A 217,665-nucleotide genomic window follows, 5' to 3' on the forward strand; every position below is an offset into this window, starting at 1 on the left:
CGCCACGCCGGGTTTGTTCTCGACGAGGAACAGATTGACCCCGTGTGTCGATTTCGCGCGCAGGCTGGCGACGGCCCATTCGCGGGTCGCGCCGGTCGCGGGATTGGTCGAGACCTCCTCGCGCGGATAGGCGGGCACGCCGACGCGCTCGAACCGCTTCTGCGCGGCGGCCATGTCGGGGACCGAGAAGCCCAGGCCCCAGATGCCCTCGCCATGGCTGGCGATGCGGGCGCGGATGGTGTCGCCGACCACGCCCTCGCCGGTCGGGGCGATCACGTCGAGCGCCATGTTGCCCAGCTGGAACCAGACGTGGCTGGCCCCGTGCATCGTGCCGCGCCAGTTGGCCTTGCGGCCGAGCAGCCGCTCGTAGCCGGCCTCGGCCGCAGCGAGGTCGCTGACGACCAGCGCGATGTGGTCCAGTGCCGTCAGGGTCACAGGAAGTCCCTCACATCGACGATGTGGCCGGCGATCGCCGCCGCCGCGGCCATGGCCGGGCTCATCAGATGGGTGCGGCCGCCGCGGCCCTGGCGGCCCTCGAAGTTGCGGTTGCTGGTCGAGGCGCAGCGCTCGCCCGGCGCCAGGCGGTCGGGGTTCATGCCCAGGCACATCGAGCAGCCCGGCTCGCGCCAGTCGAAGCCGACGGCCTTGAAGATGGCGTCCAGCCCCTCTTCCTCGGCCTGCTCCTTCACCAGGCCCGAACCCGGCACCACCATCGCCCTGACGTGGTCGGCGACCAGACGGCCTTCGAGGAAGGCCTGCTGCGCCACGGCGGCGGCGGCGCGCAGGTCCTCGATGCGGCTGTTGGTGCAGCTGCCGATGAACACCCGGTCGATGCGGGCCTCGGTGATCGGCTGGCCGGCGGTCAGGCCCATGTACTCCAGCGCCCGTTCGACGGCGGCCTTCTTGTCCGGCGTGTCGTAGGTCGAGGGATCAGGCACGTTGCCGGTGATCGGCACGACGTCCTCGGGACTGGTGCCCCAGGTCACGGTCGGGGCGATCGACGGCCCGTCCAGCACCACCTCGCGGTCGAACACGGCGTCCGGATCGGTGAACAGGGTCTTCCAGTAGGAGACGGCCATGTCCCAGGCGGCGCCCTTGGGCGCGGCGGGCTTGCCCTGCAGATAGGCGAAGGTCTTTTCGTCCGGGGCCACCAGGCCGGCGCGGGCGCCGCCCTCGATGGTCAGGTTGCAGAGGGTCATGCGGCCCTCCATGGAGAGGTCGCGCACGGCCTCGCCGGCGAACTCGATGACGTGGCCGGTGCCGCCGGCCGTGCCGATCTTGCCGATGATCGCCAGCGCCATGTCCTTGGCGGTGACGCCGGGCGACAGCTTGCCGTTGACCGTCACCCGCATGTTTTTCGACTTCTGCTGGCGCAGGGTCTGGCTGGCCAGGACGTGTTCGACCTCGCTGGTGCCGATGCCCTGGGCCAGGGCCCCGAAGGCGCCGTGGGTCGAGGTGTGGGAATCGCCGCAGACGATGGTCATGCCCGGCTGGGTGCGGCCCTGCTCGGGCCCGACCACATGGACGATGCCGTTGCGGATGTCGCCCATCGGGAAGAATTCGATGCCGTTGTCGGCGACGTTGCGGGCCAGGGTCTGCAGCTGCAGCCGGGCCTCCTCGTCGGCCACCGCGTCGACGCCCAGGGCCTGGCCCTCGGTCGGCACATTGTGGTCGGCCACCGCCAGCGTCCGGTCCGGCCGGCGCACCTTGCGGCCCTCGGCGCGCAGGCCGGCGAAGGCCTGCGGCGTGGTCACCTCATGGATGAGATGCAGGTCGATGTAGAGGATCGTCTCCCCGGCGTCGTCCGCCACCCGGTGAGCGTCCCAGATCTTGTCGTAGAGCGTCTTGCCAGCCATGGGCGGCATGTAGGGCGAGGCCTGCCCTTTCGTCCAGTCCGACGGCGGGGCGGCGGGCATGATCTTGCGGCCCGCAATGAAAAAGCCCCGGACCTTGCGATCCGGGGCTCATCCATTTCAGCGGTAGCCGGAGGAGACTATTCCTCGACGGCGGCGCCCGATTCCTTGCGGGCCGTCTGGCGCTCGGCGATACGGGCCGACTTGCCGCGACGATCGCGCAGGTAATAGAGCTTGGCGCGACGGACGACGCCGCGACGCTTCACTTCGATGCTTTCGATCATCGGCGACATGGTCGGGAACACCCGCTCAACGCCTTCGCCGAAGCTGATCTTGCGGACGGTGAAGCTCTCGTGGAGGCCCGAACCCTGACGGGCGATGCAGACGCCTTCGTAGGCCTGGACGCGCTCGCGCTCGCCTTCCTTGATCTTCACGTTCACCCGGACGGTGTCGCCCGGCTGGAAATCGGGGGTGGTGCGGAGGGCGGCGAGGCGTTCGCTCTCGGCCTTCTCCAGTTCCTTGATGATGTTCGCGGCCATCGGTTCAGTCCTTCGGTTTCGTCGGGCTTGGAACGCCCTTTGGTTGTCGGTTGGCGAGGTAGCGGTCCCAGAGGTCGGGCCGCCGCTCGCGGGTCGTCGTCTCACGCATCTCCTGCCGCCACGCCGCGACCTTCCTGTGGTCGCCGCCCAGCAGCACCTCGGGGATGTCCCGGCCCTCGAACGTCCGCGGTCTGGTGAACTGCGGATGCTCGAGGAGGTCGTCCTCGAAACTCTCTTCACTCAGCGAGGCCGCCTGCCCGAGCACTCCCGGAACCAGTCGGACGCACGCCTCGATCGCCACCATCGCCGCCGCCTCGCCACCGGCGAGCACCGCGTCTCCGACGGAGACCTCCTCGAACCCCCGGGCGTCGAGCACCCGCTGGTCCACCCCCTCGAACCGGCCGCAGAGGACGATGATCCCCGGCGCCTCGGCCCACTGTTTCACCCGCGCCTGGGTCAGGGGCCGACCCCGGGCGCTCATGTACAAAAGCGGCCGCCCCGCGACGTCCACGCTGTCGAGCGCCGCCGCGATCACGTCCGCCTTCATCACCTGTCCAGGACCGCCACCCGCGGGGGTGTCGTCGAGGAAGCCGCGCTTATCCTTGGAAAAGGCGCGAATGTCCACTGTTTCAAGGCGCCACAGGTCCTGCTCGCGCCAGGCCGTGCCGATCAGCGACACGCCGAGCGGCCCGGGGAAGGCCTCGGGAAACATGGTCAGGACGGTGGCGGTGAACGGCATGGGGCGCTCTCTAGCACGGCTGACGCTTGCTCCCACCCCCGCGCGGGAATATGCGATCCTCATGCAAGAGAGCGAAAACCTCATCGAGACCCTGGCCCTCGAGCCGATCGAGCTGAACCTGTTCCGCGGCGTCTCGCCCAACGACGGCTTCCCGCGGATCTTCGGCGGGCTGGTCATCGCCCAGGCGCTGATGGCCGCCTACGAGACGGTCGAGAACCGGGTCTGCCACAGCCTGCACGCCTATTTCATCCGGCCGGGCGACGTGCGCATCCCGGTGCTCTACCAGGTCGACCGCGCCCGCGACGGCGGCAGCTTCACCACCCGGCGGGTGGTGGCGATCCAGAACGGCGAGCAGATCTTCAACCTCGCGGCCTCCTTCCAGGTCCCGGAAGAGGGCTTCGAGCACCAGTCGGCCATGCCCGCCCATCCCAGCCCGGAGTCGGTGGCGACCGAGATGGAACAGGCGCTGGCCGACAACAAGGACATGCCGGCGGCGATGATCGAGCACATGAAGCGCCGCCCGGTCGAGGTGCGCTGGCCCGATCCGCAGAACATGTTCAAGCCGGTGGCCAAGCCGCCGCGCAAGCAGGTCTGGCTGCGCGCCAAGTCCCCGATCGGCGACTCGATCAAGCTGCAGCAGGCGGCGCTGGCCTATGCCTCCGACATGGCCTTCATGGAGACCGCGCTGCGGGTCCACGGCCTGACCTGGCGCACCAGGGGCATGCAGTCGGCCAGCCTCGACCACGCCATGTGGTTCCACCGCCCGACCAACTTCAACGACTGGCACCTGTTCGACCAGGACTGCCCGTCGACTTCGCAGGGCCGCGGCTTCATCCGCGGCGAACTCTATACCCAGGACGGCGTGCTGGCGGCGAGCGTGGCCCAGGAATGCCTGATGCGGGTGAAGGTCTGACCGTAGGGGACATGTACCGAAGGTACGTGTCCCCTAAATCAACCGCCGCTGAATCTCGATTGGGGGACACGTACCTTCGGTACATGTCCCCGCTCTACATCATCCGCCCGCGCAGGCTCAGCGCGCGGCGCCAGGCGGTCAGCAGCGTTTCGCTGGGCGGGGCCTCGATCTCGTGGATCACCACCGCCCGGCCGCAGGCCCGCAGGTCATAGGCCAGGGCCTGGGCCGGCAGGGCCGAGCCGCGCGCGATCAGCACGAACAGCGGAGCGTCGGGATAAAGCGGGCCGTCCCGCGGCGGCGTCGCCCGGCCGGTCCACAGGGTCAGCAGGCCGCCGTCCGCATTGCGGCGGATCCGCGCCATCGGGATCGGCCGACGCGACAGATGGCCCAGCATCACGGCATCCGCCGGCCCGCCGTCATGGTCCCTCAGGTCGAGGATGAGGGCTCGCGTCTCCTCCAGCTCGGCGAAGGCCCGGGTGATGGCGCCCGCGTCCAGCCCGCGCGGGGCCAGATAGCCGATGCCGCCTGGCATGATCCGCGCCGCGCCCTCGTCGTCCGCCCCGCAGGGCGGGGTCGTCGTCGCGAGGAACGCGGGCGCCGGCGGGGCGGCGAGCCGGATGGGCGGGTGCGGATCGGTCTCCATGGCGGGGTCCCCTTTCGAAAACCCACGCTACGGGAGCGAACCTGAACGGCGGCCCGGCCGCGGCTGTTGTCTGGCCTTCATGTTGGGAGGAGCCTCCTACAGCGCCTCGTCGAGCGCCGCGCGCGGATCGGCGCGCGCTTCGGCCAGCTCCTTCTCCGACTTCGGCGTCGAGATTGTCGGCCTCGCCACGGCCAGCGCGCGCTTGAACGCCTCGGTCAGGGCCTCCTGGGGCGGCGTGGCGACATCGGGCGCGACGCCGACGCCTTCCCAGTTGGTCCCCGTCGTCGGGTGCTTCACCCGGCCGTTGGGAATGAACACCGACAGCCCGGCCCCCAGGCCGACGAAGCGGTTGCTCGGGTTGGCCCCGCCGCGCGACCGCTCGCCGACCAGCACCGCGCGCCTGGCGGCCTGCAGGTCGTAGGCCACGCCCTCGGCGGCCGAGAAGGTGCGGTTGGCGATCAGCACGAACACCGGCTTGTCCGGGTACAGCGGCCCACCGTCAGGCGTGCTGGGATGGCGGGCCATGGTGGTGAAGGTCCCGTCCGGCTCGCGCCAGGTGATCACCGCCATCGGGATCGGCTCGCGGGACAGGTGGCCGAGCAGGCGCGTGTCGGACTCGCCGCCGCCACCGGTGTTCTCCCGCAGGTCGAGGATCAGGGCGTCGGTATCCTTGAGCATGCGCATGGCCGCGTCGACGAGCGCCGCGCCGTCGGCGTCGGGCGCGAAATAGCGCAGCTTGAAGTAGCCGATGTTGCCGGGCAGCCGGCGGATGGTCATCAGGCCATGGGCCAGTCGGCCCTCGAGCAGGGCTTCGTCGGCCTCGGACAGCTGGGCGGTCCGGGCCGAGCTGGTGGTGACCGACAGCTTCAGGTGCTTGTCGTTGGTCGCGGCGAACAGGTCGGCCGAGACGGCTTCGGCGAACGCCTGCCGGTCGCCGAGGGCGAGATAGCGCTTGCGACCGGCGCGCACGGCGGCCCGGGCGCGCTCGCCGACCTCCGGGTCGATGTAGCCGGTCAGGCCCTTGTCGAGGGCGTCGAGAGCCGCCCTGGCGTCGGCGGGGGTCAGGTCGCCGGCGAGGGCGAGGCCGGGCGCGGCGATCAGGCCGGCGGCGAGCAGGAGGGTCTGGCGTCGGTTCATGGGCGTCTCCCCGCAATGGAAAGGCGCGAGTGTCGTCAGGCCGGAGCCGCGGCTCCAGTTAAAGCCTGGTCATGACCTATTCTTCATCCGCCGCGTCTTCCTCGGCCACGACCTCGGTCGGGCGCACGACGACGACCTTGCCGCCGGCGATGTCCACGGTCGGGACGGTGTCGCGGGTGAAGGCGAGGTACCAGGTCGGGCCGCCCTCGGCGGGGGTGATCTCGAGTATGTCGCCGGCGCCGAAGTCCTGCACCGACTTGATCAGGCCCAGGGTCTCCCCTTCGGGCGTGAGCACGGTCAGACCGATCAGGTCCGCCAGATAGAATTCGTCCTCATCGGGCGCGGGCAGGGCCTCGCGCGGGATGAACAGGCGCAGGCCGCGCAGGGCGTCGGCCTGTTCCTTGGTCTCGACGCCGGCGCAGCGACAGATGAGGCTGCCCTTGGCGTCGCGGCCCGACAGGATCGTCAGGGCCGCCGAGCCGTCCTGGCGCTTCAGCTCGCGGAAGCGGGCCAGCGCCAGGGGCTCTTCGGTAAAGCTGGTGATCCGCACCTCGCCCCGGACGCCAAAGGCGCCCGCGACACGGCCGACAGCGATCATGCGGTCGGCCGCCATGCGGGTCAGCCTTCGGCCGGTTCTTCAGCGGCGGCTTCAGCGGCCGGAGCCTCTTCAGCGGCGGCTTCGGCGGCGGGGGCTTCTTCAGCGGCCGGAGCGGCTTCTTCAGCGGGGGCCTCGGCGACGGGCGCTTCGACTTCGGGCTCGGGCTCGGGGGCCGGCGGGTTGGCGGCGAGTTCAGCGGCGGCGGCGGCGCGGTCGGCCTCACGCTGGGCGCGCTCGGCGGCGCGTTCTTCCGACTTCTTGCCCGGCTTGCCCTTGTTGGGGTTGTTGCCGTGGGCCCACTGGCCGATGCCTTCGGCGGCGAGGAAGCGCGCGACGCGGTCGGTCGGCTGGGCGCCCTTGGCGATCCAGGCCTGGATCGACTCGAGCTTCAGCGTGACGCGCGGGGTCGGGCCGTCCTTGGGCAGCAGCGGGTTGTAGGTGCCGACCTTCTCGATGAAGCGGCCGTCGCGGGGCGAGTGGCTGTCGGCGACGACGATCGAGTAGTAGGGGCGCTTCTTGGCGCCGCCACGGGCGAGACGGATCTTCAGCATTGTCGGTAGTCCTCTGGTCTAATTCTATTTCTTGAAGGGATTGAAGCCGGGGGGCAGGGCGGGGCCGCCGCCGAGACCCGGAAGTCCGGAACCAGCGCCGCCGAGGCCGCCCTGGAGTTTCTCCAGCTGCTGGCGCAGCTGTTCGGGATCGGGCTGGGCGGACTTGCCTCCGCCCAGGTTCTTGAGATGGTCCATGCCGCCGCCGCCCAGCATCTGGGCCATGCGGGCGAAGCCGGCGCCGCCGTTGCGGGTCATCATCTTCATCGCGTCGGCCATCTGGCGGTGCTGCTTGAGCAGGCGGTTGACCTCGGCGACGTCGACCCCGGCCCCGGCGGCGATGCGACGCTTGCGCGAGGCGGCCAGGATGTCGGGCTTCTTGCGCTCGAGCTTGGTCATCGAGCCGATGATCGCGCGCTGGCGCTTGATCATCCTGTCGTCCATGCCCGCTTCGGCGATCTGCTGCTTCATCTTGCCGACGCCGGGCAGCATGCCCATCACGCCCTGCAGGCCGCCCATGCGTTCCATCTGGGCCAGCTGGTCGGACATCATGTCCAGGTCGAACTGCCCCTTGGCCAGCTTTCGCGCGGTGGCCTCAGCCTTGGCCTGGTCCAGCTCGGTGGCGGCCTTCTCGACGAGGGCGACGATGTCGCCCTGGCCGAGGATGCGGCCGGCCACGCGGCGGGCGTCGAACACGTCGAGCGCCTCGACCTTTTCGCCGGCGCCGAGGAACTTGATCGGCAGGCCGGTGACGGCCCGCATCGACAGGGCCGCGCCGCCACGCCCGTCGCCGTCCGCGCGGGTCAGGATCAGGCCGGTCAGCGGCAGGCGCTCGTGGAACGCCTTGGCCGTGCGCACGGCGTCCTGGCCGGTCAGGCTGTCGGCGACCAGCAGGGTTTCGGTCGGCGAGGCGATCTGCGCGATCTGCGCCGCCTCGCTCATCATCTGCTCGTCCAGCGTGGTGCGGCCGGCGGTGTCGAGGATGACCACGTCGTAGCCGCTGAGCCTGGCCGCCTGCAGCGCGCGCTTTGCGATGTCGACGGCCGACTGGCCGGCGACGATCGGCAGGGTGTCGACGCCGATCTGGGTCCCGAGCGTCGCCAGCTGTTCCATGGCGGCCGGGCGACGGGTGTCCAGCGAGGCCATCAGGACCTTCTGCCGGTCCATCTTGGTCAGACGCAGGGCCAGCTTGGCCGAGGTCGTCGTCTTGCCCGAGCCCTGCAGACCGGCCATCAGGATGACCGACGGCGGGTTCAGCGCCAGCTGCAGGCCGGTGGGCGTCTCGCCGCCCAGCATCTCGACCAGACCGTCATAGACGATCTTGACCACCTGGTCGGCCGGGCGGATCGAACGGATGACCGCCTCGCCCAGCGCGTCCTCGCGGGCCTTGCTGATGAAGTCCTTGACCACCGGCAGGGCGACGTCGGCCTCGAGCAGGGCGACGCGAACCTCGCGCAGCGCCTCGTCGATATCCTTTTCGCCCAGCACCCCGCGACCGGAGAGCCGGTCGAAGACAGTGCCAAGTCGTTCTGTAAGGCCTTCGAACATCGTGTTCTGAACCGCAAACCCAAGCCTGAGGCCCAAACGCAATTCGCCCCCGTGGACGATCACGTCGACGGGGGGCCTCGCCGTCCTCGTCCCGACTTGCGTCTGTCAGGGGTCGTGACGGTAGAGGGCGCTGAACTGCATCTGCGCCGGAAGGCGGGCCTTATGGGCGGAAAAGGCCGCGAAATCAAGCCGGAGTCAGCCGCGCAGCTCCAGCCCGTTGCCCTCGGGGTCCTTGAGATAGATCGACAGGCCCTCGCCGCCGGCGCCGTAGCGCTCGCCCTCCTCGCCGGGGGTGACGCCGTGGGCGATCAGGTGGGCCTTGACCCGCTCCAGATCGAAGCCGCGCACGGTCAGGCAGAAATGGTCGAGGTTGCGGCCCTCCGCGCCCGGCGCGGCCCCGCCAGGGCGGCCCAGTTGACTGTCGACGCCGACGATGTCGATCAGGCTCGAGCCCGCCCGCAGCTGGGTCAGGCCGATGCGCGCCTGGACCCGCTCGACCGTCAGGCCCAGCACGCCGGTGTAGAACGCCACCAGGGCCTCGGGGTCCCTGGCGCGCAGGACGAGATGGTCAATGCCGGTGATCTCGATCATCCCGCGAAGATAATCCCTGCCTCGCCGGCCCGAAAGGCGCTCGACTCGACGACCCGGCGTCCCGGGCATAGCTTTCGCCCCAGTACCGTTTTCAGTCTCTGGGGGAGATACGACTATGGGAAGACTGCTGATCGCCGGCCTGCTGGGCGGCGTCGCCATGTTCATCTGGACGTCGCTGGCCCACACCGCCCTGCCGCTCGGGCAGATGGGGGTGCAGGAAATACCCGACGACGCGCCGGTCATCGCCACCTTGCAGGGCGCGCTGGGCGACCGGGACGGGCTCTACCTGTTCCCAGGCTCGGGCAACGGCGGCAAGGCCGAGGACGCCGCCGCCCGCAAGACGATGGAAGAGCGCACCGCGAAGGAAGCCTCTGGGCTGCTGGTCTACCACCCGCCCGGCCGCGACACGGCCATGGGACCCTACATCGGCAAGGAGCTGGCGCTGGAGGTCTTCCAGTCGCTGGTGCTGGCCTGGCTGATCTCGATCCTGGCGGTGTCGGACTTCGGTAGTCGCATCGCGGCGGCCGTCGCCGTCGGCGGGTTGGTCGCGGTGGCGACCAACGGCTCGAACCTGATCTGGTACGGCTATCCCGCGGCCTTCACCCACGCGGCGATCATCATCCAGCTGGTCGGCTATGCGCTGGCCGGGACGGTGATCGCGGCGGTGCTCGGGATGAAGCGCAAGGCGGCGCCGGGATGAGTGCGTCCTTCGAGACGCGGCTTTCGCCGCTCCTCAGGATGACGGACACCAAGATCCGTCATGGTGAGGAGCGCCCCCTCCCGGGGGCGCGTCTCGAACCCCGCAGGGTCTAGGCGACCGGGAAGCCCCGGTCGCGCATCAGGGCGCTGGTGTCGACGTCCCGGCCACGGAAGCGCCGGAAGGCCTCGCCCGCGTCGATGGTGTTGCCCACGCTCATGATGCTGTCGTGCAGGCGCTTGGCGACGGCCTTGTCGTAGAAGCCGCCCGGCGCCTCGGCGAACGCCTCGGCCGCGTCGGCGGTCAGGGTGTCGGCCCAGATGTAGTCATAGTAGCCGGCCGAATAGCCGTCGCCGGCGAAGATGTGCCCGAAGTGCGGCATGCGGTGACGCATGATCATCTCCTTCGGCATGCCGATCTCGGCCAGGGTGGCCTTCTCGAAGGCGCGCGGCTCGATCGGCGTGGCGCCGGCGAGGTGGGCCTTCATGTCGACCAGGGCGCTGGCCAGATACTCGACGGTGGCGAAGCCCTGACCGAACTTGCTGGCGCGTTCGATCTTGGCCACGAGTTCGGCGGGGATCGGCTTGCCGGTCTGGTAGTGCAGCGCGGAGCGGTTGAGCACTTCCTTGGTCGGCAGCCAGTGCTCGTTGAGCTGGCTGGGGAACTCGACGAAGTCGCGCGCCACGTTGGTGCCGGCCAGCGTCGGGTAGTGCACCGCCGAGTTCAGGCCGTGCAGGGCGTGGCCGAACTCGTGGAACAGCGTCGAGGCGTCGTCCCAGCTGATCAGCACCGGCTCGCCCGGCTTGCCCTTGATGAAGTTGCAGTTGTTGGAGACGATCGCCGTGACGTTGCCGACGAAGTTCTCCTGGGTCCGGTACTCGTTCATCCAGGCGCCCGACTGCTTGCCGGCGCGGGCGTAGGGGTCGAAGTACCACAGGCCGACGCGCTGGCCGCCGCGGGTCACTTCCCAGACGCGCACGTCGGGATGGACCACGGGCACGCCGCTGATCTGGGTGAACTTGAAGCCGTACAGCTGGCCGGCGGCCCAGTGCATGGCCTCGCGCATCTTCTCCAGCTGCAGGTAGGGCTTCACCTCGTTCTGGTCGAGGTCGTACTCGGCCAGGCGGACCTTCTCGAGGTAGTAGCGGTAGTCCCAGGCCTCGATGGTGATGCCCGCGCCCTCGGCGTCGGCCACCTTCTGCATCATCGCCACTTCCTCATGGACGCGGGCCACGGCCGGCTTCCAGACGCGCAGCATCAGGTCCATGGCCTTGTCCGGCGTGCCGGCCATCTGGTCGGCGGTGATCCAGTGGGCGTGGGTCTTGTAGCCGAGCAGGCCGGCCTTCTCGGCGCGCAGCTTGAGGATCTCGGTGATGATGCCGTTGTTGTCGTGGGCGTCGCCGTTGTCGCCGCGCATCATCCACATCCGCCAGCCCTTTTCGCGCAGGGGGCGGTTGCTGGAATAGGTGATGAAGGGCTCCATCGAGGAGCGGGTGTTGGTGATCAGCCACTTGCCCTTGAGGCCCTTTTCCTCGGCCGCGCTGGCGGCGTTGGCCTTGAGCGACTCCGGCAGGCCGGCCAGGTCGTCCGGGCCCAGCTCCAGGGTGTAGTTTTCCTCGTCGGCCAGCTCGTTCTGGCTGAAGGTCGTGTAGAGGGTCGCCAGCCGCTGGTTGATCGCGCCCAGACGGGTCTTGCTGGCGGCGCCCAGGGCCGCGCCCTGACGGGCGAAGTTCTGATAGTAGCGCCAGGCCAGCCGCTGCTGCTCGGGCGTCAGGCCGGCCGTTTCGCGCGTGGCGTAGACGGCCTTCACCCGGTCGAACAGGGCCTGGTTCTGGGTCACTTCATCGCCGTAACCGGCCAGCTTCGGCGAGAGTTCCTGCTCGACCGCCTGCATCGGCTTGTCGCTCATGGTCGAGGTGTAGACGCCCATGATCACGGCGGTGCGGGTCAGCTCGCGGCCGCTGTTCTCCATCGCCAGGATGGTGTTGGCGAAGTTCGGGGGCGCCGGATTGGCGACGATGGCGGCGATTTCCTTGCGGTTGATCGCGATGGCCTCGTCCAGCGCCGGGGCGAAGTCGGCGGTCTTGATCCGGTCGAACGGGGGGACGCCGCCGTGCGGGCCGGCGAACGGCGGCAGCAGCGGATTGCCCGTGGCGGCGAGCGCCTTGCCCGAGACGGAGGTCATGGCCGCGGCGGCCGCGGTGGTGGCGAGAAAGGTACGACGATGCACGGAGGGTTCTCCCGAAATCCGGTTTGCGGGGACCCTATCCTCCTTTTTGGCCGAACGTCACATGAACGGCCTGTAATGCGCCGCATGGACGCCTCGCGGGCGGGGCGGTAAAGGCCAGTTCATGTCCATTGGCGTCTTCGATTCCGGCGTGGGCGGCCTGTCCGTCCACCGTGCGCTCGTCGAGCGGTTCCCCGCGGCCGACTTCATCTATCTCGCCGACCAGGCCAACGCCCCCTATGGCGGGCGGCCCGGCGAGGAGATCGTCGATCTGACCCGGGCCGGCTGCATCCGGCTGTTCGACGAAGGCGCGAGCCTCGTCGTGCTGGCCTGCAACACGGCCTCGGCCATCGCCCTGCGCCGGCTGCAACAGACCTGGCTGCCAGGCTATCGCCGCGAGACGGGCCGGGCGCTGAACGTGCTCGGCATCATCGTCCCGACCATCGAGGCGGCCACGGGCCTGCCGTGGGAGCACGAGGCCGAGCGCCGCGGCGAACAGGTGACCAAGGTCGATGTGCTGGGCGTGTTTTCCACCCCGGGCACGGCCAGCAGCCGGGTGTTCGAGATCGAGATCGACAAGCGCAAGCAGGACCTGGCGGTGTTCTCCGAACCCTGCCCGAACCTCGCGCGAATGATTGAGGAGGGGGCGACCCACGAGGTGCTGGCCAAGGAAATCGCCGGCCACGTCGACGTGCTGCGCCGGCGCATCGGCCGCCACCCCGACCGCGCGGTGCTGGGCTGCACCCACTACGAAATCGTCGCGGACCTGTTCCGCGACGCCCTGCCGCCGGGCACGCCGCTGATCCACCAGCCCGGCGCCACGGCCGAGGCGCTCGGCCGCTACATGGAACGGCACCCGGAATACATCGCCGGCGGAACCGGCCTGCGCCGTTTCCTGACCACCGGGGCGCCGGGCCCGCAGAATGGCCTGGTGGCCACCTTCTGGGGCGAGCCGCTGGCGTTCGAGGCAGCCTGACCGCTTCGTAACTTGAGCGACCCGCGGTTTCCGGCCTAGCGTCGCCCTTCCGAGGGGGACCCGCCATGAAGCCTGTGTTGATCACGACCGCCGCCGCCGTCGCGCTGCTCGCCGCAGCGCCGGCCCACGCCGAGGTCAAGCAGACCTCGGCCGCCGGCTTCCGGCTGGAGAACCGCGCGACCATTGCCGCCGCGCCGGACAAGGTTTGGGCGGCGCTCGGCCAGATCGGCAAATGGTGGAACGGCGAGCACAGCTACAGCGGCGACAGCGCCAACATGACGATCGCCGTGACGCCGGGCGGCTGCTTCTGCGAGGCGCTGCCCAGGGGCGGCGGCGTGAAGCACGGCGAGGTGGTCATGGTCATGCCGGGCCAGGTCCTGCGCCTCGACGCGCCGCTGGGGCCCTTGCAGGGCGAGGGCGTCAGCGCCGCCCTGACCTTCACCCTCAAGGCCACCGCCGACGGCGGCACGGAGGTGGTCGAGACCTTCAACGTCGGCGGCGCCCGACCCGAGATCGTCGGCTACGCGGCCGGCATCGACGCCGTGGTCGGTGAGCAGCTGGGCCGGCTGAAGGCCTTTGTGGAAACGGGGAAGCCGAAGCCCTGACGACAGGAGCCGGGAGCTCCGCGTCCGGGGGAGGGACAAACGCGCGAAGCTCCCGACGACGCGGCCCTGGGGGGCAGGGGGCCGCGGTGTCATCGTGGGCCGGTCTTTCCGGATCCGGCCCGCGATCCCGTCTGCAGGGAGAGATAGGGCTGGACGCGACATAGGGCCAATTGATTGTTCTTTCCCGATCGATAGGGCGAGCCTATATTGCCGTCATGCTCCCCACCCTCCGTCAGCTGCAGTATCTCAAGCTCCTCTCGGACCACGGCTCGTTCAGCCGCGCGGCCGAGGCGGCCCATGTCACCCAGCCGACGCTGTCGGCCGGGATCGCCGAGCTGGAGAAGATCCTCGGCGCGCCGGTGGTCGACCGGGCCCGCTCCGGGGTGATCCTGACCGCCGCCGGCGAGGAGGCCGTGCGCCGCGCGCGGGTGATCCTCGAGCAGACCGACGATCTGGTCCAGGCCGCCCAGGGCGCCGGCCAGCCGCTGACCGGCCGGTTCCGGCTGGGCGTCATCCCGACGGTCGCGCCCTTCCTGCTGCCGCGCGCCCTGCCGGTGCTGCGGACCCAGTTCCCCAGGCTCAAGCTGTTCCTGCGCGAGGATCTGACCCACCGGCTGATCGCCGCGCTCAAGGCCGGCGCGCTGGACGCGGCCCTCATCGCCCTGCCCTATGACATGACCGGCCTCGCCTGGGCCCATGTCGAGGATGACGAGCTGCTGGCGGCCGCGCCGGACGGCCACCCGATCCTGACCCAGACGCGGGTCAATCCCGAGGACCTCGCACCCCGCGACCTGATCCTCCTCGAGGACGGCCACTGCCTGCGCGACCACGCCCTGGCCGCCTGCGGGCTTGAGCCGCCCAAGTCCACCGACGAGGAAACCTTCGCCGCCACCTCCCTGCCGACCCTGGTGCAGATGGTCGGCTCGGGTCTCGGCGTCTCCTTCCTGCCGGCGATGGCGGTCAACGCCGGCCTGACCGAGCACGTCGGCGTCACCACCCGCCCGCTGCAGGCCGACCACCCCAGCCGCGAGATCGTCGTCGCCTGGCGGGCGGGCAGCAGTCGCGCCAACGAAGGCCGGATGCTGGCGGAGGTGCTGCGCGGGGTGTGAGGTCGAACCGGACCGGGACCGCCATCACTCTCGCAGCCAGCTTTTTAGATACGATCTGATATATCGAACTTGACTATGGCTCGATCCGATATATCTAAGAGTCCGATATATCTAGAAAGGATCAGATATGCATCGCCATTTCGGCTTTCCCCACCACAAACACGAGCGCTTCGGCCGTCACGGCTTCGGCGGACACCATGGGCGCCACATGGGTCGCGGCGGCCGCTTCGGCCGGTTCTTCGACCAGGGCGACCTCAAGCTGGTCATCCTGCGGATGATCGCCGACCAGCCGCGTCACGGCTACGAGCTGATCAAGGAGATCGAGGAACGCGCCGGCGGGGCCTATTCGCCCAGCCCCGGCGTGGTCTATCCGACCCTGACCTGGCTTGAGGAAATGGGCTTCGTCACCGCCGCCGACGCGGCCGGGGGCCGCAAGCTCTACACCGTCACGCCCGAGGGCGAGGCGCACCTGCGCGCCACCGAAGGCCAGACGGCCGGCATCTTCGCCCGCATGGCCGAGGCGGCCGCCGCCAGCACCGCCTTCTCGCCGCAGATCCTGCGGGCGCGGGACAACCTGCGCAACGCGCTCAAGCTCAAGACCACGGGCGGCGCGCTGACGAAGGAACAGATCGAGGCGATCTGCGACGCCCTCGACGCCGCCGCGGCGGCCGTGGACCGGGCCTGATGCAGAGTCTCGCCACGGTTCCCACGGCCAACGCGGGGCGCTACCTCGGCCAGCTGTGCAAGCACTGGTCGCACCGGTTCGCGGTGGTCTTCGACAGGACAAGCGGCCGGATCGAGCTGCCGTCGGGCGTCTGCCTGCTGACGGCCGGTCCGGAGCGGCTGGGCGTTGTTCTCGAGGCGGCGGACGATACCGTTCTGACCCGGCTCGAGGATGTCGTCGCCGAGCACCTCAACCGGTTCGCCTTCCGCGAGGGCGAGCTGCCGTTCGCCTGGACGCGAACGGCGTAGCCTTTGGATCCTCCCCCTCCGGGGAAGGTGGATCGGCGCCAGCCGAGACGGAGGGGGTCCGCTCAAATCCCGGGGAACCCCCTCAGTCGGCCCGTTCGGGCCGACAGCTCCCCCGACGGGGGAGCATCTTCATTCTCAGTCCATCAGCCGCTGGCTGAGATAGGTGTACTCCAGCGCCACGCGCCGGGCCGTCTCGCCGAGGTTGGCGGCGGCCGAATGCCCGCCGTCGATGTTCTCGTAATAGAGGAAGCTGTAGCCCAGCGCCTCCAGACGGGCCCCGGCCTTGCGGGCGTGGGCCGGGTGCACCCGGTCGTCCTTGGTCGAGGTCTCGATGAACACCTGCGGATAGGGCTTGCCGGCCTTGAGGTTGCTGTAGGGGTCGTAGGCGGCGATCCAGGCGCGCTCGGCCGGGATCGCCGGGTCGCCGTACTCGCCGACCCAGGACGCGCCCGCGCCGATGTGGGTGTAGTTCAGCATGTCGAACAGCGGCACCTGGATGACCACGGCGTTGTACAGCTCGGGACGCTGCGTCAGGGCCACGCCCATCAGCAGGCCGCCGTTCGAGCCGCCCATGATCCCCAGATGGCGGGGCGAGGTGATCTTGCGCGCGATCAGGTCCTCGGACACGGCGAAGAAGTCGTCATAGGCCCGCTGGCGGTTGGACTTCAGCGCGGCCTCGTGCCAGGCCGGGCCGAACTCGCCGCCGCCGCGGATGTTGGCCACGACATAGACCCCGCCGCGCTCCAGCCACAGCTTGCCGACCGTGGCCGAATAGCCGGGCCGCTGCGACACCTGGAAGCCGCCGTAGGCGTATTGCAGGGTCGGGGCCGTGCCGTCGAACTTCAGGTCCTTCGGCCGCACGACGAAGTAGGGGATCTTCGTCCCGTCCTTCGAGGTCGCCCAGAACTGCTCGACCACATGCTTGCTGGCGTCGAACTTCGGCGGCAGGGACTTGAGCGTCTCCAGCCGGCCGCTGGCCGCGTCGGCCAGCCACAGGGTGCTGGGCGTCAGATAGCCGCTGACGGTGAAGAACACCTGGTCGTCACGGTCCGAGGCCGAGCCCACGGCGATGGTCACATTGGCCGGCAGGTCGAGAGCCCGGCTGGTCCAGGTCTTGTCGCCGGGGGTGAACACCAGCGCCTTGCCGGTGACGTTTTCCAGCAGGCCGACGATCAGCCGGTTGCGGCTGATGTTCACGTCCTCGATGGCCTGGGCCGATGTCGGCCGCAGGATCAGGGTCGCGCGGGCGGCGGCCGGATCAGCCTTGAAGGCGGCCAGGTCAAACGCGGCCAGATCGCCCTGCCTGAGGCCCTGGGCGGCCCAGTCCTCCTCGACGCTGAACACCAGCTTGCCGCCGACCAGGCCCTGGATCGAGCTCTTCAGCGGGAAGGGCAGGCGCACCGGGCCCTTGTCGGTCAGCAGGTAGGTCTCGCTCTCGAAGAAGCTGACCGCCCGCGAGATCATCACCGCCTGGACCACGCCGTCGGCGTCGCGCAGGACCATCGGCGAGACCGACACATCGTCGGCCGTGCCGCGGAACACCTCGGTGGCCGAAGCCAGCGGCGCGCCGCGCTTCCACATCTTCAGCACATAGGGATAGCTCGACTTTGTCATCGTGCCGGGGCCCCAGTCCCGGGCGATCAGCAGGGTGTCCTTGTCGAGCCAGGTGACGTTCTGCTTGCCGTCGGGGGCTTCGAAGCCGCCGGCGACGAAGGTCTTCGTCACGGTGTCGAATTCGCGCAGCGTCACCGCGTCCTTGCCGCCGTCCGACAGCTGGATGAGGCAGTAGCGATCATCGGGGGCCAGGCAGGTCGCGCCCTTGTAGACCCAGTTCTTGCCCTCGCTCGCGGCCAGGGCGTCGACGTCCAGCACCGTCTCCCAGGCCGGCTCGTCCTTGCGGAAGCTGTCCAGCGTCGTGCGCCGCCAGATGCCGCGCACATGGGTCGCGTCCTGCCAGAAGTTGCCCAGGGTCCCGTCGCCGCTGAAGCCGACGCCGGGGATGCGGTCCTTGGCGTTGACGATGTCCAGCGCCGCCTGGTGCAGGCCGGCGTAGCGGGCGTCGTTCTGCAGCACGGGCAGGGAGCGGGCGTTCTCGGCCCGGGCCCAGTCGAGCGCGCGGGTCCCCTCGATCTCCTCCATCCAGGTGAAGGGATCGTCGGGCGTCGGCGCGGGTGCGGCGGAGGCGGTGAAGGCGGCTGCGGTCATGGTCAGGGCCATCAAAAGGGTGCGCATGGTCAGTCCATCAACTGGCGGGTCAGGTAGGTGTAGTGCATCCCCCAGCGCCGGGCGTTGGCGGTGGGATCGGCCCCGTTGGCGTGACCGCCGTCGGTGTTCTCGTAATACAGATAGGGACTGCCCAGCTCGGCCAGCCGCGCGGCGAACTTGCGCGCGTGGCCGGGGTGGACGCGGTCATCCTTGGTCGAGGTGGTGATGTAGGCCAGCGGATACTTCACCCCGGGCCTGAGGGCCTGGAACGGCGAGTAGCGGGCGATCCAGGCGGCCTCCTCGGGAATGGTCGGGTCGCCGTACTCGCCGATCCAGGACGCGCCGGCCGGCAGCAGGTGATAGCGCATCATGTCCAGCAGCGGGCTCTCGACCACCACGGCGTTCCACAGGTCCGGCCGCTCGGTCATGGCCACGCCCATCAGCAGGCCGCCGTTGGACCGGCCATAGGCCCCGAGGCGCCGCGGCGAGGTCAGGCCGCGCCGGATCAGGTCCTCGGCCACGGCGAAATAGTCGTCATAGGCGCGCTGGCGGTTGGCCTTCAGCGCCGCCTCGTGCCAGGCCGGGCCGAACTCGCCGCCGCCGCGGATGTTGGCCACCACATACGTGCCGCCGCGCTCCAGCCACAGCTTGCCGACGATCGGGTCGTAGACCGGCAGCTTGCTCAGCTGGAAGCCGCCGTAGGCGTGCAGCAGGGTGGGGTTCGAGCCGTCGTGGCCGTGACCCTTCTTTGTGACGATGAAGTAGGGGATCTTCGTCCCGTCCTTCGAGGTCGCCTCGTGCTGCTCGACCATCAGGTTCGAGGCGTCGAACCGGGCGGGCAGGGCCTTGACCGTCTCGGCCGTCCCGGCGGCGGCGTCGGCCAGCTTCAGCGCGGTCGGCGTGATGAAGCCCTCGACGGAATAGAAGACCTGGTCGCCCTCGTCGCTGACATCGACCAGATGGACGGACGCGTTGGGCAGGCCCGCCAGTTCGGTCTGGGTCCAGCTCTGCTCGCCGTTGCTCCGGAAGGCGATGACCTTGCCGCGCACGTTGTCATAGACCGTGGCGAGCACGCGGTTGGCGGTCACCGCGACCTCGTCGACAGACTGGCGGGGCCCGGGGGCGAAGATCAGGTGATTCCGGGTGGAGACGACGACCTGCTCCATGTCCGGCGGAAGCAGCTCCGCCGGAAGGCTGACCAGCAGCGAGCCGGCCTTGTAGGTCTTCCAGTCTTCCTCGGCCTTGAACACCAGCATGCCGTCGAGCAGGCCGTAGACGCTGACCCGCTCGGGCAGGCCCAGCCGCTTCACGCCCTGCGGCGTAAGAAGGCTGATCTGGCTGTGGAAGAAGTCCACGCCCCGTTCGATCAGCACCACCTGCTTGCCCTGGCCGTCGCGCAGCACGCGGGGCGTGGCGCTGACGTCCTTCACATCGCCGCGGAACACCTCGATGGCCTGGTCCAGCGTCTGGCCGCGCTTCAGCGTCTTGACCACGAAGCCGTAGCCGGACTCGGTGGTCGTGCCGGGGCCCCAGTCGCGGGTGAGGATGACGGTGTCGGCATCCAGCCAGGCGACGGTCTGCTTGCTCTCGGGCAGGCGGAAGCCGCCGTCGACGAAGGTCTTCGTCTTCAGGTCGAATTCGCGGATCTCGACGGCGTCCTTGCCGCCGTTGCTGAGCTCGACCAGGCAGCGGTCATGCGTCACCGGGCGACAGTCGGCGCCCTTCCAGATCCAGTTGGCGTGTTCGGCCGTGGCCAGGGCGTCGAGATCGAGCACCGTCTCCCATTGCGGGTCGGCCGTGCGGTAGCTGGCCAGCGAGGTCCGCCGCCAGATCCCGCGGACGTGGGTGGCGTCCTGCCAGAAGTTGAACACCTGGTCGCCGACGAACGCCGGCGTGGCGATGCGGTCCTTCGCCGACAGAATCTTCAGCGCCTCGGCCTGCAGCGGCGCGAACCGGGCGTCGCCGGTCAGCACGGGCAGGGTCTTCGCGTTCTCCGCCTTGACCCAGTCCATCGACCGGGCGCTGTCGACCTGTTCGAGCCATTCGAATGGCGTCTCGGTCGCGGCCAGAACGGGCGCGGCGACCAGCACGGCGGCCGCCGCGAGAAGGGCAGAAAATTTCATCGGAGACCCCGGCGAAGACACAGGGCGGCGAGCATAGGTTGACGCGGGGGTCAGGCAACCCCCGGGGACATTACAGGTCTGTAAGAACTCAGGGGCCGCCGACGAACCTAGGCTCCGTCATCGGGGATATTGAGGATCTTTCCGCAGGCCTTGCAGTGGACCGCATCCGGATCGTGTCGCCGCAGGCCGCAAGCGGGGCAGGGAAACAGCACCTTATGCGGCCGCACGAGCAACTGCATCAGGCGGATGAACAGCGACACGCCCACCAGCATCACGAAGATCGACAGCAGCCGGCCCCAGACCCCAGGCAGGATGATGTCGCCATAGCCAGTCGTGGTCAGGCTGGTGACGGTGAAATAGAGGGCGTCCACCCAGCCGCCGATGCCTTCGTAGCGGCCGATGAAACTGGTGTAGACGAACCCGGTGACCACGAAGACGAAGGTTGTCAGCCGGGTTCCGGCCTTGACGATTTCCTCGATGCGGGTGTCGTCAAAGCGACGTCCCACCGTGCGCCAGAAGAACTCGCTGTCGACCAGGGTCCAGAGCCGCAACACCCTCAGGAAGCCGAGATTGGCCAGCCACGCCGGCGCCAGCAGGGTGACCAGCACGAACAGGTCGACCCAGACGATCGGCCGGCGGATGAAGCTCTTCAGGTTCGGCCAGGCCAGGGCGCGGGCGGTCACGTCGAGCGCGAGGAAGGCCGCGATGGCATAGTCGACCACGTAGAACAGGCCGCCGTTGTCGCGCAGGATCGGAGCGGCGATGAAGAAGGCGATGACCGCCAGATCGAGGACAATGACGCCGAGCCGGAACCGCACGGCTGCCGGCGACGCGCCATGGTAAAGGCCGCGCAGCCGGACGCGCAGCCAGTGCAATCGTGTCGGGAGTCCCGGATTGTCCCGTTCAGCCATTCCCGCTCTTAGCCTCTGACGCCAGCGTCGACGTAGCCTATATTGGCGGGATGACCCGCCCCTTTCTCAAGATGAACGGCCTTGGCAACGACTTCGTCGTGGTCGAGGCGCGGGACGAGCCCTTCCGGCCGACGCCGGACGAGGCGCGGGCCATCGCCGACCGCGAGACCGGCATCGGCTGCGACCAGCTGATCGCCATCGAGCCGACGACCCGCGCCGACGCCTTCATGCGCATCTGGAACGCCGACGGCGGCGAGGTCGACGCCTGCGGCAACGCCACCCGCTGCGTGGCCTGGCTGATGATGGAAGCGACCGGCCGGGACGCCGTGGTCATCGAGACCGGCGCCGGCCTGCTGGCCGCCACCCGCGCCGGAGGCGAACGGCGCGTCTCGGTCGACATGGGCCCGCCGGAGCTGCGCTGGGACCACATCCCGCTGGCCGAGGAGATGGACACCAGGGGCATCGAGCTGCAGGTCGGACCGATCGACGCCCCGCACCTGCACACGCCGGGCTCGGTCAGCATGGGCAATCCGCATGTGGTGTTCTTCGTCGACGAGGAGCCGAGCGACGCCCTGGTCAAGGGCTCCGGCAGCCTGATCGAGCACCACCCGATGTTCCCCGAGGGGGTCAACGTCGGCTTCGCCTACGTGAAGGCCCCCGATCGCATCCGCCTGCGGGTGTGGGAGCGCGGCGCCGGGCTGACCAGGGCCTGCGGCACCGGCGCCTGCGCCGCCCTCGTCGCCTGCGCCCGCCGCGGCCTGACTGGCCGTTCCGCCACCATCGAGATGGACGGCGGCGAACTGCACATCGAGTGGCGCGAGTCCGACGGCCACGTGATCATGACCGGCCCCGTGGCGCTGGAATTCACCGGCCGGCTCTAGGCCTTGCTGAAGGTGAACCCGCAGAGCTTGTTGCCGTCGAGATCGCGGAAATAGGCGAACCACGACCCGCCCATCCGCTCGCCGGGCGGGCCCTCGCAGGTTCCGCCCAGTGCAAGCGCCCTGGCGTGAAACGCGGTCACCTCCTCGCGGCTGTCGAAGCTGAAGCCGCCCATTGCGCCATTGCCGACGCTGGCCGCGCCGCCGTCATAGGGGCCGAGCACCCCGAACAGGCAGCCATCCTTGCCGCGATAGAGCCGGCCGCCGCTGGGGTGCTCGAACACGCCCCGCATGCCGATCGATCCCAGCAGGGCGTCATAGAAGCCCTTTGCGGCTTCCAGGTCGTTGGATCCGACGGTGATGTAGCTGACGCTGGCCATGGCTCCGCACCCACGTTAGTTTTTAAAAGAAATGTACCAATATCACGAACCGCGACGTTGGGAAGCCGTCGCGGATCGCAGTGACCCGATCTGAGGAAACCGCCGTTCCGCGACGCCCGGGGCCGGGCTAGGCTCGGATCGACCTGACCGGCGGCCGAACCCGGCCGCGCCGTCGAACCCTTCCGCGGAGACTGTCATGCGCCCGTTCGCCGTTCTCGCCGCCAGCGCGGCCCTGGCCTTCGCCCTGCCGATGGGAGCTCCGACCCCCGCCGTGGCCCAGAGCGCGGCGGTCAGCGCCACCTGCAACACGCTCTACACCGCCTCGACGGCGGTCCTCGGGACCTCCGCCACCGTCGGTCCGGCCAGCGTCGGCTATCCGGGCATGGCCAATGTCCAGGGCTGCCAGATCGGTTTTTCCGGGGACGGCACGCAATACGGGACCAGCTTCCAGGCCGTCGCCGGCAAGCTCGACGCGATGCTGCTCGGCGCCGGCTGGACCCGCGACCCGGGCGCCGACGCCGACGGCCCGACCGGCACGGCGGCCGGTTACAAGAAGGACGGCCAGCTGGTCGCCGTCAGCGTCAGTTACGACACGCCGGCCGGCGTCTGTAACGCCGACAGGCCCAGCGCCAGCTGTCACCCCACGGCGGCGCAGATGCTCTACACCATCACCCTGAGCGTCATGGCCGGCGGCTGACGCGCCGCCGCGCGCGCGGATCCTCCCCGGGCCGGGAACCAACGCCCCCCGACCATCGTTCCCACCGAGGTGGGCTTGGGGGCCATCCCGCGTGATGACGGACAAGAACGAATTGGCGGCGAATCCGGGCCAGGACCGGCACCGACTGCTGATCGACGCGATCTCCGACTATGCGATCTACATGATTGATCGCGACGGCCGCGTCATCAGCTGGAACACAGGCGCGCAGCGCTTCAAGGGCTATACCGCCGAGGAAATCATCGGCAGCCACTTCTCGCAGTTCTATACCGCCGAGGATCTGGCCACCGGCCTGCCGGCCCGCGCGTTGTCGATCGCCGAACACGAAGGCCGGTTCGAGCAGGAGGGCTGGCGCGTCCGCAAGGACGGCGGCCGCTTCTGGGCCCATGTGATCATCGACCCGGTGGTGACGCCGGAGGGCGAACTCGTCGGCTTCGCCAAGATCACCCGTGACCTGACCGAGCGAAAGGTCGCCCAGGACGCCCTCCGCCGCAGCGAGGAGCAGTTCCGTCTGCTGGTCCAGGGCGTCACCGACTACGCCATCTTCATGCTCGACAGCGAGGGGCGGGTGTCGAGCTGGAATGTCGGCGCCGAGCGGATCAAGGGCTACCGACCCGAGGAGATCATCGGCGCGCATTTCTCGCGATTCTACACCGAGCAGGACCGCGCCGCCGGAGACCCACAGACCGCGCTGCGGATCGCGGCGGCTGACGGCCGGTTCGAGAAGGAAGGCTGGCGCATCCGCAAGGACGGCAGCCGCTTCTGGGCCCATGTCGTCATCGACGCCATCCGTGACGACGGCGGCGAGGTGATCGGGTTCGCCAAGGTGACCCGCGACATCACCGAGCGGATGCAGACGCAGCGGGCGCTCGACGAGGCGCGCGAGGCGCTGTTCCAGGCGCAGAAGATGGACGCCATCGGCCAGCTCACCGGCGGCGTGGCGCACGATTTCAACAACCTGCTGATGGCGGTGATGGGCAGCCTGGAGCTGATCCGCAAACGCCTGCCGCCGGATCCCCGCATCACGCCGCTGCTGGACAACGCCCTGCAGGGGGCCCAGCGCGGGGCGGTGCTGACCCAGCGCATGCTGGCCTTCGCCCGGAAGCAGGAACTCCATCTTGAGGCGGTCGACGTTCCGGCGCTGGTCCGGGGCATGACGGACTTCATGAGCCGCGCCATCGGGCCCGGCGTCGACATTCGCACGCGCTTCCCGCTGGCCCTGCCGCGGGTGCGGACCGACCCCTACCAGCTGGAGACGGCGCTGCTGAACCTGGCGGTGAACGCCCGCGACGCCATGCCGGGCGGCGGGGTGCTGACCATCAGCGCCAGCGCCGAACTGGTCGGCGGCGGCCATCCGACGTTGCATCCGGGCGAGTATCTCCGCCTCAGTCTCGCCGACACCGGCGAAGGCATGGACGCGTCGACCGTGGCGCGGGCCATGGAACCCTTCTTCACCACCAAGGGGGTCGGCAAGGGCACCGGCCTTGGCCTGTCGATGGTGCACGGCCTTGCGGCGCAGTCGGGCGGACGGCTGGCGATCGCCAGCGCGCCCGGCGAGGGAACGACCATTGATCTCTGGTTGCCCGTGGCGCTCCGGGGCGATGAAACGGCCGCGCCCGACAAGGCCGCCGCCGGCGTGACGACGCCGCACGATACCAAGCAGGTGATCCTCGCCGTCGACGACGACGATCTGGTGCTGATGAACACCATCGCCATGCTCGAGGACCTCGGCCACACGGTGATCGGCGCGACGTCCGGGCGGCAGGCGCTCGAGACGCTGGCGGGCGATGCCGGGATCGACCTCGTCATCACAGACCAGATCATGCCCTCGATGACCGGCGCGCAGCTGGCCGAGCGGATCGCCGGCGCCCGGCCGGGCCTGCCGGTGATCATCGCCACCGGCTACGCCGACCTGCCGCCCGGCGTCGGTCTCGGCCTGCCCCGGCTGTCCAAGCCCTTCACCCAGGCCGAACTCGCCGACTCCGTCCGCGCCGCGGCCTGTCGCAAAGGACCCGGCGCCTAGAGCCGGTAGTCGCGCTCCAGGACGTAGCGCGAGCCCTCGCTGGTCTGGTGCGTGGAATAAAGGCCGAACCGGTCGACGGCGAAGGCCGGCGACCTGAGAAGGCTGTTGGCCTCGATCCAGGCCGCGACGTCGGCCGGGTCGGGCCGGCGCAGATAGGCCAGGGTCACGTGCGGCCACCAGGCGCGGTTATCGGGCGCCATCCTCGCCCGCCGCGCGGCCGTCTCACAGCGTCCGGCAAGCGTCCGCAGCGGAGGGTTTTCGGCCACGCCGGCCCAGACCGCGTGGATGTCGGGGCCCTCGCCGAAGGCGCCGACGCCGTCGAGGGTCAGTCCGATCGGCGGCGCGGTGATCCGCGACAGCTCCAGGTCGAGGTCCTCGGCCACCCGCTCCTGCACGTCGCCGAAGAACCGCAGGGTGATGTGCAGCGCCTCCAGCGGCCGCCATCGTGCGCCCGGCAGGCCGTGCTGCCGCCGCAGCAGCGGCGCGCCGATGTCGTCCGGAACAGCGATGGCGGCGAACAGGCGGATCATGGACAGGGATTGGGCCGTCGCACGTGGATCGCGTCAACCGCCTGATCGAGCTCGTCGGTCCAGGTCAGGTCGAAGGCGTCGATGTCGGTCTTCAGCTGCTCCATCGAGGTCGCGCCGATGATCGTCGCCGTGACGAACGGGCGGCTGTCGCAGAACTTCAGCGCCAGTTGCGTCGGGGCCCAGCCGAAGGCCTGCGCCAGGGCGACATAGGCGCGCACGGCCTCCTCGGCGCCCGGGCCCTCATACCGCTGCATGCGGTTGTAGAGGGTCTTGCGCGCGCCGGCGGGCAGGGCGCCGTCGAGGTACTTTCCGGTCAGCACGCCCTGGCCGAGCGGCGAATAGGCCAGCAGCCCGACATCCTCCCGCATGGCGATTTCGGCGAGGCCGAACTCAAACACCCGGTTGGCCAGGTGATAGGCGTTCTGGATCGACGCGATGCGCGGCAGGCCGCGCTGGTTCGACTCCTTGAGGAACCGCATCACGCCCCAGGGAAACTCGTTGGACACGCCGATGTGGCGGATGCGGCCGGCCCGCACATGTACTTCCAGCGCCTCGAGGATGGTCTGGAAGGACTCGTAGTCCTGCTCGTAGTCCTTGAAGGTCATGCCGCCGAAGGTGCGGATCGGCCGGTCGGGCCAGTGCAGCTGGTAGAGGTCGAGGTAGTCGGTCTGCAGCCGCTTCAGCGAGCCGGCCACGGCCTCGTCGATCTGGGCCCGGGTCTGGCGCGGCGAGGCGCCGTCGGCCCGCAGCCAGCTCATGCCGCCGAAGGCCGCGCCGCGACCGGCGACCTTGGAGGCCAGCACGATCTGGTCGCGCTTGCCGCTCTTCGCCAGCCAGGTTCCGATGTAGCGCTCGGTGGAGCCCTGGGTCTCCGGGTTCGGCGGCGAGGCGTACATCTCCGCCGTGTCCCAGAAATTGACCCCGCGCTCGAGCGCGTAGTCCATCTGGGCGTGGGCCTCTGCCTCGGTGTTCTGCGATCCCCAGGTCATGGTGCCCAGGCACACGCGACTGACGTCGAGGCCGGTCCGGCCCAGTTTCGAATATTGCATCGGTCCCCAGCGGTAGGTGTTTCTTGGTGAGCCCCGCACCTAACGGGCGTCGCGCCGTTTGGCGATTGAGAATGCGCATCACTCGAAGGCGCGGGCGGTCCGCCGCGCGGCTGCTACCGCCGCGTCGCCAACGCCTTCGCCACCACCGGCGCCAGTTTCGCGGCGATGATGCTCACGCCGGTGGCGTTGGGATGGATGCCGTCCCGCTGGTTCAGCCGCGGCACGCCGGCGACGCCTTCCAGCAGGTTCGGGTAGAGCGCCACGTGGTGTTGCGACGCCAGGGCCGGATAGACGGCGCCGAACTCGCGGGCGTAGCCGCGGCCGATCGCCGTCGGCGCGGCCAGGCCCGCCAGCACGACGGTGATCTTGCGCGCCTTCAGGCGGCGGATGATGCGGTCGAGATTGGCCTTCGTCTGCTTCGGGTCGAGACCCTGCAGCAGATCGTTGCCGCCGAGGGCCACGACGCAGACGGCGGTGTCGGCCTGGACGCTGAAGTCGACACGCGCCGCGCCGCCGGCGCTGGTGTCGCCGCTGACGCCGGCGGCCCGCACGCGCGTCCCCGGCGCCAGCCTGGAAAGGTTCGCCTCCAGCCGCGCGGGCAGGGCGTCGCGCGCGGGCAGGCCATAGCCGGCGGTGATCGAGTCCCCGAGCATGGTGACGATGCGCGGCTTGCCGGCCGCGAACACCGGCGTCGCGGCCGCGCCGAGGATCAGGGCGCCGATGGCGCGGCGGGTGATGGGTCCGTGAGGTGTGCTGGCCATGTCTTCGTCCTATGTAGGGTGCAGACCACCGGCTCCAACAGCCCCCGCGGCAATTCTCCTCCGGAAGAAGACACGTTCTCCCATGTTCGACGCCACCCCGATCGCCGCGCCCCTGACCCTTGAAGCGGTGACCCTCACCCTGCCGTCCGTCGCCGGGCCGGTGGAGATCCTGCGCGGCGTCAGCCTGTCGGTTGCGGCCGGCGAACGGGTGGCGGTTGTCGGACCCTCCGGCTCAGGCAAGTCGTCGCTGATCGCGGTCGCGGCGGGGCTGGAGCGGCCCACCTCGGGCGTGGTGCGGCTGTTCGGCCAGGACCTGGCGGCGCTGGGCGAGGACGGCCGGGCCCGGCTGCGGCGGGGCAAGGTCTCTCTGGTGTTCCAGGCCTTCCACCTGCTGCCCAACATGACCGCCGAGGAGAACGTCGCCGCGCCGCTGGAGCTGGCCGGGATCGCCGGCGCCGCGAAGTCGGCCCGCGACTGGCTGGCCCGTGTGGGCCTCAGCGAACGGCTGCGCCACTATCCGACCCAGCTCTCCGGCGGCGAGCAGCAGCGCGTGGCGCTGGCCCGCGCTCTGGCCATCCAGCCGGCCCTGCTGTTCGCCGACGAGCCGACCGGCAACCTCGACGCGGCGAACGCCGCCGGGGTGGCCGACATGATGTTCGACCTCGTCGCCGAGACCCGCGCGGCGCTGGTGCTGGTCACCCATGACGCCGCGCTGGCGGCCCGGGCCGACCGCCAGGTGACCATGGCCGCCGGCCAGATCGTCGGCGACGCCTGATGCCCCTCTCGCTCCGCTTCGCCCTGCGCGAACTGCGGTCCGGCGTGGCCGGCTTCCGCATCTTCCTCGCCTGTCTGGCGCTCGGCGTGTCGGCCATCGCCGCCGCCGGCTCGACCGCCGAAGCCTTCCGGGCCGGTCTGGCCGTCCAGGCCCGCGAGATCCTCGGCGGCGACCTGCGCGTCACGATCGACCGGCGGATGTTCACCCCGGCCGAGATCGCCCGCTTCAATGGCCTGGGCGGGACCGCCTTCTCCGCCGCCGCCTCGGCCATGGCCGAAGCCCCGTCCGGCGACCGCCGGCTGGTCGAACTGCGCGGGGTGTCGGATACCTATCCCCTGGCCGGCAAGGTTGAGCTGCGGGGCGCGCCCTCGCTGGCGGCCGCCTTCGCGCCGGAGGGCGACGCCAGCGGCGCGGTGGTCGAACAGGCCCTGCTCGACCGGCTGCACCTGAAGCTCGGCGACCGCTTTCTGATCGGCGACGCCCCGTTCATCGCCCGCGCCGTGCTGGTCCAGGAGCCCGACCGGCTCGGTCGCGGCTTCGGCCTCGGCCCGCGCGTCCTGACCACGCTCGCGGCCGTCGAGAAGGGCGGCTTCCTCCAGCCTGGCATGCCCAACACCAACGAGGCCGTGCGCATCGCGCTCAAGCCGCAATACGCCACCAACGCCGGCATCGACGCCCTGGTGAAGACCCTGAAGAAGGATGGCTTCGAGGCGCGCGGCCGCAACGACGCCGGCGGCGGCATCAAGCGGCTGATCGACCAGCTGGAATACTTCCTCGGCTTCATCGGCCTGGCCTCTCTCGTCGCCGGCGGCCTGGGCGTGGCCGGCGCCGTCTCGGCCTATCTGGAACAGCGCAAGCCCTCGATCGCCGTGCTCAAGGCGCTGGGCGCCGAGGGGGCGCTGATCCGCAATCTCTACCTGATCCAGATCGCCGTGCTGTCGGCGCTGGGCGTGGCCATCGGCCTGGCCGTCGGCGCCGTCGCGCCGCTGGTGCTGGGCGAGCTGGCGAAGGACCAGTTGCCGGTCCCGGCGCTGTTCGCCGTCTATCCGGCGCCGCTGCTCAAGGCGGCCCTGTTCGGCCTGCTGGCCGCCGCCGCCTTCAGCCTGGCCCCGCTGGCCCGGGCGCGGGCGACGCCGCCGTCTTCGCTGTTCCGTCGCGACCTGACCGGACGGCTGGCGTTCGGGCCGGAGGTCGTCGTCGCCGTGCTGGCCGGAGTCGGCCTCGCCGCCCTGGCCATTGTCACGGCCCCGACGCCGATGGCCGCCGGGATCATGATCGCCGGGGTGGCTTTCGCTTTCGGCCTGCTCTGGGCGCTCGGACGCGGCGCGGCCCTGCTGGCCGGACGGCTGCGCGGCTTCGCCCGGGGCGCGGTGCGCATCGGCATCGCCAACCTGGCCGGACCGCGCTCCGCTGCCCGCACGGCCGCTCCGGCCATCGGCCTCGGCGTCGCCCTGCTGGCGGCGGTGGTGCTGATCCAGTCGAGCCTGCTGGCCCAGGTCAGCGAGGTCGCGCCGAAGACCGCCCCGGCCATGGTGTTCACGGAAATCCCGGGTGACCGCGCCGGCGACTTCGACGCCGCCGTCAGCAAGGCCTTCGGCGTCCCTCTGACCGACCGCAACTGGCTGCGCGCGCCGTTCACCACCGGCCGCATCACCCGGGTGAAGGGCGAGCTGGTCGACCTGAAGCGCATCAAGGACAGCGAGCGCTGGGCCTATGACAATGACATCCAGATCTCGGTCATCGGGCCCGAACCGAAGGAGTCGGGCGTCGTCGAGGGCCGCTGGTGGCCGGCCGACTATGCCGGCGAACCGGTCATCGCCATGGAGGCCGACGCGGCGCGCGGGGCGGGCCTGAAGGTCGGCGACAGCCTGACCCTCAACGTGCTGGGCCGCGAGCTCGACGTGAAGGTCGCCGTGCTGCGCAAGGTCGACTGGGGCGGTTTCGGCCCGTCCTTCCCGATCATCATCGATCCCGCCGCGCTTGAGGGCGCGGTCATGCCGCAGGTGGCCATCGCCAAGGGCGACCGGACACAGGAGGCCGCGGTTACCCGAGCGCTCGGCCAGGACTTCCCGATGGTCAATGTGATCAGCGTGCGGGAGCAGCTTGAGGCGGCTACCGAGATGCTCGACCGCCTCGTGCTGGCGGTGCAGGGCGCGGCCTCGGTGGCGGCGCTCGCCGGCCTGCTGGTGCTGGCCGGGGCCATCGCCGCCGGCGCGCGGGCCCGGGCCCGCGAAGCAGCCACGCTCAAGGTGCTCGGCGGCTCGCGGCTGCAGATTCTCACCGCCTACGGGGTCGAGTACGGCGCGGTCGGGCTGATCGCCGGTCTCGCCGGCGTCGCCCTCGGCTACGCCGCCGCCTGGCCGGTGGTGGTCAAGGTGTTCGAGGCGAAATGGAGCGTGGACTGGGCCGGGGTCGGAACCCTACTGGGCGCGGCCGTGGGCCTCGCCACCCTCGGCGGCCTGCTGGCGGCGATGCAGGCCCTGTCGAAGCGACCGGCTCCGGTTCTGCGGGCCGAATAGGGCCTGACAAAACCGTTATGCCATCACCGCTTGCGTCAGGCGGTCGCACTCCCGATATTCAACAGGCGCCCACGACGGGCGCGTTGAAAGGGCTATTTCAAATGAGCGACTTCGGACGCGGACCTGCGCGCTCGATTCCGCAGGCTGCCGACATGGCCGTGGACGCGGGTCTCCGCGCCTTCATGCTCGGCGTCTACAACAAGATGGCGCTGGGCCTGCTGCTGTCGGCGGCGCTGGCTTATGCGACGTCCAGCATCCCCGCCGTCACCACCCTGCTGTATGTCACCACGCCCACGGGCGCGCTGGCGGGCTTCACCCTGCTCGGCCAGATCGTGCGGTTCGCGCCGCTGGCCATGGTGCTGGTGGCGATGTTCGGCATGCGCAACATGACCGCGCGCAGCTCGGGTATCTACTACTGGTCGATCGTCACGGCGATCGGCGCGGGCCTGGGCATCTGGCTGCTGATCTACACCGGCGCCTCGGTGTTCATGACCTTCCTGATCACGGCCACCGCCTTCGGCGCCCTGAGCCTGGTCGGCTACACCACCAAGAAGGACCTGTCGGGCTTCGGCAGCTTCCTGATCATGGGCGTCTGGGGCCTGGTGATCGCCAGCCTGGTCAACATGTTCCTCAACCTGCCGGCCATCTACTGGATCATCAACGTCGTCGGCGTGCTGATCTTCGCCGGCCTGACCGCCTACGACACCCAGCGGCTGAAGCTGACCTACTACCAGGTCAAGGACAGCGGCGAGGGCATGGCCGTCGCCACCAACATGGGCGCGCTGAGCCTGTATCTGGACTTCATCAACCTGTTCCAGTTCCTGCTCGCCTTCATGGGCGGCCGTCGCAGCTAGCGATCGCCGGACACCGAAACGATCAGGCCCCGCCGGTTCTCCGGCGGGGCCTTTTTTCTGGGCTATTCGACGACCGTGAACCGGCCCTTGTCGAACACCTTGAGCACCTGCTCCAGCTCGTGGCCGCGCTTGAGGATATGTCCCGACTGGGTCAGCACCGCCCACTGGCCCTGCTTGCGCGCCAGCGCCGGGCGCTTCTCGATGCGATAGAGCGGCTGTTCGGAGGCGCGCCGGAAGACGCTGAACACGGCGCTCTCGGACAGGCCGGCGATGGCGTAGTCGCGCCACTCGCCGGCGGCCACCATCCGCCCGTACAGGCGGAGCAACCGCTCCAGCTCCCGCCGTTCGAAGAACACCACGGCGGCGGACGATTGCGCGTATGTCGGATCAAACGCCATGCCCGGCGAGGCTAGACCCAAACCGGCCGGTTTGGCGAGAGGCGTCGCCGAATAGCCACGCTTCGCCGATTTGTGGAACAGCGGTCACGCGGCGCCCTTAAATGACCTCATTTCGGACGCGCGCGCGCCAGTAAGGGGCGTCAGGTTCTGACTGTCGGCCGGTCAGAAGCCTCGCAGGTCCCGGATCCTGAACAGCCCCCCCAGCCCCCCCTGGATCGCGGGCTTCGGATCGGCCGACACTCTAAATCCCCTCGTGAATGAACCCCCGTTGCCTTCCCCTCCGGCAGCGGGGGTTTCATTTTGTCCAAAGCACAACGGACAGGGCGGAAACGATCATGGGCAGACTCGAGGGCCGTAGGGCCATCGTCACCGGCGCGGCCAGCGGCATCGGCCGGGCCAGCGCCGAGCTGTTCGCCAGCGAGGGCGCGCGGGTCCTGGCCGTGGACCGGCCGACCGCCGACCTGACCTTCGACCATTCCGCCATCGTCCCCATGGGCCAGGACATCAGCGAGGACGGCGGCCCCGCCGCCATCGTGGCGAAGGCCGTCGAGGCTTTCGGCGGACTGGACATCGTCTACAACAACGCCGGCGTCTCGGGCTCCACGCCGGTCGGGGAGACCAGCGACGAGGCCTTCGACCGCCAGATCGCCATCAATCTGCGCGCGGCCTTCCGCATCAGCCGCGAGGCCGTGCCGCATCTGGTGAAGTCCGGCGTCGGCCGGCTGATCTTCACCGCCTCGATCATGGCCAGGCACACCGACAACGGCCTGGTGGCCTATTCGGCGTCCAAGGCCGGCGTGGTCGGCATGATGCGCACCTTCGCCCTTGAGCTCGGCCGCCAGGGCGTCACCGCCAACGCCATCCTGCCGGGAGCCATCGCCACCGGCATGACCGCCGCCAGCTTCCAGCACGACGAGATCGCGGCCCTGTGGGCGAAGAAGGCGGCGCTGAAGCGTCTCGGCCAGCCGATCGACATCGCGCGAGCCGCCCTGTTCCTCGCGTCCGACGACGGCGGCTTCGTCACCGGCCAGGCGCTGGGCGTCGACGGCGGGTTGATGCTGCGGGTGTAGCGTGCGTGGTTCGACACGCGCCCTTCGGGCGCTGCTCAACATGACGAGGAACTTGAAGCCCACCCCTCCACGTCATCCTGAGCAGGCGCGAAGCGCCGTGTCGAAGGACGCAACGACACGTGCGGACAGCTCGAGACGAAGTGCGTCCTTCGAGACGCTCGCTTGAGGCTCGCTCCTCAGGATGACGTAGAGGGTTGGACCGCGCTTCTGTTCGTCACGGTGAGGAGCGATCCCTCAGGATCGCGTCTCGAACCACGCAACCAGGCCTAGGGCTTAACCGCCACGCCCAGGATCTTGCCGCCCTTGGGAGCCTGGACGATCACGGCCATGGCCAGGCCTTCCAGCTTCGTCGCCGGCAGGCGGTAGGCAGTGGGGCGGCCGCGCCAGCCGCCGAGCCGCACGATCTCGCGGACGACGTTGCGCTGGACCAGGGCCTGGCCCTTGTTGTCGCCGCGCTTGGGGGTGATTTCCAGCGACCGAGGATCATAGCGCACCAGCCAGACATCGGCTCCGCCGCGCGGCGAGGGGCCCGAGCCGACGGCGACGCGGCGGTCGCCGATGAACAGCATGTCGGGCGGGTTGCCGGGAGTCTTCAGGGCCGTGGCGACCAGGGTCTCGACCGCCTCGCCTTTGACGCCGGAGGCCTGCACCCGGCCGCCGATGACCACCTGCGGGGTGTAGACCTCGCGCAGGGCCAGCTTGCGGGCGTAGGCCCGCTGGCGATCGGTGAACTCGGGCCGGGCGAAGGTGTCGGGCCAGCCGAGGTAGTCCCAGTAGTCGACCGCGAAGGTCAGGGCCAGGACGTCCGGCCGTTCGGCCAGCTCGCCGACCAGGGCGTTGGCCGCCACGCAGGACGAGCAGCCCTGGGCCGTGAACAGCTCGACGACGACCGCCGGCCGCGCCTGGGCAGGCGAGGCCGTCGGCGACAGCAGCAACAGGAGAAGGGCGAGAAAAGCTTTCCGCATCGCGGCGCACTTAATCGGAGAAGCGACGGCCGCGCGTTTCACGAGGCCGTGAAGTGGGGACATGTTCCGGCGAAGCCGGTACGTGTCCCCTGATCGAGCTACCGAGGTTTAGGGGACACGTACCTGCGGTACATGTCCCCGTCTCCCTTAACCCGTCGGGCCGGCGAGGTTGCGCAGCACGTAGTTCAGCACGCCGCCGTTCTGGAAGTACTCCAGCTCGGTCGGGCCATCGATGCGGCAGCGCACCGGGAAGCGGGCGATGCGGCCGTCCGACGGGCGGTACAGCTCGACGATCAGCTGCTTGCGCGGCGACAGGTCCTGCAGCCCGCGGATCGAGACGATTTCCTCGCCGGTCAGGCCCAGGCGCTGCCAGCCGTCCGACAGGAACTGCAGCGGAAGCACGCCCATCTGCACCAGGTTCGAGCGGTGGATGCGCTCGAAGGTCTCGGCGATGACGGCGCGGACGCCGAGCAGCTTGGCGCCCTTGGCCGCCCAGTCGCGCGACGAGCCGGTGCCGTATTCCTTGCCCGCGAAGACGACGGCCGGACGGCCCTCGGCTTCATAGCGCATGGCGGCGTCATAGATCGACATGACCTCGCCCGACGGGAAGTGCTTGGTCACGCCGCCTTCGATGTCGGGCGTGATCTTGTTGCGGATGCGGATGTTGGCGAAGGTGCCGCGCATCATCACTTCGTGGTTGCCGCGACGGCTGCCGTAGCCGTTGAAGTCCTCGAAGCGGACCTGGTGCGACAGCAGGTATTCACCGGCCGGCGAGGTCTTCTTGATCGAACCGGCCGGGCTGATGTGGTCGGTGGTGATGGAGTCGCCGAACACGCCCAGCACGCGGGCCTCGATGATGTCCTTCACCGGCGAGGGCGTCATCGACATGCCCTCGAAGTAGGGCGGGTTCTGGACGTAGGTCGAGCCCATGTCCCACGCGTAGGTCTGGCCGCCCTCGACCTTGATGGCCTGCCAGTTCTTGTCGCCCTTGAACACGTCGCCGTAGCGCTTGGCGAACATCTCGCTGGTCACCGACTTGCGCTGCAGGTCGGCGATGTCCTTCGAGGTCGGCCAGATGTCCTTCAGGAAGACGTCGTTGCCCTTCTTGTCCTGACCGATCGGCTCTTTGGTCAGGTCGATGCGCATCGTGCCGGCGAGAGCGTAGGCCACCACCAGCGGCGGCGAGGCCAGGTAGTTGGCGCGCACGTCCGGGTTCACCCGGCCTTCGAAGTTGCGGTTGCCCGACAGCACCGAGCAGGCGACCAGGTCGCCCTCGTTGACCGCGGCGCTGATCGCGTCGGGCAGCGGGCCGGAGTTGCCGATGCAGGTGGTGCAGCCGTAGCCGACCAGGTTGAAGCCGAGGGCGTCGAGCGACTTGGTCAGGCCGGCCTTGGCCAGGTAGTCGGTGACCACCTGCGAGCCGGGGGCCAGCGAGGTCTTCACCCAGGGCTTCACCTTCAGGCCCTTGGCCACCGCGTTCTTGGCCAGCAGGCCGGCGGCGATCAGGACGCTGGGGTTGGAGGTGTTGGTGCAGCTGGTGATGGCCGCGATGACCACGTCGCCGTGGCCCACGTCGAAGGTCTCGCCCGCGACCGGCACGCGGCGGTCGGTCTGTTCCTTCTTGCCGAACTCGTCGCCGAGCGCGGCTTCAAAGGCGGCGGCGGAGTCGCTCAGCAGCACGCGGTCCTGCGGACGCTTGGGGCCGGCCAGCGAAGGCAGCACGTCGGCCAGGTCGAGTTCCAGCACGTCAGTGAAGACGGGCTCCTCGGCTTCCGGATCGAACCACAGGCCCTGGGCCTTGGCGTAGGCTTCCACCAGGTTGACGCGCTGGGCGTCGCGGTTGGTGGCGCGCAGATAGTCGATGGTCGACTGGCTGATCGGGAAGAAGCCGCAGGTGGCGCCGTATTCCGGGGCCATGTTGGCGATGGTCGCCTGGTCCTCGATGGTCAGGTTGGCCAGGCCGTTGCCGAAGAACTCGACGAACTTGCCGACCACGCCCTTCTTGCGCAGCATCTGGGTGACGGTCAGCACCAGGTCGGTGGCGGTCGCGCCTTCCGGCAGGGCGCCGGTCAGGCGGAAGCCGATCACTTCCGGGATCAGCATCGGGATGGCCTGGCCGAGCATGGCGGCTTCGGCTTCGATGCCGCCTACGCCCCAGCCCAGCACCGACAGGCCGTTGACCATCGTGGTGTGCGAGTCCGTGCCGACCACGGTGTCAGGATAGGCGACGTCATGCTCGAGGCCGGCGTCCGGCGCGGTCCAGACCGTCTGGGCCAGGTATTCCAGGTTCACCTGGTGGCAGATGCCGGTGCCCGGGGGCACCACGCGGAAGTTGTTGAACGCCGAGGAGCCCCAGCGCAGGAAGCGGTACCGCTCGATGTTGCGCTCGTACTCACGGTCGACGTTCTCGCCGTAGCTCTTGGCCGTGCCGAAGAAGTCCACCATCACCGAGTGATCGATGACCAGGTCGACGGGGATCAGCGGATTGATCTTGGTCGGGTCGGCGCCCAGGGCGTTCATGGCGTCGCGCATGGCGGCCAGGTCGACGACGGCCGGCACGCCGGTGAAGTCCTGCATCAGCACCCGCGCCGGGCGGAAGCTGATCTCGTGCTCGACGCCGCCCTTGTTGTCGACCCAGGCCGCGACGGCCTTGAGGTCGGCTTCGGTGGTGTCGCCGCCATTTTCGTTGCGCAGGAGGTTCTCCAGCAGAACCTTCATTGACACGGGCAGGCGGCTCACGCCTTTCAGGCCGGCGTCTTCCGCCGCCGTCAGGCTGTAGTAGACGTAGTTCGTGCCGCCGACCGCGAGGGTCCGGCGGGTGTGCAAGCTATCGATAGACGCCATGTGGGGGAGTCCTTTCCTGTTCTCGGCCGCCCGAAAACCACTTCCGGGATCGCGCGCTCGGAAAGGACTCACAGCGTCCCCCCCGGCGCGGCGTATCTCCGCGCGCGGACGCGCGGGGCCGATGGCGCGCTGCATACGCCCGGTCGCGCCATCCGTCCATGCCCGCGTCAGGGACTTTTCCACCCGCTCCGGGGACCCGCGATGATTTCTGGACTGGTGGTTGAAGACCTCGCGATACGCCGTGGAGAGCGGCTCCTGTTCGAACATCTGTCGTTCCGGGCCTCGGCCGGCGAGGCCATCGCCCTGATCGGCCGCAACGGCGCGGGCAAGACCAGCCTGCTGCGGGCGGTCGCCGGCCTGCTGCGTCCGGTCGCCGGAGCGGTGCGTTTCGAGGGCGCCGAGGATGTCGCCGACGCCCGGTCGCGCGACCTGCACCTGATCGGCCACCACGACGGGCTCAAGGGCGGCCGCACCGCGCGTGAGGAGCTGGCTTTCGCCGCCCGCTGGAGCGGCGGCGACGACGCCGGCCTGGCGCGCGCCGCCGAGGCGCTGGATCTCGGCCGCCTGCTGGATCTCGAGGTGCGGAAACTGTCGGCCGGCCAGCGCCGCCGCGTCGGTCTCGCCCGCCTGGTGGCCGCGCCGCGCACCCTGTGGCTGCTGGACGAGCCGCTGGCCCCGCTGGACAGCGTCTGGCGCGAGCGTATCGGCGGCCTGCTGAAGGTCCATCTCGCCGGCGGCGGCATGCTGCTGGCGGCGGTGCACGACCCGTTGCCGGTGCCGGCCCGGGCGGTGGAGATCGGCGCATGAGCCCGCTCATCGTCCTGCTGCGCCGGGAGCTGGCCCTGGCCTGGGGCCGGGGCGGCGGACCGCTGCCGGCGCTGGCCTTCTACGCCGGCGTGACGACGCTCGTACCGCTGGCCGTCGGGCCCGACCCCGACCGGCTGGCCGTGATCGCCCCCGGCATCGCCTGGCTGGCGCTGGCGCTGGCCTCGCTGCTGTCGCTCGAGCGCCTGTTCGAGCGCGACTTCGAAGATGGGGCGCTGGACCTGCTGGCGCTCGGCGAACCGGGCCTGGAGGCGGTCTGCGCGGTCAAGGCCCTGGCCCAGTGGCTGGCCACCGGCCTGCCGCTGGCCTTCGCCGCGCCGATCGCCGCGCTGATGCTCGGCGCGCCCGTCGCGCTCGCGCCGGTCGTCCTGCTCTGCGCCCTCGTCGGCGGCCTGGCCTTCGCCTTCGTCGGCGGCATGGGCGCGGCCCTGACGCTGGGCAGCCGCCGGGGCGGGGTGCTGATCGCGGTGATCGTCCTGCCGCTGTTCGCTCCGCCGGTGATCTTTGGCGGCGGCGCCCTGGCCCAGGCCGCGTCCGCCACCGGCGGGACCTCGGGCCTGCTGCTGCTGTGCGCCTGGGCCGCCGCAGCGGTGGCGCTCAGCCCGCTGGCCATGGCCGCCGCCTGCCGCAACGCGCTGGATTGATCTGCAACAAGGCTGAAACAAACCGGCGTTCTACAGACAAACGCCAGCCATATGCGCCGTCCATACCTCCGGTCAGCACCAACCGGATTGGGGAGCAATCCAATGATTTTGAACTTCACCCGCGCCGCCCTGATGGCCGGCGTCATGACCCTCGGCCTGACCGCCGCCGCCTCGGCCCAGACGCCGCCGGCCCATGACCACGACGCGCCCCAGGTTGAGCGTCGCGTGGTCATCATGGGCGGTCCCGGCATGCAGGGGCCCGGCATGGGCGGCCCGGACATGGGCGGCATGCACGGCATGCACGGCCCGATGGATCCGGAAAAGCACGCGCGGCATATGCGCGACATCCTGCAGCTGCGGCCGGACCAGGAAGGTGCCCTGAAGACCTTCCTCGCGGCCATGGCCCCGCCCGCGCCGCCGGCCGACGGCGCCGCCCCGCCGAAGCCGATGGACATGCCCGGGACCACGCCCGAACGCCTGGCCATGGCCGAGAAGATGATGGCCGAGCACACGGCGGCGTTCAAAAAGCGCAACGACGCCATCCGCGCCTTCTACGGCCAGCTGACCCCCTCGCAGCAGAAGGCCTTCGATGCGCTGCACGAGGGCATGGGACCGATGCACGGCCCGGGCATGCGCATGGGCGGCATGGGCGGCATGGGCGGTCCGGGCATGGAGCGCCGCGTGCGCGTCATCCGCCAGGGCGGCCCTGAAGCGGCCGGCGCGCCGGGCGGCGGCATGTTCATCATCGACGGTCCGGGCGACGACGAGCCGTTCGAGATCGAGACCGACGGCGACGACGCGGGCGATCAGTAATCGCCACAGCTTGCCCGCCGGCTTCCCGAAGAGTAGTCGGCGGGCATGTTCGCCTTTCTCGCCAACCCCGACCGGTTCATGGCCTTCTCACGAAGGGCGGCGCCGGCGTTCGGCGGTCTGGCCGCCCTGCTGATCGTGGCGGGCCTCTGGTACACCTTCATCGCGCCCGAGGACTACCAGCAGGGCGACACGGTCCGGATCATGTTCATCCATGTGCCGGCGGCCTACATGGCCATGTTCAGCTACCTCTGTCTGGGCGTCGCCAGCTTCCTCTCCCTCGTCTACCGCCATGCGCTGGCCGACGCCGCCGCCCGCGCCTGCGCGCCGCTGGGCGCGGCCTTCACGGCCCTGGCCCTGGTCACCGGCGCGCTGTGGGGCAAGCCGATGTGGGGGACCTGGTGGGTGTGGGACGCGCGCCTGACCTCGGTGCTGGTGCTGTTCCTGTTCTGGCTCGGCTACATGGCCCTGCGGGCGGCGATCGACGACGAGACCAAAGCCGGCCGGGCGGCCGCCATCCTGGCCCTGGTGGGCCTGGTGAACCTGCCGGTGATCCACTTCTCGGTCGAATGGTGGAACAGCCTCCACCAGGGCGCGACGGTGTTCGCGGCCAAGGCGGAGAACCGGCTGCCGCCCGCCTATCTCATTCCCATGGCCCTGATGGCGCTGGGCTACACCTCGGCCTTCGGGTCGCTGTGGCTGGTGCGCATCCGGGCCGAGGTCTGGCGTCGTCGCGCGGCGGTGCTCGCCCTGCAGGCGGCGGAAGGCTGACGACATGCTCGATCTCGACACCGGCAAGTACGCCCTCTACGTCTGGCCGGCCTTCGCGGTTACGGCCCTGGCCTTCGGCTGGATGATCGCCGACAGCCTTGCCCGCGCCCGCCGCTGGAAACGCGAGGTCGAGGCCCGCGCGAAGGCGAAGTCGTGAAGCGCGTCCTCGCCTTCGCGCCGCTGATCGCCCTGGCCCTGCTGGCGGCGCTGTTCGTCGGCTATTCGCTCAAGCGCAATCCGCACGTCCAGCCCGCGGCGCTCGTCGGCCGGCCCGTGCCGGACCTCAGCCTGCCGCGTCTCGAGACCGGCCAGGCGGTTCCGGTCCGCCAGGCCGCGCCCGGCCCGCTGCTGATCAACTTCTACGCCTCCTGGTGCGCGCCCTGCGAGCTGGAGGCCCCGGCCCTGATGCGCCTGAAGGCCCAGGGCGTGACCATCGTCGGCGTCGGCTACAAGGACGCGCCGGACAACAACCGCGCCTTCCTCGGCCGGGTCGGCGACCCGTTCGCCGCGCACCTGCTCGACCGTGACGGCCGCGCGGGTCTTGAGTTCGGCGTCACCGGCGTGCCGGAAAGCTATGTCGTCGACGCCGCCGGCAAGATCATCGCCAAATACACCGGCGAACTGACGCCAGACGAAGAGCTGGCCATCATCGCGGCAACCCGGCGTTAACCACGACCGGGCATTTTACCGTCTCGTTAACCATAGCGCCGAGACGCCCGTGAACCCCGTTCGACCCAATGTCTGGGCCAATGTCCCGCCGCCCGGCCAGGGCGCCGGTCAGGGCGCGGCCAAACCCGCGGCGCAGCGGGCCTTCTTCGATGCGGCGCTCGGCAAGGCCGCCGGCGCCCCGCAGCAGACCCAGGCGACGGCGACGCCGGTGCGGACCGCGCCGGTCCAGGCTCAAGCGGCGCCGCAGCCCGTCCAGCGCATGCCGGCGGCGCAGCCGACCGAGCAACCGACGCGCATCCTGCGGCCTGGCTCGCTGCTGGATATCCGGGTCTAGCGCGCAATACCCGCTCATCCCGGCGAAGGCCGGGACCCAGGTTTTTTCTGGAACCCCACGGGCTCGGCCGGGAACTCAAAACGCCTGGGTCCCGGCCTTCGCCGGGAGGAGCGGATAATGGAGCGAGCGGCCTCTACTCCGCCGCAACCGCTTCCGCTGCCTTCTTCTTCTTTTTCTTCTTCTCGGGTTTCTCGGGCTTGTCCGCCTTGGGCGCCTTGGCGGCCTTCTCCGGCTTGGCGGGCTTCTCGGTCTTCGGCGCCTTGATCTTCTTGGCCTTGGCCGGAGCGTCGCTCGACAGGGCCGCCAGGGCCTCGAGGAAGGCGGCGCGCTTGCCCTTGGGCAGCAGCGCCAGCAGGCGGGCGTCGGCGGCGTCGGCGCGGGGGCCGATCTCGGCCAGGGCCGCGCGGCCCGCGTCGGTCAGATGCACGGCGTTGGCGCGGGCGTCGGCGGCGGAGCGCTCGCGGGCCAGCAGCCCCTTGTCGAGCATCCGGGCGATCATGTCGGCGAGGGTCGAGCGGTCGACGCCGGTCGCGGCGACCAGATCGGCCTGGGCCGCGCCTTCCTTCGCCGCGACGGCCATCAGAACCGCGTGCTGACGCTGTGTCACGCCGCCGGGGCCGCCTTCCTCAGCATAGAAATCGAGGGCCCGTTGCGCCGCGCGATGCAGCAGGTGTCCGACGGAAGCCTCCGTCGCCACGGCGCGCTTGCCAGCCTTGTCCTTGCCCATCGTCCGTCTCCCGGGTCCAACCGCAGGCGGACCATAATCATCCTACACGTCGGTTTGACGACAGACGATCTGTGTTCGGTTTTCGGCGGGACACGTTGCGGTGCGCGGCGGGCGGATTCCGCGGGAGACACCGGCGGGGGACACGCACCGAAGGCGGTGCCTGTCCCCGAGGATCAAACCCCAGGATCGGGCGGTTCAGGCGTCGCGTCGCCCTCTTCGGGCTTCTGCAGGTGCTTCATCATGAACGGCGTCTGCGACACCGAGAACACCAGCGCCAGCGGCAGCAGGGCGGTGCGGAAGTTGACCCAGAAGGCGTCGCTCTGGGTGTTGCGGATGACCTCGTTGGCCACCGCCACGGCGACGAAATACAGGCCGTAGCGCAGGGTCAGCTGGCGCCACGCGGCGTCGGGCATGCTCAGGCTCTCGCCGAGCAGCGCCTTGAGCGGGTTCCTGCCCAGCGCAAGCCCGCCCAGCAGCGCCGCGGCGAAGGCGGCGTTCTGGAAGGTGATCTTCATCTTCACGAACTCGGCGTCGTGGAACACCAGCGTCAGGCCGCCGAACACCACGGCGAACAGGCCGGCGATCAGGGGCAGGGGAGCCAGGCGCTTCTCGACGACGAAGCCGATGACCAGGGCGATGATCGAGGCGGCCACCAGCACCCCGGTGGCCATGATCAGGTCGCGGCCGAAGCCGTAGAAGGCCACGGCGAAGGCGATCGGCGCGCCGTAGTCGACGGCGCTGCGCACCCAGCGGGCGTGGGGTCCAGTCATGGGGGTACTCAGCTCTCCAGGCCGACCAGCGAGCGTGAAAAGGCCCGGGCGTCGAAGGGTTGCAGGTCCTCGATGGCCTCGCCGACCCCGATCAGCTTGATCGGCGAGTCCGAGGCCTGGGCGACGGGCACCAGCACCCCACCGCGGGCGGTGCCGTCCAGCTTGGTCATGACGATGCCCGACACGCCCACCTGGTTGCCGAAGATCTTCTCCTGGGCCAGGGCGTTGCGGCCGACGGTGGCGTCCAGCACCAGCAGGGTCTCGTGCGGCGCCTCGGGGTCGACCTTCTTGATCACCCGGATGACCTTGAGCAGCTCGTTCATCAGGTCCTGCTTGTTCTGCAGGCGGCCGGCGGTGTCGATCAGCACCACGTCGAAGCCCTCGGCCCGGGCCTTCTCGACGGCGTCGAAGGCCAGACTCGCCGAGTCCGCGCCGATCGGGGCGGACAGAAAGGCCGCGCCCGAGCGATCCGCCCAGACCTTCAGCTGTTCGACGGCCGCGGCGCGGAAGGTGTCGCCGGCGGCGATCAGCACCTTGGCGCCCTTGAGCCGCAGGTCCTGGGCGATCTTGCCCAGCGTGGTGGTCTTGCCCGAGCCGTTGACGCCGACGAACAGCACGACATAGGGCCTGGGTCCCGACAGCGGGTCGAACACGCCCTGGCGCGGAACCAGCTCGGCGGCCACGGCCTCGGCCAGGGCTTCCTTGACCTCCTCCTCGGTGGAGGACTTGCCGAAGCGGGCCTTGCCGAAGGCCTCGGTGATGCGGGCGGCCGCGTGCGGACCGAGGTCCGCCTCGATCAGCATCTCTTCCAGCGCGTCCAGCTGCTCCTGGTCGAGCGGCTTCTTCACCAGCACGCTGGTGACCTGCTCGGTCATCTCGCGGGTTGTCCGCGACAGCCCCGACGTGAGGCGCTGGAACCAGCCCTGTTTCTGCTCTGCCATGAGCGGGCTCTTAGCCGTTAGCGCGCGCAGGCTCCACCCCTGCCGTCATCCTCGCCCTTGTGGCGAGGATCGCTTGTTCCGCCGCACCCCGGGTGTTCCAGCGTGACAGGTTCGCTGCGCTTCGAGGGGGTCCTCGCCACAAGGGCGAGGATGACGAGGGAGTTTGGCGGTGCGCCCACTCGTGGCAGAAGGGCTCCATGTCCCCGCTCGATCTCGGCTTCATCCTGTTCGACTACGCCGCCGTGGCCGTTTTCGGCGCCACCGGGGCGCTGGCGGCCGCGCGGCGCAAGCATGACATCATCACCTTCGCCTTCTTCGCCGCGATCACCGGCGTCGGCGGCGGGACGCTGCGCGACCTGCTGATCGGCGCGCCGGTGTTCTGGGTCGTGCGGCCGGGCTATCTGGTCATGTGTCTCGTCGCCGCGGTCGCCGTCTGGCTGCTGGGCAGGCGGACCTGGCGGATGGGCCTCCTCCTCTGGCTCGACGCCGTCGGCATGGCCGCCTACTGCGTGGTCGGGGCGGCCAAGGCGCTCAGCCTCGGCGTCCACCCGATCTCGGCCGTGGTCATGGGCGTGCTGACAGCCTGTTTCGGCGGGGTGCTGCGCGACATTCTCGCCGGCGAGCCGTCGGTGCTGCTGCGCCGCGAGATCTACGTCACCGCGGCCCTGTCGGGCGCGACCGTTTTCGTCACCCTGGCCAGCTTCGGCGCGGACCGCTTGTTCGCCGGCGCCGCAGGCGCGATCGTGGCGTTCGCCGTGCGCGGCGGGGCCCTGAGGTGGGGCTGGTCCCTGCCGGGTTTCGGCGGCGACATCGCCGTGGAGGATCGACCGGAATGACCGACCCTGTCCGCTTCCAGAACCGCAATCTCGGGGGCGCTGTCTTCGACGACGTGAACCTCGCGCAGGCCGAGTTCAACAACGTCAATCTGAGCGGCGCGCGGTTGAACGACGTCAACCTGTCGGGGGTGACCATCGACAACGCCAATGTCGAGGGGCTGACGATCTACGGCTACGACATCCACGCCCTGCTGCAGGCGGAGTTGGCCAGGACCGCCGCCGGCAAGGGATAACGGTCAGGCCTTCCGGGGCCGTAGGGTTTCCTTCACAGCCACCAGCATCATCGCCGTCCAGCTCAGGCCGAGGCCCAGCGTCAGCAGCCCGACGCTGCCCCGATCGATACGCGCCGCCGCGACGCCGATCACCGGCAGCACCAGCAGCACCGCCAGCAGCCGCCGACGCGGCGCCGCGCGCAGACAGACCAGCGCCAGCATCAGCGCATGTGCGCCCAGCGCCGCGAACTTGATCCACGCCGCGGTCGACGAGCGCGGCAGCAGCGGTCCGGCCGCGGCGATATCCTTCGTGATCTGCAGCAGCGTCGTCGTCTCGACCATGTCGGCGATGAAGGCGACGACGGCGAGGCCGATCGCCGCCAGCGCCAGCCGCGACCGCCCGCCCAGCCACAGCGCCGCGAGGATGGCGAAGGCCGTGTAGCTCGGAATGTAGGCGGCGATGTCGAGGTGGTTGACCGCGTCCATGCCGGCGATCACCGGCTGGCGGCAGACTGCCGGCCCGAACACGGCGGCCAGGTCGGCCGGCGTGCGGGCGAACTCGAACTGCAGCACCGAGCCGGGACCCATGCAGGTCCCCGCGGCCTTGACGGCGGCCAGCTGCTGGAAGGCGATCGTGACGCCCAGTGTCACGAGGCCGGTGAGGGCAGTCAGCAGCGGCGGAAGCCGGCGTCTGAAGGCGTCAGTCATGGTGGTCCCCCCGGAGCCGTTTTGCGTGAGGTTAACCCCGAACGACGGCTTCTCCCACCCCAACGCGATCCTCTCCCTCTTGGGAGAGGGGGAACATGCGGAGCAGGGTGGAGAGGGCGGCGCGGCGGCGGCCGGGACGTCTCAATCGCCAACGGCGGACCGCGCCTGATGTCTTGGCGGCCAGTGTTGCTCCGGCGGACGGCCTGCTCAAGGACCGCTTCGCGGCCGCGCAGCGGCGAGCCCGAAGGGCTCGTCCTTGACCAGGACGACCGACCGGAGCGCATCATTCCATCAAGGCCAAAGGGCGCGTCTACATCGCCTCCGGACCAGGCGAGGCGGAGGAAGGTCAGACCAGCTCCGCCGTCACGGTTCCGCCGCGCACGCCGGTCACCCGCATCGGCACGATCTCCCCGACCGGCGCCTCGCCGACAAACGCGATCTCGGTGAAGTCGTCCGCCCGGGCTACGCCCGGCTTCTCGACCAGCCCGTTCAGCACCCGGCCGGCTTGCCGCGCCAGGTGCCGGTGCAGCGCCGCCTCGCCGGCTTCGCGCAGGCGGCGGGCGCGGTCCTTGATCACCGTCCCCTTCACGGGCGGCATGCGGGCCGCCGGGGTGCCGGGGCGGGCGCTGTAGGGGAAGACATGCAGGAAGTTCAGACCCGCCTCCTCGACCAGCGCCAGGGTGTTGTCGAACGCCGCGTCGCTCTCGGTCGGGAATCCGGCGATCAGGTCTGCGCCGAACGCCGTGTCCGGCCGCACCGCGCGCACCTCGGCGATCAGCTTCAGCGCGTCGGCCCGCAGATGGCGGCGCTTCATCCGCTTGAGGATCAGGTCGTCTCCGGCCTGCAGCGACAGGTGCAGATACGGCATCAGCCGCGGCTCCTCGGCCAGGCAGCGCATCAGGTCCGGATCGATCTCGGCGGCGTCGATCGAGCTCAGCCGCAGCCGGGGCAGGTCCGGTACGAGCTTGAGGATCCGCGACACCAGCTGGCCCAGCGTCGGCTGGCCCGGCAGGTCGGCGCCCCAACTGGTGATGTCGACCCCGGTCAGCACCACCTCGCGATAGCCCTCGGCCGTCAGCCGGCGCACCTGCTCGACCACCTCGCCGGCGGCGGCGCTGCGCGAGTTCCCGCGGCCGAACGGGATGATGCAGAAGGTGCAGCGATGGTCGCAGCCGTTCTGCACCTCGACGAAGGCCCGCGCCCGGTCGCGCAGCCCGTCGATCAGATGGCCGGCCGTCTCGCGCACCGACATGATGTCGTTGACCCGCACCCGCGCCGACGCATCGGCCAGCGCCCCCGGCTGCGCCTTCTCGGCGTTCCCCAGCACCAGGTCGACCTCGGGCATGGCGGCGAAGGCGGCCGGATCGATCTGCGCCGCGCAGCCGGTAACGATCAGCCGGGCCCCGGGCCGCTCGCGCCGCGCCTTGCGGATCGCCTGCCGCGCCTGGCGGACCGCTTCGTTGGTCACGGCGCAGGTGTTGAACACCACCGCGTTCTCCAGCCCGTCCGCCTGCGCCCGTGCGCGCAGGGCCTCGCTCTCGTAGGCGTTCAGCCGGCAGCCGAAGGTGACGACCTGCACGTCGTCGGCGTCGGCGTCAGCGGCGAGGGGGGCGGGAAGGGTCATGGCGCAAACACAGCGGGCGGCCGATGCGGCCGCCCTTGGATGAGAGGGATATAGCAGAATGGACAGAAGCCCCAAACCGGCGGCGCTCGCACATTCCCCGTCTTGTTCTGCCGGAGTAAGCGGCGGCCCCACTTCGGACCCGGTTTTGCATCACACCTCCTCCACGTCCCGGATCGGCCTTCCAGCCCGTCCGGGATGACAGTAGAGAAGCAGCAGACCCCAGCCTGAGACGCAGAACCGATCCATGACCTCCCGTCCCCGCCGCAGCGCCCTCTACATGCCCGCCTCCAACGCCAAGGCGATCGAGAAGGCGAAAAGCCTGCCCTGCGACGTGGTTATCCTCGACCTCGAAGACGCTGTGGCGCCGGAGGCCAAGGAGGCCGCCCGCGAACAGGCGGTGCAGGCCGTGCGCGACGGCGGCTTCGGCCGGCGCGAACTGGTCATCCGGGTGAACGGCTCGGATACGCCGTGGGGCGCCGACGACCTGCGCGCCGCCGCGGCCGCCAAGCCGGACGCGATCCTCGTGCCCAAGGTGAACAACGCCAATGACGTGGCCGACTACAGCGCGCCGCTGCAGGGCGACACAGCCCTGTGGGCGATGATCGAGACCAGCCGCTCGCTGTTCGCGCTGGAGGCCATCGCCGCCGCCCGCGCGACGACCCGGCTGACCACCTTCGTCATGGGCACCAACGATCTGGCCAAGGAGATGCGCTTTCGCCTGACCGCCGGCCGCGAGCCCTTCTTCGCCGCCCTGTCGATGGCCGTGACGGCCGCGCGCATGCACAACCTGACCATCCTCGACGGCGTTCACAACGACATCGAGGACCAGGCGTCGCTCGAGGCCGTCTGCCGCCAGGGCGTCGACTTCGGCTTCGACGGCAAGACCCTGATCCACCCCAAGCAGATCGATGTCTGCAACACCGTCTTCTCGCCGGCCCCGGCCGAGGTCGACTGGGCGCGGGCGGTGATCGCCGCCTTCGCCCTGCCGGACAACCAGGGCAAGGGCGCCATCCGCGTCGAGGGCAAGATGGCCGAGCTGCTGCACCTGGCCCAGGCCGAGCGGCTGGTCGCCGTGGCCGAGGCCATCGCCCTGGCGGAAGCCGCTTGAGGCTCGGCCTCACCCTTTTTCTGACGCTGGCGCTGTGCGCCGGCGGCGCGCTGGCCCAGGCTCCGGCCGGGCCGGCCCCCGCGTCGTCTCCGGCCGGGCCCGACGCCCAGCCGCCGGCCTATGACCCGATCGGCGACGCCATCGCCGCCTCGCTGCCGCCGGACCAGACCACCGACGAGGAGCCGGACGCGATGCCGGCCGATCCGACCCCGCCCGCGCCGCCGCCGGGCTACAGCGCGCCGCCGCCGCCCTCGACCAGCTATTCGCCGGCGCGACCGTTGATCATGAATCCGCCCGCGCGCACGGCGCCGGGACGGCCCGGTCTCGACCGGCCGGTGATGATCGACGAGACCGGCAAGAGCCCCGACGGCCCGCCGACGATGCTCGACCTGACCTACGAGAGCCGCATCCGCGGCTCGGCCGCCGCCTCCCAGGGGCTGCAGGGCCCGCTCGACGGCGGCTGGACCGTGCGCACCGACGCCGGCGCGCCGGTGCTGTCGCTGCAACTGGTCGATCGCGGCAACGGCTACGGGCAGCTCGAGGGCGCCTGGCGCACGCTCGATGCGCCGATGAGCCGCGTCGGCCTGATCGACAGCCTCGACCGCCAGCCGGCGGTGCTGACCATCCGCATCACCAGGTTCCCGGGCAAGCCGACCACGGTGCTCAGCCTGACGCCGGCGTCCGACGGCACCTGGCGCGGCGATCTGAGGGACGGCGAAGGCGTCCGCCCGGTGGTGATGAAGCGGAACTAGGCGGGGAATCCCCAAATCTTCCGCTCATCCCGGCGAAGGCCGGGATGAGCGGATTTAGAAACTGAGCGTCCGGCGCGCGACAGACACGGCGATATCCAGGTCCCGGGCTGAATACCCCTCCGCCACCCCCACGCCCCACACCGGCGCCGGCCAGGCCGCATCGCCCGCATGCCGGCCCACCAGATGCACATGCAACTGCGCGGTCACGTTGCCCAGGGCGCCGAGATTGAGCTTCTCCACGGGCCGGCCCAGCGCGTCGCCCATGGTCCGCACGGCCCGTCCGGCCAACACCGATTCCTCGATCAGCCGCGCGCGATCGGCGGGCGGCAGGTCCTCGATCTCGCGCAGCCCGACGCCGCGCGGGATCAGGATCAGCCACGGCCAGCGCGCGTCGGTCTGCAGCCGCACATGGCACAGCGGCAGTTCGCCCAGCGCGATCGAACCCGCGTCGAACGCCGGATCGGGCGCGAACTCAGCCACGCTTGGGAACCGCCGCCCAGTAGTCGAAGTCGAGGATCACCTCGGGCGGATAGGCGCCGGCCGCGTCCTTGTCCGGGAAGTCGGCGCAGGGCCGGTCCTTCGTCGCCACCAGCCGCAGCCGCAGCGCGCCGACGCCATCGCCGAGGTCGGCCTTGTCGAGCACCTCGCTCCAGGCGAACACCGTCGCCCCGGCGAAATAGGGGTTCACATGACGCCCGCCGTTGATCGCCAGCATCAGCCCGGCGTTCTGCAGCCCGTTGAAGCTCAGGGCCTTGGCGGTGGAGATCACCACCCCGCCATAGACCAGCCTGCGACCCGTCGGGTCCTTGGCGCGCTCATACTGGTTGAAGTGCACCTTGGCGGTGTTCTGGTAGAGCCGGGTGGCCATCTGGTGCTCGGCCTCCTCGATGGCCATGCCGTCGACATGGTCGATCTTCTCGCCGACAGCGTAGTCCTCGAACGCATGCGGCGCGCCGGCCAGGGCGAAATCGTAGCGGCTGAAGTCGAGGCCGTGCGGCAGGACCAGGTCCTTCGCCGCGACAGCGTCGACGAGCTTCGGCGTCGCCTGCTCGGTGACCTCGGCGGCCTCGCTGCGCTTGCGCACCATGACCCAGCGCACATAGCTCAGCACCGTCTCGCCGTGCTGGTTCTCGCCGGTGGTGCGCACATAGACCACGCCGGTCTTGCGGTTGGAGTTCTCCTTCAGCCCGATGACCTCGCTGGTCGCGGTCACCGTGTCGCCCGGATACAGCGCCTTCAGGAACAGCCCCTCGGCGTAGCCCAGATTGGCCACGGCGTTCAGGCTGATGTCCGGCACGGTCTTGCCGAACACCATGTGGAAGGCGATCAGCGGATCGACCGGCGACCCGCGCAGGCCGCAGGCCCGGGCGAACTCGTCCGAGGAGGTCAGGGCGAAACGCGGGCTGTAGAGGGCGTTGTACAGCGCCACGTCCCCGGTCGTGACCGTTCGCGGCGTGGCGTGGGTCAGCACCTGCCCCAGCCGGAAGTCCTCGAAATAGTTGCCGGGGTCGGTCTTGGACATGGGGTGCTCCGCTTCGCCATCGTGCGTCCTTCGAGACGCCCTTCGGGCTCCTCAGGATGACGAACACCGAGGGTCGTCATGGTGAGGAGCGAGCCTCAGGCGAGCGTCTCGAACCACGCACGGTCCTATTGCCGCGCTCTTCGCATCCGCGAAAGGGGGCTTGAGGCGGAACCCGCCCGGGTCTAGACCCCGCGCGACCCTTTTCCACATTCGGAGACGCCAAAAGATGGCTCGCGCGAAGATCGCCCTTATCGGCGCCGGCATGATCGGCGGCACCCTGGCTCACATCGCCGCCCGCGAAGAGCTGGGCGACGTGATCCTGTTCGACATCGCCGAGGGCACGCCCCAGGGCAAGGCGCTCGATATCGCCGAGGCCAGCGCCGTGTTCGGCAAGGACGTCGCCCTCAAGGGCGCCAACGCCTACGAGGACATCGCCGGGGCCGACGTCTGCATCGTCACCGCCGGCGTGCCGCGCAAGCCGGGCATGAGCCGCGACGACCTGCTGGGCATCAACCTGAAGGTCATGAAGGCCGTCGGCGAGGGCATCAAGGCCCACGCCCCGAACGCCTTCGTCATCTGCATCACCAACCCGCTCGACGCGATGGTCTGGGCGCTGCAGCAGTTCTCGGGCCTGCCCAAGGAGAAGGTCATCGGCATGGCCGGCGTCCTCGACTCGGCCCGTTTCGCCTACTTCCTCGCCGAGAAGACCGGCGTGTCGGTGGAAGACATCCACGCCTGGACGCTCGGCGGCCACGGCGACGACATGGTGCCCATGGTGCGCCACTCGACGGTCGGCGGCCTGCCGCTGCCGGAACTGGTCAAGCAGGGCTGGATGACCCAGGAAGAGCTCGACGGCATCGTCAAGCGCACCCGCGGCGGCGGCGGCGAGATCGTCGCCCTGCTGAAGACCGGCTCGGCCTTCTACGCCCCGGCTGAAAGCGCCATCGCCATGGCTGCCAGCTACCTGAAGGACAAGAAGCGCGTTCTGCCCTGCGCCACCTTCCTGACCGGCCAGTACGGCCTGAAGGATCTGTACGTGGGCGTGCCCGTGGTCATCGGCGCCGGCGGCGCCGAGCGGGTCATCGAGTTCGAGACCAACGACGAGGAAAAGGCCATGTTCGCCGCCTCCGTCGCCTCGGTCCAGGGCCTGATGGAAGCCTGCAAGGCGATCGACTCCTCGCTGGTCTGATCCCTTCGCGCATCAAGATCCGAAAGGGCGGTCGCCGAAAGGCGGCCGCCCTTTTTCGTCCTTTCCTCTCCGCGCAGCGGGGAGGGGGACCACGCGGAGCGTGGTGGAGGGGCCGGCTCGCATGCCTGCGGCCCAATCCTGAATTCCGGTCATTCCGATGAGTCCGGCGCTGCCCCCTCCACCAGCCTCCGGCTGGTCCCCCTCCCCTCTGCGAGGGGAGGAACGGCCGCGTTACCGCTTCACCCCCGCCGGCGGGTCGTCCCTCAGCCAGCCGGTGATCGAGTAGCGGGCCTCCGGCGCGAACGGCGCGACGGCCGTCACCGAATGGATGCGCAGGCCGTCGAACAGGGTCAGCACGTTGTAGCCGGGCGTCCAGCCGCTTTCGACATTGAGCTCCGGCGTCAGGAAGGCCAGCAGGCCGCCCCAGTCGGGCTGCCAGCCGGGGCTGAAACCCAGGGTGTAGGCGGCCCGGCGCTCCAGAAGGTCGCCGTCGTCGATGTGCCGCGTCAGGAAGTGCCCGCGGCCGTAGCAGGTGGCCTGGGCGTCGACCTTGGTGATGCGCTCGGCGCCGATCACCCGTCGGCCGAACTCGCGCAGCTCTTCAGACTGAAGGAATTCGGTCAGCTGATGAAGCGGATGGCCGGGATCCCAGCCCTCCATGTAAGCCTTGATCATCGGGTAGACGTTGTAGAGGTAGCCATGGTTCTCGGCCGCCCGCTGCATGACCCGCTGCATGATCGCGCCGAACGCCGGCTGGCCCATGGCCTTGATCTGCTCGCCGGTCAGGTAGGTCGGCCGGGACTCGGCGCCGTGCACCAGCCGCCAGGGCGTGTGGCGCAGCAGCACCTCGCGCAGCGCCGCCGCGATCTCAGGTTCAAACACGTCGTGGATCTGCACCAGCCGGTCGCGGCGGTATATCGCGGCGAAGGCCTCGACATCGAGGGCCGGGTTGAGCCGCAGCTGCAGGTCGTTGGCCATGACGCCTCCGGAAGGAACCGGCCTAGCTCGGGCCGGGGCCCGGATATGTCAAGCCGGGCGAGGCCCCGGTCGCCCTTGCGATGAAGGCGGCGCCCTTTTCCGTAAACCTGCGCTAGAGACGACCACATGATCGCGCCCGGACCCACGCTCGAAACCGCCCGCCTCATCCTGCGCCCGCCCGGTCAGGAAGACCTCGACGGCTGGGTCGAGCTGATGGGCGACGAGGAGGCCTCGCGTTTCATCGGCGGACTGCAGGGCCGCGCCCAGAGCTGGCGGGGCCTGGCCTCGATGGCCGGGTCCTGGGCGATCCTCGGATTCGGCATGTTCTCGGTGATCGAGAAGTCGAGCGGCGACTGGGTCGGCCGGATCGGTCCCTGGCAGCCGGAGGAGTGGCCGGGCACGGAAGTCGGCTGGGGTCTGCGTCGCGCGTACTGGGGCAAGGGCTATGCGCTCGAGGCGGCCGAGGTCACCATAGACTGGGCGTTCGATGCGCTGGGCTGGACGGAGGTCATCCACAGCATCGATCCGGGTAACCTCGCCTCGCAGAAGGTGGCGCGCCGGCTGGGGTCCTATGTGATGCAGTCCAATGTCATGGTCATGCCGCCGCCCTATCACGAGCTGCCGATCGACATCTGGGGCCAGACCCGCGCGGAATGGCTCGCCCGGCGCGCGGCCCGGTGATGCGGGCCGGCCTGCTTCTGGCGGCGCTTGTGGCGCTCACGCCGGTCGCGGCCGGGGCCCGGGGCGAGGACGGCGCCCTGACCGTGTCGTTCGAGGGAATCACCCGGCGCGAAGGCGTGGTGCTGGTCGCCCTGTTCGACAGCAAGGCGGCCTATGACTCCAACACCGGTCCGGTGCGCACCCTGACCATGCCGGCCGCCGGCGGCGATTTCGCGGTGACTCTCGCGGGCCTCACGCCCGGGCTCTATGCGGTGAAGTCGTTCCACGACCGCGACGCCAACGGGAAGATGAACTTCAACCCGCTGGGCATGCCGCTGGAGCCCTACGGTTTTTCCAACAACGCCCGCGCGCCGTTCGGCCCGCCCTCCTGGCGCCGCGCGGCGTTCGAAGTGAAGCCTGGCGGCAACGTCCAGGCGATCCGGCTGCGCTAGATCCAGCCGCTTTCGCGCAGCGCCCGCGCGTAGGCCCGGCTGACGGGCACGGTCGCGCCGTCCTTCAGCGTCAGGGTCGCCCGCCCGTCGCCGCGCCGGGCGTCGGCCACGGCCGCCCTGGCCACCCACCACGACCGGTGCACCTGCGCGCCCTCCAGCCCCTCCAGCTCGGCGACCGCGTCGGAGAGCCGCAGCAGGATCAGGTCCTGGCCCTTGCTGGTGTGCAGACGCAGGTAGTGATCCTCGGCCTCAACGGCGAAGATCTCGGCGCCGCGCAGCCGGGCCGGCAGCCGCTCGAGAAAACGGGGCGGGGCTGACCCGCTCGGCGCGGCGTGTGTCTCCGGCGGCGCCTTCTGGGTGAAGTAGTTCAGGGCGGTCATCGCGCAGGTGATGATGAACACCGGCCCGGCGAACATCACCAGCTGCGCCGGAACCAGCCGGCCGCCATGGAAGGCCAGGCTGGTGATCGCCCAGATGACCACCGTCAGCGGCGCGGTCAGGCTGACGGCGATGACGGCGCCCTGCAGCGGCGGGCGGTCGTCGAACCAGCCGCCATGGTCGACCAGCACCGACACCACGATGCCGCCCAGGGCGCCGAGCAGCATCACCGTGATCCAGTAGAGGAAGCGGGCCAGGATCGGCGCGTCGCCCGTCTGGAACGCGCCGGACGCCGCCAGGAATCCGCCCGCCAGCGCAGCGAGGCCCAGGCCCCGCAGATGCCGGGCCTCGAACAGGCCGTCGATCCACGAAGCGCGAACGGCGGCGCCTGTCCGTTCGCGAACGGGAGCCTGTGCTCCACGCATGTCCGACTGCGCCATCCGGCCGCCCCGTCTAAGCCGTCGTCATCACAGCCCGCCGGGAGTGGCGGCCCGCAACGACCTCTCCCGGATCAAGACCGACCCGACCCAACTGTCAATCGTTCCGCCGGAGACCGCCATGACCCAATCCCTGTTCGCCCGCACCCTGCCGGCCAGCCGCGCCGCCGGAACCCTGCTGACGGTCGCCGCCGGCGTGACCGCGGCGGTGCTGTTCGGCCCGCAGATCCTGCAATCGGTTCTGCACGCCACGCCGCATGCCCCGGACCTGCCGCTGTTCATGGCCCAGCCGACGGTGATCAAGGTGCACATGCTGGCGGCGCTGTTCGGCGTCGGGCTCGGCGCGACCATCCTCAGTCTGCGGAAGGGCAATACCCTGCACCGGACCCTCGGCTGGACCTGGACGCTGTTCATGGCGACGACGGCCGCCAGCTCGCTGTTCATCGTCGGGCTCAACGGCGACCACTGGTCCCTGATTCACCTGCTCAGCGGCTGGACCCTGATCGTCCTGCCGTTCGCGGTCCGGGCCGCGCGCAAGCACGACGTGAAGAGCCACAAGCGGGCCATGACCGGCCTGTTCTGGGGCGCCTCGATCGTCGCCGGCGCCTTCACCTTCCTGCCGGGCCGGCTGATGTGGCGGCTGTTCTTCGGCTGAACCGGCCTTGCCAGCGGGCGAGCGTGCGGCGTATCGCAGAAGGCGCTCACGACCGGTGAGCCCGTCTGGATCCGCTTCGCGATGACCTCCGCCAAGCCGCGCGCCCGCAATATCGGTCGGGGCCGCCCGTCCAAGGGCGCCAAGGTCGACCTCAAGGAAGTGATCCTCGATTCGGCGGAAGCGCTGTTCGCCCGGCACGGCTTCTACGGCGTCACCACCCGCCAGGTGGCCACCGAGGCCGGCGTCGATACGGCGCTGATCCACTACTATTTCGGGGCCAAGCGCGAGCTGTTCGACGCGGTGCTGCTGCGCCGCGCCGAGGTCATCAACCAGGAGCGGGCGGACGCCATGACCGCCTACGAAGCGGCGCATCCCGGGTCGATGACCGCCGAGGGCATCATCGCCGCCTTCATCAATCCGTTGGCGGAGCGGGCGCTGACCGGCGGGCAGGGCTGGAAGCACTGGCTCAACCTCGTGGCCCAGATCAACACCACCCCGGCCTGGGGCGGCGAGGTCATGCACCGCTTCTTCGACCCGGTCGTGCGCCAGCTGGTCGACCTGCTCGGCAAGGCTCTGCCCGGGGCCGACGTGCGCGATCTCTACTGGTGCTACCAGTTCCTCACCGGCTCGATGATGCTGACGGTCGCCGAGACCGGCCGCATCGACCAGCTGTCCGACGGCCTGTGCCAGTCGAGCGATCTGGAGTCGGCCCGCCAGCGCCTTTACGCCTACTGCGCGGCCGGGTTCGAGGCCGTGGTCCGCAAGGGCGCGGGCTGAGGTCGCGACGCTTCGCCTCTGTGGCGCCATTTCATCACACGGTGAAAAACTGTGGCGACAATGTGCGCGGGCCCTTCCGCGCGTCGCCCTCCTGACCGATGGTCGTTTCAATTCGCAGTTTGGTGAATTTAACAATCAACAGCGTCCGTCAACGGACCAGCTTCAGCGACCGCGGTCGTGGCGACGCCAATTGGGAGGGCGACAGGAATGAAGACCATGTGGAAGAGCATGCTGCTGGCCGGCGCGGCCTGGACCGCCGTCACCGGCGTGGCCATGGCGCAGGACGCCACGACCGACGACACCACGGTCGGCGAGATCGTCGTCACCGCCCGCCGCACCGAAGAGCGTCTGCAGGACGTTCCCGCCGCTGTCACGGCGTTTGACGAACGCGCCCTCGACCGCGTCCAGGCGACCGACGTCACCGGCCTGACCGGCGCAGTGCCCAACCTCGTGCTCGGCCAGGGCCGCGGTTCGTCCAACGCGACCAACATCTTCATCCGCGGCATCGGCCAGCCCGACGCGCTGCAGACCTTCGACCCGGCCATCGGCGTCTATGTCGACGACGTCTACTACAGCCGCATCCGCGGCACGCAGTTCGACCTGTTCGACATCGAGCGCATCGAAGTGCTGCGCGGCCCGCAGGGCACGCTGTACGGCAAGAACACCATCGGCGGCGCGCTGAAGGTGGTGACCCGTCGCCCCGGCGACGAGTTCCGCGCCAACGTGGCGCTGGGCTACGGCAGCTACAACCAGCAGGAAATCAAGGGCTCGGTCTCGGGTCCGGTCAGCGACACCCTGGCGCTCGGCGTCTCGGGCCTGATCTCCAAGCGCGACGGCTACGTCACCAATCCGGTGACCCACGCCGAATACAACGACAAGGACACCATGGCGATCCGCGGCCAGCTGGCCTGGACGCCGACCGACACCCTGCGCGTCGACCTGTCGGCCGACTACAGCCGTGACGACGCCGCCATGACGGTCGGCCAGCCGACCAGCACCCTGACCACCCTGTTCGGCGTGCCGCTGCTGGTCATCCCGAACCCGCCGGCGGACTACAACTTCAAGACCCGCACGACGCCGGGCCTGCCCAACTCGACCAAGCTGAAGCACTACGGCTACGCCGCGAACGTCACCTGGGACATCTCCGACTCCCTGACGCTCAAGTCGATCACCGCCTACCGCAACCTGGAAACCGACGACTACATCGATATCGATGCGACCCAGCTGGAGCTGGGCGATGTCTTCGTGGGCGTCGACCAGGACCAGACCAGCCAGGAGTTCCAGCTGGCCTATGACGCCGGCGGTCCGCTGACCTTCGTGGGCGGCCTGTTCTGGATGCAGGAGAACATCACCTCGCACCAGGAAGCCTATGCCGACGATCTGATCGGCGGCGGGATCACCTTCCTGCGCACGATCGACGACGACCTGGAGACCACCAGCCAGGCGGTCTACTTCAACGCCACCTACGCCTTGACCGACACGGTCAACCTGTCCGGCGGCCTGCGCTACACCTCGGAAGAGAAGACCTACTCGCGGACCACCTCGACCTTCTCGTCCAACCCCCTGTTCACCGCCAATCCGGGCTTCACCTTCAACGGCCTGAACAAGACCTGGCACGATGTCTCGCCGATGGTCTCGCTGGACTGGAAGCCGGCCGACAACATCATGGCCTACGTCCGCTACTCGAAGGGCTTCAAGTCGGGCGGCTTCAACGGCCGCGCCAACAACCCGGGTGAACAGGCGCCGTACGATCCGGAAGAAGTGAGCAGCGTCGAGGCCGGCATCAAGTCGACCTTCTTCGATCACCGCCTGCTCGCCAACGTCACCGTCTTCCACAACGACTACAAGGACTTCCAGGCGCGCGTCTCGGGCACGGTCATCGATCCGGGCACCGGCCTGCCGAGCCCGGAACTGACGGTCATCAACGCCGGCGCGATGAAGATCGAGGGCGCCGAGCTGGAACTGGTCCTGGCGCCGGGCGGCGGTCTGCGCCTCGACGCCCAGCTGGGCCTGCTCGACGCCTCGTATGACGACTTCGACGACGTCCGCTTTGTCGCCACCGGCGGCAGCCGCGCCTTCCAGGAGCCTGCCTTCGCGCCGCGCTGGACCGCCCGCTACGGCGCCCAGTACGAGTGGAACCTCGGTGACGCGGGTTACGTGACCCTCGGCGGCCAGGCCCGCTATCGCTCGGCCATGGCCCTGTCGGTCGACAACACGCCGACCAACAGCCGGGTCCACCTGCCGGGCATGTGGGATGAAAACCACTGGATCATGGACGCCCGCCTCGTGTGGGACAGCGCCGACCGCCGCTTCTCGGCCGGCGTCTACGGCCAGAACCTGACCGACGAACTGTACAAGACCGACGCGCAGGAATTCTCCTCGGTCGGCGGCATCCGCACCGCCTACTACGGCGCGCCGCAGACCTGGACCTTCCGCATCTCGGCGAAATACTAGTCGCGACCTGACCCCTCGGGTCCCGGCGACGGCGGCGGTCCATGCGGACCGCCGCCGTTTTCATGTCCGGCTCCGTCCTTCATCCCACCACAATTTGGGACAATGCCGCGCCTGTACTCCTGTCGGGACGCCGGGCGGCATGCACAAGGATATCTTCCACGATCCGACCGGCCGCCGGGGCAGACGGGCCGGGGTCATCCTCGGCATCGCCCTGTCGGTCCTCGCCGCCGTGGTGGCCGGCTTCTTCGCCACCTTCGCCTTCGCGCCCCGGCTGCCCGACCTTGCGCTGAAGGACCCCTCGACGCTGCGGGCGCTGCACGTGGAGACCGCCCACCGGGTCCGCGGCAAACCGGCCTGGCGCAGGGTTCCCCGGCTTGGCCCGTCAAAGGCCTCCGGCCCGATCCGGCCCTTGACGGTGGGCTTCTATGTTTCCTGGGACGAGGCCTCGCGGGCCTCGCTGCGCGCGCACATCGGCCAGCTCGACGTGGTCTCGCCGCAGTGGGTGCAGCTCAAGGGCGCCGGCGGCGAGGTCGCGGTCACCGAGGACGCCCAGGCCGTCGCCCGCATCGCCGCGGCCCCCAATCATCCCGCCGTCCTGCCGCTGGTGCACAACTCGGCGAACGGAAGCTTCAACGGACGCGAAGGCGATCGCCTGCTCGCCAGTCCCGCGGCCCGGGCGCGGCTGGTCGGGCGGCTCGCGGCGCTGGCCCAGGCGCGCGGATACGGCGGCTATGTGCTCGATCTCGAGGACCTGTCCGGGACGTCCCTGCGCGCCTACCCCGGATTCGTGGCCCAACTGCGCGCGGCGCTGAAGCCGCTCGGCCGCGAGGTCTGGGTCACCGCGCCGTTCGACGGCGAGGGCTGGCCGCTGAAGGCGCTCCAGCGCGCCTCCGACACGCTCGTACTGATGGCCTATGACGAGCACTACGGCCGGGGCGATCCTGGCCCCAACGCCGGCCAGGACTGGTTCGAGTCGGAGCTCGACAGGCGCGGTCGCGAGCTCGATCCGGCCAGGACCATCCTCGCCCTCGGCGCCTACGGCTACGACTGGCCGGTCGGCGCCGGCCCGGCGCCGGGGGCGGCGGTCACCTTCCACGAAGCCCTGCAACTGGCCGCCGACTCCGGGGTCGACATCGCCACCGATGACGACAGCCTCAACCCGACCTTCCGCTACCAGGACGACGCCGGCCAGGCGCACGTCGTCTGGTTCCTCGACGCCACCTCGGTGTTCAACGCGGTCAGGACGGCGAACGCCTGGCGGCCGCGCGGCTACGCCGTCTGGCGGATGGGCATGGAGGATCCCGGCGTGTGGACCGTGCTCGGCCAGCCGCCGGGACGCGCCGACGCCAACGCCCTGACGCGCCTGGCCGCTGGCCAGACGGTGGATTTCCATGGCGAAGGCGAGGTGCTGCGCGTCGGCCGCCAGCCGACCACGGGCCACCGCACCCTGACGCTCGATCCGGACACCGGGCTGATCGCCGACGAACGCTACGACGCCATCCCGACCGGCTACATCATCGAGCGCTTCGGCCAGTCGCGCGGCCCGGTCGCCCTGACCTTCGATGACGGGCCCGACGCGCGCTGGACGGGGAGGATCCTCGACATCCTCAAGGCCAGGCAGGCGCCGGCGACCTTCTTTGTCATCGGCGAGAACATGCAGCGCCAGCCGGGCCTCGTCGCCCGCGAGGTGCGCGAGGGACAAGAGGTCGGCGGGCACACCTGGACCCATCCGAACATCGCCGAGACGCCGCTGGCCGAGACCGCTGTGGAGCTGAACGCCACGCAGCGGCTGTTCGAGGTCATCACCGGCCGGTCCATGCGCCTGTTCCGGCCGCCCTATTTCGGCGACGCCGAGCCCTCGACCCCGGCCGAGGTCATGCCGCTGGTGACCGCCCAGCGGCTCGGCTACCTGACCGTCGGCCTGCGCATCGATCCGGACGACTGGCAGAAGCCGACCCCTGACCAGATCATCCAGCGCGTGCTCGACCGGCTCGATCACCCCGGCGACCGGCCGGGCCAGGTGATCCTGCTGCACGACTCCGGCGGCGACCGGAGCCGCACCATCGCCGCCCTGCCGGGCCTGATCGACGCGATCCGCGCGCGCGGCTACCGCCTCACGACCGTCGGCGAGCTGGCGGGCATGACCCCGGCCCAGGCCATGCCGGCGGCGACCCGCGACCCCGTGGAACTGACTCTCGATCGGATCGGCTTCGGCTTCTTCCGCGCGATGCAGGCCACGCTCTCGTTCCTGTTCATCTCCGCCATCGTGCTGGGCATGGCGCGGCTGGTGTTCCTGGCCGGCCTCGCCCTGACCCACGGCCGCAGCTGGACCGCGCCGCCCGACATGGACCCGAAGACCGGACCGCTGGTCAGCGTGCTGATCCCCTGCTTCAACGAGGAGAAGGTGATCGTCAGCTCGATCGCCCGCATCCTCGAGTCCGACTGGACCTCGCTTGAGGTGCTGGTGCTCGACGACGGCAGCAGCGACGCCACCGCCGCGCGGGTGCGCGAGGCGTTCGGGACCGAGCCGCGCGTCACCCTGATGACCTTCCCCAATGGCGGCAAGGCGCGGGCGCTCAATCGCGGCCTCGAGGTCGCCCGGGGCGAGATCGTTATCGCGCTCGACGCCGACACCCTGTTTCCGCCGCAGACGATCGGCCGGCTGGTGCGCTGGTTCCAGGATCCGGCGATCGGCGCGGTCGCCGGCAACGCCCTGGTCGGCAACCGCCTGAACCTCGTCACACGCTGGCAGGCGCTGGAATACGTCACGGCCCAGAATCTCGAGCGCCGCGCCCTGGCCACGCTGGGCGCGGTCACCGTGGTGCCGGGCGCCGTCGGCGGCTGGCGTCGCCAGGCCCTCGTCGATCTCGGCGGCTATCCGGCCGACACCCTGGCCGAGGACCAGGACCTGACCATCGCCGCCCAGCGCGCCGGCTGGAAGGTCGGCTTCGACCCCGAGGCGCTGGCCTGGACCGAGGCGCCCGACACGTTCCGCGGCCTGCTCAAGCAGCGCTTCCGCTGGTCGTTCGGCACCCTGCAGTGCCTGTGGAAGCATCGCGGCGCGATGTTCAGCCGCAAGCACCCGGTGCTGGGCTTCGTCGCCCTGCCGCAGATATGGCTGTTCCAGATCCTGCTGGCCGTGGTCGCGCCGCTGGTCGACCTGGCGATCGTCTGGAGTCTGGCCAGCGCGCTGTTCGGGGCGATGTTCCGCCACATCGACTGGTCGCCCGACGACAGCTGGCGCAACCTGTTCTACTGGGCGGCTTTCATCATGGTCGACCTGTCGGCCGGGGCGCTGGGCATGGCGCTGGAGCGCCGCGCGCCGTGGAGGGACTTCTGGCTGCTGCCGGCCCAGCGCTTCGGCTACCGCCAACTGATGTACTACGTGGTGATCAAGTCGCTGGCGACGGCCGTGCGGGGCGCGCGAGTCGGCTGGGGGCGTCTGGAACGGAAGGCGACTGTTTCCGTCTCCGGCTCCATGTGAGCAAGGTTCAGGCGCGATTTGGCCGATCCGCGCCAGAGCCTTGCCAATCGCGCGCACGCGGTTGCGGCCCCTGCACGGGGCGCCTATAACCGCCGCCACCTGCCGTCCGGTGGGTTTCCCGACATGTCCCGCGACCGGATTCTCGATGAACATTCACGAACACCAGGCCAAGGCCGTTCTGGCCGAATTCGGCGTCCCCGTTCCGCGCGGCTTCGCCGCCTTTACCCCCGATGAAGCCGCCAAGGCCGCCGAGACGCTCGGCACGCCCGTCTTCGTCGTGAAGAGCCAGATCCACGCCGGCGGGCGCGGCAAGGGCAAGTTCGAAGGCCTCGGCCCCGACGCCAAGGGCGGCGTCCGCGTGGTCAAGTCGGTCGATGAGGTCCGCAGCAACGCCGCCGAGATGCTCGGCCGGGTGCTGGTGACCCACCAGACCGGCCCCAAGGGCAAGCAGGTCAACCGCCTCTACATCGAAGAGGGCGCGGCCATCGCCAAGGAATTCTACCTCTCGCTGCTGGTCGACCGGCAGTCGAGCATGGTCTCGGTGGTCGCCTCGACCGAAGGCGGCATGGACATCGAGGACGTGGCGCACAACACGCCCGAGAAGATCCACAGCTTCTCGATCGATCCCGCCACCGGCGTGTGGCCGACCCACCAGCGCGCGCTGGCCAAGGCCCTCGGCCTGACGGGCGGCCTGGCCAAGGAAGCGGCCTCGCTGCTGACCCAGCTCTATACGGCGTTCCTGGACAAGGACATGGCCATGCTGGAGATCAACCCGCTGATCGTCACCGCCGACGACCACCTGCGGGTGCTGGACGCCAAGCTGTCGTTCGACGGCAACGCCCTCTACCGCCACCCGGACATCAAGGCGCTGCGCGACGAGACCGAGGAAGACTCCAAGGAAATCGAAGCCAGCAAGCACGACCTCGCCTACATCGCCCTCGACGGCGAAATCGGCTGCATGGTCAACGGCGCCGGCCTGGCCATGGCGACCATGGACATCATCAAGCTGTACGGCGCCGAGCCGGCCAACTTCCTCGACGTCGGCGGCGGCGCCAGCAAGGAGAAGGTCATCGCGGCCTTCAAGATCATCACCGCCGACCCCGCGGTGAAGGGCATTCTGGTCAACATCTTCGGCGGCATCATGCGCTGCGACATCATCGCCGAAGGCGTGGTGGCCGCGGTCAAGGAAGTCGGCCTGAAGGTCCCGCTCGTCGTTCGCCTCGAAGGCACCAACGTCGAGCTGGGCAAGAAAATCATCAACGAAAGCGGCCTGAACGTCATCGCCGCCAACGATCTGTCGGACGGCGCGGAAAAGATTGTCGCGGCCGTGAAGGGTGCTCGCTAGATGTCGGTTCTCATCGGTTCCAACACCAAGGTCATCTGCCAGGGCGTCACCGGCGCCCAGGGCACGTTCCACACCGAACAGGCCATCGCCTACGGCACGAAAATGGTCGGCGGCGTGACGCCGGGCAAGGGCGGCACGGTCCACGTCGGCCTGCCGATGTTCGACACCGTCGGTGAGGCCAAGGACGCCACGGGCGCCGACGCCTCGGTGATCTACGTCCCGCCGCCCTTCGCGGCCGACGCCATCCTGGAAGCCATCGACGCCGAGATCGGCCTGATCGTCTGCATCACCGAGGGCATCCCGGTGCTCGACATGGTCAAGGTGAAGAAGGCCCTCCAGGGTTCGAAGTCGCGCCTGATCGGTCCGAACTGCCCGGGCGTGCTGACGCCGGGCGAGTGCAAGATCGGCATCATGCCGGGCTCGATCTTCTCCAAGGGCAGCGTGGGCGTGGTCTCGCGCTCGGGAACCCTGACCTACGAAGCCGTGTTCCAGACGACCAACGCCGGCCTCGGCCAGACGACGGCCGTCGGCATCGGCGGCGACCCGGTCAAGGGCACCGAATTCATCGACGTGCTCGAGCTGTTCCTCGCCGACGAAGCCACCAAGTCGATCGTCATGATCGGCGAGATCGGCGGCGCGGCCGAAGAGGACGCGGCCCAGTTCCTGATCGACGAAGCCAAGCGCGGCCGCAAGAAGCCGATGGTCGGCTTCATCGCCGGCCGCACGGCCCCTCCCGGCCGTCACATGGGCCACGCCGGCGCCATCGTGTCGGGCGGCAAGGGCGGCGCCGAGGACAAGATCGCGGCCATGGAGGCGGCGGGGATCCGCGTTTCGCCTTCGCCCGCGCGTCTCGGCGAGACGCTGCTGGAAGTGCTCAAGGGCTGACGGCGGCCGCGTCGTTCCGGCGCGTATCGGCGGACATCCGGCAAGGGGGCGGGTCGCGAGACCGGCCCCCTTCGCCGTTCCCGGACCGCCGATCTCCCGATTTGAGGACAAAATCCGCCGGTTATTTCCCCAGCGGACGAAAAAACGTTCCTCACGGGAATTTCACGGGTCCCCGCCCGGTTAACAGAGACTATATACCCCCGCAGATACACAGCCCTGACCCCGAAGGGCTGAAGGCGCGAGACCGATGGCGGACGACGCAGGCATCATCAATCAGGTTCTGACCGAAACCTCCTTCCTGTACGGCGGCAATGCCGCCTTCGTGGAAGACCTCCAGGCCCGCTGGGCCGAGAACCCGGCTTCGGTCGATCCCTCCTGGCAGGCCTTCTTCGCCTCTCTGTCGGACCGGACCGAGTCGATCCAGGCGTCCGCCGCCAAACCCAGCTGGACCAGCCGCCAGGCGCCCGCCGCCCGGCCCGACTGGCTGTCGGCCCTCGACGGCCTGTGGCCCTCGGTCGAGGCCAAGCTCGGCAAGGCGATCGAGGCGCGCCAGCCGGCGGCGCCGACCGCCGACGTCCGCGCCGCCACGCTCGATTCCCTGCGCGCCATCATGATGATCCGGGCCTACCGGATGCGTGGCCACCTGCGCGCCAACCTCGATCCGCTGGGCATCGCCCTGCCCGAGGGCGACGCGACCGAGCTGGATCCGGCGACCTACGGCTTCACCGAGGCCGACTACGACCGCCCGATCTTCCTCGACTATGTGCTGGGCCTCGAGACCTCGACGGTTCGCGAGATCCTGTCGATCGTCCGCCGCACCTACTGCGGCGCGGTCGGCGTGCAGTACATGCACATCTCCAATCCGCAGGAGAAGGGCTGGCTGCAGGAGCGCATCGAGGGCCGTGACAAGGAGATCGTCTTCACGCCGCAGGGCAAGATCGCGATCCTCAAGAAGCTGATCGAGGCCGAGGGCTTCGAGCGGTTCCTGCATCGCCGCTTCCCCGGCACCAAGCGTTTCGGCCTCGACGGCGGCGAAGCCTGCATCCCGGCGCTGGAACAGATCATCAAGCGCGGCGGCGCGCTGGGCGTGAAGGACATCGTTCTGGGCATGCCGCACCGCGGCCGCCTGAACGTGCTGGCCGCCGTGATGGGCAAGCCCTACCACGTCATCTTCCACGAGTTTCAGGGCGGCTCGTCGCTGCCCTCGGACATCGAGGGCTCGGGCGACGTCAAGTATCACATGGGCGCCTCGTCGGACCGCACGTTCGACGACAACAGCGTCCACCTGTCGCTGACCGCCAACCCCAGCCACCTGGAAATCGTCAATCCGGTGGTGCTCGGCAAGGCCCGGGCGAAACAGGCCTTCACCCTGCGCGAGACGCCGGACGCCGGTCGCGGTCACGTCCTGCCGCTGCTGCTGCACGGCGACGCCGCCTTCGCCGGCCAGGGCGTGGTCTCCGAGTGCTTCACCCTGTCGGGCCTGAAGGGCTTCCGCACGGGCGGCACGGTCCACTTCATCGTCAACAACCAGATCGGCTTCACCACCGACCCGCGCTACTCGCGCACCAGCCCCTATCCCTCGGATGTGGCGCTCATGGTCGAAGCCCCGATCTTCCACGCCAACGGCGATGATCCCGAGGCCGTGGTCTACGCCGCCAAGGTGGCCACCGAGTATCGCCAGAAGTTCGGCAAGGACGTGGTTGTCGACATGTTCTGCTACCGGCGCTTCGGTCACAACGAGGGGGACGACCCCACGATGACCCAGCCGCTGATGTACGCGAAGATCAAGGATCACCCCTCGACCCGCGAGCTCTACTCCCGCCGGCTGATCGCCGAGGGCGTGGCGACCGAGGCCGATGTGGCCGGCTGGATCGCCGAGTTCGACGCCTTCCTCGACAAGGAGTTCGAGGCCGGCAAGACCTACAAGGCCGACAAGGCCGACTGGCTGGACGGCAAGTGGGCGGGTCTCGCCCAGCACGGCGACGAGGATCGCCGCGGCCAGACCGGCGTGCCGGTGCAGAAGCTGGTCGATCTCGGCCGGGCGATCACCACCATTCCCGAGCGCATCGACGCTCACAAGACGGTCCGCCGGGTCATTGAGGGCCGCCGCGCGGCCATCGACTCGGGCGAGGGCCTCGACTGGGGCACGGCCGAGCACCTGGCCTTCGCCACCCTGCTCGACGAGGGCATCGCGGTGCGCCTCAGCGGCCAGGACAGCGTGCGCGGCACCTTTACCCAGCGCCACTGCGACCTGATCGACCAGACCACCGAGGAGCACTACACCTTCCTCAACAACCTGCGTCCGGGCCAGGCCAACTTCGAAGTCATCGACTCGGCGCTGTCGGAAGAAGCGGTGCTCGGCTTCGAGTACGGCTTCAGCCTTGCCGACCCCAACACCCTGACGCTCTGGGAAGCCCAGTTCGGCGACTTCGTGAACGGCGCCCAGGTGGTGATCGACCAGTTCATCAGCTCGGGCGAACGCAAGTGGCTGCGCATGAGCGGCCTCGTCATGCTGCTGCCGCACGGCTACGAGGGCCAGGGCCCCGAGCACAGCTCGGCCCGCCTCGAGCGCTTCCTGCAGTCCTGCGCCGAGGACAACATGCAGGTGGTCAACTGCTCGACCCCGGCCAACTACTTCCATGCCCTGCGCCGGCAGATGCACCGCGAGTTCCGCAAGCCGCTGATCGTCATGACCCCCAAGAGCCTGCTGCGGCACAAGAAGGCGGTCAGCAACCTCGCCGACCTGGCCGAGGGCTCGTCCTTCCACCGCGTGATGGTCGACGGGGCCGAGGCCGGCTGCGACGTCGGCGGGATCACCCTGCAGCCCGATGACAAGATCAACCGGGTGATCATCTGCTCGGGCAAGGTCTACTTCGACCTGATCGACGCGCGGGCTAAGGCTGGCCGCGACGACGTCTACATCCTGCGCCTCGAGCAGTTCTATCCCTGGCCGATGAAGTCGGTGATGCAGGTGATGGCCCGCTTCACCAACGCCGAACTGGTCTGGTGCCAGGAAGAGCCGAAGAACATGGGCGGCTGGACGTTCGTCGATCCGTGGCTCGAGTTGACGCTCGACCGCATGTCGATCAAGGCCAAGCGCGCCCGTTACGTCGGCCGCCCGGCCTCGGCCTCGACGGCCGCGGGCCTGATGAGCCGGCACGTTCGCGAACTCGAGACATTCTTGGCCGAAGCCTTCGCCTGACGCCCCCTACCGACCTGACGAGACACGAAAGACCTGACGATGGCCGACATCATGACTCCCGCCCTGGGCGAATCCGTCACGGAAGCGACGGTGGCCCGCTGGACGAAGAAGCCCGGCGACGCGGTGCGGAAGGACGAGATCCTCGTCGAACTGGAAACCGACAAGGTCAGCCTTGAGGTCGCCTCGCCGACCGACGGCGTGCTGGAGTCGATCGCCGCCGCCGACGGCGAGACGGTGACCCCCGGCGCCCTGCTGGGCGTGGTCGCCGCCGGCGCCGCGGCGGCAGCCTCCGCTCCGAAGGCCGCTCCCGCCGCCGCCGTGGCTCCGGCGCCCGCTCCGGTCGCGGCCCCTGCGCCAGCCGCCGTCCCTGCGCCGACGCCAGCCGCCGCCGCCGCGCCGCTGGCCCCGTCGGTCCAGCGCATCGTCACCGAAACCGGTCTGAACCCCGCCGCCGTCGCCGGCACGGGCAAGGATGGCCGCATCACCAAGGGCGACGCCCTCGCCGCGCTGGAAGCCCGCGCGGCCGCCCCGGCTCCCGCCGCCGCCCCGGCCGCGCCGCGCGCCCTGCATGAGCGCGAGGAGCGGGTGAAGATGACCCGCCTGCGCCAGACCATCGCGCGTCGCCTGAAGGAAGCGCAGAACAACGCCGCCATGCTGACGACCTTCAACGAGGTCGACATGAGCGCGGTCATGGCCCTGCGCAACCAGTACAAGGACCAGTTCGAGAAGAAGCACGGCGTGAAGCTCGGCTTCATGAGCTTCTTCGTGAAGGCCTGCGTCGCGGCCCTGCAGGCGGTGCCGGACGTCAACGCCGAGATCGACGGCACGGACATCGTCTACAAGAATCACTACGACATCGGCATCGCCGTCGGCACCGAGAAGGGCCTCGTGGTCCCGGTCGTCCGCGACGCCGAGGCCATGGGCCTGGCGGAGATCGAGAAGGCCATCGGCGCCCTCGGCAAGAAGGCCCGCGACGGCCACCTCGCCATCGAGGACATGCAGGGCGGCACCTTCTCGATCACCAACGGCGGCATCTACGGCTCGCTGATGTCGACGCCGATCCTCAACGCGCCGCAGTCGGGCATCCTCGGCATGCACGCGATCAAGGACCGGGCGATGGTCGTGAACGGGCAGGTCGTGGTCCGGCCGATGATGTACCTGGCCCTCAGCTACGACCACCGCGTGGTCGACGGCCAGGGCGCCGTGACCTTCCTCGTCAAGGTCAAGGAAGCCATCGAGGACCCGCAGCGGTTGCTGCTGGACGTCTGATCCCTTCGCGCGTCATGCTCCCCTGAAAGGGGGACGCATGGCCCTGACCCAGATCGCCCGATACGCCGACCTTCGCGAAGCCCAGGTGGCCGCGGGGATGCTGCGCGCGCGGGGCATGCTCGTCGTGCTGCCGGAGGAGCAGATCACCCAGACCAACTTCCTGCTCTCGCAGGCCGTCGGCGGCTGCCGGCTGTGCGTGGCCGAGGAAGACGCCGACGAGGCCCTGGCTCTCATCGCCCCGCACCGGGTCGCCGACGCGGCGGCGCTCGACTGGAAGCGTCACCCTGACGCCATGGCCACGGCGCCGTCGTCGATCTTCTGGGCGATCATGGATCCGACCGGCGGCTTCGCCTGGGGCAGCCTGCGCAAGAAGTTCACCGTCACGGCCTTCCTGGGCCTGCTGCTGGGCGTGCTCGTCGTGGCCGTGTTCGTGGCCGCCCTGATCAGCGCGGGCCGATGAACAGCGATCGTGATCCCCTGATCTCGGGCCCGGGACGCTGGCGCTGGCCGTGGGACCGCGCGAAGGAGTTTCATATCGGCGACCGGGCCCGGGTTTCCAGCGACGCGGTGGACCGGCCCGACGGGTTTCGTCTGCCTCGCATCCGCGTCGGCCCGGCCCGCGATCTCCAGCGGGTGTTCGGCGAGCGCGGCGCCCCCGCGGCGTGGCGGGTCATGCTTGTGCGGCTGGCGGTCATCGCCGCCGTTGCTTACCACGCCGCCGCGGGGCTTTCCTGGGTCACCGGACCGGAGGACGCGCGCGTCACCCTGGCCTTCATCGGCAAGCTCGTCCCCCCCGTCGGCGGCGTCGATGTCGGCCACTGGCTGGCGCTCGGCGGCGCGGCCTGGTCATGGCAGCCGAAGGCGGCCGTCGTCTGCGCCCTGCTGCTGCGGCTGGTCGCCTTCAACACGGCCGCGCGAGACCCGATCGGCGGCATCTGGATGGCGGTGATGGCCCTGGCGATCGACGCGGCGACCTGGGTGTTCGTCGGGCGGAACCTGTTGGGCATGGCCTATTCGCCGGCCGAAGGCGCCGCCCTGGTCGCCCTTCTGAAAGTCGAAGCCGCGGTTCTGCTTGGACTTTTCTTTCTTCTCTCGCCTGCGGGACGGCGGAAACTGGGCGAGACCGACGCCCACTTCAACAGAGGCTGACAGGCGAGTGGATTTGACCTGCCGCAACCTTCGGTTCTAGCCTCCCCGCAGGTCGCCATTCGAGCGGCCGAAGCTCGGGGGAGCAAACGACATGAAGTTCCTGAGATGGGTGCTTGGCGCGCTCGTGCTGGCCTATGGCGGCCTGTGCGCCCTGATGGGGGGCATGAACGCCCTTCACAAACTCGGCAAGCTGGCCACGGTCCCGGCCGAGATGCAGCGGATGGTGCCGCTGTGGGACGCGACGCCCTGGTGGCAGCTGGCGGTCTGGGGGCTCACGGCCCTGCTGCTGCTGGTGACCGCCTGGCGTCTTTTTACCGGAGGCAAGGCCCTGGGCGTATTCCTGCTGGCTGTCGCGGCGGACGTCGCGACCTGGTGGTTCATGCACAAGCTGCCCGCCTACCAGACGGTCTTCACCAAGGCCGAGCTGACCTATGACTACTACACGATCGGCGCGATGGTCCTCGTCGCGCTCTTGATCGGGGTCACGGAGCGCGGCAGGTAGCCACCACATGACGGGCGGCGGTGTCGAAATTCTGGGCTGGGCGGCGCGCGTTGCCGGCCTGTTCTATCTGGCCGGCGGCCTGTTCACGGTGCGCGCCGGCCGGATGGAGGCCTTTCTCGACACCGCCATCGCCAGCATTGAGGGTCGGCCCGCCGAACCGTCCGAGCGGCTGCGCGGCTGGTCGACGATGATCACCGGCGCGCTGACGGCGCTCAGCGGCCTGCTGCTGCTTCTGCTGCTGAAATGGGCGCTTCACGCCTTTCTGGCCAACGCCGCCTGGCAGGCCGCGTACCTAGCCTGGGCCGCACGCGCCCTGCCGCCGGACAGTCCCCTGGCGGCGGAGGGGCGTCGCCGAACGATCAATGCCTTCGTCGTCTGGCTGCTCATGACCGGCCTCGTGCTGCTGCTTTTTGAGCGGGGCGTGTTGACCTAGGGGCCCGGCGCCTTAAACCGCCTCGCGCAAGGGGCGAACAGGCCCCATATGTCATGCGCACAATTAACAGGCGGCTCCTCCCATGGCTCAATACGACCTCGTCATCATCGGGGGCGGTCCCGGCGGCTACAACGCGGCGATCCGCGCCGGCCAGCTGGGCCTTAAGGTCGCCTGCGTCGAGGGCCGCGAGACCCTCGGCGGCACCTGCCTGAACGTCGGCTGCATGCCGTCCAAGGCCCTGCTGCACGCGTCGGAGCTCTACGCCGCCGCCGCCGGGCCCGAGTTCGCCACCCTGGGCATCGAGGTGAAGCCGAAGCTGAACCTGGCGCAGATGATGGCCCAGAAGACCGACAGCGTGACGGCCCTGACCAAGGGCATCGAGTTCCTGTTCAAGAAGAACAAGGTCGACTGGATCAAGGGCTGGGGCCGTATCGACGGGCCCGGCAAGGTCGTCGTGAAGGCCGTCGACGGCGCCGAGACCGCGCTGGAGGCGAAGAACATCCTGATCGCCACCGGCTCGGAGCCGACTCCGCTGCCCGGCGTGACGGTGGACAACAAGCGCATCGTCGATTCAACCGGCGCCTTGTCGCTGCCCGAAGTGCCGGGCCACCTGGTGGTCATCGGCGCGGGCGTCATCGGCCTTGAGCTCGGTTCGGTCTGGCGCCGTCTGGGCGCCGAGGTGACGGTGGTCGAATACCTCGACCGCGTCTGCCCGGGCATGGACGAGGAAACCGCCAAGACCTTCCAGCGCAGCCTGACCAAGCAGGGCTTCAAGTTCCAGCTGGGCCAGAAGGTCACCGGCGCCGTGGCCAGCGCCAGCGGTGTCGAGATCACCATGGAGCCGGTCAAGGGTGGCGAGCCCCAGACCCTGGCGGCCAACTATGTGCTGGTGGCCATCGGCCGCCGTCCCTACACGCAGGGCCTCGGCCTGGAGACGGTCGGCATCACCCCCGACAAGCGCGGCATGATCAGCAACGATCACTTCAAGACCGGCGTCGGCGGCGTCTGGGTGGTCGGCGACGTGACCAGTGGTCCCATGCTGGCCCACAAGGCCGAGGACGAGGGCGTGGCCTGCGTCGAGCTGATCGCCGGCAAGGCCGGCCATGTGAACTACGACCTGATCCCGGGTGTCATCTATACGGCCCCGGAAGTCGCCACGGTCGGCAAGACCGAGGAGGAGCTCAAGGCCGCGGGCGTCGCCTACAAGGTCGGCAAGTTCCCGTTCACCGCCAACAGCCGCGCCAAGATCAACCACGAGGGCGAGGGCTTCGTGAAGGTGCTGGCCGATGCGAAGACCGACCGGATCCTCGGCGTGCACATGATCGGCCCCAACGTCGGCGACATGATCGCCGAGTATTGCGTGGCCATGGAATTCTCCGCCTCGTCCGAGGACGTCGCCCGCACCTGCCACCCGCACCCGACCCGCTCGGAGGCCCTGCGCCAGGCGGCGATGGGCGTTGAAGGCTGGACGATGCAGGCCTGAGGCCTGCATCGGAACAGACACCGGTGGGGGTCTGTCTCTAGGCCCGCGGGTGCGCCTTGCCGTAGGCGGCCAGAAGGCCCGCTGCGTCGACGGCGGTGTACTTCTGGGTCGTCGACAGCGACGCATGCCCCAGCAGTTCCTGGATCGAGCGCAGGTCGGCGCCGGCGCCCAGCAGGTGGGTGGCGAAGCTGTGACGCAGGGCGTGCGGCGTGGCGCGATCCGACAGGCCGAGGCGGCCCCTTAGCAGCTGCATCGTCGCCTGGACGTGGCGCGGGCTCAGCGGTCCGCCCCGGGCGGCGCGGAACAGCGGTTCGTCCGGATCGAGCGCGAAGGGCAGGGCGGCCAGATAGGCGTCGACCGCCTCGCGCACGGCCGGCAGCACCGGCGCGATACGCGTCTTTGACCCCTTGCCGACAATCCGCAGCGAGTCGCCCAGCGGCGCGTCCGAGCGCTTCAGCGACAGCGCCTCGCTGATCCGCAGGCCGCAGCCCCACAGCAGGGTCAGCACCGCCTCGTCGCGCAGGGCGGCCCAGCCCTCGCGCTCGGGGTCGCAGGCGGCTTCCTCGATCAGGCCCCGCGCCTGATCCTCGGTCACGGGGCGCGGCGCCGATGGCTTGACCCGCGGCCCCTTCACCAACGCCAGCGCCGCGTTGGGGAGGCCCAGCCGGCGATCGAGAAAGCCGTGGAATGAGCGCACCGCCGACAGGGCCTGCGACACCGACCGGGCCGACAGCGGCCGCTCGCCGTCGCGGCGATGGGCCAGATAGGCGCGCAGCTCGGCCGGCGTGACCGTGCCCATGTCGGCGGCCGACAGGCTCTCGGCCCGGTGCTGCTCGAGAAAGGTCAGCCAGGGCGAGACCGCGCCCAGATAGGCCTCGATCGTGCGCGGCGAGACGCGGCGCTCGTTGGCCAGATGGTCGAGCCAGGCCGCCATGGCCTCGCGGGCGGTGGTCACAGCACCGGCCAACGTTCCGCCGTCCGCTCGACCACCCGCGCGAGGAAGGCGACCAACTCGGCGCCCATGTCGGCGGTGAAGCCCCTGGCGTCCGGCGAGCCGAAGGCCAGTACGCCCTCGCGGCCAGGCTCCCAGAAAGCCACCCGGACCATGGCCATCGAACGGACCTCGTCGGCCTTGTCGCCGAACAGGCCGAGCGCCGGGGCGTGGAAGCCCATGCGCGCGAGACGCTGCGATCCGAGGATCAGGTCCGTCTGGCCCTCGACCAGTTCGTACCAGCCGGCCGGCGTGCGGCCGGGGCCCTCGACGGCGATCGTCGCGGCGACCAGGCCGAAGCGAAGGCTGGCCAGATCGTCGACCCGCCGCGCCAGATCGGAGTGGTTGCGGGATTCCAGAATGTCGATGACCGCCGCGTGGGTCTGGGCCTGGGCGGAGAAATTGGCCCGCGCCATGGCCTCCAGCTTGCGCCGCACGGTCGTCTCGCGCTTGTGCGCCGCGCTGACCCTGGCCAGCGCCGCCGGGCCGAAGTCGACCAGGTTGGCCGCGTCGACCCGCAGGCCCAGATCGGCCAGCAGCTCGGCGTCGTCGCGAATCAGTTCGGGATGCGATCGCAGAACCCGGCGCAGCTCGTCCGCCGCCGAATCCATCTGCCTGGCCGTGCTCATGCTCTCTCCCCAGTCCTGCGGGGAGACGCTAGCGCCGACCTCCTACCAATCCGTTCAGAGGACGGGTGGGTTCAGAGCTGCGCACGTGCCGTTGCGCGGCGAGGTTCCTCCCCCCTTGGGAGAGGTGGCCCGGCAAAGCCGGGACGGAGGGGGTCTGATCGCGCCGCTGCCGGCCCCCTCAGTCAGCCCCGCGGGCTGACAGCTCCCCCAAAGGGGGAGCATCCAGAGCAGCGCCGAGGCCGATTAGGACCGGGTATCGGTCGCCCCTACAGGATCGACTGTCCCGTCTTCGCCCAGTCGGCCATGAACTGCTCCAGACCCTTGTCGGTCAGGGGGTGCTTGAACAGGGCCTCGAAGGTCGCGGGCGGGATGGTCGCACAGTCCGATCCGGCCAGGGCCGCGGCCGTCACATGAGCCGGGGTCCGGATCGAGGCGGCGAGAATCTCGGTGTCGAAGCCGTAGTTGTCGTAGATGGCGCGGATCTCGCTGATCAGCTCCATGCCGTCGGCGCCGTGGTCGTCGAGGCGGCCGATGAACGGCGAGATGTAGGACGCGCCGGCCTTGGCGGCGAGCAGCGCCTGGCTGGCGGAGAAGCACAGGGTGACGTTGGTCTGGATGCCCTCCACCGCGAATTCGCGGGTGGCGATCAGGCCGTTGCGGGTCAGCGGCACCTTCACGACCACGTTGGGGGCCATGGCGGCCAGTTTGCGGCCCTCGGCCAGCATGCCCTCGACGTCCATCGCCGCGACCTCGGCGCTCACTGGGCCCTCGACGAGACCGCATATCTCGGCGATGACCTCCGCCATGGGCCGACCGGACTTGGCGATCAGCGTGGGATTGGTGGTCACGCCGTCCACGAGGCCGGTGGTGACGAGGTCCTTGAGGACGGCGGTGTCGGTAGTGTCGAGGAACAGTTGCATGGGGCGGGTTTTAGCGGGCCGGAACGCGGGGCGCCACCCGTGAGCCGAATCGCGTCCGTCCTGCTGCCCATGCCGCTGCCCGAGGCGTTCGACTACGCCGAGCCCGAGGGGCTGGATCTGGCCGTCGGCGACCATGTCGCCGTGCCGCTCGGCCCGCGCGCGGTGCGCGGCGTGGTCACCGCCCTGCGTGAGGGCGCGGGCGGCAACCGGCCGCTCAAGCCTGTGCTGGAGCGGCTCGAGGATCCCCCGATGCCGGAGACCACCCTTCGCTTCGTCGAATGGGCGGCGCGTTATTCCGTCGACCTGCCGGGCCAGCCGCTGGCCATGGCGTTGCGGGGCCTGAGGGCGCCGAAGCCCCGACCGGTCAAGCTGCTGGCCGCCACCGGGACCGCGCCGGCCCGCCTGACGCCGGCGCGGGAAAAGGTGCTGGCGGCCGCCGCCGAGGGGCCGCTGCCGGGTCCCGAGCTGGCCGCAAGGGCCGGCGTCGGGGCGGGCGTGGTCAAGGGGCTGCTCGACGAGGGCTGCCTTGAGGTGCGTCTGCACACGCCCGAGACCGTATTTCCCGATCCCGACACCACCCTGCCGGGACCGACGCTGAATCCCAGCCAGAAGGCCGCCGCCCAGGTGCTGGCCGGCATGGTCGAGCAGGGCGGCTTCCAGGCAGCCCTGCTCGACGGGGTCACCGGCTCGGGCAAGACGGAGGTCTATCTCGAGGCCGTCGCCGCGGCGCTCGACGCCGACCCGGCCGCCCAGGTGCTGGTGCTGTTGCCCGAGATCGCCCTGACCCAGGCGGTCATCGCCCGATTCCAGGATCGCTTCGGGGCCCTGCCGGCCGAATGGCACTCGGCCGTGCCGCCGCCCCGCCGCCGGCAGGTGTGGGAGGGCGTCGCCACCGGCAAGGCCCGCATCGTGGTCGGCGCCCGCTCGGCGTTGTTTCTGCCGTTCCCCAACCTGCGCCTGATCGTCGTCGACGAGGAGCACGACGGCTCGTTCAAGCAGGAGGAGGGCTTCATCTACCAGGCCCGCGATCTGGCCGTGGCGCGCGCCAGCCTGGAGAAGTGCGCGGTCGTGCTGGCCTCGGCCACGCCGTCGCTGGAGAGCCTGTGGAACGCCGAGCAGGGCCGCTACCGCTGGCTCAAGCTGGCCGCGCGCCACGGCGCCTCGGAACTGCCCGACGTCACCCTGATCGACATGCGCGAGACCCCGCCCGAGCCCGGCCGCTGGCTGTCGCCGCCGCTGATCGCGGCGATGAAGGAGACCTACGGCCGCAGCGAACAGACCCTGCTGTTCCTCAACCGCCGGGGCTATGCGCCGCTGGTGCTCTGCCGCGCCTGCGGGGAGCGGATGAAGGCGCCGGATACGGACAGCTGGCTGGTCGAGCACCGCTACACCGGGCGTCTGGTCTGTCACCTGACCGGCTTTTCCATGCCCAAGCCCGATCGCTGCCCGCACTGCGGCGCGCAGGACAGCCTGGTCTCGATCGGGCCCGGCGTGGAGCGGGTCGAGGAGGAGGTGCGCTTCCTGTTCCCCGAGGCGCGGGTGGCGGTGTTCTCGTCCGACACCGTGTTCGACGCCGACGGCGCCCGCTCGATCGTCAAGGCGATGACCGACGGCGAGATCGACGTGCTGGTGGCCACCCAGGCGGCGGCCAAGGGCCACGACTTCCCGCTGCTGACGCTGGTGGGGGTGGTCGACGCCGACCTCGGCCTGCGCGGCGGCGATCTGAGGGCGGGTGAGCGGACCTTCCAGCTGCTGGCCCAGGCCAGCGGCCGGGCGGGACGCCGTGAACGTCCGGGCCGGGCCATGCTGCAGACCTATGCGCCCGAGCACGCCGTGATGCAGGCGCTGGCGGCGCAGGACCGCGACGCCTTCCTCGCCGCCGAGATGTCCGGCCGCGAGCTGGCCGGCCTGCCGCCGTTCGGCCGGCTGGCGGCGATCATCTGTTCAGGCCCCGACCCCGTGGCGCTGGAGGCCTATGTCCGGGCGCTGGCCGCAGCCGTGCCCAACACCGACGGCGTGGACATCTACGGCCCGGCCGACGCGCCGCTGGGACTGGTGCGCGGGCGGCGCCGCAAGCGCTTCCTCGTGCGCGCCGACCGCTCGGTGGACCTTCAGGGCTTCCTGTCGGCCTGGCGCGCCCGCGCCCGCCCGCCCGGCTCGGTGCGGGTGGTCATCGACGTGGATCCGTACAGCTTCCTCTGAAGGGGACATGCCCTTCAGTGCGTGTCTCCGGCGGCTTCAAGCGGATGGGGACTCGTACCGAAGAAGGTACTGTCCCTGCCTACGCTTCGGCCAGCACGGGTTCTCCCGGAACCTGACGGCTGCGCATCGGAATTTCCGGGATGAACAGCACGACGACCAGGCCGGCGAAAATCGCCAGCAGACTGGCCCCGAACACGCCGGTGATGGCGTGGGTGATGGTCTCGCGCAGGGCCGGATCCACGCTGGCGGAGGCGCCGGCCGCCTGGGCCTTCAGCGCCATGCCCTCCAGGGCGCCGATGTCCACGCTGCCGCCGCCGGCGGTCTTGCCGAGGTTGTGGGTCAGCAGCGCGCCGAAGATGGCCACGCCCAGCGTCGACCCTATCTGGCGGAAGAACTGGTTGGCGCTGGTGACCACGCCGATCTGGGTGGGCGGCGCGGCGTTCTGGGCCGCCACGCTGAACAGGCTCTGGCCTGGCCCGAGGCCCAGGCCCACAAGCACCAGACGCAGGCTGAGGTCCCAGGACGCGGTCTGCGGACCGACCATGCTCAACAGCGCCACCCCCACCAGCAGCAGGCAGACGCCGGCCAGCATGAACGGCTTGTAGCGGCCCGTGCGCGTGACCATCCGGCCCGACAGGGTGCTGGCCACGATCAACCCGCCCATCAGCGGCAGGATCAACAGCCCGCTGGTCGTCGCCGGAAGGCCGCGACCCAGCTGCAGGTAGAGCGGCAGGAAGGTGACCACGCCGAGGAACGACATGGCGATCAGAAATCCGGCCAGGTTCGACAGGGCGAACACCCGGTTCCTGAACAGGTCCAGCGGCAGGATCGGCGAACTGGCCCGCCGTTCGGCCTGGAGGAACAGGACGAAGGCCACCGCCGAAAGGGCGAACAGGCCGAGAATCGTGGGTGAGCCCCAGCCGAAATTGTGGCCGCCGAGGCTGAGCGCCAGCAGCAGCGGGGCGAAGGTGGTGATGATCAGGCCGGCCCCGACCCAGTCGATGGCGCCCGACGCGCGGTGGCTCAGCCGGGGCATCTTCACGATGATCATGAACAGCGACAGCAGGCTGAGCGGCAGGTTCAGATAGAACACCCAGCGCCAGCCGGCGACGACATGGGTCCCGAGATGAAACGTCCCGTGATCGGTGAAATAGCCGCCGACGACCGGGCCGATCACGCTGGACAGGCCGAACACCGCGCCGAACAGGCCGGCGAACCGGCCCCGCTCGCGCGGCGGGAACAGGTCGGCGATGATGGCGAAGGCCGTGGTGAACAACGCGCCGCCGCCGATGCCCTGCAGCGCCCGGAAGACGATCAGCTGGGTCATGCCGCCGCCGAGCAGCGGCATGGCGCCGAACTCGCCGGACAGACCCGACAGCCACGAGCCGACGAGAAAGATGCTGATGCCCGCCAGCAGAACCGGTTTGCGGCCATAGAGGTCGCCCAGCTTGCCCCAGATCGGCACCATGACCGTCGAGGTCAGCAGGTAGGCGGTGGTGACCCAGGAATAGAGCGACAGCCCGTTCAGCTCGGCGATGATCCGCGGCATCGCCGTGGCGACGATGGTCTGGTCGAGGGCGGACAGGAGGAAGACGATCATCACCCCGATCAGGGTGATCCGGCGTTCATCGGCGGTGAAGGTCTGGGCTTGGGACACGGGCGTGATCATTCCGGCCCGGATGCGGGCTTCGGGCGCTTCTACAGAAGGGATGGGCGGCGATCCAGTTCGCGGATCGCCGCGCGCCGGATCGTCAGTGGACGGTCGGCGGCTCCTGCGCGCCGGCCTTCGCCCGGCTCTTGCGCGCGACCATGTTGAGGCCCTCGACGAGGCCCGAGAAGGCCATGGCGGCGTAGATGTAGCCCTTGGGCACATGGATGCCGAAGCCGTCGCCGATCAGCACCGCGCCGATCATCAGCAGAAAGCCCAGGGCCAGCATGACGATGGTCGGGTTCTTGTTGATGAAGTCGGCCAGCGGCCCGGCGGCGAAGAACATCGCCCCGACGGCGATGGTCACGGCGATGATCATGATCGGCACATGATGGGTCATGCCGACGGCGGTCAGGATCGAGTCGATCGAGAACACCAGGTCCAGCATCAGGATCTGCACGATGGCCGCGCCGAAATTGGTGATCGCCGTGTTCTTGGCGTCCATCACATCGCCGGTCGGGGCCGGGTCGACCGTGTGGTGGATTTCCTTGGTCGCCTTCCACAGAAGGAACAGTCCGCCGGCGATCAGGATCAGGTCGCGCCAGGAGAAGGCGGTCTCGAAGGTGGCGTGGCCGTCCTCGTTGAGCGGCCCCGTGATGCCGAGGTCGAACACCGGCTGGGTAAGGGCCACCAGCCAGGCGATGCCGAACAGCAGCGCGATGCGCATCAGCAGGGCCAGTGACAGGCCAACGCTACGGGCCTTGGCCCGCTGCGCTTCCGGCAGCTTGTTCGACAGGATCGAGATGAACACCAGATTGTCGATGCCGAGCACGATCTCCATGACCACCAGGGTAACGAGGGCCGCCCAGGCGGAGGGGTCAGCAGCGAGCTGAAGGAGACTGTCCATCGGGAGGCGGGCCTTTCACGACTGGTGAACCTGAAGGGTCTTACATAGCCCGTCGCGCGTCCGGTTGAACCGCTTTTGATCACTTCTCCTGGCGCGCGAGTTGCATTCGCCTCTCACGCGCCGCGCTCGGGCGCCGAAACGGGACAGGACACGGCCATGCAGGACGCCGCCAACATCCGGCCTCTGACCTCGCTGCGCTTCTTCGCCGCGCTGTGGGTCGTGCTGTTCCACTACTGGCCGAAGCTGGCCGTCGATTTCACGCCCGCCCTGGTGACCAAGGGCTACCTCGGCGTCGAACTGTTCTTCGTGCTGAGCGGCTTCATCCTCTGCCATGTCTACCTGACGGCGTTCGGGGAGGGACGGTTCCGCTATGGCGCCTTCCTGTGGAACCGGCTGGCGCGCGTCTATCCGCTGCATCTGGCGACGCTGCTCGGGATGATCCTGCTGGGCGTCGGAGCCGGACTCGCGGGCCTGTCGGTCGACGCCGGCATCCTGCGGTGGGACGCCCTTCCTGCCAACCTGCTGATGGTCCAGGCCTGGGGCTTCGCGCCCGCCGCCGCCTTCAACCATCCCTCCTGGTCGATCTCGGCCGAATGGTTCGCCTACCTGAGCTTCCCGGGCTTCGCCTTCCTGGCCTGGGCGATGCGCAGGCGGCCCTGGCTGTATGCCGCGGGCACCCTGGCCGGCCTCGCCATCCTCTATCCGGCCTTCCAGGCGCTGACCGGCCAGTCGCTGACCCAGGCGACCATCGCCTGGGGCGCGCTGCGAATCGTCCCCTGTTTCGCACTCGGCTGCGCGATGCACGGCCTGTGGCGCTCCGGCGTCCTGCGCGGCCGTCGCGCCGCGGCTCTGGGCGCCCTTTTTTCGGGCGCCGCCCTCCTCGTTTCGGCCGGTCTGGGCGCGCCGGACATGGTTACGGTCGCCACGTTCGGCGCCCTGATCCTGTCCCTCGCGAGCCTCGCGAGGAACGGTTCGACTTTCGGAACCCAGTCGGCTTTCGTGTATCTCGGCGAGATAAGCTATTCGACCTACATGATCTGCGTGCCGTGGAAGATCATCTTCGTGAATGCTGCCGCGCGAGTTCTGAATTTGAGCGATGAAAAACTGCCATTGGTGGTGTGGCTTGTGTTTATCGGCGCGCTCGTTCCACTGTCGGCGGCGTCCTATCATCTGATCGAGAAACCGGCCCGCGAACGCATGAAACTCATGGCCGACTCATGGCGCGCGCGGCGTGCTGTCGCGGCCGGGGCCTGAAAAGACTCTTTTCATTCGCGCGTGAGATGGTTATCCCCTCACTTCCAGTGACGGGGGAGACCTCCTGAATGCGCCAAAGGACCAAAACCTACCTTGGTTCCCTGGCCGCCGCGGTGGTGATCAGCCTTTCGCCCACGGCGAACGCCCTGGCTGACATCTACTGGCAGTGCGTGCCGTTCGCCCGACTTCTGTCGGGGATCCAGATCTATGGCGACGCCAGGACCTGGTGGGGTCAGGCTGTCGGCACCTACGACACCGGTCGTCTGCCGCGGATGGGTTCCGTCCTTTGCTTCAAGCCGACCGCCCGCATGCAGCTGGGCCACGTCGCCGTGGTCAGCCGCCTCGTGACCGACCGCGTCATCCAGATCACCCACGCCAACTGGTCCCAGATCGGCGGCGCCCGCGGCCAGATCGAACGCGACGTCACCGTCATCGACGTGTCGCCGGTGGGCGACTGGAGCATGGTCAAGGTCTGGTACGACCCGATCCGCGACCTCGGCACCTCGGTCTATCCGACCTACGGCTTCATCTATCAGAACCGCCAGGCGCTGCAGCTGGCCCAGACCGATCCGCGCTACTGGAGCGCCCAGGGCGTGACCATGGCCCGCGCGGCCGCCACCCAGACCGCCTCGACCGTCGGCCCGCTCCCGTCCCCGCTGGGCGTGATCAACCAGGCCGCCGACGCCACCGACCGCATCGCCGCCCTGATCGCGGCCGCGACCGGCCAGGGCCAGTCCCAGGACGATACCGGCAACTGACCGTGCTCTCCGGTTGACGCTGCCCGCGGGCCGCGCCATTCGAGGGCCGGTCCGGAGATCGTACGTCCATGCTCAGGGTGCTTCGTTGCGGTGGAGGCGGGCTCGCGCCCGTCGAGACGGGCCCCGACTGGGTCCTGCCCGATGACGTCGCCTGGATCGACCTGACCAACCCTGACCGGGCCGAAGAGCTGATCGCCGAGAAGGCGCTCGGCGTCCTGTTGCCGACCCGCGAGGAGATGGCCGAGATCGAGGTCTCCTCCCGCCTCTACCAGGAGGACGGGGCCAGCTTCATGACCGCCTTCGTGCTGGTCGGGGCCGACGGCGACGATCCGGCGCTGGAGCCGGTGACCTTCGTGCTGGCGAGGAAGCGCCTGATCACCATCCGCTATGTCGAGCCGCGGGCGTTCGTCGCCTACGCGGCCCAGGCGGACCGGGACGCCGACTTCTGCCGCGGCGGCGTCGAGGCCTTCCTCGGCCTGCTCGACGCCCTGATCGACCGGATCGCCGACATCCTCGAGAAGACCAGCGCCGACGTCGAGGTGATCTCCGCCGAGATCTTCCGGCCGTCGCACAAGGCGCCGTTCAAGCAGATCCTCCGCCGGCTCGGTCGCAGCCAGTCGATCGCCGCCAAGGCCCGCAGCAGCCTGGTCAGCCTGGCCCGGCTGCTGTCCTTCGCCGCCCTGTCCGAGGAGATCGCCGACGGCAAGGAACACCGCGAACGGCTGCGCTCGTTGCAGCGCGACGCCCAGTCCCTGACCGACCACTCGGCCTACCTGACGGAAAACGTCACCTTCCTGCTCGATTCGGCGGTCGGCCTGATCAACACCGACCAGAACGAGATCATGAAGGTCTTCTCGGTCTGGGCCGTGGTGCTGATGCCGCCGACCCTGATCGGCTCGATCTACGGCATGAATTTCAAGCACATGCCCGAGCTGTCGCAGCCCTGGGGCTATCCGGTGGCCCTGGTGCTGATGGCCGCGACGATGCTCCTGCCGCTGTGGTGGTTCCGCAAGCGCGGCTGGCTCTGATCGTCGCAGGCCCGCCGGAAACAACCCTTCATTAAGCGCGCCGGGTTCAAGGTCCCTGACCCTTGGAATCAGGTCCAGAATGTCCGCCGCTCCCAGCCTCATCCGCGCGCTCGACTTCAGCGCCATCAAGGCGATGATCGAGGCGCACGGGCGATATCTGAGCGGCCGCAGCGGCGGCAAGCGGGCCAACTTCACCTACGTAGACCTGTCCAACACCGCGCTCAGCGGCGTCGACCTCGGCGATGCGGACTTCACCGGCGCGCGGCTGGCGGGGGCCAGCCTGAACGGGACCGACCTCAAGCGCGCGATCCTGTTCGGCTGCGATCTGCGGGAAGCGGACCTCCGCAACGCCGACCTGACCCAGGCCGATCTGCGCGGGGCCTGCCTGCGCGGCGCGAATCTGGCCGGGGCCAACCTGGCCGGCTGCGACATGCGCGAGGGCCAGATCGCGCTTCAGGGTCACGGCCAGGGCTTCCACATTCTCAAGCACGAGCGGAAGGCCGGCGAGCTGGACTACGCGGTGCTGCAAGGCGCCAACCTGTCTGGCGCCCAGATGACCGGCGCGCACGCGATTTCCGCCGACTTCACCGACGCCGACCTCTCAGGCGCCTGTCTGAACGGGGCCAAGCTGGTCAACGCGGTGCTCGACGGCGCGAACCTGACCGACGCCCAGGTCTTCCAGGCCGACTTCGCCGGCGCCCGGATGAAGGACGCCGTCGTCGCCGGCGTGCGCCTCGACGACGCCAGCTTCGAACGCGTCGATCTGAGCGACGTGCTGCGGGCCCCGCCGCCGATCGTCTATGTCGATGACCGGCCGCTGGGCGACCTGCTGTCCGAGCACGAACTCTACTGCAGGTCAGGCGGCGCGGAAGGCGCGGTGATGAAGATCTCGCGCGTCGATTTCCGGCCGCTGCGCCAGATGCGCCGCCGCATGCTGACCGGCATGGCCGCGCCGCGCTCGGTGTTCTTCGGCCTGAACATGGAAGGCGCCGAGCTGCAGGGCGCCGACCTCAGCGGCGCCGACCTGCGGGGCGTGAACCTGCGCGACGCGGACCTGCGCGGGGCCAAGCTGGTCGGCGCGAGGATGCACAAGGCCGACCTGCGCGGCGCGAAGATGGGCCCGCTGATGATCTCGGAGGGGCGTTATATCCGCACCGACCTGACCCGGGCTGTGCTCAAGGGCGCGGACCTGCGCGACTGTCATGCCCGCCGCGCGCGCTTCCTCGAGGCCGACCTGCAGGGCGCCCGCATCGAGGGCGCCGACCTCGCCGGAGCCGAGCTGGAGGCATAGGCCCGCGGCGCCGTCGCGGCGCCCGGTTCCCACTCCGCGCGACCGCTCCCCGCGCAAGCGGGGAGCTTCACCCTTGAGAACTACAGCCCCTTGCGGAGCGGCAGCAGGTCCGGGAACACCGGCGCGCGGCCTTCCTGTTTCGCGGCGAAGGTCTCGGCCATGTGCGGGCCGGAGAACATGCCGACCTGCCACAGGGCGATGTAGTCCAGCGCGTCCTTGATGGTGTGGTCGCGGGCGTAGTTGATCATCACCTTGCTGCCGGTGACGGCCAGCGGCGACTTGCTGGCGATCTCGCGGGCGGTGGCCAGGGCGTGGGCGACGACGTCCTCGTGCGTTTCGAAGACCTCGTTGACCAGGCCGATCTCCTTCGCGCGTTGCGCGGGAAGGCGGCGGCCGGTGTAGGCCAGCTCACGCACCCAGCCCTCGGGGATCAGCTTGCACAGACGCGGGAAGGTGCCGACGTCGGCGGTCATGCCGATGTTGATTTCCATGATCGTGAAGAAGGCGTCGGCCGTGCAGTAGCGGATGTCGCAGGCGCTGGTGAAATCCACCGCCCCGCCGATGCAGCCGCCGTGGATCGCGGCGATCACCGGCATGCGCGCCTCGTCGAGGCAGGAGAAGGTGTCCTGCAGGGCGTGCACGTGCTGGCGGAAGCTCTCTCCGGCGACGTGGCGGTCGGTCTCGCCGCCGCGCTCGCCGACGTTGGCGAACACCGACAGGTCCATGCCGGCGCAGAAGTGCTTGCCCGTCGAGGAGATGACGATGCAGCGCGCGCGGGCGTTGTCGTTGATGTCGCGGATGATGGCCGGCAGCTCGGCCCAGAACGCCTTGTTCATGGTGTTCATGGCTTCGGGCCGTTTCATCTGCAGGTGGGCGACCCCGCCCTCGATGGAAACGTTGAAGCAGGTCCAGGCGGCGGTCTCGGTGGTGTGGGCGTTCATCGGTCCAGTCCTCGCAGGTATTGACACATTCTCGTGAGATGACGTGGGGAAAGCCAAGCCCGGACGTATTACATCGTGAACCGGGCCGATGCGGCCCATACGACGCCTGACCATCCACAGGAGACTATCATGCGCATAGCCATCACCGCAGCCGTCGCCGTTCTCGCCCTCGCCGCCGCGCCGGGCGTCGCCAACGCGGGCGTCTTCAGCTGTGACGCCAACGGCGGCAAGCAGGAAGGCGGCGCCATCGTCGGGGCCATCATCGGCGGCGTCATCGGCAACCAGGTCGCCAAGCGCGAACGCGGCGCGGGCACCGTCGTCGGCGCCGGCATCGGCGCGGCCATCGGCTCGTCGATCGGCTGCAAGATGCAGGAGGAAGACCAGCGCCGCGCCGAGGCCGCCCTGGACGAAACCCTGGCGACCGGCCGTCCGACCAGCTGGCGCAACCCCAACTCCGGCGCCTATGGCGAGATTCGCGTCCTCCCGGCGGCCAACAGCGGCTACTGGTTCGCGCCGAACACGGTCAACATCCGCGCCACGCCCTCGACGCGCGGCCGGGTGATCGGCCAGTTCGCCGGCGGCGAGTCGTTCGGCGGCAGCATCTACAACTCCAGCTGGCTCAAGGTCGACGGCGGCTACGTCGCCCGCTCGGTGACCCGCCCGGCCCCGCGCCGGGACGGCTGCCAGACCCTCGAACAGACCGCCTACACCAAGAAGTACGGCCGCCAGGTCGAACGCTACCGCGCCTGCCGCAAGCCGGGCGGCGCATGGGACGTCAACCGCATCTGACGTCTATCGACTGACGCTGCGTGACTGGGATAGGCAGGCGGGGATGACCGTCCCCGCCTCGCCCTTCCCCGCCGCCCGTCGCCGCGCCGTCGCGGTTCCGCAGGGGACTATCGCCGGCTACGAGTTCGGCCCCGCCGACCGGCCGCTCGACGTCCTGTTTCTCCACGCCAACGGCTTCAACGCCGGGACCTACGCCGACATCCTGTCGCCGCTGGCCGACCGGCTGCGCATCCTCGCGGTGGACCAGCGCGGGCACGGTCGCACGACCCTGCCGGCCGACCCCGATGGGCATGACGCCTGGATGGTGTTCCGCGACGACCTGCTGACCCTGCTGGACGTGCTCGGCGAAACGCCGACCGTGCTGTCGGGCCATTCCATGGGCGGCACGGTCAGCCTGCACGCCGCGTCCGTGCGCGCGGACGCCACGCGCCGCCTGGTGCTGTTTGATCCGGTGGTGGTGACGCCCGAGCGGGTGGCCGCGGCCGGTCCGGACGGCATGAAGAACTCCCCGCTGGCCATGGGCGCCCGCCGTCGCCGGTCCAGCTTCGCCGATCGCGAGGAGGCGTTTCGCGCCTATCTCGGTCGCGGCGCCTTCCGCAGCTGGTCCGAGGCCGACCTGCGCGACTACCTCGTCGACGGTCTGATCGAGGGGGACGACGGCCAGGTTCATCTTTCGTGCCGGCCGGAGTGGGAAGCCGCCAACTTCAGCGCCGACCATCACGATCCGGTCGGCGCCTTCGCCCGCGCGCGCCAGCCGATCCGCATCCTCAAGGCCGAGATCGGCTCGACCTGCGGGCTGGAAGGCTACGAGGACCAGGTGCTCGGCGACGGCCATGTGCGGATGGAGCTCGTTCCCGGCACCAGCCACTTCCTGCCGATGGAACGTCCGGAGCTCGTCCGCGCGGCGCTGCTCGAGGCGGCGCTGGGCTAGGGGGCGTCCTTCGACACGCCGGTTCGCGGCTGCTCGGGATGACGAACCTTTGCGGATGTCATGGTGAGCAGCGCCCGCAGGGCGCGTGTCGAACCACGCAATGACGCTAGAGCGCCAGCCCCGGCTTCGCGTGGGTCATCAGCTCGGCCCGCGCCGCGTCGCTGATCGGCACGATCTTGCGGGCGTCGAGATCGAAGGTCACCGCCACCGCCTCGGACACGCCCCAGGGCCGGCCGCTCTGCGGGTCGATCATCCAGTGGATCATCCGCTTGGTCCGGGTGTCGGCGTCCTTGAGGCCGGAGCGGATCTCGAACCGGTCGCCGGCCCGCGGCCAGTCCAGATGAATCAGCCGGTATTCCAGCACCGCGCCGCCGACGCGTTGCGGCTTTTCCGCGGCTCCGCCGACCACCGCCTCGCGGAAGCTGCGGATCAGGCGCGGAATGCCGTCCGACACCCGGCCGATGAACAGTTCCGGGCGCATGCGGCCATAGAGGTCGCAATCGGCCGGCGCGATGGCGCCCTGGGCGATGCGCACCAGGTCCAGCTCATCGGCGCGGGCCAGGCCGGCCGTGGTCTCGACGGGCCCGAGCGACACGCTGCGGGCGGCCGCCTGGTCGGGCAGGGCGATCGTCAGCCCCTCGGCCAGGGCCCGCGTTCCGGCGGCCCAGGGGAAGGCGCGTCCCTCGGTCGGAGTTACATGGGCGAGGACGGTCTGGAAGCTGGCGGCGAGGGCGCCGGAGTCCGAATGCCACAGCAGCATCAGCACCCGCGCGGTGTCCTCGCCCATCTCCAGCACGCCGCCGGTCATGTGCAGGGCGACCCCGGCATGGGCCTCCTTGAGAAAGCGGATGTGCTGCTCGCGGATCATCAGCGTCGAGCCGGCATGGGCCGCAAAGGCGTGCGGCAGGCCGAGCGCCGCGGCCAGGCCGACGAGGGCCTCGACCGCCCGGGTGACGTAGAAGCGCACATTCATGTGCCCCATCTCGTCGCATTCCCAGGTGTTGACGCCGCCGCGCCAGATCTCGATGCCGTCGGTCATGGGGTCAGGCCCGGCAGTCGCTGCACAGGCCGTGCGCCTCGACCATCAGGCTCGTCAGGTTGAAGCCCTGGGAGCGGGCGAGGCGTTCGATCTCGCTGACGCCGGCGGGGGCGATTTCGCGCGTCGCGCCGCAGCAGTCGCAGATCAGGAAGGCCGCCGCGTGGCCTTCGCCGCCGCCGCCGCAGGCGATGAAGGCGTTCAGGCTTTCGATGCGGTGAGCCAGGCCCTGCTTCGACAGGAAGTCGAGCGCCCGGTAGACGGTCGGCGGCTTGGCCGGCGCGCCGTCCTCGCCGAAGGCCGCGATCAGATCGTAGGCCTTCACCGGCTGTCCTGCCTCGAGCAGCATCTGCAGCACCCGCTTGCGCGGCGCGGTCATGCGCTGCCCGGCCGCCTCGCAGCGCGCCTCAGCGGCCGCGAGGCCGCGCGACAGCGCGTCGCCGGTCAGGCCGTGGGCGGAATGATCGTGGTCGCAGGCGTGGGCATGGGCCATGGGGCAGAGGTAGAGAGCCGCGCGGCCAAGGGCAAGCGGAGCCTAGGGCAGGGGCGTCGCCATGGCGGCCGCTTCGGCCTCGCAGCCGACGGCCGGCCGGCCCGTCCGGACCGCCGCTTCCAGCTCTCGCCGTGCGTCGTCCAGGTCGGCGCGGAAGGCCGGCGACCCGTGCAGGGCCGCGACCAGGGCCTCGGCGTTGGTCCGGCCGGCGGCGACGGAACTGGCGTTGTGCACGCCGCAGACCAGGCGACTCTCGCCGAATACCCGGCTGCGCGCCAGGATGGCGCTGGCCCGGTCCGGGACCAGCTCGGCCATCACCAGCCCGACCGACCAGCTCCAGGTGGCGTGGCCGGAGGGATAGTCGGCGCTGCGGGCGAGGCTCGCCGTCCTGGCGGTGCAGATCGGTCCCGCGTCGACGAGATAGGGTCTGGGCCGGTTCCAGCTCTTCTTCGGCCGACTGACGGCGCGACTCACGTCCGGGGCCATCTTCAGCAGCAGTCCGCGCAGCGCGGGCAGGTCCCGCGCCCGCAGGCGAACGCCCACGGCGCAGCTCAGGTCGCCGACGATACGGGTCTCGGACAGGTCGTTGATCGCCAGGTCCCAGCGCGGCGTTCCCTGCAGCGCCCGGGTCGAGCGGAAGATCGCCCGGTCGGTCTCCGCGACGGGCGAGCCCGGCGGCGGTGCGGGCGGCAGCATGGCCAGGGTGTCGGGCCCGGCCGCGCCGAGATAGCCCTTCCACGGCAGCCCCGCCGAGGCGGCGCCGGCGACGGCCGTGGCAGCGAGAACCAGGCTCGTGAGCATCAGCCTGCGTACGCGGTTCATGACGGTCCCTCCGTCGTCGCGCCTTAGAGGGGAGCGGTTTGGCTTGCAAGCCGCCCGAACGCCGCCATGCTGCCGCGACAACGGGAGGGGCTCATGACGCTTTGGCTGAGTATGGCGGCCGGGCTGGCGATGTTGGCGGTCGGCGGCGATGTGCTGGTGCGCGGCGCGGCCAGCGCGGCGCGTCGGCTCGGGGTCAGCCCACTGCTGATCGGGTTGACGGTCGTGGGCTTCGGCACATCCACGCCTGAACTGGTCACGAGCCTTCAGGCGGCGTTCGCCGGGTCGCCGGGCATCGCCATCGGCAATGTGGTGGGCTCGAACATCTCCAACGTGTTGCTGATCCTGGGAGTGACGGCCGTGATCGCGCCGCTCGCCGTTGACCAGCGGGCGTTCCGCCGTGACGCCATCATGCTCACCCTGGCGACCGCGGGCCTGGTCTGGGCCGTCCTGCAGGGGCGGCTGACCCGGGAGATGGGCCTGGTCTCCGTCGCGATGCTGCTCGTCTACCTGCTGGTCGTCTGGATGTCGGAGCGGCGTCGCCCGGACGCCGAGGGGGAGCGGATCGCCGAGGCGGCGAAGGAGCCGGCCAAGGCGGCCCCCAGCCTCTGGATGGCCCTGCCCATGGCGGCGGCCGGCATCGCCATCACGGTCTATGGCGCCCAGTTGCTTGTAGGCGGCGCCATCAAGGTGGCGCACGATTTCGGTGTGTCGGACACGATGGTGGGACTCACCATCGTGGCGCTCGGCACATCACTGCCGGAGTTGGTCACCAGCGTGGTCGCGGCCCTGCGCAAGCAGGGAGAGGTCGCGCTCGGCAATGTCGTCGGATCGAACCTCTACAATATCCTCGGCATCCTCGGGGTGACGGCGGCCATCAAGCCTGTCGACGTACCGCCGGCGATCGCCAGACTCGACATCTGGGTCCTGGCCATCGCGACGGCGGCCATGATCGCGTTCGCCCGTCGACGGGGCAGGATCACGCGCGGCGAGGGCTTTCTGCTGATCCTGGGCTACGTGGGCTACATCGGCTGGCTGGTCTGGACGGCCTGATCAGGATTTCGGACTCGTCCAGCTCAGGACCACGGCGGTGCCGGCCTTTTCAGTGGTGGCGATCACCTGCATCGTCCGCTGGTTCGCGGCATCGGTGGCCGCGTACATCAGGCCGACGCCGATGTTGGCGTCCGCGCTGGTGGTGAAGCCGGCGGCCGCGACCTTCGGCTTGTAGAAATCGATCACCGCCTGCGGGGCGGCGGCGGTCAGATAGGTCACCGAGCCGACCTGGTGGCCGTTGGCCACGGTGGTGCTGGTCGCCTTGAGGGTCGCGCCCGGGAACAGCGGCGCGAAGTCCGGCGTCTTCAGCCCCACCGGCGGCGGCGCGGGGACCGGCGGCGCGCCGGGCGCGTTGGCCGGGGGCGGAGGCGGGGGAACGGCGACCTGGGTGGTCACGGTCCCGCCGCCCTGGGTGGCCACGGCGTAGCCCTCGCCCGTGGTCGTGACCGTGGTCTTCTCATCCTTCTTGCCGCAGCCGGCGAGCGCGACGGCGACGACGGCCGCGGCGATGATCACGAAACGCAAGGCTGGGCCCCCAATGAAAAACCGCGCGAAGCGGCAAGCCTCGCGCGGTCCTTCAATCGTGGCAAGAGGTCGCCGGATCAGGCGAACAGCTTCTGCCAGCGCGGCTTGACCCGGTTCTTCCAGGCCCCGCGGTGATAGGCGTCCGAGCCGATCAGCGGCACCACCGTGGTGGCCTCGGCGAAGACCATCTGCTCGTGGGTGGTCTGCACCTTGCCCCAGCTGGCGGCTTCCTTGAGCGTTGAGGACGAGCAGGCGCCGTCCCGCACGTCGGCGACGGTGATCTGCACGGCGTAGCGGTGCATCTCGGCCTCGATGCCGAGGATCTCGGCGCAGACGACGGTGTCCTGGGCGAAGTTCTTCGGCACGCCGCCGCCGACCATGAACAGGCCGGTGACGCCGGCGGCGATCTTGATGTCGGTCAGCTCGCGGAAGTCGGCCACGGCGTCGATCATGACGTAGGGCTGCTTCGCGGCGATGCGCTCCTTCTGGTGCTTGACCAGGCCAAAGCCCGCCGAGCTGTCGACGAAGGCCGGGCAGAAAATCGGCACGCCTTCTTCATAGGCGGTCTGGATCAGGCTGCCGGGCTTCTTCGCGTTGCCCTCGCTGAGCCACTTGCCCATCTCCCAGATGAACTCGCGCGAGGAATAGGCGCGCGGTTCGAGGCGGTTGCAGATTTCCAGGATCGTGTGATCGCAGTTCTGCAGCTCTTCCTCGTCGATGTAGGTGTCGTAGATGCGGTCGATGTAGTTGTCGCGCAGCACGTTGTCGTCGACCGGGCCGGCGGCCTGGTAGTGCTTGAAGCCGAGGGCCTCGAAGAAATCCATGTCGACGATCGAGGCGCCGGTGGCGACGATGGCGTCGACCATGCCGAACTTCACCATGTCACGGTAGACGTGCATGCAGCCGCCGGCGCTGGTCGATCCGGCGAGGATCAGCCAGGGCGAGCAGGCCTTGTCTTCCAGGGCCATGTTGAAGATGTCGGCGGCGCGCGCGGTGTCGCGCGAGCTGAAGCTCATCTTGCGCATCGCGTCGACGATCGGACGGGCGTCGAAGCTGGTGATGTCGATATGCTCGACCACGTTGGCGAGCAGCTGGGCTTTGGTGTTCGAAACGGGAGCGTTCATCGCTTTGGTTTCCCCAAGGTTTGAGCGCCCGTCCAAAGGTCAACGGCGCCAGCCCGGACGGAGCGACGGGCTGGCGCTGATTGGAGAGAACCGTCCTGGGGACGGTTGGATGCGAACTACTTCTTCCGCTTCCTCTGGCCGGCCTTACCCTTCGGGCGCGACAGCCTGACGACGTTGGTGTTCTCCGCACGCGGAACCGGGATCGAGCGGCGGGCGAGGCCGAACATCGAGGCCATCGGCGCGTCGTCGTCCACGGCCACCGTCTCGACGGCGCCGAAGCCGTTGAAGCGGGTGGACATGGCCACGCCATAGGCGCCCAGCATGCCGATCTCGACGAAGTCGCCTTCCTGCACGTCCTCGGGCAGCCAGAAGGGCCCGGGCATGTGGTCGATCGAGTCGCAGGTCGGACCGTAGAACTGGAACGGCTTGAGATTGCCTTCCAGCTCGCGGGCGTCCGCGCCGCCGCGATAGCTCTTCACCGGGAAGGGCCACTTGGCGTGCGCCGCATCGAACAGCGAGCCGTAGGCGCCGTCGTTCAGATACAGGGCGTCGCCCTTGCGCAGCTCGACGCGGGTCAGCAGCGAGGTCGATTCAGCGACCAGAGCCCGGCCGGGTTCGCACCACAGCTCGGTCGTCTCCGATACGGGCATTTCATTGAACCCGCGGTCGATGGCGGCGATGTAGTCGCTCATGTCCGGCGGGATCATGCCCGGGTAGACCGACGGGAAGCCGCCGCCGACGTCGATCACGTCGGCGAACACGCCGGCCCGCACCAGCGCCCGGCCCGTCTGGGCCATGGCGGCCTGGAAGGCGGTGGGGCGCATGCACTGGCTGCCGACGTGGAACGACACGCCCATCAGGTCCTGGGTCGCGCGGCGCGCGGCCAGCATCAGGGACGGGGCCTTGAAGCTGTCGACGCCGAACTTGCCGGAGAGCGAGTAGGCCGCGCCCTCGGTCGACACGCCCATTCGGACGATCAGGTTGAGGTCCCGGGCGTTGCCGGTGGCGTCGAGGATCTTGTCCAGCTCGTCCTGGGTGTCGAACGAGAAGGTCCGCACGCCGTGGTCGAAGTAGGCGGCCGAAATCGCGGCGCGGCTCTTCACCGGGTGCATGAAGGCCATGCGTGAACCCGGGGCATGCTCCGCCACCAGCTCGATCTCGGGGATCGAGGCTACGTCAAAGCCCGTAACGCCATTTTCCACGAGGGTCTTGATGACCCACGGCGAAGGATTGGCCTTAACCGCGTAGAGGACGTCGCCCTTGAAATTCTCCTGGAACCAGCGCGCCGCTACGGCAACGGTGTCTTGACGCACAAGGGCGACAGGACGTTCCGGTGACCGCTCACGGACCAGGTCCAGGGGCTTATGGTACGTGTGCAATTCACGTAACCCCCAAAGATTGTTGAACCTAGCCCGGCGTTAGCAGCGCAGATGGACACGGGGTCCGCCGGGAGCGCGCGATGTAGAGTCGCTTTGTGGCGATGTAAAGTCTCTTTTGTCCCGCTCCGCGCGTGGCGGCGCCGTCATTTCCCTCAACAGAGGATGTGAGGGGACTTTGCAGCCCCTCCTGTGGAAGGATATGCCTTGCCGTCACGAAACTTTTGCACGGCCCTTCCATGAGGGACGGGCTTCTGTGTTAGGACTCTCGCCGAAAACCATGACGACAGACGCCGTCCTCTCGATCCGCTCGGTCTCGAAGACCTTTGGTTCCCGCCGCGCGCTCGACGGGATGTCGCTTGACGTCGCCCGCGGAGAGATGGTCGCCCTGATCGGTCCGTCGGGGTCGGGCAAGTCGACCCTGCTCCGCTCGGTGGACGGTCTGCAGACCATCGACGCCGGTGACGGGGTCATCGAAGCCTTCGGCGGCAAGGTCCAGGCCAAGGGCAAGCTCAGCGAAAAGGTGCGCGACGCGCGCATCCGCATCGGCTTCATCGCCCAGCAGTTCAACCTGGTCGGCCGGCTCAGCCTGTTCACCAACGTGGCGCTGGGCTCGCTCGGCCGGATCGGCTTCGTCCAGGGCCTGTTCGGCCGCTGGCCCGACGAGACCAAGACCGCCGCCATGCAGGCGCTGCACCGGGTGGGCGTTTCCGACTATGCCGCGCAGCGGGCCAACACCCTCTCCGGCGGCCAGCAGCAGCGCGGCGCCATCGCCCGCGCGCTGGTCCAGAAGGCCAAGATCATCCTCGCCGACGAACCCGTCGCCTCGCTGGACCCGGTTTCGGCCCGCAAGGTCATGGAGATTCTCCGTGAGCTGAACCAGAAGGACGGGCTGACGGTCATCGTCACCCTGCACCAGGTCGACTACGCGCTGAAATACTGCGACCGCGTCGTGGCGCTGAAGGCCGGCAAGATGGTCTATGACGGCCCGGCCTCGGGCCTCAAGCGCGACAAACTCATCGAAATCTACGGCCCGGAATTCGAAGACGTCTTCTGGGAAGGAGCCCCCGCATGATTCTCCGCCGCTCGTTTCTGGCCCTCGGGGCCGTCGCGGCCCTGGCGCTCGCCGGCTGTGGTCCGAAGGCCGCCACCGGCGCCGCCCCGGACACCGTGACCTTCTCGATCCTGTCGACGGAGTCGGCCCAGAACATGGAGTCCTACTGGGCGCCGATTCTGGCCGACATGGAGAAGCAGACCGGCCTGAAGGTGCACCCCTTCTTCTCCGGCAGCTACAGCGCCCTGATCGAGGCCATGCGCTTCAAGCAGACCGACCTGGGCTGGTTCTCCAACCAGTCGGGTCTGGAAGCCGTGCGCCGGTCGAACGGCGAGGTGTTCGCCCGCACCTTCGATCCGTCGGGCACCGACGGCTACAAGTCGCTGATCATCGTCCCGGCGAACAGCAAGATCCGCACGCTGGATGACCTGTTCAAGTGCGACCACACCCTGAACTTCGGCATGGGTGACAAGAAGTCGACCTCGGGCACGCTCGTGCCGATGGTCGAGGTGTTCCTGCCGCGCAAGATCAAGCCGGAGACCTGCTTCAAGACGGTGCTGTCGGCCAATCACGCCGCCAACCTGTTCGCGGTGGCCAACGGCCGCCTCGACGCCTCGACCAACAATTCGACGGCCCTGCGCCTGAACCGGGACCGCGGCGAAGGCCAGGCGGACCGGGTGCGGGTTATCTGGGAATCGCCGACCCTGCCGGAAGACCCGATCGTCTGGCGCAAGGACCTCGATCCCGTGGTGAAGGAAAAGCTGCGCCAGTTCTTCCTGACCTACGGCCAGGGCACGGGCCCGGAAGCAGAACGCCAGCGCGCCAACATGGCCAAGCTGAGCATCGGCGGCTTCAAGCCGGCTGACGATTCGCATCTCGTTCCCGTGGAGATCTGGGAAGCCGCCGAGACCCTGGGCGAGGCCGAGGAGGCCGGCGATCCGGCCAAGATCGCCGCGGCCCAGGCGGCCCTCGACGCCCTCAAGGCCAAACAGGCCGCCATCGTCGCCAAGGCCGGCGCCGCGGCGCCCGCCGCGAACTGAGACGGGTCATGACCGACACCGCCGACCTGACGCCGCCGCGCCGCCCGCTCAGCGCCCAGATGTTCGACATCCTGCTGTGGGGCGGGGTGGCGATCCTGCTGCTCATCAGCTTCCACCCGGCCGAGATCGACAAATTCCCGATGCTGTTCAGCAGCGAGAGCGGGATGGGCGAGTTCGTCGCCGGCTTCTTTGCGCCGTTCCGCTTCTGGGACCCGGCCTGGACCCCCAGCGACTTCATGGACAAGGAGTGGGGCCTCTACACCGGCAAGATGTGGCAGACGATCCAGATGGCGCTGTGGGGCACCGCCCTGGCCATCATCGTCGCCATTCCGCTCGGCCTGCTGGCCTCGAAGAACATCACCCCGGCCTGGATCCAGCAGCCGGTTCGCCGGGTGCTCGACCTGATCCGCTCGATCCCCGATCTGGTCGTCGCCCTGATCTTCATCACCGCGGTCGGCCTCGGCCCGTTCGCCGGCGTCATGGCGATGATGTTCAACACCGGCGGCGTGCTGGCCAAGCTGTTCTCCGAGGCCGTCGAGGCCATCGACAAGGGACCGGTGGAGGGTGTCCGCGCCACCGGCGCCGGCCGCCTGCACGAGATCGTCTGGGGCGTGATCCCCCAGGTCGCGCCGCTGTGGGTCAGCTATGCCCTGTACCGTTTCGAATCGAGCAGCCGGGCGGCCACCGTCCTCGGCCTGATCGGCGCCGGCGGCATCGGCCAGGTGCTGCTCGATTCCACCCAGTCGTTCAAATATGACGAGACCGGCTGCATCGTGCTGGTCATCGTTGTCGCGGTGTCGGGCATCGACCTTCTGTCATCGGCGATCCGCAGCCGCCTGCTGTAGGCGCGGCTTCGGACCCGGGGCGGGCGGGCCCCTTGTTTCACAGGGTTTCGGCGAGGAGCGCGGGACGTCAAGCCCCGCGCCGGCCTCGGGTCTCATTGATCCGTATCCTGATCGTTTGTCACGAAACCGACGCGTCACTGTCGTCGAACCTTCCCATGCCTGTCGCCTGACCGTCGCGGCTCCCGCCTAGGAGTCCGCCTCGACCCCCCGCGAGGGGCGTGGGGCAGAGATCGACAAGGATCCGACAATGATGACCAAGACCTCGCTGGCCTGCGGGTCTGCACTGGGCGCGCTGATGGCGCTGGCCCTGGTGTCGGGCGCTTCCGCGCAGGAAACCACCACCGCCTGGAAGGGCGCTCCGCAATTCACCAATGACGGCGTCTCGTTCAAGGTCCGTGGCCGGATCCTCATCGACGCCGTGTTCCAGGACGTTGACCGGGAAACCGGCACGGACTTCTCGACCCGCGCCTTCCGCGGCCGCCAGGTGTTCCTCGGCGTCGAAGGCCAGCTGAACCAGTACTTCGCCTACAAGGCCGAAGGCGGCGCCGTGAACGGCGGGGCCTGGGCCTGGGACGACGTGGTCATCGAGTACAAGCCTAACGACAATACCTCGGTGATGGTCGGCAACATCAAGGCCGCCGGCCTCGAGAACCTGACCTCGACCCGCTTCACCACCTTCATGGATCGTGGTCCCTACGGCGAAATGGGCCCGGACAGCTATCTGGTCAGCGCCGTCGTGAAGATGAATGGCGAAAACTGGACCGCCACCGGCGCCGTCCAGGGCGACTCGCTGAACAACGCCGACCTGACCGCCAACGCGACCCTGCCGCCGGACGTGAAGGAGCGCATCGGCTTCACCGCCCGCGCCAGCTTCGCGCCGATCCTGACCGACACCGACAAGGTTCACCTGGGTCTGTTCGGCCGGTACCGCGATCACGGCAACGAGGCGGCCTTCACCTACACCACCCGCCCGATGACCAACTTCGGTTCGCGCTATTTGACCTCGGGCGCCGTGGGCGACACGGACACGACCTGGGGCGCTGAAGCCGCCTGGGTGCACAACAGCTTCTCGGTCCAGGCCGAATACGCCGACATCGCCGTGACCCGCCTGACCACCGGTCCGGGCGCCACGGTCGGCGGCGATCCGAACGTCAAGGTCGGCTATGCCTTCGTCAGCTTCTGGCCGACCGGCGAGCAGCGCAACTACGATCCGAAGAAGGGCGAATTCGGCCGTCCGAAGATCCTCAACCCCGTCACGACCGGCGGCTGGGGCGGCGTTGAACTCGGCCTTCGTTACGACTGGGCCGACGCCTCCGACGTTTATAATTCGGCGGGCAATGCCGCGTCGCGCACCGCCGCCCGCGACTCGGGCGAATATTCGAGCTGGACGGCCGGCGTGAACTACTACCCGGTGCCCTACGTTCGCTTCCAGGCCAACTACACCAAGGCCACCAACGACAACCCCGTCGTCGGCCGCGACGTGGATGTGGACCAGTTCCAACTCCGCGCCCAGCTCGACTTCTAGGCCCGCAGACACCTCGAGATCAGAGATCATCCCATGAAGAAACTTCTCGGAACGGTCGCCGCGGCGGCTGTCATGACCATCACTTCCCAGGCCCATGCGGCGGGCCGGGACTATGTCTGGGCCGCCGGCTCCTCGACGGTCTTCCCGTTCGCCACCCGCGTCGCGGAAAACTACGCCCGCAAGACCGGCTCCAAGGCGCCCAAGGTTGAATCCCTGGGCACCGGCGGCGGCTTCAAGATCTTCTGCGGCGGCACGGGTCCGGGCTTCCCGGACATCGCCAACGCCTCGCGGCCGATGAAGAAGTCGGAGTTCGACGCCTGCGCCGCCAAGGGCGTGAAGGACATCATCGCCCTGAAGATCGGCTTCGACGGCATCGTCATCGCCACCGACAAGGACGGCGCTGACTACAACTTCCGGCTCGAGAACCTGTACCTCGGCCTGTCGGCCAAGGTGCTGCGTTACGGCAAGTTCGTGCCGAACCCCTACACCGCGTGGGACGACGTCGGCACCGGCCTGCCCGGCAACCGCATCGTGGTCTACGGCCCGCCGCCCACGTCGGGCACCCGCGACGCCTTCGTTGAACTGGCCATCGAAGCCGGGGCCCGGAAGTATCCGATCCTCGAGGAGATGCGGTCGAACAACGAAAAGGGCTTCAAGGCCCTGGTCGACCCGCTGCGCGCGGACGGCTGGATCGACGCCGGCGAAAACGACAACGCCATCGTCCAGACCCTGACCCGCACGCCGGGCGCCCTGGGCGTGTTCGGCTACTCGTTCCTCGAAGAGAACGGCGACAAGGTGAAGGGCGCCTCGGTCAACGGCATCTTCCCGACGCCCACGACGATCGCCAACGGCTCCTACCCGCTGTCGCGCTCGCTGTTCATCTACGTCAAGAAGTCCAACCTCGGCGTGACGCCGGGCCTGCGCGAGTTTGTCGAAGAGTTCCTCTCCGACGGCGCGACCGGCCGCGGCGGCTACCTGCAGGGCCGCGGTCTGATCCCGCTGCCCCCGGGCCAGCATGAAGCCAACAAGGCGACGTACAAGGCCGGTACGGTGATGTCGCGCCCGACCGCCTAAGGGTCCTCCCCGACCCGCACGGCTGGCGCCGCGACCCGAAAGGGTCGCGGCGTTTTTCGTTCGGGCGTTCTTCGAGCCCCGACTCGCGAGGATGGCTCCTCAGGCTGACGTGCGTTGGGGCGTTATGGTGAGGCGTGAGGCTCCCGCGGGCCCCGGACTGGATCCGGGGACTCGAGCCACGCGGGAAGGATCAGGCCGCCTTCGGGCCGCGCCGCAGTCGGGCCAGCCGCCGCAGACGCCGCCAGAAACGGGTCTTCTCGGGCTCGGGATACGGGTCGAGGTTGCGCACGAACTGCTCGGCGCAAGCCCGCCAGCTGAACTTCTCGGCGAAGGCGCGCACGGCGGTCCTGTCCAGGTCGAGGCAGGCGATCGCCGCCTCGGCCAGGCCCTCGGTGCGCCCGGGCGCCAGCACGCCGGCGTTGGAGCCGGGGATGATGTCCGCGGGGCCGGGCGCGTTGAATCCGGCCACCGGCACGCCGGCGGCCATGGCTTCCAGAATCACCAGACCGAAGGTGTCGGTCAGGGACGGGAAGACGAACACGTCGGCGCAGCCGAAATAGGCGGCCAGCTCGTCGCCGTACTTGGCGCCGACAAACTTCACGTCCGGATAGGCTTCCTCGAGCTCGGCGCGCTGCGGGCCGTCGCCGACCACCACCTTGGTGCCCGGCAAATCGAGAGAAGCGAAGGCCTCGATGTTCTTCTCCACGGCCACCCGGCCGACGTTGAGGAAGATCGGCCGCTTCAGTCCGGCGTACACGTCGGGCTCATCGTCACGGCGCGGATGGAAGATGTCCGTGTCCACACCGCGCGACCAGGACGAGATGTTGCGGAAGCCGTGGCGTTCCAGCTCCTCGCGCATGGTGTCGGTGGCCACCATCATCCGGCCGGACGGCTTGTGGAACCACTTCATGTAGGCGTAGCCGGCCGCCAGCGGCACGGGCAGGCGGGCGGAGACATATTCCGGGAACCGCGTGTGGTAGCTGGTCGTGAACGGCAGCTTCCATTCCAGGCAGACGCGCCGCGCGGCCAGGCCCACGGGGCCCTCGGTGGCGATATGAATCGCCTCGGGCTCGAACGACTTGAACCGCTCCTGGATCGGCTCGTAGGCGCCGACGGCCAGCTTGATCTCGGAATAGGTGGGCAGCGGCACGGTGTTGAACTGGTCGGGGCTGATCACCTCGACCTCGTGGCCCATGGCGCGCATTTCGGCGACCGTACGCGTCAGCGTACGGACAACGCCGTTGACCTGGGGCTCCCAGGCGTCGGTGGCGACAAGGATACGCATCAGGCGGCGGCGGGCTCCGGCAGGGCGACGGGGTCGCTGCGGGTCATACTGGACCAGGAACGCTGCTTCGCCCACTCCACGATCTCGAGTCGGCCGTCATGATGTTCGACCAGGGCGGTGCAGCTCTCGACCCAATCCCCGTCGTTGACGTACAGGATGCCGCCGAAATCACGCATTTCCGCCTTGTGGATATGGCCGCAGATGACGCCATCCACACCGCGCCGACGGGCTTCATCGGTCACGGCTTCCTCGAAATTCTCGATGAACTGCAGGGCGTTCTTCACCTTGACCTTCAGATAGGCCGAAAAGCTCCAGTACCCCAAACCCATCCGATGGCGCGCCCGCGCCACCAGAGTGTTCAGCAGCAGGAGCGTTCTATAGGACCAATCGCCGAGGAAGGCGAGCCAGCGCGCGTGCTGAACGATGCCGTCGAACTCGTCCCCGTGCACGACGAGGAAACGCCGGCCGTCCGCGGTCTCGTGGATGGCGTCGCGGGCCACCACCACGCCGCCGAAATGGACGCCGCAGAAGTCGCGGGCGATCTCATCGTGATTGCCGGGCACATAGGTGACCTTCACGCCCTTGCGGGCCATCCGGAGCACCTTCTGGACCACGTCGTTGTGGCTCTGCGGCCAGTGCCAGCCGCTCTTCAGCTTCCAGCCGTCGATGATGTCGCCGACGAGGTAAAGCTGTTCGCACTCGAGGTGACGGATGAAGTCGAGCAGCATCTCGGCCTGGCATCCGCGCGTGCCGAGGTGCACGTCGCTGATGAAGACAGCGCGGCAGCTGAAACCCTGGCCTTCGTCGGTCATCCCTGCTCCTGAAACAGGCGGTGATGCGACGCTGCTAGGCTGATTGCATGTCAGTCTCGTGAAGTGGTGATTGGTCACGTTGCGGTGCAACATCGCAGGCCCTAGATGATCGGAATGTCCGAGAGTTCCACTGTTCAGCGTGATACGCCCAAATCCCGACGCACCCGGGCGCGCATTCTTGACGAGGCGGTCCGGGTTATCGCCGAGCAGGGCTACGCGGCGACCACCAACGCCGCGGTCGCCGAGGCGGCCGGCATCACCCGCGGCGCGATGCTCTACCATTTCCCGACACGCGAAACGCTGCTCGAGGCGGCGATCGAGCACATCCAGAGCCAGCGCGCGGCGCTGTTCCGCGACGCCGCGGACAGCCTGCCGCCGGGCGGCGACGTGACCGAGCACGCCATCGAGACCTACTGGGATCTCCTGCACCGGACGCCGTTCGTGGCCTTCGCCGAGCTTGAGGCCGCGTCGCGCACCGATCCGCTGGTTCGCGAGCTGCTGGCCCCGTCGCTGGCCGACTTCGACCGGGCCCAGATCGGCGACCATTTCCTGAAGATGCTGCACGCCGGCGCCGGCCCGCGTTTCCAGGCCAGCCGCGACCTCGCCCGCTTCATGCTGGAAGGCATGGCCCGGGCCCAGGTGACCTACGACAAGGACGAGCGCGTCGAGCGTCTGCTGTCGGTGATCAAGCGCGCCACCCACATGCTCAACCGCAAGGGCGGCGTGACGGACCTTTGGCCGGAGTAGGTTGACCCTGCGGCACGGCTCAGGCCATCACTGGGTCACACCGCATCCACCGGAGCCGGTCATGAACCCCTTCACCGCTCATCCCCGATCCGTCGGCGAGACCTACGGCCAGCATCTGGGCGTGGCGACCAGCTTCGGCTTCGCGATGATCCTCGGCGGCCTCGCCTCGGTGATCCACGGCCTCTGTCCCTGGCTGTTCCAGACCACCGGCAGCCGTACGGTCAAGCGGCTGTACAACCGCCTGACCGGTCGCGGCCCGGCCGAAGCCGGCTACGGCGACTGGGAAGGCGCGGGGGTCTAGCCGCCGTCAGACCCCCCGTTGGCGCCCTTGACCAACGCGCCTAGGCTTTCGCCGAACCTTCATGGGCGGGGAAATTCAAGATGAGTCGGGTACTGGTCACCGGCGGGTCCGGCTTTATCGGCAGCCACAGCATTCTGCAGCTTCTGGCGGCGGGTCATGAGGTCCGCACAACCGTACGCGATCTCAGGCGCCGCGACGACGTGCTGGCCATGCTGAGACAGGGCGGCGCGGCCGATCCGGGCGAGCGGCTGACCTTCTTCGCCGCCGATCTGGAGAGCGACGCCGGGTGGGCCGAGGCCGTCGCCGGCTGCGACTACGTGCTGCATGTCGCCTCGCCGTTTCCGCCCGCCGTCCCAAAGGACGAGAACGAGCTGATCGTGCCTGCCCGCGAAGGCGCCCTGCGGGTGCTGCGCGCCGCACGGGACGCGAAGGTCAGGCGGGTGGTGCTGACCTCGTCCTACGCCGCCATCGGCTACGGGACCCAGGGGCGGTCGACGCCGTTCACCGAGGAGGACTGGACCGATCCGGACGGTCCCGACGTCCAGCCCTATGTGAAGTCCAAGACCCTGGCCGAGCGCGCCGCCTGGGATTTCATCGCCCGGGAAGGCGGCGGCCTGGAGCTGTCGGTGGTCAATCCGGTCGGGGTGTTCGGCCCGGTGCTGGGGCCGGATTACTCCACATCGATCCTGCTGGTGCAGAGGCTGATGGACGGCGCCCTGCCGGGCTGCCCGCGCCTGTGGTTCGGCTGTGTCGACGTGCGCGACGTGGCTGACCTGCACATCCGGGCCATGACCAGCCCGGCGGCCAGCGGCGAGCGTTTCCTCGCGGTGGCCGGCGACTTCCTGTCGATGCGCGAGATCGCCGGGGCGCTCAAGGCCGGCCTCGGCGCCGAAGCCGCCAGGGTCCCGACCCGGGAACTGCCGAACTGGCTGGTGCAGATCGTCGCCCTCTTCGATCCGGCGGCGAAACAGCTGCTGCCGGAACTGGGCAAGCGCCGCAACGCCAGCAACGCCAAGGCCCGCGAGCGGCTCGGCTGGGCGCCGCGGTCCAGCGAGGAGTCGGTCGTCGCCACCGCCCGCAGCATGATCGACCTGGGGCTGCTCAAGACCTGAGGGTCAGCCCTTCGCCTTCTCCGCCGCGATCCACTGGTCGATGCGCACCTCCAGCAGGTCCATCGGCAGCGGTCCGGCCAGCAGCACCGCGTCGTGGAAGCGGCGGATGTCGAACCTGTCGCCCAGCGCCGCTTCGGCCCGGTGGCGGAGCTCCAGGATCTTCATCTCGCCGATCTTGTAGGCCGTGGCCTGGCCCGGCCAGGAGATGTAACGGTCCAGCTCGATCTCGATGTTGAGAGGCGAGAGGGCGCTGTTCTCGACGAAGCATCGCCGGGCCTGCTCGCGCGTCCAGCCCATCCAGTGCAGGCCGGTGTCGGCGACCAGCCGGCAGGCGCGCCACATCTCGTAGCTCAGGCGGCCGAACTTTTCGTAGGGCGTCCGGTAGATGCCCATCTCCAGGCCCAGCTTCTCCGAGTAGAGCCCCCAGCCTTCCGTGAACGCCGTCATGTCCGCGTCGCGGCGGAAGGCGGGCACCCCCTGCAACTCCTGGCCGAGGGCGATCTGCAGATGGTGGCCGGGCACGGCCTCGTGCAGCGTCAGGGCCGGAAGCTCATAGAGGCCGCGCTGGTCCAGCGCCGAGGTGTTGACCATGTAGCCGCCGGCCACGCCGTTGGCCGGGCTGCCCGGGAAGTATCGCCCGGTGGTGTAGCCGACCTCGATTTCCCGCGGGACCTCGCGAACGCCATAGGTCAGCCGCGGCAGGGTGGCGAAGAACCGCGGCAGCTGGTCGTCGATGCGTTTGGCGATCTCGCTCGCCTTTTCCAGCAGGGCCTGGCGGCTGGTGACATAGAATTGCGGATCGGTGCGCAGGAACCGGAGGAATTCCTCGTGGGTCCCCGTAAACCCGGCCTCGGCCCGGACCGCGTCCATCTCGGCGCGGATGCGGGCGACCTCCTTGAGGCCGATCTCGTGCACCTCGTCCGGCGTCAGGCTGGTGGTCGTGTAGCGGCGGACCAGCCAGGCGTAGTAGGCCTTGCCGCCGGGCATGCTGGAGGCGCCCAGGCTCGCGCGGCTGGCAGGCAGATATTCCTTCTCCATGAAGGTCGCGTAGCGTTGCTGGGCCGGCCGCAGGACGGTGCGCACCAGTGTCACCGCCCGGGCGCGGAAGGCGGCCCGGTCAGCGGCGGGGATCGACGCCGGCAACTGGTCCAGGACCGTCACCGCCTGGTCGCCTTCCGCCGGCGCGGCCGCCGCCTTGCGCGCCTGGGTCAGGGCGATTTCGGCGATGGGACGGGGTTGCACCCAGCCGGTCTTCACGCCGCGCCGGGAGTTGGCGATCTGGTCGTCGTAATAGGTCCCGGCGCCGGCAAGGCGCTTGAGCCAGTTCTCCGCGTCGGCGCGCGAGGACATCGGCGAGCTGACCGCCAGGTAGCCGAAATAGGAATCCAGCGAGTTGTCGCTCGAGAAGGCCAGCCGGCCGGTATCGAAGTCGATGGCCGCGATCTGGTTGCCGATCAGCCGGTCAAGAAAGGCGCGGTTGAGGGCGTCGTCGGCCGACAGACCCTCGGCGGAGATGGCCTTGAGTCGTGTCTGGAACGCCACCAGGGCGACCTTGCGCTTCTGGTCGGCGGCCAGGGAGAAGTCCGGCAGCAGGCTACGCGCCGCAGCGTCGCCGTTCGCGCCGGCCGAGATCGGATCCTGACCGGCGTTCCAGGCTTCGTAGTCGCGAACCAGACCGGCCAAGGCCGCTCCGGCGGCGGCGGGCGCGACGGCCGGGGCGTCGGCCGCGCGGGCGGTCGCCGGGGCGGCGTCCATGGTCGCGGCCAGGGCCAGCACGCTGGCGGTCAGGATCAGCACGGTGGTCCGCTTCATCATTCAGGTCCCCTTGTACAGGCCGCCAAGCTGGCGCCGCGCGCGTCGGGCCGCAAGCCGGGGGCTTGGCGAACCGGCCCGGAGCGGGTCATGGTCCCATCCAATGGATTGGGGGGAGGGGCTCATGAGCTTCCTGACGCGGCGCATCGCCATCGATCGAGACATCGGCCACGTCGAAGGCCACACCGGCCTCAAGGCGACGCTGGGCTGGCCGCATCTGGTGGCGCTCGGCGTCGGGGCCATCGTCGGCACCGGCATCTACACCCTCACGGGCGAGGCGGCGGGCCTGGCCGGGCCGGGCGCGATGCTCAGCTTCCTGATCGCCGGGGCGGTCTGCGCCGCCGCCGCCCTCTGCTACGCCGAGATGGCCACCTTGATGCCCCGCGCGGGCAGCGCCTACACCTACAGCTACGCGGTGATGGGCGAGACGGTCGCCTGGATCGTCGGCTGGAGCCTGATCCTGGAATATACCGTGGTCTGCGCGGCCGTGTCGGTGGGCTGGGCCGGCTACGCCTCGGGCCTGATCCTCAGCTGGTGGCCGGACGCGCCGCAGGTGCTGCTCAAGGGCCCGGAGGCCGGCGGCATCGTCAATCTGCCGGCGGTGATCATCGCCCTGCTGGTCGCCGGCCTGCTGGCGCTCGGCACCCGGGAAAGCGCCCGGGTCAACTTCGTGCTGGTGATCGTCAAGCTCATCGCCCTGGCCGGATTCATCATCCTGGCCCTGCCGGCGTTCAACGCCGCCCACTTCACCCCCTTCATGCCGCAGGGCTTCTGGGCCCATGAGGTCGACGGCGTGAAGATGGGTGTGATGGGCGCGGCCTCGATCATCTTCTTCGCCTTCTACGGCTTTGACGCCATCTCCACCGCGTCGGAAGAGACGAAGAACCCGGCCCGCGACCTGACCATCGGCATCGTCGGCTCGATGCTGCTCTGTACGCTGATCTACATGGCGGTGGCCGCGGCCGCGATCGGCGCCATGGCGCCGGCGCAGTTCGCCGCCAGCGCCGAACCCCTGGCCTACATCATCCGGGAACTCGGCCATCCGAAGGCCGCCTGGCTGATCGGCCTGGCCGCCATCATCGCCATGCCGACCGTCATCATGGTGTTCATGTACGGCCAGACCCGCGTGTTCTTCGCCATGGCCCGCGACGGCCTGCTGCCCCGGGGGCTGGCCAAGGTGCACAGCCGGCTCGGCACGCCGGTCGCCGTGACCCTGTTCACCGGCCTGATCGCGGCCGTGCTCGGCGGCGCCCTGCCGCTCAGCCGCATCGTCTCGGTGGCCAACGCCGGCACGCTGGCCGCCTTCATCGCCACGGCCCTGTCGATGATGATCCTGCGGGTGCAGCAGCCGGCCCGACCGCGCCGCTTCAAGACGCCGCTGTGGTGGCTGGTCGGCCCGTTCGCGATTCTCGGCTGCGCCTATCTGTTCGCGGGCCTGAGCACCTTCACGATGATCGTGTTCGTGATCTGGAACGTGATCGGCCTGGCGGCCTATCTGGTGTGGTTCCGCACGACGAGCGATCTGGCGAAGGCCTGACCGCTCTGGCGGCAGACTTCCCGTCCCGTCGCCAGGTCGAGCAGGCTGCCGACGAAGCCCGCCATCAGTCCGCCGGCGACGCCGGCGGCGGCGGTGCAGAGCATGCCGTCCATGAGGCCTTGCAGGGTGTTCACCGATCCGCCCGCGGGACGCCAGAAGGCTGTCGCGTCCAGAAGGCCGAGGTCCACCCCCATCCAGCCGACGAGGAAGACCACCTCGGCCGTGGCCATGCCAACGCCGGCCCAGCGCAGCTTCCCGAGCAGGGTCGTCGGGTCGAGAGGGGAAGACAGCGGTGTCATCAACGGCGCTCCAGCATGCCTCAACCTAGCTGGCGCGCCGAAGTGTGCTTTGATGCGGATCAACCCCCGAGGGTCAGGCCAGGGCGCTCACCGCCGCCGCGATCGCGTCGCGCAGCACGGGGCGGAGCCGCGCCGCCAGAGCGGCGTCGACACCATGGTCCGCCCCAAGATGAGTGCTCTTGGCGAGCTCCATCTGGATGGCGTGCACGCCGTCCGCCGGCCGGCCGTACGCCCGCGTGATGTAGCCGCCCTTGAAGCGGCCGTTGAGCACCGCCGTATACGGACTGGCCCCGCAGACTGCGAACGCCGCCGCGCTCACCGCCGCGCCACAGGCCGCCCCGTCGGCGGTGCCCATGTTCAGGTCGGGCAGGGTTCCGTCGAACAGCCGCGGCACAACGGCGCTGATCGAATGGGCGTCCCACAGGAGTGCATGGCCGTGGCGGTCGAGCGCCGTCGCCACGGCCAGGGCGAGCGCCTGGTGATAGGGCCGCCAGTAGCGCTCGCGACGGTCGATGATCTCGGCCGCGTCCGGCGTCGCGTCGCGGTACACCGGCTCGCCTAGAAACGTCTCCTCGGGAACCAGCCCCGCGCCCCACTGGCCCGGATAGAGGGGCTTGTTGTCGGGCGGCCGGTTGACGTCGATGACCAGCCGCGACCAGCGGGCGGTGACGGTGGTCGCGCCGAGCGCCTCGGCGAAATCGTAGAGGGCCGGCTGTTCGAAGTCGGTGTCGTCCAGTCGCAGGGCCTCCGGCGTCATGCGTGCGGCGAGGGCGTCGGGGATGTCTGTCCCGACGTGCGGAAAGCTGAGGATCAGCGGCGAGGGGCCGGGGGTTACGAAGGGGGCGGTCATAGCGCGGCGATCCCGCTGAAGCCGCCGCGCAGGACCCTGTCGGTCACGGCCGCGATGTCCGGCGCGAAGTAGCGGTCGCGATCATATGCCGGCGCGAGTGCCCGAACGCGGGCGTGGGCCGCCTCCAGCGGGTCGGACGACCGTAGCGGCCGCCGGAACTCGACGCCCTGCGCCGCCGCCAGCAGTTCGATAGCGACGATGGCGGCGCTGTTCTCCGCCATCTGCGTCAGCCGCCGCGCCGCGTAGGTGGCCATCGAGACATGGTCCTCCTGGTTGGCGCTGGTCGGCAGGCTGTCGGTGCTGGAGGGGTGACTGAGGCATTTGTTCTCGGAGGCCAGCGCCGCCGCCGTTACCTGGGCGATCATGAAGCCGGAGTTGATGCCGGGCTCGGCGACCAGGAAGGCGGGCAGGCTGCTCATGTTCGGATCGACCATCAGCGCCGTGCGGCGTTCGCTGAGCGCGCCGATCTCGGCGAGGGCCAGCGCCAGGGTGTCGGCCGCGAAGGCCACCGGCTCGGCGTGGAAGTTGCCGCCCGACAGCGCCTCGCCGGTCTCGGCGAACACCAGCGGATTGTCCGTCACGGCGGCGGCCTCGATCAGCAGGGTGCGCCCGGCGTTGTCGATCAGGTCGAGCGCGGCGCCCATCACCTGCGGCTGGCAGCGCAGGCTGTAGGGATCCTGGACCCGGTCGCAGCTGTCGTGGCTGTGCCGGATGGCGCTGCCGTCGAGCAGGGTGCGAAGGCAGCGCGCCACCGCGATCTGGCCGGGCTGGCCGCGCGCGGCGTGGATGCGCGCGTCGAACGGCGCGTCGCTGCCGAGCATGGCGTCGGTGCTGAGCGCGCCCGCCACGAGCGCCGCCTCGAAGATTCGCCGCGTGAGGACGAGGCCCTTGAGCGCCAGGGCGGTGGAGGCCTGGGTGCCGTTGATCAGCGCGAGGCCCTCCTTGGCGCGCAGTTCGATCGGCGTGAGCCCGGCCGCCCTGAGCCCCTCGATCGCGGGAACCACCTTCCCGCCGACCTTCAGTTCACCGACGCCCAGCAGGGTCGAGGCCAGATGGGCCAGCGGCGCGAGGTCACCCGAGGCGCCGACCGAGCCCTTCGCCGGAATCACCGGCAGGATGTTGGTCTCCAGCAGGCGCAGCAGCATGGCGATCAGCTCGGGGCGGACGCCCGACAGGCCGCGCGACAGGCCCGCCGCCTTGAGCAGCAGGATCAGCCGCACAACGTCGTCCGGAAGCGGATCACCGACACCGCAGCAGTGCGACAGGATCAGGTTGCGCTGCAGGTCGACCAGCTGGTCCGGGCGGATGGTCTGTTTCGCGAGCAGGCCGAAGCCCGTGTTCACGCCGTAGACGGTTCTTCCCGTCTGCAGGATCTCCTCGATGGTCGCGGCGGAGGCGGCGACGGCGGCCCGGGACTCGTCGGAAAGGACTGCCGCGATGGGGCCGAGCAGGGTCTGCTCGATGACCTCGAGCGGGATCACCGGGCCGCCGATGGCGTGCGGGGTCATCGGGCGGCCTCCAGGCTGGGCAGATCGAGGCCCTGTTCGCGGGCGCAGTCGATGGCGATGTCGTAGCCGGCGTCGGCGTGGCGCATCACCCCCGTGCCCGGATCATTCCACAGCACCCGCTCCAGCCGCTTCGCCGCCTCCGGCGTGCCGTCGGCGACGATGACCACCCCGGCGTGCTGGCTATAGCCCATGCCAACCCCGCCGCCGTGGTGCAGCGATACCCAGGTCGCGCCGCCGGCGGTGTTGAGCAGGGCGTTGAGCAGAGGCCAGTCGCTGACCGCGTCGGAGCCGTCCTGCATCGCTTCGGTCTCGCGGTTGGGGCTGGCCACCGAGCCGCTGTCGAGGTGGTCGCGGCCGATGACGATCGGGGCCTTCAGCTCGCCGCTGGCGACCATCGCGTTGAACATCAGTCCGGCGCGATGCCGGTCGCCGAGCCCGATCCAGCAGATGCGCGCCGGCAGGCCCTGGAAGGCGATCCGGTCCTTCGCCATGTCGAGCCAGCGATGCAGGTGCACATTGTCCGGGAACAGACGCTTCATCGCCGCGTCGGTTTTGAAGATGTCCTCCGGATCGCCCGACAGGGCCGCCCAGCGGAACGGACCGACGCCGCGGCAGAACAGCGGGCGGATGTAGGCCGGCACGAAGCCGGGGAAGTCGAAGGCGTGTTCCAGCCCCTCGTCCTTCGCCACCTGACGGATGTTGTTGCCGTAGTCGAGCGTCGGCACGCCCATGGCGTGGAAGTCGAGCATGGCCTGGACGTGCGGCACGATCGACGCGCGCGCGGCGCGGTCGACCGACGCCGGATCGGCGGCGCGCGCCTGTTCCCAGCGCTCGACGGTCCAGCCTTTCGGCAGGTAGCCGTTGATGGTGTCGTGGGCGCTGGTCTGGTCGGTGACGACGTCGGGTCGCACGCCGCGCCGGACCAGTTCAGGGAACACCTCCGCGGCGTTGCCCAGCAGGCCGACAGACAGGGCCCGGCCTTCCTTCGTGGCGCGCTCGATCCGCGCCAGGGCGTCGTCGAGGTCTTCGGTCGCTTCGTCGAGATAGCGGGTCTCCAGCCGCCGCTCGATGCAGCGACGCTGGCATTCGACGGCCAGCATCGAGGCGCCGGCCATGGTCGCCGCCAGCGGCTGGGCCCCGCCCATGCCACCCAGGCCGCCGGTGAGGATCCACTTGCCGGTCAGGTCGCCGCCGAAATGCTGGCGGCCGACCTCGACGAAGGTCTCGTAGGTGCCCTGAACGATGCCCTGGCTGCCGATGTAGATCCACGACCCAGCCGTCATCTGGCCGTACATCATCAGCCCCTTGCGATCGAGCTCGTGGAAATGCTCCCAGGTCGCCCACTTCGGCACCAGGTTGGAGTTGGCGATCAGCACGCGTGGCGCGTCGGCGTGGGTGCGGAACACCCCGACCGGCTTGCCCGACTGGACCAGTAGGGTTTCGTCGTCGTTCAGCCGCCGCAGGGTGGCGACGATGGCGTCGAAGCTGGCCCAGTCGCGCGCCGCCTTGCCGATGCCGCCGTAGACGACCAGGTCCTCGGGCCGTTCGGCGACGTCCGGGTCGAGGTTGTTCATCAGCATGCGGAGCGCGGCCTCCGTCAGCCACGACTTGCAGGACATCTCGGTTCCGCGTGGCGCGCGGACGATGCGGCTGTTGCTGGGGCTCATGGCAGGTCTCCGAAGCGTCCGGCCAGCCGGAAGGCGTGGCCGGGGTGGATCAGGCGGGCGGCGGAGGCGACCTGCCCCCGGCTCCAGGTGCGGCGGGCGACGGTCAGCACCGGCGCGTCGGCGGCGATGCGCAGCAGCCCGGCCGTGCGGGCGTCGGCGGCCTCGGCCCGCACGATCTGCTCGCCGGCGGCGATCGGCGCTGTGGCCAGCAGATGGGCGGCGGGCGTGCCGGCGGTGAAGTCCTGCGCCAGATAGTCGGGCGCGATGTCGGGCGAGACCCAGCGCTGCTCCAGCTGGATCGGCGTCTCGCCCTCCCAGTGGATGATCTCGGAACGGAACAGCGGCGCGCCAAGGGCGATGCCGAACCGCAGAGCGAGGTCCGCGTCGGCGGCGACGGCTTCCAGCCCCACCACCTCGGCCCGCCAGACATGGCCGCGCGCGGCGACCTCGGCGGCGATGTCGCGGATCTCCAGCGGATGGCTCTCGGCCAGCGGCTCGCCGGCGACGAAGGCCCCGACTCCGGCGCGGCGGACGATCAGGCCTTCGCGGGTCAGTTCGTCGAGCGCCCGGCGCACGGTCATCCGCGCGACGCCGAGTTCCCGGACCAGGTCATGTTCGGAGGCGATGCGGTCGCCGACCCGCCAGCGGCCGGTGCGGATCGCGCCCAGCACGTGGCGTTTGACGGTCTGGTAGCGGGCGGCGCGGGCGGCGGTCATGCGGCGAGCTCGGCGAGGGTCTTGCGGTAGGCGGCGGCGATGGCGTCGCGATGGATGTGCCGGCCGCCGTCGACGATGCGCCGACCGCCGGACCAGACCTCGCGGATCGCGCCCGAGCCGGAAAAGACGAGGCTGTCGAGCCCCAGGTCGCCGGCGCGCCCGGCCAGCGTCGGGTGTTCCGGGTCCAGCACCACCAGGTCGCAGCGCGCGCCGACGGCGATCTCGCCGGTCCGGCGGCCGGTGGGCCGGGTCCCGGCGCGGGCGGCCGAGAGCCACAGGCCCGCGCCGACATGTTCGCCGGTTCCGCCGCTCAAGGTCCGCTTCTGCGCCTGCAGCCGCCGACCGTACTCGAACCAGCGCAGCTCCTCCGGCGCGTTGGTCGTCACATGACTGTCCGACCCGATGCCGAAGGTCCCGCCCGCGCCGAGGAAGGCGTCGGCGTTGAAGAAGCCGTCGCCGAGATTGCCCTCCGTCGACGGACAAAGCGCCACGATCGCGCCGCTACGGGCCAGGCCGGACGCTTCGGCATCTGTCATGTGGGTGGCGTGCACCAGCGTCCAGCGGTCGCCGACCGGCGCATTGGCCAGCAGCCATTCGACCGGGCGCGCGCCGGACCAGGCGACGCTGGCCTCGACCTCGCCGGTCTGTTCGGCGGCGTGGATATGGATCGGCAGGGCCGGATCGGCGGCGGCCAGCACCCGCGCAATCTGCTCCGGCGTCACGGCCCGCAGGCTGTGGAAGGCGAGGGCCTCGGCGCCGCTGGCTTCTAGCAGCCGCAGGAAGTCGTCCGTGGACCGGATGAAGCGGCGCTGGCCGTGCTTCGGCGGCGCCCCGCCGAAGTCGCTGTGACTGTAGAGGACCGGCGCCAGGGTCAGGCCGAACCCGGCCGTCGCGGCCGCCCGACGGTGGGCGTGCGCCGTCTCGGCCGGATCGGCGTAGGGCCGGCCGTCGGGGTCGTTGTGCAGATAGTGGAACTCCACCACGCCGGCGTAGCCGCCCTCGGCCAGCTCGGCGTAGAGCATGGCGGCGATGGCTTCCATCTGGTCCGGCGTCAGCCGGTCGAGGAAGCGGTACATCGCCTCGCGCCAGGCCCAGAAGTCCTCGACCCCGGCCCGGGCCCGCTCGGCCAGGCCGGCCATGGCGCGCTGGAAAGCGTGGCTGTGCAGATTGGTCAGGGCCGGAACCACCGTCCCCGCCACTCGCCCGGACCCGGCTGGATCGGCGCCGGTCGTCAGGCCCGTGATCACGCCGTCTTCGACGGTGATCCGCACGTCGCGCGCCCAGCCGTCCGGCAGGCGCGCCTGGTCGAGGTGAAGGGTGTTGGTCAAGTTGTCTAATCCTGTCTAGACAGGAGCAGACTATCCATGAACCACCGCGGGTGGCAAGACAGGCGCATGCAGCGGATCGACCTTCTCCTGACCGGATGCCGGGCGGCGACCATGACGGTCGGCGGCGCGCCCTACGGCGCCATCGAGGACGCGGTGATCGCCGTCCGCGACGGCCGTATCGTCTGGATCGGCCCGCGCGCCGAAGCGCCGGAATTCAAGGCCGTCGGCACGGTCCGGCTGGACGGCCGCTGGATCACGCCCGGCCTGATCGACTGTCACACCCATCTGGTGTTCGGCGGCGACCGCATCGGCGAATTCGAGCAGCGGCTGAACGGCGCGACCTACGAGGAGATTGCGCTCGCCGGCGGCGGCATCCGCTCCAGCGTGGCCGCCACGCGCGCGGCGACGGACGCCGGTCTGATCCGCACGGCGCGCAAGCGGCTGGCCAGCTTCGTCGCCGAGGGCGTCACGACCATCGAGATCAAGTCCGGCTACGGCCTCGACCTCGAGACCGAGTTGAAGATGCTTCGCGCGGCCCGCTATCTCGACGGCGACGCGCGGGTGGTGACCAGCTTCCTCGGTCTGCACGCCGTGCCGAAGGACCAGGACCGCGACGCCTATGTGGCGATGATTATCGACGAGGCCCTGCCGGCGGCGCACGCGGCCGGACTGGTCGACATCGTCGACGCCTATCTCGAACACATCGCCTTCACGACCGCCGAGGTCTCGCGGCTGTTCGACAAGGCCGCGTCGCTCGGCCTGCCGGTCCGGCTGCATGCGGACCAGCTGGCCGACAGCGGCGGCGCGGCGCTGGCGGCCTTCTACGGCGCCCTGTCGGCCGACCATCTGGAGTTCACCTCGCCGGCCGGCGTCGAGGCGCTGGCCCGGGCCGGCACCGTCGCGGTCCTGCTGCCGGGGGCCTTCGTCGCCCTCGCCGAGACGCAGCGCCCGCCCGTGGCCGCCCTGCGCGCCGCCGGCGTGCCGATGGCCGTGGCCAGCGACTGCAACCCCGGCACCTCGCCGATGCTGTCGCTGCGGGCGGCCATGACGCTCGCCTGCAGCCAGTTCCGTCTGACCCCGGAGGAAGCGCTCGCGGGCGCGACGCGCGTCGCGGCAGGGGCGCTGGGTCTGTCGGACGAGACGGGGACGCTGGAGGTCGGCAAGCTGGCCGATCTGGCGGTCTGGGACATCGAGCGCCCGGCCGAGCTCAGCTACTGGCTCGGCGGCGGCCTGCTGCACCGCTCCTGGCGGGCCGGCGTGCCCGTGGTGGCCTGACCCCACGCTCCGGATTGATCGGTGTCATGGCGCGACGACCGCGCCAGGCCCATCGGACCGCCGGGGCGAGTCATGTCACCGCGGCGTCAGCCGCCATCCAGGAGTTCCGCCTTGTCCGACAAATCCCCCGAGCAGGTCGCCCACAACCGGCGCGCCGTCCGGCTGCGCTTCATCCGTCAGCTGCATTTCTGGGTCGCGGTGTTCGTCGCGCCGAGCCTGCTGCTGTTCGCGGTGACCGGCATGCTGCAGCTGTTCGGGCTGCATGAGGCGGAAGGCGGCTACAAGCCCCTGCCGGTGATCGAGAAGCTCGGCCAGGTGCATATCCACCAGAAGTACGCCCTGCGCCCCGTCCGCGCCCGCCCGCCGCAGGCTGTCGCGCCGGCCGCTGCGAAACCGTCCGCCGCCAGGCCCGAGGCCGAGGAGGACGGCGCGCCGCTCGGCGAGACCCTCGTCAAATGGACCTTCCTCGTGATGGCCGCGGGCATGACCCTGTCGAGCCTCCTCGGCGTCTGGATGGCGATGAGCAACACGCGCCAGCGGCCGATCACCCTGGCCCTGCTGGCCGCCGGGACGGTGTTGCCGATCCTGGTGCTGGCGCTGTAGCGACGACACCCCACCCTCCGTCATCCTCGCGCTTGTCGCGAGGATCCAGGCGCGCAGCGGCTCGCCGTCCAGGCGCTGTCGGGTCGTCGATAGAGTGTCGGTCACCGTGTTCATGGATCGTCGGAACAGGTCCGACGATGACGGCGGAGGGGAGCTAGTTCGCCATCAGCGTCTGGCTGATGCGATAGGCCGCCGGCAGGATCAGCACCCCCATCAGGCAGGGGAAGATGAACAGGATCAGCGGCACCATCAGCTTGGCCGGCAGGCTCATGGCCTTCTCTTCCGCGCGCAGCATGCGCTTGGCGCGCATGTCCTCGGAGAAGACGGTCAGGGTGTCGCCGAGGCTGGTGCCCATCTCCTCGGACTGACGCAGCATGGTCGCCAGCGCCCGGGCGTCGTCGATGCCCAGCCGCTCGGCGAAGCTCGACCAGGCGTCGCGGCGTGAACGGCCGGCCCGCAGTTCCAGCGTCAGGAAGCGCAGATGTTCGCCGAGGTGCACATAGCGGCGGCTCAGTTCCTCGCCGACGCGGGTGACGGCCGCGTCCAGCGACAGCCCGGCCTCCACCGAAGCGACCAGCAGGTCGAGCAGGTCGGGGAAGCCGTCCATGTATTCCAGCTCGAGCTTGCGCCGGCGGGCCTTGATCACCTGGTCCGGGCCCATGATGGCGACGATGGCGAAGGTCCCGGCGGCGAGGATCGCGCCCATGCCGCCCGCGCCGCTGATCGCCCAGGGCACGGTGAAGATCGTCGCCACGGTCGCCAGCAGCAGGGCCACCGCCTTGGCGCCGAGATAGACGGCCACCGACTCGCGGCTGAACCAGCCGGCCTGGATCAGCTTCGCGCGGATCGTCGACAGCTGCGCAGGGTCCTGGATGGCCATGCGGTCGCCCAGTCGCTTCACCCCGCTGACCACGCCGGCGAGGGCCGCCGCGCCGCCGCCGGAGCCGCCGACGGCGACCGTGGCGCCCGACAGCCGCGCCCGCCGACGCGCCCCGACCCGGGCCTCGCGCACGGCGATCAGGGCCGCGCCGCCGACGCCGAGGCTGATCAGGGCGACGGCGAACCAGGTGAGCAGGGTCTGGAGCTGCATCGCGTCCATGGGCGTCAGATCCTCATGTCGATCATCTTGCGCATGACCATGTTGCCGATGAACATCCAGCAGCCGAGGGCGCCCAGGCCCATCTGGATGGTCCGCTCATGGATCACGTCGCCGTAGAAGTGCGGGCTGGCCACCTGCAGGATGGCGAACACCGCGAACGGCGCGGAGGTCAGGATGATCGCCGAGGCGCGGCCCTCGCCCGAGGCGGCCTTGATCTTCAGTCGCATCTTGTGCCGCTCACGGACGGCCTTGGCGTTCATCTTCAACAGGCCGGTCAGGTTGCCGCCCGACCGCTCCTGCAGCCGTATGGTCGCGGCGAACAGGTCGACATCGGGGTGGCGGCAGCGGTCGGCGACGCGACCGACGGCCTGTTCGAGCGTGGCGCCATAGGCGATCTCGTCACCGGCCATGCCGAACTCGCTGCCCAGCGGGTCGGGCATCTCCCGGCCGACGAGCGCCACGGCCGTGGGCACCGGGTGGCCGGCCTCCAGGCTGCGGACAATGATTTCCAGCGCGTTGGGCAGCTGCAGGCCAACGGCCTTGGCCCGTGCCCCGGCCTTGAATTTCAGCCACAGGAACGGCAGACCCAGCGCGAACACCGGCGCCGCGGCGAGGCCCAGCAGCGGGTTCTTCGTCCACAGGAACACCAGCAGATAGGCGCCCAGGCCCAGGCCCGCCGCCGTCAGGGCCCAGGCGCGCGGCTGGTAGCTGACACCGGACTTGATCACCAGGTCGGAGAACCAGCGCACGAGGATGCGGCTGTTGCCGTTCTCGTCCAGCCCGCGCTGCTTGCGCAGTTCGACGACGAGATCGGCGAGGCTGGTCACGGTCTGGGCCGTGGCGAGCCGCTTGTTGACCTTGCGCTTGGTCCCCGCCACCCGCGCCAGCCCCCAGATCGCCTGGGCCGCGGTGAACACCGCCGCCCCGATCAGGATCATGAACACGATACGGGGATCGACCTCGGGCATCAGAGGGCGCTCCCGACGTGGTGCGTGGTTCGACACGCCGGCTTCGCCGGCTGCTCACCATGACGAACGCAAATGCACGTCATCCTGAGCAGCAGCCGCAGGCTGCGTGTCGAAGGACGCACGTTTCCCATCACAGCACCCGCGCGGGATCGAAGTTGGCGGTGTCGAAGTGGATGCCCTTGCGGATCATCTCGTCGAGGCATTTCGGCCGCAGGCCGGTGGCCCGGAATTCGCCGATGACCGTGCCGTCCGGTTCGGTGCTGAGCCGGTTGAAGACGAAGATGTCCTGCATCTGCACCACCTGGCCTTCCATGCCGGTGATCTCGGTGACGCTCATGACCTTCCGCTTGCCGTCCGACAGACGCATGACCTGGACGACCATGCCGACGGCGGCGGCGATCTGCCCCCGCACGGCCTCGGCGCTCAGGGTCATGCCGCCCATGGCGACCATCTGTTCGAGACGGGTGATGGCCTCGCGGGCGGAGTTGGAGTGAATCGTGGCCATCGAGCCCTCGTGGCCGGTGTTCATGGCCTGGAGCATGTCGAAGGCTTCCTCGCCGCGGACCTCGCCGAGGATCACGCGGTCCGGCCGCATGCGCAGGGCGTTCTTGACCAGCTCGCGCTGGCGGATCTCGCCCTTGCCCTCGATGTTCGGCGGGCGGGTCTCCATGCGCACCACGTGCGGCTGCTGCAGCTGCAGTTCGGCCGCGTCCTCGATGGTGATCAGCCGTTCCTTCTCGCTGATCGCCGCGGAGCAGGCGTTGAGCAGGGTGGTCTTGCCCGAGCCGGTGCCGCCGCTGATGACCGTCGAGACGCGCGACTTGACCGCCCCGGCGAGGAACTCGGCGACGCAGGCCGGCATGGCGCCGACGGCGACCAGCCGCTCGAAGCTCAGCGGCTTCTTGGAGAACTTGCGGATCGAGACGCAGGCCCCGTCGATGGCGATCGGGGCGATGGCGGCGTTCACACGGCTGCCGTCGGCCAGGCGGGCGTCGACCATCGGGCTCGACTCGTCGATGCGCCGGCCGACGGCGGCGACGATGCGGTTGACGATGCGCAGCAGGTGATCGTTGTCGCGGAAGCGGATCGGCGTCAGCTCCAGCTCGCCGCGCCGCTCGACGTAAACCTGGAACGGCCCGTTGATCAGGATGTCGTTGATCGACTCGTCCTTGAGCAGAGGCTCGATGGGGCCGAGGCCGACCATCTCGTCGAACACCTCCTCGCCCATCTGGTCGAGTTCGGCGGTGTTCAGGGCCAGCCGGCTGTCGCGGGCGAAGTCGCCGACCAGCCGGCGCACCTGCCGGCGCATCTCGCCCTCGTCCAGCTCGCCGAGCTTGGAGAGGTCGATCTCCTCGATCAGCCGGGCGTGCAGCCGCAGCCGCATGTCGAGCTGTTCGTCCGACACGTGGGGTGCGGCGGCGGGCGCCGCCGGCGTCTCGACGATCAGGACCGGCGTCTGCGCCGGTTCCGGCACGGGTTCCGGGCGCACGGCCCGGCGCAGCGAGAAGCGGCTCATCAGGCGACCCTCGCCTGGTCGCCGCGCACGGCCGGCGAGGCCATCAGCCGGTCGACCAGATCGCCGACGTCCTTGACGATGCGCGACTTGGGCCGGTGCTGGCTGATCGGGCCGCCGAGGTTGGCCGAGGCCGCCGCCGCCTCCCAGTCGGAGGTGATGCCGCCGACCGCGCGGCGCTGCAGGGCCTTCTCCGCCTCGACCATCGAGGGGGCCGGGCCGAACACCCGCTTGGCCAGACGGTTGAGTACGATGCGCGGCGGCGGGCCGTCGGGCAGCTCGGCCTCAATCTCGCCGGCCAGCGACCGCGCGGCCAGCAGGGCCGGCACCGTCAGTTCCGAGACGACCAGCAGTTCATCCGAGCCCGACAGGACATCGAGGGTCCAGGCGCGGCGGTGGCGCGGGGCGTCGACGACGACCGCGTCATAGACCTGGCAGGCCACGTCGAGGATGCGCAGCACGGCCTCGGCCGAGGTCGTATCAAAGGCGTGGCAGTCGCGCGCCGCCGCCAGCAGGTCGATGCCGCCCGGGGCCTGGGAGATGAAGGCGTCGAGCAGCGACGGGTCGATTCGCTCGGGCGCCTGGGAGGCGCGGCTGAGCAGCATGTTGGCCGGGGCCGCGAGATAGGCGGCCGCCGCGCCGTCGGCGATGTTCAGGTCGATCAGGCAGACCCGGCGCGGGCCGGGGAGGCGTTCGGCCAGGGCGCAGGCGATCTCGATGGCGATGGTCGTCGCGCCGGCGCCGCCGACCGCGCCCATGACGGTCCAGCAGCGCGACGGCGCGCTCTGCACCGGCGTCAGGCGGGCGGTCATCAGCGGCGCGGCCGTGGCGGCCAGGTCCTGGACCGTGAACGGCGCTTCCAGCACGTCCGAATGCGGCAGGCGCATCAGGGCCCGCACGAGGGCCACCGGCAGATGCCCGCCGACCAGCAGGGTCGGCGGCGGGGTGGGGGCGCGGCCCAGGGTCGCGATCGCGCCGCCGAGCGCCTCGGCCGTCGCCCCGGTCGCATCGATCAGCACCAGGTCGGGCGGGTCGTTCTGCAGCGACCGGCCGTTCAGGCTGTCGGCGACGGCGGTCTCGATGACCGCGCCCTCCAGCGCCCGGGCGGCCATGTCGACCAGGCCCGTTCCGATGATCAGTACACGTCGTCCAGCAAAGCTCATCTCACGCACCTCACGAACCGGCCGGCGCGGGCTCGGGCCAGGCGGGTCCGGCCGGGGCCATCGCGCGATCCAGGCTCAGGCCGTTGAGGATCACGTCGATGGCGCTGGGCTCGGTGGAGCCCTTGAAGGGATCGGGCGCCAGGGCCCGGCTTTCCGAGGCCGTCACCAGGCGTGGCGTGACCAGGATCAGCAGCTCGGTTTCCTGCTTCTTCCAGCGGGCCGAGCGGAACAGGGCGCCGAGCACCGGGACGTCGCCGGCCCAGGGGATTTGCCGGGCGGTGTTGGCGTAGTCCTGCTGGAACAGGCCGGCGATGGCGAACGTCTCGCCGTCCTTCAGCTCGATGGTCGTCGCCGCCCGCCGCACCAGAATGCTCGGCACCTCGACGTTGGAGAGCCGCAGGCTCTGGCGGTAGTCGAGCTGGCTGACTTCGGGCGCGACCTTCAGGTTGATCAGCCCGCCGTCCTGGACGACCGGCGTGAACTTGAGGTTCACCCCGAACGGCTTGAACTCGATGGTGATGTCGCCCTGACCGGTCGGGACCGGATAGGGGAACTCGCCGCCGGCGAGGAAGGTCGCCTCCTGGCCGGAAATGGCGGCCAGGTTCGGCCGGGCCAGGGTGCGGATCACACCGCGCTCCTCCAGCGCCCGCAGGGTCGCCTCGATGGTCGTCGGCCCGACGTTCGTCGACAGCGTCAGCGTGCCCTGCGGCGCGTTCAGCCCGATCAGGCCGGTGCCCGAGCCGAACACGATGCCGGAGTTGTTCTCGATGCCGATGTTGATGCCGAAGTCCTTCAGGGAGCTGCGGCTGGCCTCGATGATGCGCACCTCGAGCATGACCTGCTGGGCCGCCTCGACGGTCAGGTCGGAGGTGACGCCGCCCGGAGCGTAGCGCTCGGCGATGGCCTTGGCCCGGGCGGCGACCGAGGTCGTCGAGACCCGGCCCGACAGCAGCACGCCGCCGGCCATGGGAATGACCCGGATCGGCTCCCCGGGGAGGGCGTTGCGCAGGTCTGACTGCAGGGACTCGATGTCCTGCGCCACCCGCACGTCGATCACCTCGATCAGGCGGTGGACCGGGTCGTAGATCAGGATGTTGGTCGTGCCGAGGGTCTTGCCGCGGACGTAGACGCTGCGGTCGGTGTTGGCGACGATCTCGGCGATGTCGGGCTGGGCCACGACGATCTCGCCGGCGTTGGTCATCAGCCGGAAGGCGATCGACTTGTCCTTCGGCACGGTGATGACGCGGCTGGGGGCCAGCTCGCCGACCAGCGAGCTGGCGACGACGGCCTGGGCCCAGGCCGGCCCGACGGGCGCGCAGGCGAGAGCCGCCGCGCAGACGATGGCGATGCGACGCATGAGGTCAGCTCCCGAAGCGCTCTGTGGGCACGGACACGGTTTCCCGCTTGCCGCCCTGGGTGATCACGAGGCCGCGCGCGGCCGGGGCTGTCGGGGTCGAAGGGGCGCGGTGGCGCACGGTGATCCGGCGGGCCGGGACCGGGGTGGCGATGGCCCCGGCGCCGACCACGCCGTCGGGCGTGCGCAGCAGTTCCGGCAGGGTCATCGGCTGAAGCTGGGCCACGTCGGTCGAGCCGCTGCGGCGCAGGGCCAGCGACAGGGTGCCGGCCTGACCGGCCGCCGACAGCTTGCCGGCGTCGAGGGCGGTGACTTCCAGCGTCGCGGTCTTGGGCGGCGACTTCTCTGTCGTCGCCGGATCGGCCACCAGGTCCATGCCCAGCACCCGAACATTCTGCAGCACCAGGGTGGCGATGACATTCTTGGTCGTGGCCGACCCCTCGACCGCGCCCGTGCGGGTGATCTCCTGGACGAGGATCACGTCGACCCGGTCGCCGGGCAGGATGTGGCCGCCGCCGCCGGCGACGTCGTCAACCTTGATGGTGTAGGCGCGCATGCCCTGGGCGATGGTCGCGGCGACCGACGGCCGCGCCCCGCCGCCGCTGACCTTGGTCGGCAGGATCGGTTCGTGGTTGACCAGGGCCGTCAGGGTGACCGGCGCGCCGCCGTCCAGGCCGATGACCTGCTGGATCGAGCTGTAGGCGCCTTCCGGCACCGATCCGGCCGGCATGCGGATGACAGTCAGGTTCCTGGCCTCGAGCTTCTGGCCGAAGGCGACGGCCCCGGAGGCCGCGACCACGGGCTTGAGCATCTCCGCCGGCATTTCCGCCGCGCCCGCGCGGGTCGCGCCGGGCGCCGAATTGGGTAGCCAGACCTTGGCGACAAACAACGCCCCGACGCCCAGAAGGGCAGACGCGCCAAGACTGGCGATGGTGGCGACTCGCATGCTGCGGAACCCCCGTAAACGAGCAGCCGATTTTTCGGCGCTCTCCCCGACACTGAAATCAGGATTACAGGTCAGCCCTTGAAATATATTCAACGAATACAATGAAGGGTCGTAAACCCTGTCCGATAGGGTAAGTATTAGGCTTAACGACCGCGAACCATCTTCGCCGCCGGCGCCGCAAGGTTCCACAATTCGGGTAGGCGGCGGCTTGTCGGCGGGCAGGACCGGTCTTCCCATGGCCTCGCGCCGATTTGGCGGACCTGTTCGGGAGTAGGCCATGAAGCCTGTCACGCTCGCCCTCGCCGCCTCGGCGGCCCTGACGTTCCTGGCCTGGCAGGCCCCGGCCTCGGCCGCGGGCCCGGCCTTTGATCCTAAATGCTTCGCCGGCGTCGGCTGGGAGGTCGATCCGGCCTCTGAATCGATCAAGGTCTGGGGCTGCCGTCCGGCGGCCAACGTGCCGGCCGCCAACGCTGACGGCTGGATCACCTACAACCGGCCCGACGCGAACGGCGGCAGCGGCGGCTTCATCATGGGCCGGCTGGTCAATGTCGGCGCGGACGGGACCTACATCTTCGACGTTCAGGACAACGGCGGCGGCAGCGGGACCTTCGGCTATCATGTGATCGGCAAGCCCGACGCCAACGGCGTGCTGATTCCCGCCACCGTGAACATCGTCGCCCTGCCCGGCGACTGACGCTCAGCCGCGGTCGTGCGCGACGGCCCCCGCCACCCAGGTGCGGGCCACCGCCCGGTCGTCGCCCAGCACCATCAGCGCGAACAGGATCTCGCGGATATCGCTGACGCCGGACAGGCGGCGCGCGAGCAGCGGCGTGGCCGCCGGATCAAGCGCGACGAAGTCGGCCTCGCTGCCGACGCGGAAGCTGCCGATGCGGTGATCCAGGCCCAGCGCCCGGGCTCCGCCGAGGGTCGCCAGGTAGAAGGCGCGCAGCGGGTCGAGCGGGCTGCCCTTCAGCTGCGCCACGTTGCAGGCCGTCGCCGCGGTGGTCAGCATCGAGAAACTGGTCCCCGCGCCGACGTCCGTGCCCAGACCGACGCAGACGCCGTGAGCGTCCGCGCGGGCCAGGTCGAACAGGCCGCTGCCGAGGAACAGGTTCGAGGTCGGGCAGTGGGCGATCGTCGCCCCGGCCTGCGCCATCCGGTGCAGCGCGCGGTCGGTCGTGTGGATGGCGTGGGCGAACACCGAACGGTCCGTGACCAGACCGAACCGGTCGTAGGCGTCCAGATAGTCGCGCGACTGCGGGAAGGCGTCGGCGACGGCGGAAACCTCGCGCGGATTCTCGGCCAGATGGGTCTGCATCCAGACATGGTCATGGGCGTGCAGGATCTCGCCGGCCGCCGCCAGCTGCTCCGGCGAGGACGACAGGGCGAACCGCGGCGTGACCGCATAGCCCAGCCGGCCGCGCCTGCCCCAGTCGCGGATCAGGGCTTCGGTCTCGGCGCGCCCGCGCTCGACCGTGTCGCTCAGGCCCTCGGGGCCCAGGTCCATCAGCGACTTGCCGGCGATCAGCCGCATGTTGCGCGCCAGGGCCGCCTCGAACAGGGCCTCGACCGACGCCCGGTGCACCGAGCCGAAGACCATCGCCGTGGTCGTGCCGTTGCGCAGCAGCTCGCCGAGAAACGCCCGCGCCGCGTCGTCCGCATGGGCCCGGTCGGCGAAGGCGCGTTCGGCGGGAAAGGTCTTCTCCTCCAGCCAGTCGAGCAGCTGACCGCTGAAGGCGGCGATCATGTCGATCTGCGGGAAGTGGACGTGGGTGTCGACAAAGCCCGGCGTCAGGATCCGGTCCGGCAGATGGGTGACCGGCACGTCCGCGGCCAGGTCCGGGCCGAGCTCCGTCCACGGACCGCAGGCGGCGACATGGCCGTCCTCGACCAGCAGCAGGCCGTCAGCGTGATGCACGACCGCGCCCGTTCCCGCGCGGCGGGGATCGTCAAGACAGTGGACCAGGGCGGCGCGATAGGCGCGGACATCGGACATGGGGTCAGGTTGGACCCTGCGCCGCCCGCGCTGGCAAGACCAAGCCGTCTCGCGATGGCCCAAGAAAACCGTTTGCGTCACGTGGCGTCCACCGGTCTAGGCGAACGGCGAGCACTCTGATCAGGTGCGACAACCCCATGGATCCGCGACGATGAACCTCGACCTGACCCCCGAAGAACTGGCTTTCCGCGACGAGGTCCGCGCCTTTCTCGACGAGTCCCTGCCGGCCGACCTGCGCATGGCGGGCCAGATGGTCACCAGCGTGTTCATCGAGAAGCAGTATTCGATCCCCTGGCAGAAAATCCTCCACGCCAAGGGCTGGGTCGCGCCGAGCTGGCCGGTCGAGTACGGCGGCTGCGGCTGGAACGAGATGCAGCGCTATATCTTCGCCGCCGAATGCACGCGCGCCGGCGCGCCGCCGCTGTCGCCGATGGGCCTGCGCATGGTCGGGCCCTGCATCCAGAAGTACGGCACGCCCGAACAGAAGGCCTTCTACCTGCCGCGCATCCTGGCCGGGGACGACTACTGGTGCCAGGGCTACTCCGAGCCGGGCTCGGGGTCGGACCTCGCCAGTCTGCAGATGCGCGCCGAGTCGGACGGCGACCACTACGTCCTGAACGGTTCGAAGATCTGGACGACCCACGCCCACTTCGCCAACCGCATGTTCTGCCTGGTCCGCACCTGGGCCGGCGGCAAGCCGCAGCAGGGCATCACCTTCCTGCTGCTGGAAATGGACACCCCCGGGATCGAGGTGAAGCCGATCATCACCCTGGCCGGCGAGCATGAGGTCAACCAGGTGTTCTTCGACAACGTCCGCGTTCCCAAGTCCGGGCGTCTGGGCGAGGAGAACGACGGCTGGACCGTCGCCAAGTACCTGCTCGAGTTCGAGCGCGGTGGCAGCTCGGCGCCGGGGCTGCGGGGCGGCGTCGCCAAGCTGAAGGCGATGGCCGCGAACGAGGCGTCCGACGAGGGATCGCCGCTGATCGACGATCGGGACTTCCGCCTGCGTCTGGCCGAGGCCGAGATCCTCGTCGAATCGATCGAGATCACCGAGCACCGCGTGATGTCGGCCCTGGCCGGCGGCAAGAACCCCGGCCCGGCGTCCTCGATGCTCAAGACCCAGTCGACCGAATGCACCCAGCGCCTCGACGAGCTCGCCATCGAGATCGCCAACCACTACGCCGCCGTCGACCAGCCGGCCGCGCGGGTTCCCGGCGCGAACGAGACGCCGGTCGGCCCCGATCACAGCCTGATCGCCATGGCCCGCTATCTCAACAACCGCGCGGCCTCTATCTATGGTGGCTCGAACCAGATCCAGCGTGACATCATGGCGAAGCTGGTTCTGAGGCTCTAGACGGGAAGAAGGCTGTCATGGCGCATGCGGTCGCGACGATCGGGACGACCAACTGGGCGACACAGGTGGCCGTCGGCCGCCACAGCCTGACCGTCGATGAGCCGATGTCGCTGGGCGGCCAGGACGCCGGGCCCGCGCCCTACGACCTGCTGCTCGCCAGCCTCGGCGGCTGCACGGCCATCACCCTGCGCATGTACGCCGAGCGGAAGGGCTGGCCCCTGACCGCGGTGGAGGTCGACCTGAAGCACTACAAGGACGGCGACCGCTCGAAGATCGAGCGCGTGCTGCACCTGACCGGCCCCCTCGACGCCGACCAGCGGGCGCGACTGGCCGACATCGCCGAACGCACCCCCGTGACCCTGACCCTCAAGGGCGGCGCCGACATCGCCACCACCCTCGCGGAGGCCGCCGCGTGAGCGACGCCGACACGCAGAAGGATCCGGGCAAGATCACCGCCTACGTCATCGGCGACGCGCCGCTGATCATCCGGCCCGCGCCGCTGGAGCGCGACTGGATGCAGGCGACCAACGAGCGGTTCGCCTATCGCTGCCTGCCGCTGAACATCGCCAACGGCCACGGCTGGGAGTTGCTGTCGCCCTCCGGGTTCGCGGCGGGCTGGACCGGCAAGCCGGGCCTCGACGCCGTGCTGATCGGCGCGGACACCGGAACGACCGCCCCCGCCGTCAGCCACTTCGGCCATGGCATCCTCACCTTCCATATCCCGGCCCTGTTCCGCACCGAGCCCGGCTACGACCTGGTGGTGCAGGGGCCGATCAACCGGCCCAAGGACGGCATCTATCCGCTGACCGGCGTGGTCGAGACCGACTGGATGCCGTTCAGCTTCACGATGAACTGGATCTTCACCCGGCCGAACGTGCTGCTGCGTTTCGAGAAGGATGAGCCGATCTGCCACATCTTCCCGGTCAAGCGGGGCGAGGTGGAGGCCCTGACGCCCGAGGTGCGGGCGCTCTCGGACGATCCGGTCCTGAAAGCCGAGTACGAGGCCTGGTCGGCCAGCCGCAACACCTTCAACGCCGACCTTAAGACCCCGGGCTCCACGGCGCAGGCCGAGAAGTGGCAGAAGGTCTACCTGCGCGGCCAGACCGAGACCGGCCAGGTCGCCGCCGGCGACGACCATCGCACCAAGCTGCGGGTCAAGCCGTTCCGCAAGGCGAAGTAGCTCAGGCCGGGTCGACGCGGAACGACCAGATCGGGCCCCTCCACTGGTCGTCGTCCCGCTCTTCCACCGCAAGGTCATGAACGCCGGCCGCGACGAGCGCGCGCGGCCAGAACACCTTGGCCCGGGCGTTGCGCGCGACGACGGCGACTTCCCACGGTCCCGGATGCAGCGCCAGCACCTGACGCAGCGCCTCGGTCGCGATCGCGCCGCCGCGGTATTTCCGGGCGACAAAGAACTCGCCCATGTTGCGCCCGACGTGGCCGCCCTTGTGCGAGTGGGTGTTGATCAGGGCGAAGCCGGCGGGCCGACCGCCGACGCGGATCAGCAGCGGCCAGCGGTCGGCTTCGTCCCAGTAGGTCGCCAGGGGCGGAAACGGCCGGTAGCGGCCGTCCTCCTCGAACACCAGGTCCGTGGCCTCCGGCGGCTCCATCTCGGAGAAATCATACAGGTAGAACTGGAACAGGCCCTCGATGAGGGCCCGCTCCGCCTCGCCGGCCGGCGTCACGCGGACCGGCGGGCCCGCGGGATCGCCAGCCATGTGACGTGCTCCTAGCCTCGTCCGGAGGTCGGAATGTCCTTGAACGCCACGTCCTTGTCCACGCGGATATCGCCGGGCAGGCCGAGAACCCGTTCGGCGATGATGTTGCGCAGGATTTCGTCCGTGCCGCCCTCGACGCGGGTGGCGGGCGAGCGCAGCAGCATCTGCTGGAACCGCGCGCCGGCCGCCGCCTGGGTCGGGTCGGACAGCAGTCCGGCCTGGCCCTGCAGGTCCAGCGCGTACATCGCCAGTTCCTGCATGGTCGCGCCGGCGACCAGCTTGCCGATCGAGTTCTCCGGCCCGGGGGTCTCCCCCTTCGACAGGGCCGAGATGGCCCGCATGCCCGTGTACTTCAGGCCGCTGGCCTTGACCGCGTAGCCGGCGAGGCGCGACCGGACCGACCGGTCGTCGATGGCCAGGCCGTCCTCGGTGCGCAGGTTCATGCAGAAGTCGAACAGCTCCGGGAAGCCGGTCGGCATGCCCGAACCGATCGACAGGCGCTCGTTCATCAGGGTGGTCAGCGACACGCTCCAGCCCTGGCCGACCGCGCCGAGGCGCTGGCTGTCGGGGATGCGCACGTCGGTGAAATAGACCTCGTTGAAGCCCGACTGGCCGTTGGCCTGCTTGATCGGCCGCACGTCGATGCCCGGCGTCTTCATGTCGAGCCAGAACATCGTCAGGCCCTTGTGCTTGGGCACGGTGGGGTCGGTGCGGGTGATGACGATGCCGTAGTCGCTGTGCTGGGCGCCGCTGGTCCAGATCTTCTGGCCGTTGATGATCCAGTCGCCGGAGCCGTCCGTGGCCGGCACGGCGGCCGTGCGCAGACCGGCCAGGTCGGAGCCGCCGGCGGGCTCGCTGAACAGCTGGCACCAGATGTGCTCGCCGGAGGCCAGCGGCGGCAGCAGGCGCTGCTTGGTCTCTTCATCGGCCCAGGCCATGACCGTCGGGCCGCACATGCCGTGGCCGATGATGAACAGGCCGCTGAGCGCGCCGTAGACGCCCTCTTCCTGGCCCCAGATCACGCGTTCGATCGGCGTGGCGCCGCGGCCGCCGTATTCCTTCGGCCAGTGCAGGCAGGCCCAGCCGGCTTCGGCCTTCTTCTTCTGCCAGGCCTTGGAGACGACGATCGGGTCGACGCTCTTGAGGCCATTGTTGGCGAAGCCGCCCTGCTTGAGTTCGGCCTCCAGTTCCTTGGGAGCGTTCGCGTCGATCCAGGCGCGGGCGACCGCGCGGAAGGCGGCTTCTTCGGGTGTGTCGTCGAAGTTCATGTCCGTTGTCCTTCTTACGCGGCGGCCGGAGCGTCGTTGCGCTGGCGCAGGCGGTCGATCAGCAGGTCTTCCCAGGTCGATTGCGAGCCCAGGGTCAGGGCCAGGTTGTTCGACCGGCGGTAATAGAGGTGGCAGTCAAAGGCCCAGGTGAAGCCCATGCCGCCGTGCACCTGGATGTTGTTCTTGCTGCAGTGCTGGAAGGCCTGCGTCGCCGAGACCCGCGCGGTGGCGGCGGCGACCGGCAGTTCGGCGGAACCCGTCGAAAGCGCCCAGGCGCCGTAGTAGGCGTTGGAGCGGGCCAGCGTCGCGGAAACGTACATGTCGGCCAGGATGTGCTTGACCGCCTGGAACGATCCGATCGGCCGGCCGAAGGCCATCCGGTCCAGGGCGTAGTCGCGGCCCATCTCCAGCGCGCGGTCCGAGCCGCCGACCTGTTCGAACGCCAGCAGGATCGCCGCGCGGTCCATGACCTCGGACGCCAGCCGCCAGCCTTCGCCGGCCGGACCCAGCCGCTCGGCCGGAGCGTCCTTGAAGGTCAGCACCGACTGGCCGCGCGTCGGATCGATGCTCTCGACCGTCTCGCGGGTCACGCCCGGGCCGTTCAGGTCGACGAGATACAGGCTGACCTTGCCGCCCTCGCGCGCCGCGACCACGGCCACGTCGGCGATCTCTCCGTCGGGAACCGGAGACTTCGTTCCGCTCAGCTTGCCGCCCGCGATGGCGGCCTTGATCGAGCTCTCGGTGACTCGTCCGAGACCCTCGCCGTAGGCGAAGGTTCCGATCGCCTCGCCGCTGGCCAGCTTCGGCAGCCAGGCGCGCTTCTGGTCCTCGCTGCCGGCGGCCAGCAGGAATTCGGCGGCCAGATAGATGGACGAGGACACCGGCACGGGCGCGATCGCGCGGCCCAGTTCCTCGGCGATGACGCAGAGCTCGAGGTGACCCAGGCCGACGCCGCCGTATTCCTCGGGAATCGCGGCGCCCAGGAAGCCCATCTCGCCCAGCTCGATCCACAGGGCGCGGTCGTAGGTCTGGCCGCCTTCCAGCACGGCGCGGACGGCCGAGGGCGGACATTTGTCGGCGAGGAAGCGCCGCGCCTGGTCCTGAAGCTGTTTCTGCTCGTCGGAGAAATCGAAGTTCATGCGGCCCTCCCGGATTCTTGTTGCGGTGAACTTGAACCGGCTCACCCAACGACAGCCAAGCCCCGCTTGCATGACGTTGCGGCGGGGGCGTCAGATGGCCGCAACGAAGAGGGAGAACGACGTGGATCTGGGACTCAAGGGCAGGACCATTTTTGTCGCCGGCGCCAGCCGCGGCATCGGCCTGGGCATCGTGGAGGCCTGTCTGGCCGAGGGGGCGAAGGTCGCCATCACCGCGCGGGGGGCCGAGGCGCTCGAGGAGACCCGCGCCCGCCTCGCCGGGCAGTATGGCGCGGAGAACCTCTGGGCCATGGCCGGCGACCTGCGCCAGACCGAGGTCATCGAGACGGCCCTGGCCGGCGCCGAGGCCGCGCTCGGTCCGATCTACGGCGCGGTGGCCAATGTCGGCCTGCACCCGTGCCCCCCGGGCGCGGAGGTCGACGACGAGACCTGGGACGCGGGCTTCACCCAGAACCTGACCTCGGCCTGGCGGCTGGCCCGGGCGGCCAACCGCATGATGACGCCGCGGGGCGAGGGCTCGGTGCTGATGATCAGTTCGATCGCCGGCCTGGGCGCCCTCGGCACCCCGCTGACCTACGGCACGGCCAAGGCCGCCATGAACCACCTGACCAAGGAGCTGGCGAAGATCACCGGCGCCTCGGGCATCCGGATCAATACCATCGCGCCGGGCAACATCATCTTCCCGGGCGGGACCTGGCAGGAGCGCATGGACGGCCCGCGGGCGGCCAACTGGCAGCGCTGGATCGACCGCGAGGTGCCGATGAAACGCTACGGCCTGCCCGAGGAAATCGGCTCGGTCGCCGCCTTCCTGATGAGCCCCAAGGCCAGTTTTGTTCACGGGACCATCGTCCCGGTCGACGGAGGACAGACCCGATGAGCGCCCAGACCCCCTACGAACACCTCGACATCCGCATGGAGGGCGAGGTCGCCTGGGCGACGATGAACCGGCCGGACCGGCTGAACGCCCTCAATCCCAGGCTGGTCGACGAGCTGCGCGACTTCTTCGTCGGTCTCTACTGGCGACGCGATGTGCGGGTGGTGGTGCTGCAGGGGGCCGGCAACGCCTTCTGCGCCGGTCTCGACCTCAAGGAACGCAGCGGCGACAACACTGACCGTTCCGTCGGCGCCGGCCTGACGGCCCAGCGCTCGATCAGCGAGATCGTCATCGCCATGCGCCGCTGTCCGCAGCCGATTATCGCCGGCGTCAACGGCGCGGCGGCCGGCGGCGGCTTCGCCCTGGCCCTGGCCAGCGACGTGCGCGTGGCCACGCCGAGGATGCGCATGAACGCGGCCTTCATCCGCATCGGACTCAGCGCCTGCGACATCGGCGTCAGCTACTTCCTGCCGCGCATGGTCGGCAGTTCGGTGGCCGCCGAGTACATGCTGACCGGCCGGTTCATCACCGCCGACCGCGCCCGCGAGCTGGGGCTGGTCAGCTGCATCGTCGAGCCCGATCAGGTCGAGGCCGAATGCCGGTCGTTCGCGAAGGACATGCTGCACGCCACACCGCTCGGCCTGCGCCTGACCAAGGAATGCCTCAACCACGCCATCGACGCCCAGGGGCTGGAGGCGGCCATCGCCATGGAAGATCGCAACCAGATCCTCTGCAGCCAGGACGGCGACTTCGCCGAAGGCGTGCGGGCGTTCCTCGAAAAGCGCGAGCCGGACTACAGCAAGCGCGCCGGTTAAAACCGAAACCGGCGTTCCGGCGCGCCACCAATACCGGACCACGGCGTTAGGCCTCTGCATTCCCTTCAAGCAGAGAGACCTACGCCATGGCCGGACCCAAGGACGCCTCAAGCTCCACCACCACCGTCGGCGCTGGCGGCGAGACCCACCAGACCGCGTCGGCGCCCGAGGCGCGGCTGACGACCAATCACGGCATTCCGGTCGGCGACAACCAGAACTCGCTGAAGGGCGGCCCGCGCGGCCCCACGCTGCTGGAAGACTTCGTCCTGCGGGAGAAGATCCAGCATTTCGACCACGAACGGATTCCCGAGCGCATCGTCCACGCCCGCGGCTCGGCCGCGCATGGCTTCTTTGAACTGACGGAATCCCTCGCCGATGTGACCCGCGCGAAGGTGCTGACCGAGGTGGGCAAGCGCACCGAGGTGTTCGCCCGCTTCTCGACGGTGGCCGGCGGCGCGGGCTCGGTCGACACGCCGCGCGACGTGCGCGGCTTCGCGGTCAAGTTCTACACCACCGAGGGCAACTGGGACCTCGTCGGCAACAACATCCCGGTGTTCTTCATCCAGGACGCGATCAAGTTTCCCGACCTGGTCCATTCGGTGAAGATGGAGGCCGACAAGGGCTATCCGCAGGCGGCCAGCGCCCATGACACCTTCTGGGACTTCATCGGCCTGATGCCTGAATCCACCCACATGATCATGTGGGCCATGTCGGACCGGGCTATCCCGCGCTCGCTGCGCATGATGGAGGGCTTCGGCGTCAACACCTTCCGCCTGCTCGACGAGACGGACCAGGCGACCTTCGTCAAGTTCCACTGGCGGCCCAAGCTCGGCCTGCAGTCGACCTGCTGGGACGAGGCGGTGAAGATCGCCGGCGCCGATCCGGACTACCACCGCCGCGACCTCTACGAGGCCATCGAGCGAGGGGACTTCCCGGAATGGGAGTTCTGCGTCCAGCTGCTGAGCCAGGCCGAGGCCGACGCCCTGCCGTTCGACATCCTCGACGCCACCAAGCTGATTCCGGAAGAGCTTGTGCCGCTGCGCGTGGTCGGCCGGATGGTGCTGGACCGCAACCCTGACAACTTCTTCGCCGAGACCGAGCAGGTCGCCTTCCTGCCGACCAACCTGCCGCCGGGCATCGACGTGTCGGAAGATCCCCTGCTGCAGGGCCGGCTGTTCTCCTACCAGGACACCCAGCTGTCGCGGCTGGGCACGGTCAACTTCCACCAGCTGCCGATCAACCAGGCCAAGGGCTGCCCGTTCCAGAACTTCCAGCGGGACGGGCACATGCAGACCATGGTCCCCAAGGGCCGCGCCAACTACGAACCCAACAGCCTGGCCGACAACGGCGAGCCCGGCGGTCCGCGCGAGGATCCGGACGGCGGCGTCCGCGCCTTCGCCCTGCCGCTCGAAGGCGCCAAGGTCCGGCTGCGCGCCGAGACCTTCGCCGACCACTACAGCCACGCCCGCCTGTTCTATCGCTCCCAGTCCGCCGTCGAGCAGGCCCACCTCGCCAGCGCCATCGTCTTCGAGCTGTCCAAGGTGGCGATCGAGCCCGTCCGTCTGCGTATGCTGGCCAACCTGCAGAACGTGGACGCCGACCTGGCCAAACGCGTCGCCGCGGGCCTGAACATGGACCTGCCGCCGAAGGCGAAGGCCGCGGTTGCGCCGGCCGACATGGACCCGTCGCCGGCCCTGCGGCTGATCGACAAGTATCCGGACAGTCTCGCGGGCCGCGCGGTGGCCATTCTCGTCACCGACGGGGCCGACGGGGCGGTGGTCGCCGCCGTCCGCAAGGCGGTGGAAGCGGCCGGGGCCACGGCGAAGATCGTCGCCCCGAAGGTCGGCGGCGTGACCCTGAAGGGCGGCAAGGCTCTCAAGGCCGACGGCCAGCTGGCCGGCATGCCCTCGGTGCTGTTCGACGCCGTGGCCCTGGTGCTGTCCGACGAGGGTTGCGCCGCTTTGCTGAAGGAAAGCGCGGCCGTCGACTTCGTCAGCAACGCCTTTGTTCATCTCAAGGCGATCGGCTTCACCGCCGAGGCCCAGCCCCTGCTGGACAAGGCCAATGTCGAGCCGGACGCAAGCATCGTCGACCTGGCTGACGGCGCCGACGCCTTCATCGCGCCGGCGGCCGGCCGGCAGTGGGACCGTGAACCGAAGGTTCGCATGCTGGCGTAGAGGTTACCTCCATCAACACGGCCCTTCGGGCCTGCCCAGGATGACGGGCCTATAGACTTCATCATGTTGAGCAGCGCTCGTGGGGCGCGTGTCGAAGCCTGCACGGACGATTGCAACGGCGTCCAATCCGCCCGACCATGCCCCAAAACAAAAGGGGAGGCGCTTTATGGTCACCGTCACACCGAACGCCTCCGGCTTCGGCGCCGAGATCACCGGGCTGGACATCGGCGCGCCGCTGCCGGCGGATCAGCTGGCGGCGGTCAAGGCGGCCTGGGCCCGCCACGGCGTGGTCTGGTTTCCGGATCAGCCGCTCGACCATGACCAGCTGGAGTCCTTCACCCTCCAGTTCGGCGACTTCGGCCACGATCCCTATGTGAAGCCCCTGGCCGACCGGCCGCATATTCTCGAGGTGCGCCGCGAGCCCGACGAGACCAACAGCGTGTTCGGCGGAGCCTGGCACAGCGACTGGAGTTTTCAGGCCCGACCGCCGGCCGCGACCATACTGCACGCCAAGGTGATCCCGCCGGTGGGCGGCGATACCGAGTTCGCCGACGGCTGCAGCGCCTATGAGGCGCTCAGCCCGGTGATGCGGGGCTTCCTCGACGGCCTGACCGCGATCCATTCGGCGACCCGCCCCTACGGCGCGAACGGCCTCTACGCCCGCGAGAAACCAGGCCGGTCGATGCAGATCATCAACTGCAGCGAAGCCGACAGCCAGCAGGCGCATCCGCTCGTCCGGATTCACCCCGTCAGCGGACGCAAGGCCCTGTTCGTCAACCCAATCTACACCCTGGGCGTCGAGGGCATGACCGAACCGGAATCGCAAAATCTGCTGGCCTTCCTCTACGGCCACATGCTGCAGGAGCAGTTCGTCTATCGCCACGTCTGGCGGCCGGACATGCTGATCCTGTGGGACAACCGTTGCTGCCTGCACAATGCGACAGGCGGCTATGACGGCCATCGCCGGGTGATGCATCGCACCACCGTCGCCGGCGAAGCGCCGATCCCTGTCTACGCCTGAAGGAGAGACCTTGGACTTCCAACTCGCCGAAGAGCACCAGATGCTCAAGGATCTGGTCGCCAAATTTGTCCGCGACCAGCTGATCCCGCTCGAACCCGCCGTGCTGGCCCGTGACGCCGCCGGCGAGTCGATCGCCCTGACGACCGAGGAACGGGCGCCGATCGACGCGGTCAGCAAGGAGCTGGGCCTGTGGGGCCTGGATGCGCCCGAGGACGTCGGCGGCGCGGACCTGCCGATGGTCGCGATGGTCGGGGTCTATGAGGAGATGGGCAAGACCATCACCCCCTACGTCCTGCCGCCGGACTCGCCGAACCTGCGCATGCTGATGGCCACGGTGAACGAGGAGCAGCGGGTCCAGTACCTGGCGCCCTACGTCGCGGGCGAGGCCATCAGCGCCATCGCCATCTCCGAGCCCGGGGCCGGCGCCGACCCGGCCGGCATGATCACCAAGGCCGTGCGCGACGGCGACGACTGGGTGATCAACGGCCGCAAGATCTGGATCAGCAAGGCCAAGGAAGCCGACTTCACCGTCACCATGGCGGTCACCGACCCGGCCAGGGGCGCCCGCGGCGGCATCTCCGCCTTCCTCGTCGACAAGGGAACGCCGGGCTTCAACGTGCTGCGGGCCATCCCGATGATCGGCGGCCAGGTGACCTACGAGGTGGTCTACGAGGATTGCCGCATCCCCGGCTCCAAGCTGCTCGGCAAGGAAGGGCAGGGCTTCGCGCCGATGCAGACCCGCCTGTCGACCCGTCGCCTGCAGATGGGCATCTGGGGCTACACCCTGGCCCAGCGCGCGCTGGACATGATGATCGAGCACGCCGGCCAGCGCGAAACCTTCGGCGCGAAACTGGCTGACCGTCAGGCGATCCAGTGGTGGGTCGCCGACGCCTCGACGAAGATCCATGCCGCCCGGCTGATGGCCTACGACATCGCCTGGAAGCTGGATCAGGGTCGCGACGTGCGGGTCGAGATCTCGATGCTCAAGGTGTTCGGCACCGAGCTCGGCTGGGAGGTCATCGACCAGGCCATGCAGGCCTTCGGCGCCATGGGCATGACCAAGGAACTGCCGCTGCAGATGATGGCCGGCCAGATGCGCACCATGCGGATCTACGACGGCCCGTCGGAAGTGCACCGGTGGGTGATCGCGCGGGACCGGCTGGGCCTCAAGCGGTAGGCGACGCGCCCGTCAGACGGCCGGCGGCGCGGGTTCGCGGTCGGGAGCCGAATCCACGTGGGAAATGGCGACGCGGGCGCCGGGGGCGGCGTCCGTGACTTCAAGGGTCGCGTCGAGTTGCTTGACGAGCGCCTCGACGATGCCCGTGCCCAGGCCGGGCTTGGCGTCGGCTGGGTTTTTGGGCATGCCGACGCCGTCGTCGGTGATCGACAGGGTCCAGTCGGCTCCCGTCGTCTCGTAGTTGACGACGATCACGCCGTTCCGCCCGCCCGGGAAGGCGTGCTTGAGAGAATTGATGACCAGCTCGGTCACGATCAGACCGAGGCTGACGGAGACGTCCGCGCTGACAGCGCTCTGGTCCGCGGTGACCCGGATCGACAGCTGGCTATGGTCGCGGATCATCGAGGCGCCGAGGCTCTGGCAGAGCTGGGTGAAGTAGGGTCGCAGTTCGACGTCGCCCAGGCGCGACGTGGCCAGGTGCTGCTGCACGGCGGCGACGGACATCACGCGTTGATGGGCGTCGCGCAGATGCGTACGGGTTTCCTCGGACTGCACCTTGCGCGCGTTCTGCAGCAGCACGCTGGCGATGATCTGCAGGCTGTTGGCGACGCGGTGCTGGACCTCCTGCAGCAGGATGGCCTTTTCGCGCAGCAGATCGTCCTTCAGCTTTTCGGCGATCCGCGCGTCGGTGACGTCGGAAACGGCCAGCAGCAGGCGCACGGCGGCGCCGTCGGCGTCCGCGTAGTCGAGCTTCTGGGCGTTGAGCACCAGCCGCCGCGACGGCTGGTCCGGGCGATTGAGATCCATTTCATAGGCGTCGATGCTGGCGAACCCGGAGGCGGTGGCCTTCAACAGCGACGCCAGCCGCGCGCTGTTCCACTCGCCATGACCCAGCGACCCGATCGGTTGGCCGGTCGCCAGCTCGGCGGCGATGTCGAAGACCCGGCAGAAGGAAGCGCTGGCGCCCAGAACCGTCAGGTCCCCGTCCAGCAGGAGCAGGGGCGCGTTTGAACTCTCAACCACGGCCATGGCGAGGCTGAGCGGCGCGAAGACGGGTTGGGCGGGCTCGGTCGTCATGACGATGACAGTTCTTGGGCCCGAGACTCGCGAAGCGAAAGCCGTACCGGGAGAATCACGCTGCGGAGCTCGTGACCTATGAAGTCAGGCCGCTTGTAAGCGACCCTTGAACAGCAGAAGACTGAAACCTAGCACGGGACCCTGCATTTCCCCCCATCTTTCCTGTGGTTGCAACCGGCGCCCGCGCGCGCATGATCTGAAGACTGATGCCCGATACTTTCGATTACATCATCGTCGGCGCGGGTTCGGCCGGTTGCGTGCTGGCCAATCGCCTGTCGGCGGACCCCCGAAAACGCGTGCTGGTGCTCGAGGCCGGCGGCCAGGACGACTGGATCTGGTTCCACATTCCGGTCGGCTACCTGTTCTCGATCGGCAATCCGCGCGCCGACTGGATGTTCGAGACCCAGCCGATCCCCGGCCTGAACGGCCGCAGCCTGAGGTATCCGCGGGGAAAGGTGATCGGCGGCTCCTCGGCGATCAACGCGATGATCTACATGCGGGGCCAGGCCGCGGACTATGACGGCTGGCGCGGGCTGGGCCTGACCGGCTGGGGCTGGGACGACGTCCTGCCGCTGTTCCTTGCCCAGGAGGATCACATCGCGCCGCCTTCCGAGCACCATCGGTCGGGCGGGGAGTGGCGGGTCGAGCACCCGCGCATGCGCTGGACCGTGCTCGACGCCTTCGCCGAGGCCGCGGCCCTCGAGGGCGTCGCGCCGGTCGGCGACTTCAACGGTGGCGACAACGCCGGCAGCGGCTATTTCCAGGTCAATCAGCGCGCCGGCGTGCGCTGGAGCGCGGCGCGCGGCTTTCTCAAGCCGGCGCTGAAACGGCCCAATCTGAAGCTGGAGACCGGCGCGCGGGTTGACCGGGTGCTGATCGAGAACGGCCGCGCCGTCGGCGTCGTCTGGACCCGCGACGGCCGGACGGTCGAGGCGCGGGTCGGGGCCGGGGGCGAGGTCGTGCTGTCGGCCGGGGCGGTGGCCACGCCGGTGCTGCTGGAGCGATCCGGCCTCGGCGACGGCGAGCGGCTGCGCGCCCTCGGGGTCGAGTCCGTCCGGCACCTGCCCGGAGTCGGGGAGAACCTGCAGGACCATCTGCAGATCCGGCCGGTCTACAAGGTCAGCGGCGTGCCGACGATGAACGCCCTCTACGCCTCGCTGTGGCGCCGGCCGCTGATGGCGCTGGAGTATGCCGTCGCGCGGCGCGGGCCGATGTCGATGGCCCCCTCGCAGATGGGCGCCTTCGCGAGGTCATCGCCTGACCAGGCCACGGCCAACCTGCAGTTCCACGTCCAGCCGCTGTCGCTCGAGAAGTTCGGCGACCCGCTGCATCCGTTTCCGGCCATCACCATCAGCGTCTGCAACCTGCGCCCGAGCAGCCGGGGCTCGATCCACGCGGGCGGCCCCGATCCGGAGGCGAAGCCGCTGATCCAGCCCAACTATCTCGATACCGCCGAGGACGGGCAGGTGGCGATCGAGGCCATGCGGCTGGTCCGCCGCATCGTCGGCCGCCCGCCGCTGGCCCGCTATCGCCCGGCGGAGATGAAGCCGGCGGCGGCGGTCGACGACGACGCCGGCCTGCTGGCCGCCGCGCGCGAGCTGGGCACGACCATCTTTCATCCAGTCGGCACGGCGCGGATGGGTCCCGAATCCGACCCGGACGCGGTCGTCGACGCCCGGCTTCGGGTGCTCGGGGTCGGGGGCCTGCGCGTCGCCGACGCCTCGGTCATGCCGCGCATCGTCTCGGGCAACACCAATTCCCCGACCATGATGATCGCCGAGAAGGCCGCGCGGATGATTCTCGAGGACGCCCGCTAGCCGGGTGATTTTCCCTGGGCGCGCCTCTTGATTTACCCGGCGTCCGTCGAGAGAGACTGTTTTCGAACCGCCGGTATGAAGCGGGCCCAGGGCAGGACGAACGACCATGGCCGATGATCTCGGATTTGATCCGCAGGCGCTGCGGGAAAAGTACCGCCACGAGCGGGACAAGCGGCTGCGCGACGACGCCAACGAGCAGTACCAGGAGATCAAGGGCGACTTCGCCCACTATCTCGAAGACCCCTATGTGGAGCCGGGCTTCACGCGCGAGCCGCTGACCGACGAGATCGAGGTGGTGGTCATCGGCGGGGGCTTCGGCGGCCTGCTGGCCGGCGCGCGGCTGCGCGAGGCCGGCGTCCAGGACATCCGCATGATCGAGAAGGGCGGCGACTTCGGCGGCACCTGGTACTGGAACCGGTATCCCGGCGCGGCCTGCGACGTGGAGTCCTACATCTACCTGCCGCTGCTCGAGGAGCTCGGCTACCTGCCGGTCGAGAAGTACACGCGCGCGCCCGAAATCCTCGCCCACTGCCGGCGCATCGGCGAGCACTTCGACCTCTACCGCGACGTCTGCTTCCAGACCGAAATCACAGACATGAGCTGGGATGAGGCGTCTTCGCGCTGGATCATCCGCACCAACCGCGGCGACGCCATGAAGGCGAAGTTCGTCATCATGGCCAACGGCCCGCTGCACCGGCCCAAACTGCCGGGCATCCCGGGCGTGGAGACCTTCAAGGGGCACAGCTTCCACACCAGCCGCTGGGACTACGACTACACGGGCGGCGACTCGTTCGGAAACCTGACCGGCCTCAAGGACAAGCGCGTCGGCGTCATCGGCACCGGGGCGACGGCGGTGCAGTGCGTGCCGCACCTCGGCGCCTCGGCGAAGGAACTGTACGTCTTCCAGCGCACGCCCTCGTCGATCGACGTGCGCGACAACCGGCCGACGGACCCTGCGTGGGCCGCGTCGCTGGAGCCCGGCTGGCAGCAGCGCCGGATGGACAACTTCAACAACCTCGTCTCGGGCGGGTTCGAGAAGGAAGACCTGGTCGGCGACGGCTGGACCGACATTATCCGCAACATCCTGCTCATCGGCCGTCGCAGCCGCGAGGCCGGCGAGGCGCCGATGGAGCTGCAGGAACTGATGCAGCTGGCCGACTTCAAGAAGATGGAGCAGATCCGCAGCCGCGTCGACGAGCTGGTCAAGGACCCGGCCACCGCCGAGCTGCTCAAGCCCTGGTACAACCAGTTCTGCAAGCGGCCCTGCTTCCACGACGACTACCTGCCGACCTTCAACCGGCCGAACGTGCATCTGGTCGACACCGGCGGACGCGGCGTGGAGCGGATCACCGAAAACGCGGTCGTGGTCGACGGCAAGGCCTACGAGGTCGACTGCCTGGTCTACGCGACCGGCTTCGAGGTCGGCACCAGCTACGCCCGCCGCGCGGGCTACGAGGTGACGGGGCGCGGCGGCCTGACCCTGACCGACAAGTGGAAGGACGGCGTCTCGACCCTGCACGGCATGCACGTGCACGGCTTCCCCAACCTGTTCATCTTCAGCAACAGCCAGTCGGGCTTCTCGGTGAACTACCCACACATGCTGAACGCCCAGGCGCAGCACGCGTCGTACATCATCGCCGAAGCCATGCAGCGCCAGGCGAAGGTCATCGAGGCGACCAAGCCGGCCGAGGACGCCTGGGTCCAGACGATCATCGACTCGGCCCTGATGCGGCAGAAGTTCCAGGAGGAATGCACGCCGGGCTACTACAACAACGAGGGCAAGCCCTCGGCCCTGGCGGCGCGCAACGGCCCCTATGGCAAGGGCTCGATCGCCTTCATCAAGCTGATGGAGGACTGGCGCGCGGCGGGCGAACTCGAGGGGCTGGCGCTGACGGCCTGACCGGCCAGAGGGCGGGACGGGGCTTGCGGCCCGGTCCCGTCCTCGGCAGGTTGCCGGCCGATGGCCGAAATTCGCAAAGTCTCCCTGCTGTATGTTCCGGTCGAGGACCGGCTGGCGTTCGATATCGAGGATGCCGAGGGCGCCGGGACGCGGCTGTGGCTGACCCAGAAGCTTTGCCGGGCGCTGGTCACGGCGCTGGTGCCGATGCTGCACAAGGTCGCCACCCTGCACCTGCCGCCGGAGGCGCGCGACACGGCCCAGTCCTGGGAGCAGGCCGCGGCCATGGCCGAGTTCGGCAAGGTGCCGGGCGTGCGGGTGCCGCCGGACGCCGTCTCGGGCCTGGTGCACGCGGTGCACATCAGTCCGCCGGGCGGCCAGATGACCCTGACCTTTGACTTCGACGGCGGCCAGTCCCGCTCGGTGACCCTGAGCCTGCAGGCGCTGCGCCAGACCCTGTCGGTCATGCACCGGCTGCATGTCGAGGCGGCCTGGCCGCTCGATCTCTGGCCGTCCTGGATCGCCGATCCGGCGCTGGAAGCCGCGGGCGGCGCGGTGAACTGACCGGCGACTTCGCGCCCGGGTTGATGGACATCAATGCGGGCGGGCGAGAGGGGGCCAGTCTGTGACCATGGCCAACGCCCGCATTCTGACGACTGTGATCCTCATGCTCGGCCTGTCGGCCTGCGCCACGACGGCGGAGACCGATCGCGCGACGGGCCGGGGCGGGGATGCGGTGACCCGTCCGCTGCGCGACCTCAGTCTGGTCCAGACTCCCATCCCGCCCGAACTCGCGGCCTCGGCGGCCGCCCCCTACGGCGTGGAGCGCCCGCGCGACTGCAAGGCCCTTGTGGCGGAGATCGAGGCTCTGGACGGCGTGCTCGGTCCTGATATCGACCAGTTGCGCGACAAGGGGCCCGGGTTTGCCGAGGATACGGCGATCGCGGCCCTGCAAAGCCTGTTCGATCTGCCGTTCCGCGGCGTGATCCGCCGCATTTCCGGCGCCGAGCGTCTGGATCGCGACAAGGCGCGGGCGGTGCTCGCCGGCATGGTCCGGCGCGGCTATCTCAAGGGGCTCGCCAGGGCCGCCGACTGTCCGCCGCCCGCCACCGCGGAACCGGGCCCATGAAGCCGGAGATTGATGGCGATCAAAGCACGCCTTCGGGGAATGGCCGACGGTGGCTCAAAGTGGAGAGCACGATCATGGCCTATCGCGACATTCTTGTTCAGATCGATGAAACGGCGGCTTCACGGACGCGCGCCACGGCCGCGGCCGCCCTGGCCGGACAGGTCCAGGCGCAGCTGACGGGCGCCTTCCTGAAATCGGACTTTTTCCGCACCTACCAGGGCGCCGACGCCTTCAACTACATGCCGCCGGAGACGATCGACCGGCTGCTGCAGGACCATGCCAAGGGCGTGGCCGAGGCCGCCGAAGCGGCCCGCGAACTGTTCGAGGCCGCCGCGGCCGACGCCGGGGTCGAATCCCGCTGGCTCGAGCTGGCCGGGGATGACGCCATCGCCCTGACCAGCTGCGCCCGGCGCTTCGATCTGACCGTGCTGCCGCCTGTGGCCCGCACGAGCTTCGGCATCGCGCGGACGTCAGCGGCCGACATCGGCCTGGCCGCCGGCGGCCCGGTCATGGTCATTCCGGACGCCGGTCCCGCGAGGGGCGCCGGCGAACGCATCCTCGTCGCCTGGAAGGGCACGCGGGAATCGGCCCGCGCGCTTCACGACGCCTGGCCGCTGCTGGCCGAGGCGAAGGAGGTCCATGTGCTGGTCGTGGCCCATGAAGGCGAGGGCGGGCCCGAAGGCCTGCTGCAGCGCCACCTCGAACGCCATGGCTGCAAGCCCAACATCATCGTCGACCGGAGCGCCGACGCCTCGGCCGCCGACATCATCTGCCGTCAGGTCGTGGCCCTCGGCGCCGATCTGCTGGTCATGGGCCTCTACGGCCGCGCGCGCCTGTCGGAATTCGTGCTCGGCGGCGTCAGCCACGACCTGCTGACCGCCCCGCCGGTTCCGCTGTTCCTGTCACACTAGCCCTTGCGGCTGGCGCCCTTGGGAAAGGTCTTCCGCAGCAGGGCGGCCACGTCCTTGAGGATGGCGTCGGCCGCCGGATCGGCCAGCAGGGTGTGGATGCCGCCGAAATGGCTGTGTCCCTTCACGGTCAGGCCGAATACCCCCGCCAGATGCGCGTCGAACGCCTTGACCAGGCCGTCGAGCGCGCCGGTCGACCGCACCCAGTGGTCCGGCGCGCCGGAGGTCGTGATCGACAGAAGGCTCTTGCCGGTCAGCAGCGGGCTGGAGCCGCCCGCGCCCGGCGCATAGCCGAAGCCCATGCTCATCACCCGGTCGACATAGCCCTTGAGGATGGCCGGCGGCGCGTTGAACCAGAACGGATAGACGAAAAGGAAGCTGTCGACGTCGGCGAGCAGCGCCCGCTCGGCGGCCACGTCCGGCCGGGGCGCGAAGGGCGTCGTGGCCGGGATCTCATCGGCCTGGAGCCGGGGATCGAAATCCATCGCGTAGAGGTCGCGCAGGATCGCCTCGTGGCCCAGACCTGTGAGCGTCTTCAGGCAGGCCTCGGCGATCGCGGCGTTGAAGCTGCCGGCCTTGGGGTGGGCGAGGATGACGGCGTGTTTCATGACCAGTCTCCGGGATGTCGAATGAGGCGCGCGAAGCCGGGTCAGGCGCCGCGCCGTCCGAGGGCTTCCGCCGTCTGCAGCCAGCTCGCCCGGCGCGCCGGATCGGCGTCGACCGATCCGCCCAGCAGGGTCCGCCGCACGGGGCCGACACCGGTGACCAGGAACAGGCCCTTCTCCAGGCCCGCCAGGCCGTGGCCGCCCAGCACGAAGCGGAACAGTGGCGTCGGCATGCCCATGGGCACGATCAGCCGCGCCGACTTGCCGGTCAGGATGCTCGACATCGCCGCCTGCGGCGAACTCAGCGAGTAGCCGGTGCGCAGCAGCTGTTCGAAGAAGCCCTTGAGCAGCGCCGGCGGCGAGCCGAACCAGATCGGGAAGACGAACACCAGATGCTGGGCGTGCTTGATGAGGTCCTGCGCCCGCTGGATGTCCGGCGCGATCACCGAGCTCTTGTAGTCCTCCAGCGACCGGACCAGGGGAAAGTCGAGCGCGCCGATGTCCAGGCGGCCGACCTCATGCCCCGCCGCCGTCGCGCCCCTGGCGTAGGCGTCGGCCAGCGCCGCGCACAGGTGTGTCTGCGCGGGATCGGGATGGCCGTTGATGACGAGGATGCGGGTCATGCGATCACTCCGTCAGTGGGCGGTGTAGCCGCCGTCGATCACCAGTTCGGAGCCGGTGACGAACTTCGACTCGTCGGAGGCCAGATAGACCACCCCCCAGGCGATGTCGTCGGGCTCGCCCATGTGGCCGAGCGGATGCAGCGACGCGACGCCCTGCCGGGCTTCCTCGACATCCGGCTGGTCCTCGAGGAAGTGCGAGACCATCGGCGTCCAGATGAAGCCGGGGTGGATCGAGTTCACGCGAATCCTGTCCGGCGCGTAGATCATCGCGTCGGTCTTGGACATCAGCCGCACCGCGCCCTTGGACGCGTGATACGGCGGCGCGTCGGCCGCGCCGACGAGGCCGTAGATCGACGAGAGGTTGATGATGCTGCCGCCGCCGGCCGCCTTCAGATGCGGGATGGCGTGCTTGGTGCAGAAGAACACGCCCTTGACGTTGATCCCCTGGACGAGGTCCCACTCGGCCTCGGTGATCTCGTGCGTCGGCTTGCTGGCCCCGGAGATGCCGGCGTTGTTCACCAGCGCGTCGATGCGGCCGAAGTGGGCGGCGATCTCGGTCATCACCCGGGCGACCTCGGCCTCGCTGGAGACGTCGCAACGCCAGTAGCGGGCCTGCCCGCCCCGGTCGCAGATCTCGAGCGCCAGCGCCTCGCCCTCCGCGTCGATGATGTCGAGCACGGCCACGGCGGCGCCTTCGTCGGCCATGCGGATGGCCGATGCCCGGCCGATCCCCAGCGCAGCGCCGGTGACGACGGCGACCTTGTCCTTGAGCCTGTTCATGCGCCTGCCACCCGGCCCGCGCCGGACGTCCTCTGACCGCGCCGAAGGGGCTCGACGCCTGACGCGATCATAGCCCCGAAAATGGGGACCCGCGCCTTGATGTCGCTCAAGGCGCGGTCACAGGCCCGTCAGGCTCAGTCCTTGGCGCGTTCGAGGTAGGAGCCGTCCTCGGTCAGCACGACGATGCGCGTGCCGGCGGCGATATAGGGCGGCACCATCGTCTTGACGCCGTTGGACAGCAGCGCGGGCTTGTAGGACGAGGACGCCGTCTGGCCCTTCATCGACGGCTCGGTGTCGACGATCTCCAGCGTCGCCGTGCGCGGCAGTTCGATGGCGATGGGCGTCTGGTTGTAGATCGACAGCGAGACGGCCATGCCGTCCTGCAGATAGGCGGCGGCGTCGCCGATCACATCTTCCGTGCCGACGTACTGTTCGTAGGTTTCGGGGTTCATGAAGTGGAACCCTTCAGCGTCCTTGTAGAGGAAGGTGTGCTCGCGTTGGTCGACGATGGCGCGTTCGACCATCTCGGTGGTGCGGTAGCGTTCAGCGACCTTCACGCCGTCGGAGATGCGGCGCATGTTGAGCTGGGTCACCGGCGTGCCCTTGCCGGGGTGGATGTTGTCGACGGTGAGAACGACATAGAGCTTGTCGTCGAGCTCAACGACGGCGCCTTTGCGGAGCGAACTGGCGGCAACCTTCACGTGATGCGTCCCTGGTGTTTTGTGGCGGCCCGGTGGGGCGCTCACAATTGTGCTGGAAGAATAGGTTCCCCCGCTCCATAGCGTCCCGAGCCAAAATCGCCAGCAATTCTCGCTTCTTCCCGCCTCCGGTCCCGCCGGGGCGTCGCCTGACCGGAAGTCCCGACCTTGAGCAGCCCTCTTGCAACCCCCTGGTGGAGACCGGACGTCCACGCCGACCGGCGGCCGTTCCTGCTGATCCGCAACCGGATCAAGGCGGCCCTGCGGCGCGCGTTCGAGGACCAGGGCTTCGTCGAGACCGAAGCCGCCTGCCTGCAGGTCTCGCCCGGCAACGAGGCGCACCTGCATGCCTTCGCCACCGAGGCGCTGGACCTGGCCGGCGGTCGCCGGCCGTTCTACCTGCACACCTCGCCGGAGTTCGCCTGCAAGAAGCTGCTGGCGGCCGGGGAGGACAGGATTTTCGAGTTCGCCCGGGTCTGGCGCAACCGCGAGCGCGGCCCGCTGCACCATCCCGAGTTCACCATGCTGGAGTGGTACCGGACCGGCGCGCCCTACGAGACCCTGATGGACGACTGCGCGGCCATCCTGGCGCTGGCGGCGGAGACCGCCGGGACGACGCGCTTCCGCTTCCGCGGCCTGGAGGTCGATCCCTTCGCCACGCCGGAGCGGGTCACGGTGGCGCAGGCCTTCGAGCGGTTCGCCGGAATCGACTTGCTGGCCAGCCTCGCCGCCGACGGGGCGACCGATCGCGATGCGCTGGCGCAGGCGGCCCGCGCCGCCGGCGTTCGCGTCGCCGCCGACGACGCCTGGGCCGATGTGTTCAGCCGGGTGATGGTCGAGAAGGTCGAGCCGAACCTCGGCGCCGGCCGGGCTGTCATCCTGTGTGAATACCCGACCGCGGAGGCGGCGCTGGCGCGGCCGACCGCCCACGACCCGCGCGTGGCCGAACGGTTCGAGCTCTATGCCTGCGGCGTCGAGCTGGCCAATGCCTTCGGCGAGCTCACCGATCCGGTCGAGCAGCGCCGCCGCTTCGAAGCCGAGATGGACGAGAAGGCCCGCGTCTACGGAGAGCGCTATCCGCTCGACGAGGACTTTCTCGCGGCGCTGGCGCTGATGCCAGACGCCTCTGGCTCGGCGCTCGGCTTCGACCGGCTGGTGATGCTGGCGGCCGGCGCCAGCCGCATCGAGCAGGTGCTCTGGGTTCCGGTGGCGCCATGAGCGACGGCCGCACCCTGCGCACGCTGGTTGACCTGTCGGACGCCGGCCTGTTGCCCGCCGCCGGCCTGCCGGCGCTGGAGGCGGTCGCCGCCCGCTACGCCGTGGCGGTCACCCCGGCCATGACCGCGCTGATCGACGCCGCCGACCCGGCGGACCCGATCGCTCGCCAGTTCCTGCCCGACCCGGCCGAGCTCGACGCCCTGCCGATCGAGTCGGCCGACCCCGTCGGCGACGAGACCCACAGCCCGGTCGAGGGGATCGTCCACCGCTATCCCGACCGGGCGCTTCTCAAGCTGACCCACACCTGCGCCGTCTACTGCCGCTTCTGCTTCCGCCGCGAGGTGGTCGGGCCGGACGGGGCGGGCACCCTGACCCCGGCCCAGCTCGACGCGGCCCTGGCCTACATCGCCGCCACCCCGGCCATCTGGGAGGTGATCCTGACCGGCGGCGATCCTTTGGTGCTGTCGCCCCGCCGCCTGCGCGAGGTCATGGCCCGACTTGAAGCCATCGACCATGTGAAGGTCATCCGCTTCCACAGCCGCGTGCCCGTGGTCGCGCCCGAGACCATCACCGACGCGCTGGTCGCGGCGCTGAAGAGTTCGACCCGGGCCGTCTACGTGGCCCTGCACGCCAACCATCCGCGCGAGCTGACCCCTGCTGCCCGGGCCGCCTGCGCGAGGATCATCGACGCCGGCCTGCCGATGCTCAGCCAGACGGTGCTGCTGCGCGGGGTGAACGATGACGCGGCGACCCTCGCCGACCTGATGCGGGCTTTCGTCGAGACGCGGATCAAGCCCTACTACCTGCACCAGGGCGACCTCGCCCCGGGCACCGGCCACTTCCGCTTGCCGATCGCCGAGGGCCAGGCCCTGATGCGCGCCCTGCGCGGCCGGGTCTCGGGCCTGTGCCAGCCGACCTACATCCTCGATATCCCTGATGGTCACGGCAAGGTGCCGATCGGCCCGGGCTACCTCAGCAATGGTCCGGGCGCCGCCTCCCGGGTGGAGGATCCGGACGGTATCCTGCATCCCTACCCGGCCGATCCGGAGCGGACCTGACGCCGAACAGTTGTTCGAAGGTCTTGCCTCGCGAAGGCGATTACGGGAGTGGTGAACCGAAAACCGCCTTTGACCAACACGCGCGATTGGGTCCGACCATGACTGTTCAAGCCACGCCCGAGGGCGCTCGACCGGGGCCGCTCGCCGGGGTCCGGATCATCGACCTGACCCAGTTCATCCTGGGTCCCTACGCCACCCAGACGCTGGGCGATCTCGGCGCGGACGTGATCAAGGTCGAGGAACCGTCGGGCGACCGCCAGCGCGGCAACGGCAAGGCCCCGAAGTCGAAGGAGATGGGCCCCGGCTACATCGCCTTCAACCGCAACAAGCGCTCGGTCAGTCTCGACCTGAAGACCGACGAGGGCCGCGACACCCTGCGCCGGCTGGTCGCGACGGGCGACGTCTTCATCCATAACATGCGGCCCGCCGCCGTGGCCCGGCTGGGCTTCTCGTACGAGCAGGTGAAGGCCATCAAGCCCGACATCGTCTACGTCGAGGCCATGGGCTACGACGACGCGGGCCCCTACGCCGGGCTTCAGGCGTTCGACGATCTGATCCAGTCGGCCAGCGGCGCCTGCGGGCTGGGACAGCTGGTGGACCCGGAGGCCGAGTTGCGGCCCCTGCCGTCCTATCTGGCGGACAAGACCTGCGGCCTGTTCGCGGCGATCGCCACCCTGGCGGCCCTGCGGCACAAGGAACAGACGGGCGAGGGCCAGTATGTCGCCGTGCCGATGCTGGAGTCCTTCACCGGCTTCCTCATGGCCGAGCATCTTTACGGCGAGACCTTCATTCCGCCGACCAGCGGCTTTGGTTTCACCACCGCGATCACCCCGCACCGCAAGCCGATGAAGACCAGGGACGGCTGGCTGACGGTAAATCCGGCCAACGCGGCGCAGTCGGCGAAGTTCATGGAGCTGGGCGGCCTGCCCGGCGCCTACGAGAGCGAGCGCATGACGTCGAAAACCAGCGGCCGCGAAAAGGTCGCCGAATACTACGCCATGATGGGCGAGGCCGCGGCCAGCCACACGACCGAAGAGTGGATGGCGCTCGGCGCCGAGAACTCCATCCCGGTCATGCGGGCCAATACGGCGAAGGGCATCTTCGAGGACGCCCAGCTCAGCCAGACCCTGTTCGAGGAGCGGACGCTGGAGGGGGAGGGCGCCTATCGCGCCATGAAGCCCGGCCTGCGCTTCTCCAAGACGCCGGCCAGCATTCGCCGCGACCCGCCCCGCATCGGCCAGGACACCGACGACGTGCTGGCCGAGCTTGAGGCCTGGGAGGCCGCCGCCAAGGCCTGACCCGGCCGGCTACATGAAGTTGCGCGTGTGCAGGTCGGCGAGCCGCTGGGCCTCGGCGGGCGCGAAGCCCAGCCGCAGCAGCCGCGCCCGGCGTCCGGCGGCCATATCAAGCTTCAGCTGCTGCACGGCGAGATGGCCACGCGCCACCGCCGCGGGATTGAGATCGCCGGCCGCCAGCAGCACGAGGGCGTCGAACACCTCCTCGTTCAGGCCGGCGGTGTCGGCCAGCTCGTCGTGCCGTTGCTCGACGGCGTTCTGCAGGCGGGTCTGGTAGTCGGGCTGGACCGCCAGCCGGTGCTCCAGATGCGCCATGGCGAAGGCCACATGACGGGCCTCGTCCCGCGCGGCGAGACGGCAGATCTGGCGTGTGACGGGGTCGGGCGCATGGTTCTGCAGGAAGGTCAGCAGGGTGATGAAGCTGCCTTCGCCGAGCACGCCGAGCAGGAAGGTCGCCGACGAGAAGTCCGGCGCCAGCATCAGGGTGTGCAGCGAGGCCTGACCGCCGGCGGTGGAGAGTCTCGGCGCCTGTCCACGCAGACCCAGACGGCGGGTGAACACCTCGATGTGGCGGGCCTCGTCGGCGCACTGCAGCGCCAGCACCTGCTGCACCTCGCGGTACTGCGGATGGACCTGGCCGAGGTGCCGGGCGGGGACCACCAGCGCCGCATTCTCGTTCTCGACCAGATAGGTCATCACCTGGGCCACCGCCGCCTCGATGGCGGGGGGCAGGTCGAACGGCGCGTCCCAGTCGATGGCTGTCTCGGGGTCCCATTGCGCGGCCGCGGCCTGACGGTAGAGCTCGCCGGCCGTGGCGGCCCACAGGTCGTCGCGCCGGCTCAGACCGAAGCCGATCGTCGGCCCGCCCGCCTCGACCGTCGCGCCGCGCGCGGCCAGGCCCCAGGCGGGATCGGCGGTCTCCGCCGGCAGCTCGCCCTCGGCCAGCCACGAATGGCCGGTGTCCAGCGCGTCACGCCAGCGGCCTTCGGCCCACGGCCCGCGCGTCACGACCGCCTCGATCCCGCCGCCGGCCAGCGCATGGGTTTCGACGTCGTGTCCCTGCTGGCGGCACCAGGCCGTCAGCTGCAGGTCCCACTCGGGAGCCCGGCCGCGCACGGACAGGCGCTCGCCCGCCGGCAGCGCGGCCAGCGCGCGGCGGACGAGCAGCAGGCCGCCCTCGTCCAGCCCGAGGTCCTCAATATCGATAGTCGGCATGCAGGATGCTTCCGTCGGGGCCGTAGAAGCCCTGTTCGTCGACCGCCGCCGCCAGGGCCGGGTAGAACTCGGTGCGGCCCGGCTTCCACTTCTTCAGCCCTTCCAGCTCCAGCAGCGGCCGGACCTGCGGATCGTCCCACTGCATCGACAGCAGCAGGTCCACGAACCGGTCGATGGCCGCCTGCGGCGCGCCCGGGCTGGTGGTGAAGTTGCAGTGATCATAGGGCTCGGTGCGGGCGATGATCCGCGTCGCCCCGGCCGGCAGGGTGCCGTCGAGGCCGAAGGCCAGGTGGTTCCCGTCGATCATGCAGCTGGCGTCGACCTCGCCTGCCATCAACGCCTTCGCCGCGTCCCGCTCGCCGCCGATGTGGTCGCCGTGCTTGCCGGACAGCACGTCGAAGCGGCGCACCGCGAAGTCCTCGCCGCCGACGAGGCCCGCCTGCTGCAGATGATGCAGCGGCAGCAGGGTCGCCTGGGGCGAGTCGATGGCGCCGACGCCGAGGGTCATCCCCCGCAGGTCGGCCTCGGACCGGATCGGGCTGTCGGCCCGCACGACGATGACCGAGCGCAGGTTGCAGTCCGTGTTGCGCATGGCCACGGCCTGCACCGACTGGCCGCGGCTGCGCGCCATCCGGTCGGCCCGCACCCAGGCGAGCGGCGAGTTCCAGGCCAGGTGCAGCGTGCCGTCGAACTGCGCCTCCACCTGGGCCTCGTAGTTCGAATAGAGAACGTAGTCGAAGGCGAAGCCCTGCCGCGCGAACCAGGCTTTGAACCCTTCCCAGATGGTGACCACCTTGGGGGCGTAGGCGACGGCGCCCATGATCAGCGTCGGTTGGGTCAACGAACTTCCCTTGAACGAGGATGGGGCCGCGGCGACCCCTCCGGTGCGCCTATAGCACGGAGGATCAAGCCCCGGCGTCGGTCTTCGCGGGCGGGATGACGCCGAGATGCTCCGCCCCGCGGGCGGCGGCGAGGGCGACCTGGCGCTGGCGCTCGGCGTAGCCCGCGCGCTGGGTCTCGTCGCGCCGGTCATGGCAGGCGGGGCAGCTGACGCCGGCCTCGTACAGAGGCGAGGCCTGCTCTTCCGCGGTCACCGGCATTCGGCAGGCGTGGCACAGAGCATGCGTGCCGGGCGAAAGGCCGTGGCCGACAGCGACGCGCTGGTCGAAGACGAAACACTCGCCCCGCCACAGGCTGGCCGGCTCGGGGACCGTCTCCAGGTACTTCAGGATGCCGCCGTCGAGGTGATAGACCGCGTCCAGCCCCTCGGCCTTGAGGAAGGCGGTCGACTTTTCGCAGCGAATGCCGCCAGTGCAGAACATGGCGATCTTCGGCGCCGTCCGCCCGGCCAGCAGCGCCTCGCGGTTGGCGCGGAACCAGTCGGGGAATTCGCGGAAGCTGGCGGTGCCGGGATCGATGGCGTTGGCGAACGTCCCGATCTTCACCTCATAGGCGTTGCGCGTATCGATCACGATCGTGTCGGGATCGCTGATCAGGGCGTTCCAGTCGGCCGCCGCCACATAGCAGCCCGCGTCTGTCAGCGGATCGATGCCCGGCTGGCCCATGGTGACGATCTCGCGCTTGAGGCGGACCTTCATCCGGTAGAACGGCATCGCCCCGGCCCACGACAGCTTGACCGACAGGTCGGCGCAGCCGGGCAGGGCGCGGACGTGCGCGAGAACGGCCTCGATGCCCTCGGGCGTCCCGGCGATCGTGCCGTTGACGCCTTCCGGCGCCAGCAGCAGCGTGCCCTTGATCCCGTGCGCCGCGCAGACCCCCTGCAGCCCGTCCCGCAGGCGGCCGCAGTCGTCGAACGCCGCGAACCTGTAGAGGGCGGCGACACAGACGGGCGGGCGGGCTTCACTCATGCCGGGCGGTCATGGTGGGCCGGAGCGGCGGGATCAACCGAAAACTCGTCCGGCCCTAGAAGGCCAGGGTCATCTTCACCGAGACGGTCTGGTTGGACAGCCGGTCGCCGAACTGGCCGGTCCAGCCGATCCGGGCGCTGCCGCGCTCGCCGACCACCGTCACGCCCAGTTCGGTGTCGAACGTCGTCCGGTCCAGACGGCTCTGGACGGCGAACGGAACGACCCCGCCCGGCGCGGCGGTGAAGCCGGCCGTGAACGGCGAAACAGCGCCCGACACCAGCGTGGAGACACCGATACGGCCGTACGGGCGGACATCACGGTCTCCCTGGCTGAACTCGCCGCCGAGTTCGACCTTGAAGCTGACGCGGGTCGTGTCGCTGGACTGACCGGGGATCACCAGATTGAGCGGGCCGGCGCCGGTTTCCGTGACGCCGTCGGTCGAGACGGTCATGCGGCTGACCTCGATCATCGGCCGCGTGTACAGGCTGTTGTCGCCCTGCTGCAGACTGGCGCGGGCTGTCACCGAGCTGAACGTCAGGTCCTGGTCGGCCCGGGCGATCGACACGCCGCCCGGCAGGATCACCTTCCGGTGTGTGGCGATGTCGCTGACGCCGTAGTTGCTCGCCAGGGCGAAGGTGAAGGGACCGGCCAGCCGCTTGATCACGACGCCCGCCTGGAACCGGTCGCCGTCGCCCGAGGCGATCCTGCCCATGCCGGTATCGACGGTCTCCGCCGACACCGCGCCGCCAATCCGCCAGCCGTCGCCGGGAGCGGCTTCCAGACCGAGGGACAGGCCGCTCGACCGCTCGCGATAGGCCTGGTCCTGGGCGGTCCTGTCGAGGGTCAGGGTTCGGCTGCTCAGCCGGCCCCAGAAGCAGCCGTCGTCCGAGCCGTAGGCCTTACCGGCCAGGGCGGGGCAGCTCATCATCGAGTCGGAGAACCGGTCCGAGGCGAAGGTGGTCGCCGCCGCCTGGTCGCCATAAGCCTCGGGGCTGAAGCTGTCGTAGTAGCCGGCCAGCTTGTCCGCGGACGGCTCGAAGAACAGCTGGGCGGCCACCGGCGCGAAGCCGGCGGACGAGCCCGCGGTCTGGATGGCGTTGATGTAGTCGCCGACGGCGGTGCGGTTGGCGTTGAACCCGGCCGGCGAGAAGTCGACCACGTAGTTGAGGTTCAGGTCGTGAGCCGTGGTCTTCAGCGCGAAGCTGGCGACCGCTGACTCCGGCGCAACCAGCGTCAGGCTGGAGGCCGTCATGGCCCCGCCCGCATTGATGATGGTCGCCGTGTGATCGCCGGGCAGCACATAGCCGGCGTTGAGGATGTTCAGGACGAACGAGCCCTTCACGGTCGCGGCGCCGGTCAGGTTGATCCGGTCGATTTCGCCGCTGAGCCCGGTCCGGTGCAGGTCGAGGTCGGTGAGGACCGTGGCGCCGACGGTCTGGTTCAGCGCGCCCTGGACTAGGGTGGTCTGGACCCTCGACAGGCCGCCGGGCGTCAGGACGCCGTCGTTGGTCAGCAGGCCGCCGTTGAGCTTGACGTAGTCGAGAGTCTGGAAGGTCGAGGTCGCGGCGTTGTTGAACGCGTTGACGCCCAGGCCCAGGTCGACGTTGCCGATCACGCCCTTGCGGCTGTTGATCGTGTCGTCGCCGAAGGTGGTGACGATGGCGGCGTTGGAGGCCGCCGACACCACGCCCAGCAGGTTGAAGACGTTGGTCGCGCCGCCGTCGACCAGCAGACCCTTGCCGTAGACCGAGCCGCCGTGGACGTCGCCGTTGATCGTCGCGACGATGTTGCTGGCGGAGAAGCCGCTGCCGGCGTGGCTCTGGAAGAAGGCGCCGACGCCGTCCTTGCCGCCGACGATGACGTTGCCGGTCTGGGTGATCGTGACGGTCCCGGAATTGCCCGAGCCGCCCATCGAGCCGGCGAAGGACAGGCCTATGCCGCTGCCGAACAGGCCGCCGCCGCCGCCGATCGACTGGGCGAAGATGCCCACCGAGCCGTCGCCGAGCAGGATGATGTCGCCGGTGTTGACCACGGTGACGTCGCCGCCCTGGCCGTTGACCGCGTCGAGCGGATTGATCTTCAGCGATCCGTAGTCGGAGTAATCCTCGCCACCGAAAACGCTGAGGTCGCCCCAGCTGGCGATGCCGAGCGAGGTGTCGCCCGCCACGCCGCCGCCGCCGCCGACGCTCTGGGCGAAGATGCCGTAGGCGCCGAAGCCGGCGGTCTGGATCAGGCCGGTGTTGGTGACCGTGACATCGCCGCCGTCGCCGGCCGAGCCGCCGGCCCCGGAGAAGACGATCTGGCCGACGGTGGTGATCGTGCCCTCACCGCCCGTGCCGCCGCCGCCGCCGACGCTCTGGGCGAAGATGCCGTGCGACAGGTCGCCGAAGGTGCGGATGGCTCCGGAGTTGGTGACGGTCACGCGTCCGCCGTCGCCGGCCGAACCGCCCATGCCGCCGATGCCGATGCCCCAGTCGGGCTCCTTGAACGACTCGACCAGATCCTTGGCGGCCAGCACGTTGTTGACCACCGTCAGGCTGTCGGACAGGCCCTGGTGATAGTAATAGGTGGCGTCGCCGTCATAGTCGGTCGCGCCGCCGGTCCCGCCGCCGCCGCCCACCGACTGGGCGAAGACGCCGCGCGCGATCGCGCCGTAGGTGGTGATCGAGCCGGTGTTGGTGACGGTCACCGCGCCGCCGTCGCCGGCCACGCCGCCGGTCCCGCCGATGCTGACCTCGCCCGCCAGGCCCGAGCCGCCGTCGCCGCCGCCGCCGCCGACGCTCTGGGCGAACACGCCGTGAGCGCCCTGGCCGGCCGTCTGGATCAGGCCGCCGTTGGTGACCTGGACCGAACCGCCGTCGCCGCCGCCCGCGCCGTCGCCGCCGATCGCCACCTGGCCGCCCTTGGCGTCGCCCTTGTTGGCGAGGTCGAGGAAGGTGGCGATTTCCGCGCCCTGGGTCGAGATGCGGCCGCCGAAGCCGCCGCCGCCGCCGACACTCTGGGCGAACACGCCGAAGCTGAACGCGCCCTCGGTGACGATCTGGCCCGTGTTGCCGACCACCACCGCGCCGCCGTCACCGGCCGCGCCGCCCTTGCCGCCGATCGAGACGTTGACCGACTGGGCCTTGGAGTTGGAATCGTCTTCCTTGGCCGAGAAGGCCATCGAGAAGCCGCGCGCGTCGCCGCCCGACCCGCCGCCGCCGCCGACTGACTGGGCGATGATCCCCGCCGCTCCGTCGCCGGTCGACCACAGCGCGCCGCTGTTGGTCACCAGAACGCCGGCCCCGTTTCCGGCGACGCCGCCCTTGCCGCCCATGGCGAGCGCGTAGTTGCCGTTCTCGCCCGCGCCGAACGAGCCGGACGCGGAGGTGGCCACGCCGGCGTCACCGCCGCCGCCGCCGACGCTCTGTGCGAATATGACCGTCGCCTGCGCGCCCGTCGTGACGATCACGCCACTGTTGCGCACGGTCACGTCGCCGGCGTCCGCGGCCGTCCCGCCGTCGCCGCCGAGGCTGATGCTGATGTTGTTGCTCTTGGAGCCGAAGCTGGCCGCGCCGGCCCCGCCGGCCAGATAGTCAGACCACTGATTTTCGTCGATGCCGGCCATGCCGCCATGGCCGCCGCCGCCGCCGACGCTTTCGGCGAAGATGCCGTAGGCCAGTTCGCCTTCGGTGGTGATCACGCCGCTGCTGACGACCGTGACGTCCCCACCGACCGAACCGGTCCCGCCCTGGCCGCCGACGTTGGCCGACAGGTTCGTCGATTCCCCGCCCGACAGGGTCAGGGCCCCGGCCGCGCCCCCGGCGCCGCCGCCGCCGCCGACGCTCTGGGCGAACACACCGGTCGCGCCGGCGCCGTGGGTGGCGATGCGGTTGCTCGAGGTGACCTGGACGTCGCCGCCCGCGCCCCCAGCGCCGCCGGACCCGCCGAGGCCGACCGCGATGTTGGTCGACTTGGACTTCCCGAGGGCCGCCGAAACGGCCATGCCGCCCGCGCCGCCGCCGCCGCCCACGCTCTGGGCGAAGACGCCGTAGGAGTCCGCGCCGAAGGTCACGACCTGGCCGAGGTTGCTGACCGTGACGTCGCCGCCGAGGCCGGCCGCGCCGCCCGATCCGCCGAGGGTGAAGCCGAGCGAGAAACTGTCTTCCTTGCCGAGGCTGCCGGACAGTGAGCCCGAGAACCCGCCGTCGCCGCCGCCGCCGCCGACGCTCTGGGCGAACACGCCGTAGGACCGGTCGCCGTCGGTCCGCGTCAGGCCGTTGGCCGTCAGCGAGACATCGCCCGCGTCGCCGCCGACGCCCCCGCTGCCGCCGATCGCGGCCGTCAGGCCGACCGCGTTCTTGCCGGCCGTCAGCGCGCCGCTGACCGATCCGCCGCCGGAGCCGCCGCCGCCGCCGACCGACTGGGCGAACAGGGCGTGGGCGTCGGCGCCCGAGGTCCAGGCGCCGCCCGTGCTGCTGACGATGACGTCGCCCGAGTCGCCGCCGACCCCGCCGGAGCCCCCGACCGACACGCCGATGCCGGCCGAGGTGCCGGATGAGAAGGCCGCCGACAGGGCGCCGGCGAAGCCGCCGGAGCCGCCGCCGCCGCCGATGGACTGGGCCTGGATGCCGTAGGAGCGGTCGCCGAGCGTGGCGATCTGCGCCGTCGAGCTGACCGTGACCACGCCCGAGGCGCCGCCCGCGCCGCCGTCGCCGCCGACGCTGACCGAGGCGCTGCCGGCGCTCTTGCCCGCGCCCACGGCGCCGGTGACCGAGAAGCCGCCCGTGCCGCCGCCGCCGCCGATCGACTGGGCCAGCAGGCCCGCCGCGTCGACGCCCCGGGTGGTGATGGTGTTGGTGCTGGTGACGGTCACGGCCCGGCCGTCGCCGCCAAGGCCGGCCGAACCGCCGACCGAGACCGCGGCCCCGCCCGCCGTGCTGCCGCCGCCGACGCCGAGCGCGCCGCTCCAGCCGCCGTCGCCGCCGCCGCCGCCGACCGACTGGGCGTAGACGCCCGCCGACCGGTCGCCGGTCGTGGAGATCGCGCCGTGCACGGTGACGATGACCTCGTCACCCGAACCGCCGCCCGCGCCGGAGCCGCCGACCGAGACGCCGCCGCCGGCCGCGTTCTTGCCGCCCGCCGCGCCCGCCGCGACCGAGAATCCGCCCGTGCCGCCGCCGCCGCCGATCGACTGAGCCAGCACGCCATGGGCGTCGACGCCGAGCGTCGTGACCGAGGCGCTCGACTCGACCGTGACCCTGCCGCCTTCGCCGCCGTCTCCGCCATCGCCGCCGACCGAGACGCCGACTGCGCCGGCGTTCGAGCCGCCGGCCGCCGCGAGCACACCGCTCCAGCCGCCCGCGCCGCCGCCGCCGCCGACCGCCTGGGCGAACACGCCCGATGACCGGTCGCCGTCGGTCAGGATCATTCCGGCCGTGGTGACGCTGACGTCGCCGGAATCGCCGCCGCCGCCGCCCGAGCCGCCGACGCCGACATTGGCCGCCAGCGCGCCCGAGCCGCCGCCCGCGCCCGCGCCGGACCAGCTGTAGCCGCCCGTACCGCCGCCGCCGCCGACGCTCTGGGCGAACAGTCCGCTGGAATCGACGCCGCGCGTGTGAATCACGCCGCTGGTGTCGACGGTGACGGCGCCGCCGACCCCGCCGCCGCCGCCGTCGCCGCCGATCGACACCCCGACCGCGCCGGCCACGCCGCCCGCGCCGGCCACGGCCACCGAGCCGCTCCAGCCGCCGTTGCCGCCGCCACCGCCGACGCTCTGGGCGAACACGCCCGCCGAGCGCGCGCCGCTCGTGTTGATGGTCATCGGGCCGGTGTGATCGATCACCACCGTGCCGCCGTCGCCGCCGTCGCCGCCGTTGCCGCCGACCGAGACCGCGCCGCTGACGGCGAAGCCCGTGCCCAGCGCCAGCGAGGCGGCGACCGTGTAGCCGCCGTTGCCGCCGCCGCCGCCGACGCTCTGGGCGAAGATCCCGCGCGAGTCCTCGCCGTAGGTGGTCAGCGCGCCGCCGGTGGTCACATGGACGTCGCCGCCCGCGCCGCCCGCGCCGCCGTCGCCGCCGACATTGACGCTGACCGAGCCGAACAGGCCGATGGCCGCGCCCTGGGCCACGCCGCCGTTGCCGCCGCCGCCGCCGACGCTCTGGGCGAAGATGGCCGTCGCCTGGTCGCCGCGCGTGGTGATCGAGCCGGTGTTGGACACCGTGACCTGGCCGCCGAGGCTGCCCGTGCCGCCGGACCCGCCGACCGCGACGCTGACGAACAGGCCGCCGCTGTTGGCGTCGCCGCCGTTGCCGCCGCCGCCGCCGACGCTCTGGGCGAACACGCCGCCGGCGCCGTTGCCCCAGGTGCTGATGATTCCGCCGTTGCTGACCGTCACCGCGCCGCCCGCGCCGCCGCCCGCGCCGTCGCCGCCGATGGCCAGCCAGCCCGCGCCGCCGCCCCCGTTGCCGCCGCCGCCGCCGACGCTCTGGGCGAAGACGGCGTAGGAGCCGGCCCCGTGGGTGGTCACGGAGCCGGTGTTGGTCGCCGTGACCGCGCCGCCCTCGCCGCCGCCGCCGCCGTCGCCGCCGAGCGAGAACAGACCGGCGCCCGCGCCCCCGTTGCCGCCGCCGCCGCCGATGCTCTGGACGAAGATGCCCTGGGCGTTCTCGCCCATCGTGGTGATCGCGCCGGCGTTGGTCGCGGTGGCCGCGCCGCCGTTGCTGGTGCCGCTGCCGCTGCCGCCGATGCCGACGAGGCCCGAGCCCGAGCCGCCGTCTCCGCCGCCGCCGCCGACGCTCTGGCCATAGAGACCGATGGCGCCCGCGCCCTCGGTCAGGATCGTGCCGTCGTTGCCGATGATGACGATGCCGCCTGGGCCGCCGGCCTGGCCGGTCGAGCCGAGGCCGACGAGGCCGCCGCCCGATCCGCCCGCGCCGCCGCCGCCGCCGATGCTCTGGCCGAAGACGCCGAAGGCGCGCTCGCCGGTGGTGTGGATCCAGCCCTGGTTGGAGACGTCGACCGTTCCGCCGCCGCCGGCCGTGGTGCCGTCGCCGCCATAGGCGAACAGGCCCGCGCCCGAACCGCCCGAGCCGCCGAAGCCGCCGATGCTCTGGCCGAAGATGCCGGCCGCGTTGCTGCCGCTGGTGATGATGATGCCGGAGCTGGTGATGGTCACCGTGCCGCCGTCGCTGGTCGTCGCGCCGGAGCCGCCGCCGCCGACGATGCCGGAACCGTTGCCGCCGCTGCCGCCGCGCCCGCCGAGGCTCTGGCCGAAGATGCCCTGGGCGCTGTCGCCGGAGGTGGTGATCGACGCGCCGTTGGCGATGGTCACCACGCCGCCGATGCCGCCCCGTTCGCCGTCGCCGCCGTCGGCCTTGATGCCGGACGCGTCGCCGCCATCGCCGCCGTTGCCGGCCGCGGCCAGGCCGAAGACCCCGTGGGCGTTGTCGCCCGTCGTGACGATATGGCCGGCGGTGGTGATGGTGACGTTGCCGCCGTCCCCGCCGATGCCGCCGTCGCCGCCATTGGCGTCCACGTCGCCCGAGTCGCCCCCGGTGCCGCCGTCGCCGCCGTTGGCGTGGCCGTACACGCCATAGGCGCCCGCGCCGGTGGTCGAGATGATGTGGGTTCCGGTGTCGACGGTCAGGGTCACCGTGGCGCCGCTCTCGCCGCCGTCGGCGTCGCCGCCGTCGGCCAGGGTTTCGTCGGACCCGTCTCCGCCGCGGGCGCCGTCGCCGTTGAGCTGGACGCCCGGTGTGCCAGCCGCCGGCGTCGCGTCTGTGGTGACGGCCTGAACCGTCAGGTCGGTCACCGGCGGGCCCTTGGAGACGCCGATCGTTATGTCGCCGGTGCAGACCACGGTCGACACGCCGACGCAGTCGGCCGCGGCGGCGGGCAGGGCCGAGAAGGCGGCGGCCCCGATGGTCCCGGCCGCGACGATCCGGCCGATCTGCTTGAACAGTTTGCGCGCCAGGGTCTCGAGCCGTACGGCCCGCGCCCGGCTGCGGATGTCGACCACGGTGTCCGTCGCGGGCTCCGGCGCCTGACCGGCCAGCAGGGCGAGGGCGCCGAGCACCGTTTGAAGCCGGACCAGCAGAGCGTCAGGATAGCCCTCGCGCGCCGCGGCGGGAGCCGCCAGCAACCGACCGACGGCGTCGCGCGTCTGGGCCAGCTCGGCCGCCGCTGATCCCAGGCGGGCATGGAGGATCCGGGCGACCTCGCCGTTGGCCGCCTCGCGCCGCCAGCGCGCGGCCAGCAGGTCGAGTGCGTCCACCAGACGCGACAGTCGCAGGACAGCGCCCGACGACGCGGTTACCGAATTCACGACCATGATCTGACGCCCCCGCGGCCGCCAGCGCGGCCGTTAATCATTCTGAACGGTTCGGTGCGCCGGCGTCCACTTCATTCCCCCGGCGGGCGGCCCACTTTGTGGAAATGGCCGATCCGCACAGGCGTCCGGACCCGCTGTCACCCCTCATATATTCACGCTAACGATAGTGAGTATTGACGATCGTCAAGGGCGCGCGGCATGGTGGGTGAAACGCCGACGCGAATGATCGGCGTTCCAGGGAGTGAACGGGATGGGATCAGCCTCGGCCGCGCGGGACGCAGCGCCCGCAGCCCCGGCGGCCGCGCGCCCCGCCAAGGGCGCCTGGTTCGTGCTCGGCATGCTCTGCTTCGTCTATGTGCTGAACTTTCTCGACCGGCAGCTGCTGTCGATTCTCGCCAAGCCGATCCAGGACAGCCTCGGGGTCACCGACGGCCAGCTGGGGCTCATCGGCGGGCTGTACTTCGCCCTGTTCTACTGCCTGATCTCCATTCCCGTCGGCTGGCTGGCCGACCGGACCAATCGCGTGCGGGTGCTGGCCCTGGCCTGCGCCCTGTGGAGCGTGGCGACGATGGGCTGCGGTCTGTCGGCGAACTACGCCCAGCTCGTGGTGTCCCGCATGGCCGTCGGCGTGGGCGAGGCCGGCGGCGTGCCGCCCTCCTACGCCATCATTTCCGACTATTTCCCGAGCGGCCGGCGCGGCGCGGCGATGGGTCTGTTCAACCTCGGCCCGCCGATCGGCCAGGCGCTGGGCGTCGCCTTCGGGGCCGCCATCGCCGCGGCCTATGACTGGCGACTGGCGTTCCTCCTGCTGGGCGGCGTGGGCGTGCTGGCGGCGCTGGCCGTCCTGCTGTTCGTCAGGGAGCCGCGCCGCGGCGGCCTCGACCAGGCGCCGGTCCCGTCGTCGCCCCCGGCGGCCACGGAGGCGGCCGGATTCCGGGCCACGGTGAAGATGTTCTTCTCCCGGCCGTCCCTCGTGCTGATCGCCGTCGCCAGCGGGGTGACGCAGATCATCACCTACGGCGCCGGCAACTTCACGACCCTCTTCCTGATGCGGGAAAAGGGCATGACGCTGCCCGACGTGTCGCTCTGGTACACGCTCGTGGTCATCTTCGGCATGGGGGGCGGCATCCTCGTCTCGGGCCCGGTCATCGACCGGTTCACCCGTCGCTCCCGGCAGGCCTACGCGGTGATCCCCGCCATCTCGCTCACGCTCGCCGTGCTGCCCTTCCTCGCCTTCATCTGGGCGCCGACCTGGCCGGTTGCGCTGGCGTTCCTGCTCGGGCCGACCTTCCTCAACTACTTCTACCTGTCGTCGGCCGTGACCCTGGTCCAGGAGGAGGTCGCGCCGCACCAGCGGGTGATGTCCGGGGCGCTGCTCCTGCTGGTCATGAACCTGACCGGCATGGGTATCGGCCCGACCTTCGTCGGCTTTGTCAGCGACGCGCTGCGCGCCGCCCATCCCGACAATTCCCTGCAACTGGCTTTCCTCTGCCTGCTTCCCGTCTACGCCGTGGCGATCGGCCTGTTTGTCTGGCTGGCCCGGGTGTTGCGACGCGAAGGCCCGACGACCGGAGTCGCCGCATGACCCTGCTCCGCCGCCTGATCTTTCTGGCCGCGCCCGTCGGCTGCCTGCTGCTCGGCGCCCCGGCCCAGGCTGCGCCGGCCGGCCCCGTGGTGGACGCGCCGGCCGGCGCCGTCCAGGGCGTCAGCCAGGCGGGGATCAACAGCTTCCGCGGACTGCCCTACGCCCTGCCGCCGGTCGGCGCGGCGCGCTGGAAGCCGCCCCAGGCGGCGCCGCGCTGGGACGGCGTGCGGGACGCGACGCGGCCGGGACCGGTCTGCGTGCAGAACAGGTCCGGCCCCTACAACATCTACGCCAGCGATCCCGGGCCGATGAGCGAGGACTGTCTGTCGCTCAACATCTGGGCGCCCGCCGGCGCCGCGAAGGCCCCGGTGATGGTCTGGATCCACGGCGGGTCGCTGTGGTCCGGCTCGGGCAACGAGGAGATCTACGACGGCGCGCGGATGGCCGCCCGGGGCGTGATCGTGGTGACCATCAACTACCGGCTCGGCGTGCTCGGCTATCTCGCCCATCCGGGCCTGAGCGCGGAATCACCGGCCGGCGTGTCGGGCAACTATGGCCTGATGGACCAGATCGAGGCCCTGCGCTGGGTCCAGCGCAACATCGCGGCCTTCGGCGGCGACCCGGCCAATGTGACCATCGCCGGCGAGTCCGCCGGGGGGCTCAGCGTCCTGTATCTTATGGCGGCCCCGCCGGCCCGGGGGTTGTTCGCCCGGGCCATCGCCCAGAGCGCCTACATGATCTCGACGCCGTCGTTGCGGACGCGCGCGTTCGGCGAGACGCCCGCCGAGGAGGCCGGTCTGGCGCTGGCGGCCAGGCTTGAGGCGCCCGACGTCGACGCCCTGCGGGCGATGGACGCGGCGAAGCTGACGAAGGCGGCGGCGCAGGCGGGTTTCGCCCCGTTCGGCGTCGTCGACGGCCAGATCCTGCCGCGACAGCTGGTTGAGGTCTTCGACCGGGGCGAACAGGCGCCCGTGCCGGTCCTCGCCGGCTTCAACAGCGGCGAGATCCGCTCGCTGCGGTTCCTCGCGCCACCGACGCCAGCGCTCGCCTCGAGCTACGAGAAGGCCATCCGCGACCGCTACGGCGATCTGGCGGAGGCCTACCTGCGGCTCTATCCGTCGCGCGACATGGAGGGCAGCATCCTCGCCTCCACGCGGGACGCGATCTACGGCTGGACGGCCGAACGCCTGGTGGTCAAGCAGACGGCTCTGGGCCAGCCCGCCTTCTTCTACATCTTCGACCACGGCTTCCCGGCCGCCGATGACGCCGGTCTGCACGCCTTCCACGCCAGCGAGCTGCCGTTCGTCTTCGGCACGCTGAACCGCACGCCGCCGCTCTGGCCCAAGGCGCCGCGCACGCCGGCCGAGGCGCGGTTCTCCGACGCCATGCTCGACTACTGGACGAGCTTCGTCCGCGCGGGGCGACCCGAGTCGGCGGGCTCGCCGGCCTGGCCGGCGTTCGGCGCCGGCCGCGCCTTCATGGCGTTCCAGGACGTGCCGCGCGTCGGCCTTGACCTGTTCCCCGGCATGTATGCGCTGCACGAGGCCGTGGTGTGCCGTCGCCGCGTCGCCGGGACGATCCCGTGGAACTGGAACGGCGGCATCGTCTCGCCGCCGCTGCCGCCGGCGCACCCGGCCTGCCCCTAGTCCTTCAGGGCGTGAAAGCCCGCGGCCATGAACCTGGCGATGCGCGCCTTGACCGCCGGAAAGTCATCGGAGTGGCAGAGGCCGCCCGAAAGCCGGTCGATCCGGCCGGTCCGGGCCAGGGTGTTCATCAGCGACCCGGTCACGAAGTGATAGCCCCAGAAGATGTCCTCCTCGGGCGTGTCGGGCAGCGCCCGCTTGAGGATGGAGACGAGCTTCAGCACGACCGGATCGAAGTGCACGTCCATCAGCGCGGCGCCCTCGGGCGTGTTGCTCACCCGGGCGCAGAAGGCGGCGTAGTTCATCCACGGCTCGCCGCCCTCGATGTAGAGGTCGAGGTCAGTGTCGAGAAACACGTGCAGCGCGCCCTCGACGGTCGGATGGTCGCCGGCCTCCTCGGCGTAGCGGTCCAGGGCCGCCATTCGCCGCCCGCTGGTGACGCTGGCCCGCCGGGCGAACACCGCCTCGAACAGGGCCGCCTTGTCGTCGAAATAGTAGTGCAGCAGGGTCGTGTGGACGCCCACGCGTTGCGCCACGTCCCGAAGCGTCACGCCGTGCAGGCCCTGCAGCGAAAACAGGTACTCGGCCGCGTCGAGGATATGTTCAAGGGTCTCCGCGCGCTGTTCCGCCTTGCTGCGGCGGACCCGCTTGGGCGGCGAACCTTCTGACATCAATCAAACCCCTTCAAGGCTCGGAAGCAGCTGCCGGGGCGAGGTCGTCACGAGGCTGGACCCGTCCCGGCGAGGCTTTCACCCCCGTAGTCGGCACGTAGCCGGTTCTTGTCAATCTTCCCGGTCGCGGCCAGCGGCATGGCGCCGATCTGCAGGATCTGATCGGGCAGCCACCAGTCCGCGACCCTGCCCCGCAGGGCTCCCAGAAGGGTCTGGCTGTCGACCGACGCCCCTTGCCGAAGCTCGACGATCAGCACCGGCCGCTCGCCCCATTTCGCGTCCGGGCGGCCGATGACGGCGGACTGTCCCACGGCCGGGTGGCGGCCGATGATGTCCTCGATCTCCGTCGGATTGATCCATTCGCCGCCGGACTTGATCAGGTCCTTCGAGCGCCCGCAGATCGTCAGGGCGCCGGTCTCGTCGATCCGCGCGAGGTCGCCCGTGTCGAAATAGCCGTCGGCGTCCAGCGCGTCGGCGCTGGCCTTGAAATACCGGTCGACGACGCTGGCGCCCTTGACCTTCAAATGGCCGACCACGCCGCGCTGTTCGGCCAGGGTCCGGCCGTCCGCGTCGGTCAGCTTGAGGTCCAGTCCGATGGGGGGGCGCCCGGCCGCCCGCGTCTCGACGGGCCCGGCGACGGGCGGCGCGACCGTGCCGAGCGGCGACAGTTCGGTCATGCCCCAGCTGGTCTGGACGGTGACGCCGAGGCGTTCCTCCATGCTGCGGATCAGGGCGTCCGGGCAGCTCGAGCCGCCGATGATCACGCGCTTCAGGTCAGGCGTCTCGCCGCCGACCGCGTCCAGGTGGTCCAGAACGCCCAGCCAGACGGTCTGCACCCCGGCGGCGACGGTGACCTTCTCCTCCTGCAGCAGTCGCGTCAGGCTCGCGCCGTCGGCGTTCCGGCCGGGAAGCACCAGTCTGGCGCCGACGGCGGGGGCCGCGAACGGCAGGCCCCAGCCATTGGCGTGGAACATGGGCACGGCGACCAGCACGGTGTCGCCGGCCGTCAGGGCGAAGGCGTCCGCCTGCAACGCCCGAAGGGTGTGGAGGTAGTTCGAGCGGTGCGTGTAGAGCACGCCCTTGGGCTGGCCGGTGGTTCCCGATGTGTAGCAGAGCCCGGCCGGCGTCTCTTCGTTGAACCCGCCCCAGGGCGCGGCGCGGCCATGCGCGCGCAACAGGGCTTCGAACTCCCAGACCCGCGCCGGGTGGGGGCGGGCAGGGACGGCGGCGGCGGTTTCACCCGCTCCGTCCATCAGCACGATGTGTTCGACGCCGGGGCACAGCGGCAACAGCTCGTCGAGCATCGGCGTCAGGCTGGTAGCCACGGCGAGCACCCGGTCCTCGGCCTCGTTGATCATCGCGGCCAGGTGGGCGGCGGTCAGGCGCGGATTGAGCGTGTGACAGACCAGGCCCGCGCCCATGGCGGCGTAGTAGGTCTCGAGGTGATGCTGGGTGTTCCAGGCGAGGGTCGCGATCCTGTCGCCGAACGCCAGGCCCAGATGGGCGAGCGCGCCCGAAAGGCGATTGCTGCGCTCCCGCAGGGCGGCGTAGCCGATCCGGCCTCCTCCCGCCGTCACGACCTCCTGTCGCCCGGACCACTTGGCGGCATGGTCGAGGAACTTGTCGACGGTCAGGGCGTAGGCTTGCATCAGTCAGATCACTCGAAATCCGGATCCCGGGAAAAGCCGGGGTCTCAAACAAAAAAGGCTGGCCGCCTGGCCCTCGCCAGACGGCCAACCTGAAGCGCGGGGAGGAGCGCGCGCTAGAACACCTTCATCAGCCGGATACCGAACTGGCGCGGCGGACCGGCGAAGCGGAGGCCGGAATTGATGGCCGCCACATAGTGCTGGTCGCTGAGGTTGGTGGCGTAGAGGGTGGTGATCAGGTCGCCGTGGGTCCAGGCGAACTGGGCGTTGAAGATGTTGCGATCCTCGATCTTGTCGCCGCGGGCGACGTTCTGGAACAGGGTCGCCCACTGTTCGGACACGTGGCCGTAGTTGAGGCGCGGCGTCAGGGTGTCGCCGTTGGCCAGGGTGAAGCGATACTGGGCCCCGATGTTGAAGGTGAACTCCGGCGCATAGGTCTGGTCCCGTCCATCGAGATTGATGCAGCTCACGCTGGACGGTCCGGTGACCGGGTTGCAGGCCGTAAACGTCGCGCCGCGCGGGTCGGTGGCGTAGAACTGGCCGAGCTCGCTGTGCATCAGGCCCATGCCCGCGTCGACGGACAGCGGCCCGAACACGGCCTCGAGCTGGGCTTCAACCCCGTAGATCTTGGTCGGATTGGGCGTGTTCAGTTCGAAGCCGAAGATCGGCAGGGTCGGGTAGCCGATGATCACCTGGAAGTCGTCGTAGGTGTTGTAGTAGGCGTTGATCTGCGTGCGCAGCCGGCCGCCCAGCCAGCCGGCCTTCCAGCCGGCCTCGTAGTTGGTGACCTTCTCCGGCTCGAACGGCGCGGGCAGGCCAAAGCCCACCGGCACGTTCAGGCCGCCCGGTTTGTAGCCGGTGGCGACGAAGGCGTAGAGGTAGTTGTGGTCGTTGACGGTCCAGCCCAGCGACACCTTGCCGGACACGTTGTTCGACTTGACCGACTGCTCCTGCAGGATCGGAACGGGGCCATACTGCAGCACCGTGATGTGGTTGGTCGAGCGCGAGTCCGAGTAGCGGGCGCCGATCTGGATCTCGAAACCCTTCGGCAACTCAAAGCCCAGCTGCCCGAACACGGCGCTGTTCTGCTTGGGGTTGGTCCCCCACAGATTGTACTCCGTGGCCACGCTGCCTTCCGGCAGGCCGATGATGAATTCCCCCTTGGGGAAGGTGTATTTGTCCGCCTGGAAGTAGGCGCCCAGCACCCATGAGACCGGTCCGCCGCTCGGCGAAATCAGGTTGATCTCCTGGGAATAGATCCGCTCGTCGACCGAGTCCCTGAACGTCATGTTGCCGGAACTGCGGCCGTCGAGGTCGGCGGCGTAGGCGGTGTTGCCGTCCTGGTAGCCGCTGACGGACCGGAGCGTGACGCCGTTGGCGAACACGTAGTCGACCTTGAGGACCGACCGCACGAACTTGTCGACCGCCATCTGGTTGGCGTTGGCCGTGATGTCGAACAGGTCGTTGGGCGAGAGCACGGGATCGGACGGGTAGCCGCCGAAATCCAGGTGGTTGTAGTCGGTCTTGAAGCTGACGGTCAGGGCGTCGCTCGGCGTCCAGAGCAGGCTCAACCGCACACTGCCCATTTGCAGGCCGTCGTTGCCCGTGGCGGGGCCGGTGACGTCGTAGAAGCTGTCCCGCTGCTCGCCGTTGAAGGCGATCCGCGCCGCGAAGGTGTCGCTGATCGGCAGGTTGACGGCGCCCTGGACGGCGACGTCGTTGTAGTTGCCGACCTGGCCGGCGATGTAACCGCTGTAGTTGCCGCCGACGATCGGGTTGTTCGAGGTGACGAACACCGCGCCGCCCGTGGCGTTCTCGCCGACGAACGTGCCCTGCGGGCCCCGCAGGATCTCGACGCTGGCGATGTCATAGTAGGGCTCGGCCGTGAAATAGCCGGGGAAGGTCGCCACGCCGTCGCGATAGGTGATGACGCCCGTCAGGGTCTGCGAATTGTGCTCGGCCTTGCCGATGCCGCGGATGTTGAAGTCGATGCCCTGGCCGAAGTTGTTCACCACCGCCCCGGGGCTGATGAACTGCAGCTGGTCGACGTTGGTGACGCCCTTCTTCTCCAGGTCGCCGCCGCTCAGGACCGTGCCGGAAATCGGCGTCGTCATGAGGTTCTCGCTGCGGCGTTCGGCCGTGATGACCAGTTCGCCGACCGTGCTCGTCTCCTGGCTCGCCTCGGCCTTTGCCGGCGGCGGCGGAGCCGTCTGGGCCGCGGCGGCCCCGCACCAGCCCAGCGTCAATACGGACGCGCCCAGCAGCAATGCTTGAAGTCTCATGTCTGTCCCTCCCTGGCGCCGAGATCGGCGCGCGCTCTTCGGCGCATGGTCAAAAGCTGACACGGGGTTCCGGGATCGTCAACGCTGATTATCACAAGAGTGAATATGTTGCCCATGTTGAGCCGCCCCGGGCTCGGCGGTGTCGATTACGGGCAGGCGGATATCGCCGGTTGCGGCATTCCAAATCCGCACTACAGGGGAAGGCAGCGCGAGACGGGTCCACGGCGACCCCTGATCCCGGCGGGGATGCTGCTCCCGGTCGACGGCTTCTGGTCGCTGACAGCGGACAAGGCCTGCAACCGGCTGCCCCCGCCGGATGGGGCGCTTAGCCTTCGCGCCTGCCTTCCCCGGCTCCGGCGCTCAGGAAGCTCCAGGCGAGGCCGGGCCGGCTAGGGCTCGAACAGCCGGCTCGCGACGCGCTCGAACAGGGTCGTCGGCGGCAGGCCGAACGCGTCGGCGATCCGGTAGAGTTCCAGTGCATCCACGCGCCTGAGGCCGCTCTCGATCTTGGAGACATGAGAGTTGGCCTTGCCGAGGCGTCGCGCCAGCGATCGCTGCGACAGGCCGGCCTCCTCGCGCGCCTCGCGCAGGACGCCGGCGACGACCTTGAGCTGTTCGCTCAGCGCGCGGGGTTGGGGTCTGATCATCGGCGTCTCGGGTGTCAGGCGCGCGGCGTCACCGGCGCCGATCCGTCGACCAGGGCTTCGGCCAGGCGGGCCAGGTTGGCCTCGTGGCGTTCGCGCGTGATGCGGAAGAAACTCATGGCCGCGATGGCGGTCAGGTAGGTCAGCGCCAGGGCCGGAATATAGACGAGGCCGAGGTTGCGGATGACTTGGTCGCTGACCTCGCCGGGCTGGGCGTGGTCGGGGAAGCCGATGGCCAGCAGCACCATGCTGGACGCGAAGATGCCGACGCCGGACACCGCCTTGGCCACGAAGATGCTGGCCGCGAAGAACAGGCCTTCGGACCGGCGGCCGGTGCGCAGTTCTGTCTCCTCGACCACGTCGGCGATCATCGAGGAATGCAGCACCGCCGCGATGCTGGCGAACGTCACGGACGTCATGGCCTGGACAAACAGGATCGGCAGCACGGCCGGGTGGCCGTTGGGGGGGAACAGTCCCGTCAGCCGCAGGACGATGGGCGCGATGCCGATCGTGAAGGACAGCGTCTTGGCCAGGATGGCGGCGTTGCGCTTGCCGAGCCAGCGGGACATCGGCGTGGCCAGCATCACGGCGGCGGCCGACGAGATGAACTGCGCGAAGACGAAGACCGAGATCTGGGTCGCCGTCAGGGCCCAGAAGAAGGTGTTGAAGTACAGGTTCAGCGCGACCGACAGGCCATAGCCCATGGCGTTGAAGATGCCCGCCAGCAGCAGCGGCAGGAAGGTCAGGTCGGTGATCGAGCCGACCATCTCCTTCAGCGTCTGCCAGGGCGTGACCTTGCGGACCGGAGGGGTGCGCAGGAACGGAATCTGGCGGTGCGTGCCAAGGGCCGACGCGAGGATCACCACGAACATGACGACCGCCGAGACTAGGCCGTACATCGAGTAGCCCGCCGGATTGAGCTGGGCCACGGGATGGGCGGCGTCGGCCTTCAGGAACACCCGGAAGGTCAGCAGCGTCATGATCAGGGCGCCGTACCAGATGAACAGGGCGCGGAACGACAGCAGGCTTGTCCGGCCGTGGTAGTCGGTCGTCAGCTCGGGGGCGAGGGCCGCGCTGGGGATCTCGAACAGCGCCAGGAAGGTCCGGATCAGCACCGCCACCACGATCAGGTAGCCGAACAGCGCCGCGTGCGACCAGCCCGTCGGCGGGTTCCAGATGAGCAGGTAGCTCAGCGCGATCGGCACGGCCGAGGCGTACATGAACGGGTGGCGCCGGCCCCAGCGGGAACGGAAGTTGTCGGACATCTGGCCGATGATCGGATCGAACATCGCGTCGATCACCAGGGCGATCATCACGGCCAGGCCCACCGTCGCCGCCGGCAGCCCGACGACCTGATTGTAGAAGATCAGCAGCAGGTACGAGAATCCGTTGTCCTTCAGCCCCAGGGCGACGCCGCCGAGGCCGTAGAAGAACCGGGTCGATCGGCTCAACGGCGGCGGGGACGCGGCGGACGGGGTGTCTGACATGGGTATTCCTGGGGCCACGGGCGTCCGGCTGGCGGACGCCCGGCATCGCGGGACGGGGGGAGGGGTCAGGGAGCCTTGCGGCCGTAGGTGATCAGCCCCGCCGGGTTGAGGTGCGTGTTCGGCGGATACTTCGCCAGCGCCTCCTCGTTGGGCTCGGTGCCCCAGCCCGGGCGATCGGAGATGACGATGTGGCCGTCCTGGATGTCCGGCGCATGGGTGAACAGCTCGTCGTCCCAGGCCAGGCGGTCGATGTCGGTTTCCATGATCCGCAGGTTGGGCGTCGCCGCCGCGAACTGGGCGTTCATCATCGTCGCCAGGTGGCCGTAGAAGTTGTGCGGCGCGACGTTGACGTCGTGGGCGTCGGCCATGGCGGCGATCTTCATCGACTGCCAGGCGCCGTTCCACAGCAGGTCGATGATGGCCACGTCCATGGCCTGTTCGGCGAAGAACGGGTTGAAAGCGGCCGGTCCGACCAGCGTCTCGCAGGAGGCGATGGGATGCCTGCTCTGCTGGCGGATATAGGCGAGCGCCTTGGGATTGAGCGTGTCGAGCTCGATCCACAGCAGGTCCATGTCGGCCAGCGACCGGACCAGGCTGAGGTAGCCTTCCGTGCGGGTGTTGAAGTTCAGGTCGATCAGGATGTCGACGTCCGGTCCGGCCCCGTCGCGCAGCGCCTCGAGGTGCTCGCGGAACCCGTGCAGCAGGCGGCGGTCGACGTTCAGCCCCGGCTCGAACGGCACGCCGAACCCGGTCGCCCAGCCGCGCGGCTTGCGGTCGACGTAGGTGTAGACGTTGGTTTTGAGCGCCTTGAACCCGCGTTCGCGCACCTCGCGGCCGAGCGACACGACGTCGTCGATCGTCTCGATCTCGGGCTGGTAGTACGGCTTGCGGCTGATGCGCCAGGTCGTGCAGTGCGACCAGTAGAGCGGCACGCGATCGCGGATCTTGCCGCCCAGCAGCTGGGCGCAGGAGACGCCGAGCGTCTTGCCCTTGGCGTCGAGCAGGGCGTTCTCGATCGCCCCCATCGCTTGGCCGATCAGGCCGCCGAGCGCGGGGCGCATGGCGCTCTGCAGCAGGGCGAAGATGCGCTCGTGATCCATCACGCCCTGGCCGATCAGGCGCGGCTTCACCTGCTGGATGATCGCGGCGATGCCGGGATTGCCGAAGCCTTCGTCGTACTCGGACCAGCCGACGATGCCTTCGTCGGTGCTGATCTTGACGAAGGTGTAGTTCCGCCAGCCCGCGTCACAGGCCAGGGTTTCGATGTCGGTGATCTTGGGATTGGCGGACATGTCGTTTCCTTGAGAGGTCAGGCGCAGTCGGCGAGGACGAGGTCCGCGCCCTTTTCGCCGATCATGGTGGCGGCGGCGGCGGTGTTGCCGGAGACGATCAGGGGCATGATCGAGGCGTCGATGACGCGCAGGCCCTGGAGGCCGTGAACCCTGAGTCTGGGGTCCACGACGGAGGTCTTCGGATCGACGCCCATCATGCAGGTGCTGGTCGGGTGGTAGGTCGTGCGGCCGGTCTGGCGCGCCCAGTGTTCCAGCTGCGCGTCGGTCGGCGGGTCGCCCAGTCTGTAGACCGGCGCCTCGATGACCTCGGCCAGCGGGCCGGTGCGGGCGATGGTGTCGGCGATCCGCAGGCTGTCGACCATCACCCGCACGTCACCCGGCGTACTCAGATAGTTGCGGTGGATGATCGGCGGCGCCTCGGGGTCGGCCGACCGGATCCTGATCTGCCCGCGGCTCTCGGGCCGGCAGGGACTGGCGTTGATGGTCATGCCGCTGAACGGGTGCGGGTGCAGCGATTTGGGCGGCGTCCCGTCCGGCGCGGCCCCGAAGCTCAGCGGATAGAAGTAGAGCTGGGTGTCCGGCCGGGCTTCCTCCGGGCGGGTCTTCACGAACGCCCCGCCCTGGTTGATGCCGAGGCCCAGCGGGCCGGTCTTCGTCAGCACCCACTGCATGCCGGCCAGAAGCTGGCCCAGGCGCGTGTTGTAGCGGTCGTTCAGGGTCGGAACCCGGGTCTTGTAGGAAAAGCCGGTGAAGACGTGATCCTGCAGGTTCTCGCCGACGGCGGGGCTGTCGTGCACGACGTCGATGCCATGCAGCTGCAGCAGGGCGCCCGGACCGACGCCGGAGTGCTGCAGCAGCATCGGCGAGTTCACCGACCCGGCCGCGACCAGCACCTCGCGGCGGCAGCGGGCCGTCACCACCTTGCCCTTGCGACGATACTCGACGCCGACGGCGCGCCTGCCCTCGAACAGGATCCGGTTGGCGTGCGCGTGGGTCACGACGGTCAGGTTTCGCCGGCCCCTCGCCGGATCGAGAAAGGCGCGCGCGGTGTTGGTCCGGCGGCCGTCGCGAATGCTGAACTGGTAGAGGCCGACGCCTTCCTGCTCCGGACCGTTGAAGTCGGGATTGTCCCGGTAGCCGAGCGCCCGGGCGCTCTGCAGGGCCAGGTCGACGACCGGGGACTGCCGCCCCTTGATGCTGGAGATCTTCCACGGGCCGCCGACGGCGTGTTCCCGGGATTCACCCAGGTCATTGTCCTCGGACCGCCGGAAGTAGGGCAGGACGTCCTCGTATCCCCAGCCGGTGTTGCCCAGGGCCGCCCAGTCGTCGAAGTCCTGCTTCTGACCGCGGATGTAGACCATGCCGTTGATCGAGCTGGAGCCGCCGAGCACCCGGCCGCGCGGCCAGAAATCCGTGCGCCCGCCCAGCTGCTGGTCAGGCTCGGCGACGTAGCACCAGTTGACCTTGCGATCGTAGAAGACGTGGCCGAGCCCGGCCGGCATGTCGATCATCAGCCGCCGGTGCGACCCGCCCGCTTCCAGCAGCAGCACGCGATGCTTCCCGCCGGCCGTGAGCCGGTCGGCCAGGACGCAGCCGGCGGATCCGGCGCCGACAATGATGAAATCGAAGTCTTCAGACATGGGCTCGGGTCTTCATGCGTTTGGTGCGGCGGGCCTCGGCCCGGGTCCGGAGGGTTGAAGGGGAGGGCTCAGACGGGGCGCTCGCCGACCAGGGTGGTGCGATGCAGGACCCGTCGGTGACCGTCGTAACCGCCGGTCGCGTGGTGCAGGACGCAGCGGTTGTCCCAGAGCGTCAGGGTGTCCGGGGCCCAGCGGTGACGCAGGACGAACCGGTCTTCGGTCATGTGGGCGAAGAGGTCTTCCAGCAGAGGGCGACTCTCGTCCGGCGCCATGCCCTCGATGCCGACCGTGTAGCCCGGGCTGATGAACAGCGACTTCCGGCCGGTGACGGGGTGGGTGCGGACCAGCGGATGGCTGGTCCGACGGTCGGCCTCGGGGCTGGACCAGATGGTCATGCCCACCCGCCCGGTCTCCTTGGCGAAATAGCCCTCGGGCCCGTAGGGGCCGGTCGCCGAGTGCCACCCGCGCAGACCGTCCAGCGCGCGCCGGCGACGGCTGTCGAGGGCCTCCCAGGCGCGGGATCCGTCGGCGAAGAGCGTGTCGCCGCCCACCGGCGGGATGATCTTGGCGTGCAACAGGGTCGCCGCGGGTGGCGTTTCCAGGAAGCTCCAATCCGAATGCCAGCCGCCGCCGAACACCGCCACGGTCTCCTGAGGCTCGCGCCTAACCTCGAGAATGTGCGGGTGCCCGGGAAGCGGAGCGGCGTAGGGCTCGTCGCCGAACGCGCCCAGTTGCAGCGAGAGCGCCTCGAGCTGGGGATGGGTCAGCGGCTGGTCGCGGAACCAGACCACCGAATGGCGCGCGAACGCGGCCTGCACCGCGGCGACCTGCGCCGCCGACAGCCCGCCGGAGAGGTCCACGCCGCCGATCTCGGCGCCGAAGCCCTCTGGTCCGGGCTTCACCCAGACCCCTGACGCGCCGACTGTGGCCAGCCCCGAAGCCATGTTTCCTGCACCCCTGACGCGGTTCCGGGCGAACGCCTCAGCCGCGATGTCATGTCAGATGATTGGCCCGGCCGGGGGCTGGCAAGCCGATTCCGGGCCCCGTTCCGGTCGGGGCTGATCGCGTTCGAAAGCGGCTGATCGAATTCTGAAAAGGTCAGCTAAAACAGTCGAATGGCATTGATTTCGATCGACGTTGGCAACTTGCGTCCGGGGCCCGTTACGGGGAATGTTTGGGCCAGCGGTTCGGGCGGGATAGAGTTGCTTCTGGCTGGTCGGGACGCCGCCATGCGGCGCGCAAGGCCGTGAGGATTCCGTGACCCCGGGGAGACGATCTTGAGCACCGCCCTGCGGCCGCCTTCACCGATCGAGCGTCCGGGCGAAGCGTGGTCATGATGACAGACCGGGTTCTCCTCGAAGGCATTATCCGTGGCGTCGCCGCGGGGCTCTACCTCGCCACGGCGATCGTGATCGGGCGGTCCCTGCGGTCGCCGAGCCGGCTGTCCGGATCGCTCAGCTATGTGTCCAAGGCCGCCCACGTGCTGGCCCAGTTTCCCCCGGCGATGGCGCCGCTCGGGGCGATGTACCTGCTGCTCGACCTGCCGTCGGTCGTCGGCGCCAGCCTGGCCTGGATCTTCGTCACCGAGTTCTTCGAGGAGTCGAAGCGCTTTGACCGGCGCAAGCTGATCCCGTTCGGCGTGGTGCTGGTCAACGCGCTGGTCGCCAAGATGGCGCCGCCGGAGATCGCCCGGGGCCTCTGGCTGCTGCACAACTTCATCACCGTGGGCCTGATGTCCCATGTGCTGATCATCGTCGTGCGCAGCTGGAGCAGCGATCTGGTCGAGCGCCGCCGGCTGGTGGTGACCCCGCTCTATGTCTTCACCAGCCTGTATTCGATCGGCGTCGCCTTCGTGCAGACCATGGAGCTGTTCACCTTCGCGGCCCGGCAGCCCTCGATGGTCGCGGCCCTCATGCTGCTGGCCAGCAGCGCGCTCGGCGCCTTCGTCTTCGGCCAGGCCGGACCCGAGCTGTTCCGTCAGAACAAGGCTCCCGAGCCCAGCGTGCATGCGCGCGAGCCGGCCGTCCGGCTGTCGCCGGCCGAGAAGGCGCTGGCCGCCGAGCTGGACCGCCTGATGAAGGTGGAGCGTCTCTACCGCACGCCGGATCTGCGAATTTCCACGCTGGCGCGGCATCTTCGGGTGCCCGAGCACCGGCTGCGCCAGTTGCTGAATCAGGGGCTGGGGTTCCGCAACTTCAACGCCTTCATCGGCCAGTGGCGGATCGACGAGGCCCGCGAGGCGCTGGCGGACCCCGAACAGCTGCTCGTGCCGATCTCGACGATCGCCATCGACAGCGGCTTCCAGTCGCTGGCCCCGTTCAACAGGGCCTTCAAGCGCGAGACAGGCCTGACGCCGACCGAGTTCCGGACCCGGGCGCTGGGCGCGGGCGGCGCGGACGAGGCGCCGGCGGAGGCCTGACCTCCGGCCGGAGGGCGTCAGTCCTCGGCGATCGCGATGTGGATCGCCAGGCCCGGATCGTCGATGTAGTCGTCGCCGGCCTCGACCACGACCTCATGGATCACCCCGGTGAAGGTGTACGGCCGGACGTAGCGGTCGCTGACCGGACTGGCCTCGTTATAGCCGCAGCAGACGCCGCCGGCGGTCGGGCTCCCGGGCCACATATTTTCCATCGGGCCGCTGGCGATGACCTGGCCGTCGCACAGCAGGCTCGCGACGCCGGTTCTGGGCGCGGTCTTGCGGAACTCGAACGCCAGCTGATGGCGGCCGACGGGCAGGGCTGTCTCCGATTCCAGAACCCAGCGCCTGTCGGGCCCGACATACTCGTGAACCAGACGGCCGTTCTGGATGAACAGCACATAGCCGCCGGCCTGGCCGCCGACGGACAGGATGACGCCCTGGCTGTCCGCCGCCAGGTCGACGTCGGCCACGATGCGATAGGACCGGTTCGACACTGACGGCGCGGCGTAGCCGGAAACCCGGTTCATGCCCTGCTCGAACCGCCACCGGGTCCGCGCCGCGCCCCAGTAGGTCAGCAGGACCCGTTCACGGTTGCGGTCGTCGAGCGGCAGGACCTTGTTGCGCCCGGCCTCTTCCCACCAGAGCGCCACCAGTTCGCGGACCTTGTCCGGATAGACGGCGGCCAGGTCGTTCGACTCCGAGAAGTCGGTGTCCAGATGATAGAGCTCCCAGTGGTCGGCGTCGTAGTCGTCGCCCTGGAAGTGGCGGGTGACCGCCTTCCAGCCGTCGGCCCAGATGCCCCTGTTGCCCATCAGTTCGAAATACTGGACGCGCTTGCGAACCGGCGCCTGGGGCGCGTCGAAGGTGTAGGCCAGACTCACGCCCTGGATCGGCATCTGCTCGACGCCGTTGACGACTTCCGGCGCGGTCACGCCGCAGGCCTCGAGAATGGTCGGGGCGATGTCGGCGCAGTGGCAGAACTGGTGGCTGATCTCACCGCCGACGGGGATGCGCGCGGGCCAGTGCACGATCAGCGGATCGCGCACGCCGCCGCCGTGGGTCTGCATCTTGAACCATTTGAGCGGTGTGTTGCCGGCATGGCCCCAGCCCGCCGGGTAGGCGTTCCAGTGCCGGTCGCCGCCCAGCTCATCGATCGCCGCGAGCTTTTCCTCGAAGGTTTCTTCGTGAAACTGGATGTAGCGGCGCAGATTGATGTCGCCGAACGGGCCGCCCTCGGCGCTGGCGCCGTTATCGGACAACAGCATGATCAGCGTGTTGTCGAGCATCCCGCGGGCCTTCAGCCAGGCGGTCAGCCGGCCGATCTGGGCGTCGGTGTGATCGAGGAAGCCGGCGTAGACCTCCTGGTGGCGGGCGCACAGGCGGCGCTCGTCGTCGGTCATCGAGGCCCAGGGCCGGACGTCGGCGTTGATCTCGGTGAGCACGGTGTCGGGCGGAATGATCCCCAGTTCGATCTGCCGGGCGTGCCAGCGCTGGCGCATGACGTCCCAGCCCTCGTCGAACCGCCCGCGATACTTGTCGATGTAGTCGCGCGGCGCCTGGTGCGGCGAATGGCAGGCGCCGAAGGCCAGATAGGCGAAGAACGGGCGGTCCGGCACGCCGGCCTGCTGGTCGCGGATCATGCCGATGGTCTGGTCGACCAGGTCCTCGCTCAGGTGATAGCCGGGACGGTTCGGGGTCGGGATGAAGTGGTTGTCGCTGACCAGTTCGGGGTGCCACTGGTCGACCAGCGAATAGAGAAAGCCGTAGTAGCGGTCGAAGCCGCGCCCGAGGGGCCATTGCCCGAACGGTCCGGCCGCGGTCATTTCGCGGGCGCGGGTCAGGTGCCACTTGCCCGTGGCGAAGGTGCTGTAGCCGGACGGCCGGAGCATCTCCGGGATGGTCGCCGCGTGCGACGACACCTGTCCGAGGTAGCCGGGAAAGCCGGTGCACATGTCGGCGATCATGCCCATGCCGACGGCATGGTGGTTGCGGCCGGTCAGCAGCGAGGCTCGCGTGGGCGAGCACATGGCGGTGGTGTGAAAGCCGGTATAGCGCCGTCCGCCCGCCGCCAGAGCGTCGATATGCGGCGTCTCGATCGTCGAGCCGTAGCAGCCCAGATGGGCGAAGCCGACGTCATCCAGCACGATGACCACTACATTGGGCGAGCCTTTCGGCGGCAGCGTCACCGGTTCGAACCAGGCCTTGGAGTCCTGGTATGTGCGCCCGATCGTGCCGGGCCAGGTGTCTTCAGACAGGGTCATGCGTTCGGATCCGGGCGCCCCCCGTCCCCGGGGGCGCGCTGAGGGCAGGGACGACCTGCGTCACGCGCCAGGGGACGCGCCGATCCGTCCTGAGGGCAATCCACCCCCTGGGCAAGCGGCTGGCCTGAGCGGAAAGTCGGCGGCTAGTCGATTCCGAAAACGACCTGATCGAAGAATTAAAAAATGTTCTTAATCAAAGGGATGTGACGTTTTCGGCCAACGGCGCCCCGCCTTGATCATCGCAGGTCCTCCGTCAAAGCATGACGAGGCGGCCGAGCAGCAGAGACTGCGTTGCGGCCCGGGGGAGGAATACCGATGAGAGTGTCATATCTGAGCGGAACCACGGCCATCGCCGCGGTCATGGCCGCGGGCGTCTGGGCCGGACCGGCCATGGCCAGGGCCGAGGGGCCGCCGGCGGCCCCGACCGAGGTGCAGGAAATCGTGGTGACCGGATCACGGCTGCTCACGACCGAGCAGGCCGAGGCGCTGCCGCTGCGGATCGTGACGGCCGAAGACCTGCGCAAGGAGGGATCGCCGCCTCTTCTGGACGTCATCCGCGCGATGCCGGAAACGGCCGGGTCGATCGGCAATTCAAACTCCTCGCAAGCCGGCAAGGGCCAGGGGTTCGAGGCCGCCGAGAGCGTCAACCTGCGCGGCCTGGGTCCGGACCGGAACCTCGTGCTGTTGAACGGGCGCCGGATGCCTCTGGTGTCGGGCTTCTTCGTCAACACCCGCAACATGCCGATGGCGGCGGTGGGCCGTATCGAAATCCTCAAGGACGCCGCCTCGACGACCTATGGATCGGACGCCATGACCGGCGTCGTCAACTTCATCACCCGGCGTGATTTCGAGGGGCTGGAGGTCGGCGGGGACTACACCTGGATCGCCGACACCGACGGCGACTACAGCCTCGATGCGACCTGGGGCAAGGTCGGGGACAACTGGAACCTGCTGGTGTCCGGCGGCTACCAGTCCCGCGCGCAGCTGAAGGTCATCGACCGGCCCTGGTCGACGCCGCCCTACACGGTCAACCCGGACGCCGGCTGGAACTTCTCGTCCAATCCGGCCCAGTTCCGTCCGGTGGGCGACACCGGCCCCGGCGGGACCCTGGCGCCGCTCGCCGCCATCACGGTCGACAGCGGCTGTTCGACGCTCGGCGGCATCCAGCCGTTCGCCGGGTTCTGCGTGAACAACGTGCAGAAGTGGCAGGATCTGGTCGCCCCGGCGACGACCTGGCAGCTCTATGCCGAGTTCAACTACGACCTGACCGACGCCACGACCCTTCATCTCGAGGCGACCTACGCCCGCTCAGAGGCCCTCGTTCACTATCCGCCGTCGTTCAACCAGCCCAAGCCGATCACCGAGACCGTGCTGCCGGCCAACATCAATCCCGCCAGCTGGATCGCCGGGACCACGCCGCGCCTGTTCAGCAACTGGTTCGTGCCGATGACCAACCCGGGCCTGGCCGCCTATGCGGCGGCCAATCCGGCGCAGTTTCCGGTCGGGACCACGGGCATCTTCATCCCGATCGGCCAGTGGCGGCCCTATCTCGTCGGCGGCAACCCGTTCTTCGGCGACAATCCCGCCAATCCGGCCAACCAGACCCGCGACCAGTCCCAGTACCGTCTGTCGGCGGGCCTGACGGGCGCGTTCGGCGAGGCCGGACACTGGAACGCCGACATCACCTATGGCCGCAACGAGCACACCCTGCGCGGCTATGACTCGTCCGGCGTGATGATCGAACTGGCCCTGCGCGGCCTCGGCGGGCCCAACTGCGCCTGGCAGACCGCGGCGCCGGGCAGCCCCGGCTGCCTGTGGCTGAACCCGATGTCGAACGCGATCGCCAGCGCCCCGGTCAACGGCGTCGCCAGCAACCCCGGCTACAACGCGGCGGTGGCCAACACGCGGGAGCTGGCCAACTGGCTGATGCTTCCGCAGACGCGGTTCCTCACCAGCGAGACCACGGAGGCCAACTTCGGGGTCGACGGCGCGCTTGGGGCGTTTTCGCTCGGCGGCGGCGACATCAAATGGGCTGCGGGCGTGCAGTGGCGCCGGATGACCTTCAACGAGCACGATTCCGAATACGCCGACCGCACCCGCGTCCCGTGCCTGAACTCCCCGCTGGACATCCCCGGCGCGGATGTCTGCACGCCGACGCCCTACACGCCGCTGGGCCTGGCGGCGGCGTTCGCGCCCACGGATATCTCGACGGACATCTTCGCCGCGTTCGCCGAGGTCGTCCTGCCCCTCTCGACGCGCAGCGACATCACCCTGGGCGCCCGCTACGAGGACTACGGATCGGACGGCGGGGCCACCTTCGACCCGCAGATCCGCGCCAAGTTCCAGCTGACCGACTGGCTGGCCATCCGGGGGTCGGCCAGCACCACCTTCCGGGCGCCGCCGCAGACGGCGCTGTCCCCCAACCCGACGGCGTCGATCCCGACCATTCTCGGCCGCGCCACGGCGCTCGACCTGATCGGCAATCCGGATCTCAAGCCCGAGACCGCCTTCACCTACAGCTACGGGTTCATCGTGCAGACGCGGCGCCTCGACGCCGGCATCGACTACTACAACTACGATGTCTCCGACATCCTCACGACCGAGCCGCAGAACGCCATCGTCAACGCGGTCTTCCCGAACGGCGCCGGCGGAGCGAACAACTGCGCCACCGTCGATCCGGACTTCCTGGCCGACCACTTCGTGTTCAACGGCGCCTGCAGCGCCGCCAATCTGTCCAAGGTGCTGCTGCTGCGGATCAACGGCCCGAAGGCGACCTTCAGCGGCGTGGATTTCCGCGCCAGCTATCGCATTGAGGACGTCTTCGGCGGCGACCTGACGATCGGCGGCGTGGGCAACCGGACGGTGAACTACACCTTCGCGCCGTTCAAGGTCGCCGGCCTGCAGATCGCCGGCTTCGACGCCGTCGGCAAGCTCAACGCCGGCACCCTGGCCCACACGCTGCCGGAGTGGAAATGGCAGGGCTACCTCAACTACGAGCGGGGGCCGGTGAACCTGAGGTGGTCGGTGCGCTACAATTCCGAGTACATCGACCAGCGCCAGACGATGACGGCGATCGGCCGGACCATCGACGCCTCGATGCTGCATGACTTCGCGGCCGTGGTCGAACTGCCGCGCAACATCACCGCCTCGTTCGCGGTGACCAACGTGTTCGACGAGGAACCGCCGTTGGCCCGACTGGCCGAAGGCTACGACGCGATGACCTCCGATCCCCGCGGTCGGACCATCCGCACGGGGCTCCGGCTGACCTTCTAGGTCAAGGCGCCAGGGACGGGACCACGCGGACCCTCCGCCGCGTCGTCCCGTCCGGATCCCGGCAACGGGCCTGAACCGCCGCGCGCAGAGATGTGCGTCGGCGGTTCTTTTTCGAGCGGCGTCGGTGTCCCTGCCGCCGGTCGACCGGCTGTCCTGGCCGGTTCGCGGCGTCGATGGCGAAACCGTCCGCCTGACGGCGCCTCTGACGACGCCGGACGTTGTTCCTGATGAGGGTCAGGATATCCTCGCAGCGGCCCTGGAGCGTCAGTCGTGAGTGAAGCCATCAATTCCGCGGAACGTGACCGCCTGGCGCTGAAGCGCCCCGACCTGCTGCGCGAGGCCGCCTGGATCGACGGCGCCTGGGTGACCGGCCCGGCGTCCATCGCCGTGACCAATCCGGCGACCGGCCGGGTGCTCGGCCAGGTCCCCTCCCTCGGCGAGGCGGAGACCCTCGCTGCGGTCGCCGCGGCCCAGGCGGCCTTCCCCGCCTGGGCGGCCCGGGCGGCGAAGGAACGGGCGGCGATCCTGCGCCGCTGGTTCGAGCTGATCATGGCCCATCGCGACGACCTGGCCCGGCTGATGACCGCCGAGCAGGGCAAGCCGCTCGCCGAGGCGCAGGGCGAGGTGGCCTACGCCGCCGGCTTCATCGAATGGTTCGGCGAGGAGGCCAAGCGGGCCTATGGCGAGGTGATCCCCGGCCATCAGGCCGACAAGCGGATCGTCGTGCTCAGACAGCCGGTCGGCGTGGTCGCGGCGGTGACGCCGTGGAACTTCCCGGCCGCGATGATCACCCGCAAGGTCGGTCCCGCCCTGGCCGCCGGCTGTACGGTGGTGCTCAAGCCATCGGAGCTGACGCCGTTCTCGGCCCTGGCTCTCGCCCTGCTCGGCGAGGAGGCCGGGCTGCCTGCGGGGGTGTTCAACATCGTCACCGGGCCGCCGGCGCCGATCGGCGCGGTGATGACCACCGATCCCCGGGTGGCCAAGTTCACCTTCACCGGCTCGACCGCCGTCGGGAAGATGCTGGCCGCCGCCTGCATGGGCACGGTCAAGCGCGTGTCGCTGGAGCTCGGCGGCAACGCGCCCTTCATCGTCTTCGACGACGCTGACCTCGACGCCGCCGTCGAGGGGGCCATCGCCAGCAAGTTCCGCAATACCGGCCAGACCTGCGTCTGCGCCAACCGGCTGCTGGTCCAGGCCGGCGTCTATGACGCCTTCGCCGCCCGGCTGACGGCGCGGGTCAGGGACCTGAAGGTCGGCGACGGCCTCGAGGGCCCGACCGACCAGGGGCCCCTGATCAACGACGCGGCCGTGGCCAAGGTCGAACGCCATATCGCCGACGCCCTCGCCGGCGGCGCCCGGGTCCTGACCGGAGGCGCGCGCCGGGGCGAGACCGGAACCTGGTTCGAACCGACCGTGCTGGCGGACGTGTCGGTCAGCGCCCTGCTGAACCGCGAGGAGACCTTCGGGCCGCTGGCCGGACTGGTGCGGTTCGGGACCGAGGCCGAGGCCCTGGCCATCGCCAACGATACGCGGGCCGGGCTGGCGTCCTACGTCTTCACCCGCGACCTGAACCGCGCCTGGCGGGTGGGCGAGGGGCTGCAGTACGGCATGGTCGGCCTCAACACCGGCCTGATCTCCACCGAGGTCGCGCCGTTCGGCGGGGTCAAGGAATCGGGGCTGGGCCGCGAGGGCTCCCACTTCGGCCTCGACGAATATCTCGAGCTGAAGATGATGTGCCTAAGCCTGGGCGCCTAGCAGCCCGGCGACGGGCGCGGATCAGACGAGCCGGGCGCCGCCCTGGACGCAACGCCAGTCGGTCTCCCGGAAAAGTCGCGCAAGGCCGACCGCCACGGACTCACCCTGCGCGGGTGGGGCAATTCAACAGGCTGGAGGCGGGGGTCACGGCGGTGGGGGCAGTCAGGCGCCAAATTGTCTCCGGTAGTCGACCCTAGCTGAGCCTCGCGGAAAGCATTGAAAGTCCAGCGCCAACCAACTCGGCCAGGCGCTCAGGCTGTTCGGGCAGAATGGCGTGGCCGGCATTGGGGAGCGTGGCGACGGCGACCCGGTCGGGATAGGTCGCCCTGAGCGCCTCGGCGCTTGCGGGCGGCGCGATGACGTCGGCCTCGGCCTGGACAATGTAGATATCGACGGTTCCGCCGCCCGACCAGGACATCACGGGCGTGGCGTGAAGCGCCGTCTGCTGGGCCAGGGCGACGGCCGGATACCAGCCGTCACGCCAGACGGCCGGATCGTTTCCCGGCGCGAAGAAGGCGGTCCGGACGGCCGTAAGATGGGCGTCCGCGGACAGGGACTCATCGAACACATCGCGCAGTGCAGCGGCGGCGTCCGGCGGAATCGGGGCCTGACCGCCGCAGGCCAGAAGGATAAGGCCGGACACCATGTCGGGCGCGAAGGCTGCGGTCGCCCTGGCGACGCGGTTGCCGAAGGCGTGCCCGACAAGAACGGCCGACCGACCGGGGCTGAGGAACCGGACCACCTCAGCCACGTCGGCGGCGTAGTCCTGCAGTGTCCGGGCGGCCGGGCCGGCACTGTCTCCGATCCCGCGCGGGTTGATGGCCGCCGTGCGATAGCCGCTTGCGGCCAGTCGGCCGGCCAGATCATCGAAATCTTCCGCGCCGCGGCCGAGTGACGGGATCAGGACGACGAGGGGCCCCTGGCCCCGGACGAGCACCTCCAGGCAGACGGGCTCGGGGACGCCGTCCTGGCTGTAGCGGATCTGTTCGCGGACGAGGCCGCAATCATCTGGCATCATCGGTCCCCAGCAGGGTTGCGAGAAAGGCGAAGTCGGACCAGTCGTCCGGCCCTGGTCCCCCGGGGCCGGCCTCGCGCATGACCTTGACGATGTCCAGCCGGGCCTGGCGCACGACCGTCAGCTTCAGCGATGGAATGACGTAGAGCATCTGGTGGCCGGCGCCGTTGGCCATGACCAGGTCGGGCGGCAGCGCATCCGCGTGCCGGGATGCGTCATTGAGGCGGGTCACCGCATCGTCGGCCGGAGTCGGGCGCGGCAACCACCAGGTCATGCCGTAGGCCGGGTTGACGCCGCTGCCCTGAAACAATGCGGCGAAGGCCTGCTCGTCGACCAGCCGTGCGCCGTCCACGACGCCGCCGGCCCGGACAAGTTCACCAAACCGCGCCCACGCGCGGGCGCTCATGACCGCGCCCGCGGGCAGCCGGGGGAGCCCGTCGGCGCCGCGAGCCCAGTCCGCGTAGCGCAGCCCGATCGGATCGAGAATGCGGTCGTGAAGGTAGGCCAGCGGGTCAGCCGGCCGGCCGGCGTCGCCGAGCTTGCGTCGCAGGACCTCGCCGAACACCTGGAACGGGGCCGGTCCATACTGGAACCGCTCGCCGGGCGCGGCGCTGAAGGGCATCGCGACGGCGTCGGCGTAGGTCGGGATCACCCCGATCTGACTGGGCAGTCCAACCGTCAGGTTCAGAAGCTGGCGCAGGGTCGCGCCGGCCTTGAGCGGCTCGTTCCGCCATTCCGTGAGGGTTTCGGAGACTCGCTCGTCGAGCGTGAGAAGCCCGTCCTGGACGGCGGCCGCGGCCAGGACGCCGAAGAAGCTCTTTGTCCCGGAGTGCAGGGGGTGGGCGTCATCGACGCCGCCCTCCGGATAGTCCTCCAGAACAACGCCGCCATCGTGGAGGATGAGCAGACTGAGCCCGTCATGCCGCGCGGCATAGGCGCGGGCCCGGTCGAGGCCAGCGTCAGAGAGAGCGGCGACGGCATCTGAGGCAACCATGTCAGGCGGCCATCGCCGACCACATGGCGCGGACCATCGCCATGGATCTGGCGTCGCCCATCGTCGTCCGCTGCATCCGGTTCATCACGTAGGCGTAGGTCGCGCGGGTATCCATATCGATGAGGATCAGGGAGCCGCCGTAGCCGCCCCAGAACAGGGTGTTGGGGTTCGGAAGGGGCAGCATCTCCCCTGGAAGGCCGAAGCCCATGCCGTGCCTCACCGGCCTGCCGAGAATGGGATCGTCTCCCTCGATCTGGATCTCAAGCGCCTTGCGGCAGCCGGCCTCAGAGAGAATCCGGCGGCCCTTGGCGACGCCGCCGTTGGCCAGCAGCACATGGATCTCGGCGACCGAGCGGGCATTGCCGGTTCCGCCGGCCGCCGGGATTTCGGCGCCACGCCAGGCCCGCGTGCGCGTCTGCAGCGGATCGTTGACCGGGTTCGTGAAGGTCCGCCGCATGAGGTCATTGGGGAAGGCGTCAAACGGAGGCGGGCCCTCCGGCGGGATCAGGTCAGCGACCCGGTGGTCATGTTCCGCCGGAAGTCCGATATGGAAATCCGCGTCCAGCGGCGCGGCGATTTCCTCGCGGAACACCGTGCCGAGCGACTTGCCGGTGATTCGCCGCACCACCTCTCCGATCAGGTAGCCCTGGGTGATGGCGTGGCAGCCCGGCGCCGACCCGGGCTCCCACCACGGGGCCTGGGCCGCCAGCAGCGCGGTCACCTTGTCCCAGTCGTACAGGTCGGCAGTCACCAGCGGCGCGTCCCAGCCGGACAGGCCGGCCGAATGGCTCATCAGGTGGCTGACCCTGATGTCGCCCTTTCCGTTGGCGGCGAACTCGGGCCAGTATCGGGCGACCGGCGCGTCGAAGTCCAGCTCGCCGCGATCGGCCAGCAGCAGCGCCGTCAGGGCCGTCATGGTCTTGGTCGTGGAGTAGACATTGACGATCGTGTCCGCGGCCCAGGGTCGGGTCCGCTCCGCGTCGGCCCAGCCGCCCCACAGGTCGACCACCGTCTCGCCCTCGAGTGTGGCGCAGAACGACGCGCCCAGGTCGTCACCGCGGGCGAGGTTGCCGGCGAAAGCCTCCCGCACGGTCGAGAACCTGTCTAGGGTGAAGCCATGCACTGCGGGGTCGCTCATCGGATGTCTCACGTCGACTGGTCTCCCCGACCGGGAGTGTCGCGACACCATGGCGACGCCCGTTCATGGGTCAAGGAAATTTACGCATAAGTATCACTTCGCCCTATCGCGTCGATCTTCATTGTTGGCTAGATTGGTAGGCGGGCTCGCCGCCTTACCTCGGCGACGGCCTGCATCGTCCGGAGATCGCCTATGACGTCAGCACCGACTTCCGCCTCCCGCCTCGACGGCCTGCGCGAGGCCGCGCGTGAAGCCTGGTTCTTCACCCTGCCGCTGATCGAGATGGCCATGACCCGGTCCCGGGAAGCGGCAAAGGGGGGGCGCCTCAATACGCTGAGCCATGTGCGCGACCTGCTGACGCACGAGGCGCGCCTCGTGACGATGCCGAACAACGACACCCTCTACTCCAGCGCCCACCTGGACCTCAGCCAGGGGTCCGTCACCGTGGTGGTTCCCCCCTCCGGTGACCGCTACCTCTCGGTGGCGCTGATGGACATGTATACCAACAACTTCGCCATTCTCGGTTCGCGGACGACCGGCCCGGACGGCGGGACGTTCCGGCTTGTCGGGCCGAACGACGCGGCGGGCGGCGAGCGTGTCATCCGGTCGCCGACCAATGACGTCTGGCTGCTGGCGCGTATCCTCGTGGAGGGGCCGGAGGATCTCGATGGCGCGCGCGCTGTGCAGGCAGGCCTCTCGATCCAGGGGCCGGCGGCGCCGCCGCCGCCGCGACGGGCGCACAGGTCCGCGCCCTGGGCGGAATATCTGGCGAGCGCCGATGCGTTGATGGCCGCCAATCCGCCGCCCGTGACCGATCTTGCGCTGCTGCGGCGGATCGCGCCGCTGGGTATCGGCGCCGGTGAGTTCCATGCCGACCGGTTCACCGCGGAGGAGGGCGCTGCGATCCAGCAAGGGCTCGACCTGGCGCGCGCAACCCTGTTCAAGGTGGGCGGCGCAGCCGCCAACAGCGTCGTCGATGGCTGGATCTATCCGGCCTCCAGCCTTGGCGACTTCGGCCAGGCCTACGGCTACCGCGCTGTCGTCGCCCTGGTCGGACTGGCGGCCCTGCCACCGGTCGAGGCGATGTATATGCGGGGCGCGGGCCCCGACCAGGGACACTATGACGGGACCCGGCTCTGGCGGCTGCATATTCCAGCGGACCGGAAAATTCCGGTCGACGGTTTCTGGTCGCTCAGCCTCTACGAGCCCACGTCAGAGGGGCAGTATTTCTTCGTCGAAAACCCGCTCGATCGATTCCTGATCGGGGACCGCACCCCCGGGGTGGTCTATGGGGACGACGGGTCCCTCGATATCTGGATCGGCCACGAAAGCCCCGGCGTCGGGCTGGAAAGCAACTGGCTGCCGGCGCCCGCTGGTCCGTTCGCCCTGAACCTGCGGGCCTATCTGCCGCGGGCCGAGCTTCTGGGCGGTCACTATCGCTTGCCGCCCGTGTTGCCGGTTGACTGATGACGACGTTCAGGCGACCGAGACCCATGATGATCACCGGCGTGAAACCGTCATGACCAGGACCGCGGCAGGCGCACAGGCGAAGGCGGCCGGGGCTCCGCCCGTCCAGAAGAAGTCGCGCCGCGACCGACTGATCGACGAGGCGGCCCGCCACCTCAATGTGCTCGGTCTAACGGACAGTTCGCTGCGCGACATCGCCGCCGAACTGGGGATCTCTCGCGCGGCGCTCTACTACTACATCGAGGATCGCGAGGACCTCGTATTCCAGGTCTACCGGCGCACCTGCGAGCTGCTGGCCCGGCACCTGGGCGAGGCTGTCGCCGCCGGCCCCAATGCCCTGGATGTGGTGCAGACATTTGTCGCACGTGCCGTATCGCCGGACGAACCTGAGCTCGTGGCCCTGAATGAAATGGGGGTCCTTCGCGATACCGATCGCGAGACCGTTCTGGCGCTCTACGAAGGGGTGGTGTCGCGACTGACCGGCATCCTCGAGGCCGGCGCAACGACGGGAGATATCCGGGTCTGTGACTATCCGGTCGTGGCGCGCACGATCCTGAGCCTGATCCTCGGCGCCGCCGTCATGATCCGCTGGCCCATGGACGGCGTTGACCAGCCGCAGCTGGATCGGAAGCTCTTTGCGGACACCCTGACAGACGTCCTTGCCAACGGCTGGGTGGTCGACAGGAGGGCGAAGATCAATCCGCCCCTCATCGACCTTACGCCTCTGCGGCCAAGATCTGTCGCGGGGTTCGACCGTAAGGGTCTGGCCGCGGCGAAGCGCGACCAGATCCTCCTGACCGCGTCGCGGCTGTTCAATCGCAAGGGCATCGACGGCACCTCACTGGACGAGATCGCCGCCGAGCTGTCGGCGACCAAGCGAACGCTCTACCAGTATGTCGGCGACAAGCAGGCCATTGTGTCGGCCTGCTACGGACGGCTCGTAGATCAGAACCGCTATATGCAGGCCCAACTCGACATTCAGCGTCGATCCGGCGTGCCGGTTCTGGACTGCGTGGTCAGCCAGCAGCGCGCCGGCGCGCTGGTGTCGATGATGGAAGACGTGGAGTTTCTCAGGGTTACGACCAGCTACGTGAACCTCCCGGAACTTGACAGGGCCGAGCTCAAGGCGCTCGGCGCCGAGGTATTCCTGCGGTTCAAGAGACTGCTGGAGGGGCTGTATCAGGAAGGCTTGATCCGCGACGTCGATCAGAACTGCCTTCTCATGCAGATGCCGCTCGCCCCCAACTGGCTTCCCAGGAGCCCCATCGAGGGCGGCGCAGAGCGCAAGATGGAGATCGCGGTCGAAGTCCAGGATGTCCTGCGTCTCGGCCTGAAACCCCTCTAGGCTAACCGCCCGGGCTCATTTCCGTTGCGGTTTCCTCGATGTCGGCGGGCGAAAGGGGCGCGTACTGCAGCCCCTTGAGGAGACCCGAGACCAGGACACTCGTGGCGGCGACGCCGCTGAGGCCGATGACCATCCAGATCATCGCGTCATAGTTCCCGTTCCGGTCGAAAATGGCCCCGCCAAGCACTGCGCCCGCCACGCCGGACAGGCCGGCGATCAGGCCCAGCAGACCCATGATCATCCCGTAGGATCGAAGGCCGAAGTATCGCGCCGCGAAGAAGGCCAGGACGTCGCCGTCCGAGCCCTGCGAAAGGCCGATCAGGGTCGCGCCGGCGAAGAGTAGCCAGAAGGGAGCGCCCGGAACCAGGAACAGGCTGGCTCCGATGATCGGCAGGGCCATGGCCACGAAGGCCACGCCGGGCGACCAAAGCCTGTCGAGCAGCACGCCGCAGACAAGGCGGCCCGTCACGATGCAGGCGACATACCAGGATCCGAGCAGTGCGGCGGTCGCGCCGGGGATCCCGCGATCGGACAGCAGCGGCTGGAACTGACTGGCGAAGGCGCCGATCGCGACGCTGACGGCGAGCATGCAGACCGCCATCAGCCAGAACCGGCCATCGCCGAGCGCCTGACGGAACGACAGGCCCGCGATGTCTTGCGCCGCTTCGCCTTCGGTCTCCGGGGCCGGCGGTGACGTGCGCGTCGCGAGGCCGAGGAAGAACCAGGACCCCAGCCCCATGACCAGGGCGACGGGCGCCATCATCGCGAAGCCCGCGCGCCATCCCCAGAGGGCTATGACGTGCTGCAACAGGGGCAGCACGGCGATCGCGACAAAGGCGTTTCCGCTGATGCCGATCGCCAGGGCGAGGCCTCGGCTGTGGTCAAACGCCGCGACCAGCGGACGCATGAACACCAGCGGTGCGGTCGACGGCCCCGCCAGAACGCCGATGAACACCATGATCGCGAGATAGATCCAGAACGGACCCGGCATGGCCGCGAGCATCAGGTAGGTCAGCGCGAACAGAAATCCGCCCGCGAAGATGAAGGGTCGGGCGCCATGCCGATCAACCGCGGCGCCGAGCCAGGGACCGGTCAGGGAAACGATGAGCGCGCCGACGCCGCCCAGGGCGATCTGTCCGCGTCCCCAGCCGAACGCCTCGCCGAGAGGCTTGATGAAGAGGCCCGCGACGTTGCTGTACAGGCTGATGCCGGCGGCCGCGCCGAGCGCCGCGCCGACCAGCGTTGGCCACCCCTGCCGCCATTCCTGCCGTCGACTGCCCATGCCCGCTCCCCCGCCTGGTCCCCGTTTTGGCGACGCCGCCACAGGCTACATGCAACACTTCAGCGCCAATGGATACGGATTTGTCAAAATCGCTTGACGCACTGTTTTCGACAGGGTGGTATGCGATACCAGAACGTAAAATGATCACCGGCTTGAACCGTTGATCTGGCTCCGAGGGGGAGGCGACACCATGATGATTTCAACTGCGCGCGATCGGGCTTCGGCGGTGAAGCGGCTGCTGCTGGCCGGCGCCGCCTGCATTCCGCTCGTGGGCCTGCCCCTGACGGCCCAGGCCGCCGATGAACCGAACGACGCGACCGTTGGCGAGCTCGTCGTCACCGCCCGCCACCGGGTGGAAAACGTTCAGGATGTGCCGGCGGCGGTCTCGGTGCTTGGCGGCGAGACTCTCAGCAACACCAATACGACCAACATCACCCAGCTGTCCGAGATGCTGCCCAGCGTGCAGTTCACGGCCTACAATCCGCGCAATTCGCAGATCAATATCCGCGGCCTCGGCAGCGCCAGCAATCTCGCCAACGACGGCCTGGAGCCGGGGGTCGGCTTCTACGTAGATCAGGTCTACTACGCCCGTCCGGCCTCGGCGACGTTCGATCTGATCGACATCGACAGCGTGCAGGTCCTGCGGGGGCCCCAGGGCACCCTCTACGGCAAGAACACCACGGCGGGGGCTGTCGCCGTCTCGACGGCCGCGCCGACCTTTGATCCCGAAGCCCGTGTCGAGCTGACCGCCGGCGACTATGCCTATGCCCAGGGCAAGCTCTCGGTCTCCGGTCCACTGTTCGGCGATACGGTCGCCGGTCGCCTGTCGGCCTCCTACACGACCCGCAGTGGCTTCTACACCAACGTGGCGACCGGGGACCAGGTCAACAGCTACCGGAACCTGATGCTGCGGGGGCAACTGCTCTTCAAGCCGTCGGACACCTTCAGCGTCCGACTGACCGGCGACTTCAGCCAGCAGAACACCAACTGTTGCGCCCAGGTCCTGTCCGACATCGTCACGCCCTCCAACGGCGCCGACTTCGTCGCGATCTCGCAGCACTTCGGCTACACCCCCGTCGTCGAGCCGTTTGCGCGCCGCACCAACACCAATGTCGAGGTCTTCGCGCGGCAGGAAACCGGCGGCGCCTCGGCCGTTGCGGAGTGGGATCTGCCCGGAATGACGGTCACGTCGGTCACGGCGTGGCGCTACTGGGACTGGACGCCCTCCAATGACCTCGACGCCAGCCCGCTGGACCTGTTCCGTCAGGCCAGCGTCTCGGACAACCAGGATCAGTACAGCCAGGAACTGCGGATCGCCTCCACGGGCGAGAACACGATCGACTATGTCGCGGGCCTCTACTATTTCCGCGAAGACCTGAAGAACGAGACCATCACCGAGTACGGGGCCGCGGCGGCCTACACCTACGTCAGTGCGGCTGTTCCAGGCGCAGTGCTGGAAGGCGTCCGGACTGTCGGCGACGGCAAGATCAAGTCCACCAGCTATGCCGCCTACGGTCAGGCGACGTGGCATCTGACGCCGCGTCTCGATGTCACCGGCGGCCTGCGATACACTTATGACAAGAAGGCGGGGACCTTCGACCAGGTGGCCAGCGGCGGCGTGCCGCTCGTCGGCATCCCGCTGGTCTTCTTCACCGCCCTCCGCGCCGGCTTCGCGCCCAACATCAGCTACGACGCTGCGGACAGTGACCGGAAATGGTCCGGCCAGCTTGGCATGGCCTATGACGTCTCCGACGACGTGATGATCTATGCGAACGCCGCGCGCGGCTACAAAACGGGCGGCGTCAATCTGGCCGCGCTGCCGACGGCCGTGCCGAAGATCATCGCGCCGGAACAGGTCGACAGCATCGAAGCTGGCCTCAAGACCCGTCTGTTCGATCGTCGCATGACCCTGAACCTCGCCCTCTTCCAAGAGACGGCCAAGGACTACCAGGCCAACATCTACGACGCCGCCCTGGTGAAACTCTATCTTGCCAACGTGCCGGAGGTCCGCACGCGCGGGCTGGAGTTCGACATGCAGGCTCGGCCGGTCGACCAGCTGTCGCTCTACGCTTCCGGCGCCCTGACCGAGGCGACCTACACCGACTATCCTGCGGCGGCCTGCGGTCTCGAGAACATCACCCTGGCGTCCTGCGATCTGACCGGCGGCCAGGTGGCCGGCGTGCCGAAGTGGGCCTGGTCGGGTGGCGGCGAGTACCGCGCGCCGGTGGCGCTCGGAGAACTCTTCGTCGGCCTCGACTACTCGTACCGCTCGAAGATCGGCAGCACCGGAAACTCCCGCTACACCGAGCTGGAGGGGCGCGGCCTGGTCAACGCCCGGATCGGCGTCCGCTCGGCCGACGGTGGCTGGACGGCCTACGTCTGGTCCAGGAACCTGCTCGACGAGGCGTACCTCACGACAAAGGTGCCGATCGGCAACAACGGCGGCCTGTTCTCGAACGTCGGCGATCCCCGGACGGTGGGTGCGACCCTCCGCGTCGACTTCTAACCCTCATCGGGCGCCCTCCCGAATGGACGCGTCTTGACGACCGGCCGGACATCCGGAAGTCAGGACGCCCCGTCCTGTCGCCACCGCACGGGCTACGGCCCGTGTGGTGGCGTCTCTTTTCGCGCACCAGGTTTCTGACCATGACCCAGCCCGACAGCCGCCACCTCGTCGACCCGCAGCTCCTGCCGATGCTCGAAGCGTTTCCGACCGTCGCCATCAGCGCGGAGATGCTGCCGGCGATGCGCGCCCGGCCGCCGTGGTTCCCGGTCAGTCCCGATGACGTCGCCCGCACCGACCTGACCGTGCGCAAGGTCCCGGGACCCGCGGGGGCGCCGGAGGTCGAGGTCTGGATCTATCGACCACGCGGCGCCGCCGGCCCGCTGCCCTGCATCTTCCACATCCACGGCGGCGGTTATGTCGCCGGCGACGCCGCCCAGAACGAGGGGGGGCATCGTCCGCTGGCCGCCAATCTCGGCTGCTGCATCGTGTCGGTGAACTACCGCCTGGCGCCGGAGACGCCGCATCCGGGGCCGGTCGAGGACTGCTACGCGGCCCTGGCCTGGCTGTTCGCCAACGCCGGCGAGCTTGACGTCGATCCCGCGCGGGTCGGCGTCATGGGCGAAAGCGCGGGCGGCGGCCTCGCCGCGGCGCTGGCGCTGCTGGTGCGGGACCGCGGCCAGCACCGCCTGGCCTTCCAGCATCTGATCTATCCGATGCTGGACGACCGGACCTGTGTCGCGAGCGACCCCCATCCCTTCGTCGGCGAGTACATCTGGACCGCCCACAACAACCATTTCGGCTGGTCGAGCCTGCTGGGCCACGCGCCCGGGGGCGACGGCGTCTCGCCCTACGCGGCGCCTGCCCGGGCCGAAGACCTGTCCGGACTGCCGCCGACCTTCCTGTCGACCGGCTCGCTCGACCTCTTCCTGGAGGAGGACCTCGAGTACGCCCGACGCCTGCTGCGCGCCGGAGTGCCGGTGGAGCTGCACGTCTATCCCGGCGGCTTCCACGCCTTCAACGTGGCGCCCGGCGTGACGATCGCCGCCATGGCCCGACGCGACAGCACCGACGCCCTCGCCAGGGCGCTGGCGTAGAACGCCGGGGCGGCGACTGCGGGCGCAGAGTCAGGAGGGGTCCGGTCTGGCAGCCTACCCTGCCGATTTGCCTGCCCGGCGCCGGAGGCCCCGAGCAGGCCACCGATGCGTGTCTGGTCATCCTGGGGGTGCCATTGCACGGTCGCGGAAACCCGCTTGGTGCGATCTTCGGGTTCGTGCTCGGACGGGTCCTGAACCATCCATGTGCACAGGGAAAACGGCGGCTCACGCTTCCACCGTGCCTTGCATTGAACAGTCGTCACGGCACGACCCGTGCCCCGATCTTGGCGGCGCTGGACAGCGAAGGTTGTGGTCGCGCTGGTTTGACGGGCCACCTCGCCGACCAGCTTCTTTACGCCGACATACGCAACCACCTCTGCACAGGCGACGCGGTCGTTTTGTCAAAGCCCTGGTTGCGGATGTCTGCTTCCCACGCTTCTCGGAAGTTGGCGGTGTCTGCTTCCAGGTCGGCGGAATTGCCCACCTTTCACGTCTGGCAACTCCCAGGGGGGCAAAATGCTTGGGTCCCGCCAAATGGAAACCGGTGTGGGCCTGCCCAACTTAGAAACAGTAACACCGGGGCCCTGGCAAACCTCAGGGCTCGCCCATCGGAAACCGGTGCTGGTTGTCACTTGGCGCGTCCACAGTCGAGCGGCCGGGGCTGGTCCGCCGTCACAGATGGGGCTCCGCGAAAAAACGCCGCAAATACGCGGCCGGGTCTGCGTTGCCCTGGCGAGGGGGGGCTGTCGTTGTCGGGCCGCATTGAATTAGTGAACCACTACGCGCGCGCGCGCGAAGGGGCGGCTCACTAAAAGAGCGGCGTGCGTTTTGCTCGGGCTCGACTGTCTATGAGCGACGTTTTTGGGGCCCTAGTTGGGGCGCCGACATTTCAGTTGAAAATAATCATTTAAAATCAAGCCCTTATGGGCTCGGGTGGCGGAGAGGGTGGGATTCGAACCCACGGTGCCCTTCCAGGCACGCCGCATTTCGAGTGCGGTACATTCGACCACTCTGCCACCTCTCCGTAGACGCCGGGTGTAGGGGGCCTGGACCCCCTGAGTGCGAAGGCGCGGAACCTAGCGACGCGTTCCTCCGAACGCAAGCGGCTGTTTGCGGTTCAGGCTCTGGGCCAGAGTACGGCCTGGGTGCAGCGGAACAGGGCCATGACCCTGCCGGTGTCCTGGTGGCGCACCTCGGCGTCCCACAGCTGGGTCGTGCGGCCGCCGTGGACCAGCCGCGCCTCGCAGGCGACGACGCCCTCGCGGGCGGTGCTGATGAAGTTGGTCTTCAGCTCGATCGTCGTGAAGCCGCTCGCGCCCTCGGGCAGGGAGGCGACGCAGCCGTAGCCGCAGGCGCTGTCGGCCAGGGTGATGACGCTGGCCGCGTGCAGGAAGCCGTTGGGGGCCATGTGGTGCTTGGCGACGGTGAACCGGCCGCGGACCAGGCCGCGCTGGACGGTCTCCCATTCCATGCCGAGGATCCCGGGCAGGTGGCCCTTCTGGCCTTCGGCGAACCGCGGCGCGAGCTCGATGACGGTGTCGGTCATTCAGAAGGCCCCTCCACGGCCCTGGCCGCCGGCGAAGCGGGCGGCGCCGGCGACGGTCTCGCCGGACTTGAGCGTATCCAGACCCAGCGCGATCTCGCGCGCCGTGGCGGCGTCCCAGTCGAGGCTCCACTGGTCCAGCGCCGAGCGGCGGTCGTTGCGCAGGCAGCCCTGCGGGAAGGCGGCGATCTGCCGGCCCAGGGCGATCGCGGCCGACAGCGCCTGACCGTCTTCGACCACGCGATTGGCCAGGCCGATGGCCAGCGCCTCCCCGGCGTCGACCGGGCGACCGGTCAGGATCAGGTCCATGGCCCGCGACTGGCCGATCAGGCGCGGCAGGCGGACGGTGCCCAGATCGATCAGCGGCACGCCGAACCGGCGGCAGAACACGCCGAAGGTCGCGCCGCGCGCGGCCACGCGCAGGTCGCACCACAGGGCCAGCTCCAGCCCGCCGGCCACGGCGAAGCCCTCGACGGCGGCGATCACCGGCTTGGACAGCTGCAGGCGGGTCGGGCCCATGGGGCCGAAGTCGCCGGCCGGCTCGACGCGGTTGCCGCCGCCGCCGGCGATGGCCTTGAGGTCCGCGCCGGCGCAGAAGTTGCCGCCGGTTCCGGTCAGGATGGCGACAGACGCCGCGTCATCGGCGTCGAACGCCTTGAAGGCGTCGTACAGCGCCCGGGCGGTCGGGCCGTCGACGGCGTTGCGCCGCTCCGCCCGGTCGATGGCCACGACGGTGATCTCGCCGTCGCGCGTGAGGGTTACGGTCATGGTCCTGCTCCCGCGAAAACCGGTCCGCCCACTGTGAGCGGGCGCCGCGCGGGGAAGGCAAGTCGTTTTTCGAAACGGTCCTAGGCCGCGACGGCGTCCGGGTCCGGCTTCTCCAGCTGGCCTTCCCATTTCGCCACCACGGCGGCGGCGACGGAGTTGCCGACCACGTTGGTCGCCGAGCGGCCCATGTCGAGCACCTGGTCGACCGCAAGGATCAGGGCCAGGCCCGCCTCCGGCAGCTTGAAGTAGGCCAGGGTCGCGGCGATCACCACCAGCGAGGCGCGCGGCACCCCGGCCATGCCCTTGGAGGTGACCATCAGCAGCAGCAGCATGGTGACCTGCTGGCTGACGCTCATCTCGATGCCGTAGATCTGGGCGATGAACAGGGTGGCGAAGGTGCAGTACATCATCGACCCGTCCAGATTGAACGAGTAGCCGAGCGGCAGGACGAAGGACGCGACCTTGCGGCTGACGCCGAACTTCTGCAGCGCCTCAAGCGTGCGCGGGTAGGCGGCTTCGGAGCTGGCGGTGCCGAAGGCCAGCAGGGTCGGCTGCCAGACGCTGGCCAGCAGGCGGAAGATGCGGGGGCCCACGAACAGCAGCCCGGCCAGCGCCAGGGTCGTCCACAGCACGCCGAGCGACAGATAGAAGCCGCCGATGAACTTGGCGTAGATCGTCAGGATCTCCACCCCGTACTGGGTCACGGTCGCGGCGAGGGCGGCGAAGATCGCCAGCGGAGCCAGCCGCATCACATAGCCGGTCACCTTGAGCATGATGGCGGCCAGCTGCTCGACCAGCACCAGCACCTGCGGGGCCTTGTCGTCGAGGCTGGCGACGGCCACCCCGATGAAGATCGAGAAGACCACGATCTGCAGGATCTCGTTGTTGGCCATCGCCTCGAAGATCGACTTCGGGAAGACGTGGGTGATGAACTCCTGCAGCGTGAACTTGGCCGTATCGACGGTGGCCGCGGTCGCGTCGGGGACCGGCAGGGTCAGGCCCACGCCCGGCTGCAGCAGGTGGACCATCCCCAGGCCCAGCAGCAGCGAGACCAGCGAGGCGGAGATGAACCAGAACATCGTCTTGGCCCCGACCCGGCCGACGCTGCCCGCGTCGCCCATGTGGGCGATGCCGGCGACGAGGGTGGAGAACACCAGCGGCGCGATGATCATCTTGATCAGCCGCAGGAAGACGTCGGTGACCACCTTGAACCAGCCGACGATCTGCTTGATCTGCTCGGGGTCGTGGAAATGCTGGTTGCACCAGGCGCCGACGGCGATCCCCCCGACCATGGCGATAACGATCAGCAGCGTGAACAGGCGATTCATGCGGGGTCCCCGGAAATCCGAACACCCTTTTTCACCGGGATCGCGCGCCGCGTCCATGCGCATGCGCTAGAGTGCCCCTTCGGCGGAGGAGCGGACGGCCATGCGCAGTGATCTGGACAGTCTCGCGAAGACCCTCACCGCCCTGATGCTACGGGCGGCTCCGGAGATGACCGTCAAGGCGGCCGGCGAGCGCGGCGTGCATTTTCTGGCGTCCTGGGACAACCCGCGCATGCCGGGCCAGCCGATGTGGTTCGGCGGCGTGCAGAGGATGAAAAACTACGTCAGCTACCATCTGATGCCGGTCTACAGCCACGCCGCCCTGGCCGCGACCATCCCGCCCGGGCTGAAGGCCCGCATGCAGGGCAAGAGCTGCTTCAACTTCCGCGCCGAGGACCCCGCGCTGTTCGAGCAGCTCGAGGCCCTGACCCGCGCGGCCGCCGCCGCCTACGCCCGGCCGTTTCGCCTGGAAGGCGCGGGGCGGGCGACGCGCATCGTCACCTGACGGTCAGGTCGAGGCGACCTTCATCGGCAGGAAGCGGCTGTTGCGCAGCAGGCCGGCGGTCACCAGCGACACCAGCACGCCGACCGGGAAAATCTCGACGAAGGTCATCGGCAGCCGGAACAGCGGATTGGCGTACTGCGTCCGGAATCGCTCCATCTCCGCACTCATGCGGGCGACCTCGGCGGCCGAGTCGCCCTTCGCGCGGGCGGCCGCGATCATCGCCCGGCTGTAGTCGTCGATGAAGGCGAAGTGGGTCGCGTGAAGGGTGATCTCCCAGGCGATCGTGTAGATCACGCTGGCCACCACGCTGATGCCCAGTCCGGCCAGCAAGGCCGGCAGGAAGCGGATCACGCCGCCCAGCGTACGGTCGCGATAGCGTTTGACGCCGACGAAGGTCAGGCTGAGCGCCAGCAGCATGACCAGGTAGCCGGTGACCATCGAATGGCTGCCGTGACCCGGCTGGCCGAAGATCATCATCAGGTTCATCGGCAGGGCGACGACGGCGCCGGCGGCGAGTCCGAAAATCAGGATGGTGCGAAGCATGGGAGTCCCCCGTTGTTTGACGGCCGCAGGAGAAGCCGTCCGGTCGCTCGCGAACAATCGCCCAAAAGGGTGATTTCGGAAAACTCGCCCGAAGGTCCTACGGGATCAGGCGCAGTTCGCGGGCCCGCAGCACGGCGTCCGTCCGGCGCACGGCCTCGAGCTTCTCGTAGAGCCGCGCGATGTGGGTCTTGACGGTGTTGGGCGACAGGTTGAGTTGCCGCGCGATCTCCTTGTTGGACCGCCCGGCCGCCAGCAGGCCGAGCACCTCGTGCTCGCGGCGGGTGATGCCGAGCGCGGTCAGCGCTGGCGTGTTGGTCTCGAATCCGCCCGCCGCCACCGGCCGGAACAGCCGCGCCCCGACCCACACGCCCAGGCCGAGGAAGCCGGCCGCGACGAGGCCGACCCATACCTGCCCGGCATGGGCCCGGGCCCAGAGCCGGTAGTCCAGCCACTGCAGCGCCACCGCGCCCAGGGCCAGGACAAGGCCGTAGATCAGCACCGTCTTCCACATGACCGGCGAGCCTAGGGGCGGTTTTCCGCGCGCGCCAGTGCGGCGGTTTGCGACGGTTCGGAGAACCCTGCTCGCCCCCGTCTCGCCAAATTGGTTCCATGTCGCTATAAGCGGTCATGACACATGAGAAAGAAGCAGCCGCCATCGTCGAGCGGCTTATTGAAGAATACGAACGGTCCGTCTCCGCCCTGAGGGGCGCCCTGAAGACCTTCCTGACAACCGGAACCCGCCCCGACCCCGCCCTGCGGGCCGATGGCGCGTTCGTGTATCCCGAGCTGCGGATGCACTGGAGCGGCGAGAACGGCTACCCGCGGATCAGCCGCGCCTACGCCCGCATCGGCCTGCCCGGTCACTACGCGACCACGGTTACGCGGCCGCACATGTTCCGGGACTACCTCGTCGAACAGCTGGCCCTGATGATCCAGGACTTCGGCGTCGAGCTCGACGTCGGCCGGTCGATGCAGGAAATCCCGTTCCCCTATGTGCTCGACGGCGGCGACATCGCCATGGCCGACGTCAGCGCCAGCGAGATCGCCCGCTGGTTCCCGACCACCGAACTCGCCCACATCGGCGACGAGGTGGCGGACGGCCTGTGGGATCCGGTCCTGGAGGCGTCGCGGCCGCTGGCCCTGTTCGACGGCCTGCGCACCGACTTCTCGCTGGCCCGTCTCAAGCATTACACCGGCGCGCCGGCCGAGGACGTGCAGCAGTACATCCTGTTCACCAACTACCACCGCTACGTCGACGAGTTCGTCCGCTGGGGCTGCGAGCAGCTCAAGGCGCCGGGCACGCGCTTCACCGCCCTCTCGGCGCCGGGCAACATCACGGTGACGAAGGACACGCCGAACCCGGAAATGACCGTGGCCAACGGCCCGTGGCGACGTCACCAGATGCCGGCCTATCACCTGATCGCCGAGGGCGGGCAGGGGGTCACCCTGGTCAACATCGGCGTCGGTCCGTCGAACGCCAAGACCATCACCGACCATCTGGCCGTGCTGCGGCCCCAGGCCTGGATCATGATCGGCCACTGCGGCGGCCTGCGCGGCAGCCAGACGATCGGCGACTACGTGCTGGCCCACGCCTATCTGCGCGACGACCATGTGCTGGACGAGGTCCTGCCGCCGGACATCCCCATCCCGTCGATCGCCGAGATGCAACGGGCGCTCTATGACGCGGCCAAACAGGTCAGCGGCGAGAGCGGCGAGAGCCTCAAGCGCCGGCTGCGGACCGGCACGGTGGTCACCACCGACGACCGGAACTGGGAGCTGCGCTACACCTCCTCGGCCCTGCGCTTCAACCAGAGCCGCGCCGTGGCCATCGACATGGAAAGCGCCACCATCGCCGCCCAGGGCTATCGCTTCCGGGTGCCCTACGGCACGCTGCTGTGCGTCTCGGACAAGCCGCTGCACGGCGAGATCAAGCTGCCCGGCCAGGCCAACGCCTTCTACGAACGCGCCATCAGTCAGCACCTGCAGATCGGCATCGCCACGGTCGATCTGCTGCGCGCCGAGGGCCCCAACCTACACTCGCGAAAGTTGCGGGCATTCGACGAGCCGCCTTTTAGATAGAGCTTTTCCGACGGGGCGTTTCGGCGTATGTTGAGATGATGGCTGGCTCCCCAAGATCCACCGATGAAGAAGCGCCACTTGAGGCGCAGCCGACCGGCGTTGCGGAATCGGGCGCTGTGTTTGAGGCCCAGGTTCGCGACCGCTGGTCGATTGCCCGGGAGCGATGGGAAGAGCACCAGAGAACAGACGCTGGCACAATGTCGGTGGATGAGTTCATTGCTGAGCTGACCGCGGAGATCGAAAGGCGGCAGGCCGCCAAGGCTTGAAGCGGCGCGTCGAAATCTCGACCCTGGCTCGACGGGATATTCGTCGCCTGTCCGACTTTCTGAGCCCTAAGAATCCAGGAGCGTGGAGGGCGGCCGTTGCGGCAATCAGCGACAGGCTCAGGTCGCTCGACCGGATGTCCGAGCGTGGCCATCTTTCGCCGGACGGCGAGCTGCGCGAGGCGTTCGTGCGCTTTGGTCGCGCCGGCTACGTCATCCAGTACCGGATAGCGCCGGGGGAGGTGTACGTCCTCCGCATCTTCCACAGCCGCGAAGAGCGGTGACACGCCGGTTCCCATCCGCTATCGCACCGCAGCGAAGATCCGGGAGCTCAGCGCCGTGACCGACAAGACCGAGGAAGCCGGCTGGGCGACCGCGAAGACCCTCGCCGAAGCCCTGCCCTACATCCAGATCTATGACCGCGAACGGGTCGTGATCAAATACGGCGGCCACGCCATGGGCGAGGACAACGTCGCCAAGCTGTTCGCCGCCGACGCCGTGCTGCTCAAGCTGATGGGCCTGCATCCGGTGATCGTGCATGGCGGCGGGCCGCAGATCTCGGCCATGCTCGACCGCGCCGGGGTCAAGTCGACCTTCATCGACGGCCTGCGCGTGACCGACGAAGCGACGATGGAAGTGGCCGAGATGGTTCTGTCGGGCGCCATCAACAAGGAAATCGCCAACTGGATCACCCTCGCCGGCCGCGAGGCGGACGTTCGGGGCGTGGGCCTGTCGGGCAAGGACGCCCGGCTGATCACGGTGACCCGCGCCCGCCGCACGAAGAAGGATCCGGACAGCAACATCGAGCAGGTCGTCGACCTGGGCTTCGTCGGCGAGCCGCAGAAGATCGACCCGACCCTGATCGAGGTGCTGATCGCCTCGGAGCATGACTACATCCCGGTGATCGCGCCGATCGGCGTGTCGGAGTCGGGCCAGACCTACAACGTCAACGCCGACACGGTCGCCGGGGCCATCGCCGGGGCGCTGAAGGCCAAGCGCATGCTGCTGCTGACCGACGTGCCGGGGGTCAAGGACGCCAACGGCGACCTGATCCGCCAGATGACCGTCGCCGAGGCCTTCGAACTGATCCGCACGGGCGTCGCCAACGGCGGCATGATTCCCAAGCTCGAGACGGCGATCGCCGCGATCGACGCCGGCGTGGAAGCCGTGGTCATCCTCGACGGCCGCCGCCCGCACGCCATGCTGGTCGAGCTGTTCACCGAGCACGGCGCCGGAACCCTGGTGAAGGCGTGAGCGACCTCACCCACATCGACACCTGGCTGTTCGACCTCGACAACACCCTCTACCCCATCGAGAGCGAGGTCATGACGCTGGTCGCCGGCCGGATGACCGACTTCACGGAGCGGGTCACGGGCCTGCCCCGCGAAGAGGCCCGGGCGATCCAGAAGCGCTACTACCATGAGCACGGGACGACCCTGGCGGGCCTGATGGCCAATAACCACGGCATCGATCCGGAAGACTTCCTCACCGCCGTCCACGACGTCTCGCTCGACGCCCTGCAGCCTGATCCGGCCCTGACCGCCGGGCTGGAACGGCTGCCCGGCCGGCGGCTGGTGTTCACCAACGGCTCGGCCAGCCACGCCGAACGCGTCCTCGAGAAGCTGGGCATCGCCCACGTCTTCGAGGACATCTTCCACATCGCGGCGGCGGGCTACATCCCCAAGCCCTCGCCGGTGACCTTCGGCATGATGATCGCCCGCCACGGCGTGACCGCCGCCGGCGCCGCCTTCTTCGAGGACAGCGAGCACAACCTCGCGCCGGCCGCGGCGCTGGGGATGACAACGGTACTGGTCGGGCCTCACGCCGCCGAGTCGACCGCCGCCTTCGTTCACCACCGCGCCAGGCACCTGGCCGACTTCCTCAACGCCATCCGGGTGAAGGAACCTGACGCATGACCGCCGTGACGCTCGCTGATCTGGAAACCGAGATTGAAGCCGCGTGGGAGGCCCGCGCCGACGTCTCCACCGCGACGCAGGGGCCGGTCCGCACGGCCGTCGAGGAGACCCTCGCCCTGCTCGACTCGGGCAAGGTCCGCGTCGCTGAGAAGATCGACGGCGAGTGGGTCGTCCGCCAGTGGGCCAAGAAGGCGGTGCTGTTGTCGTTCCGCCTGAACCCCAACACGGTCATGCGCGCCGGGGCCATGGGCGGCGCGGTCGGCCCCTGGTGGGACAAGGTGGCCAACAAGTTCGATGGCTGGGAAGCGCCGCAGTTCGAGGCCGCCGGCTTCCGTGCGGTGCCGGGCGCGATCGTCCGCCGCGGCGCCTATGTGGCGAAGAACGTCATCCTGATGCCGTCGTTCGTGAACATCGGCGGCTTCGTCGATGAAGAGACCATGGTCGACACCTGGGTCACGGTCGGCTCCTGCGCCCAGATCGGCAAGCGGGTCCACCTGTCGGGCGGCGTCGGCATCGGCGGCGTTCTGGAGCCGCTGCAGGCCAACCCGACGATCATCGAGGACGACTGCTTCATCGGCGCCCGCTCCGAAGTCGTCGAAGGCGTCATCGTCGGCCAGGGCAGCGTGCTGTCGATGGGCGTGTTCCTGTCGGCCTCGACCAAGATCGTCGATCGCAAGACCGGTCAGGTGCACATCGGCAGGGTGCCGCCCTACAGCGTGGTCGTCCCGGGCAGCCTGCCCGACCCGCACGGCGTCGGGCCGAGCCTCTACTGCGCGGTGATCGTCAAGACCGTCGACGCCCAGACCCGCTCCAAGACGTCGATCAACGATCTTCTTCGGGACTAGCCACGCGCACCGTCTTCCCCTTAGGGTTGCGTCGGGGGAATAGCCATGCAGCGTCTGAAGGCCCTGTTCAGCTTCCAGGGGCGGGCCTCGCGCCTGGCCTACTGGCGCGTCCAGCTCTGGACGTCGCTGGTGATCGTCGCGCTGTGGGTCGTGACGATCTTTGTCGCTATGGGCGCCGGCGACATCGCGGCGGTACCGCTTGTCCTGATCCTGCCGGTTCTGGCGATCAATGTGGCCACGCTGGTTCGCCGCCTGCATGACCGGGGCAAGGGCGCGCGATGGCTGCTGGTCTTCTGGGCCATCCCGTCAGCCTGCTTCATCATCGCCCAGTTGCTGACGGACAGGACCGGCGACGGCGGCGTCGTCGCCCTGGCCGCGCTCGGCGTCGGTCTGCTCTTCGAACTGTGGGCCATCGTCGAGGTCGGGTTCCTGCGCGGCGTGACCGGGCCCAACCGGTTTGGCCCCGCGCCGGCGCCGTACCGGCGCGGAGGGCGCTCCGCGCGCACCTGACGGGTTCCCGTCCTTCATCCCCGATGATCCACAGGAAAGCACAGCGTACACGCGTTCCGGCGTTGATCGCACCCGAGACTTGTTGTCTCTGGCCGCTGCTGGGCAGGCAGCAAGTCACGAGACAATTGAAATGCCATCCATGATTAATGCGGAGCGTGTCTTTTCGATTGATTATACGCGTAACTCGAAAGTGGGCGCGTCGTTTGGGGCAGTTAACCTTACCGGATTTCTTGGCGTTGAGCCGACGTCTGAAGCCGGTCGGGTCGAGAGCCGTCCCGCGCCGCCGCCGCCGACCGATCAATGGGTCACCGACTATCTGGGCCAGGACGTCTCACGCTTCTTCTACAAGTGGGGCGGGTCGTTTTCGGCGGTGCTGGTCCGCCTGCGGAACCGGTACGACGGCGACCTCGACCAGTTCCTGATCCATCTGGTGTTCATGCTCACCGAACTGGCCTCGGCCAACGCCGTCGTCGAGGCGAGGGCCAAGGGCGCCACCACCGTCATCCGCCGACGGCGGGGACTGAACATCCTGAGCCTCGCCGACATCACCCGAATTCCCCGCGAGAGCGTCCGTCGGAAGCTGGCCGTCATGGCTGACCAGGGGCTGGTGGTGCGCGAGCCGGACGGCCTCTACTACCCGGGCCCGGGCAGCGACATCGACCGGTTCTTCTACACCCTCAGCCCGCTGTTCTGGGATGGCGCGCGGCCGGGCTAGGGCCGCTCCGTCTGGTCCATCCAGCGCCACAGCTCCCGCAGGCCCTGGGCCCGGCTGGCGGCGTCGGCGGAGCGCACGGGCGGCAGGCCGATCAGTCGCCGGGCGTCATTGACGTCGAGGATGTCGCCCGGGGCCGCGATCAGGCCGCGACGCCTGGCGAACTTCATGAACCGCGCCCGTCCGCAGTCGAGGCTGGTGGCCGCCTCACGCACGGGAGCCGGCAGGAACGACCCGTGCAGCGTTCGGCCGAAGGCGATGATCCAGGCATTGCGGCAAGGCGCCATCGCCTCGGTCAACTGGTCCCACCAGATGGCCGGGATCGGCGGCGCCTCAAGGTCTTCTCCGGCCTCGTCGGCTCCGGTCACCGGGCTGCGGCCGCGCACGAAGACATTGACGGCCACGTCTCCCCGGTCGTCGACCAGCCCGAACTGGAACAGATGCGCGAACCCGTCCGCCGAGATCGACCGGACATGCAGGTAGTACCGCTCGGGGTGGGCCGGCTCCGGCCGGGCCGGCGGCGGCGCGGCGAACGGACCGGGGACGCGCCGGCCGCGGGAACGGCCGAACAGGTCGAACAGTCCGGGCGGCGGGAGCGGGGTCTCGAAATGCAGCATGGCGTCCTCCTGAAGCTGACCGGCTGATCTGGCCGGGGCGGCGGCGCGCTGGGAATGAAAGGCGCGCCCGCTCCGGGCGGCTCAAAACGGGTATGTCAGGGGTGGCGTCGCGCGGGTCCGCGCCCGGGCTTTGCGTGATCGGCCGCCTGGCCCTAAACGGTGTCGGATGACCCTGATCGATCCCGTAGACCTCGCGCGCGACCTGATCCGCCGCCCGTCCGTGACGCCGGCCGACCTCGGCGCCATGGACATCGTCCACCAGGCGCTGGAAGGCCTCGGTTTCACCTGCCGGCGGATGCGCTTCGGCGAGATCGAGAACCTCTACGCCCGCCGCGGGACGACGAGCCCCAATCTCTGTTTCGCGGGTCATACCGACGTGGTGCCGGTCGGCGACGCAGCGGCCTGGACCAGCCCGCCGTTCGACGCCGCCCTGGCCGACGGCGTGCTGATCGGGCGCGGAGCGGTCGACATGAAGGGCGGCATCGCCGCCTTCATCGGCGCCGTCTCCGCCTACCTCGCCAACCACGACCCAAAGGGCTCGCTCAGCTTCCTGATCACCGGCGACGAGGAAGGCATCGCGCTGGACGGCACGAAGAAGGTCGTCGAGGCGCTGGCCGCCGAGGGCGAGGTCATCGATCACTGCATCGTCGGCGAGCCCTCAAGCTCTTCGCGGCTGGGCGACATGATCAAGATCGGCCGGCGCGGCAGCATCAACAGCTGGATCACCGTCGAGGGGATCCAGGGCCACGTGGCCTATCCACACCGCGCGGCCAATCCGGTCCCCGTGCTGATCGACATCCTGTCCCGCCTGCAGGCGCGGGTGCTCGACGACGGCTACGAAGGCTTCCAGCCGTCGAACCTCGAGGTCACCACCATCGACGTCGGCAACACGGCGACCAACATCATTCCGCGCGAGGCCAGGGCCCGGCTGAACATCCGCTTCAATCCGTCCCACAAGGGCGCTGAACTGGAGGCCTGGATCGCGGAAACGGCCGCCGCCGCGGGCGAGGGCTTCAACGGCAGGGTCGAGGTGACGTCGATCATCAGCGGCGAGGCCTTCCTGACCCGCCAGGGCCCGTTCACCGAGATGGTCGCCGCCGCGATCCTCGAGACCACCGGCGAGACGACGGACATGTCGACGACCGGCGGCACCTCCGACGCCCGCTTCATCCGCGCCCTCTGCCCGGTGCTGGAATTCGGCCTCGTCGGCGAAACCATGCACGCGGTCGACGAGCGCGTGCCGGTCAGCCAGATCCGCGACCTGCAGGCCGCCTACCAGCGGATCATCGAACGCTATTTCGAGACGTTTTCGGCATAGCCGACGCCGGTCAGGTACAGGCCGTCGGCCGGGGCGACGGGACCGCAGGCCGTACGGTCTCTCGCCTCAAGCGCCGCGACCAGGTCGGCCTTCGTCCAGCGACCGATCCCCACCTCGGCCAGGGTGCCGACCATCGACCGCACCTGCCGATGGAGGAACGAGCGCGAGGCGAAGGACACATGCACCTCCTCGCCCTCGCGGCGTACTTCGGCGACATCAAGCGTCTTCATCGGCGACTTCGCCTGGCACTGCATGTCGCGGAAGGTGGTGAAGTCGTGGTGGCCGGTCAGGGCCTGGGCGGCGTCATGCATGGCGTGCGCATCCAGCGGCTTGCGCACATGCCAGACCCGGCCCCTGTCCAGCGCCGGCGGCGCCGGCCGGTTGAGGATGCGATAGAGATAGCGCCGCTCGGTGGCCGAGAACCGGGCGTGCCAGTCATCATCGACCGCCTGCGCGTCGAGCACCGCGACCGGCTCGGGCCGCAGGTGGGCGTTGAGGGCGTCGCGCACGACGTCGGCGGGCCAGGCCTTCTGCAGGTCGACATGGATCACCTGGCCGGTGGCGTGCACGCCGGTGTCGGTGCGGCCGGCGGCATGGATGCGGATTGCCTCGCCGGAGAAGCCCAGCACCGCCGCCTCGATCGCGCCCTGTACGCTGGGCAGCGACGCCTGGGCCTGGAAACCGCGATAGGGCCGGCCGTCGTACTCGATGGTCAGGCGATAGCGGGGCATCAGTCCAGCGCCATCCCGGCCGCGACCGGAAAGCCGCGCAGGAAGTCGGCCGCGTCCTGGGCCGACTTGCCCTCGCGCTGGGCCCGCAGCAGCCGCACGGCCCCCTCGCCGCAGGCGACCAGCAGGCTGTCGTCCAGGGTGGATCCCGCCGGCCCGGCGCCGGTCTCGACCCGGCTCAGCAGCGCTTTCACGCGGACAGGCCCCTTGTCCGAGGCCGCCTTGAACCAGGCGCCGGGGAAGGGCGACAGGCCGCGGATGTGGCGGTCGACCTCGACCGCGGGGCGGGTCCAGTCGATGCGCGCCTCTGCCGGCTTGATCTTCTTTGCATAGGTCACGCCCTCGGCGGCCTGTGGCGTCTCCACGGCCGTTCCGGCCGCGATCGCCGCCAGGGTCGGCGGCAGCAGGCGGGCGCCGGCTTCGGCCAGGCGGTCGTGCAGCGTGCCGGCCGTGTCGAGCGGGCCGATGCGCACCGTCTCGGTCGCCAGCACGTCGCCCTCGTCGAGGCCGACACTCATGCGCATGACCTGCACGCCGGTCACCGTATCGCCGGCCATGATCGCCCGCTGGATCGGCGCGGCCCCGCGCCAGCGCGGCAGCAGCGAGGCGTGGACGTTGAAACAGCCGAGCCTGGGCGCATCGAGCACCTCGGCGACGAGGATCTGGCCGAAGGCCACCACCACCGCGGCGTCGAGGTTCAGCGCGCGGAAGTCGGCGATCGCTTCGGGCGTCTTCATCGAGGCCGGGGTGCGGACCATCAGGCCGCGCGCCTCGGCGAAGGCGTGGACCGGCGAGGGCTGCAGCGTCTGTCCCCGGCCGCGTGGCGCGGGCGGCTGGGAATAGACGCAGGCGACCTCATGCCCGGCCGCGAGGATGGCGGCGAGGCTCTGGACGGCGAAATCGGGTGTTCCGAGGAAGGCGAGGCGCATGGGCGGGGTTTAGCGGCGCCGGGCTCCGGGCGAAAGGCTCAGGGAACCCGGGGCTTCACGGTTCGTTGAACGAGGGAACGAAACTCGGGAAGGGAATACTCCATGCGCAAGATCCTCATCATCTCGCTGGCCGCCGCCGGACTGGCCCTCGGCGCCTGCTCCAAGGAAGACCGCACCCAGGTCGGCGAAGGCGCCGCCGCGGTCGGCGGAGAGGTCAAGGAAGCCGCGCACGAGATCGCGGCCAATCCGGACGTGAAGGAAGCCGGCGCCGCCATCGGCAACGCCGGCGCCGAAGCGGCCGACGCGGTCAAGGACACCGCCGGCGAGGTCCAGGACGGCGTGGCGGACGCCTCGGCGGACGCAAAGCGCGAAGCCGAAGAGTCCCGCGCGGCGACCGGCGATACGACGCGGCGGTAAATCTCATGATGACGCTCCCCGCTTGCGGGGAGCTGTCAGGCGGAGCCTGACTGAGGGGCAGCGCCAGAGCCTGCCGGACTGTTCTGAATTCCGGTCGTTCCGGAGAGTCCGGCGCAGACCCCTCCACCATGCTCCGCATGGTCCCCCTCCCCACCGTGTGGGGAGGAACGGGCTCTACGCCGCCCGGGCGGCCTTCTTGACGCTCTTGATCGCCCGCTCGCGCTTCAGCCGCGACAGGTGGTCGATAAACAGCACGCCCTTGAGGTGGTCCATTTCATGCTGGATGCAGACGGCGAACAGGCCGCTGGCGTCCTCCTCGACGGCGTCGCCGGCGTAGTTGAGGTAGCGGACCTTCACCTGGGCCGGCCGCTCGACGTCGTCGTAGATCTCCGGCACCGACAGGCAGCCTTCCTCGTAGGAGGCCAAGTCCTCGGAGGCCCAGACGATCTCCGGGTTGACGAAGAAGCGCGGGTTGCGCCGGTCAGCGTCCTCGCCTTCGCCGGCGCCCGCGCGATCGCCCAGGTCCATGACGATGATCTGCTTCGGCACGCCCACCTGCACGGCCGCCAGGCCGATGCCCGGCGCGGCGTACATCGTCTCCAGCATGTCATCCATCAGCAGGCGCAGATCGTCGGTCACGCCGCCTTCGACGGGCGTGGAAACCTGCTTGAGCACCGCCAGATCGGCGGTGTTGTCGATGGTGAGAATACGGCGAACGGTCATGACGTTCACGAGGTAGGGGCGGCGTCCGGACCCGTCAAGACGGGCGCATCGGCGGCGGACAGCTTGTTGAGCGACCGCACGGCCGTCTCGACCGGCTCGATCACGGGCAATTCCTTGCCTTCGTGGTCGACCTTCAGGTCCTCGAACCGGCGGGCCTGGGTCAGCACCTGGCCCTCCAGCGAGCCGACGAACTGGTTGTAGCGGCTGACCGCCGCTTCCAGCGCCTTGCCGACGCTCGAGGCGTGCCCGCCCATCACCGACAGCCGCTTGTAGAGCTCGCGACCGAGGGCGGCGATCTTGTCGGCGTTGGCCGCCTGCTCCTCGACCCGCCAGCCGTACGCCACGGCCTTGCACAGGGCGAACAGGGTGGTCGGCGTGACCAGCAGCACCCGCTTGTCCATCGCCTCGGTCATCAGGTCGGGCATCCGGTCCAGCGCCGCGGCGAGGAAGCCGTCGCCGGGTACGAACATGGCGACGAAATCGGGCGACCGCTCGCTGCCGAACTGGTCCCAGTAGGCCTTGGACGACAGGCCCTGCATGTGACTGCGCACGCTCTGGGCGTGTCGCGTCAGGGCGGCGTCGCGCGCCGCCTCGTCGGTGGTCTCCTGTGCGTCCATGAAGGCGTTCAGCGAGCACTTGGCGTCGATGGCGAACACCGCCCCGGCCGGCATCTTCACCTTCACGTCTGGGCGGCGGCGACCTTCCTCGGTGTCGAGGCTGAACTGCTCGACGAAGTCGTACTGCGCCGACAGGCCGGCGGCGTCGAGCACGTTGCGCAGCGTCTGCTCGCCCCAGCGGCCCTGCACCCCCGCGCCCCGGCGCAGGGCGGCCGACAGCTTGCGCGCCTCGGCCTGGGTGGCGGTGGAGGCCTCCATCAGGGCGGTGATCTGGGCCTTCAGGCCGCCGGTTTCCTCGGCGCGGGCCTTTTCCACGGCGGTGACCTGGGCCTCGAACTTGGCCAGCGACTCGGCGACCGGCTTGAGCTGTGCGTCCAGCCGCTGCTGGGCCATGAGCTCGCGGTTGCGGAAGGTCTCGTCGGTGCGCTTGAGCAGCGCCTCGGCCGTCGCCGTCGCGGTCTGTTCGGCCTGGGCCCGCAGATAATCGCCGAGGGTCGCCCGGGCGTCCTCCTGCAGCCGCGCCCGCTCGACGGCGCCGGCCAGCTCCGTCGCCAGCTTCACCGACTGTCCGCGTTCGCGCAGCCACAGCATCAGCACGCCGAGAAAGGCGAGGGCGAAGACAGCGGCGGCCGCGAGGGCGATGGTCGTCGGATCGTTCATGCTCCGTTCCTAGCGGGAATCGCCCCCACGGCCAATCCTCTCCCGTGAGGGAGAGGGGGACCCTGCGGAGCAGGGTGGAGAGGGAGGCGGCGGGTTTATCGGAAGGGCCGGAATTCGGGAGGGGGCCGCTCGCGTTCGCGCCGGCCCCTCCACCGCCCTCCGGGCGGTCCCCCTCCCCGCTTCGCGGAGAGGATTGGCGTTACGCCGGCCTTCTTGCCCTGAGCGCCTGGGCGATCGTCCCATCGTCGAGCCAGTCGAGGTCGCCGCCGACCGGCACGCCGCGCGCCAGCATGGTCACCGGCACGCCCGACGGCTGGAGCCGCTCGGCGAGATAGTGGGCCGTGGTCTGGCCGTCGACGGTGGCGGGCAGGGCGAGAATCACCTCGCGCACCTCGCCCTGCGAAACCCGGTTCAGCAGCTCGGCGACGCGCAGCTTTTCGGGGCCCATGCCGTCGAGCGCCGACAGCAGGCCGCCCAGCACATGGTAGCGGCCGCGGAAGGCGCTGGCGCGCTCGAGCGCCCAGACCGAGCCGACCTCCTCGACCACGCACAGCAGCCCGCCGTCACGCGTGCGGTCGGCGCAGATGGCGCAGGGGTCGGAGGTGTCGAGCGAGCCGCAGGTCGAGCAGGTGCGCACCTTGGCCCGGGCGTCGACCATGGCGTCGGTCAACGGGTCGAGCAGCTGTTCGCGTCGCTTCAGCAGGGCGAGCGCGGCCCTGCGCGCCGACCGGGGCCCCAGCCCCGGCAGCTTGCCCAGCAGCGCGATCAGTCGCTCGATCTCGGGTCCGGCGGTGGCGGCCATGAGTCCGTGCTTATCGCGTTCGCGGAATGGGGGACAGTTTAAGCTGTCCCCTGGGACAGCTTAAACTGTCCCCGCTGCGATCACCCCTCCGACGAATTGAACAGCCCCGCCTGGGCCATCTGGTCGCGGATCATCTCCGGGTGCTGGGTGACCACCAGGTCGTAGGCTTCCAGCTCGCCGGGCACGTACCAGTGGATCTTGTCGGTGTGGTAGGCGGACCAGACGGCTTCGGCCACTTCGCGCGGCGGGGTCAGGCGCCACATGCCCTCGGTCGGGGCGTTGACCTTGGCCTCGTCAGGGAGGATCGGCGTGTCGATCAGGCCGGGCAGGGTGTCGGCCACCCGCACGCCGGCGGCCTTCAGTTCGACGGACAGGGCCTCGGTGAAGCCCTTCACCGCGTGCTTGGTCGCCGAATAGACGGCGATGTTGGCGATGCCGAAGATCGCCGAGCTCGACGAGGTCGAGAAGCACAGCGAGCCGGGCGTCGCCTTCAGATAGGGGATGGCAAGGTTGATGCCGCTGAGCACGGCCACCAGGTTGATGTTGATCACCGCCATCACGTCTTCCCAGGCCATGTCCTCGAACGGACCGCCCCGGCCGATGCCGGCGTTGTTGAACATCACGTCCAGCCGGCCGCCCGTCGCCTCGGTGAACTCGGCCAGGGTGGCGCGGTAGGCGTCGCGGTTGGTGACGTCGAGCTCGCGGACCAGGCAGTTGTCCCAGCCCAGCTCCTGCTCCAGCGCGCGCAGGCCGTCCTTGTTCACATCGACACCGCCGACGTACCAGCCGTTGCTGGCGAACAACCGGGCTGTCTCCAGCCCCATGCCCGAGGCCGCGCCCGTGATGAAGATCGCCTTGCGGCCGCCTGCTTTGGACATGGTTCAACTCCCTTGATGGTCAGCGCATCTGGCGGCGCGGATCCATGGTGCGTCCTTCGAGACGCTCGCTTGAGGCTCGCTCCTCAGGATGACGACTACGGGGAATCCAAAACTGCCCGTCATGCTGAGGAGCGGACCCTCGGGTCCGCGTCTCGAAGCACGCAGGAAGGCTCAGTCCTCCTCGACGTCCTCGTCGGGATTGACGCTAACCGCTTCCCCTTGCGGAACCGCAAGCTGTCGCACGCCGAGCAGTTCGGCGCCGGGGAAGGCCTCCATCACCGACATGACGAAGGGGTCGGCGAGGATCGCGTCCCTGGCCTCGCGCTCCTCGCGCTTCTGCCGTTCCCAGGCGCTTTCGGCCCCGCCGCCACCGGCGGTGGCCACCAGCCAGGTCTGGCCGGTCCATTCCTTGAGCTTCTGCGACAGGCGCCGCGTCAGGTCGGCGGGCGCGCGGGGCGCGGGCTCGAACTCGATGGCTCCGGGGCGGAAGCTGATCGGCCGCACGAACTGCTGCACGTCCATCATCAGGGTGATGTCGCGCTTGCTCTGGATCAGCGCCAGCACGTCGTCGAACGAGGCCAGGGTCGGGGCGGCCTCGGACGAGGCCTGCAGGGCGGGCGGCGCGATACGCGCCTGGGCGATCGCGCCGGCGGGCCCGAACGCGCTCGCGCCGCCACCGCCGCCCGAAGGCGCATGGCCGCCCGCGCCGCCGCCGACCGGTTCGCCGTCGCGCAGCGCCTTCAGCGCCTCTTCAGGACCGGGCAGGTCGGCGGCATAGCACAGCCGGATCAGGGCCATCTCGACGGCGGCCTGCGGATCGGGCGCGCGGCGCACCTCCTCGTAGCCCTTGAGCAGCATCTGCCACAGCCGCGACAGGGTGCCGGCCGAGGCCGTGGCCCCGATGGCGGTCAGGCGCGCGGCCTGGTCCTTCGGCAGGTGCAGGGCGTCGGGGCCAAGCGCCTTGGACACCGAGGCGGCATGGCTGTGCTCCAGCAAGTCGAGCATCACCTGGGCCGGATCGACGCCGAAACCCCACAGGTCGCGGAACTGGGCCAGCGCCTCGCCGGTCTTGCCGCTCATGACGTGTTCGAACAGGGCGATGGTCAGGGCCCGGTCGGCCAGGCCCAGCATGTCGCGGACCACGGCGGCGGTGACCATCTGGCCGCGGTCGGCCTGGACGATGGCCTGGTCGAGCAGCGACAGGCCGTCGCGCACCGAGCCTTCGGCCGCGCGGGAGATCAGCGCCAACCCCTCGGCGTCGACCAGGGCGTGCTCGGCCTCGGCGATGCGGCCCAAATGCTTGACCAGCACGTCCGGCTCGACGCGGCGCAGGTCGAAGCGCTGGCAGCGGGAAAGGATGGTCACCGGCACCTTGCGGATCTCGGTGGTGGCGAAGATGAACTTGGCGTGCGGCGGCGGCTCTTCCAGCGTCTTCAGCAGCGCGTTGAACGCCGCCGTCGACAGCATGTGCACTTCGTCGATGACGTAGACCTTGTAGCGCGCCTCGGTCGGGGCGTAGCGCACCCCGTCCAGCAGCTCGCGCATCTCGTCGACCTTGGTGCGGCTGGCGGCGTCGAGCTCCAGCACGTCCATGTGCCGGCCCTCGACGATGGCCCGGCAGTGGCGGCCGTCGACGGTCAGGTCGACCGACGGCTGGTGGACGGTGTCGCTCTCGAAATTCAGCGCCCGCGCCAGCAGGCGGGCGGTGGTCGTCTTGCCGACCCCGCGCACGCCGGTGAGCATGAAGGCGTGGGCGATGCGGCCGCTGGCGAAAGCGTTGGTCAGGGTCCTGACCATGGCCTCCTGGCCGATCAGGTCCTCGAAGGTGCGCGGCCGGTACTTGCGGGCCAGCACGGTATAGGCCGCGCCGTCGCCGGGAGCCTGGCCCTCGGCCGCGCCTTCGGGCGGGGCAGGGGCCGGCGTCACCTCCGGCGCGCGCTCGGGCGCGCCGAAGATGTCCGCGGTGTCGGGATCGCGCTCCGGGAGGTCTTCCTCCCAGGGCGGCGGTTCCAGCGGGGCGTCAGTGTCGGCCATTCGGGTCGGTGCGTCCTTCGACACGCCCGCTGCGCGGGCTGCTCAGGATGACGAAAATCCTGAGTCTCCACTCTACGTCATCCTGAGCAGCGCTCGCCAGAGCAATGCGTCCTTCGACACGCCGCTTCGCGGCTGCTCAGGATAACGCAGCTCTGTGCACGTCATGGAGAGCAGCAGCCGAAGGCTGCGTGTCGAACCACGCAAACAATTTCAGCGAAACGGGGAAGGGTGGAGACCGGACAACGACCCGGAGCAAATCTCGTTGTGGCTGCTGCCTTCCGGCCCTGACCAGGTTGGCGAGGCGTCCGCCCATCGCCGATCTCCAAGGCCTATATCGTGGATCGGAGGGGCGGATGCAACACCTCCTCCATCTCCCTCCCCCTCGTGGGGAGGGTGGACGGGCGAAGCCCGGCCGGGTGGGGAAGCCGGACGCAGCCCTGATGCCTCCAGAACGGCCCTCACCGCCCCACCCTGACCGCTTCGCGGTCGTGCCTCCCCATGAAGGGGAGGGAGGGCTTGCCTCGCAACGCCGTTGGTGGAAACAAGCGCCCATGGCCCTTTCAGCGATCTCCAACGTCTTTTCCGGCAACCCCCTGAACCGCGTCAGCGAGCGACGCGGCGACCAGGACTGGCTCGACGGCCTGCTGGCCGATCCGGTTTCCCTCGCCATCCCCCTGTGGAACGGTCAGCCCCTGACCGAGAAGAGCAAGGACGGCGGCGTCCAGCTGGCCTATGTGCCGGCGAAGATGGGCCTGGAGCTGGCCGGCGGGGTCTGGGAGCGACTGCTGTTTCTGGGTCTGTGGAAGGACACCGCGGTGTTCGCCGTCGACATGGAGGGCGGCCTCGATCCCTGCGACGGGCCGCTGGAGGGCGTCGGCGAGTTCAAGGACCTGCGCGCCGTCGCCACCGTCCTGCCGTCCGCGGAGGCGGCCATCGCCGCCACCGCCAAGGGCATGTTCGAATGGCGCCGCAAGCACCGCCACTGCGCCGCCTGCGGCGAGCGCAGCGAGGTCGCCGAGGCCGGCTGGAAGCGCGTGTGCGTCAGCTGCAAGGCTGAGCACTTCCCGCGCACCGACCCGGTGGTGATCATGCTGGCGACCTTCGAGGGCAAATGCCTGCTCGGCCGCCAGGCCATCTGGCCCAAGGGCATGTACTCGGCCCTCGCCGGCTTCCTCGAGCCCGGCGAGACGATGGAAGAAGCCTGCGCCCGCGAGCTCTACGAAGAAGCGGCGCTGACCGCCACGAAGGTCAGCTACCACTCGACCCAGCCCTGGCCCTACCCGAACTCGCTGATGATCGGCCTGATCGCCGAGGTCGACAGCAACGACGCCCGGCCCGACCAGACCGAGCTGGAAGCCGTCCGCTGGTTCACCCGCGACGAGGCTCGCCAGCTGATCAACGGCGGTTTCGACGGCTGCTTCGCCCCGCCCGCCCTCGCCATCGCCCACCAGCTGGTGAAGAGCTGGGCGGAGGGGGAATAGACTTCAGTCCTCCCCTCGTCAGAGGGGAGGGGGACCACGCGGAGCGTGGTGGAGGGGGCGGTGCGAACGCGAGCCGTCCCATCCTGAATTCCGGCTTTTCCGGCAACGCCAGCGCAGCCCCTCCACCAGCCTTCGGCTGGTCCCCCTCCCCGCTTCGCGGAGAGGATCAAGGGCCTCACCCCTTCGCCACATCCAGCACGACGCCGATCGTCCAGGTCGCCAGGACGATCGTCGACAGGACAAAGACCAGAAACCGGACCGCCACCGCATTGACGGTCACCTGCACCAGGCTGTGGACCACGCGCAGGCCGACATAGCCCCACGCCAGGCCCGCCGTCAGGGGACTCTGCAGTCCGAGCAGATAGGTCAGGAACGCCAGCGCGTAGAAGATCGTCGGCTGTTCCATCAGGTGATTGTAGTTGTCGGCCGCCGCGCGGACGCCGTCCGGCAGCCCGCTCAGCGAGCCCGGAAACCGCGCGTCCTGCGGCTTGATTCCGGCCTTGTTCATGGCCGGGATGCGCGTGACGTACATCCACAGCCAGATCAGCAGCGACCAGACGATCAGCGCCAGAACCGGCGCCAGAACGGACTCAAGAAGGGGCTTGCCCTGGATCATGTTCGCCTCCCCAGCGATGTTGTGGGGCGAGGCTACGACGGGCGCGGGTGGCGCGAAAGGGAGTAGGGCATAGGGAGGTAGGGAGTAGCAAACGGGAGGCGCGGCGTCGGCGGCGCGCGTAGGTCGAACTATTTCCTGCTCCCCAACACCTACTCCCTGATCGCTAGACCCGGTCGCGGAACGGATCCGCCGGGAACACCCCGAGGATTTCGATCGTCTCGGAGAAGTAGCCCAGCTCCTCGAGGGCCAGGGCCAGGCCCCGGTCCTCGGGCCGGCCGTCGACCTCGGCGTAGAAGAAGGTCGCCGTGAAGGCGCCGCCCTCCATGTAGCTTTCCAGCTTGGTCATGTTGACGCCGTTGGTCGCGAACCCGCCGAGCGCCTTGTAGAGCGCTGCGGGGATGTTCTTCACCTTGAAGCAGAAGCTGGTGATGCAGCGGCTGGTGAACGGCGGCGGCGGCGGGGCCTTGTCGGCCGTCATGACGAGGAAGCGGGTGGTGTTGTGCCGCTCGTCCTCGATGTCCCGCAGCAGGATGTCGAGGCCGTAGATCTCCGCGGCCAGCGCCGGGGCGATGGCGCCGTGCGTCGGGTCGGGATGCTGCGCCAGGGCGCGGGCCGCGCCGGCGGTGTCGCCCACGGCCTCGGTCTTCACGCCCAGCTTCTTCAGCGAGTTGCGGCACTGGTGCAGGGCGATGGCCATGCTGGAGACGGTCTTCACCTGCTCCAGCTTGACGCCCTTGTTGACCATCAGCTGGAAGCGGATCGGCTTGAACCGCTCGCCGATGATCTTCAGGCCCGAGCTCGGCAGCAGGTGGTGCACGTCGGCGACGCGGCCGGCGATCGAGTTCTCGACCGGAATCATGCCCAGTTCGCAGGCGCCGGACTTCACCGCGTCGAAGGCTTCCTCGAACGTCGGATAGGGCGCGGCCTGGTGGCCGGGGAAATAGGTGCGGCAGGCCTCGTGGCTGTTGGCGCCGGGTTCGCCCTGGAAGGCGATTTTGGGAAGAGGGCTCATGGGTGGGCTTTCGCGTGGTCCCGCGCCGCCTCAAGGTCGGCCGGGTTGTCGACGGAGATCGGGGCCTCGTCCGCGACGGCGGCCCAGTACGAGAGGCCCATTTCCAGGCCCCGCAGCTGCTCCAGCTTCTCGCGCCGTTCGAGGGGCGAGGGCGGAGCGGTGTTAAATCGCTCCAGCGCCGCGCGGCGATAGCCGTAGATGCCGATGTGCCGCCAGACGGGACCGTCGCCATAGAGGGTCGACCGCGTGAAGTAGAGCGCCCGGCCGCTGGCGCCGTCAGGCTCCATCGCAAGCACCGCCTTGACCACGTCCGGGTTGGCGCGGTCGGACGGCGAGGCCTCGGTCGCCACCACGGTGGCCACGTCGCAGTCCGCCTGGCGCGCCAGCAGGCCGGCGCAGGCGGCGATGATCGTCGCGGGCACGAACGGCATGTCGCCCTGCAGGTTGATCACCGCGTCATGGTGTCCGTCGGGATCGACGCTGGCCAGGGCGGCGAGGATCCGGTCGGAGCCGGACGGCAGGTCGGGATCGGTCAGCACGGCCCGGCCGCCGGCCGCGGTCACGGCGTCGACGATCGACTGGTCGCCCGCCGCGACCAGAACCGGCCCCACGCCGGCCTTCTCCGCCTGACGCAGCACCCGGACGATCATCGGCACGCCGCCGATATCGGCCAGCGGCTTGTTCGGCAGTCGGGTCGCCGCCATGCGGGCGGGAATGACGGTGATCGGGTTCATGGCGCGCCATCTGGATCAATTCGGGCCAACCGGAGCGGGACCCCGGCTTGCGCGAGGGGCGGTAGCGTGTAAGAGAGCGCGGCGCAACAAGGGGCGCGTTGGGGGATTCTCCCGGCGCCGGTTCAGGCCCGAGCGCCGGGCCGTCTAGAGGACTGAGACAGGCGGACATGAGCGATCTGACGTTCAACAAGATCGCCGGCGGATTGCTGGCGACCGGACTCGTCATTTTCGGCCTGCGCGAGCTGACCACAATCGTGTTCGAGAAGGAGCCGCCCGAAAAGGCCGGTTACGCCGTCACGGTGGCTGAAGCGGCGGGCGAAGGCGCGGCGGTTGAAGTGGCGCCCGACTGGGGCACGGTCATTCCCGTGACCAACCCCGAGGTCGGCAAGGCCATCTCGGCCAAGTGCGGCTCCTGCCACAACTTCGACGCCGGCGGCCCGAACGGGACCGGGCCGAACCTCTACGGCGTTCTCGGCCGCAAGATCGCCTCGCACCCGGGCTTCTCCTATTCGCCCGGCATGACCGAATTCGCCGCGACCCACCCGGTCTGGACCTGGGATGAACTCGACCAGTTCATCAAGGCGCCGCAGAAGCATGTCGCCGGCACCAAGATGGGCTTCGTCGGCCTGAAGAAGCAGGAAGACCGGGTCGCGATGCTGGCCTACCTGCACACCCTCGGATCGACCCTGCCGCTGCCCGCGCCGGCGCCCGCCGCCCCCGCGGCCACGCCGGCTCCGGACGCCGCCGCCGCCGGGGCGCCTGTCGCG

Annotated in this window: 197 protein-coding genes, 1 tRNA gene and 1 other RNA gene (1 of these 199 running past the window's edge); 98 read left to right on the forward strand and 101 right to left on the reverse strand. The window is 69.6% G+C overall.

The window, feature by feature from the left end; translation table 11 throughout:
* From AC1RN0_RS13035 to trmD, 4 genes are all read right to left on the reverse strand, one after another.
* A protein-coding gene (locus tag AC1RN0_RS13035; RefSeq protein WP_492787876.1) for a VOC family protein crosses the window boundary here: on the reverse strand, positions 1–435 show its 5' portion. It extends 414 nt beyond the left edge of the window; only the first 435 of its 849 coding nucleotides appear in the window; it begins with the start codon at positions 433–435; its stop codon lies beyond the left edge, outside the window.
* The gene (leuC, locus tag AC1RN0_RS13040; RefSeq protein ID WP_492788071.1) at positions 432–1,856 is read right to left on the reverse strand and encodes a 3-isopropylmalate dehydratase large subunit; all 1,425 of its coding nucleotides are present in this window, start codon (positions 1,854–1,856) and stop codon (positions 432–434) included. Before leuC ends, AC1RN0_RS13035 begins: the two co-directional genes overlap by 4 nt.
* Before the next feature lie 137 nt (positions 1,857–1,993).
* Positions 1,994–2,392 carry a 50S ribosomal protein L19 gene (gene rplS / locus AC1RN0_RS13045; protein WP_492787877.1) on the reverse strand — a complete coding sequence of 133 codons (399 nt, stop codon included), beginning with the start codon at positions 2,390–2,392 and terminating at the stop codon, positions 1,994–1,996.
* Positions 2,393–2,396: 4 nt separating this feature from the next.
* Positions 2,397–3,131: a tRNA (guanosine(37)-N1)-methyltransferase TrmD gene (trmD, locus tag AC1RN0_RS13050; RefSeq protein ID WP_492787878.1), complete on the reverse strand. Its 735-nt coding sequence runs from the start codon at positions 3,129–3,131 to the stop codon at positions 2,397–2,399.
* A gap of 61 nt (positions 3,132–3,192) precedes the next feature.
* Here trmD and AC1RN0_RS13055 point away from each other — a divergent pair, with 61 nt between their 5' ends.
* Positions 3,193–4,044 carry an acyl-CoA thioesterase gene (locus AC1RN0_RS13055; protein WP_492787879.1) on the forward strand — a complete coding sequence of 284 codons (852 nt, stop codon included), beginning with the start codon at positions 3,193–3,195 and terminating at the stop codon, positions 4,042–4,044.
* 94 nt (positions 4,045–4,138) lie between these two features.
* Here AC1RN0_RS13055 and AC1RN0_RS13060 read toward each other — a convergent pair whose 3' ends face one another.
* The 6 genes from AC1RN0_RS13060 to AC1RN0_RS13085 form a co-directional block, all read right to left on the reverse strand.
* Positions 4,139–4,687 carry a S41 family peptidase gene (locus AC1RN0_RS13060; RefSeq protein WP_492787880.1) on the reverse strand — a complete coding sequence of 183 codons (549 nt, stop codon included), beginning with the start codon at positions 4,685–4,687 and terminating at the stop codon, positions 4,139–4,141.
* A gap of 96 nt (positions 4,688–4,783) precedes the next feature.
* Complete coding sequence (locus tag AC1RN0_RS13065; RefSeq protein ID WP_492787881.1) at positions 4,784–5,824, reverse strand: S41 family peptidase; 1,041 nt, start codon at positions 5,822–5,824, stop codon at positions 4,784–4,786.
* A gap of 76 nt (positions 5,825–5,900) precedes the next feature.
* Positions 5,901–6,437, reverse strand: coding sequence for a ribosome maturation factor RimM (gene rimM / locus AC1RN0_RS13070; protein ID WP_492787882.1), 537 nt, complete (start codon positions 6,435–6,437; stop codon positions 5,901–5,903).
* Positions 6,438–6,442: 5 nt separating this feature from the next.
* A complete protein-coding gene (gene rpsP, locus AC1RN0_RS13075; protein WP_492787883.1) occupies positions 6,443–6,973 on the reverse strand; it encodes a 30S ribosomal protein S16 in 531 nt (176 codons plus the stop codon).
* A 24-nt stretch (positions 6,974–6,997) separates the two neighbouring features.
* Positions 6,998–8,518 carry a signal recognition particle protein gene (ffh, locus tag AC1RN0_RS13080; protein ID WP_492787884.1) on the reverse strand — a complete coding sequence of 507 codons (1,521 nt, stop codon included), beginning with the start codon at positions 8,516–8,518 and terminating at the stop codon, positions 6,998–7,000.
* A gap of 195 nt (positions 8,519–8,713) precedes the next feature.
* Positions 8,714–9,109, reverse strand: a complete 396-nt coding sequence (locus AC1RN0_RS13085; protein ID WP_492787885.1) for a VOC family protein — start codon at positions 9,107–9,109, stop codon at positions 8,714–8,716.
* Between the two features lie 115 nt (positions 9,110–9,224).
* Between AC1RN0_RS13085 and AC1RN0_RS13090 the strand changes: the two genes are divergently transcribed.
* The gene (locus tag AC1RN0_RS13090) at positions 9,225–9,809 is read left to right on the forward strand and encodes a hypothetical protein (RefSeq protein WP_492787886.1); all 585 of its coding nucleotides are present in this window, start codon (positions 9,225–9,227) and stop codon (positions 9,807–9,809) included.
* 109 nt (positions 9,810–9,918) lie between these two features.
* On the opposite strand, the gene AC1RN0_RS13095 is transcribed toward AC1RN0_RS13090, so the two are convergent.
* Entirely contained in the window at positions 9,919–12,036 is a 2,118-nt protein-coding gene (locus AC1RN0_RS13095) for a M3 family metallopeptidase (protein ID WP_492787887.1), read from the reverse strand.
* A 121-nt stretch (positions 12,037–12,157) separates the two neighbouring features.
* Here AC1RN0_RS13095 and AC1RN0_RS13100 point away from each other — a divergent pair, with 121 nt between their 5' ends.
* From AC1RN0_RS13100 to AC1RN0_RS13120, 5 genes are all read left to right on the forward strand, one after another.
* On the forward strand, positions 12,158–13,009 hold the full coding sequence (locus tag AC1RN0_RS13100; protein ID WP_492787888.1) for a glutamate racemase: 852 nt from the start codon (positions 12,158–12,160) through the stop codon (positions 13,007–13,009).
* Positions 13,010–13,074: 65 nt separating this feature from the next.
* Entirely contained in the window at positions 13,075–13,614 is a 540-nt protein-coding gene (locus AC1RN0_RS13105) for an SRPBCC family protein (RefSeq protein WP_492787889.1), read from the forward strand.
* 215 nt (positions 13,615–13,829) lie between these two features.
* Positions 13,830–14,723, forward strand: a complete 894-nt coding sequence (locus AC1RN0_RS13110; protein ID WP_492787890.1) for a hydrogen peroxide-inducible genes activator — start codon at positions 13,830–13,832, stop codon at positions 14,721–14,723.
* A gap of 127 nt (positions 14,724–14,850) precedes the next feature.
* Positions 14,851–15,408, forward strand: coding sequence for a PadR family transcriptional regulator (locus tag AC1RN0_RS13115; protein WP_492787891.1), 558 nt, complete (start codon positions 14,851–14,853; stop codon positions 15,406–15,408).
* Positions 15,408–15,695 carry a DUF2218 domain-containing protein gene (locus tag AC1RN0_RS13120; RefSeq protein WP_492787892.1) on the forward strand — a complete coding sequence of 96 codons (288 nt, stop codon included), beginning with the start codon at positions 15,408–15,410 and terminating at the stop codon, positions 15,693–15,695. Before AC1RN0_RS13115 ends, AC1RN0_RS13120 begins: the two co-directional genes overlap by 1 nt.
* Before the next feature lie 135 nt (positions 15,696–15,830).
* On the opposite strand, the gene AC1RN0_RS13125 is transcribed toward AC1RN0_RS13120, so the two are convergent.
* The 3 genes from AC1RN0_RS13125 to AC1RN0_RS13135 form a co-directional block, all read right to left on the reverse strand.
* Positions 15,831–17,927 carry a prolyl oligopeptidase family serine peptidase gene (locus AC1RN0_RS13125; protein WP_492787893.1) on the reverse strand — a complete coding sequence of 699 codons (2,097 nt, stop codon included), beginning with the start codon at positions 17,925–17,927 and terminating at the stop codon, positions 15,831–15,833.
* Positions 17,928–17,929: 2 nt separating this feature from the next.
* Positions 17,930–20,023 carry a prolyl oligopeptidase family serine peptidase gene (locus AC1RN0_RS13130; RefSeq protein WP_492787894.1) on the reverse strand — a complete coding sequence of 698 codons (2,094 nt, stop codon included), beginning with the start codon at positions 20,021–20,023 and terminating at the stop codon, positions 17,930–17,932.
* Positions 20,024–20,130: 107 nt separating this feature from the next.
* Complete coding sequence (locus AC1RN0_RS13135; RefSeq protein WP_492787895.1) at positions 20,131–20,934, reverse strand: potassium channel family protein; 804 nt, start codon at positions 20,932–20,934, stop codon at positions 20,131–20,133.
* A 50-nt stretch (positions 20,935–20,984) separates the two neighbouring features.
* On the opposite strand from AC1RN0_RS13135, the gene dapF reads away from it, so the two are divergent.
* Positions 20,985–21,815 (forward strand): diaminopimelate epimerase, encoded by an 831-nt coding sequence (gene dapF / locus AC1RN0_RS13140; protein WP_492787896.1) that lies wholly within the window; start codon positions 20,985–20,987, stop codon positions 21,813–21,815.
* Here dapF and AC1RN0_RS13145 read toward each other — a convergent pair.
* Positions 21,812–22,192 carry a VOC family protein gene (locus AC1RN0_RS13145; RefSeq protein ID WP_492787897.1) on the reverse strand — a complete coding sequence of 127 codons (381 nt, stop codon included), beginning with the start codon at positions 22,190–22,192 and terminating at the stop codon, positions 21,812–21,814. The two genes, dapF and AC1RN0_RS13145, sit on opposite strands and share 4 nt — an antisense overlap.
* A 196-nt stretch (positions 22,193–22,388) precedes the next feature.
* Here AC1RN0_RS13145 and AC1RN0_RS13150 point away from each other — a divergent pair, with 196 nt between their 5' ends.
* Complete coding sequence (locus AC1RN0_RS13150) at positions 22,389–22,889, forward strand: hypothetical protein (RefSeq protein ID WP_492787898.1); 501 nt, start codon at positions 22,389–22,391, stop codon at positions 22,887–22,889.
* 94 nt (positions 22,890–22,983) lie between these two features.
* Positions 22,984–24,930 carry a hybrid sensor histidine kinase/response regulator gene (locus tag AC1RN0_RS13155; RefSeq protein WP_492787899.1) on the forward strand — a complete coding sequence of 649 codons (1,947 nt, stop codon included), beginning with the start codon at positions 22,984–22,986 and terminating at the stop codon, positions 24,928–24,930.
* On the opposite strand, the gene thpR is transcribed toward AC1RN0_RS13155, so the two are convergent.
* From thpR to AC1RN0_RS13170, 3 genes are all read right to left on the reverse strand, one after another.
* Positions 24,927–25,460, reverse strand: coding sequence for an RNA 2',3'-cyclic phosphodiesterase (thpR, locus tag AC1RN0_RS13160; protein ID WP_492787900.1), 534 nt, complete (start codon positions 25,458–25,460; stop codon positions 24,927–24,929). The genes AC1RN0_RS13155 and thpR overlap by 4 nt on opposite strands.
* Entirely contained in the window at positions 25,457–26,509 is a 1,053-nt protein-coding gene (locus AC1RN0_RS13165; RefSeq protein WP_492787901.1) for an aldo/keto reductase, read from the reverse strand. The genes thpR and AC1RN0_RS13165 overlap by 4 nt, the downstream gene beginning before the upstream one ends.
* A 113-nt stretch (positions 26,510–26,622) precedes the next feature.
* Positions 26,623–27,270: an arylesterase gene (locus AC1RN0_RS13170; protein ID WP_492787902.1), complete on the reverse strand. Its 648-nt coding sequence runs from the start codon at positions 27,268–27,270 to the stop codon at positions 26,623–26,625.
* Between the two features lie 82 nt (positions 27,271–27,352).
* Between AC1RN0_RS13170 and AC1RN0_RS13175 the strand changes: the two genes are divergently transcribed.
* The 3 genes from AC1RN0_RS13175 to AC1RN0_RS13185 all read left to right on the forward strand — a co-directional run bounded on the left by AC1RN0_RS13175 (position 27,353) and on the right by AC1RN0_RS13185 (position 31,418).
* Positions 27,353–28,045: an ABC transporter ATP-binding protein gene (locus AC1RN0_RS13175; protein WP_492787903.1), complete on the forward strand. Its 693-nt coding sequence runs from the start codon at positions 27,353–27,355 to the stop codon at positions 28,043–28,045.
* Complete coding sequence (locus AC1RN0_RS13180) at positions 28,045–30,564, forward strand: ABC transporter permease (RefSeq protein ID WP_492787904.1); 2,520 nt, start codon at positions 28,045–28,047, stop codon at positions 30,562–30,564. The genes AC1RN0_RS13175 and AC1RN0_RS13180 overlap by 1 nt, the downstream gene beginning before the upstream one ends.
* 101 nt (positions 30,565–30,665) lie before the next feature.
* Complete coding sequence (locus AC1RN0_RS13185) at positions 30,666–31,418, forward strand: Bax inhibitor-1/YccA family protein (protein WP_492787905.1); 753 nt, start codon at positions 30,666–30,668, stop codon at positions 31,416–31,418.
* Between the two features lie 62 nt (positions 31,419–31,480).
* On the opposite strand, the gene AC1RN0_RS13190 is transcribed toward AC1RN0_RS13185, so the two are convergent.
* Entirely contained in the window at positions 31,481–31,816 is a 336-nt protein-coding gene (locus AC1RN0_RS13190) for a DUF2794 domain-containing protein (RefSeq protein ID WP_492787906.1), read from the reverse strand.
* A gap of 335 nt (positions 31,817–32,151) precedes the next feature.
* Between AC1RN0_RS13190 and AC1RN0_RS13195 the strand changes: the two genes are divergently transcribed.
* Positions 32,152–32,886, forward strand: coding sequence for an SDR family NAD(P)-dependent oxidoreductase (locus AC1RN0_RS13195; protein ID WP_492787907.1), 735 nt, complete (start codon positions 32,152–32,154; stop codon positions 32,884–32,886).
* A gap of 266 nt (positions 32,887–33,152) precedes the next feature.
* On the opposite strand, the gene AC1RN0_RS13200 is transcribed toward AC1RN0_RS13195, so the two are convergent.
* Positions 33,153–33,851 (reverse strand): DUF1223 domain-containing protein, encoded by a 699-nt coding sequence (locus AC1RN0_RS13200; protein WP_492787908.1) that lies wholly within the window; start codon positions 33,849–33,851, stop codon positions 33,153–33,155.
* 147 nt (positions 33,852–33,998) lie between these two features.
* The gene (acnA, locus tag AC1RN0_RS13205; RefSeq protein WP_492787909.1) at positions 33,999–36,695 is read right to left on the reverse strand and encodes an aconitate hydratase AcnA; all 2,697 of its coding nucleotides are present in this window, start codon (positions 36,693–36,695) and stop codon (positions 33,999–34,001) included.
* Between the two features lie 201 nt (positions 36,696–36,896).
* Between acnA and ccmA the strand changes: the two genes are divergently transcribed.
* The 7 genes from ccmA (at position 36,897) to AC1RN0_RS13240 (ending at position 40,748) form a co-directional block, all read left to right on the forward strand.
* Positions 36,897–37,502 (forward strand): heme ABC exporter ATP-binding protein CcmA, encoded by a 606-nt coding sequence (ccmA, locus tag AC1RN0_RS13210; RefSeq protein WP_492787910.1) that lies wholly within the window; start codon positions 36,897–36,899, stop codon positions 37,500–37,502.
* Positions 37,499–38,164, forward strand: a complete 666-nt coding sequence (gene ccmB, locus AC1RN0_RS13215; RefSeq protein WP_492787911.1) for a heme exporter protein CcmB — start codon at positions 37,499–37,501, stop codon at positions 38,162–38,164. Before ccmA ends, ccmB begins: the two co-directional genes overlap by 4 nt.
* Before the next feature lie 102 nt (positions 38,165–38,266).
* Positions 38,267–38,977 (forward strand): Spy/CpxP family protein refolding chaperone, encoded by a 711-nt coding sequence (locus AC1RN0_RS13220; protein WP_492787912.1) that lies wholly within the window; start codon positions 38,267–38,269, stop codon positions 38,975–38,977.
* A 45-nt stretch (positions 38,978–39,022) separates the two neighbouring features.
* Positions 39,023–39,745 carry a heme ABC transporter permease gene (locus tag AC1RN0_RS13225; RefSeq protein ID WP_492787913.1) on the forward strand — a complete coding sequence of 241 codons (723 nt, stop codon included), beginning with the start codon at positions 39,023–39,025 and terminating at the stop codon, positions 39,743–39,745.
* Between the two features lie 4 nt (positions 39,746–39,749).
* Positions 39,750–39,902 carry a heme exporter protein CcmD gene (ccmD, locus tag AC1RN0_RS13230; protein ID WP_492787914.1) on the forward strand — a complete coding sequence of 51 codons (153 nt, stop codon included), beginning with the start codon at positions 39,750–39,752 and terminating at the stop codon, positions 39,900–39,902.
* Positions 39,899–40,414, forward strand: a complete 516-nt coding sequence (locus AC1RN0_RS13235) for a DsbE family thiol:disulfide interchange protein (protein ID WP_492787915.1) — start codon at positions 39,899–39,901, stop codon at positions 40,412–40,414. Before ccmD ends, AC1RN0_RS13235 begins: the two co-directional genes overlap by 4 nt.
* A gap of 49 nt (positions 40,415–40,463) precedes the next feature.
* Entirely contained in the window at positions 40,464–40,748 is a 285-nt protein-coding gene (locus AC1RN0_RS13240) for a hypothetical protein (protein WP_492787916.1), read from the forward strand.
* Between the two features lie 133 nt (positions 40,749–40,881).
* Here AC1RN0_RS13240 and AC1RN0_RS13245 read toward each other — a convergent pair whose 3' ends face one another.
* The 3 genes from AC1RN0_RS13245 to ftsY all read right to left on the reverse strand — a co-directional run bounded on the left by AC1RN0_RS13245 (position 40,882) and on the right by ftsY (position 43,186).
* Complete coding sequence (locus AC1RN0_RS13245) at positions 40,882–41,475, reverse strand: MarR family winged helix-turn-helix transcriptional regulator (protein ID WP_492787917.1); 594 nt, start codon at positions 41,473–41,475, stop codon at positions 40,882–40,884.
* Positions 41,476–41,648: 173 nt separating this feature from the next.
* Positions 41,649–42,245: an inner membrane-spanning protein YciB gene (locus AC1RN0_RS13250; protein WP_492787918.1), complete on the reverse strand. Its 597-nt coding sequence runs from the start codon at positions 42,243–42,245 to the stop codon at positions 41,649–41,651.
* 8 nt (positions 42,246–42,253) lie between these two features.
* Entirely contained in the window at positions 42,254–43,186 is a 933-nt protein-coding gene (ftsY, locus tag AC1RN0_RS13255) for a signal recognition particle-docking protein FtsY (protein ID WP_492787919.1), read from the reverse strand.
* A gap of 197 nt (positions 43,187–43,383) precedes the next feature.
* Between ftsY and AC1RN0_RS13260 the strand changes: the two genes are divergently transcribed.
* Together AC1RN0_RS13260 and AC1RN0_RS13265 are read left to right on the forward strand one after the other, a co-directional pair.
* Positions 43,384–44,022, forward strand: a complete 639-nt coding sequence (locus AC1RN0_RS13260) for a trimeric intracellular cation channel family protein (RefSeq protein ID WP_492787920.1) — start codon at positions 43,384–43,386, stop codon at positions 44,020–44,022.
* A complete protein-coding gene (locus AC1RN0_RS13265) occupies positions 44,019–44,255 on the forward strand; it encodes a pentapeptide repeat-containing protein (RefSeq protein ID WP_492787921.1) in 237 nt (78 codons plus the stop codon). Before AC1RN0_RS13260 ends, AC1RN0_RS13265 begins: the two co-directional genes overlap by 4 nt.
* Before the next feature lie 3 nt (positions 44,256–44,258).
* Here AC1RN0_RS13265 and AC1RN0_RS13270 read toward each other — a convergent pair whose 3' ends face one another.
* Entirely contained in the window at positions 44,259–44,942 is a 684-nt protein-coding gene (locus tag AC1RN0_RS13270) for a hypothetical protein (protein WP_492787922.1), read from the reverse strand.
* A gap of 346 nt (positions 44,943–45,288) precedes the next feature.
* Complete coding sequence (gene mtaB, locus AC1RN0_RS13275; protein WP_492787923.1) at positions 45,289–46,566, reverse strand: tRNA (N(6)-L-threonylcarbamoyladenosine(37)-C(2))-methylthiotransferase MtaB; 1,278 nt, start codon at positions 46,564–46,566, stop codon at positions 45,289–45,291.
* A gap of 244 nt (positions 46,567–46,810) precedes the next feature.
* On the opposite strand from mtaB, the gene AC1RN0_RS13280 reads away from it, so the two are divergent.
* Together AC1RN0_RS13280 and AC1RN0_RS13285 are read left to right on the forward strand one after the other, a co-directional pair.
* On the forward strand, positions 46,811–47,674 hold the full coding sequence (locus tag AC1RN0_RS13280) for an HpcH/HpaI aldolase/citrate lyase family protein (protein WP_492787924.1): 864 nt from the start codon (positions 46,811–46,813) through the stop codon (positions 47,672–47,674).
* Positions 47,671–48,426 carry a hypothetical protein gene (locus tag AC1RN0_RS13285; protein ID WP_492787925.1) on the forward strand — a complete coding sequence of 252 codons (756 nt, stop codon included), beginning with the start codon at positions 47,671–47,673 and terminating at the stop codon, positions 48,424–48,426. The genes AC1RN0_RS13280 and AC1RN0_RS13285 overlap by 4 nt, the downstream gene beginning before the upstream one ends.
* A gap of 54 nt (positions 48,427–48,480) precedes the next feature.
* On the opposite strand, the gene AC1RN0_RS13290 is transcribed toward AC1RN0_RS13285, so the two are convergent.
* Together AC1RN0_RS13290 and AC1RN0_RS13295 are read right to left on the reverse strand one after the other, a co-directional pair.
* Positions 48,481–48,906, reverse strand: a complete 426-nt coding sequence (locus tag AC1RN0_RS13290; protein WP_492787926.1) for an HIT domain-containing protein — start codon at positions 48,904–48,906, stop codon at positions 48,481–48,483.
* Positions 48,899–49,948, reverse strand: a complete 1,050-nt coding sequence (locus AC1RN0_RS13295) for a MaoC family dehydratase (protein ID WP_492787927.1) — start codon at positions 49,946–49,948, stop codon at positions 48,899–48,901. The genes AC1RN0_RS13290 and AC1RN0_RS13295 overlap by 8 nt, the downstream gene beginning before the upstream one ends.
* 226 nt (positions 49,949–50,174) lie before the next feature.
* On the opposite strand from AC1RN0_RS13295, the gene mdh reads away from it, so the two are divergent.
* Positions 50,175–51,137: a malate dehydrogenase gene (mdh, locus tag AC1RN0_RS13300; protein WP_492787928.1), complete on the forward strand. Its 963-nt coding sequence runs from the start codon at positions 50,175–50,177 to the stop codon at positions 51,135–51,137.
* A gap of 231 nt (positions 51,138–51,368) precedes the next feature.
* Here the strand turns inward: mdh and AC1RN0_RS13305 are convergent, their stop codons facing one another.
* Positions 51,369–52,115: a 2OG-Fe(II) oxygenase gene (locus AC1RN0_RS13305; protein ID WP_492787929.1), complete on the reverse strand. Its 747-nt coding sequence runs from the start codon at positions 52,113–52,115 to the stop codon at positions 51,369–51,371.
* 126 nt (positions 52,116–52,241) lie between these two features.
* Here AC1RN0_RS13305 and AC1RN0_RS13310 point away from each other — a divergent pair, with 126 nt between their 5' ends.
* The gene (locus tag AC1RN0_RS13310; RefSeq protein WP_492787930.1) at positions 52,242–52,796 is read left to right on the forward strand and encodes a GNAT family N-acetyltransferase; all 555 of its coding nucleotides are present in this window, start codon (positions 52,242–52,244) and stop codon (positions 52,794–52,796) included.
* On the forward strand, positions 52,769–53,227 hold the full coding sequence (locus AC1RN0_RS13315) for a DUF2141 domain-containing protein (RefSeq protein ID WP_492787931.1): 459 nt from the start codon (positions 52,769–52,771) through the stop codon (positions 53,225–53,227). The genes AC1RN0_RS13310 and AC1RN0_RS13315 overlap by 28 nt, the downstream gene beginning before the upstream one ends.
* Here the strand turns inward: AC1RN0_RS13315 and AC1RN0_RS13320 are convergent.
* A complete protein-coding gene (locus AC1RN0_RS13320) occupies positions 53,224–54,030 on the reverse strand; it encodes a LytTR family DNA-binding domain-containing protein (protein ID WP_492787932.1) in 807 nt (268 codons plus the stop codon). The two genes, AC1RN0_RS13315 and AC1RN0_RS13320, sit on opposite strands and share 4 nt — an antisense overlap.
* A gap of 133 nt (positions 54,031–54,163) precedes the next feature.
* On the opposite strand from AC1RN0_RS13320, the gene AC1RN0_RS13325 reads away from it, so the two are divergent.
* From AC1RN0_RS13325 to lpdA, 13 genes are all read left to right on the forward strand, one after another.
* Positions 54,164–54,697, forward strand: a complete 534-nt coding sequence (locus tag AC1RN0_RS13325; protein ID WP_492787933.1) for a DUF2306 domain-containing protein — start codon at positions 54,164–54,166, stop codon at positions 54,695–54,697.
* Positions 54,698–54,778: 81 nt separating this feature from the next.
* Positions 54,779–55,474 carry a TetR/AcrR family transcriptional regulator gene (locus AC1RN0_RS13330; RefSeq protein ID WP_492787934.1) on the forward strand — a complete coding sequence of 232 codons (696 nt, stop codon included), beginning with the start codon at positions 54,779–54,781 and terminating at the stop codon, positions 55,472–55,474.
* Positions 55,475–55,681: 207 nt separating this feature from the next.
* Positions 55,682–57,928 (forward strand): TonB-dependent receptor, encoded by a 2,247-nt coding sequence (locus tag AC1RN0_RS13335; RefSeq protein WP_492787935.1) that lies wholly within the window; start codon positions 55,682–55,684, stop codon positions 57,926–57,928.
* Between the two features lie 139 nt (positions 57,929–58,067).
* Positions 58,068–61,412: a trifunctional glycoside hydrolase family 18/polysaccharide deacetylase/glycosyltransferase family 2 protein gene (locus tag AC1RN0_RS13340; RefSeq protein WP_492787936.1), complete on the forward strand. Its 3,345-nt coding sequence runs from the start codon at positions 58,068–58,070 to the stop codon at positions 61,410–61,412.
* A 145-nt stretch (positions 61,413–61,557) separates the two neighbouring features.
* Positions 61,558–62,757 carry an ADP-forming succinate--CoA ligase subunit beta gene (gene sucC, locus AC1RN0_RS13345; RefSeq protein ID WP_492787937.1) on the forward strand — a complete coding sequence of 400 codons (1,200 nt, stop codon included), beginning with the start codon at positions 61,558–61,560 and terminating at the stop codon, positions 62,755–62,757.
* Positions 62,758–63,642: a succinate--CoA ligase subunit alpha gene (sucD, locus tag AC1RN0_RS13350; RefSeq protein WP_492787938.1), complete on the forward strand. Its 885-nt coding sequence runs from the start codon at positions 62,758–62,760 to the stop codon at positions 63,640–63,642. It abuts the gene before it with no gap.
* A 247-nt stretch (positions 63,643–63,889) separates the two neighbouring features.
* Complete coding sequence (locus AC1RN0_RS13355; RefSeq protein ID WP_492787939.1) at positions 63,890–66,844, forward strand: 2-oxoglutarate dehydrogenase E1 component; 2,955 nt, start codon at positions 63,890–63,892, stop codon at positions 66,842–66,844.
* Between the two features lie 39 nt (positions 66,845–66,883).
* Positions 66,884–68,113 (forward strand): 2-oxoglutarate dehydrogenase complex dihydrolipoyllysine-residue succinyltransferase, encoded by a 1,230-nt coding sequence (gene odhB / locus AC1RN0_RS13360; RefSeq protein WP_492787940.1) that lies wholly within the window; start codon positions 66,884–66,886, stop codon positions 68,111–68,113.
* A gap of 37 nt (positions 68,114–68,150) precedes the next feature.
* On the forward strand, positions 68,151–68,573 hold the full coding sequence (locus tag AC1RN0_RS13365) for a hypothetical protein (RefSeq protein WP_492787941.1): 423 nt from the start codon (positions 68,151–68,153) through the stop codon (positions 68,571–68,573).
* The gene (locus AC1RN0_RS13370; protein WP_492787942.1) at positions 68,570–69,262 is read left to right on the forward strand and encodes a hypothetical protein; all 693 of its coding nucleotides are present in this window, start codon (positions 68,570–68,572) and stop codon (positions 69,260–69,262) included. The genes AC1RN0_RS13365 and AC1RN0_RS13370 overlap by 4 nt, the downstream gene beginning before the upstream one ends.
* Before the next feature lie 91 nt (positions 69,263–69,353).
* A complete protein-coding gene (locus AC1RN0_RS13375; protein ID WP_492787943.1) occupies positions 69,354–69,764 on the forward strand; it encodes a hypothetical protein in 411 nt (136 codons plus the stop codon).
* Between the two features lie 7 nt (positions 69,765–69,771).
* Entirely contained in the window at positions 69,772–70,197 is a 426-nt protein-coding gene (locus AC1RN0_RS13380) for a hypothetical protein (protein WP_492787944.1), read from the forward strand.
* Between the two features lie 82 nt (positions 70,198–70,279).
* The gene (gene lpdA / locus AC1RN0_RS13385) at positions 70,280–71,680 is read left to right on the forward strand and encodes a dihydrolipoyl dehydrogenase (protein WP_492787945.1); all 1,401 of its coding nucleotides are present in this window, start codon (positions 70,280–70,282) and stop codon (positions 71,678–71,680) included.
* A gap of 37 nt (positions 71,681–71,717) precedes the next feature.
* Here the strand turns inward: lpdA and AC1RN0_RS13390 are convergent, their stop codons facing one another.
* From AC1RN0_RS13390 to fsa, 3 genes are all read right to left on the reverse strand, one after another.
* Complete coding sequence (locus tag AC1RN0_RS13390; RefSeq protein WP_492788072.1) at positions 71,718–72,614, reverse strand: tyrosine recombinase XerC; 897 nt, start codon at positions 72,612–72,614, stop codon at positions 71,718–71,720.
* 17 nt (positions 72,615–72,631) lie between these two features.
* Complete coding sequence (locus tag AC1RN0_RS13395; RefSeq protein WP_492787946.1) at positions 72,632–73,300, reverse strand: DUF484 family protein; 669 nt, start codon at positions 73,298–73,300, stop codon at positions 72,632–72,634.
* Positions 73,301–73,566: 266 nt separating this feature from the next.
* Complete coding sequence (gene fsa, locus AC1RN0_RS13400) at positions 73,567–74,220, reverse strand: fructose-6-phosphate aldolase (protein ID WP_492787947.1); 654 nt, start codon at positions 74,218–74,220, stop codon at positions 73,567–73,569.
* Positions 74,221–74,259: 39 nt separating this feature from the next.
* On the opposite strand from fsa, the gene AC1RN0_RS13405 reads away from it, so the two are divergent.
* Positions 74,260–76,422 (forward strand): primosomal protein N', encoded by a 2,163-nt coding sequence (locus AC1RN0_RS13405; RefSeq protein WP_492787948.1) that lies wholly within the window; start codon positions 74,260–74,262, stop codon positions 76,420–76,422.
* A gap of 79 nt (positions 76,423–76,501) precedes the next feature.
* Here the strand turns inward: AC1RN0_RS13405 and AC1RN0_RS13410 are convergent, their stop codons facing one another.
* Complete coding sequence (locus tag AC1RN0_RS13410; RefSeq protein ID WP_492787949.1) at positions 76,502–78,079, reverse strand: MDR family MFS transporter; 1,578 nt, start codon at positions 78,077–78,079, stop codon at positions 76,502–76,504.
* 94 nt (positions 78,080–78,173) lie between these two features.
* Positions 78,174–78,977 carry a TerC family protein gene (locus AC1RN0_RS13415; RefSeq protein WP_492787950.1) on the reverse strand — a complete coding sequence of 268 codons (804 nt, stop codon included), beginning with the start codon at positions 78,975–78,977 and terminating at the stop codon, positions 78,174–78,176.
* Positions 78,978–79,133: 156 nt separating this feature from the next.
* Between AC1RN0_RS13415 and AC1RN0_RS13420 the strand changes: the two genes are divergently transcribed.
* From AC1RN0_RS13420 to AC1RN0_RS13435, 4 genes are all read left to right on the forward strand, one after another.
* Positions 79,134–80,231 (forward strand): acyltransferase family protein, encoded by a 1,098-nt coding sequence (locus AC1RN0_RS13420; RefSeq protein WP_492787951.1) that lies wholly within the window; start codon positions 79,134–79,136, stop codon positions 80,229–80,231.
* A gap of 68 nt (positions 80,232–80,299) precedes the next feature.
* Positions 80,300–80,989, forward strand: coding sequence for a CHAP domain-containing protein (locus AC1RN0_RS13425; protein WP_492787952.1), 690 nt, complete (start codon positions 80,300–80,302; stop codon positions 80,987–80,989).
* Between the two features lie 68 nt (positions 80,990–81,057).
* A complete protein-coding gene (locus AC1RN0_RS13430; RefSeq protein ID WP_492787953.1) occupies positions 81,058–82,017 on the forward strand; it encodes a magnesium transporter CorA family protein in 960 nt (319 codons plus the stop codon).
* A 79-nt stretch (positions 82,018–82,096) separates the two neighbouring features.
* A complete protein-coding gene (locus AC1RN0_RS13435) occupies positions 82,097–83,308 on the forward strand; it encodes a pentapeptide repeat-containing protein (protein ID WP_492787954.1) in 1,212 nt (403 codons plus the stop codon).
* An 80-nt stretch (positions 83,309–83,388) separates the two neighbouring features.
* Here the strand turns inward: AC1RN0_RS13435 and AC1RN0_RS13440 are convergent, their stop codons facing one another.
* Complete coding sequence (locus AC1RN0_RS13440) at positions 83,389–84,249, reverse strand: crotonase/enoyl-CoA hydratase family protein (RefSeq protein ID WP_492787955.1); 861 nt, start codon at positions 84,247–84,249, stop codon at positions 83,389–83,391.
* Positions 84,250–84,378: 129 nt separating this feature from the next.
* Here AC1RN0_RS13440 and AC1RN0_RS13445 point away from each other — a divergent pair, with 129 nt between their 5' ends.
* Both AC1RN0_RS13445 and AC1RN0_RS13450 read left to right on the forward strand, forming a co-directional pair.
* Positions 84,379–85,038, forward strand: a complete 660-nt coding sequence (locus tag AC1RN0_RS13445) for a glycine zipper domain-containing protein (protein WP_492787956.1) — start codon at positions 84,379–84,381, stop codon at positions 85,036–85,038.
* 43 nt (positions 85,039–85,081) lie between these two features.
* Complete coding sequence (locus tag AC1RN0_RS13450; protein WP_492787957.1) at positions 85,082–85,969, forward strand: alpha/beta fold hydrolase; 888 nt, start codon at positions 85,082–85,084, stop codon at positions 85,967–85,969.
* 106 nt (positions 85,970–86,075) lie between these two features.
* Here the strand turns inward: AC1RN0_RS13450 and AC1RN0_RS13455 are convergent, their stop codons facing one another.
* Genes AC1RN0_RS13455 through AC1RN0_RS13465 form a run of 3 tightly spaced genes read right to left on the reverse strand, consistent with a single transcriptional unit; the run spans position 86,076 to position 88,320 of the window.
* Positions 86,076–87,008 carry a thioesterase family protein gene (locus AC1RN0_RS13455; RefSeq protein WP_492787958.1) on the reverse strand — a complete coding sequence of 311 codons (933 nt, stop codon included), beginning with the start codon at positions 87,006–87,008 and terminating at the stop codon, positions 86,076–86,078.
* Between the two features lie 4 nt (positions 87,009–87,012).
* Positions 87,013–87,498: a Fur family transcriptional regulator gene (locus AC1RN0_RS13460; protein ID WP_492787959.1), complete on the reverse strand. Its 486-nt coding sequence runs from the start codon at positions 87,496–87,498 to the stop codon at positions 87,013–87,015.
* Between the two features lie 42 nt (positions 87,499–87,540).
* Positions 87,541–88,320 (reverse strand): acid phosphatase, encoded by a 780-nt coding sequence (locus AC1RN0_RS13465; RefSeq protein WP_492787960.1) that lies wholly within the window; start codon positions 88,318–88,320, stop codon positions 87,541–87,543.
* Positions 88,321–88,413: 93 nt separating this feature from the next.
* Here AC1RN0_RS13465 and AC1RN0_RS13470 point away from each other — a divergent pair, with 93 nt between their 5' ends.
* A complete protein-coding gene (locus AC1RN0_RS13470) occupies positions 88,414–89,370 on the forward strand; it encodes a calcium/sodium antiporter (RefSeq protein ID WP_492787961.1) in 957 nt (318 codons plus the stop codon).
* Here the strand turns inward: AC1RN0_RS13470 and AC1RN0_RS13475 are convergent, their stop codons facing one another.
* From AC1RN0_RS13475 to AC1RN0_RS13485, 3 genes are all read right to left on the reverse strand, one after another.
* A complete protein-coding gene (locus AC1RN0_RS13475; RefSeq protein WP_492787962.1) occupies positions 89,371–89,895 on the reverse strand; it encodes a hypothetical protein in 525 nt (174 codons plus the stop codon).
* A 77-nt stretch (positions 89,896–89,972) separates the two neighbouring features.
* Entirely contained in the window at positions 89,973–91,019 is a 1,047-nt protein-coding gene (locus AC1RN0_RS13480; protein ID WP_492787963.1) for a 1,9-bis(guanidino)-5-aza-nonane synthase, read from the reverse strand.
* Between the two features lie 116 nt (positions 91,020–91,135).
* Positions 91,136–92,398 carry a type III PLP-dependent enzyme gene (locus AC1RN0_RS13485; protein ID WP_492787964.1) on the reverse strand — a complete coding sequence of 421 codons (1,263 nt, stop codon included), beginning with the start codon at positions 92,396–92,398 and terminating at the stop codon, positions 91,136–91,138.
* Between the two features lie 277 nt (positions 92,399–92,675).
* Here AC1RN0_RS13485 and phnC point away from each other — a divergent pair, with 277 nt between their 5' ends.
* The 5 genes from phnC (at position 92,676) to AC1RN0_RS13510 (ending at position 97,933) form a co-directional block, all read left to right on the forward strand.
* The gene (phnC, locus tag AC1RN0_RS13490; protein WP_492787965.1) at positions 92,676–93,470 is read left to right on the forward strand and encodes a phosphonate ABC transporter ATP-binding protein; all 795 of its coding nucleotides are present in this window, start codon (positions 92,676–92,678) and stop codon (positions 93,468–93,470) included.
* A complete protein-coding gene (phnD, locus tag AC1RN0_RS13495; protein ID WP_492787966.1) occupies positions 93,467–94,489 on the forward strand; it encodes a phosphate/phosphite/phosphonate ABC transporter substrate-binding protein in 1,023 nt (340 codons plus the stop codon). The genes phnC and phnD overlap by 4 nt, the downstream gene beginning before the upstream one ends.
* An 8-nt stretch (positions 94,490–94,497) precedes the next feature.
* On the forward strand, positions 94,498–95,334 hold the full coding sequence (phnE, locus tag AC1RN0_RS13500) for a phosphonate ABC transporter, permease protein PhnE (protein ID WP_492787967.1): 837 nt from the start codon (positions 94,498–94,500) through the stop codon (positions 95,332–95,334).
* Between the two features lie 247 nt (positions 95,335–95,581).
* Positions 95,582–96,859: an OprO/OprP family phosphate-selective porin gene (locus tag AC1RN0_RS13505; protein WP_492787968.1), complete on the forward strand. Its 1,278-nt coding sequence runs from the start codon at positions 95,582–95,584 to the stop codon at positions 96,857–96,859.
* A gap of 33 nt (positions 96,860–96,892) precedes the next feature.
* Positions 96,893–97,933 (forward strand): substrate-binding domain-containing protein, encoded by a 1,041-nt coding sequence (locus AC1RN0_RS13510; RefSeq protein WP_492787969.1) that lies wholly within the window; start codon positions 96,893–96,895, stop codon positions 97,931–97,933.
* Positions 97,934–98,123: 190 nt separating this feature from the next.
* Here the strand turns inward: AC1RN0_RS13510 and AC1RN0_RS13515 are convergent, their stop codons facing one another.
* A complete protein-coding gene (locus AC1RN0_RS13515) occupies positions 98,124–99,218 on the reverse strand; it encodes a glycosyltransferase family 4 protein (protein ID WP_492787970.1) in 1,095 nt (364 codons plus the stop codon).
* Positions 99,218–100,030: a UDP-2,3-diacylglucosamine diphosphatase gene (locus tag AC1RN0_RS13520; RefSeq protein ID WP_492787971.1), complete on the reverse strand. Its 813-nt coding sequence runs from the start codon at positions 100,028–100,030 to the stop codon at positions 99,218–99,220. The genes AC1RN0_RS13515 and AC1RN0_RS13520 overlap by 1 nt, the downstream gene beginning before the upstream one ends.
* 114 nt (positions 100,031–100,144) lie before the next feature.
* On the opposite strand from AC1RN0_RS13520, the gene AC1RN0_RS13525 reads away from it, so the two are divergent.
* The 3 genes from AC1RN0_RS13525 (at position 100,145) to AC1RN0_RS13535 (ending at position 102,190) form a co-directional block, all read left to right on the forward strand.
* The gene (locus AC1RN0_RS13525; RefSeq protein WP_492787972.1) at positions 100,145–100,777 is read left to right on the forward strand and encodes a TetR/AcrR family transcriptional regulator; all 633 of its coding nucleotides are present in this window, start codon (positions 100,145–100,147) and stop codon (positions 100,775–100,777) included.
* 61 nt (positions 100,778–100,838) lie between these two features.
* Complete coding sequence (locus tag AC1RN0_RS13530) at positions 100,839–101,078, forward strand: DUF6356 family protein (RefSeq protein WP_492787973.1); 240 nt, start codon at positions 100,839–100,841, stop codon at positions 101,076–101,078.
* 80 nt (positions 101,079–101,158) lie between these two features.
* Positions 101,159–102,190, forward strand: a complete 1,032-nt coding sequence (locus AC1RN0_RS13535) for an SDR family oxidoreductase (protein ID WP_492787974.1) — start codon at positions 101,159–101,161, stop codon at positions 102,188–102,190.
* Between the two features lie 3 nt (positions 102,191–102,193).
* Here AC1RN0_RS13535 and AC1RN0_RS13540 read toward each other — a convergent pair whose 3' ends face one another.
* Entirely contained in the window at positions 102,194–104,005 is a 1,812-nt protein-coding gene (locus AC1RN0_RS13540; RefSeq protein WP_492787975.1) for a DUF885 domain-containing protein, read from the reverse strand.
* A gap of 121 nt (positions 104,006–104,126) precedes the next feature.
* On the opposite strand from AC1RN0_RS13540, the gene AC1RN0_RS13545 reads away from it, so the two are divergent.
* On the forward strand, positions 104,127–105,539 hold the full coding sequence (locus AC1RN0_RS13545; RefSeq protein WP_492787976.1) for an amino acid permease: 1,413 nt from the start codon (positions 104,127–104,129) through the stop codon (positions 105,537–105,539).
* On the opposite strand, the gene AC1RN0_RS13550 is transcribed toward AC1RN0_RS13545, so the two are convergent.
* The 6 genes from AC1RN0_RS13550 to AC1RN0_RS13575 form a co-directional block, all read right to left on the reverse strand.
* Positions 105,494–105,838 carry a hypothetical protein gene (locus AC1RN0_RS13550; RefSeq protein ID WP_492787977.1) on the reverse strand — a complete coding sequence of 115 codons (345 nt, stop codon included), beginning with the start codon at positions 105,836–105,838 and terminating at the stop codon, positions 105,494–105,496. The genes AC1RN0_RS13545 and AC1RN0_RS13550 overlap by 46 nt on opposite strands.
* Positions 105,839–105,911: 73 nt before the next feature.
* Positions 105,912–106,688: an N-formylglutamate deformylase gene (hutG, locus tag AC1RN0_RS13555; protein WP_492787978.1), complete on the reverse strand. Its 777-nt coding sequence runs from the start codon at positions 106,686–106,688 to the stop codon at positions 105,912–105,914.
* A complete protein-coding gene (gene hutH, locus AC1RN0_RS13560) occupies positions 106,685–108,196 on the reverse strand; it encodes a histidine ammonia-lyase (protein WP_492787979.1) in 1,512 nt (503 codons plus the stop codon). The genes hutG and hutH overlap by 4 nt, the downstream gene beginning before the upstream one ends.
* Positions 108,193–109,863: a urocanate hydratase gene (gene hutU, locus AC1RN0_RS13565; RefSeq protein WP_492787980.1), complete on the reverse strand. Its 1,671-nt coding sequence runs from the start codon at positions 109,861–109,863 to the stop codon at positions 108,193–108,195. The genes hutH and hutU overlap by 4 nt, the downstream gene beginning before the upstream one ends.
* Positions 109,860–110,579, reverse strand: coding sequence for a histidine utilization transcriptional repressor HutC (gene hutC / locus AC1RN0_RS13570; protein ID WP_492787981.1), 720 nt, complete (start codon positions 110,577–110,579; stop codon positions 109,860–109,862). Before hutC ends, hutU begins: the two co-directional genes overlap by 4 nt.
* Positions 110,576–111,907, reverse strand: coding sequence for a formimidoylglutamate deiminase (locus AC1RN0_RS13575; protein ID WP_492787982.1), 1,332 nt, complete (start codon positions 111,905–111,907; stop codon positions 110,576–110,578). The genes hutC and AC1RN0_RS13575 overlap by 4 nt, the downstream gene beginning before the upstream one ends.
* 66 nt (positions 111,908–111,973) lie before the next feature.
* Between AC1RN0_RS13575 and hutI the strand changes: the two genes are divergently transcribed.
* Positions 111,974–113,182, forward strand: coding sequence for an imidazolonepropionase (hutI, locus tag AC1RN0_RS13580; protein WP_492787983.1), 1,209 nt, complete (start codon positions 111,974–111,976; stop codon positions 113,180–113,182).
* 111 nt (positions 113,183–113,293) lie between these two features.
* The gene (locus AC1RN0_RS13585) at positions 113,294–113,785 is read left to right on the forward strand and encodes a hypothetical protein (protein WP_492787984.1); all 492 of its coding nucleotides are present in this window, start codon (positions 113,294–113,296) and stop codon (positions 113,783–113,785) included.
* A 154-nt stretch (positions 113,786–113,939) separates the two neighbouring features.
* On the opposite strand, the gene AC1RN0_RS13590 is transcribed toward AC1RN0_RS13585, so the two are convergent.
* The 6 genes from AC1RN0_RS13590 to cpaB all read right to left on the reverse strand — a co-directional run bounded on the left by AC1RN0_RS13590 (position 113,940) and on the right by cpaB (position 120,828).
* The gene (locus AC1RN0_RS13590) at positions 113,940–114,884 is read right to left on the reverse strand and encodes a type II secretion system F family protein (protein ID WP_492787985.1); all 945 of its coding nucleotides are present in this window, start codon (positions 114,882–114,884) and stop codon (positions 113,940–113,942) included.
* Between the two features lie 5 nt (positions 114,885–114,889).
* Positions 114,890–115,852: a type II secretion system F family protein gene (locus tag AC1RN0_RS13595; protein ID WP_492787986.1), complete on the reverse strand. Its 963-nt coding sequence runs from the start codon at positions 115,850–115,852 to the stop codon at positions 114,890–114,892.
* 130 nt (positions 115,853–115,982) lie between these two features.
* A complete protein-coding gene (locus AC1RN0_RS13600; protein WP_492787987.1) occupies positions 115,983–117,368 on the reverse strand; it encodes a TadA family conjugal transfer-associated ATPase in 1,386 nt (461 codons plus the stop codon).
* Complete coding sequence (locus AC1RN0_RS13605; RefSeq protein ID WP_492787988.1) at positions 117,368–118,528, reverse strand: CpaE/TadZ family protein; 1,161 nt, start codon at positions 118,526–118,528, stop codon at positions 117,368–117,370. The genes AC1RN0_RS13600 and AC1RN0_RS13605 overlap by 1 nt, the downstream gene beginning before the upstream one ends.
* A gap of 10 nt (positions 118,529–118,538) precedes the next feature.
* The gene (locus AC1RN0_RS13610) at positions 118,539–119,885 is read right to left on the reverse strand and encodes a type II and III secretion system protein family protein (RefSeq protein WP_492787989.1); all 1,347 of its coding nucleotides are present in this window, start codon (positions 119,883–119,885) and stop codon (positions 118,539–118,541) included.
* Positions 119,886–119,889: 4 nt separating this feature from the next.
* Complete coding sequence (gene cpaB, locus AC1RN0_RS13615; protein ID WP_492787990.1) at positions 119,890–120,828, reverse strand: Flp pilus assembly protein CpaB; 939 nt, start codon at positions 120,826–120,828, stop codon at positions 119,890–119,892.
* A gap of 277 nt (positions 120,829–121,105) precedes the next feature.
* Between cpaB and AC1RN0_RS13620 the strand changes: the two genes are divergently transcribed.
* Positions 121,106–121,522: a hypothetical protein gene (locus AC1RN0_RS13620; RefSeq protein ID WP_492787991.1), complete on the forward strand. Its 417-nt coding sequence runs from the start codon at positions 121,106–121,108 to the stop codon at positions 121,520–121,522.
* Positions 121,523–121,525: 3 nt separating this feature from the next.
* On the opposite strand, the gene guaD is transcribed toward AC1RN0_RS13620, so the two are convergent.
* The gene (gene guaD / locus AC1RN0_RS13625; protein ID WP_492787992.1) at positions 121,526–122,824 is read right to left on the reverse strand and encodes a guanine deaminase; all 1,299 of its coding nucleotides are present in this window, start codon (positions 122,822–122,824) and stop codon (positions 121,526–121,528) included.
* A gap of 151 nt (positions 122,825–122,975) precedes the next feature.
* Here guaD and AC1RN0_RS13630 point away from each other — a divergent pair, with 151 nt between their 5' ends.
* The 3 genes from AC1RN0_RS13630 to AC1RN0_RS13640 are packed head-to-tail and all read left to right on the forward strand — an operon-like array spanning position 122,976 to position 125,358.
* Positions 122,976–124,178, forward strand: a complete 1,203-nt coding sequence (locus tag AC1RN0_RS13630; RefSeq protein ID WP_492787993.1) for an acyl-CoA dehydrogenase family protein — start codon at positions 122,976–122,978, stop codon at positions 124,176–124,178.
* Between the two features lie 17 nt (positions 124,179–124,195).
* On the forward strand, positions 124,196–124,594 hold the full coding sequence (locus tag AC1RN0_RS13635) for an OsmC family protein (RefSeq protein WP_492787994.1): 399 nt from the start codon (positions 124,196–124,198) through the stop codon (positions 124,592–124,594).
* Positions 124,591–125,358, forward strand: a complete 768-nt coding sequence (locus AC1RN0_RS13640) for a DUF6065 family protein (protein WP_492787995.1) — start codon at positions 124,591–124,593, stop codon at positions 125,356–125,358. Before AC1RN0_RS13635 ends, AC1RN0_RS13640 begins: the two co-directional genes overlap by 4 nt.
* Before the next feature lies 1 nt (position 125,359).
* On the opposite strand, the gene AC1RN0_RS13645 is transcribed toward AC1RN0_RS13640, so the two are convergent.
* From AC1RN0_RS13645 to AC1RN0_RS13655, 3 genes are read right to left on the reverse strand one after another with little or no spacing between them, the layout of a single operon-like run.
* Positions 125,360–125,896 (reverse strand): GNAT family N-acetyltransferase, encoded by a 537-nt coding sequence (locus AC1RN0_RS13645; protein ID WP_492787996.1) that lies wholly within the window; start codon positions 125,894–125,896, stop codon positions 125,360–125,362.
* An 11-nt stretch (positions 125,897–125,907) separates the two neighbouring features.
* Entirely contained in the window at positions 125,908–127,164 is a 1,257-nt protein-coding gene (locus tag AC1RN0_RS13650; protein WP_492787997.1) for an acyl-CoA dehydrogenase, read from the reverse strand.
* A gap of 14 nt (positions 127,165–127,178) precedes the next feature.
* Positions 127,179–128,303 (reverse strand): acyl-CoA dehydrogenase family protein, encoded by a 1,125-nt coding sequence (locus AC1RN0_RS13655; RefSeq protein WP_492787998.1) that lies wholly within the window; start codon positions 128,301–128,303, stop codon positions 127,179–127,181.
* A 121-nt stretch (positions 128,304–128,424) separates the two neighbouring features.
* On the opposite strand from AC1RN0_RS13655, the gene AC1RN0_RS13660 reads away from it, so the two are divergent.
* The 5 genes from AC1RN0_RS13660 (at position 128,425) to AC1RN0_RS13680 (ending at position 134,385) form a co-directional block, all read left to right on the forward strand.
* Positions 128,425–129,198 (forward strand): SDR family NAD(P)-dependent oxidoreductase, encoded by a 774-nt coding sequence (locus AC1RN0_RS13660; RefSeq protein ID WP_492787999.1) that lies wholly within the window; start codon positions 128,425–128,427, stop codon positions 129,196–129,198.
* Positions 129,195–130,010: an enoyl-CoA hydratase/isomerase family protein gene (locus tag AC1RN0_RS13665; RefSeq protein WP_492788000.1), complete on the forward strand. Its 816-nt coding sequence runs from the start codon at positions 129,195–129,197 to the stop codon at positions 130,008–130,010. Before AC1RN0_RS13660 ends, AC1RN0_RS13665 begins: the two co-directional genes overlap by 4 nt.
* 86 nt (positions 130,011–130,096) lie before the next feature.
* Entirely contained in the window at positions 130,097–132,187 is a 2,091-nt protein-coding gene (locus tag AC1RN0_RS13670) for a catalase (protein WP_492788001.1), read from the forward strand.
* A 166-nt stretch (positions 132,188–132,353) separates the two neighbouring features.
* Complete coding sequence (locus tag AC1RN0_RS13675) at positions 132,354–133,208, forward strand: TauD/TfdA dioxygenase family protein (RefSeq protein ID WP_492788002.1); 855 nt, start codon at positions 132,354–132,356, stop codon at positions 133,206–133,208.
* 10 nt (positions 133,209–133,218) lie between these two features.
* Positions 133,219–134,385, forward strand: coding sequence for an acyl-CoA dehydrogenase family protein (locus AC1RN0_RS13680; protein ID WP_492788003.1), 1,167 nt, complete (start codon positions 133,219–133,221; stop codon positions 134,383–134,385).
* A 12-nt stretch (positions 134,386–134,397) separates the two neighbouring features.
* Here the strand turns inward: AC1RN0_RS13680 and AC1RN0_RS13685 are convergent, their stop codons facing one another.
* Positions 134,398–135,462, reverse strand: coding sequence for a sensor histidine kinase (locus AC1RN0_RS13685; protein WP_492788004.1), 1,065 nt, complete (start codon positions 135,460–135,462; stop codon positions 134,398–134,400).
* 206 nt (positions 135,463–135,668) lie between these two features.
* Between AC1RN0_RS13685 and AC1RN0_RS13690 the strand changes: the two genes are divergently transcribed.
* From AC1RN0_RS13690 to AC1RN0_RS13710, 5 genes are all read left to right on the forward strand, one after another.
* Complete coding sequence (locus tag AC1RN0_RS13690; RefSeq protein WP_492788005.1) at positions 135,669–137,279, forward strand: GMC family oxidoreductase; 1,611 nt, start codon at positions 135,669–135,671, stop codon at positions 137,277–137,279.
* A gap of 106 nt (positions 137,280–137,385) precedes the next feature.
* Entirely contained in the window at positions 137,386–139,179 is a 1,794-nt protein-coding gene (locus AC1RN0_RS13695; RefSeq protein WP_492788006.1) for a flavin-containing monooxygenase, read from the forward strand.
* A gap of 60 nt (positions 139,180–139,239) precedes the next feature.
* Complete coding sequence (locus tag AC1RN0_RS13700) at positions 139,240–139,740, forward strand: hypothetical protein (protein ID WP_492788007.1); 501 nt, start codon at positions 139,240–139,242, stop codon at positions 139,738–139,740.
* Between the two features lie 67 nt (positions 139,741–139,807).
* Complete coding sequence (locus AC1RN0_RS13705) at positions 139,808–140,305, forward strand: hypothetical protein (protein ID WP_492788008.1); 498 nt, start codon at positions 139,808–139,810, stop codon at positions 140,303–140,305.
* Positions 140,306–140,379: 74 nt separating this feature from the next.
* Positions 140,380–141,216 carry a universal stress protein gene (locus tag AC1RN0_RS13710; RefSeq protein ID WP_492788009.1) on the forward strand — a complete coding sequence of 279 codons (837 nt, stop codon included), beginning with the start codon at positions 140,380–140,382 and terminating at the stop codon, positions 141,214–141,216.
* On the opposite strand, the gene AC1RN0_RS13715 is transcribed toward AC1RN0_RS13710, so the two are convergent.
* The 4 genes from AC1RN0_RS13715 to efp all read right to left on the reverse strand — a co-directional run bounded on the left by AC1RN0_RS13715 (position 141,213) and on the right by efp (position 143,922).
* Positions 141,213–141,821, reverse strand: a complete 609-nt coding sequence (locus AC1RN0_RS13715) for an NAD(P)H-dependent oxidoreductase (protein WP_492788010.1) — start codon at positions 141,819–141,821, stop codon at positions 141,213–141,215. The genes AC1RN0_RS13710 and AC1RN0_RS13715 overlap by 4 nt on opposite strands.
* A 41-nt stretch (positions 141,822–141,862) precedes the next feature.
* Positions 141,863–142,441: an NAD(P)H-dependent oxidoreductase gene (locus tag AC1RN0_RS13720; protein ID WP_492788011.1), complete on the reverse strand. Its 579-nt coding sequence runs from the start codon at positions 142,439–142,441 to the stop codon at positions 141,863–141,865.
* Between the two features lie 12 nt (positions 142,442–142,453).
* Positions 142,454–143,221 carry an SDR family NAD(P)-dependent oxidoreductase gene (locus tag AC1RN0_RS13725; RefSeq protein WP_492788012.1) on the reverse strand — a complete coding sequence of 256 codons (768 nt, stop codon included), beginning with the start codon at positions 143,219–143,221 and terminating at the stop codon, positions 142,454–142,456.
* A gap of 134 nt (positions 143,222–143,355) precedes the next feature.
* Complete coding sequence (gene efp, locus AC1RN0_RS13730) at positions 143,356–143,922, reverse strand: elongation factor P (protein WP_492788013.1); 567 nt, start codon at positions 143,920–143,922, stop codon at positions 143,356–143,358.
* A 165-nt stretch (positions 143,923–144,087) separates the two neighbouring features.
* Between efp and epmA the strand changes: the two genes are divergently transcribed.
* The 3 genes from epmA (at position 144,088) to AC1RN0_RS13745 (ending at position 147,493) form a co-directional block, all read left to right on the forward strand.
* Entirely contained in the window at positions 144,088–145,137 is a 1,050-nt protein-coding gene (epmA, locus tag AC1RN0_RS13735; RefSeq protein ID WP_492788014.1) for an EF-P lysine aminoacylase EpmA, read from the forward strand.
* Entirely contained in the window at positions 145,134–146,195 is a 1,062-nt protein-coding gene (locus tag AC1RN0_RS13740; protein ID WP_492788015.1) for a lysine-2,3-aminomutase-like protein, read from the forward strand. Before epmA ends, AC1RN0_RS13740 begins: the two co-directional genes overlap by 4 nt.
* A gap of 98 nt (positions 146,196–146,293) precedes the next feature.
* On the forward strand, positions 146,294–147,493 hold the full coding sequence (locus AC1RN0_RS13745; RefSeq protein WP_492788016.1) for a CaiB/BaiF CoA transferase family protein: 1,200 nt from the start codon (positions 146,294–146,296) through the stop codon (positions 147,491–147,493).
* A gap of 9 nt (positions 147,494–147,502) precedes the next feature.
* Here AC1RN0_RS13745 and AC1RN0_RS13750 read toward each other — a convergent pair whose 3' ends face one another.
* The 4 genes from AC1RN0_RS13750 to AC1RN0_RS13765 form a co-directional block, all read right to left on the reverse strand.
* The gene (locus tag AC1RN0_RS13750) at positions 147,503–148,705 is read right to left on the reverse strand and encodes a hypothetical protein (RefSeq protein WP_492788017.1); all 1,203 of its coding nucleotides are present in this window, start codon (positions 148,703–148,705) and stop codon (positions 147,503–147,505) included.
* Positions 148,686–149,546, reverse strand: a complete 861-nt coding sequence (locus AC1RN0_RS13755) for a phosphate/phosphite/phosphonate ABC transporter substrate-binding protein (RefSeq protein WP_492788018.1) — start codon at positions 149,544–149,546, stop codon at positions 148,686–148,688. The genes AC1RN0_RS13750 and AC1RN0_RS13755 overlap by 20 nt, the downstream gene beginning before the upstream one ends.
* 64 nt (positions 149,547–149,610) lie before the next feature.
* Positions 149,611–150,573 (reverse strand): oxygen-dependent tRNA uridine(34) hydroxylase TrhO, encoded by a 963-nt coding sequence (gene trhO, locus AC1RN0_RS13760; RefSeq protein WP_492788019.1) that lies wholly within the window; start codon positions 150,571–150,573, stop codon positions 149,611–149,613.
* A gap of 55 nt (positions 150,574–150,628) precedes the next feature.
* On the reverse strand, positions 150,629–158,884 hold the full coding sequence (locus AC1RN0_RS13765; protein ID WP_492788020.1) for a hypothetical protein: 8,256 nt from the start codon (positions 158,882–158,884) through the stop codon (positions 150,629–150,631).
* Between the two features lie 250 nt (positions 158,885–159,134).
* Between AC1RN0_RS13765 and AC1RN0_RS13770 the strand changes: the two genes are divergently transcribed.
* Positions 159,135–160,469 carry a spinster family MFS transporter gene (locus tag AC1RN0_RS13770; RefSeq protein WP_492788021.1) on the forward strand — a complete coding sequence of 445 codons (1,335 nt, stop codon included), beginning with the start codon at positions 159,135–159,137 and terminating at the stop codon, positions 160,467–160,469.
* Positions 160,466–162,115, forward strand: coding sequence for a carboxylesterase/lipase family protein (locus tag AC1RN0_RS13775; RefSeq protein WP_492788022.1), 1,650 nt, complete (start codon positions 160,466–160,468; stop codon positions 162,113–162,115). Before AC1RN0_RS13770 ends, AC1RN0_RS13775 begins: the two co-directional genes overlap by 4 nt.
* Here the strand turns inward: AC1RN0_RS13775 and AC1RN0_RS13780 are convergent.
* The 8 genes from AC1RN0_RS13780 to AC1RN0_RS13815 all read right to left on the reverse strand — a co-directional run bounded on the left by AC1RN0_RS13780 (position 162,112) and on the right by AC1RN0_RS13815 (position 172,676).
* Positions 162,112–162,783, reverse strand: coding sequence for a TetR/AcrR family transcriptional regulator (locus AC1RN0_RS13780; RefSeq protein WP_492788023.1), 672 nt, complete (start codon positions 162,781–162,783; stop codon positions 162,112–162,114). The two genes, AC1RN0_RS13775 and AC1RN0_RS13780, sit on opposite strands and share 4 nt — an antisense overlap.
* A 47-nt stretch (positions 162,784–162,830) precedes the next feature.
* On the reverse strand, positions 162,831–164,432 hold the full coding sequence (locus AC1RN0_RS13785; protein WP_492788024.1) for a long-chain-fatty-acid--CoA ligase: 1,602 nt from the start codon (positions 164,430–164,432) through the stop codon (positions 162,831–162,833).
* 113 nt (positions 164,433–164,545) lie between these two features.
* A complete protein-coding gene (locus AC1RN0_RS13790; RefSeq protein ID WP_492788025.1) occupies positions 164,546–166,711 on the reverse strand; it encodes a TonB-dependent receptor in 2,166 nt (721 codons plus the stop codon).
* A gap of 389 nt (positions 166,712–167,100) precedes the next feature.
* Positions 167,101–167,358 (reverse strand): helix-turn-helix domain-containing protein, encoded by a 258-nt coding sequence (locus tag AC1RN0_RS13795; RefSeq protein ID WP_492788026.1) that lies wholly within the window; start codon positions 167,356–167,358, stop codon positions 167,101–167,103.
* Between the two features lie 14 nt (positions 167,359–167,372).
* On the reverse strand, positions 167,373–168,842 hold the full coding sequence (locus AC1RN0_RS13800; RefSeq protein WP_492788027.1) for an MFS transporter: 1,470 nt from the start codon (positions 168,840–168,842) through the stop codon (positions 167,373–167,375).
* 65 nt (positions 168,843–168,907) lie between these two features.
* A complete protein-coding gene (locus AC1RN0_RS13805; protein WP_492788028.1) occupies positions 168,908–170,134 on the reverse strand; it encodes a mandelate racemase/muconate lactonizing enzyme family protein in 1,227 nt (408 codons plus the stop codon).
* A gap of 17 nt (positions 170,135–170,151) precedes the next feature.
* Positions 170,152–171,774, reverse strand: a complete 1,623-nt coding sequence (locus AC1RN0_RS13810; RefSeq protein ID WP_492788029.1) for a GMC family oxidoreductase — start codon at positions 171,772–171,774, stop codon at positions 170,152–170,154.
* A 68-nt stretch (positions 171,775–171,842) separates the two neighbouring features.
* Positions 171,843–172,676 (reverse strand): TauD/TfdA dioxygenase family protein, encoded by an 834-nt coding sequence (locus AC1RN0_RS13815; protein WP_492788030.1) that lies wholly within the window; start codon positions 172,674–172,676, stop codon positions 171,843–171,845.
* A gap of 431 nt (positions 172,677–173,107) precedes the next feature.
* Here AC1RN0_RS13815 and AC1RN0_RS13820 point away from each other — a divergent pair, with 431 nt between their 5' ends.
* Positions 173,108–174,193 (forward strand): AraC family transcriptional regulator, encoded by a 1,086-nt coding sequence (locus AC1RN0_RS13820; RefSeq protein ID WP_492788031.1) that lies wholly within the window; start codon positions 173,108–173,110, stop codon positions 174,191–174,193.
* Between the two features lie 17 nt (positions 174,194–174,210).
* On the opposite strand, the gene AC1RN0_RS13825 is transcribed toward AC1RN0_RS13820, so the two are convergent.
* Entirely contained in the window at positions 174,211–176,454 is a 2,244-nt protein-coding gene (locus tag AC1RN0_RS13825) for an arylsulfatase (protein ID WP_492788032.1), read from the reverse strand.
* A gap of 315 nt (positions 176,455–176,769) precedes the next feature.
* On the opposite strand from AC1RN0_RS13825, the gene AC1RN0_RS13830 reads away from it, so the two are divergent.
* Together AC1RN0_RS13830 and AC1RN0_RS13835 are read left to right on the forward strand one after the other, a co-directional pair.
* Positions 176,770–179,727 carry a TonB-dependent receptor domain-containing protein gene (locus AC1RN0_RS13830; RefSeq protein ID WP_492788033.1) on the forward strand — a complete coding sequence of 986 codons (2,958 nt, stop codon included), beginning with the start codon at positions 176,770–176,772 and terminating at the stop codon, positions 179,725–179,727.
* Positions 179,728–179,997: 270 nt separating this feature from the next.
* Complete coding sequence (locus tag AC1RN0_RS13835; protein ID WP_492788034.1) at positions 179,998–181,482, forward strand: NAD-dependent succinate-semialdehyde dehydrogenase; 1,485 nt, start codon at positions 179,998–180,000, stop codon at positions 181,480–181,482.
* Between the two features lie 193 nt (positions 181,483–181,675).
* On the opposite strand, the gene AC1RN0_RS13840 is transcribed toward AC1RN0_RS13835, so the two are convergent.
* From AC1RN0_RS13840 to AC1RN0_RS13850, 3 genes are read right to left on the reverse strand one after another with little or no spacing between them, the layout of a single operon-like run.
* Entirely contained in the window at positions 181,676–182,500 is an 825-nt protein-coding gene (locus tag AC1RN0_RS13840) for an alpha/beta fold hydrolase (protein WP_492788035.1), read from the reverse strand.
* Positions 182,487–183,491: a serine hydrolase domain-containing protein gene (locus AC1RN0_RS13845; RefSeq protein ID WP_492788036.1), complete on the reverse strand. Its 1,005-nt coding sequence runs from the start codon at positions 183,489–183,491 to the stop codon at positions 182,487–182,489. The genes AC1RN0_RS13840 and AC1RN0_RS13845 overlap by 14 nt, the downstream gene beginning before the upstream one ends.
* A 1-nt stretch (position 183,492) precedes the next feature.
* Entirely contained in the window at positions 183,493–184,629 is a 1,137-nt protein-coding gene (locus AC1RN0_RS13850; RefSeq protein ID WP_492788037.1) for a serine hydrolase domain-containing protein, read from the reverse strand.
* A 192-nt stretch (positions 184,630–184,821) separates the two neighbouring features.
* On the opposite strand from AC1RN0_RS13850, the gene AC1RN0_RS13855 reads away from it, so the two are divergent.
* Both AC1RN0_RS13855 and AC1RN0_RS13860 read left to right on the forward strand, forming a co-directional pair.
* Positions 184,822–186,096: a DUF1254 domain-containing protein gene (locus tag AC1RN0_RS13855; protein ID WP_492788038.1), complete on the forward strand. Its 1,275-nt coding sequence runs from the start codon at positions 184,822–184,824 to the stop codon at positions 186,094–186,096.
* A gap of 52 nt (positions 186,097–186,148) precedes the next feature.
* Complete coding sequence (locus AC1RN0_RS13860; RefSeq protein WP_492788039.1) at positions 186,149–187,441, forward strand: TetR/AcrR family transcriptional regulator; 1,293 nt, start codon at positions 186,149–186,151, stop codon at positions 187,439–187,441.
* A 1-nt stretch (position 187,442) separates the two neighbouring features.
* Here the strand turns inward: AC1RN0_RS13860 and AC1RN0_RS13865 are convergent, their stop codons facing one another.
* Positions 187,443–188,723, reverse strand: a complete 1,281-nt coding sequence (locus AC1RN0_RS13865) for an MFS transporter (protein ID WP_492788040.1) — start codon at positions 188,721–188,723, stop codon at positions 187,443–187,445.
* 190 nt (positions 188,724–188,913) lie between these two features.
* Between AC1RN0_RS13865 and AC1RN0_RS13870 the strand changes: the two genes are divergently transcribed.
* On the forward strand, positions 188,914–191,229 hold the full coding sequence (locus tag AC1RN0_RS13870; RefSeq protein WP_492788041.1) for a TonB-dependent receptor: 2,316 nt from the start codon (positions 188,914–188,916) through the stop codon (positions 191,227–191,229).
* Positions 191,230–191,369: 140 nt separating this feature from the next.
* Positions 191,370–192,323: an alpha/beta hydrolase gene (locus AC1RN0_RS13875; protein WP_492788042.1), complete on the forward strand. Its 954-nt coding sequence runs from the start codon at positions 191,370–191,372 to the stop codon at positions 192,321–192,323.
* A gap of 934 nt (positions 192,324–193,257) precedes the next feature.
* Here the strand turns inward: AC1RN0_RS13875 and AC1RN0_RS13880 are convergent.
* The 4 genes from AC1RN0_RS13880 to AC1RN0_RS13895 form a co-directional block, all read right to left on the reverse strand.
* Positions 193,258–193,347, reverse strand: a tRNA-Ser gene (locus tag AC1RN0_RS13880).
* A gap of 93 nt (positions 193,348–193,440) precedes the next feature.
* Positions 193,441–193,869: a PaaI family thioesterase gene (locus AC1RN0_RS13885; RefSeq protein WP_492788043.1), complete on the reverse strand. Its 429-nt coding sequence runs from the start codon at positions 193,867–193,869 to the stop codon at positions 193,441–193,443.
* The gene (locus tag AC1RN0_RS13890) at positions 193,870–194,634 is read right to left on the reverse strand and encodes a crotonase/enoyl-CoA hydratase family protein (protein ID WP_492788044.1); all 765 of its coding nucleotides are present in this window, start codon (positions 194,632–194,634) and stop codon (positions 193,870–193,872) included. It abuts the gene before it with no gap.
* A gap of 80 nt (positions 194,635–194,714) precedes the next feature.
* Complete coding sequence (locus AC1RN0_RS13895; RefSeq protein WP_492788045.1) at positions 194,715–195,962, reverse strand: dicarboxylate/amino acid:cation symporter; 1,248 nt, start codon at positions 195,960–195,962, stop codon at positions 194,715–194,717.
* A 100-nt stretch (positions 195,963–196,062) separates the two neighbouring features.
* Between AC1RN0_RS13895 and AC1RN0_RS13900 the strand changes: the two genes are divergently transcribed.
* Positions 196,063–196,464: a hypothetical protein gene (locus tag AC1RN0_RS13900; protein ID WP_492788046.1), complete on the forward strand. Its 402-nt coding sequence runs from the start codon at positions 196,063–196,065 to the stop codon at positions 196,462–196,464.
* Between the two features lie 3 nt (positions 196,465–196,467).
* Here the strand turns inward: AC1RN0_RS13900 and AC1RN0_RS13905 are convergent, their stop codons facing one another.
* A complete protein-coding gene (locus tag AC1RN0_RS13905; RefSeq protein WP_492788047.1) occupies positions 196,468–197,007 on the reverse strand; it encodes a DUF4199 domain-containing protein in 540 nt (179 codons plus the stop codon).
* A 97-nt stretch (positions 197,008–197,104) separates the two neighbouring features.
* Entirely contained in the window at positions 197,105–197,518 is a 414-nt protein-coding gene (locus tag AC1RN0_RS13910) for a response regulator transcription factor (RefSeq protein ID WP_492788048.1), read from the reverse strand.
* Between the two features lie 116 nt (positions 197,519–197,634).
* Between AC1RN0_RS13910 and AC1RN0_RS13915 the strand changes: the two genes are divergently transcribed.
* The 7 genes from AC1RN0_RS13915 (at position 197,635) to AC1RN0_RS13945 (ending at position 203,335) form a co-directional block, all read left to right on the forward strand.
* Positions 197,635–199,086: an AMP nucleosidase gene (locus AC1RN0_RS13915; protein WP_492788049.1), complete on the forward strand. Its 1,452-nt coding sequence runs from the start codon at positions 197,635–197,637 to the stop codon at positions 199,084–199,086.
* 262 nt (positions 199,087–199,348) lie between these two features.
* Positions 199,349–199,633: a type II toxin-antitoxin system RelE/ParE family toxin gene (locus AC1RN0_RS13920; protein ID WP_492788050.1), complete on the forward strand. Its 285-nt coding sequence runs from the start codon at positions 199,349–199,351 to the stop codon at positions 199,631–199,633.
* 55 nt (positions 199,634–199,688) lie between these two features.
* Positions 199,689–200,603 carry an acetylglutamate kinase gene (gene argB, locus AC1RN0_RS13925; RefSeq protein ID WP_492788051.1) on the forward strand — a complete coding sequence of 305 codons (915 nt, stop codon included), beginning with the start codon at positions 199,689–199,691 and terminating at the stop codon, positions 200,601–200,603.
* A complete protein-coding gene (locus AC1RN0_RS13930; protein WP_492788052.1) occupies positions 200,600–201,265 on the forward strand; it encodes a pyrimidine 5'-nucleotidase in 666 nt (221 codons plus the stop codon). The genes argB and AC1RN0_RS13930 overlap by 4 nt, the downstream gene beginning before the upstream one ends.
* Entirely contained in the window at positions 201,262–202,110 is an 849-nt protein-coding gene (gene dapD, locus AC1RN0_RS13935; protein ID WP_492788053.1) for a 2,3,4,5-tetrahydropyridine-2,6-dicarboxylate N-succinyltransferase, read from the forward strand. The genes AC1RN0_RS13930 and dapD overlap by 4 nt, the downstream gene beginning before the upstream one ends.
* Positions 202,111–202,155: 45 nt before the next feature.
* The gene (locus AC1RN0_RS13940) at positions 202,156–202,620 is read left to right on the forward strand and encodes a DUF805 domain-containing protein (protein ID WP_492788054.1); all 465 of its coding nucleotides are present in this window, start codon (positions 202,156–202,158) and stop codon (positions 202,618–202,620) included.
* 190 nt (positions 202,621–202,810) lie between these two features.
* A complete protein-coding gene (locus AC1RN0_RS13945) occupies positions 202,811–203,335 on the forward strand; it encodes a hypothetical protein (RefSeq protein WP_492788055.1) in 525 nt (174 codons plus the stop codon).
* Here the strand turns inward: AC1RN0_RS13945 and AC1RN0_RS13950 are convergent.
* Positions 203,332–203,949, reverse strand: coding sequence for a hypothetical protein (locus AC1RN0_RS13950; RefSeq protein ID WP_492788056.1), 618 nt, complete (start codon positions 203,947–203,949; stop codon positions 203,332–203,334). The genes AC1RN0_RS13945 and AC1RN0_RS13950 overlap by 4 nt on opposite strands.
* A 166-nt stretch (positions 203,950–204,115) precedes the next feature.
* Between AC1RN0_RS13950 and dapE the strand changes: the two genes are divergently transcribed.
* A complete protein-coding gene (gene dapE / locus AC1RN0_RS13955) occupies positions 204,116–205,267 on the forward strand; it encodes a succinyl-diaminopimelate desuccinylase (RefSeq protein WP_492788057.1) in 1,152 nt (383 codons plus the stop codon).
* On the opposite strand, the gene truA is transcribed toward dapE, so the two are convergent.
* Positions 205,243–205,998: a tRNA pseudouridine(38-40) synthase TruA gene (gene truA / locus AC1RN0_RS13960; RefSeq protein WP_492788058.1), complete on the reverse strand. Its 756-nt coding sequence runs from the start codon at positions 205,996–205,998 to the stop codon at positions 205,243–205,245. The genes dapE and truA overlap by 25 nt on opposite strands.
* Positions 205,998–206,924 (reverse strand): methionyl-tRNA formyltransferase, encoded by a 927-nt coding sequence (gene fmt, locus AC1RN0_RS13965; RefSeq protein WP_492788059.1) that lies wholly within the window; start codon positions 206,922–206,924, stop codon positions 205,998–206,000. The genes truA and fmt overlap by 1 nt, the downstream gene beginning before the upstream one ends.
* Before the next feature lie 102 nt (positions 206,925–207,026).
* Here fmt and AC1RN0_RS13970 point away from each other — a divergent pair, with 102 nt between their 5' ends.
* On the forward strand, positions 207,027–207,341 hold the full coding sequence (locus AC1RN0_RS13970) for a cell surface protein (protein WP_492788060.1): 315 nt from the start codon (positions 207,027–207,029) through the stop codon (positions 207,339–207,341).
* 174 nt (positions 207,342–207,515) lie between these two features.
* Here the strand turns inward: AC1RN0_RS13970 and def are convergent, their stop codons facing one another.
* The 6 genes from def to ffs form a co-directional block, all read right to left on the reverse strand.
* Positions 207,516–208,064 (reverse strand): peptide deformylase, encoded by a 549-nt coding sequence (gene def, locus AC1RN0_RS13975; RefSeq protein ID WP_492788061.1) that lies wholly within the window; start codon positions 208,062–208,064, stop codon positions 207,516–207,518.
* Between the two features lie 5 nt (positions 208,065–208,069).
* Positions 208,070–209,341: a DNA recombination protein RmuC gene (locus AC1RN0_RS13980; RefSeq protein ID WP_492788062.1), complete on the reverse strand. Its 1,272-nt coding sequence runs from the start codon at positions 209,339–209,341 to the stop codon at positions 208,070–208,072.
* 199 nt (positions 209,342–209,540) lie between these two features.
* On the reverse strand, positions 209,541–210,143 hold the full coding sequence (gene recR, locus AC1RN0_RS13985) for a recombination mediator RecR (protein ID WP_492788063.1): 603 nt from the start codon (positions 210,141–210,143) through the stop codon (positions 209,541–209,543).
* 80 nt (positions 210,144–210,223) lie between these two features.
* Entirely contained in the window at positions 210,224–211,021 is a 798-nt protein-coding gene (locus AC1RN0_RS13990; protein WP_492788064.1) for an SDR family oxidoreductase, read from the reverse strand.
* Between the two features lie 171 nt (positions 211,022–211,192).
* The gene (locus tag AC1RN0_RS13995) at positions 211,193–213,055 is read right to left on the reverse strand and encodes a DNA polymerase III subunit gamma/tau (protein ID WP_492788065.1); all 1,863 of its coding nucleotides are present in this window, start codon (positions 213,053–213,055) and stop codon (positions 211,193–211,195) included.
* A 226-nt stretch (positions 213,056–213,281) separates the two neighbouring features.
* Positions 213,282–213,380: signal recognition particle sRNA small type (gene ffs, locus AC1RN0_RS14000), an RNA gene on the reverse strand.
* 226 nt (positions 213,381–213,606) lie between these two features.
* On the opposite strand from ffs, the gene nudC reads away from it, so the two are divergent.
* Positions 213,607–214,536 carry an NAD(+) diphosphatase gene (gene nudC / locus AC1RN0_RS14005; RefSeq protein ID WP_492788066.1) on the forward strand — a complete coding sequence of 310 codons (930 nt, stop codon included), beginning with the start codon at positions 213,607–213,609 and terminating at the stop codon, positions 214,534–214,536.
* A gap of 175 nt (positions 214,537–214,711) precedes the next feature.
* Here the strand turns inward: nudC and AC1RN0_RS14010 are convergent, their stop codons facing one another.
* From AC1RN0_RS14010 to AC1RN0_RS14020, 3 genes are all read right to left on the reverse strand, one after another.
* A complete protein-coding gene (locus AC1RN0_RS14010) occupies positions 214,712–215,152 on the reverse strand; it encodes an MAPEG family protein (protein ID WP_492788067.1) in 441 nt (146 codons plus the stop codon).
* 163 nt (positions 215,153–215,315) lie between these two features.
* Positions 215,316–216,164 (reverse strand): prephenate dehydratase, encoded by an 849-nt coding sequence (locus tag AC1RN0_RS14015; RefSeq protein WP_492788068.1) that lies wholly within the window; start codon positions 216,162–216,164, stop codon positions 215,316–215,318.
* Positions 216,161–216,898 carry a 3-deoxy-manno-octulosonate cytidylyltransferase gene (locus AC1RN0_RS14020; protein WP_492788069.1) on the reverse strand — a complete coding sequence of 246 codons (738 nt, stop codon included), beginning with the start codon at positions 216,896–216,898 and terminating at the stop codon, positions 216,161–216,163. The genes AC1RN0_RS14015 and AC1RN0_RS14020 overlap by 4 nt, the downstream gene beginning before the upstream one ends.
* Positions 216,899–217,065: 167 nt before the next feature.
* Between AC1RN0_RS14020 and AC1RN0_RS14025 the strand changes: the two genes are divergently transcribed.
* On the forward strand, positions 217,066–217,665 hold a 600-nt coding region (locus tag AC1RN0_RS14025; protein WP_492788070.1), incomplete at its 3' end, for a c-type cytochrome.

The organism is Caulobacter sp. GW821-FHT12F03 (assembly GCF_058806855.1).

What these genes read in the sequence shown, in the direction of transcription:
- AC1RN0_RS13260 (WP_492787920.1), top strand. Translation starts at nt 43,384, where the DNA reads ATGTCCCCGCTCGATCTCGGCTTCATCCTGTTCGACTACGCCGCCGTG.
- AC1RN0_RS13330 (WP_492787934.1), top strand. Translation starts at nt 54,779, where the DNA reads ATGACCTCCGCCAAGCCGCGCGCCCGCAATATCGGTCGGGGCCGCCCG.
- AC1RN0_RS13280 (WP_492787924.1), top strand. Translation starts at nt 46,811, where the DNA reads ATGACCTCCCGTCCCCGCCGCAGCGCCCTCTACATGCCCGCCTCCAAC.
- AC1RN0_RS13840 (WP_492788035.1), bottom strand. Translation starts at nt 182,500, where the DNA reads ATGATGCCAGATGATTGCGGCCTCGTCCGCGAACAGATCCGCTACAGC.
- rpsP (WP_492787883.1), bottom strand. Translation starts at nt 6,973, where the DNA reads ATGCTGAAGATCCGTCTCGCCCGTGGCGGCGCCAAGAAGCGCCCCTAC.
- phnD (WP_492787966.1), top strand. Translation starts at nt 93,467, where the DNA reads ATGATTCTCCGCCGCTCGTTTCTGGCCCTCGGGGCCGTCGCGGCCCTG.
- AC1RN0_RS13865 (WP_492788040.1), bottom strand. Translation starts at nt 188,723, where the DNA reads ATGGGCAGTCGACGGCAGGAATGGCGGCAGGGGTGGCCAACGCTGGTC.
- AC1RN0_RS13790 (WP_492788025.1), bottom strand. Translation starts at nt 166,711, where the DNA reads ATGAGACTTCAAGCATTGCTGCTGGGCGCGTCCGTATTGACGCTGGGC.
- AC1RN0_RS13335 (WP_492787935.1), top strand. Translation starts at nt 55,682, where the DNA reads ATGAAGACCATGTGGAAGAGCATGCTGCTGGCCGGCGCGGCCTGGACC.
- AC1RN0_RS13895 (WP_492788045.1), bottom strand. Translation starts at nt 195,962, where the DNA reads ATGAATCGCCTGTTCACGCTGCTGATCGTTATCGCCATGGTCGGGGGG.
- AC1RN0_RS13185 (WP_492787905.1), top strand. Translation starts at nt 30,666, where the DNA reads ATGAGCGACTTCGGACGCGGACCTGCGCGCTCGATTCCGCAGGCTGCC.
- hutG (WP_492787978.1), bottom strand. Translation starts at nt 106,688, where the DNA reads ATGACCGCCCCCTTCGTAACCCCCGGCCCCTCGCCGCTGATCCTCAGC.
- truA (WP_492788058.1), bottom strand. Translation starts at nt 205,998, where the DNA reads ATGCCCCGCTATCGCCTGACCATCGAGTACGACGGCCGGCCCTATCGC.
- AC1RN0_RS13645 (WP_492787996.1), bottom strand. Translation starts at nt 125,896, where the DNA reads ATGGCTGGCGATCCCGCGGGCCCGCCGGTCCGCGTGACGCCGGCCGGC.
- AC1RN0_RS13055 (WP_492787879.1), top strand. Translation starts at nt 3,193, where the DNA reads ATGCAAGAGAGCGAAAACCTCATCGAGACCCTGGCCCTCGAGCCGATC.
- AC1RN0_RS13910 (WP_492788048.1), bottom strand. Translation starts at nt 197,518, where the DNA reads ATGTGGAAGACGGTGCTGATCTACGGCCTTGTCCTGGCCCTGGGCGCG.
- AC1RN0_RS13225 (WP_492787913.1), top strand. Translation starts at nt 39,023, where the DNA reads ATGTTCGCCTTTCTCGCCAACCCCGACCGGTTCATGGCCTTCTCACGA.
- AC1RN0_RS13745 (WP_492788016.1), top strand. Translation starts at nt 146,294, where the DNA reads ATGACTGTTCAAGCCACGCCCGAGGGCGCTCGACCGGGGCCGCTCGCC.
- AC1RN0_RS13130 (WP_492787894.1), bottom strand. Translation starts at nt 20,023, where the DNA reads ATGAAATTTTCTGCCCTTCTCGCGGCGGCCGCCGTGCTGGTCGCCGCG.
- AC1RN0_RS13170 (WP_492787902.1), bottom strand. Translation starts at nt 27,270, where the DNA reads ATGGCCAGCACACCTCACGGACCCATCACCCGCCGCGCCATCGGCGCC.
- recR (WP_492788063.1), bottom strand. Translation starts at nt 210,143, where the DNA reads ATGGCCGCCACCGCCGGACCCGAGATCGAGCGACTGATCGCGCTGCTG.
- AC1RN0_RS13590 (WP_492787985.1), bottom strand. Translation starts at nt 114,884, where the DNA reads ATGGACGCGATGCAGCTCCAGACCCTGCTCACCTGGTTCGCCGTCGCC.
- AC1RN0_RS13220 (WP_492787912.1), top strand. Translation starts at nt 38,267, where the DNA reads ATGATTTTGAACTTCACCCGCGCCGCCCTGATGGCCGGCGTCATGACC.
- AC1RN0_RS13530 (WP_492787973.1), top strand. Translation starts at nt 100,839, where the DNA reads ATGAACCCCTTCACCGCTCATCCCCGATCCGTCGGCGAGACCTACGGC.
- AC1RN0_RS13365 (WP_492787941.1), top strand. Translation starts at nt 68,151, where the DNA reads ATGGCCCTGACCCAGATCGCCCGATACGCCGACCTTCGCGAAGCCCAG.
- AC1RN0_RS13950 (WP_492788056.1), bottom strand. Translation starts at nt 203,949, where the DNA reads ATGCTGCATTTCGAGACCCCGCTCCCGCCGCCCGGACTGTTCGACCTG.
- AC1RN0_RS13675 (WP_492788002.1), top strand. Translation starts at nt 132,354, where the DNA reads ATGGTCACCGTCACACCGAACGCCTCCGGCTTCGGCGCCGAGATCACC.
- AC1RN0_RS13115 (WP_492787891.1), top strand. Translation starts at nt 14,851, where the DNA reads ATGCATCGCCATTTCGGCTTTCCCCACCACAAACACGAGCGCTTCGGC.
- fsa (WP_492787947.1), bottom strand. Translation starts at nt 74,220, where the DNA reads ATGCAACTGTTCCTCGACACTACCGACACCGCCGTCCTCAAGGACCTC.
- AC1RN0_RS13480 (WP_492787963.1), bottom strand. Translation starts at nt 91,019, where the DNA reads ATGAACGCTCCCGTTTCGAACACCAAAGCCCAGCTGCTCGCCAACGTG.
- AC1RN0_RS13340 (WP_492787936.1), top strand. Translation starts at nt 58,068, where the DNA reads ATGCACAAGGATATCTTCCACGATCCGACCGGCCGCCGGGGCAGACGG.
- AC1RN0_RS13820 (WP_492788031.1), top strand. Translation starts at nt 173,108, where the DNA reads ATGATGACAGACCGGGTTCTCCTCGAAGGCATTATCCGTGGCGTCGCC.
- AC1RN0_RS13765 (WP_492788020.1), bottom strand. Translation starts at nt 158,884, where the DNA reads ATGGTCGTGAATTCGGTAACCGCGTCGTCGGGCGCTGTCCTGCGACTG.
- AC1RN0_RS13470 (WP_492787961.1), top strand. Translation starts at nt 88,414, where the DNA reads ATGACGCTTTGGCTGAGTATGGCGGCCGGGCTGGCGATGTTGGCGGTC.
- thpR (WP_492787900.1), bottom strand. Translation starts at nt 25,460, where the DNA reads ATGATCCGCCTGTTCGCCGCCATCGCTGTTCCGGACGACATCGGCGCG.
- AC1RN0_RS13105 (WP_492787889.1), top strand. Translation starts at nt 13,075, where the DNA reads ATGAAGCCTGTGTTGATCACGACCGCCGCCGCCGTCGCGCTGCTCGCC.
- AC1RN0_RS13135 (WP_492787895.1), bottom strand. Translation starts at nt 20,934, where the DNA reads ATGGCTGAACGGGACAATCCGGGACTCCCGACACGATTGCACTGGCTG.
- AC1RN0_RS13655 (WP_492787998.1), bottom strand. Translation starts at nt 128,303, where the DNA reads ATGAACTTCGATTTCTCCGACGAGCAGAAACAGCTTCAGGACCAGGCG.
- ccmA (WP_492787910.1), top strand. Translation starts at nt 36,897, where the DNA reads ATGATTTCTGGACTGGTGGTTGAAGACCTCGCGATACGCCGTGGAGAG.
- AC1RN0_RS13145 (WP_492787897.1), bottom strand. Translation starts at nt 22,192, where the DNA reads ATGGCCAGCGTCAGCTACATCACCGTCGGATCCAACGACCTGGAAGCC.
- AC1RN0_RS13525 (WP_492787972.1), top strand. Translation starts at nt 100,145, where the DNA reads ATGTCCGAGAGTTCCACTGTTCAGCGTGATACGCCCAAATCCCGACGC.
- AC1RN0_RS13425 (WP_492787952.1), top strand. Translation starts at nt 80,300, where the DNA reads ATGCGCCAAAGGACCAAAACCTACCTTGGTTCCCTGGCCGCCGCGGTG.
- AC1RN0_RS13810 (WP_492788029.1), bottom strand. Translation starts at nt 171,774, where the DNA reads ATGTCTGAAGACTTCGATTTCATCATTGTCGGCGCCGGATCCGCCGGC.
- AC1RN0_RS13785 (WP_492788024.1), bottom strand. Translation starts at nt 164,432, where the DNA reads ATGCAAGCCTACGCCCTGACCGTCGACAAGTTCCTCGACCATGCCGCC.
- mtaB (WP_492787923.1), bottom strand. Translation starts at nt 46,566, where the DNA reads ATGACCCTTCCCGCCCCCCTCGCCGCTGACGCCGACGCCGACGACGTG.
- AC1RN0_RS13725 (WP_492788012.1), bottom strand. Translation starts at nt 143,221, where the DNA reads ATGAACAGGCTCAAGGACAAGGTCGCCGTCGTCACCGGCGCTGCGCTG.
- sucC (WP_492787937.1), top strand. Translation starts at nt 61,558, where the DNA reads ATGAACATTCACGAACACCAGGCCAAGGCCGTTCTGGCCGAATTCGGC.
- AC1RN0_RS13125 (WP_492787893.1), bottom strand. Translation starts at nt 17,927, where the DNA reads ATGCGCACCCTTTTGATGGCCCTGACCATGACCGCAGCCGCCTTCACC.
- AC1RN0_RS13085 (WP_492787885.1), bottom strand. Translation starts at nt 9,109, where the DNA reads ATGATCGAGATCACCGGCATTGACCATCTCGTCCTGCGCGCCAGGGAC.
- AC1RN0_RS13270 (WP_492787922.1), bottom strand. Translation starts at nt 44,942, where the DNA reads ATGACTGACGCCTTCAGACGCCGGCTTCCGCCGCTGCTGACTGCCCTC.
- AC1RN0_RS13440 (WP_492787955.1), bottom strand. Translation starts at nt 84,249, where the DNA reads ATGAACGCCCACACCACCGAGACCGCCGCCTGGACCTGCTTCAACGTT.
- AC1RN0_RS13600 (WP_492787987.1), bottom strand. Translation starts at nt 117,368, where the DNA reads ATGAGCCGCTTCTCGCTGCGCCGGGCCGTGCGCCCGGAACCCGTGCCG.
- AC1RN0_RS13825 (WP_492788032.1), bottom strand. Translation starts at nt 176,454, where the DNA reads ATGACCCTGTCTGAAGACACCTGGCCCGGCACGATCGGGCGCACATAC.
- AC1RN0_RS13165 (WP_492787901.1), bottom strand. Translation starts at nt 26,509, where the DNA reads ATGCAATATTCGAAACTGGGCCGGACCGGCCTCGACGTCAGTCGCGTG.
- AC1RN0_RS13435 (WP_492787954.1), top strand. Translation starts at nt 82,097, where the DNA reads ATGTCCGCCGCTCCCAGCCTCATCCGCGCGCTCGACTTCAGCGCCATC.
- AC1RN0_RS13465 (WP_492787960.1), bottom strand. Translation starts at nt 88,320, where the DNA reads ATGAACCGCGTACGCAGGCTGATGCTCACGAGCCTGGTTCTCGCTGCC.
- dapF (WP_492787896.1), top strand. Translation starts at nt 20,985, where the DNA reads ATGACCCGCCCCTTTCTCAAGATGAACGGCCTTGGCAACGACTTCGTC.
- AC1RN0_RS13780 (WP_492788023.1), bottom strand. Translation starts at nt 162,783, where the DNA reads ATGTCAGAAGGTTCGCCGCCCAAGCGGGTCCGCCGCAGCAAGGCGGAA.
- AC1RN0_RS13155 (WP_492787899.1), top strand. Translation starts at nt 22,984, where the DNA reads ATGACGGACAAGAACGAATTGGCGGCGAATCCGGGCCAGGACCGGCAC.
- AC1RN0_RS13690 (WP_492788005.1), top strand. Translation starts at nt 135,669, where the DNA reads ATGCCCGATACTTTCGATTACATCATCGTCGGCGCGGGTTCGGCCGGT.
- AC1RN0_RS13795 (WP_492788026.1), bottom strand. Translation starts at nt 167,358, where the DNA reads ATGATCAGACCCCAACCCCGCGCGCTGAGCGAACAGCTCAAGGTCGTC.
- AC1RN0_RS13460 (WP_492787959.1), bottom strand. Translation starts at nt 87,498, where the DNA reads ATGGCCCATGCCCACGCCTGCGACCACGATCATTCCGCCCACGGCCTG.
- mdh (WP_492787928.1), top strand. Translation starts at nt 50,175, where the DNA reads ATGGCTCGCGCGAAGATCGCCCTTATCGGCGCCGGCATGATCGGCGGC.
- phnE (WP_492787967.1), top strand. Translation starts at nt 94,498, where the DNA reads ATGACCGACACCGCCGACCTGACGCCGCCGCGCCGCCCGCTCAGCGCC.
- AC1RN0_RS13885 (WP_492788043.1), bottom strand. Translation starts at nt 193,869, where the DNA reads ATGACCGACACCGTCATCGAGCTCGCGCCGCGGTTCGCCGAAGGCCAG.
- AC1RN0_RS13060 (WP_492787880.1), bottom strand. Translation starts at nt 4,687, where the DNA reads ATGGAGACCGATCCGCACCCGCCCATCCGGCTCGCCGCCCCGCCGGCG.
- AC1RN0_RS13995 (WP_492788065.1), bottom strand. Translation starts at nt 213,055, where the DNA reads ATGGCCGACACTGACGCCCCGCTGGAACCGCCGCCCTGGGAGGAAGAC.
- guaD (WP_492787992.1), bottom strand. Translation starts at nt 122,824, where the DNA reads ATGTCCGATGTCCGCGCCTATCGCGCCGCCCTGGTCCACTGTCTTGAC.
- hutI (WP_492787983.1), top strand. Translation starts at nt 111,974, where the DNA reads ATGCAGCGGATCGACCTTCTCCTGACCGGATGCCGGGCGGCGACCATG.
- AC1RN0_RS13355 (WP_492787939.1), top strand. Translation starts at nt 63,890, where the DNA reads ATGGCGGACGACGCAGGCATCATCAATCAGGTTCTGACCGAAACCTCC.
- AC1RN0_RS13415 (WP_492787950.1), bottom strand. Translation starts at nt 78,977, where the DNA reads ATGGACAGTCTCCTTCAGCTCGCTGCTGACCCCTCCGCCTGGGCGGCC.
- AC1RN0_RS13505 (WP_492787968.1), top strand. Translation starts at nt 95,582, where the DNA reads ATGATGACCAAGACCTCGCTGGCCTGCGGGTCTGCACTGGGCGCGCTG.
- leuC (WP_492788071.1), bottom strand. Translation starts at nt 1,856, where the DNA reads ATGGCTGGCAAGACGCTCTACGACAAGATCTGGGACGCTCACCGGGTG.
- AC1RN0_RS13540 (WP_492787975.1), bottom strand. Translation starts at nt 104,005, where the DNA reads ATGATGAAGCGGACCACCGTGCTGATCCTGACCGCCAGCGTGCTGGCC.
- phnC (WP_492787965.1), top strand. Translation starts at nt 92,676, where the DNA reads ATGACGACAGACGCCGTCCTCTCGATCCGCTCGGTCTCGAAGACCTTT.
- AC1RN0_RS13195 (WP_492787907.1), top strand. Translation starts at nt 32,152, where the DNA reads ATGGGCAGACTCGAGGGCCGTAGGGCCATCGTCACCGGCGCGGCCAGC.
- AC1RN0_RS13700 (WP_492788007.1), top strand. Translation starts at nt 139,240, where the DNA reads ATGGCCGAAATTCGCAAAGTCTCCCTGCTGTATGTTCCGGTCGAGGAC.
- AC1RN0_RS13510 (WP_492787969.1), top strand. Translation starts at nt 96,893, where the DNA reads ATGAAGAAACTTCTCGGAACGGTCGCCGCGGCGGCTGTCATGACCATC.
- AC1RN0_RS13630 (WP_492787993.1), top strand. Translation starts at nt 122,976, where the DNA reads ATGAACCTCGACCTGACCCCCGAAGAACTGGCTTTCCGCGACGAGGTC.
- AC1RN0_RS14020 (WP_492788069.1), bottom strand. Translation starts at nt 216,898, where the DNA reads ATGAACCCGATCACCGTCATTCCCGCCCGCATGGCGGCGACCCGACTG.
- AC1RN0_RS13990 (WP_492788064.1), bottom strand. Translation starts at nt 211,021, where the DNA reads ATGTCCAAAGCAGGCGGCCGCAAGGCGATCTTCATCACGGGCGCGGCC.
- hutU (WP_492787980.1), bottom strand. Translation starts at nt 109,863, where the DNA reads ATGAGCCCCAGCAACAGCCGCATCGTCCGCGCGCCACGCGGAACCGAG.
- AC1RN0_RS13635 (WP_492787994.1), top strand. Translation starts at nt 124,196, where the DNA reads ATGGCGCATGCGGTCGCGACGATCGGGACGACCAACTGGGCGACACAG.
- AC1RN0_RS13550 (WP_492787977.1), bottom strand. Translation starts at nt 105,838, where the DNA reads ATGACACCGCTGTCTTCCCCTCTCGACCCGACGACCCTGCTCGGGAAG.
- AC1RN0_RS13120 (WP_492787892.1), top strand. Translation starts at nt 15,408, where the DNA reads ATGCAGAGTCTCGCCACGGTTCCCACGGCCAACGCGGGGCGCTACCTC.
- dapE (WP_492788057.1), top strand. Translation starts at nt 204,116, where the DNA reads ATGACCCTGATCGATCCCGTAGACCTCGCGCGCGACCTGATCCGCCGC.
- AC1RN0_RS13535 (WP_492787974.1), top strand. Translation starts at nt 101,159, where the DNA reads ATGAGTCGGGTACTGGTCACCGGCGGGTCCGGCTTTATCGGCAGCCAC.
- AC1RN0_RS13515 (WP_492787970.1), bottom strand. Translation starts at nt 99,218, where the DNA reads ATGCGTATCCTTGTCGCCACCGACGCCTGGGAGCCCCAGGTCAACGGC.
- AC1RN0_RS13915 (WP_492788049.1), top strand. Translation starts at nt 197,635, where the DNA reads ATGACACATGAGAAAGAAGCAGCCGCCATCGTCGAGCGGCTTATTGAA.
- odhB (WP_492787940.1), top strand. Translation starts at nt 66,884, where the DNA reads ATGGCCGACATCATGACTCCCGCCCTGGGCGAATCCGTCACGGAAGCG.
- AC1RN0_RS13450 (WP_492787957.1), top strand. Translation starts at nt 85,082, where the DNA reads ATGACCGTCCCCGCCTCGCCCTTCCCCGCCGCCCGTCGCCGCGCCGTC.
- AC1RN0_RS13890 (WP_492788044.1), bottom strand. Translation starts at nt 194,634, where the DNA reads ATGACCGTAACCCTCACGCGCGACGGCGAGATCACCGTCGTGGCCATC.
- acnA (WP_492787909.1), bottom strand. Translation starts at nt 36,695, where the DNA reads ATGGCGTCTATCGATAGCTTGCACACCCGCCGGACCCTCGCGGTCGGC.
- AC1RN0_RS13295 (WP_492787927.1), bottom strand. Translation starts at nt 49,948, where the DNA reads ATGTCCAAGACCGACCCCGGCAACTATTTCGAGGACTTCCGGCTGGGG.
- AC1RN0_RS13855 (WP_492788038.1), top strand. Translation starts at nt 184,822, where the DNA reads ATGACGTCAGCACCGACTTCCGCCTCCCGCCTCGACGGCCTGCGCGAG.
- nudC (WP_492788066.1), top strand. Translation starts at nt 213,607, where the DNA reads ATGGCCCTTTCAGCGATCTCCAACGTCTTTTCCGGCAACCCCCTGAAC.
- AC1RN0_RS13860 (WP_492788039.1), top strand. Translation starts at nt 186,149, where the DNA reads ATGACCAGGACCGCGGCAGGCGCACAGGCGAAGGCGGCCGGGGCTCCG.
- AC1RN0_RS13250 (WP_492787918.1), bottom strand. Translation starts at nt 42,245, where the DNA reads ATGACTGGACCCCACGCCCGCTGGGTGCGCAGCGCCGTCGACTACGGC.
- AC1RN0_RS13665 (WP_492788000.1), top strand. Translation starts at nt 129,195, where the DNA reads ATGAGCGCCCAGACCCCCTACGAACACCTCGACATCCGCATGGAGGGC.
- hutH (WP_492787979.1), bottom strand. Translation starts at nt 108,196, where the DNA reads ATGACCCCGCACGCCATCGGCGGCCCGGTGATCCCGCTCGAGGTCATC.
- AC1RN0_RS13670 (WP_492788001.1), top strand. Translation starts at nt 130,097, where the DNA reads ATGGCCGGACCCAAGGACGCCTCAAGCTCCACCACCACCGTCGGCGCT.
- AC1RN0_RS13370 (WP_492787942.1), top strand. Translation starts at nt 68,570, where the DNA reads ATGAACAGCGATCGTGATCCCCTGATCTCGGGCCCGGGACGCTGGCGC.
- AC1RN0_RS13375 (WP_492787943.1), top strand. Translation starts at nt 69,354, where the DNA reads ATGAAGTTCCTGAGATGGGTGCTTGGCGCGCTCGTGCTGGCCTATGGC.
- AC1RN0_RS13900 (WP_492788046.1), top strand. Translation starts at nt 196,063, where the DNA reads ATGCGCAGTGATCTGGACAGTCTCGCGAAGACCCTCACCGCCCTGATG.
- hutC (WP_492787981.1), bottom strand. Translation starts at nt 110,579, where the DNA reads ATGACCGCCGCCCGCGCCGCCCGCTACCAGACCGTCAAACGCCACGTG.
- AC1RN0_RS13850 (WP_492788037.1), bottom strand. Translation starts at nt 184,629, where the DNA reads ATGAGCGACCCCGCAGTGCATGGCTTCACCCTAGACAGGTTCTCGACC.
- AC1RN0_RS13380 (WP_492787944.1), top strand. Translation starts at nt 69,772, where the DNA reads ATGACGGGCGGCGGTGTCGAAATTCTGGGCTGGGCGGCGCGCGTTGCC.
- def (WP_492788061.1), bottom strand. Translation starts at nt 208,064, where the DNA reads ATGACCGTTCGCCGTATTCTCACCATCGACAACACCGCCGATCTGGCG.
- AC1RN0_RS13940 (WP_492788054.1), top strand. Translation starts at nt 202,156, where the DNA reads ATGCAGCGTCTGAAGGCCCTGTTCAGCTTCCAGGGGCGGGCCTCGCGC.
- AC1RN0_RS13750 (WP_492788017.1), bottom strand. Translation starts at nt 148,705, where the DNA reads ATGCCGACTATCGATATTGAGGACCTCGGGCTGGACGAGGGCGGCCTG.
- AC1RN0_RS13110 (WP_492787890.1), top strand. Translation starts at nt 13,830, where the DNA reads ATGCTCCCCACCCTCCGTCAGCTGCAGTATCTCAAGCTCCTCTCGGAC.
- AC1RN0_RS13200 (WP_492787908.1), bottom strand. Translation starts at nt 33,851, where the DNA reads ATGCGGAAAGCTTTTCTCGCCCTTCTCCTGTTGCTGCTGTCGCCGACG.
- AC1RN0_RS13090 (WP_492787886.1), top strand. Translation starts at nt 9,225, where the DNA reads ATGGGAAGACTGCTGATCGCCGGCCTGCTGGGCGGCGTCGCCATGTTC.
- AC1RN0_RS13100 (WP_492787888.1), top strand. Translation starts at nt 12,158, where the DNA reads ATGTCCATTGGCGTCTTCGATTCCGGCGTGGGCGGCCTGTCCGTCCAC.
- AC1RN0_RS13970 (WP_492788060.1), top strand. Translation starts at nt 207,027, where the DNA reads ATGCGCAAGATCCTCATCATCTCGCTGGCCGCCGCCGGACTGGCCCTC.
- AC1RN0_RS13595 (WP_492787986.1), bottom strand. Translation starts at nt 115,852, where the DNA reads ATGCCCGAGGTCGATCCCCGTATCGTGTTCATGATCCTGATCGGGGCG.
- AC1RN0_RS13310 (WP_492787930.1), top strand. Translation starts at nt 52,242, where the DNA reads ATGATCGCGCCCGGACCCACGCTCGAAACCGCCCGCCTCATCCTGCGC.
- lpdA (WP_492787945.1), top strand. Translation starts at nt 70,280, where the DNA reads ATGGCTCAATACGACCTCGTCATCATCGGGGGCGGTCCCGGCGGCTAC.
- AC1RN0_RS13320 (WP_492787932.1), bottom strand. Translation starts at nt 54,030, where the DNA reads ATGCGTGGAGCACAGGCTCCCGTTCGCGAACGGACAGGCGCCGCCGTT.
- AC1RN0_RS14015 (WP_492788068.1), bottom strand. Translation starts at nt 216,164, where the DNA reads ATGAGCCCTCTTCCCAAAATCGCCTTCCAGGGCGAACCCGGCGCCAAC.
- AC1RN0_RS13175 (WP_492787903.1), top strand. Translation starts at nt 27,353, where the DNA reads ATGTTCGACGCCACCCCGATCGCCGCGCCCCTGACCCTTGAAGCGGTG.
- AC1RN0_RS13695 (WP_492788006.1), top strand. Translation starts at nt 137,386, where the DNA reads ATGGCCGATGATCTCGGATTTGATCCGCAGGCGCTGCGGGAAAAGTAC.
- AC1RN0_RS13620 (WP_492787991.1), top strand. Translation starts at nt 121,106, where the DNA reads ATGAAGCCTGTCACGCTCGCCCTCGCCGCCTCGGCGGCCCTGACGTTC.
- AC1RN0_RS13445 (WP_492787956.1), top strand. Translation starts at nt 84,379, where the DNA reads ATGCGCATAGCCATCACCGCAGCCGTCGCCGTTCTCGCCCTCGCCGCC.
- trmD (WP_492787878.1), bottom strand. Translation starts at nt 3,131, where the DNA reads ATGCCGTTCACCGCCACCGTCCTGACCATGTTTCCCGAGGCCTTCCCC.
- AC1RN0_RS13150 (WP_492787898.1), top strand. Translation starts at nt 22,389, where the DNA reads ATGCGCCCGTTCGCCGTTCTCGCCGCCAGCGCGGCCCTGGCCTTCGCC.
- AC1RN0_RS13245 (WP_492787917.1), bottom strand. Translation starts at nt 41,475, where the DNA reads ATGGGCAAGGACAAGGCTGGCAAGCGCGCCGTGGCGACGGAGGCTTCC.
- AC1RN0_RS13315 (WP_492787931.1), top strand. Translation starts at nt 52,769, where the DNA reads ATGGCTCGCCCGGCGCGCGGCCCGGTGATGCGGGCCGGCCTGCTTCTG.
- cpaB (WP_492787990.1), bottom strand. Translation starts at nt 120,828, where the DNA reads ATGCGAGTCGCCACCATCGCCAGTCTTGGCGCGTCTGCCCTTCTGGGC.
- rplS (WP_492787877.1), bottom strand. Translation starts at nt 2,392, where the DNA reads ATGGCCGCGAACATCATCAAGGAACTGGAGAAGGCCGAGAGCGAACGC.
- AC1RN0_RS13430 (WP_492787953.1), top strand. Translation starts at nt 81,058, where the DNA reads ATGCTCAGGGTGCTTCGTTGCGGTGGAGGCGGGCTCGCGCCCGTCGAG.
- AC1RN0_RS13800 (WP_492788027.1), bottom strand. Translation starts at nt 168,842, where the DNA reads ATGTCAGACACCCCGTCCGCCGCGTCCCCGCCGCCGTTGAGCCGATCG.
- AC1RN0_RS13845 (WP_492788036.1), bottom strand. Translation starts at nt 183,491, where the DNA reads ATGGTTGCCTCAGATGCCGTCGCCGCTCTCTCTGACGCTGGCCTCGAC.
- AC1RN0_RS13685 (WP_492788004.1), bottom strand. Translation starts at nt 135,462, where the DNA reads ATGACGACCGAGCCCGCCCAACCCGTCTTCGCGCCGCTCAGCCTCGCC.
- AC1RN0_RS14010 (WP_492788067.1), bottom strand. Translation starts at nt 215,152, where the DNA reads ATGATCCAGGGCAAGCCCCTTCTTGAGTCCGTTCTGGCGCCGGTTCTG.
- ccmB (WP_492787911.1), top strand. Translation starts at nt 37,499, where the DNA reads ATGAGCCCGCTCATCGTCCTGCTGCGCCGGGAGCTGGCCCTGGCCTGG.
- AC1RN0_RS13420 (WP_492787951.1), top strand. Translation starts at nt 79,134, where the DNA reads ATGCAGGACGCCGCCAACATCCGGCCTCTGACCTCGCTGCGCTTCTTC.
- fmt (WP_492788059.1), bottom strand. Translation starts at nt 206,924, where the DNA reads ATGCGCCTCGCCTTCCTCGGAACACCCGATTTCGCCGTCCAGAGCCTC.
- sucD (WP_492787938.1), top strand. Translation starts at nt 62,758, where the DNA reads ATGTCGGTTCTCATCGGTTCCAACACCAAGGTCATCTGCCAGGGCGTC.
- AC1RN0_RS13190 (WP_492787906.1), bottom strand. Translation starts at nt 31,816, where the DNA reads ATGGCGTTTGATCCGACATACGCGCAATCGTCCGCCGCCGTGGTGTTC.
- AC1RN0_RS13805 (WP_492788028.1), bottom strand. Translation starts at nt 170,134, where the DNA reads ATGTCCGCCAATCCCAAGATCACCGACATCGAAACCCTGGCCTGTGAC.
- ftsY (WP_492787919.1), bottom strand. Translation starts at nt 43,186, where the DNA reads ATGGCAGAGCAGAAACAGGGCTGGTTCCAGCGCCTCACGTCGGGGCTG.
- AC1RN0_RS13395 (WP_492787946.1), bottom strand. Translation starts at nt 73,300, where the DNA reads ATGAGCACGGCCAGGCAGATGGATTCGGCGGCGGACGAGCTGCGCCGG.
- trhO (WP_492788019.1), bottom strand. Translation starts at nt 150,573, where the DNA reads ATGAGTGAAGCCCGCCCGCCCGTCTGTGTCGCCGCCCTCTACAGGTTC.
- AC1RN0_RS13870 (WP_492788041.1), top strand. Translation starts at nt 188,914, where the DNA reads ATGATGATTTCAACTGCGCGCGATCGGGCTTCGGCGGTGAAGCGGCTG.
- rimM (WP_492787882.1), bottom strand. Translation starts at nt 6,437, where the DNA reads ATGGCGGCCGACCGCATGATCGCTGTCGGCCGTGTCGCGGGCGCCTTT.
- AC1RN0_RS13830 (WP_492788033.1), top strand. Translation starts at nt 176,770, where the DNA reads ATGAGAGTGTCATATCTGAGCGGAACCACGGCCATCGCCGCGGTCATG.
- AC1RN0_RS13455 (WP_492787958.1), bottom strand. Translation starts at nt 87,008, where the DNA reads ATGACCGACGGCATCGAGATCTGGCGCGGCGGCGTCAACACCTGGGAA.
- AC1RN0_RS13775 (WP_492788022.1), top strand. Translation starts at nt 160,466, where the DNA reads ATGACCCTGCTCCGCCGCCTGATCTTTCTGGCCGCGCCCGTCGGCTGC.
- AC1RN0_RS13740 (WP_492788015.1), top strand. Translation starts at nt 145,134, where the DNA reads ATGAGCGACGGCCGCACCCTGCGCACGCTGGTTGACCTGTCGGACGCC.
- AC1RN0_RS13265 (WP_492787921.1), top strand. Translation starts at nt 44,019, where the DNA reads ATGACCGACCCTGTCCGCTTCCAGAACCGCAATCTCGGGGGCGCTGTC.
- AC1RN0_RS13905 (WP_492788047.1), bottom strand. Translation starts at nt 197,007, where the DNA reads ATGCTTCGCACCATCCTGATTTTCGGACTCGCCGCCGGCGCCGTCGTC.
- AC1RN0_RS13305 (WP_492787929.1), bottom strand. Translation starts at nt 52,115, where the DNA reads ATGGCCAACGACCTGCAGCTGCGGCTCAACCCGGCCCTCGATGTCGAG.
- AC1RN0_RS13610 (WP_492787989.1), bottom strand. Translation starts at nt 119,885, where the DNA reads ATGCGTCGCATCGCCATCGTCTGCGCGGCGGCTCTCGCCTGCGCGCCC.
- AC1RN0_RS13520 (WP_492787971.1), bottom strand. Translation starts at nt 100,030, where the DNA reads ATGACCGACGAAGGCCAGGGTTTCAGCTGCCGCGCTGTCTTCATCAGC.
- AC1RN0_RS13705 (WP_492788008.1), top strand. Translation starts at nt 139,808, where the DNA reads ATGGCCAACGCCCGCATTCTGACGACTGTGATCCTCATGCTCGGCCTG.
- AC1RN0_RS13180 (WP_492787904.1), top strand. Translation starts at nt 28,045, where the DNA reads ATGCCCCTCTCGCTCCGCTTCGCCCTGCGCGAACTGCGGTCCGGCGTG.
- dapD (WP_492788053.1), top strand. Translation starts at nt 201,262, where the DNA reads ATGACCGCCGTGACGCTCGCTGATCTGGAAACCGAGATTGAAGCCGCG.
- AC1RN0_RS13875 (WP_492788042.1), top strand. Translation starts at nt 191,370, where the DNA reads ATGACCCAGCCCGACAGCCGCCACCTCGTCGACCCGCAGCTCCTGCCG.
- AC1RN0_RS13325 (WP_492787933.1), top strand. Translation starts at nt 54,164, where the DNA reads ATGACCCAATCCCTGTTCGCCCGCACCCTGCCGGCCAGCCGCGCCGCC.
- AC1RN0_RS13710 (WP_492788009.1), top strand. Translation starts at nt 140,380, where the DNA reads ATGGCCTATCGCGACATTCTTGTTCAGATCGATGAAACGGCGGCTTCA.
- AC1RN0_RS13770 (WP_492788021.1), top strand. Translation starts at nt 159,135, where the DNA reads ATGGGATCAGCCTCGGCCGCGCGGGACGCAGCGCCCGCAGCCCCGGCG.
- AC1RN0_RS13605 (WP_492787988.1), bottom strand. Translation starts at nt 118,528, where the DNA reads ATGAGCTTTGCTGGACGACGTGTACTGATCATCGGAACGGGCCTGGTC.
- AC1RN0_RS13720 (WP_492788011.1), bottom strand. Translation starts at nt 142,441, where the DNA reads ATGACCCGCATCCTCGTCATCAACGGCCATCCCGATCCCGCGCAGACA.
- AC1RN0_RS13390 (WP_492788072.1), bottom strand. Translation starts at nt 72,614, where the DNA reads ATGGCGGCCTGGCTCGACCATCTGGCCAACGAGCGCCGCGTCTCGCCG.
- ccmD (WP_492787914.1), top strand. Translation starts at nt 39,750, where the DNA reads ATGCTCGATCTCGACACCGGCAAGTACGCCCTCTACGTCTGGCCGGCC.
- AC1RN0_RS13980 (WP_492788062.1), bottom strand. Translation starts at nt 209,341, where the DNA reads ATGAACGATCCGACGACCATCGCCCTCGCGGCCGCCGCTGTCTTCGCC.
- ffh (WP_492787884.1), bottom strand. Translation starts at nt 8,518, where the DNA reads ATGTTCGAAGGCCTTACAGAACGACTTGGCACTGTCTTCGACCGGCTC.
- AC1RN0_RS13545 (WP_492787976.1), top strand. Translation starts at nt 104,127, where the DNA reads ATGAGCTTCCTGACGCGGCGCATCGCCATCGATCGAGACATCGGCCAC.
- AC1RN0_RS13715 (WP_492788010.1), bottom strand. Translation starts at nt 141,821, where the DNA reads ATGAAACACGCCGTCATCCTCGCCCACCCCAAGGCCGGCAGCTTCAAC.
- AC1RN0_RS13065 (WP_492787881.1), bottom strand. Translation starts at nt 5,824, where the DNA reads ATGAACCGACGCCAGACCCTCCTGCTCGCCGCCGGCCTGATCGCCGCG.
- AC1RN0_RS13650 (WP_492787997.1), bottom strand. Translation starts at nt 127,164, where the DNA reads ATGAACTTCGACGACACACCCGAAGAAGCCGCCTTCCGCGCGGTCGCC.